124 protein-coding genes and 3 pseudogenes (1 of these 127 cut by a window edge) are annotated in these 189,746 nt (G+C 57.4%); 29 read left to right on the top strand and 98 right to left on the bottom strand.

The features are described 5' to 3' along the window. Positions 1 to 395: 395 nt before the first annotated feature. The 29 genes from PP263_RS22600 to PP263_RS22460 form a co-directional block, all read right to left on the bottom strand. Positions 396 to 6,068 (bottom strand): Calx-beta domain-containing protein, encoded by a 5,673-nt coding sequence (locus PP263_RS22600; protein ID WP_308366336.1) that lies wholly within the window; start codon positions 6,066 to 6,068, stop codon positions 396 to 398. 328 nt (positions 6,069 to 6,396) lie between these two features. Then, the gene (locus tag PP263_RS22595; RefSeq protein ID WP_308366334.1) at positions 6,397 to 12,555 is read right to left on the bottom strand and encodes a Calx-beta domain-containing protein; all 6,159 of its coding nucleotides are present in this window, start codon (positions 12,553 to 12,555) and stop codon (positions 6,397 to 6,399) included. A 350-nt stretch (positions 12,556 to 12,905) separates the two neighbouring features. Then, positions 12,906 to 14,801, bottom strand: coding sequence for a glycoside hydrolase family 97 N-terminal domain-containing protein (locus tag PP263_RS22590; protein ID WP_308366332.1), 1,896 nt, complete (start codon positions 14,799 to 14,801; stop codon positions 12,906 to 12,908). 2 nt (positions 14,802 to 14,803) lie between these two features. Beyond that, complete coding sequence (locus tag PP263_RS22585; protein WP_308366331.1) at positions 14,804 to 16,447, bottom strand: alpha-L-fucosidase; 1,644 nt, start codon at positions 16,445 to 16,447, stop codon at positions 14,804 to 14,806. A 283-nt stretch (positions 16,448 to 16,730) separates the two neighbouring features. Next, a complete protein-coding gene (locus PP263_RS22580) occupies positions 16,731 to 17,951 on the bottom strand; it encodes a glycoside hydrolase family 88 protein (RefSeq protein WP_308366330.1) in 1,221 nt (406 codons plus the stop codon). Then, entirely contained in the window at positions 17,948 to 19,246 is a 1,299-nt protein-coding gene (locus PP263_RS22575; protein WP_308366329.1) for an oligosaccharide MFS transporter, read from the bottom strand. The genes PP263_RS22580 and PP263_RS22575 overlap by 4 nt, the downstream gene beginning before the upstream one ends. Before the next feature lie 231 nt (positions 19,247 to 19,477). After that, entirely contained in the window at positions 19,478 to 20,239 is a 762-nt protein-coding gene (kduD, locus tag PP263_RS22570; RefSeq protein WP_308366328.1) for a 2-dehydro-3-deoxy-D-gluconate 5-dehydrogenase KduD, read from the bottom strand. A gap of 225 nt (positions 20,240 to 20,464) precedes the next feature. Further along, the gene (kduI, locus tag PP263_RS22565) at positions 20,465 to 21,313 is read right to left on the bottom strand and encodes a 5-dehydro-4-deoxy-D-glucuronate isomerase (protein ID WP_308366327.1); all 849 of its coding nucleotides are present in this window, start codon (positions 21,311 to 21,313) and stop codon (positions 20,465 to 20,467) included. Positions 21,314 to 21,325: 12 nt separating this feature from the next. After that, entirely contained in the window at positions 21,326 to 22,255 is a 930-nt protein-coding gene (locus PP263_RS22560; protein WP_308366326.1) for an ROK family protein, read from the bottom strand. Beyond that, positions 22,252 to 23,436, bottom strand: a complete 1,185-nt coding sequence (locus PP263_RS22555; RefSeq protein ID WP_308366325.1) for an AGE family epimerase/isomerase — start codon at positions 23,434 to 23,436, stop codon at positions 22,252 to 22,254. Before PP263_RS22555 ends, PP263_RS22560 begins: the two co-directional genes overlap by 4 nt. Positions 23,437 to 23,723: 287 nt before the next feature. Continuing rightward, on the bottom strand, positions 23,724 to 26,636 hold the full coding sequence (locus PP263_RS22550; RefSeq protein WP_308366324.1) for a TonB-dependent receptor: 2,913 nt from the start codon (positions 26,634 to 26,636) through the stop codon (positions 23,724 to 23,726). 394 nt (positions 26,637 to 27,030) lie between these two features. Beyond that, complete coding sequence (locus PP263_RS22545; protein WP_308366323.1) at positions 27,031 to 28,440, bottom strand: glycosyl hydrolase family 28 protein; 1,410 nt, start codon at positions 28,438 to 28,440, stop codon at positions 27,031 to 27,033. A gap of 563 nt (positions 28,441 to 29,003) precedes the next feature. Next, positions 29,004 to 30,509, bottom strand: a complete 1,506-nt coding sequence (locus tag PP263_RS22540) for a glycosyl hydrolase family 28 protein (RefSeq protein WP_308366322.1) — start codon at positions 30,507 to 30,509, stop codon at positions 29,004 to 29,006. Positions 30,510 to 30,863: 354 nt separating this feature from the next. Then, the gene (locus tag PP263_RS22535; RefSeq protein ID WP_308366321.1) at positions 30,864 to 31,913 is read right to left on the bottom strand and encodes a LacI family DNA-binding transcriptional regulator; all 1,050 of its coding nucleotides are present in this window, start codon (positions 31,911 to 31,913) and stop codon (positions 30,864 to 30,866) included. 296 nt (positions 31,914 to 32,209) lie between these two features. Further along, entirely contained in the window at positions 32,210 to 33,445 is a 1,236-nt protein-coding gene (locus PP263_RS22530; RefSeq protein ID WP_308366320.1) for a DUF2264 domain-containing protein, read from the bottom strand. Positions 33,446 to 33,553: 108 nt separating this feature from the next. Then, positions 33,554 to 34,042 carry a hypothetical protein gene (locus PP263_RS22525; RefSeq protein WP_308366319.1) on the bottom strand — a complete coding sequence of 163 codons (489 nt, stop codon included), beginning with the start codon at positions 34,040 to 34,042 and terminating at the stop codon, positions 33,554 to 33,556. A gap of 280 nt (positions 34,043 to 34,322) precedes the next feature. Further along, positions 34,323 to 35,723, bottom strand: a complete 1,401-nt coding sequence (locus tag PP263_RS22520; protein WP_308366318.1) for a family 43 glycosylhydrolase — start codon at positions 35,721 to 35,723, stop codon at positions 34,323 to 34,325. A 74-nt stretch (positions 35,724 to 35,797) separates the two neighbouring features. Then, entirely contained in the window at positions 35,798 to 37,420 is a 1,623-nt protein-coding gene (locus tag PP263_RS22515) for a glycoside hydrolase 43 family protein (RefSeq protein WP_308366317.1), read from the bottom strand. A gap of 412 nt (positions 37,421 to 37,832) precedes the next feature. Next, the gene (locus PP263_RS22510; RefSeq protein ID WP_308366316.1) at positions 37,833 to 38,681 is read right to left on the bottom strand and encodes a fumarylacetoacetate hydrolase family protein; all 849 of its coding nucleotides are present in this window, start codon (positions 38,679 to 38,681) and stop codon (positions 37,833 to 37,835) included. A 39-nt stretch (positions 38,682 to 38,720) separates the two neighbouring features. Next, positions 38,721 to 40,076: an L-fucose:H+ symporter permease gene (gene fucP / locus PP263_RS22505; protein ID WP_308366315.1), complete on the bottom strand. Its 1,356-nt coding sequence runs from the start codon at positions 40,074 to 40,076 to the stop codon at positions 38,721 to 38,723. A gap of 42 nt (positions 40,077 to 40,118) precedes the next feature. Beyond that, positions 40,119 to 40,889, bottom strand: a complete 771-nt coding sequence (locus PP263_RS22500; protein ID WP_308366314.1) for an SDR family oxidoreductase — start codon at positions 40,887 to 40,889, stop codon at positions 40,119 to 40,121. 325 nt (positions 40,890 to 41,214) lie between these two features. Next, positions 41,215 to 42,048, bottom strand: a complete 834-nt coding sequence (locus PP263_RS22495) for an amidohydrolase family protein (RefSeq protein WP_308366313.1) — start codon at positions 42,046 to 42,048, stop codon at positions 41,215 to 41,217. Continuing rightward, positions 42,048 to 43,076 (bottom strand): aldo/keto reductase, encoded by a 1,029-nt coding sequence (locus PP263_RS22490; RefSeq protein ID WP_308366312.1) that lies wholly within the window; start codon positions 43,074 to 43,076, stop codon positions 42,048 to 42,050. Before PP263_RS22490 ends, PP263_RS22495 begins: the two co-directional genes overlap by 1 nt. 262 nt (positions 43,077 to 43,338) lie before the next feature. Further along, a complete protein-coding gene (locus PP263_RS22485; RefSeq protein ID WP_308366311.1) occupies positions 43,339 to 44,529 on the bottom strand; it encodes a UxaA family hydrolase in 1,191 nt (396 codons plus the stop codon). After that, positions 44,526 to 44,831 (bottom strand): UxaA family hydrolase, encoded by a 306-nt coding sequence (locus PP263_RS22480; protein WP_308366310.1) that lies wholly within the window; start codon positions 44,829 to 44,831, stop codon positions 44,526 to 44,528. The genes PP263_RS22485 and PP263_RS22480 overlap by 4 nt, the downstream gene beginning before the upstream one ends. 348 nt (positions 44,832 to 45,179) lie before the next feature. After that, on the bottom strand, positions 45,180 to 46,097 hold the full coding sequence (locus PP263_RS22475) for a GntR family transcriptional regulator (protein WP_308366309.1): 918 nt from the start codon (positions 46,095 to 46,097) through the stop codon (positions 45,180 to 45,182). Between the two features lie 19 nt (positions 46,098 to 46,116). After that, positions 46,117 to 46,776 carry an LUD domain-containing protein gene (locus PP263_RS22470; RefSeq protein WP_308366308.1) on the bottom strand — a complete coding sequence of 220 codons (660 nt, stop codon included), beginning with the start codon at positions 46,774 to 46,776 and terminating at the stop codon, positions 46,117 to 46,119. Continuing rightward, positions 46,769 to 48,223, bottom strand: coding sequence for a LutB/LldF family L-lactate oxidation iron-sulfur protein (locus PP263_RS22465; protein WP_308366307.1), 1,455 nt, complete (start codon positions 48,221 to 48,223; stop codon positions 46,769 to 46,771). The genes PP263_RS22470 and PP263_RS22465 overlap by 8 nt, the downstream gene beginning before the upstream one ends. Then, a complete protein-coding gene (locus tag PP263_RS22460; RefSeq protein WP_308366306.1) occupies positions 48,223 to 49,008 on the bottom strand; it encodes a (Fe-S)-binding protein in 786 nt (261 codons plus the stop codon). Before PP263_RS22460 ends, PP263_RS22465 begins: the two co-directional genes overlap by 1 nt. Positions 49,009 to 49,543: 535 nt before the next feature. Here PP263_RS22460 and PP263_RS22455 point away from each other — a divergent pair. Next, entirely contained in the window at positions 49,544 to 51,061 is a 1,518-nt protein-coding gene (locus tag PP263_RS22455; protein ID WP_308366305.1) for a tryptophan 7-halogenase, read from the top strand. Between the two features lie 651 nt (positions 51,062 to 51,712). On the opposite strand, the gene PP263_RS22450 is transcribed toward PP263_RS22455, so the two are convergent. Beyond that, the gene (locus PP263_RS22450) at positions 51,713 to 54,544 is read right to left on the bottom strand and encodes a TonB-dependent receptor (RefSeq protein WP_308366304.1); all 2,832 of its coding nucleotides are present in this window, start codon (positions 54,542 to 54,544) and stop codon (positions 51,713 to 51,715) included. Positions 54,545 to 55,482: 938 nt separating this feature from the next. Here PP263_RS22450 and PP263_RS22445 point away from each other — a divergent pair. Beyond that, entirely contained in the window at positions 55,483 to 55,665 is a 183-nt protein-coding gene (locus tag PP263_RS22445; RefSeq protein WP_308366303.1) for a hypothetical protein, read from the top strand. Positions 55,666 to 55,739: 74 nt separating this feature from the next. Here PP263_RS22445 and PP263_RS22440 read toward each other — a convergent pair whose 3' ends face one another. The 3 genes from PP263_RS22440 to PP263_RS22430 all read right to left on the bottom strand — a co-directional run bounded on the left by PP263_RS22440 (position 55,740) and on the right by PP263_RS22430 (position 62,786). Then, positions 55,740 to 58,646 (bottom strand): glycoside hydrolase family 2 TIM barrel-domain containing protein, encoded by a 2,907-nt coding sequence (locus tag PP263_RS22440; protein WP_308366302.1) that lies wholly within the window; start codon positions 58,644 to 58,646, stop codon positions 55,740 to 55,742. A 158-nt stretch (positions 58,647 to 58,804) separates the two neighbouring features. Continuing rightward, positions 58,805 to 61,756, bottom strand: coding sequence for a TIM-barrel domain-containing protein (locus PP263_RS22435; RefSeq protein WP_308366301.1), 2,952 nt, complete (start codon positions 61,754 to 61,756; stop codon positions 58,805 to 58,807). 19 nt (positions 61,757 to 61,775) lie between these two features. Next, positions 61,776 to 62,786 carry a glycoside hydrolase family 43 protein gene (locus PP263_RS22430; protein WP_308366300.1) on the bottom strand — a complete coding sequence of 337 codons (1,011 nt, stop codon included), beginning with the start codon at positions 62,784 to 62,786 and terminating at the stop codon, positions 61,776 to 61,778. A 634-nt stretch (positions 62,787 to 63,420) separates the two neighbouring features. Between PP263_RS22430 and PP263_RS22425 the strand changes: the two genes are divergently transcribed. The 5 genes from PP263_RS22425 (at position 63,421) to PP263_RS22405 (ending at position 74,046) form a co-directional block, all read left to right on the top strand. Next, entirely contained in the window at positions 63,421 to 65,667 is a 2,247-nt protein-coding gene (locus PP263_RS22425) for a family 43 glycosylhydrolase (RefSeq protein ID WP_308366299.1), read from the top strand. A 4-nt stretch (positions 65,668 to 65,671) separates the two neighbouring features. Continuing rightward, a complete protein-coding gene (uxuA, locus tag PP263_RS22420; RefSeq protein WP_308366298.1) occupies positions 65,672 to 66,868 on the top strand; it encodes a mannonate dehydratase in 1,197 nt (398 codons plus the stop codon). Between the two features lie 41 nt (positions 66,869 to 66,909). Further along, a complete protein-coding gene (locus PP263_RS22415; RefSeq protein WP_308366297.1) occupies positions 66,910 to 69,018 on the top strand; it encodes a beta-galactosidase in 2,109 nt (702 codons plus the stop codon). Positions 69,019 to 69,072: 54 nt separating this feature from the next. Beyond that, positions 69,073 to 72,327, top strand: coding sequence for a glycoside hydrolase family 2 TIM barrel-domain containing protein (locus PP263_RS22410; protein ID WP_308366296.1), 3,255 nt, complete (start codon positions 69,073 to 69,075; stop codon positions 72,325 to 72,327). A gap of 324 nt (positions 72,328 to 72,651) precedes the next feature. Continuing rightward, complete coding sequence (locus tag PP263_RS22405) at positions 72,652 to 74,046, top strand: BNR repeat-containing protein (RefSeq protein WP_308366295.1); 1,395 nt, start codon at positions 72,652 to 72,654, stop codon at positions 74,044 to 74,046. 387 nt (positions 74,047 to 74,433) lie between these two features. Here the strand turns inward: PP263_RS22405 and PP263_RS22400 are convergent, their stop codons facing one another. From PP263_RS22400 to PP263_RS22320, 17 genes are all read right to left on the bottom strand, one after another. Beyond that, positions 74,434 to 75,672 carry an RICIN domain-containing protein gene (locus PP263_RS22400; RefSeq protein ID WP_308366294.1) on the bottom strand — a complete coding sequence of 413 codons (1,239 nt, stop codon included), beginning with the start codon at positions 75,670 to 75,672 and terminating at the stop codon, positions 74,434 to 74,436. Between the two features lie 526 nt (positions 75,673 to 76,198). Beyond that, complete coding sequence (locus tag PP263_RS22395; RefSeq protein WP_308366293.1) at positions 76,199 to 76,720, bottom strand: hypothetical protein; 522 nt, start codon at positions 76,718 to 76,720, stop codon at positions 76,199 to 76,201. After that, complete coding sequence (locus PP263_RS22390; protein ID WP_308366292.1) at positions 76,680 to 77,060, bottom strand: DUF6152 family protein; 381 nt, start codon at positions 77,058 to 77,060, stop codon at positions 76,680 to 76,682. Before PP263_RS22390 ends, PP263_RS22395 begins: the two co-directional genes overlap by 41 nt. A 340-nt stretch (positions 77,061 to 77,400) precedes the next feature. After that, positions 77,401 to 78,000 carry a hypothetical protein gene (locus PP263_RS22385; RefSeq protein WP_308366291.1) on the bottom strand — a complete coding sequence of 200 codons (600 nt, stop codon included), beginning with the start codon at positions 77,998 to 78,000 and terminating at the stop codon, positions 77,401 to 77,403. Between the two features lie 515 nt (positions 78,001 to 78,515). Beyond that, positions 78,516 to 79,499 (bottom strand): lipoyl synthase, encoded by a 984-nt coding sequence (gene lipA / locus PP263_RS22380; protein ID WP_308366290.1) that lies wholly within the window; start codon positions 79,497 to 79,499, stop codon positions 78,516 to 78,518. Further along, complete coding sequence (gene lipB, locus PP263_RS22375; protein ID WP_308366289.1) at positions 79,492 to 80,190, bottom strand: lipoyl(octanoyl) transferase LipB; 699 nt, start codon at positions 80,188 to 80,190, stop codon at positions 79,492 to 79,494. The genes lipA and lipB overlap by 8 nt, the downstream gene beginning before the upstream one ends. Next, complete coding sequence (locus PP263_RS22370) at positions 80,190 to 80,477, bottom strand: DUF493 family protein (RefSeq protein ID WP_308366288.1); 288 nt, start codon at positions 80,475 to 80,477, stop codon at positions 80,190 to 80,192. Before PP263_RS22370 ends, lipB begins: the two co-directional genes overlap by 1 nt. Positions 80,478 to 80,779: 302 nt before the next feature. Continuing rightward, the gene (locus tag PP263_RS22365) at positions 80,780 to 81,928 is read right to left on the bottom strand and encodes a D-alanyl-D-alanine carboxypeptidase family protein (protein WP_308366287.1); all 1,149 of its coding nucleotides are present in this window, start codon (positions 81,926 to 81,928) and stop codon (positions 80,780 to 80,782) included. Positions 81,929 to 81,974: 46 nt separating this feature from the next. Further along, positions 81,975 to 82,841, bottom strand: coding sequence for a septal ring lytic transglycosylase RlpA family protein (locus PP263_RS22360; protein ID WP_308366286.1), 867 nt, complete (start codon positions 82,839 to 82,841; stop codon positions 81,975 to 81,977). A gap of 211 nt (positions 82,842 to 83,052) precedes the next feature. Next, on the bottom strand, positions 83,053 to 84,042 hold the full coding sequence (mltB, locus tag PP263_RS22355) for a lytic murein transglycosylase B (protein WP_308366285.1): 990 nt from the start codon (positions 84,040 to 84,042) through the stop codon (positions 83,053 to 83,055). Between the two features lie 55 nt (positions 84,043 to 84,097). Continuing rightward, on the bottom strand, positions 84,098 to 85,243 hold the full coding sequence (gene rodA / locus PP263_RS22350) for a rod shape-determining protein RodA (RefSeq protein WP_308366284.1): 1,146 nt from the start codon (positions 85,241 to 85,243) through the stop codon (positions 84,098 to 84,100). Beyond that, on the bottom strand, positions 85,236 to 87,122 hold the full coding sequence (mrdA, locus tag PP263_RS22345) for a penicillin-binding protein 2 (RefSeq protein ID WP_308366283.1): 1,887 nt from the start codon (positions 87,120 to 87,122) through the stop codon (positions 85,236 to 85,238). The genes rodA and mrdA overlap by 8 nt, the downstream gene beginning before the upstream one ends. Before the next feature lie 183 nt (positions 87,123 to 87,305). After that, complete coding sequence (rlmH, locus tag PP263_RS22340) at positions 87,306 to 87,782, bottom strand: 23S rRNA (pseudouridine(1915)-N(3))-methyltransferase RlmH (protein WP_308366282.1); 477 nt, start codon at positions 87,780 to 87,782, stop codon at positions 87,306 to 87,308. Between the two features lie 45 nt (positions 87,783 to 87,827). After that, complete coding sequence (gene rsfS / locus PP263_RS22335; protein ID WP_308366281.1) at positions 87,828 to 88,160, bottom strand: ribosome silencing factor; 333 nt, start codon at positions 88,158 to 88,160, stop codon at positions 87,828 to 87,830. Between the two features lie 9 nt (positions 88,161 to 88,169). Then, on the bottom strand, positions 88,170 to 88,835 hold the full coding sequence (gene nadD / locus PP263_RS22330; protein ID WP_308366280.1) for a nicotinate-nucleotide adenylyltransferase: 666 nt from the start codon (positions 88,833 to 88,835) through the stop codon (positions 88,170 to 88,172). 179 nt (positions 88,836 to 89,014) lie between these two features. Further along, the gene (locus tag PP263_RS22325) at positions 89,015 to 90,304 is read right to left on the bottom strand and encodes a glutamate-5-semialdehyde dehydrogenase (RefSeq protein ID WP_308366279.1); all 1,290 of its coding nucleotides are present in this window, start codon (positions 90,302 to 90,304) and stop codon (positions 89,015 to 89,017) included. Positions 90,305 to 90,592: 288 nt separating this feature from the next. Continuing rightward, a complete protein-coding gene (locus PP263_RS22320) occupies positions 90,593 to 91,171 on the bottom strand; it encodes an LON peptidase substrate-binding domain-containing protein (protein ID WP_308366278.1) in 579 nt (192 codons plus the stop codon). A 311-nt stretch (positions 91,172 to 91,482) separates the two neighbouring features. Here PP263_RS22320 and PP263_RS22315 point away from each other — a divergent pair, with 311 nt between their 5' ends. Together PP263_RS22315 and PP263_RS22310 are read left to right on the top strand one after the other, a co-directional pair. After that, entirely contained in the window at positions 91,483 to 92,373 is an 891-nt protein-coding gene (locus PP263_RS22315) for a neutral zinc metallopeptidase (protein WP_308366277.1), read from the top strand. A gap of 75 nt (positions 92,374 to 92,448) precedes the next feature. Then, a complete protein-coding gene (locus PP263_RS22310; RefSeq protein ID WP_183459440.1) occupies positions 92,449 to 92,730 on the top strand; it encodes a peptidylprolyl isomerase in 282 nt (93 codons plus the stop codon). Between the two features lie 56 nt (positions 92,731 to 92,786). Here the strand turns inward: PP263_RS22310 and PP263_RS22305 are convergent, their stop codons facing one another. The 4 genes from PP263_RS22305 to mpl form a co-directional block, all read right to left on the bottom strand. Continuing rightward, entirely contained in the window at positions 92,787 to 95,360 is a 2,574-nt protein-coding gene (locus PP263_RS22305) for an MMPL family transporter (protein ID WP_308366276.1), read from the bottom strand. A gap of 189 nt (positions 95,361 to 95,549) precedes the next feature. After that, positions 95,550 to 95,834: a SelT/SelW/SelH family protein gene (locus PP263_RS22300; RefSeq protein WP_308366275.1), complete on the bottom strand. Its 285-nt coding sequence runs from the start codon at positions 95,832 to 95,834 to the stop codon at positions 95,550 to 95,552. Then, a complete protein-coding gene (locus tag PP263_RS22295) occupies positions 95,819 to 96,436 on the bottom strand; it encodes a flavin prenyltransferase UbiX (RefSeq protein ID WP_308366274.1) in 618 nt (205 codons plus the stop codon). Before PP263_RS22295 ends, PP263_RS22300 begins: the two co-directional genes overlap by 16 nt. A 27-nt stretch (positions 96,437 to 96,463) precedes the next feature. Continuing rightward, the gene (mpl, locus tag PP263_RS22290) at positions 96,464 to 97,852 is read right to left on the bottom strand and encodes a UDP-N-acetylmuramate:L-alanyl-gamma-D-glutamyl-meso-diaminopimelate ligase (RefSeq protein WP_308366273.1); all 1,389 of its coding nucleotides are present in this window, start codon (positions 97,850 to 97,852) and stop codon (positions 96,464 to 96,466) included. Between the two features lie 302 nt (positions 97,853 to 98,154). On the opposite strand from mpl, the gene PP263_RS22285 reads away from it, so the two are divergent. Further along, complete coding sequence (locus PP263_RS22285; protein ID WP_308366272.1) at positions 98,155 to 99,417, top strand: 6-phosphofructokinase; 1,263 nt, start codon at positions 98,155 to 98,157, stop codon at positions 99,415 to 99,417. A 42-nt stretch (positions 99,418 to 99,459) separates the two neighbouring features. Here the strand turns inward: PP263_RS22285 and PP263_RS22280 are convergent, their stop codons facing one another. The 18 genes and pseudogenes from PP263_RS22280 to PP263_RS22200 all read right to left on the bottom strand — a co-directional run bounded on the left by PP263_RS22280 (position 99,460) and on the right by PP263_RS22200 (position 130,965). Continuing rightward, a complete protein-coding gene (locus tag PP263_RS22280) occupies positions 99,460 to 101,187 on the bottom strand; it encodes a hypothetical protein (protein WP_308366271.1) in 1,728 nt (575 codons plus the stop codon). Positions 101,188 to 101,330: 143 nt separating this feature from the next. Further along, positions 101,331 to 103,133, bottom strand: coding sequence for a glycoside hydrolase family 2 TIM barrel-domain containing protein (locus tag PP263_RS22275; protein WP_308366270.1), 1,803 nt, complete (start codon positions 103,131 to 103,133; stop codon positions 101,331 to 101,333). A gap of 38 nt (positions 103,134 to 103,171) precedes the next feature. Next, positions 103,172 to 103,324 (bottom strand): hypothetical protein, encoded by a 153-nt coding sequence (locus PP263_RS22775; protein WP_374693682.1) that lies wholly within the window; start codon positions 103,322 to 103,324, stop codon positions 103,172 to 103,174. Positions 103,325 to 103,398: 74 nt separating this feature from the next. Further along, positions 103,399 to 106,377: a TonB-dependent receptor gene (locus tag PP263_RS22270; RefSeq protein ID WP_308366269.1), complete on the bottom strand. Its 2,979-nt coding sequence runs from the start codon at positions 106,375 to 106,377 to the stop codon at positions 103,399 to 103,401. 771 nt (positions 106,378 to 107,148) lie between these two features. After that, positions 107,149 to 110,109 (bottom strand): GDSL-type esterase/lipase family protein, encoded by a 2,961-nt coding sequence (locus PP263_RS22265; RefSeq protein ID WP_308366268.1) that lies wholly within the window; start codon positions 110,107 to 110,109, stop codon positions 107,149 to 107,151. Between the two features lie 267 nt (positions 110,110 to 110,376). Next, on the bottom strand, positions 110,377 to 112,080 hold the full coding sequence (locus PP263_RS22260; RefSeq protein WP_308366267.1) for a rhamnogalacturonan lyase B N-terminal domain-containing protein: 1,704 nt from the start codon (positions 112,078 to 112,080) through the stop codon (positions 110,377 to 110,379). A 167-nt stretch (positions 112,081 to 112,247) separates the two neighbouring features. Beyond that, positions 112,248 to 113,951 carry a rhamnogalacturonan lyase B N-terminal domain-containing protein gene (locus PP263_RS22255; protein ID WP_308366266.1) on the bottom strand — a complete coding sequence of 568 codons (1,704 nt, stop codon included), beginning with the start codon at positions 113,949 to 113,951 and terminating at the stop codon, positions 112,248 to 112,250. A 68-nt stretch (positions 113,952 to 114,019) separates the two neighbouring features. Continuing rightward, positions 114,020 to 114,079: pseudogene (locus tag PP263_RS22250) on the bottom strand (hypothetical protein); the annotation flags it as partial. Between the two features lie 92 nt (positions 114,080 to 114,171). Further along, entirely contained in the window at positions 114,172 to 114,486 is a 315-nt protein-coding gene (rhaM, locus tag PP263_RS22245) for an L-rhamnose mutarotase (protein WP_308366265.1), read from the bottom strand. A 123-nt stretch (positions 114,487 to 114,609) separates the two neighbouring features. Next, a complete protein-coding gene (locus tag PP263_RS22240; RefSeq protein ID WP_308366264.1) occupies positions 114,610 to 117,630 on the bottom strand; it encodes a TonB-dependent receptor in 3,021 nt (1,006 codons plus the stop codon). Positions 117,631 to 117,910: 280 nt separating this feature from the next. Next, complete coding sequence (locus PP263_RS22235; protein WP_308366263.1) at positions 117,911 to 119,128, bottom strand: rhamnogalacturonan acetylesterase; 1,218 nt, start codon at positions 119,126 to 119,128, stop codon at positions 117,911 to 117,913. Positions 119,129 to 119,249: 121 nt separating this feature from the next. Continuing rightward, positions 119,250 to 121,388, bottom strand: coding sequence for a beta-galactosidase (locus PP263_RS22230; RefSeq protein ID WP_308366262.1), 2,139 nt, complete (start codon positions 121,386 to 121,388; stop codon positions 119,250 to 119,252). A gap of 9 nt (positions 121,389 to 121,397) precedes the next feature. Then, positions 121,398 to 122,144 carry a DUF1961 family protein gene (locus PP263_RS22225; RefSeq protein WP_308366261.1) on the bottom strand — a complete coding sequence of 249 codons (747 nt, stop codon included), beginning with the start codon at positions 122,142 to 122,144 and terminating at the stop codon, positions 121,398 to 121,400. 22 nt (positions 122,145 to 122,166) lie between these two features. Beyond that, on the bottom strand, positions 122,167 to 123,660 hold the full coding sequence (locus PP263_RS22220; RefSeq protein ID WP_308366260.1) for a rhamnogalacturonan acetylesterase: 1,494 nt from the start codon (positions 123,658 to 123,660) through the stop codon (positions 122,167 to 122,169). 197 nt (positions 123,661 to 123,857) lie between these two features. Next, entirely contained in the window at positions 123,858 to 125,408 is a 1,551-nt protein-coding gene (locus PP263_RS22215) for an MFS transporter (RefSeq protein WP_308366259.1), read from the bottom strand. 136 nt (positions 125,409 to 125,544) lie between these two features. Further along, on the bottom strand, positions 125,545 to 126,651 hold the full coding sequence (locus PP263_RS22210; RefSeq protein ID WP_308366258.1) for a glycoside hydrolase family 88 protein: 1,107 nt from the start codon (positions 126,649 to 126,651) through the stop codon (positions 125,545 to 125,547). Positions 126,652 to 126,679: 28 nt separating this feature from the next. Beyond that, on the bottom strand, positions 126,680 to 129,400 hold the full coding sequence (locus tag PP263_RS22205) for a Tat pathway signal sequence domain protein (protein WP_308368664.1): 2,721 nt from the start codon (positions 129,398 to 129,400) through the stop codon (positions 126,680 to 126,682). A 158-nt stretch (positions 129,401 to 129,558) separates the two neighbouring features. Beyond that, positions 129,559 to 130,965 (bottom strand): FGGY family carbohydrate kinase, encoded by a 1,407-nt coding sequence (locus PP263_RS22200; RefSeq protein ID WP_308366257.1) that lies wholly within the window; start codon positions 130,963 to 130,965, stop codon positions 129,559 to 129,561. Between the two features lie 281 nt (positions 130,966 to 131,246). On the opposite strand from PP263_RS22200, the gene PP263_RS22195 reads away from it, so the two are divergent. The 10 genes from PP263_RS22195 (at position 131,247) to PP263_RS22150 (ending at position 146,641) form a co-directional block, all read left to right on the top strand. Further along, on the top strand, positions 131,247 to 133,346 hold the full coding sequence (locus tag PP263_RS22195; RefSeq protein WP_308366256.1) for a bifunctional rhamnulose-1-phosphate aldolase/short-chain dehydrogenase: 2,100 nt from the start codon (positions 131,247 to 131,249) through the stop codon (positions 133,344 to 133,346). Positions 133,347 to 133,390: 44 nt separating this feature from the next. Next, a complete protein-coding gene (gene rhaI / locus PP263_RS22190; RefSeq protein ID WP_308366255.1) occupies positions 133,391 to 134,683 on the top strand; it encodes an L-rhamnose catabolism isomerase in 1,293 nt (430 codons plus the stop codon). A 314-nt stretch (positions 134,684 to 134,997) separates the two neighbouring features. Then, positions 134,998 to 135,816, top strand: a complete 819-nt coding sequence (locus PP263_RS22185) for a (Fe-S)-binding protein (RefSeq protein ID WP_308366254.1) — start codon at positions 134,998 to 135,000, stop codon at positions 135,814 to 135,816. Continuing rightward, positions 135,809 to 137,242 carry a LutB/LldF family L-lactate oxidation iron-sulfur protein gene (locus PP263_RS22180; protein WP_308366252.1) on the top strand — a complete coding sequence of 478 codons (1,434 nt, stop codon included), beginning with the start codon at positions 135,809 to 135,811 and terminating at the stop codon, positions 137,240 to 137,242. Before PP263_RS22185 ends, PP263_RS22180 begins: the two co-directional genes overlap by 8 nt. A gap of 124 nt (positions 137,243 to 137,366) precedes the next feature. Continuing rightward, complete coding sequence (locus PP263_RS22175) at positions 137,367 to 138,011, top strand: LUD domain-containing protein (protein ID WP_308366251.1); 645 nt, start codon at positions 137,367 to 137,369, stop codon at positions 138,009 to 138,011. Positions 138,012 to 138,272: 261 nt separating this feature from the next. Continuing rightward, positions 138,273 to 139,097, top strand: coding sequence for a DeoR/GlpR family DNA-binding transcription regulator (locus PP263_RS22170; protein WP_308366250.1), 825 nt, complete (start codon positions 138,273 to 138,275; stop codon positions 139,095 to 139,097). 478 nt (positions 139,098 to 139,575) lie between these two features. After that, positions 139,576 to 140,658 carry a hypothetical protein gene (locus tag PP263_RS22165; RefSeq protein WP_308366249.1) on the top strand — a complete coding sequence of 361 codons (1,083 nt, stop codon included), beginning with the start codon at positions 139,576 to 139,578 and terminating at the stop codon, positions 140,656 to 140,658. 26 nt (positions 140,659 to 140,684) lie between these two features. Continuing rightward, positions 140,685 to 141,494 carry a MotA/TolQ/ExbB proton channel family protein gene (locus tag PP263_RS22160; protein WP_308366248.1) on the top strand — a complete coding sequence of 270 codons (810 nt, stop codon included), beginning with the start codon at positions 140,685 to 140,687 and terminating at the stop codon, positions 141,492 to 141,494. After that, positions 141,491 to 142,132 carry an OmpA family protein gene (locus PP263_RS22155; protein ID WP_308366247.1) on the top strand — a complete coding sequence of 214 codons (642 nt, stop codon included), beginning with the start codon at positions 141,491 to 141,493 and terminating at the stop codon, positions 142,130 to 142,132. Before PP263_RS22160 ends, PP263_RS22155 begins: the two co-directional genes overlap by 4 nt. Positions 142,133 to 142,327: 195 nt before the next feature. After that, positions 142,328 to 146,641 (top strand): AAA domain-containing protein, encoded by a 4,314-nt coding sequence (locus PP263_RS22150; RefSeq protein WP_308366246.1) that lies wholly within the window; start codon positions 142,328 to 142,330, stop codon positions 146,639 to 146,641. A 21-nt stretch (positions 146,642 to 146,662) separates the two neighbouring features. On the opposite strand, the gene PP263_RS22145 is transcribed toward PP263_RS22150, so the two are convergent. Then, positions 146,663 to 149,332, bottom strand: a complete 2,670-nt coding sequence (locus tag PP263_RS22145) for an Ig-like domain-containing protein (RefSeq protein WP_308366245.1) — start codon at positions 149,330 to 149,332, stop codon at positions 146,663 to 146,665. Between the two features lie 378 nt (positions 149,333 to 149,710). Then, positions 149,711 to 151,927, bottom strand: a complete 2,217-nt coding sequence (locus tag PP263_RS22140) for a PQQ-dependent sugar dehydrogenase (RefSeq protein WP_308366244.1) — start codon at positions 151,925 to 151,927, stop codon at positions 149,711 to 149,713. A 252-nt stretch (positions 151,928 to 152,179) separates the two neighbouring features. Between PP263_RS22140 and PP263_RS22135 the strand changes: the two genes are divergently transcribed. Next, on the top strand, positions 152,180 to 152,875 hold the full coding sequence (locus PP263_RS22135; RefSeq protein WP_308366243.1) for an alpha/beta hydrolase: 696 nt from the start codon (positions 152,180 to 152,182) through the stop codon (positions 152,873 to 152,875). A gap of 225 nt (positions 152,876 to 153,100) precedes the next feature. On the opposite strand, the gene PP263_RS22130 is transcribed toward PP263_RS22135, so the two are convergent. The 20 genes and pseudogenes from PP263_RS22130 to PP263_RS22040 all read right to left on the bottom strand — a co-directional run bounded on the left by PP263_RS22130 (position 153,101) and on the right by PP263_RS22040 (position 176,338). Beyond that, the gene (locus PP263_RS22130; RefSeq protein ID WP_308366242.1) at positions 153,101 to 155,287 is read right to left on the bottom strand and encodes a TonB-dependent receptor domain-containing protein; all 2,187 of its coding nucleotides are present in this window, start codon (positions 155,285 to 155,287) and stop codon (positions 153,101 to 153,103) included. Between the two features lie 54 nt (positions 155,288 to 155,341). Further along, positions 155,342 to 156,595 carry a serine hydrolase gene (locus PP263_RS22125; RefSeq protein ID WP_308366241.1) on the bottom strand — a complete coding sequence of 418 codons (1,254 nt, stop codon included), beginning with the start codon at positions 156,593 to 156,595 and terminating at the stop codon, positions 155,342 to 155,344. 195 nt (positions 156,596 to 156,790) lie between these two features. Next, a complete protein-coding gene (locus tag PP263_RS22120) occupies positions 156,791 to 158,083 on the bottom strand; it encodes a helix-turn-helix transcriptional regulator (RefSeq protein WP_308366240.1) in 1,293 nt (430 codons plus the stop codon). Between the two features lie 37 nt (positions 158,084 to 158,120). Beyond that, a pseudogene (locus PP263_RS22115) lies at positions 158,121 to 158,542 on the bottom strand (transposase); the annotation flags it as partial. A gap of 145 nt (positions 158,543 to 158,687) precedes the next feature. Next, positions 158,688 to 159,398, bottom strand: coding sequence for a hypothetical protein (locus PP263_RS22110; protein WP_308366239.1), 711 nt, complete (start codon positions 159,396 to 159,398; stop codon positions 158,688 to 158,690). 112 nt (positions 159,399 to 159,510) lie between these two features. Continuing rightward, entirely contained in the window at positions 159,511 to 160,065 is a 555-nt protein-coding gene (locus tag PP263_RS22105) for a hypothetical protein (RefSeq protein ID WP_308366238.1), read from the bottom strand. Between the two features lie 64 nt (positions 160,066 to 160,129). Next, positions 160,130 to 160,678: a hypothetical protein gene (locus tag PP263_RS22100; RefSeq protein WP_308366237.1), complete on the bottom strand. Its 549-nt coding sequence runs from the start codon at positions 160,676 to 160,678 to the stop codon at positions 160,130 to 160,132. A gap of 354 nt (positions 160,679 to 161,032) precedes the next feature. After that, on the bottom strand, positions 161,033 to 161,959 hold the full coding sequence (locus tag PP263_RS22095; RefSeq protein ID WP_308366236.1) for a polysaccharide deacetylase family protein: 927 nt from the start codon (positions 161,957 to 161,959) through the stop codon (positions 161,033 to 161,035). A 16-nt stretch (positions 161,960 to 161,975) separates the two neighbouring features. Beyond that, positions 161,976 to 162,296 (bottom strand): hypothetical protein, encoded by a 321-nt coding sequence (locus PP263_RS22090; RefSeq protein ID WP_308366235.1) that lies wholly within the window; start codon positions 162,294 to 162,296, stop codon positions 161,976 to 161,978. Between the two features lie 32 nt (positions 162,297 to 162,328). Next, on the bottom strand, positions 162,329 to 163,366 hold the full coding sequence (locus PP263_RS22085; RefSeq protein WP_308366234.1) for an alpha/beta hydrolase: 1,038 nt from the start codon (positions 163,364 to 163,366) through the stop codon (positions 162,329 to 162,331). Between the two features lie 138 nt (positions 163,367 to 163,504). Continuing rightward, positions 163,505 to 164,128, bottom strand: a complete 624-nt coding sequence (locus tag PP263_RS22080; protein ID WP_308366233.1) for a rhomboid family intramembrane serine protease — start codon at positions 164,126 to 164,128, stop codon at positions 163,505 to 163,507. A gap of 1,055 nt (positions 164,129 to 165,183) precedes the next feature. After that, positions 165,184 to 165,528, bottom strand: a complete 345-nt coding sequence (locus PP263_RS22075; protein ID WP_374693730.1) for a GNAT family N-acetyltransferase — start codon at positions 165,526 to 165,528, stop codon at positions 165,184 to 165,186. A gap of 762 nt (positions 165,529 to 166,290) precedes the next feature. Further along, positions 166,291 to 167,241, bottom strand: coding sequence for an IS5 family transposase (locus PP263_RS22070; RefSeq protein ID WP_308365102.1), 951 nt, complete (start codon positions 167,239 to 167,241; stop codon positions 166,291 to 166,293). Between the two features lie 57 nt (positions 167,242 to 167,298). After that, on the bottom strand, positions 167,299 to 167,973 hold the full coding sequence (locus PP263_RS22065; RefSeq protein ID WP_308366232.1) for a hypothetical protein: 675 nt from the start codon (positions 167,971 to 167,973) through the stop codon (positions 167,299 to 167,301). A 178-nt stretch (positions 167,974 to 168,151) separates the two neighbouring features. Continuing rightward, positions 168,152 to 168,304 carry a transposase gene (locus tag PP263_RS22770; RefSeq protein WP_374693681.1) on the bottom strand — a complete coding sequence of 51 codons (153 nt, stop codon included), beginning with the start codon at positions 168,302 to 168,304 and terminating at the stop codon, positions 168,152 to 168,154. Positions 168,305 to 168,321: 17 nt separating this feature from the next. Beyond that, entirely contained in the window at positions 168,322 to 171,162 is a 2,841-nt protein-coding gene (locus tag PP263_RS22060; RefSeq protein ID WP_308366231.1) for an ExeM/NucH family extracellular endonuclease, read from the bottom strand. 358 nt (positions 171,163 to 171,520) lie between these two features. Further along, complete coding sequence (gene msrA / locus PP263_RS22055) at positions 171,521 to 172,096, bottom strand: peptide-methionine (S)-S-oxide reductase MsrA (RefSeq protein WP_308366230.1); 576 nt, start codon at positions 172,094 to 172,096, stop codon at positions 171,521 to 171,523. Positions 172,097 to 172,172: 76 nt separating this feature from the next. Continuing rightward, complete coding sequence (locus PP263_RS22050; RefSeq protein WP_308366229.1) at positions 172,173 to 173,342, bottom strand: iron-containing alcohol dehydrogenase; 1,170 nt, start codon at positions 173,340 to 173,342, stop codon at positions 172,173 to 172,175. Next, positions 173,339 to 174,726 (bottom strand): annotated as a pseudogene (locus PP263_RS22045) (aldehyde dehydrogenase family protein). The gene PP263_RS22050 and the pseudogene PP263_RS22045 overlap by 4 nt, the downstream one beginning before the upstream one ends. 238 nt (positions 174,727 to 174,964) lie before the next feature. After that, entirely contained in the window at positions 174,965 to 176,338 is a 1,374-nt protein-coding gene (locus PP263_RS22040; protein WP_308366228.1) for a glutamine synthetase, read from the bottom strand. Positions 176,339 to 176,482: 144 nt separating this feature from the next. Here PP263_RS22040 and ppa point away from each other — a divergent pair, with 144 nt between their 5' ends. Continuing rightward, positions 176,483 to 177,019: an inorganic diphosphatase gene (ppa, locus tag PP263_RS22035; protein ID WP_183456153.1), complete on the top strand. Its 537-nt coding sequence runs from the start codon at positions 176,483 to 176,485 to the stop codon at positions 177,017 to 177,019. Positions 177,020 to 177,154: 135 nt separating this feature from the next. On the opposite strand, the gene PP263_RS22030 is transcribed toward ppa, so the two are convergent. Then, positions 177,155 to 178,750, bottom strand: a complete 1,596-nt coding sequence (locus PP263_RS22030) for a sodium:solute symporter (RefSeq protein WP_308366227.1) — start codon at positions 178,748 to 178,750, stop codon at positions 177,155 to 177,157. Between the two features lie 269 nt (positions 178,751 to 179,019). On the opposite strand from PP263_RS22030, the gene PP263_RS22025 reads away from it, so the two are divergent. From PP263_RS22025 to PP263_RS22010, 4 genes are all read left to right on the top strand, one after another. Continuing rightward, on the top strand, positions 179,020 to 180,234 hold the full coding sequence (locus PP263_RS22025) for an ROK family transcriptional regulator (protein ID WP_308366226.1): 1,215 nt from the start codon (positions 179,020 to 179,022) through the stop codon (positions 180,232 to 180,234). A gap of 308 nt (positions 180,235 to 180,542) precedes the next feature. Further along, positions 180,543 to 181,523: a hypothetical protein gene (locus PP263_RS22020; RefSeq protein WP_308366225.1), complete on the top strand. Its 981-nt coding sequence runs from the start codon at positions 180,543 to 180,545 to the stop codon at positions 181,521 to 181,523. Positions 181,524 to 181,670: 147 nt separating this feature from the next. Then, positions 181,671 to 184,112 carry a TonB-dependent receptor domain-containing protein gene (locus tag PP263_RS22015; RefSeq protein WP_308366224.1) on the top strand — a complete coding sequence of 814 codons (2,442 nt, stop codon included), beginning with the start codon at positions 181,671 to 181,673 and terminating at the stop codon, positions 184,110 to 184,112. A 102-nt stretch (positions 184,113 to 184,214) separates the two neighbouring features. Continuing rightward, positions 184,215 to 185,144, top strand: a complete 930-nt coding sequence (locus PP263_RS22010) for an ROK family protein (protein WP_308366223.1) — start codon at positions 184,215 to 184,217, stop codon at positions 185,142 to 185,144. A 227-nt stretch (positions 185,145 to 185,371) separates the two neighbouring features. Here the strand turns inward: PP263_RS22010 and PP263_RS22005 are convergent, their stop codons facing one another. The 3 genes from PP263_RS22005 to PP263_RS21995 all read right to left on the bottom strand — a co-directional run bounded on the left by PP263_RS22005 (position 185,372) and on the right by PP263_RS21995 (position 187,660). Further along, on the bottom strand, positions 185,372 to 185,872 hold the full coding sequence (locus tag PP263_RS22005; RefSeq protein WP_308366222.1) for a hypothetical protein: 501 nt from the start codon (positions 185,870 to 185,872) through the stop codon (positions 185,372 to 185,374). A gap of 212 nt (positions 185,873 to 186,084) precedes the next feature. Continuing rightward, a complete protein-coding gene (gene cysE / locus PP263_RS22000) occupies positions 186,085 to 186,840 on the bottom strand; it encodes a serine O-acetyltransferase (protein WP_308368661.1) in 756 nt (251 codons plus the stop codon). Between the two features lie 100 nt (positions 186,841 to 186,940). Next, complete coding sequence (locus PP263_RS21995; RefSeq protein ID WP_308366221.1) at positions 186,941 to 187,660, bottom strand: M15 family metallopeptidase; 720 nt, start codon at positions 187,658 to 187,660, stop codon at positions 186,941 to 186,943. Between the two features lie 269 nt (positions 187,661 to 187,929). Between PP263_RS21995 and PP263_RS21990 the strand changes: the two genes are divergently transcribed. The 3 genes from PP263_RS21990 to PP263_RS21980 all read left to right on the top strand — a co-directional run. Next, complete coding sequence (locus tag PP263_RS21990; RefSeq protein ID WP_308366220.1) at positions 187,930 to 188,214, top strand: TfoX/Sxy family protein; 285 nt, start codon at positions 187,930 to 187,932, stop codon at positions 188,212 to 188,214. 67 nt (positions 188,215 to 188,281) lie between these two features. Then, positions 188,282 to 189,157: a protease HtpX gene (gene htpX / locus PP263_RS21985; RefSeq protein ID WP_308366219.1), complete on the top strand. Its 876-nt coding sequence runs from the start codon at positions 188,282 to 188,284 to the stop codon at positions 189,155 to 189,157. A 30-nt stretch (positions 189,158 to 189,187) separates the two neighbouring features. Next, on the top strand, positions 189,188 to 189,746 hold the 5' portion of the coding sequence (locus PP263_RS21980; protein WP_308366218.1) for a trypsin-like peptidase domain-containing protein. 494 nt of this gene lie beyond the right edge of the window; the window shows 559 of its 1,053 coding nt (coding positions 1-559); the start codon lies at positions 189,188 to 189,190; its stop codon lies off the right edge, out of view.

Below are 189,746 nucleotides of genomic sequence, written 5' to 3'. Positions count from 1 at the left end.
GGAATTCGATTCCGAAAGCCGGATACAATCTGGGATTCCAAACAATTACTACGGCGCTACCGGATGAAACAGGGTCCTCAGCCGCCGCGATCATAAACTTCCCGCTGGTGGGTTTTCTGGCTGCCGTCGGGGTGCGGTAATAGCAAATCGCCATGGTGGCATTTGACCTCGCTCTCCGCACCCTTCAGGTTTTTATGCAATTGCCCTGCCCCGGCAAGCGGGCCTGAGGCCCGCCCGGGAGAACACAGGGTTCGCCCTTACAAAATTGCTGATCTGTAGGGGCGAACACAAGGTTCGCCCCCAACAACGCAATTTCGTCGTTCCGGCGAAAGCCGGAACCCAGAAGCCACAGTCCTGGATACCGGCACAGGCTCTGCGCCGGTACGACGAGCGGTTCAGTCGTCGTCCAGGATGGTGCCAACACCCACCCCGTCCTGGATTTCGGCGCCCTTGGCCCAAATGGCCTCCAGGGTGAACTGCTCATCGCCTTCGCGTTTGTCGTCCGGTCTCACCCGGACCTCAACGACCTTGCTCTTTTCACCAGCCGCGAAGTGCACCACGCGTCCCAGCGGAATAAAGTCGCGACCGTTTTTCGCCGTACCCGACTGGGTACGAACCAGGACTTTTACCGGTTGACGGGCGGCGCCCGACAGGGACACCTCAAACTGCATCGAAGCTGCGGACGGCAGTTTTCCATCCCCTTCAACCAGGGAGGCATCGCCGATCGACAGGCCGGGCAGCGCACCGGAATCGTCGTCGATCACCGTGACCAGGGCCTCGCCGGAGTCACCGACAACCCCGTTATCGGTGGCCTCGAGCTTCACAGTGAAGTCTTCGTCATCCTCCAGGTAGCCGTCGTCGACCAGCGATACAACAACCACTTTCGACTTCATATCGCCATCGGCCCAGGTCAGCGTGCCATTGGTATCCACAAAGTCCTCGCCCGCGGAAGCGGAACCGGCCAGGGTGGCAAAGTCGGCCGATACTGCACCGAGAGTGCCTCCTGTGCGACTCACCAGCAGGGTGATACTGCCGTCGGCTTCACTGGCCTGGGCGTTTGCAACGATGAAATCCAGGTAGCTGAATGCCGGCACCAGGGTATTCAGGGCCTCGTCCAGCATAGCGGTGGCGTCTGCATAGAGCGCCTCGTCGGAACCGCCTTCCTCGATCATCGCCTGGGCAACCGCCAGCACGTCCATCAGGTACTGCCAGCTGTCTGCAGTCCAGTCCTGCTCATTCAGGATGCCCGCCTCGGCGACCAGGTAAGGCAATGTGCGGTCGTCATAGTCAAAGTTGTGCGTGCCAAACAACTCAATTTCGGCAACATTGCCGTGGGAACCGTTGTGACCGAAGAAACGCACATAGCGGTAGTTCGTTGCATCCGACACCTCAAGGGTGGTCACTTTGTTGTCCCAGGTGGCCTGGAGGTAGTGGTTGTACGGAACTCTGGCCAGGGTCGTCCAGTTTTCACCATCATTAGAGCCGGCTATACGGGCGTTGTTGAGTCTTCTGCCGTAATTCCAACGCGGCGTGAGACGCACCCGGGTCAGGCTGACGTAACGGCCCTCGCCAAAGTCCGCCTGAATCCAGGTGCCGCTGCCGGACTGCAAATCCACAAAGGAACCGGTACCATCAAAGGCTGGCAGGCCACTCAGCGTGACGTCCACAGAGGAATCACCCCACTTATGGTGAGAAGCCAGGATGGTTGCCTCACCCGATACATCGATGTCATCACTGAAAGGCTCAAGCAGCGATATCGCCTGCTCCAGCAACTCCAGGTAAGACAACTTCCTGTACGGGTTCACCTCGGGATTCTCAACGATCTCCCGGACCTCCGATTCGGCTCGCGCCAGCATATCCAGACTGAAACTGGTGTACTGCTCAGGAAGGCCCACGGTTGCGAGTATTTCATCCACTGCCGCAGCGCCATCCGCGTAAACAGTCACCGATAGCGATTTCCTGATACGCAAAAGCGAGAAATCGAAACTGATGTCAAATTCGAGCGTTTGATCACCCACCTGTTCACTGTCCGGCGTCCACGACACCTGGCCGGTGACCGGATCAAAGCTGGCGCCGGCCGGCAGTGCGGCTTCGACTTCCATGCCGGCATCCGCCATCCCCTCGGGGAAGATCGAAAACTCCAGGGACTCACCCACAAACCAGCGGTCCGGCACGCCGTCGAAACTCAGGTTGCCGGAGGCGGGAACCAGCGAGTTCAGCGCCGAATCCAGGGCTGCGGTGGCCGCAGTGACCGCATATATGCCGGAAGCTTTCTCCGCCTGGGCCAGCGCGTCCTGCAACTGCTGCCAACTGGCGTCAGTCCAGTGAGCGGCATCCAGCGTGGTGGCCTTCAAATGCAGGTAGCGAAGGGTCAGGTCATCGTGAACATAGTCTCCGGTGCCGAACAGCTCAATCTCGGCAACGTTCCCGTGGGAGCCGTTGCGACCTAAGAAACGCACATAGCGGTAGGCCGTGGCGTCCGACACCTCAAGCGTGGTCACATGGTTATCCCAAGTGGCGTTGAGATACTCGTTGTACGGAACTCTAGCCAGGGTCGTCCAGTTCTCACCGTCATTGGAGCCGGCGATAACGGCGTTGTTGAGCATTCTGCCAAAATCCCAGCGCGGCGTGAGACGCACCCGGGTCAGGCTGACGTAATGGCCGTCACCAAAGTCCGCTTGAACCCAGGTGCCGCTGGAGGCCTCAAGATTCACAAAGGCACCGGTGCCGTCGAAGGCAGGCAACCCCGCCAGGCTCTCGTCAACTTCCGGGGCGCCCCGTTGTGGGTGTGAAGTGAGAATAGTCGCGAAACGCCCGGTGTCGATTTCATCGCCGGTGTGCTTGGGATCCATCAGTTCCATCGCCTGCTCGAACAGGGCAATAGACTCCAACTTTTGCTGGACCGTCATATTCGGGTCGGCAGCAATATCGCGCGCCTCGGCTTCCGCCCGGGCCAGCATGGTCCAACTGGAATCGGAATAGCTTTCCGGTGCATCAAGCGTTGCCAGCAGCTCATCGATGGCGGCGTTCGCGCTGGCGGAAACGGTTATCGACAAGTTATCTTCCACCTGGGCGAAGCCGTAGTCGGCGGTAATAGACAGGGTCTGCTCTCCCGTCTGGTCGGCCGTGGGTGTCCAGGTGATCAGGCCATTGTCCAGATCGAATACCGCTCCCGCGGGCAGGTCCACGGAAAATTCCACCGGGTCGTCCTGAGGCGGCGTGACCGCGACGGGAATCTCCAGGGTTTCGCCGGCAAACCAGCGCCCAGGGGCGGTCGCCAGGTCGCTGACTATCTCCTTGCGCTCGCCGAACAGATACATCTCGCCGAGATCGAAGACTCCGCAGGCGCAATGGTAGGAAATGACGCGCAAGTAACGGAACATGGTGTTCTGGTATTCGGGGTAAACCGCCAGGCGCTGCATATCCCCGCCGTAAACGGCGCTGTCAGTCAGGCGCACCCAGTTCTCACCATCGTGGGAACCCTCCAGGCGACCGTCCTGCAGGCGTTCCGGAAAGCCCCCGCGCGCCTGGATATGCAGGGCGGTGGGCCGAACACGGAATTTCTCGCCAAAGTCCAGAAGCACCGACGGGTCGCCCCAGCGGCTGTTGAAGGTGCCTGGATCACCATCCGTGAGCACATTCAGCCCGTTCTGACTGGTGTTGGTCGCAACGCCCATATTCGGATAGTCCAGGCGCACACCTTCCGACTCTGGGCCTAGATCGTCCTTGGCCGCGTCCTCTGCAATCACCGGATTCAGTTCCTGCAGCTGTTTGGAGATCGCCAGGAACTCGGTCAAGGCTGCGTCTATTTCCGCGGCGGGTGCCATTTCCAGGATTGCGCTTTCCACCGCGGCCTTGGCCTCATAGAAAGGGAGGCGCGTGGCGGAAACATAGTGCTTGTCCGTATCCAGGGCGGCGGCAATCAGATCCACCGCGTCCTCGGCGGAGGTGCCGACGGTGATAGTCACCGCGTGGGAGGTCTTGTAAGTATCGTTTTCGGCAACCACCTGGAGTCGATACTCGCCGCTCTGGCCAGCGCCGGGTGCGAAATGAAACTCGCCCGTGAGCGGATCGATGCTGGCACTGGCCGGCACTTCACCAGCCAGGGAATACACCACGTCGGTGGCCCCGGCGGTGACGGCGAAATCGCGCTCGAAGGCACCGCCGGCATAGCTGACGACTTCGGTGGACAGGCTGCTGAACTGTGGCGCTGCAGCCGTTACTGCTTCATCCCTGTTCAGGTGGTCAAAGTCCACCGTCACTGAACCCTCTTCGCCGAAAACCCGGAAGAACTTCAGGCCGGAGGAGCCGCCGATATTTTGCCGGGAAGTGTCGACCGGTACATAGCGCCACTCGCCGCCGGTGTCGGGGAGATACAGGGACGAGGTCGGAGCCTCCGTGTGGCCGCGAGAGAACTCCACCCGCGCCGGCCCATCGGTTCTCACGCGAAGCGTATTGACACCCGAGGGAAACCCCACCCCCCACAGGGTGAAATTGGTGGGCTCGAAGGTGTTGGCCTGCACCCGCAGGTAGCCGAGATCCTCTTCGAGAACCTCCTCCGCAGTTCCGTCCAGCACAATTTCCCTGAGTTCGAATTCCCTCAAATGGGACGGACCCCAGGCCGGCGGTTCATCGAGCGTTTCCCGCGGCTCACCGCGGGGCGGCACCGAGGTATCGGCGACGGACGCGGGCAGATGCGCCCAGAACTCACTGTCGTAGACATGCTCCCGCGGACCCCAGTAGTCGCCGCGGCGAACACTCTGCCAGCCCGCCTGGCGGTTGGCGTCGTAGGCGAGCTGGATATAGCGGTTCTCGCCCTCGCTCAGGTCATAGCCGGCGCTGTACTTGAAGTAGTAATAGAGCGCGCTAAAGACATTGCCATTCAGGCGGCCACGCCCCTGGGCGTTGACGGTCTTGTAGATGGAATTGATGGTGCCATCGGATTTCATGTCGTTGGCGATGGGCGTCCAGCGGATATCGTAACCCACATTGTATTTGATGAATTCAATAAACGCCTTGCGCAACGCGTCGTCGCTGAAATGCACCGGATCTACTGCATTGTCCGCCGTTGAAATCGTCCCCGCGACAGGGTCCACTTTGGTGCCCTGACTGGAGATAATCTGCGAAATAATAAACAGTGTGTCCACGTTGCCGATCGCGTGCGGCTGGTCACGGCCCATCTCCGCCAGCTGGACATAGGGATCGTCCAGCGGCTCGCCGGTCTCATCGTTGTGGGTCATCAGGCGGAACACGCGCTCGATGGAGCCCACCCAGCCCTGGTTTTCCGCCGTGGAGCCCACCGTGGCCCACTCCACCGCCTCCTCGTAGGCCGCTCGGTCATCCGCGAAGATGGCCGCTGCCACGTTCCCGGCCAGGGCGTAGGAGTACTGGTTCATAAAGTAGTGATTCTTGCGGATATAGGCATCCATCTGCGGCTGCAGGAAATTGTTGACATACTTGTAGGTCAACTCCTCGGTCCACTCCAGCGTCGGATCTGTGGTCGAGGTGGCACGCAGAATTTCGGCCGCCGCGGTCATGTGATAGATCGGCTGCCCCATCTTGATGTGCACGTCGGCAAAATATTCCACCCCATTCGGGTTCATGTTCGAATAGACACCGACGATATACATCGCCTTCGCGCGGTGGCGCTCGTCACCGGTGACGACATACTGTATGGAATGCATCAAGGCAGCTTGGGCGTCATCAATAAACCCGGCAACCAAGCCGTTGTGGCTGATTACATCGTGTGCAGGGTAGCCATTGCCATCGTGGTTCCTGGGCCCATAATTCAGGCTCGCCCACCAGCGGCGGCGCATACCCTCGTAGTAGCTGGCCCAGGGTTCCTGACCGGCGATTACCTGGGTGCGCAGGTTTTCCAGCGATTCCTTGGTGAAGCGGATACCCGGGTGTTTGAAACCCTCCGGGGAGATGGTTTCGTTGATCTGGACAACATTGTCCGTGATGACGGATGGACCGCTGTCTGCGTGGGCGATATTCGCGAGCGACAGCCCCGCGAATACACCGCCCGCAAGCAGTGCGGCTATCATTTTCAGTTTTTTTATAGACATAACTTCTCTCATTTCTTATGTGGTTGGTGCGATCACCGCGGTACAACGTGAATCACCACTCTATCCGCAGCGGCATCAGGGAGTCGGGCATCCGGTAGAGACCGGAGTTGCACATCCATCGACTTCAAGGAGCTGCCAGCTATTGTTTGGCTTATTGACAGACCTCGATGCATCCCGTTCGCCAGAAATAAAACCCTCTAATTTTCCTGTTTCTCTGTAGGGCCCTGCAAGCAGGCTCCTACACCGTGCTTTCTCTTAAGTAGGATGGGCTAGCCGCCGCTGATGGGCACGCTGCGCTTTGCCCATCCTACCCAATTATCGCGTCTCTTTAGTCGTCGTCCAGGATGGTGCCAACACCCACTCCGTCCTGGATTTCGGCACCCTTGGCCCATGCGGCTTCCAGGGTGAACTGTTCGTCGTCTTCGACCTCGTCGTCCGCCCTCACCGTGACGTCAACGATTTTGCTTTTTTCGCCGACTTCGAACCGCACCGCAGTTTCCTGATAAATAAAGTCATTGCCTTCCCTGGCAGTTCCCTCGCGAGTGATGACCAGGACCTTCACGATTTGCCGCGCGGTGCCCGACAGGGATACCTCGAATGACATTGAATCCGCAGACTGCAATTTTCCGTCGCCTTCGGTCATGGAGGCATCGCTGACCGACACCCCGGGCAGCGCATCGGAATCGTCGTCGATCAGGGTAACCTGGGCCTCGCCGGAGTCACCGATAACCCCGTTATCGGTGGCCTCGAGCTTCACGGTGAAGTCCTCGACATCTTCCATGTAGCCGTCGTCGACCAGCGATACAAGGATCGCCTTGGATTCCATATCGCCATCGGTCCAGGTCAGTACACCGCTGGTGTGGACAAAATCCTCTCCGGCAATCGCAGTCTGGGCCAAGGTGGCGTAGTCGGCCGATACCGGGCCGAGAGTGCCTCCTGTGCGACTTACCAGCAGGGTAATGCTGCCATCCGCTTCGCTGACCTGGGCGCTCGCGACCAGAAAATCGATCAGGCTGGCCGCCGGCACTAATGCATCCAGGGCCTCGTCCAGCGCCTCGGTGGCATCGGCATAGAGTGATTCGTCGGAAGCCGGATCGGCAATTACCGCCTGCGCAACCGTCAGCACGTCCATCAGGTACTGCCAGCTATCCACAGTCCAATCGCTCTCGTTGAGAATGCCTGCTTTGGCTATCAGGTAGGGCAGCGTCTTGTCGTCGTAGCCAAAATTGCTCGCGCCGAAGTACTCGATCTCCGCGACATTTGCATGGGAGGCCTCCGCCCCCTGAAAGCGCAGGTAGCGGTACTGGCCGGCATCGGCAATATCCAGCACGCGCGCACTGCTGTCGTAATTACTGCTGTACAGGCCACTGGAATCGGCCCCTGAATTGTTGTCGTAGTTGGCAATACAGTCCGCTCCGGCGGGTGCGACGCCAGTGACGATCAGATTGTCGATATTCGCCAGTCCATCGGATTGGCTGGCCTCGACCCGTATCCAGTTATCGCCTGCATCCAGGTTCACGGTCACCGGCGCTGTAACGGTCCAGTTAGTCCAGGAACCTGTGCCTTCAAAGACCACTTCCGCCACGGCAATGCCATTGACGATCAGAAAGCCGGGGCGTGCGCTGGCACCGTTGGCATGGCGGAAGCTGATGGAGTAGCGGCCGGTCCCGGGCACATGAATTTCGTGATCGACACCATTGCCGAGGGCGTTGGCGGTATTGGAAAAGCCGCTGCCAGTGAACCCGCCGTTGTTCGAATCGATGGTGCCGTCCACACCGCAATGGCCGGCCTCCCGCTCTTCGATGACCAGGGTGCTCACCTCTTCGCCGTCCGGAGGAGAACCGGCGTCCGTGGACCCTTCAAGGGCCGCCAGCAGCGTCCAGGTTTCGCCGTCGTTCGAACCTTCCACCGATGCTCCATTCAGGCGTAGCGCGTGGGCCGGGCGCGGCGTCAGTCGAACTCGCGCGAGATCCACCATTCGCCCCTCGCCGAAGTCGGCCTGTACCCATCCGGAAGCGTCATCCAGGTCTACAGAAGTCTCCGTACTGCCATCGAAAGCCGGCAGGCCGCTGAGGGCGGCGTCGATCGATTCGTCGCCGAACTGGTGACTCGAGGCCAGGACATTGGCCTGGGTTCTCACATCGATCAACTGCACTCTGGGTTCCAGCAGTTGCAGAGCCTGTTCGAGCAGATCGAGGTAGCGGAGTTTTCTGGCGGCACTGTAGTCCGCGTTCTCTGCAACCGCGCGCACCTCCGCCTCAGCGCGCTCGAGCATCGCCAGGCTGAAATCGCTGTACTGATCGCTGGAACCGATGGAGGCAAGGATTTCGTCCACAACCTCACTGGCATTCGCGGAGACAGTTACCGGCAGCGACACATCGAGGCGAACAAGTGTGTAGTCGAAAGAGACGGTAAAGCGCAGTGTATGCTCGCCCAGTTGATCGTCACCCGGCGTCCAGGAGATCCGGCCGGAGGTGGGATCGAAGCTGGCGCCGTCGGGCAGATCGACTGCCTTCACCCGCACGCCCGCCTCCGCGACACCGTTCGGGTAGGCGGAGAAAGTCAGCGCTTCACCGGTAAACCAGCGCTGTGGGAAGCCGGCGAAACTCGGGCTGCCGGAGGCTGGCACCAACCTATTCAGGGCCGCGTCCAGCGCTTGTGTGGCCTCGGCCAGCGCAGCCTCGTCGCGGGCCTCGCCAGCGGAAGCCACTGCGTCCAGGAGGGCCTGCCAGCTCTCTTGCGACCAGTCCTCCTCGTTCAGGAAGGCGGCCTTGGTCATCAGGTAGGTCAGGGTGCGGTCATCCACATCCGCATTGGTGGTGCCGAAGTACTCAACTTCTGCGGCATCAGCATGAGAGCCCCAACCGCCGTTGTAACGCAGGTAGCGGTACTGGCTGCTGTCCTCGACCTGCAGCGTTCTCGGCGAGTTGTCATTCCGGCTGCTATAGGCGTCCGTCGGCAGGGAAGCCAGCAACGTCCAGTTCTCGCCGTCATTGGACCCGGTAATGCTCGCGCCGTTGAGCCGTGTGGCCTGGCCAGGGCGGGGGGTAAATTTCACCTGGGTCAGGCTCGCGTATCGCCCCTCACCATAATCGGCACGAACCCAGGCGTGGTTGGCATCCTGCAAGGAGATGCTCGTCGTGTAGTCGCCATCAAATATCGGCAATCCGCTGACGGTCGGGTCGAGGTCCGGGTTGCCCCACATCTGATGGGAGGCAAGTATCGTGGCAACGAGACCCGTTTTGATCTTCCCGACTTTGGCGTCAAGCAGGGAAACAGCCTCTTCCAGCAGCTCCAGGGCCTTGATTTTAAGTTCGATTCCCGCGTCGGGATCGGTCGCAATCGCTCGCGCGTCGGCTTCGGCTCGCTCGAGCATCTGCAGGCTGAAAGCGGTGTAGTCGTCGGGCGAGCCAATCGAAGCCACAAGCTCGTCGACGGCCGCGCTGGCATCCGCGGAAACTGTTATCGGTATTTCGTTGGCTATGGCGTTAAAACCGTAGTCCGCGGTAATGGTCAGTGTGTGCTGCCCAGTCTGCTCGCTGCCCGGCGTCCAGCGGATGGTACTGGAGGCGGCGTCGAAGACGGCACCGGCGGGCAGGTCGAAACTGAATTCCGGGGCTTCACTCTGCGGATAGGAGGTATCCACCGGGATCTCCAGCGGTTCGCCCACAAACCAGCGCGACAGTGCCGAGGCGAGATCGTTATTCACCTCCTTGCGTTCACCGAAGAGGTAGAGGTCGCCGAAGTCGAATACGGGGCAGTCGCAGTTCGGGCTGATCACCTTCAGATAGCGAAAACCCTTGCCGGCGTGTTCGGGGTAGACCGGCAAGCGCTGCATATGCTCGCCGTAGACGGCGCCATCGGTGAGCTGGACCCAGTGCTCGCCGTCGTTCGAGCCTTCCAGACGACCGCCCTGGATGCGATCGGGGAATCCCTGGCGCACCCGGAAGTGCATGACATCCGGGACTATGCGGAAGCCGGCACCAAAATCCATCTGCAGGTAGGTCGGGTTCCACAGGCTGAGGAAGGTGCCGGCATTGCCGTCGACCAATTGACGAATACCGTGGTTGGAAGTCTCCACAAACGCCGGGTAGTCCAGGCGCACGCTGCCCGGCTCCCCGCCGAGTTCGTCCTGGGCCGCTTCTTCGGATACAGCCGGGTTAAGCGGCAACAGGGCATCTGCTGCGGCCTGGAACTGCGCCAGCGCAGCCTCTATCTCCCCGGGCGCCGCGCCGGCTTCGATCAGTTCCAGCGCCGCCGCCTGCGCCGCGTAGAAGACTTCGCGGGTGGCCGATTCATATTTGCTATCCGGGTCCAGCGCCTGCGCAATATGATCCGCCGCCGCTTCGGCACTCGAAAGGACGGTGATGTCGACTTGGTGCGGCGCCATGTATTCGCCGTCTTCGGCGATCACCTGGAGACGGTACTGACCTTCCTGGCCGCTGGCGGGTATCCAACTGAAGCCGCCACTGGCGGAATCCAGCACCGCGCCGGCCGGCATGTTCCCCTGGGCCGAATAATAGAGCGCGGAACCGGCGTCGCTGGCGGCCGTAAAATCGCGTCCGACACTGCCACCGACATAGGTCACGATGGTGGAGGACAGGGTGTCGAATACCGGCGGCGCCAGGTTGTCGGCGGAACGATGCACGTGATCGAAGTCCACGGTGGTTGTGCCGCTCTTAGCAACGACGCGCACAAAACTCAGGTCACCGGAGCCACCCGTATTCTGCCTGGATGTGTCGAAGGGAATATACCGCCACTGGCCGCCGGTATCGGGCAGGTAGAGCCTGGAAGTCGCGCGCTGGTGGTGGCCCCAGGTAAATTCAATGGTGGCCGGGCCGTTGGTCCTGACCTTGAAGGCATTTATGCCCGACCTAAACCTGGTGTACCAGATTGTGAAGTTGGTCGGCTGCCCCGGGCTCGCTTCCACGGACAGGTAGGAGACATCGCCTTCCGTTTGCACCTCACCCACGCCATCGAGCAGGATGTGTCTGTTCTCGATTTCCGTGATGTACCATGGGCCGCCTTGCGGCAGCTCGTCCAAATTCTCCAGGGGTTCCCCGCGGGCTGGCACCGAGGTGTCGGCCGCCGAGGGGGGCAGGTGCATCCAGAATTCGCTGTCGTAGACGTGCTCGCGCGGCCCCCAGTAGCTGCCGCTGCGAATCCCGAGCTCGCTCCGGCTCTTTTCCCAGGCCAGTTTGATGTAGTGATTTTCCCCCTCGTTCAGGTCGTAGCCGTCGGCGGCGTAGGCAAAGTAATAGTAGAGCGCGGAATAGACATTGCCGGTAAGGCGCCCGCGCTGCTGCGCATTGACCACCCTGTAGATGGAATCGACACTGCCATCCGCGAGGATACTGCTGGCCATCGGTATCCAGCGGATATCGTAACCCATGTTGTACTTGAGAAATTCGATATAGCCCTTGCGCAGCGCGTCATCACTGAAATGCACCGGGTCTACGGCGTCGCTGGCCGTTGAAATCGTCCCCATCTCCGGGTCCACCTTGGTGCCCTGGCTGGAGATAATCTGCGAAATAATAAACAGGGTGTCCACGTTGCCGATCGCATGCGGCTGGTCGCGGCCCATCTCCGCCAGCTGGACATGGGCATCCTCCACCGGTTCACCGGTGAGCGCGTCGTGAGTCATCAGGCGGAACACTCGCTCGATGGAACCTACCCAACCCTGGTTTTCCGCCGTGGAGCCCACCGTGGCCCACTCCACCGCCTCCTCGTAGGCCGCTCGGTCATCCGCGAAGATGGCCGCTGCCACGTTCCCGGCCAGGGCGTAGGAGTACTGGTTCATGAAGTAGTGGTTTTTACGGATGTAGGCATCCATCTGCGGCTGCAGGAAATTGTGGACATAGTTGTAGGTCATCTCCTCTGTCCACTCCAGCTCCGGCCTCGTGGTCGAAGTAGCGCGTAAAATCTCGGCCGCAGCGGTCATGTGATAGATCGGCTGGCCCATTTTGATGTGCACGTCGGCAAAGTATTCCACCCCATTCGGGTTCATGTGCGAATAGACACCGACGATATACATCGCCTTCTCCCGGTGGCGCTCGTCACCGGTAACCACGTACTGTACGGAGTGCATCAACGCGGCCTGGGCGTCATCAATGAACGCGGCAACCAATCCGTTGTGGCTGATTACGTCGTGTGCGGGGTAGCCATTGCCATTGTGGTTCCTGGGCCCGTAATCCAGGCTTGCCCAGTGGCGTCTGCGCATGCCCTCATAGTAGCTGGCCCAGGGTTCCTGGCCGGCGATCACCTGGGCACGCAGGTTCTCCAACGATTCCTTGGTGAAGCGGATGCCCGGGTGTTTGAAGCCCTCCGGGGAGATGGTTTCATTGATCTGGACAACATTGTCCGTGATGGTGGATGGACCGCTGTCCGCGTGGGCGACTCTCGCGACGGACAATCCCGCGAGTACAACACCCGCGACTACAGCCCCCACAAGCCGCGCGGCTGTGATTTTCAATTTTCCTACAGACATAATTTTCTCCCATCTATTATGTAGTTATTAGGTCACGTAGTTGCCGCGGTACAACGTGAACCACTACTCCATCCGCAGCGATTTCGGGGAGTCGGAAATCCGGCATAGAAACCGGAGTTGCACATTCATCGACCTCGAGGCTGTCAGTTACTATTTGACAGGCTCCGATGCATCCCACTCACCAAAAATAAGACCCCATAAAGATATTATTCTTAATACAAGTAAATTAAATAAAGCCACTGACTCCATAGCTACATCGCTCTCTCCCAAGCCGAAAAAAAAAGCCCGACTGGCGCCCTGCCAGGACACCGAGTCGGGCCAAGAGAGAGACCTATCAAAACTCATCACAATTACCGAATCCATATGGCTGCTCCACCGGATGCCTTCAGATCCAGCGACAACAAGGTGCCGCGCTCCACCATCCTCGTATCAAGGGAAACTCTGGTTTTTGTCGGGGCCTCATCGTCATCCTGATAGAATGTCGCTGTGTACTTTTTCCCTTCCTCAAGAAAGTCGAGGTCGATTTCCACAGTCCTTTTATCGTTGTTGGTGATAGCCCCGAGAAACCACTGGTCTCCTGATTTCCTGGCGACCGCAATGTACTGACCGATTTCTCCACCCAGCACCCGGGTATCGTCCCAGACGGTCGGCACCTTCTCGAAAAACTCAATCTCCGGCTCGCCACTGTAGTCCGCCGCCTTGTCGTACCAGAACAATGTCTGCAGCGGGCTGTACATCACCACCGCGAGCGCCAACTGGTGGGCGTGGGTGGTTTTGATGCGGTCGTTGAAGTAGCAGATGGTGTAGTCGCCCATACCCGCTATGCCGCGGGTAAATGGCAGGATGGTGTTGTGGGTTGCATCGGGCATCTCTTCATTGCCGCGGATGCCCTCCACGGTAAGGATATTGGGCAGGGTGCGCTGCTCGCCGGTGACCCGGAACTCGTCGTGGATATTGACCATCAGCTGGTTCTGCGCCGCGCGCTCCACCGATTCGTGCAGCCAGGTGGTCCAGCGGTGGGAGCCGACCTGCACAAAGCCGTATTTCACCCCGGCGACGCCCCACTCCCGGTAGAGGGGAAATAGTTCGTGGTCCTGCTTCAGCAACGCCTGCTGGTTGACATAGAGCCAGATACCCACGCCCTTCTCTTTTCCGTAGCGGATGACTTCCGGCAGGTCCAGGTCGATCTCCACCGTGCGGGCATCGGTGTCAAAGGTGAAAAACGGCCCGTACCATTTCGCGTCGAACAGCAGGTACTGGATATTGTGCTCCGCGGCAAAGTCGATCCAGGCCTTGGCACCCTCCTCCGTCAGGGTCATATCGCGGACTATCTTGCCGGGCTTTATCCAGGAGGTGTCTGCGACGCGGCTGGGCGCGTTGAGGTTCAGCAGGATATCGTTGTGCTCGATCAGCTCTCCCGGTTTTTCCGCCGCCATAATGACCCGCCAGGGGGTAGCGAAATAGGGCACCTTGTCCACCGGCTCGTAAAGCGCCGTGCGCACCGTATTGGGCTTGCTGTCGGACAGGGTGAATTTAGTGCGGACAAAATCGACCATCGCCGCTTCGGCAATAGCTGCGTAGAGCCCGTTCCCGAGCTGCAAGGTCAGCGGGCGCTCACTCTCCCCGGGCCAATCGGCTAGAGGCAGCAGCGAATAGGGGCCCTGGGCCCAGGGTTCGAACCAAGCCAGGGTCCCTTTTGGAAAGCTGAATTCGGTCTGCTCATCCACCACCCGGTAGTAGATACCGTTGGGGTTTTCATGGAAGTAGTAGCGGATGGCGACGCCTTCGTTGTAGGCCCGCAGCTGGATGTCCATCCTGTAGTTGGCGCTGGCTTGCTGCTCAAAAGTCAGCGTCAGTGCATTGTATTTATCCACCACCCGGCTGCGCTCGCCATAGGGCGGTCGCCAGGAGGAGTCCACCTCCTCCCTGTTCACATCCACCAGTACCAGGCCGTCCATCCAGGCACCCTCCGGCTTCTCCTTGATAGCAAGCGCCCACTCGGAAAGGTGATTGTCGAGGGAAATGGAAAGTTGTGAATTCTCGATCACTTTAAGACGGTCGTAGGACACCCGATAGGTGATACCCGATGATTTTCCCTTTTTCACCGCACGGGCAACATCCAAGACGTAGCGCCCATCTGGAGAAGTCAGTTTTTCCTGAAATCCATTGGGTGCAGCCTCCGAGGCGGATGCCACGATGGCCAATCCCATGGCCAGGATGAGAAAAATCAGCCTGTGAATAAACATTTTTAAACGATCTCTAAAGCATTGGCATAGGCAGCTTGGGGTTTATCCTGAGGAAAGTGGACTTCAAGGCCTTTTTGGGTGCGCTCAAATTTAAGCGACGCACTGGTGCTGACTAGCTTGACCCCGTTTATCTTCCCTGGATGATAAGTTGATCCTGTCCGTAAGCTTTTTATGACTGCTTTACCGCTATCCGGCCAAGCCATTACCGTTGCATAAAGTTTATTGCCCTTGGTTGCGAAACGGACATCCTCTGGGCTATAGGGCTTACCTTTGCCTTCATTGAAGCCTTGGGCAGTCAGCTCGGCGGCGCTTTCCTGTTGCGGCCCCTCCCCAAATATTTTCCAGGGCCGGGTGCCGTATATGCTTTCTCCGTTGAGGCCCATCCAGACGCCGATCTCCGATACGATCTGCTCTTCCAGTTCGTCGATGCTGCCGTCTCCCCGCACGGGTATATTCAGCATCAAATTTCCATTCTTGCTTACTACATCCACCAGGCTATGTATGACGGTTTCAGCCGACTTATATTTCTTGTTCAGATAGAGATTGCGATCATAGTGCCAGCCGCCAATACAGGTGTCGGTTTGCCAGGGAAGCGGCTCTATATCATTACTGTGGCCTTTTTCTATATCCCAGACCAGGCACTGGCGCTGCAGGGAATCAAGTATTTTCCCTGTAATAACCGCTTGCACTTTGTCGTTGCGCTCTAAACTCTTGTTGTACATATGCGCGGCTATGCGCAGTCCCGCGTCGCTTACAGGCCATAAAGGCAGCGCAGTGTCATCGAAATAGACCATTTCTGGATTGTATTTATCGATCAATTCCACTGTCCGGTTGTAGAACTTCTCGATATAGGCGCTCGAAGGAATTGTTACTCCGTTCCCCCAATTCCACTGCTTGTGTATCATCGAGGGATCTTGACTATTTTTACTTAGAGGATGGTTCTGAGCGTACAGTTCCTGGGGGTCCAGGCCCTCCCACCAGGTGCCTTCCCCATCGGCTTTGGCAAGCCTGCCATCGTAAGGCACTCCCGCCAGAGGTCCCGTTGTATCCGAAAGCTGTGCAGGTTCAAACCAGCTCCAGGCATGCGCTGCGTGAACACTTACGGCAAAGGGCAATCCAGCCTTTCGGGTCGCTTTCTCCCAGCCACCTATGATGTCTTTTCTAGGCCCTACCTTAGTGGAGTTCCAATTGGGCTGATAGCTACTATCGTAGAGGTCGAGATTGTCGTGGTGATTAGCCATCGCCATAAAATACTTGGCGCCCGCGCTTTTATACAGTTGCACCAAGCGATCGGGATCCCACTTATCACCTTTCCATGTATTGATGACATCTTTAAAACCAAACTTTGAGGGATGCCCATACTTCTCTACGTGATATTGATAATGTCCAGAGCCTTCTTGATACATGCCTCGGGCATACCAGTCTCCATTCTCAGGCTCACATTGAGCTCCCCAGTGTGCCCACATTCCGAACTTGGCATCGCGAAACCACTCGGGAGTTTGGTATTGGGACAGGGATTCCCAGGTCGGCTTAAAAGGTCCTTTTGCTACATCTAATTTTAGGCTATCCACCTTACCCAGCACTGGAGCGACATAAAGACCCGCTACTCCTGCAGCTCCCAGTTTTAAAGCGTCTCTTCGATTCATAGGTCTTCGCCTCTAATTTTTATAATTTCGGGTAGTAACTACTCACTCCAGCGACACTAAGCCGAGGTCCGGGCGGCCCTGCTACCGGTAGCCGTTCGTTCAACAGCCTCATCGGCAATCGTTTCTCGAACGGCTCCCGGTATCAGCGCCTTCGCATCAAGCTCGGCATTCTGTTCCCGAGTCCCGAGTCCCGGTTACTTCGGGTAATCCATAGGCGGGCATACTACTTTTTAACTTGGCCAGAAAACGGCCGCCAGACCCGGGGAATATGTGTCATCCCACCTCACCAGTAGGGGTCCCAGATCTGCGTCAGGCGGACCAGGGCCTCCAGGTAGAAGTAATCGCCCCAGATACAGCTCTCGCCCACGCCCACGTTATTGGGCATGTGATAGACGCCCTCTTTCAGCAGGCCTGTGCCGGCGTCGCTCGGCCCACAGGCGTAATTCCGGATCAGGCTGCGGGTGATCTCCACGGCGGCATTGCGGTAGTTGCCGATATCGGGATCGGCCAGCGGCAGGGATTTGTCCAGTTCCAACAGACCGCACACCGCAATGGCCGCGGCGGATGTGTCGCGCTCATGGGAAGGCTCCCGGAATACGAGATCCCAGCAGCAGACGCTGTCCGCCGGCAGGCGGTTCAGGAAATAGTTGGCCAGGCGTGCGGAGAGCTGCACCAGACGAGGATTGCGGTAATAGCGGTAGACCAGCGGAAAGCCGGCAATGCCCCATCCCTGCCCACGGGACCAGCAGGATTCGTCGGAGAATCCCTGATGGGTGGACCCGTATTTCGGTGCGCCCGTCACCGGGTCCATATGGAAGGTGTGGTGGGTGGAACCGTCCGCGCGCACGATATAGCGCGCGGCATTCTCGATATGGCTGTCCGCGGCCTGTTTCAGCGCGGTGTTACCGGTCTCCGCCGCAGCCCAGTACAACAGCGGCAGGTTCAGGTTGCAGTCGATAATCATCCGCCCGGCCTGTTCCGGGTCGTTCAGGTCGCCCCAGGCCTGGATGATTCCGGCCTTGGGTAAGTAGCGCTTGTAGAGCAGGTTTGCCGCCTCCAGGGCCGCCTCGCGGGCGAGCCGGCTGCCGGTGAGCTTGTAGGCGGAGACACAGGAGAGCGAATAGAGAAAACCCAGGTCGTGATGGTCGACGTTTACGCGCTCAAAAATACGGGCGCTGAAGCTTTCCACCTGTTTCAGCGCGGCGGCTCTGTATCTCTCTTCTCCGCTGGCTTCATAGGCCAGCCACAGCAATCCGGTCCAGAAACCGTTGGTCCACTCGACGTTGTCTATCGTCGCATAAACACCATCGACACTCGACGGCTCAGGATACTGATCTCCAAATGTCTCCAGCCCTGCGTCAATACGGCTCAGGGCGGTATCGATAGCCCCGCGGATCAGTTCCCGGTCGCCCGCCGGGTCGAATTCCCTACCGAATACCCGGGACAAAGTCTCTCTTTCGATGGAGTAGCTTGAGCTGTCAGCCGATTGTTGATGAATGGTCACGAATTCCTCCCCGCGTTAAGTTCCTGGTTTTGAGGCTCAGGATCAGCTCGCAGTGTGAATACTGCCGCAATCCAGAACACCAAGGCGCCGGCGCCGATCATCAGATAGGTATTGGCAAACCCGAACAGGTCATAGGCTCTGCCGACGGGCTGGGACAAAATGGCCAGTCCCAGCGAGTGGCCGAAGCTCACGCCGACCATGTACAGCGTGGATGCCAGACGGCTTTCGAAATGCGCCGCTATGTAGCGGAATATGGATACGGCGAGGATGGGAAGCTCGATGGCATGCAGCATCTTCATGCAGGAGATGGCCACAGGGCCGGTCACCAGGCCGGAGCCGGTGATTCGCACGATCATGATACCCGCCGCGAGCAGCAGTCCGCGCTTGATGCCAATACGGTTGACGATAAACGGCGCCACGAAGAGCATCCCCGCCTCCATGAATATCTGCGCCGAATTGAGCCTGCCGAACATCTCCCGCCCCAGCGCCTCGGTGGCAAACTGGGAGGCGAAGTAGACGGGAAACTGCTGATCGAAAACCAAGTAGAGATTGGTCACCCCGAGGATCAACACCATGAATCCCCAGAATTCGCGCAGCTTGAGCACGGCCAGGGCATCCCCCACTTTCAGACTCGACGACGCCTCCAGATCGTGAGCAGAGGTCTCCACCTTGAGGAACAACAGTGCAGGCAGGAGGATCAATACTGCGGCGGAGGCAATAAAGAAGTTGATCTGGGGATTGATATTGAACAGCGTTCCGGAAAAGAAGGCGGCGAAGGCAAAGCCGAGGGAACCCCAGAGGCGCACGCGGCTGTATTCGAATCCGTACTTGCGCCCCACCCTGTCCACATAGGATTCCAGCGCGAAGGAGCCGGCGATAAAAGTCAGCCCGAGATAGGCGCCGCCCAGCGCCGCACCCAGGACGATATTCGATTTGATCAGGGGCTCGTAGACAAAGGCGAAGAAGGGACCACAGAGACCCACCATCACCGCCAGGAACAACAACACATGTCGGCGCAGTCCCACCTTGTCGGAAATATAGCCGTACAGTGGCTGCGTTATCAGCGCAGCAATAAAGTTGGCTGAGAATACAATCCCGATCTGTTCGCCGTTTAGGCCCAGGGTGCTCTTCAACCAGTTGGAAAGCAGGGAAATGCTCATGGCCTGCGCCGCGAAATAGGCGAAGACGAATGCGCTCAACAGCACATAGAGCCGGAACTTCAGCGACGCTGCCTCTTTGGAGAGTGGTGCCTCCGCTGCGGAAACGCCACTCTGAACATCTGCCACTATCGCCATGGGGCTTACCTCTCATTTTCGCTTGAGGGTCGGTCTCCCAGAGAGACCGCCGCTTGGTTATTATTTTTTCGACCTGATTATATTTTTTGTGTCTTTCAAACGTAGGTTGCGCCGTGCGCACTTTGTAGGAGCCTGCTTGCAGGCGAACAAGAACAGTGCTCCGTAGCCATTCGCCTGCAAGCAGGCTCCTACATGGTGCCAAGTCTTAACTCAGCAGCATTACAACCATCACTATCGCGCCAACCAGCCCCCGTCGACCGGCAGGGTGATCCCCTGCACATAGTCGGATGCGGAAGAGGCCAGGAATACCGCGGCGCCGCCCAAGTCTGCCGGCTCACCCCAGCGCCCCGCCGGAATGCGGCCGAGTATTTCCGCATTGCGCACCTCGTCCGCACGCAGGGCGGTGGTGTTGTTGGTGGCGAAATAGCCAGGCGCAATCGCGTTCACATTGATGCCATGGGGGGCCCACTCGTTGGCCAGGATCTTGGTCAGGCCCATAACGCCGCTTTTCGATGCGGTGTAAGAAGGCACCCGGATTCCCCCCTGAAATGACAGCATGCTGGCAATGTTAATGATCTTGCCACCGCGGCCGGAAGCGATCATCTGCTTCGCCGCCGCCTGGGACAGAAAAAATAACGTGCGCAAGTTGGTGTTCATCACCGCGTCCCATTCCTCGAAGGTGAAATCGATGGAGTCATTGCGCTGGATGATGCCGGCATTGTTGACCAGGATATCCACGCTGCCGAGCGTTTCTACCGCCTCCGCCACAATTTCGGCAACACCTTCGGCGGATGACAGGTCTGCTTTAATAACATGCGACCCGCGGCCCGCCGCTTCGATGCCGGCCACCGTCTCTGTCGGATGCGACCGCCCCACCAGGGCGATATCCGCACCGGCTTCCGCCAGCGCCAGCGCCATGCCCTGCCCCAAGCCGGTATTGGCGCCGGTGATCAGTGCGACCTTTCCTTGCAGGCTGAAAGCGGAAGTGGACATAGTCAATTTACTCAATTTCTCTTTGTAGGATGGGCAAAGGAGCGCAGCGACGTGCCCATCTTCCAGCACTGGTGATGGGCACGCTACGCATTGACTCACGCCATCCATGGCGCTCGCCCTTCGGGCGCCTGCGGCGTCCAAACCGGCAATCCTGCCGGTTTGTGCCCATCCTACGCCTAATTCTGGTCCATACCGTAGGGTGCGCCGTGCGCACCGGAACGGAGCCTATTTCAACTGGCAAATATCCAGCACATTCAAATCGGTGTAATCAAGATTTTCACCGCCCATGGCCCAGATAAACGCATAGTTCCTGGTTCCAGATCCCATATGTATCGACCAGGGCGGTGAGATCACCGCTTCGTTATTTTTCATAACGATGTGGCGCAGCTTATCTTCCTGGCCCATAAAGTGGAAAACCCGACCGTCTTCACCGAGCTGGAAATAGAAATACACTTCTGAGCGCCGATCGTGCAGGTGCGGCGGCATGGTGTTCCAGACGCTGCCCGGCTTCAACATGGTCACCCCCAGCAGCAGCTGGCAGGATTTGCAGGTTTTCGGAACTATGTACTGGTAGATTACCCGCTCGTTGGACGTCTCCAGCGAGCCCATCTCCAGCGGTACCGCCTGGGCTACGTTGATGTGGGCCACCTCGTAGCGGGCGTGGGCGGGCGTGGATACCAGGTAATACTTGGCCGGGCTGTCGGCGCTGAAGGACTTAAATACAACGTCTGTTGTTCCCATCGGCACATACAGGCCGTCCTGCGGCGCCATTTCGTAGGTTTCGCCATCCAGCTCGACAAGGCCCGGGCCTTCACCGACGTTGACCACCCCCAGTTCCCGGCGCTCGAGAAACGGATTGCCCGCTGCTGAAGCCGGTTCGGTCTGTCCGGGCAATTTTAATGCACCCTCGACCGGTGCCGCGCCACCTATGACCATGCGCTCGTCGTGGGTGTAGTTCAGCGAAATTTCGTCGGGTGTAAAAAGCTCCGTCACCAAATGACGTTCGCGCAGTTTTTCGTTACTCACGCTCTCCATCATTTCTGGATGGGTCGAATAATAGGTTTTCTTGAACACGGAGCGTCTCCTTTACTGACTATCGCTCTGCTGAAACAGTTTTTCGGCCACAATCAGGGCTCCCACTTCGCCCGAGTGGCCATCCAGCGCCGACGGGACTATATAATTGTCCGGATCCGCCGCTGCCGGCAAGGTGGTGTAGCCATTGAGCAGCTTGCTGAACTCGGTGCGAGTCATCGCAAACAGCTGCTTCTGGGACATCACTCCACCGCCGAGAATAATTCGCTCCGGTGCATAACACAGGGTGAGGTTGATACACATCGCCGCCAGGTAGCGGGCCTGTAGTGCCCAGGCCGGATGACCCGACGGCAGGTCCTGCCCCTTGCATCCCCAGCGGGCCTCGATCGCCGGCCCGGAGGCCAGACCTTCCAGGCAGTCACCGTGAAATGCGCAGCTGCCACGGAAATCGTTGTCCTCGTCAAACCGGGGCAACAGCATATGGCCGACTTCCGGATGCATGGCGCCATTGACGAGTCTCCCATCCGCCACCACCCCGGCGCCTATGCCCGTGCCCACGGTTACATAAACGAAGTTGCGCAATCCACGCGCCGCACCGAAAGCGCCCTCCGCCAGCGTGGCACAGTTGACATCAGTGTCGAAGGCCACGGGAATATTCAAGGCGCGGGTAATATTTCCCACCACATCGATGTAAGTCCAGTTCGGTTTCGGCGCCGTGGTAATATATCCGTAGTGTTGCGAGTGCCGATTCAGGTCGACGGGGCCAAAGCTGGCCACACCGATCGCGCTCAGGATGCCGTATTCGGCTTTCCCTTCCTGAAAAAAACCAATTGCCCGGGTGAGCGTCTCTTCCGGAGTCGTGGTGGGGAAACTGGTTCTCGCCCACACTTCTTCCGGTGACGGGCCTATCACACAATTGAACTTGGTGCCGCCCCCTTCTATGCCGCCGAACAATTTCTTCCTACCCAACTCTATCCCTCTCATCGGCTCAAAATCCTTACAACGTCTATTAATTCCGAAAAAGCCAAATGCAGGTGATAGCCGGTGCTCGCCGGCATATCGGTGGAAACGGGCTTTCCGGAGGAATCCAGCCGGTCGAGCCAGCCTCCCGAAATCGCTCCCTGAATGTGGTCCGTCCAAAGACGGTCGAAAACTGCATTCGCAGTCGCAATTCTGTCGGTGTCACCAGCCCGAACCAGAGCCAGTTCGGCTTTCAGCGCCTCGGTGAGCCCCCAGCACCGGTGAACAATTTCCCGAACGTCGCCGTTGAGCTCGTGCGACAAGTAGATGCGACCGTTTGGCAGGGTTAGTTCACGGCCCTTGCGATAGAGCAGAGGTGCGACAGAAGATACCCGCTCACTGCAAATACGCCCGTGCTCGTGCAACAGCCAGACCCATTCGTATTGATGTCCCGCCTCGAACCTGTCGTCTTCGTGCGGTCCCCAGTCCTCCGAAAATACCTCCCGCAGGCCCGACAGTTCGCGGTCGACAAACCGGGACTCCATCAACGCTACCAGTTCCTGGCTCCGCTGGAGGGAGCGTTGATCCCGGGCCGCTTCATGCCAGGCCAGTGACGCCTCCAGCAGATGCATATGCGGGTTCTGCTCCACCCGATCAGTTGCCGGCAGGCGCTCGAAATAGCGGCCCCGGTTGTTGAGGCAGCGCAGCCGCTGGTCGATGGCCATGCTCAGCGCCATTCCCCCAGTCAGTGCTTCGGCTCCGGCGCCCGCGCGCAGGGCCCAGGCATGGGCCAACAGAACAAATGCGCTGTCGTAAAGGTCCGCCCGATCGTCCGATAATTCCCGCGAATTCAGGTCGACGGTGCGACCGTATAAACCGTCTTCCCTGCGGCAGGCTTGGTGTAAGTTTCTCAGACCGATGCGAACGAGTTCAAGCGAGCGCTTTGGCTGCCATCCCATCACGGCCGCCAATGCAAACACGAATACCTGCCTCGCCTGAACGCGAACGCGGGAAACCGGGTTTTCCAGCGGGCGCCCTTGCAAATCCAGTGATTCCCAGAAACCGCCCTCGTCGGCTACGCCATTTTCCGACCACAGGGGAAAAGACGCTTCGAACATCCACGAGCGGGCCAGTTCCGCCCTGCGACCAAGGCCGGCCGTACCGGTGTCCTCGATCGTTGATATTCTGTCTTTAAAAAAAACCATCTGTGAATCAACGCTCTGGTTAAATAATTTCTTAGCCCGGAAATATATCGGGTTAATAGCGGCACACGGATGTGCCGCCGCCGGCCCGGACCGGCGTTAGCCCACGAAATACGCAGTTCCATGCATCTGCGTCAGTATTTCGTGGATGACAATCCAATAGATCGGGAGGAGCCATTGGATTGCCGGGTTAATAACACCGTCACTGCTCCCATGTCTTCCCACTGTGGAAGTACGGAAAAAGGGGCGCCACTCGGGCGCCCATCAAGGAGAGAGACTGTACAGCAAGGTCAGAAGCTGTAGCGCAGGCCCGCTCCGAAGACTCGGCCGTTAACAAAGTGCTGAATGAGGAAGTTCGAATCGTAATCCCTCGGATCGCCCGCGTAACGGTCCGGCGCCTCGTTGGTCAGGTTCGACGCGTTTACCGACAGGGCCAGGTCTTCGGTGAGATTGAAGTTCATCGACGCATCCAGGATGCCATAGCCCTCCGTATAAACCCCCCAGCTCGGCCACGCGTCGTTGTTATTCGCGAACTCGGAACGGTAGGTGTAGACCACACGGGCCGACATGAAATCATCCTCGTACATGCCCGACAACGACCAGCTGGTGTCCGACTGGAAGGGCATGGGCATTTCGACGATCTCGTCGTTCATCTTGACCGGGTTTTCGGTATCCAGAATGGTGTAGGAACCCGAAACCCCGAAGTTGTGCAGCGCTTGCGGAAGGAAGTCATAGTCGAAGAAGGTCTGGAAGGCCAGCTCCACGCCCCGCGCCATACCCTTCTCGGCGTTGATCGTACGCGAGACATTGTACTGGTTGGCCGGGCAGTTGTTGTCGGGAGATCTGTGGGTCGGGAAGGCCGATATGCTCTGACAGGTACTCTCGCTGTTGAAGAAGCCGTCGATATCCTTATAGAACAAGCCGAGCGAAACGTAATTCGCACCCGAGAAGTATTTCTCCAGCGACACGTCGAAGCTGTTCGCCTTGAGAGGACGCAGATCGGGATTGCCCACCGAGCCCATACCGGTTTCTTGGTCGACACGAACGACGGGGTTGAGAGCCGACAGGCTGGGGCGGGTAATGCCCTTGGCGTAACCGAACCGAACCAGAGTGTCCTCGTCGATATAGCCAGTCACATTCAACGACGGCAGCACATCGAGGTAGGAGGTGCCATCCTCGTTGGGCACGATTTCGTCGTTCGGGTCGACGATCATGGCCCGCGCGTACAGATCGGTCTGCACCACGCGCGCACCGACGTTCCCCTTGATGATGTCGCCGTAGGCGAAGTCGACCATGAAATAAGCGGCAAGACTCTCTTCTTCGGAATAGCGGCGGTCAAGCAGGTGCTCTTCTTGCTCGCCGTCCAAGGGAATACCCGCCTGCGGGAAGAGGTTACGCACACGGTTGCCTTCCAGCTTCCTGGGGTCGTAGACCACGTAGCCGCCGCTGTAGCCCGCCCGGTCGTCCAGCCAGTTGGTCGGCGAGGTGTCCAGCAGGCCCGCCAGAGAGTCCGCCGAAACGGCGTTGGACTGATCTTCCGTCAGCCATTCGCCATCGGTGGATATCGGCTTGCCCCAATAAGAGAAGTTTCTGAAACTGGCCGACTGGGTCGCATAACGGGCGCCGAACTTAATGTCTTCAATCAGCGGCAGGTCCATTTGGTATTTAAAGTCGACTTGCGTCGCCCAGCCGTCATCCTCCCACTTCTGATTTCGGTTATTGTCAAAGTACCTGACGACGAAGTTGGAAGGATCACTCAAATCGGGACCGGAGATGTCCAGGCGATGGGGCTCCTTCATCAGGGTGCGGGTAACGTCCCAGGTCACGCCCGAGCGCGGAACGAATGCGACCTTGCGGTTGTCTGCCTCCTGAGTGGCCTGGATGTACGACACATCGAATTTCACGTCCAGCTTCTCCGTGGCTTGCCACTCACCACCGAAAGCAGTATTCCAGGTTTCATACGGGTGGTCTTCGTGCCCGCCCCAGGTCTCCAGACTCGTGTTCAGGAAGGTTCCGCCGGCCAGCCTCTGTCCGGCCACCAGCTCGTTGGCGCCGCCGTTGCTGTTGCGGTTCATGAAACCTTCGTCAAACGTGTAGTCGACGGTGCTCAGGTCCTGGACGTAGCGACTATCACCACCAATACCGCTACCAAAGACCATGAAGCGATATTCCTGATCGTACAGGTAATAGTTGTAGTTGGCCGTCGCATAGAGCTCGAGCGTGTCGCTGGGGCGCCACTCGAAGGTCACATTCGCGCCCTTGCGCACCCGGTTGATATCCTCCTGGAAAGCCTGTTTGGTCTGGCCCAGTGCGGTAATCAGGTTTGCTCTTTCCTCTTCGCTATAGTCCGCGTAGTTCGCTTCGGTCAAATAGCTAATATCCGAGCGCCCCAGGTAGGCCGCATCCACTTCACCGGCAGTAACCAAGTCAGCGTATTCGGCGCTGTCGGCGCTAATGGCGCGGCGCAATTGCGGCCCGCGGGCAAAGACGGGATCGGAGTCCGAACGGTTGTGGCTCTCCTGATAGTTGCCGGCGATCATCAGGCCCATCTCGCCAAAGTCTGTCTGCCAGCGATCGGCATACAGACCAAAAAACTCCGGACTGTTACCTTCGGATAAATCGTTGTAGCGGTTCGAAACCGCGACGTTGAAAGTACGCTCGTCGAAATCCAGCGGCTTTCGCGTCTTGATATTGACCAGGCCGCCGATGCCGCCCTCGATATGCTCGGCCGACGGGTTCTTGTACACATCGACGCCGGCGATCATGCCCGGGATCGCCCCTTCGATATTGAATTCGCGACCGCCGGCAGTGAAATAGGCCCGCCCGTCCACCCGCGAGGCCGTCTGCCCCGAGAGTCCCCGGATGGTCAAGCCACTGCCCTCGCCGAACGGAGAGGCGCCTTCGCCACCGTAGCGGTAGCCCTGGACGCCGGGAATGCGGGTGAGGGTTTCGGCCACGTTCGGGTCGGGCAGCTTGCCGATGTCCTCGGCGGTGATGGAATCGACGATCTCCATCGTGTTTTTCTTGATGGCCACGGAAGTCTCAAGGCTCTGGCGCATTCCGGTAACCGTAACCTCCTCCAACTGCGCCGGATCCTTCTCGTCCTCGGAAACCGCTTCCTGGGCGAAGGTCGTCGCCGACATCGCCATTAGCGAGGTGTAGGCCGCAATAGCGGCGGAGAGTTTTTTGTACTTTATTATCATTTTGCTATCTCCTCATCGTCTTCTTGTGGTGAACAGCGGGGGTGCTCGCCGGAGGCGAACAGAAAGTTATAGGAACGCCCGTAGCGGCGTCCGCGTTTTATTGACCCAGCCTTTTTGCCCGGGGGGCAAAGATTCGGCACTTCGGCTCAAATTGTTGAAATAGCTGTTATCGTTAACAAAACCGGCATTTAAATTTCCCATCTCACTGGGATCGCAATCGGCTTTCAGAGCCTCAGGAAGCGACAGTGACCGCTGCCGCTCGGAACGCCTTTCTTATAACTCTATTACAGCATATTTATATTATAATATGACCTTAACTCACGATACATCAATTAGCAACTTTTTTTTACGACCAAATTTATTTCTGCAGTCTCAGCTCTGCCCCCATGAGCAATCACCGAAACCTCACATCGAAAACATGGTCGCCCAGGCCCAGGTTCGCCTGAGCCGCGCTGCGCATCTTGCGCCCGTTGATTCTCAGGTTCTCAAACAACAGGCCGCGGACAGCGCGCTCCTCGTCATAGCCAGCCACGATCGATGTATGCATGTTGGGGCCGGCGTAATTGACGTTTCGGAAAGTTACATTTTCGATTCCGTGCCCAGGTGCTCCGCTGTATTTTTCGTTGAAAACGACGCGCAGATTGAGCAGCTGGCCCTCCTGGAAATCCTCGACCCGAATATCTTCAAAGAGCACATTGCGCACCAGGTTTCGATCGCTGTTACTGACCGCCATCGCCCCCTGGTAATTGGGGTCGTCCTCATCATGCTGGAGGATGTCAATATTGCGGAACACCAGGTCTTCGATCACCTCACCGTCACTGCCTTCCTCGGCATTACCGTGCAGGCCGATATTGATGGGATGTGCTACGTCCGCCCACAAAACCGAATTGGTAACGCGGTAATTCCGCGCATCTCCGTAGAATTTCCAGCGGTGTCCGTAGATGGCAATACTGTCGTCCGAGGTGCGCAGGAAGGCGTCGTCCACCTCCACGTCGGAGCAGCTCATAAAATCCAGGCCATCGGACCATTTGTCGGCGCTGAAGGTTTTCAGGTTGCGGATGGCCAGCTTCTCGGACTGGCCGCAGAACACCGTATAGTGCTTGGGATTGAGCACTGTCGGCCCGTCGATAAGGATGTTCTTGGAAAAGGTGACCTCGAACCCCCGATCGGGCCTGTCGAGCATACCCCGGCCGAGAATTTTCACATTCTCCACCTGATCTAGGAGTATGGGGCCGCGCAACAGCGCGCCGGCTTCCAGGTAGACCGTTGTGTTCGAGGGGATACGAAAGCTTTCCTGCCCTTCCGGCAATTCATGCACGCCGGGACCAAACCAGATAACGTCGGGGCTCTCCGGATCCGGCCTTTGCGTCTCGATGGGGTTGGCCATGACATGAAGATTGTGGAGCCGGTCGCCATCGAATTCGACGGACAACTTGCGCGGCTGATCGATGGTAAACGTGGCGGTGTGGCCGAGACGGCCGATCTTCGCTTCAATACCCGCAGCCAGCGGCCGCACCTGCACATTGCGAAAATCGCCGTTGTTCTTGCGTACGGACACCTCTACCGGTCCGTCCATATCGAAGCGGACCATGGTCGCGGCCTGCGGCTTGTCCAGGTCGACCATCACATTGTATTCATACAGGTCTTGCCAGGTCCCGCCGGGTTTGCGTACCCGCACGGTGAAATCATCGTTGAGGTGTGAATAGAAAACCGGCGGCGCCGGAGGCGGGTAGACAATCAACTCCTCTTGTGCCAGCGCCGGCGCGTTCCAGCTGCCTGTCAGGAGCGCGAATGACGCTGCCATGAGCTGCAGCCGCCCCAACACGCGCCGTTCTCCATTCGCGCCGTGGTTGGGCAAAGCGCCTCTCTCGGATTTGACAGAAATGCCCGGCTCGGTCATGAACAGCTCCCCACACGCTCTTCTATAGTCCTGGAACGCGTAGCCGCGCCCGATACTTTGATTTAAGCGACTCCCGGGGCCTGAATATTCGGAAAATCGCCTTTTTTGTTATCGATATCAGAAACCATCATTTTTACCCGCTCATCTGAACCGGGGATGGATTCTGGAACTGGTGACTTACCCAGAAAAGCTTCCTTACCTGTACATTATTGCATTACCAATAATAAGGAAACCCCTTTTAACAAGCCCCAAATGCCTTTCTTTTATTTAGGAAAATTCTCTACATTCCGCCTCGGCATTGGACCAAGTTGATCAATATCCCACCTGACTCTTCGATTTTATTCCGCGGTTCGGAGATTACAGGTGGCTCCCAACTGCCGCTGATCGCCCCTTACCCGCGCTCTGCACGCTCACGACTAATGCCCTGGAACGCCTGGCCATGCTCGTCGACGGGGGCGGGCAAAGTATCAACGAAACTCTACTCCGGAAACATGGCCGCGAATATCCAGATTCGCCTCATCTGCGTTGCGCACTTTGCGCCCGTTGATTTGCAAATTTTCGAAGAGCACTCCGCGTATAGCGCGCTCCTCGTCGTAGCCGGCGAGAACCGATGCCTTGATATTGGGGCCGTTGTAACTGATATTGCGAAAGGTGACATTTTCGACCCCGCGCCCAGGTGCTGCGCTGTATTTTTCACTGAAGACCACGCCCAGGGTTAGCAGCTGGCCCTCCTGGAAATCCTCCACCCGGATCGTATCGAAAAGTACGTTGCGGGCCAGGTTCCTGTCGCTGACGTTGATCGCCATGGTGCCCTGGGCAGTGAGATCGTCCTCGTCGTGTTCGAGGATGTCGATATTTTGAAACAGCAGGTTTTCGATCAGTTCGCCCTCACTGCCCTCCTCGGCATTGCCGTGTATGCCGATGTTGATGGGGTGCGCGACGTCGGCCCACAGGACCGAATTGGTGACGCGGAAATTCCGCACATCGCCGTAGTAATCCCAGCGGTGTCCATAGATGGCGATGCTGTCGTCCGAGGTGCGCAGAAAGACATCGTCCACCTCCACATCGGAGCAGCTCATGAAATCCAGGCCATCGGACCATTTATCGGCACTGAAGGTTTTCAGGTTGCGAATGACAAGCTCCGAAGACTGGCCACAGAACACCGTGTAATGTTTGGGGTTCAGCACCGTCGGCCCATCGATGACGATATTCTTGGAAAAAGTAACCTCGAATCCTCGCTGCGGCTTGTCGAGCATGCCCCTGCCCAGGACCTTCACATTTTCCACCCGGTCGAGAACTATGGGCCCACGCAACAGGGCACCGGCTTCCAGATAGACGGTTTTATTCGAAGGGATACGAAACCCCTTTTCATTTTCGGGCGGTTCGTGCACACCGGGGCCGAACCAGATAATGTCCGGGCTCTCCGGATCGGGCCTTTGCGTCTCGATGGGGTTGGCGATGACATGGAGATTGTGGAGCCGGTCGCCGTCGAATTCGACGGACAACTTGCGCGGCCGATCAATGGTAAACGTGGCGGTGTGGCCGAAACGGCCGATCTTCGCCTTGATGCCCGCCGCCAACGGCCGCACCCGCACATTGCGAAAGTCGCCGTTGTTCTTGCGTACGGACACCTCTACCGGTCCGTCCATATCGAAGCGGACCATGGTCGCGGCCTGCGGCTTGTCCAGGTCGACCATCACATTGTATTCATACAGGTCTTGCCAGGTCCCGCCGGGTTTGCGTACCCGCACGGTGAAATCATCGTTGAGGTGTGAATAGAAAACCGGCGGCGCCGGAGGCGGGTAGACAATCAATTCCTCCTGCGCCAGCGCGGGCATGCCCCAGCTGCATACCAGGAGCGCGAAAGGCGCTGCCACGGCTCGCACCACCCGCCCCAACGCCCAATGTCTTCCACTGGAATTATGTGGCAGGGTGCCCTGTGCGGACTTGTCTGGAATGCCTGGTTTGGTCATGAATGGCTCCTCTCATCCGGCAGCTCCGGCGGGGCTGTCGCGCTCCGGTATCGGCTCAAACCGTTCAAATTATTGTTATCGATAACAGATTCGGTGGTAAAAAACGCCGGATCCGCAAACCGGACCGACGTTCGAGGTCCGGGAAACGTAAGCCCGGCCCACCTTTTATATCTTCATTGTTACAATACTATAAATAATATTGAAACATTTGATAAGCCCTTTTTGGCACTTAATTCCTCATTCCCGGAAAATTTTCTGCTGTTTGAGGCCTTTATAGAATTTTGTTGTCCAGATCCGGCTTCCTCCGTAGACCGGTTGTTGCATTTCACGAAAAACCGGCGAAAAGGGACTCCATCAGGACAGCGCCTTGCCTGAGGAATGGCGCTTGACAAGTTTGTATGTCATGCGCTGGTGAATGGGTTTCAACGCCCCACCCTTCCTCAGATCACTGACCATCTTGTGGATGATCGAAACCGCAGCGCTGCCCATGGCGGTTATCGGCTGGTGTATCGTGGTCAGGTCCGGCCAGATAATGCTGGCAATAGGCGTATCGTCAAAACCAGCCACACTCAGCTCTTCCGGGACGCGAATTCCACGGCCCTGCGCTACAGAAATGACGGCCGCCGCCATGTCGTCGTTGGAAGCGAGAATGGCGGTGGGCGTTTCGTCCCCGCTCAATAGCATCTCCGCCGCTGCCAAACCGGATTTGTAGGTGAAACGGCCGGGAGCAATCCAGTTCTCAGGTACCGTCAGACCGGCCTCATCCATCGCCTTGAGAAAGCCTTCCAGCCGGCATTCCGAGGGGGTGTGCGCCGGATCGCCCTTGACGAAGGCAATTTTCCGGTGCCCCAGCTTGATGAGATGACGGGTTATCGATATCGCGCTCCGGTAGTCGTCGATATATACCGCGGACACCTCCGGAAGCGGTCTGGCGGTTGCCAGTGCCACTACGGGAATGTCCAGGCCGGTCAACATCCGCACCGTCGATTCGGAATCGCACAGCGGGGGCGGAAGTATGACCCCTTCCACCCCCGCCTCGACCAGGCGATCGACCGCCTTCTTCTGCGAACTTAGCCCGGCGCAATATTCGGGGATCAGCTGACAGCCCAGTTTACGCGACTGCTCGAGGCTCCCCACCATGATCTTGCTCAGATAACTCTCTGAAGGGTTCGAGAACAGGATACCGATCCTCGTCGCCCCCAAACCGATGCGAGTTGACCGCGCGGCAATATTGGGCGTGTAATCGAGTTCCTTGATCGATTCCAAAACACGTTGGCGAAGCGCCTCGCGGACGTTGGGCTGCCCATTGATCACCCGGGACACTGTCATCGAGGAGACTTTCGCGTGGCGGGCGACGTCGTGAATGGTGACGGTGGCTCGCTTGGCTCGATTATTGTTGTTCAACAATGCCTCTCCAGCATCAAATGGTAAGATTTACTCTAGCTGACTTTCTTGCCGAATGGCACTCAGTCAATCTGTAGGATGGGTAAGCGAAGCGTATCCACACCTACAACCTTCACTCAGTATCTGCGGGCATCTCTAAAAATCGTCATTCCCGCGACTCGTCAGAGCAGCGAAGCTCACGCGGGAATCCAGAACTCCGCGGTTACTGGGCCCCCGCCTCCGCGGGGGTGACGGGAGACGTTTTTTAGAGGTGTCCTTACGTTATCTTCGTGTAAGCGAACCGCATATGACTGGAATCACAACGCGTGATCGGCTGGAAGGTTTTCACCTCTCCAGATTTTCACGGCCGTCCAGGGTTCGTCGTCATCGGCCCAGAAAGGGTCTTTGACAGGCAGGCCCAGCGCAAGCAAGCCGGTGCTGCAGAGATACAGGCTTCCGGTGGATATGTAATATTCACCCAGCGCATTCTGATGACCGCAAAACCCGATTTGCAACCAGCCGTTTGCGTCAAAGGTCCCCTGCGCCGTCATCTGGCGATCCATGACCGCAGTCAGCGCACACCGCACCTGGGCTGGCTTGATCTCCTCCGGCAAGCGGTGCTGCAGGGCGGCCTGTGACAGGTGCTGGAAAGCGCCCATTCGATAGGCAATGGATCGGCCGATCGCCGGGTAGGTGCCTTCGGGCGATATCAGCCGCTCCTGAATGGCCGCATAGCGACTGAATTGGCGGCTCAGGGTCTCCACCTCTTCCGCGGCGATTTTATTCTTGTCCCGCATCACTGTGGCAATGTCCATCAACATGGGCTGAATGACAAAGCTGTTGTAATAATCCCAGTGGAACTCTTCACCGTCGCCGTAGATACCGTCGCCAAGGTACCACTCCTGATGCTTTTTCACCGGCAGATTGATTCGCATAATGTCAAAGGGCAAATCGTTTGCCAGCAGGAAGGCCTCGATCATGGCACTGAACAGTAACCAGTTCGAGTAATACGGATTTACCTCGCGGGTGGCCTGGAAACAACTGACGACCTGCTGCTGCGTCTGTGCGGGAAGCGAGTGCCAAAGCCGCCGTGGAGCGCGCAAAAAGGCATGACCCAGAAAAGCCGCATCCACCAGCATCTGCGGTTCCATATGGTCAAACAGGTAGTCCGGTGACTGCGGATCGACAATGGCCGCTACAGTGGCAACGGCCTGATCCCGGTAATGGTTGCGAAGTTCGATTTCCGCCGTGCCACCGGAGTCCGATTCCAGCCAGGGAGCGATGCCAGCCAGCAGGCGCCCCACGCCTTCCAGGTAGGTAGAGGGTTTGGTCTTGGACCCCGTGGTGGTTTCCACCCGCATGGTACTTTTCAATTGCCCTGTACTGCCGGCTTCCAGCAATGGCCTGGAGATTCGATCGAGCAAATCCAGCCAATACCGCCGATGGTCAGTGATAACACCTCTTTCCGGGATATCCACGGCTTGCAACCGGGGCGCCGCCAGGGCTCCGGCGCCGAGCAGCGGAGCTGCCTTGAGAAAATTACGTCGATCCATAATGCATACTCGCTTGTCAGCCTCGATTATTCTCGCTCACTGAGATCCTCGACTTCGGAGGTGCCGGAGGCGATCTCGACGGTCAGTTTATCGAGAACCACGCCGGCATCAACCATCCAGACCCGGATGGTCTGTAAACCGGGATTGGTACCCCACCGTTGCGATGAGGATGGCGGTGGGGGCCGCAGGCGCCTCGGTGGAAACCCTGGGCAATAAGCCGGTAACCCGCCGGATGTTGTCACGTAGGGCATTGGCGGCAATTTCCACGACCTTGGCGTCCGCCGCGCTGTAGTAGATGGGGGCCGCTTGATCATCTCCGGCAATTTTCATGGATCCGTCGGATGGCGCCTCGGATACGGACATGAAAGGGACCGCAAAGTAATCGGGCTGACGGGGGACCGATGGTGTCATGCCGTCATAGGGAGCCCAGATGCGGGTGGAGCGGTATTCGGATTTTGGGGGCGTGTCGCTCGCAGTCGTGAAGACTTCGGCGAACGTGGCAGGTGAAGGCAGGAGGACGCCGAGCATGGCAAGAGCGATACCGGGGTATGCAATCCACCAGTTACCGGCAGTGCGAATTGCTGATGGGAAATTCATTGCGATTGCCTTGCTTTTGAAACTCGAGTTTCGGGATTTAATTCCGGGAGCCGGGGCGGGGGTAGACCTTTCTGGGACACGGGCTAGGCGCCCCCCTAAATACATCCCTGTAGGCTTGTCCGCGAGGTCCCTCCCGCAGACAGTCCCAGAAAGGCGTACCCCGCCCCGGCTTGTGCCATCGGACAGCACCTCGAACTCCGAAACTTGAGTTAGAAATTTACGCCGGTTCGCTCCACACATGCATCCGTTATGAGTTGATCAGACCGATAAACCCGACGGATCAATAGACCTTCACCTCCCAAAGCGACTGGCGCGGAGCGTCAACATCCTTGCCGGGGAGCAGTGAGACCCTGACATAACGGGCGTCGGTGTTTTTTTCATGCACCCAGGGCATACCGCGCGAGGCGGTCGTGCCGGAATCGCTGTGGCCTTTCCAACGCTTGCCGTCGCTTGAGGTTTCGACCCTGTACTTGTAATACTTGGTTGCATACTCCGGGAAAATCTCGATACGGCGGGTGGTTTTTACTTCACCCAGGTCGATCGTGAGAGAGGGTGACTCGTCGCTCTCGGCGGCCGACCAGCGCGTGCCGTAATTGTCGTCGACGAGACGTTCGGCTTCGTAGTTTTCCGCCGCGGAGGAGGCTGTGACTTTCGCGCCGAATGCAAGATTGGCCGGCTGTTGCTCGTCCGTCACCTGGGGAAAAGCGCCGCGATGGGTCGGCACCACCCGCTCAATGAGATTGTCCTTATTAAAGACCAGGCGGTCGATACACAGCTGGCGATGGGCCATGCCCATGAACGGGTTGGCGTCGCGGTGGTAGACGAGGTAGTAATCCCCTTTCCACTGGAGCACCGAATGGTGGCCGGGACCGAAGACGGTGCGGTCGGCGCTGGTGACCAGAATCGGGCTCTGTTCCGGCTCGGTCCAGGGGCCGGTCGGGGATTTCGAATAGCTGTAGCGGATTTTATAACTCGGCTCGGAGACTTTGCCATCGCTGTACATCAGGAAATAGCGGCCGTCGCGCTTGAGCATGTAAGGGCCTTCGAAAAAGTGCGGCGGGTGAGTGCGGCGAGGTGGTTTCGTGAAGGAAGCCATATCATCGGCGAGCAAGCCGACGTAACCGGGGCCGCGTTCCCATTCCCAGCCGGAGCCCCAGTACAGATAGGCCTGGCCGTCGTCGTCGATAAAGGCATTGGCGTCGATGTGGTGTACCTCGGGATCGAAATCGCGGGCGATGAAGGGCTTGTCCTTATCAAGGGCATTGCGCCAGGGCCCGAGCGGATGGTCGGCGACACCGGCCCAGATTTCATGATTGATGGAAATATACATGTAGAAGCGGCCATCGGCCCCTTCGATGACGTCGGGCGCCCAGACATTCGTAAAGTTGTCATCGCGGGCGGGCCAATTGAGCACTGTATTTTTCCAGTTTTTAAAATCCTTCGAGTGCCAGACCGTCAGCTCGTTCGCACCCCAGCCGGGGCCGTCGGTGGTGACATAAATATAGAAAGTGTCATCGTGGACGATGATGGTGGGATCGGCCCAGTAGCCGGGGACGAAGGGATTGCCGGTACTGGGGGCGTCCCAGCGGCCCGGCGGGTTGGGGCCGGCATTTTCGGATTCAGCTGTAGCGGCGCAGGCCGGAAGCACAAGCGCCACAATCAGAGACAGACTACGGAGCATAGACATGGATTTCCCTCATTATTGTTTCATCACTTCGATAAATCGCGCACCGGGCACGACCGAGCTGCTATTCACTACAGGCTTTCCTGTACCCTTACGTAATCAAAATCGGCATATCCTCCACCGGTCGGGGAGCCGGATCGCGCAAAAATCCCAAAATGCGCCCCAACCCAGCGCCCCGGCTTGGCCAGAAAGCCTTCGTTGAAATCGGTAAAGGTTTCGCCTCCGGTTCGATAGGCGAAGAGCACCCGTCCCTCTTCCCTTACGGTGGCACGTACTTCGATCACCGGCTCTTTCAGATTGGCCACCACCGTTTCCCGCAGTACACACCCCGTCATCGCGCCGGGGCAAACCTCATGAACCAGTTGGTAGCCGGCGTCACCGCTGCGCAAGCCCAGCCAGGCGTAGTCGTAGCCGTAAATAAGCAGTCCGGCATCCAGGGGCTGCTCGCCGCCCAGTTGCAGTTTCGTCGTCACCTGGAATTCCCGGTCGGGGAATTTCTGCAGCAGCAGGGAGGGCATTTCCCACAGGTTCGGGACCTTGGCATCCGCCGGCAACGGCTGGGCCGCGAGCCGCAGCCAGCCCTCGCGGTCCCCGAGGGAATACCAGTCGTCCTGCCAGTTGGCATTCCACTGCCACTGGGGCCCGAGTTTTACCGAACCAAATTCGTCACTGGTGGCTATGCGGAAATCGGTCGACGGCTGCGCAACGTCGGGTTTTCTGTAAGTCAGGACAGGTTCGCCTTTGCCGTCGCCGTCCTCATCGGCGCCGATCACCGGCCAGTCGTCCCTCCATTGCATCGGCTGCAAGTGAACGATACGACCGTAGGCCTCCTTGTACTGGAAGTGCAGGTACCAGTCCTCGCCGCCCGGCGTGGTCACCCAGGCCCCCTGGTGGGGACCGTTGATGGCGGTATTCCCCTGGGCGAGCACCACCCGGTGCTCGTAGGGCCCTTGGATATCGCGGGCGCGGAACACCGTCTGCCAGCCCATTTCCACGCCGCCGGCCGGCGCGAACACATAGTAGTAGCCGTTGCGCTTGTAGACCTTGGGCCCTTCCACCGTGTGGTGCAGGGGGTAGTCGCCGCCGTCGATGATGACTTTGCCTTCGTCCAGCACTTTGGTGCCGTCCGCGGACATTTTGTGCAGGGTGATCACATTGTTGAAACCGGCCCGGCTGGCTGCCCAGGCATGCAGCAGGTAAGCCTGTCCGTCGTCGTCCCAGAGGGGCGCGGGATCGATGATACCCTTGCCCTCCAGGATCAGCTTTGGCTCGCTCCAGGGGCCGGTCGGGTCCTCGGCGGTGGTGACGTAAATGCCGAAATCCGGGTCCGGGTAGAAAACCCAGAACTTGCCGTCGTGGTATCGGAAGCTGGGTGCCCAGGCGCCCTTGCCGTGCTGGGGCCTGGCAAAGACGTCAAGCGGTACCTGCTGCTGGAAGACGTGCCCGATCAACTGCCAGTTGACCAGATCCCGGGAGTGCAGAATGGGCAGGCCGGGCGCACTGTTGAAACTGGACGAGACCATGTAGAAGTCGTCGCCCACGCGGACCGCATCCGGGTCCGAATAATCGGCGTGGATGATGGGGTTGGTATAGGTCGCGGTGTCGACAGAGGCCGGAGCCTGGTGTTGATCCACTTTCTGTTGACAGGCCCCCAGCAAGGCGGCCGAAATCATCAGAACGAGTCGCTTGGACATTTCGCTTTCCCTCTATCGCTATTCTTATATTTACTACCGGGTCGGAAGGAAAGGATACCCCTCTCCCGGGACACGCCTCTACGAGCGAGAATTCAAGTTATCGTTAACATTTTTATATATTATTTGTCATACTATAACACGTGATTGTGGCTAGCAAGCCTATAAGGCGGGGTGACTGCTTAAGGCAACAAAGTTCCCCATTTTGACTGAAGGCCACCAGGAAGTTGCTCTTGGTGAACCCTCCGGGTAACGAAATCCTCGGGTTCCGCGGCATCCACAGATTCTCTTCGCCGCCGCCCGGCAAAGTCGAAAGGGCCATTCCCCTTCGACTCCTTTCACCATTTTCCTCACAGGCCCGGCGGTTCTATAGAACATGAGCCATTCCATATAACCGCCGGACCACTGAGAGGCGTTATTTGCCGTAGCGAATCACGCTCTGTTGTTGTACACCCAGATTGTCGATTCCCAGACGCATTACATCGCCTTCCTTCAGGAATTGGGGCGGATTCATACCCAGGCCCACTCCCGGCGGCGTGCCGGTGCTGATAATGTCACCAGGTTGCAGGCTCATAAACTGACTGATGTAGTGCACCAGGAAAGGCACCTTGTACACCATGGTGGCAGTGGTGCCGTCCTGGACCCGCTCGCCATTCAGCTCCAACCAGATACCCGCATTTTCCACATCACCGGCGTCTTCCGGCGTCACCAGGTAGGGGCCTATGGGGGCGAATGTGTCACACCCCTTGCCCTTCACCCACTGGCCCTGCCGTTCAAGCTGATACTCCCGCTCGGAGAGGTCATTGACGACACAGAACCCGGCCACATAATCCATGGCGTCGGCTTCGGACACGTATTTGGCTTCCCGGCCGATCACCACACCCAGCTCCACTTCCCAGTCACTTTTCTGTGACCCGGGTGGAAGCTGAACCTGATCGAAGGGACCGGTGATGGCGGAGGTGGCTTTCATAAACAATACGGGCTCGGGCGGCACTTCCATGCCGGACTCGCGGGCGTGATCGGCGTAATTCAGGCCCACACAGATAAATTTCCCCACACCGGAAACCGGTTCGGCAATGCGAGGGTCACCTTCCACCGGCGGCAGGCTGGAGGGGTCCAGATCCTGTACGCGGGCAAACATTTCGCTGCTGAGGAATTCAGCATTGATATCCTTGATGTGGCCCGACAGATCGCGGACATTGCCTTGGGCATCCAGCATGCCGGGCTTTTCCTGTCCCACATCACCAAAACGCAATAATTTCATAGTAATCAACCTCTGCTAGTGAACTTCGAACCTAAATCATCAGTACGGGCTGGCATCGTGAATTTTCGCCGTTCTGTAGCCATAGACGGCGATCGCCACGAAGCATAATAAGGGCAGTGTAAATGAGGCTTCCACCGCGCTGACAAAGCCCATATTCCAATTGTCAATCACTCCGGCCTGCAACATGGGCAGGAAGGTCCCGCCCACAATGGCCATAATCAGACCGGCCGCGCCGAATTTGGCATCGTCCCCGTCAATGCCTTTCAGGGCGATTCCATAGATGGTGGGGAACATCAGCGACATGCAGGCGGAAATGCCCACCAGGCAGTAAAGTCCGCCCTGCCCTCCGAGCAAGACGACTCCCAGCGACAGGCCTACCCCACCCGCGGCCAGGTACATCAGCAGCGCGCCCGGGTGAATAAACTTCAACAGGAAGGTGCAGATAAAACGACTGGCACAGAAAATCGCCATGGCGGCGATATTGTATTGCTGGGACAATATCTGGGCGTCCTTTTCCATCATCCCCTCGGCCATGAATACTTCCGTGCCGTAGTGGATAATAAAGGTCCAGCACATGATCTGAGCGCCCACGTAAAGCATTTGCGCCACCACGCCTTCGACGTATTTTTTCGATCGCAGCAGGCGCCCGAAGATCGCCTTCAGGCTCGCGTCCGTCATTGCAGCCGCTTTGTGATTCGGCATTTTCATCAATGCGATCAGCACGAACAACACCGCAATCACAAGTCCTATCATGATATAAGGCTGGCTGACGATTTCGAGGTCGGCGGCTTTTACGGCCTCAAACTCCTGCGCGGGCAGAAGCTCCCGTGCTTCCCTGCCACGTGCGTCCAGCCTGGCCAGGATGAACTGCGAGGCGATATACATACCGATCAGCGAACCAACGGGATTGAACGCCTGGGCCAGATTCAGGCGGCGGGTGGCGCTCTCTGCCGGCCCCATGGACAGGATATAGGGATTGGCGGTGGTCTCCAGAAATGACAGGCCGCAGGTAATCACGAAATAGGCCAACAGGAAGGGATAAAACTCCCCGATCGAACTGGCGGGAATAAACAGCAGGCCCCCGATGGTATACAGCCCGAGTCCCAGGAGAATGCCAGCCTTGTAGGAAAACCGGCGAATAAACAGCGCTGCCGGAAAAGCCATGACACCGTAACCGCCGTAAAACGCCACCTGTATCCAGGTCGCCTCGGTTGCGCCGGTGAGGAAGATTTTCTGGAACGCCGCCACCATGGGATTGGTGATATCGTTGGCGAATCCCCACAGGGCAAAACAGCAGGTCACGAGAACGAAAGGAATCAATACGGAACCTGGGACCAGCTCCGTCTTCTCAGCCGTTGACGTTACCCTGGCTTCCGTGGCTTCTACTGTGGTCATGACAAATCCTCTTTATTATATTTTTAAGAATGATTACCAGCGTCAGTTACACCAGCCTCCGTCAATGACATGGGCCACCCCGGTGGTGTAGCTGGATTCATCGGACCCCAGGTATACCAGGAGCGCCGCAATTTCCTCCGCGCGGGCCAGGCGCCCCATGGGCTGTCGGTTTTCAAAGTCCTTGCGGGCCTGAACCGGATCATCAAAGGCGTTCAGGCGCGCCTGCAATGACGGGGTGTCCACGGTGCCGGGGCAAACCGCATTACAGCGGATGCCCTGCTTGACGAAGTCGCAGGCGATGGACTTGCTCAAACCAATCACCGCGGCCTTGGTGGTGCTGTAGGCAAAACGGTTGGGTACGGCTTTAAGACTGCTGGCTATGGAGGCCATGTTGATGATGCTACCGCCGCCGTTGTCGATCATGCTGGGCAAAAATGCCCGGATCATTTGGTAACAGGATTTGACATTCAAGTTGGAAGAAAAGTCCCAGTCCTGTTCGTCACAATCCAAAATGCTACCGTTGTGAACGAAACCAGCGCAGTTAAACAGAATATCAATCGCACCAACTTCATCGGCAAACGCGCGGATATCGTCACCTTTCATGACATCCAGCACTTTCACTCTGACAGCCGGCAGGGCGGACTGCAGTTGTTCCAAGGCCTGTTCGTTGATATCCGCGGCCCAAACCGTAGCCCCTTCGGCCACATAGGCCTCTACGCAGGCGCGGCCAATGCCGGCTGCGGCGGCCGTAATGACGGCGGTTTTTCCCAGTAGACGTTGTCCCACGTTATAGCCCTCCCAATAAGTCTTCAATCCGGGTAACTGCTCCCCCCTGTGACACTAAGCCGAGGCCTGGGCGGCCCTGCTACCGGGAGCCGTTCGTTCAACAGCCTCATCGGTCTGTTTATCCGCCGCAGGCGCTTTTCTCGAACGGCTCCCGGTATCAGTGCTTCGCATCACTAAGTCAGGCCTGGGCGGCCCTGCTACCGGTAGCCGTTCGTTCAACAGCCTCATCGGCAAATGTTTCTCGAACGGCTCCCGGTATCAGGGCCTTCGCATCAAGCCCCGGTATTCTTTTTCCGACTCCCGAATCCCGAGTTCCGAAGGCGAGTAGTTACCAATCCGAAAAAAATCCCGCTCACACTTGCAGATGGTAGAATCGCTCGGCATTTCCTGCCCATATGGCTTGCTGCTGCGTTTCGCTCAATGGAGCGACAAACTGCTCCGCACAAGTCAGCCACTGAGGGTAATTCCCCGCCAGTTCCAGCACCGGCCAATCACTGCCCCACATCAACCGGTGCGCGCCGAAACACGCCAACAGGTGGTCCATATAGGGCATCAATATTTCAAATCCTGGGTTGTCACCCGCCTCGGTCATCAGGCCGGACAGCTTGCAGCAGGCCGACGTTTCCGAGGCGATACGCGCGATATCCTCTGCCCATTCCGTCGTGCGGCCTGTGGCAATTTCCGGTTTGGCGCCGTGGTCGATCACCACTTTCAAATCGGGGTAGCGCCGCAGCAGGATCAGGAGTGATTGCAGATGCCTGGGGGTCACCAGTGCATCAAAGGTCAGCCCGCGTTCAATCAACGCCGTAAACACAGACTCCAGCTCCGGCTTGAGCATCCACCGGGTATCGGCGATGTCCTGGATCATCGGGCGAATTCCCTTGAAGGCGGAATGCCTCGCCAGGCGATCGAGCGTGTCGACAGCGTTCTCGCTCTCCATATCAATCCAGCCCACGACGCCGGCTATGAAATCCGTGCCGTCGGCCAAGCGCAGCATGAACTCCGTTTCCTCGACGCTTTCCGCTGCTTGTACCAGCACGGTTTTGCTGACGCCGGCGTCGACCAGCAGTGGCTGCAAATGCGCGGGGAGATAGTCCCGGTACAACACTTCCAGTTCCGGCCCCAACCAATCGTAGTCACCCCGCGACAGCTGCCAGAAGTGTTGGTGCGCATCGATGCGTAACATTAGCCTTTCTGCCCCGGCAACGGTGCCTCTGGATGGATCAACCCGGCGTCCTGCAGTGCCGACCAGAAAGCTCCGGGGATCGCCGCCTGCATTTGCGATACCGCGGACTCCACGCGCCGAGGGGAACTCAACCCGGGAATCACGCTGACAACCGCCGGATGCGCCAGGGGGAATTGCAGGGCCGCGGCAGGCAACGGAACGGCGAACTCGTGGCACATTTCTTCGATCCGGGCGACCCGCTCGATAATTTCCCGGGGCGCCGGTTCGTAGTTGTAATGGAAAATCGCGCCTTCCTGTTTCACACCGGTGACCAGAATTCCCGAGTTATAGGGACCACCCAGTACAATCGAGGTCTTGCGCTCCACACAACGGGGCAAAAAGCGCTCCAGGGCCTGCTGCTCCAACAGTGTGTAGCGCCCGGCAAGCAGGAAACAATCGAAATCGGCGTGGTCCATGGCCTGCTCACACACCTCGTATTCGTTCACGCCGAGGCCGATGGCGCTCACCAGGCCCTGTGAACGAAGCTCGGCCATGGCTTTGTAGCCCCCCTCCATGGCAACGCGGAACAGGCGCTCGTGGTCGCGGCCGTGGGTGACCCGGCCGATGTCGTGCATGTACAGGATGTCTATTTTGGGCAGTCCCAGCCGTTGAATGCTGTGTTCATAGGAACGCATTACACCGTCGTATGAATAATCGTATACAGGCTCGAACGGCATCGGTGAGCAGAAACCGTACTTGTCTTCGGCCTTGTCGCAGGGGGCCAGAAGGCGGCCAACCTTGGTGGACAGAACATACTCGTTTGCGGGAACCTCCCGCAACGCATCCCCCACGCGACGTTCGCTCAAGCCAAACCCATAGTAGGGTGCGGTATCAATATGGTTGAGCCCCGCGGCAAACGCCTTTTCGATGGCCGCTTTCGCCGCCTCATCGGGCATGGGGTGATAAAGGTTACCCAGGGTGGCCGCACCAAAACCGAGTGCCGTCACCTCCAGCGCGGTCTGCCCTATTCGTCTTTTTTCTCCGAACATACCGCTTCTATCCCTCGTTCTGAAATGGTAACTACTCACCCCAACAGTCCCCTCTCCCCTTCGGGGACAAATCCGCCGGGAGCGGATTTGGGCAGCTTTAGCTGGCCGAAGGCCGAGCGCCATGGATGGCGCGAGTCACTGGGTTAGGGAGAGGGGAACCGTTCAGCACCCCCTCCCCCGGCCCCTCCCCCGCAAGCGGGAGAGGGGAGAGCAGTTACCTGAAATGAACGTTAAGCGCCGTGCCGGCGCCACACTGCCCAGATTAGCGCCGGGGCAGGCAAGCGGGCCCGATGGGCTCGAACTGTTTATAGGTCAACACAAACTCCTGATGCCCCAGGGCTTCGGATTTTGTTTTCTCACCCCCGGCCACATTGCATACCAACTGGTAAATTTCCTCGCCCACGCTGGCTACGGCAGCGCGGCCTTCAATCACCTTGCCCGCATTGATGTCCATATCATCGGCCATCTTGCGGTAGGTCTCCGGATTCGCGCAGACTTTGATCACGGGTGAAATGGCCGAGCCGACTACAGAACCGCGGCCGGTGGTAAACAGGATGATATGGGCACCGGAAGCGATCATCTCCACGATCTCGGCGCTGTCCACGATATTGGGAAAGCCGAACAGCGGGTCCCCGTCGGGCACCACATCCATCAGGTATAGGCCACCCCGCGGGGGAATATCACCGGGTTTGATCATGCCGTGAATTTGGGAAGCACCGGATTTGGCATAGGCGCCCATGGATTTCTCTTCCAGGGTTGTCAGACCACCTTCCGCATTGCCCGGGGCAAAGCTGCCGTAGCCCATCACCCGATAATAGTTTTCGGCCTTTTGTACGGCTTCTATAATTTCACGGCCCAGTTCCGGGGTTACGGCACGATCCGCCATTATCTGTTCGCAGCCGATCAACTCGCCGGTTTCTTCAAAAATGCAGGCCGCTCCCCTGTCCACCAGCATATCGAAACAGCTGCCGACAGCGGGGTTGGCACTGATGCCACTGGTGCCGTCCGAGCCACCGCAAATGGTTCCGACCACCAGTTCCTCCACCCCCATATCAACCATGGGGGCATTGGCGATTTCCCGTTGTATTTCACCGACAGCCTGAAGTCCGGCCTCGACGGTCTGCCTGGTTCCGCCGGATTCCTGGATCACGAAAGTGCTCACAGGTCGGCCGCTTTCACTGACCGTTTTACTTAAACGCTCCCGATTAAAACCTTCACAGCCGAGAGAAACGATCACCACGCCGCCAACATTGGGGTGGGTGCACAACTGTTCCATGATTTTGAGTGAATAGTCGTTGGGATAACATCCAGGAAAACCTATCAACTGGATACTGTCCGAGTCGGCCCGGGTGACAATCGTGCGCGCCACATGGTGGGCGCATTCCACCAGGTAGGTTACCAGCAGGACGTTGCGGATACCCTTGCGTCCGTCAGCTCGTAAATAGCCTTTCATCGCTCTTCCCCCTGCTTGCTTTCCCTGGTGTGGCTGGGAATATAGTCACTTTTCATATTGTGCAGGTGGACGTGCCGGGAAAAGGCGATATCGTCCGTGGCCGAACCGATGGGCGCACCGTATTTGATAATCCGGGCACCCTTCGCAATATCCACGCGAGCCACTTTGTGCCCGACATTGATCTCGGTGTGAAGGGTGACGGACTTGCCTTCCAGCACGACGGATTCACCGGCCGTCACGCGAGCACAACACACCAGCACGTTGTCACTGGGATGCAGCAACACAAACCGCTTATCAGTCATCTTGACGTTTTCCCTGCTTGAGCCTGCGCGGAGACAGATCATTTCGCCACCCCTATCCGGAGCCAGGCGAGGCCGGAGTCCGGGCCTGGAGTTGAACACCGTCACCGCAGCCATTCGTTTTGTCGTTTGTTTTCGTTATGTTTTTTATTTATAAAGAACCAGAAAACTCTAGCCAATCCCAAGTGCTAAGTCAACGCACAATATCTCTGCCGACTGCCCCCTGCGGCCTAGTGGATTAAGACTTGGCGCCCATATCAGGAGCCTGCTTGCAGGCGAACAAGAACGGAGCTCCGTAGCTATTCGCCTGCAAGCAGGCTCCAAAAGTGGCCTAACTCAATAGTATTGGACTTACGCCAGCTCGCTACGGACCCGGGTGGCACATTCCAGCAGGGTTCGCTCGGCGGTATCCAGGTGAACCTCCAGGGCCCTGACCGCGCCGGCCACATCCCGGGCCAGAATGGCTACCATCAGGTCGATATGCTCATTCACGGCGACACGCGAGCGCGCCTTCTCGCCAGCCTTGTGCCACTGATAGTGGTAGTGGCAAACAAAAGACACCACTTCGAAGAACTGGCTGATAAAACGGTTGTTGATCCCCAACTGCAGGGCCTGGTGCAGCCTGGCATCCAGGACGGGGAGTTCAGTGTAGCGCCTGTCAAAATCCCGCTTTACCGCCTGGTGCAGGGTCAGCACCTCGCCCAGTTCCCGCCAGACCGGATGATCGTCATCACAGTCCAGGAGTTTCACCAATGCGCGCATCTCCAACACCTTGCGGAACTCCACCAGCTCCGCGGCGAAGCGAGCGTCGAACTCCACCATCTGCCATTGGGAGCGGGGCTTCTTTTCAATCAGGCCAAAACGGGAGAACCTCACCAGAAATTCCCTTACTGTCACCGTATTGCAGCCGGACTGTTTTGCCAGCTCCAACTCCGAAAAACGACTGCCGGGCAACAGCTTGCCGTCGTTGATCAGGGACAGGAAATACTTCTGCACCACTTCCTCCCTGGAGGCGGGCGCAGTACTGATATCGTAGTAATCCTCTTTCCCGGGTTTGCGCACCACGCGCTTGCCGGCACCGTCCCGCTCGATCAGGCCCTTCCCGTTCAATTGCTCCAGGGCCGCGCGAAGGGTGGTGCGGCTGACCTCCAGCTCAGTGGCGAGGGCCAGGTCACTCGGCAGGTAGGGGCTGTCCGTCCCGAAGACTGCTTCCACCCGATCCAGCAGGCGGTTGCAGGTTTTTTGCACCAGATAACTTTTTTTTGTCACACAGAACCTCAGTGGCGAACTAATTCACAAGCAGTACGTGAACCTGCCTGGGGCCATGGGCCCCGAGCACGATTTTTTGCTCGATGTCCCCGGTCCGGGAGGGGCCGGTAACCAAAGTAACGGTGCGCGGCATTTCTTCCGAGCGCCGCCGGAGGTCGGCCCAGACCGCCTCCTGGGTGGCCAGGATATCCCGGCGCGACAGGATCACAATCAACAATTCCGGCAGAAAATAACTGGCCGAAGAGTGCCCCGGTGCCGACAACAGCACCAAGCTGCCGGTTTCCGCAATGCCGCGAAACGCCGAGGTGATACACACCGGAGTATCGGCATCCCCGGCTCCCGAGCGAATATCCAGCTCCGGCACCGAGGCCCAGTCCAGCTCCGCCGCGGAGCCATTGGCAAAGCACTGCGCCCGCCGCTGTCGATCCGACAGATGGCGCCATACCGCCGCGGGTATCCCGGATGCCGATTCCACCCGCTCCACCGAGGCGGAAGCGGCAGACAACCGGTGTTCGAACTCTGCATACAGAGCCTCAGACGTCAGTCGGGTCCCGGCGGGGATGGTATGGGTAGGAATGGTATCTGCATGAGCGATGCCCTCCCCGGCCACAGGCGCATCGGCCAGCGGCTTTTTATTGCGCCGGATAGCGGCGAAAATCCGCTCGCGCGCCTTACTCATGGCAAAGCCCCCCGGCGCCGGTTTTCGAGGCGCGCTTCTTTCGTCGCGCGAGTTGCGCGTGAAAAGTCTCCCCTTCCGGGGCCGGGAAATCCCGATACCGGGTCCAGCCACCGGCCAGCGGCATGCGGGACAAGCGCCGCCGCCTGCCGCCGCACAACGCCATACCCCATGCCGCCAGGCCGGTGAGTTTGCGATAGAGCGCCGGCCGGGACGCCAGCCAGGCCCATACGCTCAAACCGGCGCGGGCCAACGGCGAAGTCATTTTTTGCCCGTGCTCGCGCACCCGCCAGCGCCGCATGATATCGGTGAGGGGAATCTTTACCGGGCACACGGCCACGCATTGACCGCAGAAGGTGGAGGCGTTGGGAAGAGCCGCGGATTTCTCCACCCCGATCAGGGCGGGTGTGAGGGCTGCACCCAGGGGGCCCGGGTATACCCAGCCGTAGGCGTGGCCCCCCACGGCGCCATAGACCGGGCAGTGATTCATACAGGCGCCACAGCGGATGCAGTTCAGAATGTCCTGGTTTTCACCGCCCAGCAGCTCGCTGCGGCCGTTATCCAGCACCACAACATGGAATTCTTCCGGGCCGTGCATATCCCCTTCGCGTTTGGGGCCGGAGGAGAGGGTGACATAAGCGGTGGCGTCCTGGCCGGTGGCCGAGCGGGGCAGCAGGCGCAGGAAGGTCGACAAATCCTCCAGCGTGGGGATCACCCGCTCGATGGTGGTCACCACCACGTGCACCCTGGCGAGGGTCTGGGTCAAATCGCCGTTGCCTTCGTTGGTGACGATCACCGTGGACCCGGTCTCGGCGATCATGAAGTTGGCGCCGGTGATGCCCACATCCGCCTTGAAAAAAAGTTCGCGCAACTCCTGCCTGGCCTCGGCCACCAGGCTTTCCGCCGTCGAGAGATCCCGGTCCGGCGGCAGCTGCGGGTGGCTTTCGACAAAGGTCCGCTCGATATCGTCCTGCGCCAGGTGAACGGCGGGCATCACGATGTGGCTCGGCGCTTCGCGGCGCAACTGCAGAATATACTCGCCGAGGTCCGTCTCCACCGGCGTGATCCCCTGATCGACGAGGTAGTCGTTGAGCCCCAGTTCCTCGGTCACCATGGACTTGCCCTTGGTGACGGTTTTCGCCCCCACCCTTTGGCAGATTGCCAGGATCGCCTCGCGCGCATCGTCCGCGGTACTGGCCCAGTGCAGATGGCCGCCCTGCCCCCGCACCTTCTGCTCGAACTGCTCCAGCCAGGTGTCCAGATCCGACATGACCCGGCGCTTGATGCGGCGGGCGTCTTCGCGCAGGGCTTCGAATTCCGGCAACTGCCCCACTGCCGCGGCCCGGCGCGCCTGCAGGCCGTCGCCCAGCTTTCCAAAGGCACCCTGCAGTTTCGGATCCCGCAGGGCCTGCGCGGCCTGCTGTTTGAAGGAATTACAACTCGGCTGCATTAGTGCTCCTCGCCGATCGCGGGAAGGTCGGTCATGCCCGCCAACACTTCCGCCACATGACGGACCTTGACGCGGCTGCCCTGCCGGGTCAGCTTGCCAGCCATATTCAACAGGCAGCCCAGATCCCCCGCCAGCAAGGTATCCGCCCCGCTGGCCTCGATATTGTCCATCTTGCGGCTGACCATCTGGTTGGAGATGTCCGCATACTTGACGCAAAACAGGCCGCCGAAACCGCAACAGACTTCAGCGTCGTCCATTTCCCGCATCTCTACCCCCCGCACACTGCGCAACAGTTTGCGGGGTTGCTGTTTGACGTTCAGTTCGCGGAGCCCGGCACAGCTGTCGTGGTAACAAACCGTGCCCTTATAGTCGGCTTCCACGGATTCCAGCCCCAGGACATCCACCAGGAAGCTGGTCAACTCGTGGGTCCGGGCAGCCAATCCGGCCGCCCGATCCCGCCATTCGGGCTCCGCCGCCAGCAATTTGGGGTAGTGATCCCTGATCATGCCGGCGCAGGAGCCGGAGGGCACCACCACCGCATCGAAGGGCTCGAACGTTTCGACAACCTGCCTGGCCAGGGCTTTTGCATCTGCTTCTCCGCCGGCGTTGTAGGCGGGCTGGCCGCAGCAGGTCTGGTGTTCAGGTATCACGACCTCGCAGCCCGCATCTTCCAGCAGCTTGATTGCCGCGAAACCGACACTCGGGCGCATGACATCCACCAGGCAAGTCACATAGAGGGCAACCCGTCTCGACCGTCCGACCTCAAGCTTCCCTCCAAGCTCCATAAGTTTCTCCGGGGATTTATTCTCTGGCGATGCACCCGATCAGGCTCGAGGGCAGGTAGACACCAATCCTATTGTTTAATATTAATAAAAGTCAATATGCTTGATGAGGCTTCCAGAGGTATACGAATGGCTTGCTTCTGGGAGCCCGTTTGGAGTTTTCAAGAATTCGGCCTCAGTGGGGAGCCGGGAGGGTACCGTTAGTTCATGGGCGTTGGCTCGCGCGGGACGGAGAGGAGCAAGAGTGCCCAATTTACGGTAAAGTATCCGGCTACCTCGGAAGCCGCACGGGGGTGGCCCAGCCACGCGAAGGGTGAGTCTGCCTACTCACGCGATTTACTACAGCAGAAGTATAGAAATTAGGGGGGAGAAACATTAGATACCGCAGTTGTCCTGGTATAAGCGCGAGAAGGATCTGACCCGCGCGCCCCTCACCCCGTACCGATTGCTGCAGCCAGTTGCGAGCCTGAGCCCGCAAACCTATATGGAGATGCAATAGGGCCTCAAACCTTGAACACTTTTTCCCGGTAAGTTAATAATGCAAAACAAAATAAAGAACATTGTCATTGTCGGCGGCGGCACCGCCGGCTGGATGACCGCCGCCGCCCTGTCTCGCGCCATGGGCACCCAGCTCTATAACATCACCCTGGTGGAATCCGAACAAATCGGCACCGTCGGCGTCGGTGAGGCCACTATTCCGCTGATCAAGCTCTTCAATAATATGCTCGGGTTGGACGAAGATGAATTTGTCCGCGAAACCAAAGCCACATTTAAACTGGGCATTGAATTTAAGGACTGGAAAACACGGAACCACAGTTACTTTCACCCGTTTGGCAATATCGGCGTCAATATGAAAGGCGTCAACTTTATGCACTTCTGGCTGCGCTGGCGCGCCCAGGGCGGCAAACTGAACTTCAGCGCCTTTAACGCCGAATCCGCCGCCGCCGAGGCGAACCGGTTTATGCGGGTGGGGGCGCAACCCGGCCCGAAACTACTGCCCGATATCAACTACGCCTACCATTTTGATGCCACCCTGTACGCGGCCTATCTGCGCCGCTACGCCGAACAACGCGGCACCCAACGAATCGAAGGGAAAATTGTCAATGTCACCCAACACCCCGACAGCGGCTACATCGAAAGCCTCCAGCTCGATAACGGCCAGACCGTTGCAGGTGACCTGTTTATCGACTGCTCGGGCTTCAAGGGGCTGCTGATCGAGGAGGTCTACAAAACCGGTTACACCGACTGGAGCCACTGGCTGCCGGTCAACAGCGCCGCCGCGGTACCCAGTGAAAACACCGGCGATATCTTTCCCTATACGGTCACCACCGCGCGTGAAGAGGGTTGGCAGTGGCGCATTCCCCTGCAGCACCGAACCGGCAATGGCTATGTGTACTGCGATCACTATATCAGCGACGATGAAGCCGCCAGCAAGCTGCTCAACAACCTCGACGGCAAACCGCTGGCCGAGCCGCGCACCTTGAAATTCACCACCGGTATTCGCAATAAATTCTGGGTTAAAAACTGCGTTGCCATCGGGCTGTCGAGCGGCTTTCTCGAACCCCTGGAGTCCACCAGTATCCACCTGATCCAGCGCTCCATATTCCAATTGCTGGAACTGTTTCCGAAGAACGAGATCAGCGATCTCCTCAGCAACCGTTTTAATCACGAGATGCAAACTGAATATATTGAGACGAAGGACTTTCTGGTTGCCCACTACGCGGTCACGGAACGGGAAGACACACCCTTCTGGCGCTATGTGAAAAACATGGAGATTCCCGACTCGCTGAAGGAAAAACTGGAAATGTTCCGCCTGCGCGGCGAAGTCATGCCCGACAAAAACGCTTTCTTTAATGAAGTGAGCTGGTTTGCCGTACTGTTCGGTCAGGGGCTGCGGCCGGAAGGTCACCACCCGGTTGCGGACACGCTGTCGGAGGACGAACTGCGCACGCGCCTGAACAAGATACGCGCAGGTGTGCAGAAGCGAGTAGAAATGATGCCCTCACACACCACCTACCTTCGCTCCGGGAAACTGAAAGCACCCGATCTGAGTTAAATATCCAGGCCCTGCATTAGCCGTGCGGGGCCACATCGCTATGGCGTTGGTGCGCCAAGCGCAAAATTTAACAAGCGACCGTGATGTCAAGCAGATTATTTGACATCGCTCTCTCCCCAGTAAGTCCCATCTCTTGCCATCGCATTCAGTACTACAATCATCTTCACATTCTGGCCGTCAGAGCGACTCCTATGCTTTCCTTCGTTGACCAGGCGCTAATAGAACTCATGTATTAATAAAAATGTGTGACACTGTATATCTCATGCCGAGTGATAAATCTGACAAGAAAACCGAGTTCCTGAGCCTTCTAGTAGCGAAGACAGTGAAGGAGAAGCTTGTAACGATTGCAGAAGAGCAGACAATTGCACAGCTTATCGAGCACCGCCAAACCGCCACATGGACAAAGCATCCCTATGCTTCTCGGAGCTTGAGCTGGCGGTACTGGCCGACTGGCAGAAGCTGGAAATCAAAGTATTAACGTCCTCCATTAATGCTCTGCTGATATAAATGCCATGTTATTTTTGATGGGGAGCGATTGCCAGAGTCGCTGGCTCTTCATGACCAAATAGATCGGGCGGGACGCTCCAAGTCCTCGCGGTGCTCCGCCCTAATCTATTTGGTCGTTGCCGATGAAATATTACGGAGCTGCTTTTAGAGAGACCCGCGTATACCCAGTGTGATTGTACGACCGTTCTCCAGGAAGTTATCCCTGCGTGATCGACTGCCACTGTAAATACCATCGGGATCCGGGAAGTACTCGTAGGTCTTCTCATCATTGAGATTGGTCCCATCAATACGCACTTCCAGCCAATCGGTCAAATGGTAGCTGAGTGATGCATCCAGATAACCCGCGCCGGTACGCCAGCGCTGCAGGTCGCGCCCCGGGTCGTTATTGGTCTCGACGGCAGTTCTGTCCTTGTAAGTCCAGGATAACCGGGCTGTGAAAACTTCATCCTCCCAGAAACCTGTAACGGCGTAGCCATACTTTGGCACATTCCATACTTCGTGATCCACACCGGATCTCGAAGTCCAGTCCTGGCCATCGGTATCCACCCGGGTATAGCTCATCTGAGTGCCAAAATTGCCCCATATCCCCGGCAGGAAGGTAAAGTTTTGTTGATAGGCCATCTCCAAGCCTGTGAAGGAGATATCACCTTCATTGACCTTGGTGGAGAGAGTGATCGGAAGATCCGGATCCACATTACCCTCTGCATCCTGGAGATTTGACCCGAGAGCAGAATCGGGCAAACCGAGAGAGCTCCAGGGAACCACCACAGTTTCGCTTGTAGTGGTGTCCGATAAATCCTTCTGGAAAAGCCCAACACTGACCAGCGCGCCTTCGGCAAAGTACCACTCAGCGGTGAGGTCGTATTGATCCGCTTCCATTGGCAGAAGACCTGGATTACCGCTGTTTGCCTGCGGCTCGAAGACGTTGGGAATGACCAGGCTACCAGCGATATCTGTAAGTGCCGAACGCGTAATGGTTTTCCCGTAGGAAGCGCGCAATACCACATCGTTATAGACATCGTAAGCCAGGCTGACGGAAGGCATAAGATTTTCGTAGGAATCCTTACTGGAGTTGGACTCAAACTCCCCGTCAACCAGCAGGAAGTTATCGATGCTTACATCGGTCTCTGAATAACGCAATCCCACATTCATGCGCAGTTCACGGTTGTAAACGTCGCCCCGCAGGTCAGTTTGCAAATAGATTGAGGCCACATCCTCCTGGGCCTCGAAGGTAGCGCCAAAATTACGCGGTGACATGCGGGTCGCCCGTTCCGGCTGGAAAAAATTCTCGATGGTGTCCCGGGTCCAGTTTGCCCAGCCTTTGGGAAAGTTTTCACCCGATCCCTTGGCAAAGGGATCGATGCTCAGCTCGCTGTCCATCACTGCGAGACGCTGCTCGGTGGTCATTGTGTTCCAGGTCAGCCCATTGGGAAGCAGCTGATCATCAAAGACTGCACTGCCATTGGTCCTGGAGGAATACTTTGAGGATTCTGCATAGCTCACACCGGATTTCAGGGTGCCCAGCCAACCGCGAACATCATAGTCCCACGCGATCTCAAACTTGGCCATATCATCATCGTCTTCTTCATTACGCAGGCTGAAATCGCGATCTGCCCGTGTGTAAAACTGTGGATTGGTGATATCGCCATTGAGGATTACAAGATCCGGATAGAGACCGTTGCCTCGGTGATCCATCAGCATTTCCACGCCCTCGCGAGTTTCGGAGCCCATCCGCCAGCGCGTTAACTCGGCGTCACTGCTCGAGGAAGTGATCTGCCCCCTGAGTGTCACTGTATCTGTCAGTAGGTATTCAGCACGCAGGTTGAAACTCTGGAATTCCGTTTCGCTGTCATTGACGACACTCTCCGCAAATATGGGCACATTACCGAAAACGCCGTGCAAGTTATTGTGCTCGTCAATGATTGGATCGATCGGCACGATACCTGTGCCAACAGTAGTCCCGGAATTGCGAATCGCGGCACCAAAGGTATACTCATCGCGCTCGTCGTTAATTTCTGCCAACAAGGTATCCAAACTGATGTCAATTTTATCGTTCTTGAACTGAAAGGAATTGACCAATGCGGTGCGTTCACGCTCGTTCGTGGTAGCGAAGGTCCGGTAGAAACGAGGCATAAATGCGTTGTCGATCTGATCTCGGGTAAGATCATTGAAATTTGCGTCGGGGTTGTCCAGATCAAGCTTAAACCCAAAAGCTCCCTCATTATCCTCACCCAACGCCGAACGGTTAAAACTACCTGTGGTCTGAAATCCGGAACGGGTGTTGACGGCCTCTGAGTGCGCCAAACCAATCAGCGCGCCGAAGTTTCCCCAGATATTGCTATACAGGAAGGACCCGCGGGGGCTGGTTTCCTCAGACGAATCGTTATGGGGTGCCGATACCGCATAGCGAATCACCTGACCGTCCTGGTCGTGGGGCCGTGGTGTAGCCAAATCGACCACACCACCAATCCCACCCTCGGTCAGTTCAGCCATTGGTGTTTTGTAAACTCTAACGGCGCCAAAAAGCTCAGATGGGAACACATCGTAATTAAAATCTCGCGTGGAGCTGCCAATGTTATCCGAGGAAGTGGTATGCACCGGCGCACCATTGATAGTAGTCACCGCGAAGCTGGGACCCAGCCCGCGAATACTGATACGGTTACCTTCGTTGCTGGAGCCATCACGGGAAAGGTAGATACCGGGGATACGCTGCAGGGATTCCGCAACATTCGCATCAGGGAACTTGCCGATATCCTCCGCCACAACGGCGTCAACCACACCACTGGCCTCTTGTTTAATGGCGAGTGACTGCCGCAGACTACTGCGCATACCGGTAACTGAGATTTCCTCAATCACTTCAGCCTGACCGGAGTTGGTAGTTTCAGTTTGTGCATTGCTGGTAGTTGCAACAAGGGATGCGACAGCCAACCCAAGGGCGGCACTCAGGTCGTTTCTGGCGAAATATTCTCTCATCATATCTTAACCTGCTTTATTATCCATATCGTTGGCGAGCAAAAAATCGAAGTTACACCCTTCGAATTCTGCCCCTGGTCCTGAAATTAGCGGGCCGATACTGCTAAACTTCCCTGCCCCACCTCCTCCATTACTGCGTTGGCCACTTTGACGCTCCATACATCTTCTCTTCTGTCTACAACTGGAAGAAGAAGATTATTGGCCCAGAGGCATAGTGGCCCTGCCACTCGACCAATATTTTTCAGCGGGATATGAAGAATGCGCCCCGCCGGGGCTATCTGCCTGGTCACGCGCCATCCAGCGATAATCGTAATACCCGGTTTCGTAGGGAACGACCGGATATTTCCAGTCTTCATTAAGTGATTGGGCATTCCTCAGGTAGAGACCTGGAGAGTGAGTCGCGCTGGCAGCTGGGCAAAGCAGATACAGAAGAAGGGCCACTGCCGCGGGAAAGCTACGAGGGGTGAGATGCTCCATATCAATTTATCTCCGCATTTATAGGCAATATGGGCCCGCGGCTTTCTGTGACAATACAACGTCCAATTTTGGTATCACCTATAAAAGGCCATACCATCCTGTCATATTAGTCATATTAATATTGAAAACTTTGCAAATGCAAGTGTCTGGGAGGATACGACCGCCATGGATGGCCGCGGAGAGCGTAAAGGAAGTATTCACAGGGGGGCGCCTAGCCCGTGTCTCGCAAAGGGCCATACGGCCCCTAGCCCCCGATCTGAACTCCGAAACTTGAGTTAAAACTTTCCCACTGCGGCTCCTTCACTGCAGTGTCAGTGCCTGCAAATCGCCGTGTACCCGCAAGGGGCAAGTGCCGCCCAGCACGATGCTCCAGGGAGATACGCGCCGCCTCGAACAGCAATGGCGTGCGGTGAGGCGAAATCTGGTTACTGGGATAGAGGGCCATCCAGATGGGAGACGTGGGGATGGTGATCGTCAAGATCGTACAGCCACTCCTGCAACTGGCCAAAGCGGTCGATCTGGTCGTTCCGGCGCAAGCCGGAACCCGGATGCCCGGATGCCCGGATGCCCGGATGCCCGGATGCCCGGATGCCAGTGAACTGGATACCGGCATGCGCCGGTATGACGAATATGAGCGTCTGATTTGAAACAGGGTGCCTACAGACTGGAACGATCAGAACTTCGCATTAACACCTAACCGAACTCTCGATCACGGCTCTTTTCATCGCAGTGAAAGAGTCAGTTCACCAACGAAAGGCTCGCCCGTCCCGGTTCTCAACGGCGGGACGGATTCGTCCGCTTCGCGGCGCTTCTCCGGCCGACCGAGCACACCGGACAATATCCGCACGCTGTGGGGATCGTCCAGGCCGCGTTCGAAATACCCGACGCCAGTCACGCGAAATCCCCCTGGCGAACCGGTACGCTCCAGCCATCTCATAGCCTTGGTGCCGACGGCTTCCGAACCGGCACTTCCGCCATCCCAGACGCCGAGAATCGGGGCCGACCTCTTGTTTGGATAGGCGTCGTGCGGGCCCAATCCGAACCACCGGAGCTGATTCAGCTCGGGCACGGACTCAATGGCCATACCCACCACCGGCACAGCGGGGACCACCACGTCCGGCAGAATCTCGTACTGCAAACGAAGATTCCCATCCCGTGCCACCGAGTACCGGTAGGTCGCGGCAAAGCGATTCCTGGCATCCACCACATAGTCGACTTCGGTGCTGATCGCGACGCCGTCCTCCGTTTCCCGCAGTTCCCATGCCGTCGCAACCGGCTCGTATTGATTGAGGTCGGCGGCCTCCCTGGCCGCGGCTTCGCCTATGACGAAGACCTCGCTCGTATCGAGCTCACGCCAAATGACCGGACGCAGGTCCGTGATCAAGCGCTTACCGTTCGAGCTGGCGGAGACCAGGTGTCCTGTCTTCGGGTCGAACTCGTAACGACTCGGCCCGGCACTGATCGCGACAGTTTCGCCGCGCGTGACCGAGATTGGATACGACGCAGGGTGCCGATCGCCAGCCGTAACATTGGGGACCAACTCGACGCTCTCGCGGGTGATCTCGGCCCCGTTGGCGTCCGCGAAAACGAGCCACGCGTAGTACGCCTTCCCGGGCCGGATCGACTGCACCGCTTCGAGCGGCAGCTCGAACGGCGATGTCGCATGAGGCTGTCCCGCCAACTCGCTGGTTCCGGCAGCGAGCTCGCGGTCATCCTCGAAGATCGACCAAGCGACCTTTACGGCTTTGAGGTCGGTGAAATCGTAGTCGTTGCGAATCGGAATCCGCGCCGACTTCTGGCCGGGCACGAAGCGGATCTCGTCGACCTCGGGATAAACCTGGGCGTAGACCGCTTTCGCCTCCCAGTAGTCGCGGCTCGGGTTCCGGTCGGCATCCACGAGACCGTCCCACCCGTCCGTCGTGAGCCGCAGATACTCGTCACCCAACTCGCCCTTTTTGGCCGTCGGCATCCTGATCGCTTGATCGGCCCAAACCCAGATGGCGGCGCCAGCTCCCGCCGGGTGCCGGGTCAACGCCTTCCACCGCGCCTCCAATCCGCCGAAGCCGTGCGTGCCGTAGGCGTGCGTATATTCGGTCGTGATCACCGGCCGCGCAGAGCGGCCAGCCAGCTGATCGTACTCCTGGGGTTGCCAATAGTGTGGAGCGAGAATGTCGATCTCCGGAGGCAGCCACTCCTCCGCCCGCCAGGGCAGGAGGATCGGCCGCGTCGGGTCGAGGCCCTTCACTGTGCGCGCGGACGCGAGCAGAAGGTCGGTTAGCGGATTTTCGTTCCCAATCGACCAATACACGATCGACGGGCTATTGATGTCCCTCATGACCGTTTCGTAGGAACGCAGCAGGACGGCACCCGCCATGGACGGATCGTACAGCCTGCCTCCGCCGCCTAATGAGACTTCGTTGCCCAGATACATTCCCATCTCATCGCATAGCTCTACGAACCCCCTGGCGGGCGGGTAGTGGGCCAGGCGGATATAATTGATATTCGCCGCCTTCATCAAAGCGATGTCCTGCTCCCAGTGCTCGCGGGTGGTGGCGCGTCCCACGTCCGGATGCTGGTCATGGCGGTTGACGCCCCGTAGCTTGACCACCTGGCCGTTGATGCGAAACACGCCACCCTCCGTCGAAATCTGCCGAAAGCCGATCCCCTCCGAGCGACTGTGCGCGATGACGCCCTTCTCCAGAAGCTCTACGCGGAGTGTGTACAGGTATGGCGTTTCGGCGGTCCACTGGCGGGGGGTGTTCACACGCAGGCTCAGCGGGATTTCGCGGCTGGTAGACGTGTGGGCGGGAATCATCATTTGATGCCGCGCGACCTCGACGCCCTCCTTCGACAAAAGTGCGATTCGCAAGTCGTAGGGCTCGCCGGGGCTAGCGACATTGCCCGGCCGGGAGCGCCGATGCGTATCGCCGACCATTATCCTCAGGTTCAGATCGGCATCCCTGAAGGAATCATCGAACTCGGTCCGGGCAATCACGCGATCGAGCCAACGTTCACGTGGCATCGCCTCCAGTGAGACGTCGCGAAAGATGCCGCCCAAGGTCCAGTCGTCGTAGACGTCGTGCGTGTATTCGCGAGTAGCCTGTCGTACCCGGACAGCCAACCGGTTCTTTTCACCGGCCTTCAGGGCCTCGGTCACTTCGAACGCGAAGCTCGTGTAGCCGCTGTCGTGGCGACCGAGCCGCTTGCCGTTCAACCATACCTCGGCCGACGACCAGACTCCCCCGAAATGCAGCAGCACCCGTGACGCCTTCCACGCGGCCGGCGGCGTGAAATCCCGAACATAAAAGCCCTCGCTGGCCTTGTCGCCGTGAAAGCCTCGATAGACCGGCTCTTCATACCCGAGCACAGCCCAATTGGAAGGAACCGGCACCGGGGCGAACGCTGTCGCGTCAAACGAGGGTTCATGGAAACCCGCCAGTTCTTCCGCATCCTGCTCCGTGGGAGCGAGCGCGAGCTGCCAGGTCCCGTTCAGGGACATGCGTGCGTTCGGGGAATTCGAATCGATCGCTTGCGCCTCCAGTGCTGGGATAGAGGCCAGCACCGCCAGGAGCGGCCACAGCGCGAAACGCATGACAAGGGTGCCGATGAAGCTATTCTCAATTCTCATAATGCAAAGTGCCTGGCTTTAACCCCTATCTCCGGAATCCCGAAAATAATAGCTTTGCCTCGGGCGAATCGGCGCGATGCGACCTTCAGGAGTGAGCAGTTACGTCTAATGATTTTCCCTCTGTAAAGAGGCTCGCCAAACGAGCCTCTTTACATCTCTCAAAAACTCACGTTGATGGCCGAGCCGTCATAGACCACTTTCCGCACCGGTGGGCTTTCGCGTCCGTTTGAAACCAGGCGAACATTCAGTTCGCGCTTTTCGGTCATACCCGCGAAGCTCCCCTGGCGCTCGCCGATATTCAGGATTTTCTTCTCGTCGTCCCACCGCAGGGCAACCGTCGCATACTGGCCGCGCTCGTAGTCGTAAGTCTCGTTGTCATCCTGATAGAGGGTAAATTCCGCATCCGCTCCCGCGTAAACGGTAATATCGTAGGGCGCGTCGGGCTTTTCCGTGGCGTACTGCTGCAAGGGGCCAGTGGGCAGGATGGAGCCGGCGCGCACATACAGCGGGATGATGTCCAGGGGCGCCTCGCGGGTGTGCTCCCGGCCACCGCGGATTTTCTCGCCACTGTAGTAGTCGTACCAGTCGGCGCCGGCGGGCAGGTAGGTAGTGACGCGGGTATCGAACTTGGGCCGGCTCCTTTCCAGCTCGGCGATATCCTTTGGCGTCCTCCAGGACAAGCGGATATTGCGACCACCTTCCCCCTGGTAGTACTCGATATTGAGCTGCACGCGCTCGCCCTGCTCCAGCTTGCGCTTGACGCCATGGTAACGGCGGCCGCCGCCCTTCCAGTCCTCTATGACCTTTTCACCATCGAGGTACAGAACAAAGCCGTCATCGCCTTCCAGGCCGATCTCATACTCGCCGCTTTCCGGCGCGACCAGGCTGCCGCTCCAGCGCGCGGAAAAGTCGTTCAGGCTCGACAGGCCTGGCGGAAAATCGGCCAATGGCGGCCCCGGCCAGGTGTGATCCAGCATTGCATCCACCACCTTGCCGGCCGGTTGCTCGAAGCTGCGCCCGCTGAAGTACTGCCCGGCGAGGCCGGGCTTGTCGTCCGGTGTGCGCAGGTAGGCACCGGGAATGGTCTTGGCGGGCGGGTCCTGAAGGTGGTACATCGGCCTGGCGACCGGGTGTACCAGCAAGGAGGGACCGTACATGAAGGCGTCGTCGATGTTGTGCACCCCCTTGTCCTTGGGGAAGTCCATCGCCAGCGCGCGCATCAGGGTGTAGTCGTTTTCCGTGACCTGCCAGCTCAGGCTGTAGGTGTAGGGCAGCATGCGGTAACGCAGTTCAACCGCCTGCTTGAGCGCGTCGTATACGGCCGGGTCCAGCTCCTTGAAAATGTAGGGTTCGCGCTCGATGTCGGTGCCATGCACACGCATGATGGGATTGAAGGCACCATACTGGAACCAGCGCGTGAACAATTCGCGGTAGGCCGGATTCTTCTCGCCGCCCGGATAGGTGGGCACGAAAAAGCCTCCGATGTCGTTGGTCCAATAGGGGTTACCCGTAATCGTGACGCTGGCGCCGCCGCTGATTTGTTGACGAAGCGTATCCCAACTGGCGTGCGTATCGCCGGACCAGGAGGCCGCCGCCGTGCGTTGTGCGCCCGCCCAGGCCGAACGGGTCAGGGTAAATACCCGCTTGTTGCTGGTGGCACGCTGACCGTCGTAAGTGCCCATGGTGGTCATCAGGGTGTAGGGGTTCAAGTAGCGGGAGAAATCGCCCATGGCGTTGTTACCCAGGCTTTTGATATCCACCGCCACTTTGCCGGGGTCCCAACAGGCGGACCCCACTTCCACCTCCGTGCCGTCCATCCACAGTGCATCGACACCCTTGTCCAGCAGACCAGCTTTCACATGCTTGAAGTAGATTTCCCGGCCCTGTTCGCTGAAGGCATCGTAGATGCGCGCCTTTTTTGAAATCCAGTGCAGGGGTTCGAAGCGCAGGCCGTGGCTGTCCAGCTCGGCAGCGAGGGGCGTGTCGTTACCCACCGACGGCCAAATGGAAATCATCAGCTTCATATTGAGGTCGTGAATCGCCGAGGTCATGGCCTCCGGCTCGGGGAAGCGCTCCGGGTCCCAGATCATGCCGCTCCAATTGCCATCCCATTCGCCGCCCCACGTGCCGCCGCCCCAGTACTGCCAGTCCTGCACGATGTAATCGAGCGGAAAGCCCTCCTCGCGAAAGGTACGGGCAACTTCCACAATACGTTCCTGCGTCGGATAGCGCTCCTTACTCATAAACAGGCCGAAAGCCTGCTTGGGGTACATGGGCGCGTCACCGGTCAGGTCTCGGTAGGCGGAGACCACGTCGTCCATATCGTCCCCGGCCATGAAATAGTAATCCACGCCACCGGGTGCGCTCTCGGCCCACAGGGTCGCGCCTTCGGCATTGTCCTTGAACTTCATTGCGGAGTAGGTATCCCAGAGGACGCCGTAGTTCTCCGTGGACATCATCACGGGGATGACACTACCCACATTGGTTTGAACCAGCAGCAGCTCCTGGTTGCGGCGGTTCAACAGCGACTCCTGGGCCCCGCGGTCGATCTCTGTCTCATGGATATAACCGAATCCGTAGATGGCTTCATCCTGTTTGAGGGAGAAGGTGTTAGACACTTCGTAGCTTGGCGCATCGGCGATCTCGACCTTTTCGATGCGCTGGGGCGCGCGGGCCGATTCCCGGGTGTAGAGCTTGCCGTTTGCGTCGCTGAAACTCAGCGAGCCGCTGTGCTTATCAATCTCTATCGACAGCTCCTCGGAGGCGAGTTTGAGCGTGGTGCCGCCGTCCTCCAGCTCGAAGGCTATGGGATCAGGCTGGTCGATGACCACCAGGCTCGGGTGCTGCCAGTAGTTTTCCCCCAGGTTAGTGTTTACCCTGACTGTCCTGGGGCCGTAGAAAATGATGTTTTTGACGGTATCACCAAGACGGATTTGCACCCCATCGGGAAAACGCCGGTAATCGAACTTGCCATCACCTTTCTGCAGCAGGGATACAAGGTGGCCGTTTGCGTCGAGGCCGGAAGCCGGGGGCGGTGGTTCCGTTGTACATGACGCGACCCCGACTGCAATGGCAGCGATGGCCGCCACCAGGTCAATCTTTTTTTTCATGGTGAGTCCCTCGATCAAATTACAGTTCTTCGCCGCCTACCGTGAAGGCGTCGTTCTTGTCCGCCTCTTGGAGTCGGCTAAATTCCTCGGTGGTGAGGGTCAGCACAGATCCGTGGCGTACGGGGTCAAAGGGAAAGTTCATGGGCTCTCCTTCTTCGAACTCGCCACTGCTTAAGTCGTCGGTGACAAACGCCTGGTAGCCCTTGCCCTGGCTGTAGTAGTCGAGCAGCAGGGTCCATTTGGCGGGCTTGTCATCATGGGGTTGTTCAATGACAAAGCTGGTGGGGCCTTCGTAACCCTGCAGTGACTTGAGCGTGAAACCCTCGATGTCTTCCCAGCCGGTCATCAGTTGCTCGCTGCGTTCCATCGTAATGGCCTTATACTTTTCGTCTTTGGTAAACCGGTAGTAGGTGTCACCTTCTTTGACGATGGTCGTGTCTATGACGGTGGTCGGCTTTTCGATATAGACAAAGGGTTCGCTAAACGTCTCGAAATCCTTGGTGCGAACCGCCCAGATGCGTTGCTTTGAATAGTTGTCATCCGCGGTCTTGGAGGCCCAGAACACCATATACGTCTCGTTTCCCTCGTCATAGACGACTTCAGGGGCCCAGGTGTTGCCGGCGTTATCCGGCGCCACCTTAACCAGACGCGGCTCGGACCAGTTCACCAGATCTTCAGACTCCCAGATAACGATGGACTGACTGGCGGCGGTTTGGGCCCGCCCCCAATCAGGGTTCAAGTTGATTGAAAGGTCGGTAGCGACCAGATAGAACTTTCTATTGTCATTCGAGCGGATAATGTAGGGGTCGCGAACGCCTTTCTCACCAACGCCGCTGGTCAGTACTGGCTCCGCGTCGTTCAGCGCTTTCCAGTCCTGGCCGTTTTCGCTGGTCATGAAGTAGACCTGTTCGGTCATCGGGGTGGCTTCACCACGGAAGGTGACGAAGAGGTAGCCGCCAATATCATCATCGCCAGTGCACGCGGTAATGCCAAGGCAACAGGCTAACAGGGTGAGAAGTTTTTTTTTCATAATGTGCTACTTTCGATTCAATAAGGGGAAATCTGACACTTCCTCGTGAAACGGGTTTTCTCGACGGCGTGACATTGGATCACATTGACCAGCTCCACGGTGGAGCGCTCGTCGCGATAGGGGGTCGGTAGGGCCGGGCACTGGGGCCCGCGAGATGCCCGATGCCCCTGTATTCACCATCGCTATGTTCACCTTCATCCTCTCTATATTCTTATCTGGAAGCCAATGGAGGGGGCTTCCATCTCTATGAGGGAAAGATTTAGTTATCGATAACATTTTATATATAGTATTTGTCATATTATAATATGTGATTACGGCTAACAAGCCTATACAGTGGGGTGGCTATCAAGAGAAGCAGTTTCACGACTCCTTCTGACCGGGGAGTCAGTTTCAGTCTCCCCAACCGGTGAACTTGCCTCGTATCCACTGACACACTCATTGAGAGATTGAGTTAGCGATAGATTTTTATGTAGTATTTATCATACTATTACATAATTACAGCAAACAAACCCTGAGTCAGAATGAAAGCAGTTTCAAACAATTTCGGACTGAAGAGCCGGTTTGAGTCTCCGATCTTGGCGAAGCACCGCTTGGTACCGTCGATCCCACAACTCAGCGATGGAATGAGAAATCAATGAAAATAATATATAGACGAGGCCTTTGGGATGCCCGCGGACCGCGAGGATTCCGTTCCGCAATCCTTATCCTGCTGGCCGCGACCGGCCTGCTCTCCAGCGGCTGCGCCGATAGCCCCAGCCCCCGGAAGGAAGAAACTCCTTATTCGGCCTACCTGTTCACCTATTTCCTCGGCAACGACCCCGGTGAGGAGGCCATCCGCTACGCCCTGAGCTGGGACGGCTATCACTACCGGACACTCAATGGCAACAAGCCCATTATCGACTCGAAGCGCATCAGTTCCTCCGGCGGCGTACGGGATCCGCATATCCTTAGGGGCGCCGACGGCAGCTTCTATATGACGGTCACGGACCTGATGACGGTACCCGGGCAAGGCTGGTTCAACTACGCCATGGTAATGATGAAGTCCGATGACCTGATCCACTGGACGTCCAGCATCGTCAATATCCCGCAGACCTTCCCCGAGGAATTCGGGGATGTGGACCGGGTCTGGGCACCACAGACCATCTACGACCCGGAAAGCGAACGCTACATGCTCTACTGGTCCATGCGCTCCGGCGACGGCCCCGACATCATTTACTACGCCTTCGCCAACGACGATTTTACCGGCCTCGCCACCGTTCCCAAGCAGCTCTATTTCAGCCCCACCAACGATGCCACTATCGACGGGGACATAGTGTTCCACGACGGCAAATACCATCTGTTTTTCAAGACCGAGGGCTCCACCAAAGGCATCAAGAAGGCGGTGTCGGACAGGCTGACGGAGGGGTATGTACTGCAAGACAGGCACCTGAACCAGACCGATAAAGCCGTGGATGGCTCCACGGTCTTCAAACTGATCGGATCGGACAAATATATCCTCATGTACGACGTGTACATGGACGGAAAATATCAGTTTACCGAAAGCGATGACCTGGCGAATTTCTCCGTGATCGACGGCGACATCTCCATGGATTTCCACCCGCGACACGGATCGGTGCTCCCGATCACCAGCGCTGAAGCCGAAGCCCTGCAAAAACAATGGGGGCCGGTGGAAGCCGCGGTTATTTCTTCGGAGTCACCCGATGTCAAGAAAGGCAACCTGACGATCGATGCGGCAGAGGGCAGCCTCTACCTTCCCGTCAAACCCGGTACAGACCTGAGCCGGCTGGACCCGAAATTCAAGCTGGCGACCGGGTTTTCCCTTAGCCCGGAAGGCCCCCGGGATTTCTCCGCCGGGGCCGTGAGTTACACCCTTTCCCGGGGCGGGCTGGCCGACAAAACCTATAAAGTGACCGCCGAAATCGACGGCAATCCGGTTTTGGACGGGTATTATGCCGACCCGGAAATCATTTATTCCGAAAGGGATAAAAAATACTACCTGTATCCAACGAGCGATGGTTTTTACCGCTGGTCTGGCACATATTTCGAAACCTTTTCCTCTTCCGACCTCATACACTGGCAAAACGAGGGTACCATCCTGGACCTGAAAGCCGACGTGAGCTGGGCGGACCGCAACGCCTGGGCACCGGCCGGCATTGAGAAAGTCGTCGACGGGCGGGACGGAGAAGATAAAAAGTACAAGTATTTCTACTACTTCACCGCGGCGCAGAAGATCGGCGTGGCCGTGGCGGACGACCCCACCGGCCCCTTTACCGATTCCGGCCGCCCCCTGATCGATTTCAAACCGGACGGAGTGACCGGGGGCCAGGAAATCGACCCGGACGTGTTCCTGGACCCCGTCTCGGGGAAATCCTATCTCTACTGGGGCAACGGCTACCTGGCGGTGGCTGAACTCAACGACGATATGGTCTCCATTGCCCGGGATTCCATTCAAGTACTCACTCCGGATGACACCTTCAGGGAGGGCGCCGAGGTGTTCTACCGGAACGGCACCTACTATTTCCTGTGGTCCGAAAATGACACCCGCAGCGAGGACTACCGGGTGCGTTACGCCATGGCCGACTCGCCCACCGGCCCTTTGCGGATTCCCGAAAACAATCTCGTCATCGCCAAGAAGCCTGAACTCGGCATCTACGGAACCGGGCACAACTCCGTTGTCAAAGTCCCGGGCGAAGACCGGTGGCACATCGTCTACCACCGCTTCAACCGCCCGAAGGGCCTCTCCATGGGCGAATCCGCCGGCTATCACCGGGAAGTGTGCATCGACACCCTGGAGTTCAACGACGACGGTACCATCAAACCGGTAATACCGACATTGCAGGGTCTTGCCGGCGGCAGCACTCCAGCAGACGATAAGGGGTAATCATATGCGTGAATCCTGGAGATGGTTTGGTCCGAACGATCCGGTCAGCCTGGACGATATCCGCCAGGCCGGCGCCACCGATATAGTGAGCGCTCTGCACCATATTCCCACTGGGGAGGTGTGGCCAGTGGATGCGATCCGCAGGCACCAGGCATCGATCGAAACCGCCGATCCCGGCCGCTCTCCGTTAACGTGGTCGGTGGTTGAAAGCATTCCTGTCCACGAAGATATCAAGTTGTCCAGGCCCGGGCACCAGGTCTATGTGGACAACTGGATTGCCAGCATGGAAAACCTGGCTGAGTGCGGGATAAAAGTCATCTGCTACAACTTTATGCCGGTGATCGACTGGACCCGGACCGACCTCAGTTACCGGCTGCCCAGCGGCGCCTACGCGCTGCGTTTCGACCAGAGAAAATTCGCGGCCTTTGACCTGTTTATCCTGGAACGGAAAGATGCCGAGAGCGACTATTCGGAACAGGAGATTGCCGAAGCCAAGGCAACCTTCTCCGCAATGACAGAGAAGGAAAAACAGCGGCTCACCAAAAACATCATCGCCGGATTACCCGGCAGAATGACCGACAGTTACAGGCTGGATGATTTCCGCTCCGCACTGGAGAACTACCGCGGAATCGACCGGGACACCCTGCGCAGGAACCTCTTTGCTTTCCTCGCCCGGGTACTGCCGATAGCCGAAAAGCTGGGTGTCAAACTGGCCATACATCCGGACGATCCGCCGAGGGACATGCTCGGCCTACCCAGGATCATTTGCACCGCCGAGGACCTGGAATGCCTCTTCGGGGAACTCCCCAGCCCGGCCAATGGCATGACCCTTTGTGTAGGCACCTACGGCAGCAGGCCGGACAACGACCTGCCGGAAATGGCTCGCCGCTTCAGTCCGCGTATTCACTTTGCGCATCTGCGCGGCGTAAGCCGCGATGCCGACGAACAAAGGTCATTCTATGAGGCCAACCACCTGGAAAGCGATATCGATATGGTCCAGGTGATCTGGAACCTGCTGGCAGAGGAGCAGAGAAGGGGCGATTCCGCACCAAAAATATTCATCCGCCCCGATCACGGACACCAGATGATGGACGATATTGGCAAAACAGTGAATCCGGGTTACTCGGCCATTGGCCGCCTGAAGGGACTGGCGGAAATCCGCGGGGTTATCCGGGCACTCTCTGTCAACCACTTGAGTTGAGAACTCCGGAATTATAAAAACATAAATACTTGACAGACCCTATGAAATCAACAGCCAAGACAACTTTTATTCTTACATTCTTACTGCTGCTCTCGACGCATTCTTCCGGCCAAAATTTGCCGCGGCAGGATTCCATCCTGTATGGCGTCGCATATTATGATGAATATGCGCCAGGTGATCGCCTGGAGGAGGATGTCCGCATGATGATGTCCGCCGGCATCAATGTGGTCAGGATAGCCGAGTCGACCTGGGGCACCCTGGAGCGCAAACCCGGCGTCTTCGACTTTACGCACGTCGACCGCGTTCTCGCCGCCATGAACAAGGCCGGCATAAAGGTGATTGTCGGAACCCCCACCTACGCCATCCCCGCCTGGTTGGCCCACGCACACCCGGACGTCCTGGTTACAACGCCGCGGGGCCGGGCCCCATTCGGGCCGAGACAGAACATGGATATCACCCATCCGGAATTTCGCAAGGCGGCCGAGCGCGTCATCACAGCACTGGTGAAGCATGTGCGGAACAATCCGGCAGTTATCGGCTACCAGGTGGATAACGAGACCAAGCCCTACGACAATGTCGGGGAAAGCCTGCAACGGGCGTTTGTTGAGAGGCTGAAAAGCCGCTATCCGGACCTCGATACCTTCAATAAACAGTTCGGCATGGATTACTGGAGCAACCGCATCAATGACTGGGATGAATTCCCGGACGTGACAGGCACAGTCAACGCGAGCATCTCAGCCGCATTTGCCGAGTTCCAGAGAGATACCGTTACAGAATACCTCGCCTGGCAGGCCACGCTTGTCCGTGAACATGCCCGACCCGACCAGTTTGTCACGCACAATTTCGACCTCGGCTGGAAGGGGCATTCCTACGGTATCCAACCGGTCGTCAATCACTTCGATGCGGCGCGAGCCCTGGATATCGCCGGTGTCGATATCTACCATCCGAGCCAGCATCGTCTAACCGGAGTGGAAATCGCCTTTGGCGGCGACCTCACCCGGTCCCTCAAGGGCGGGAAAAACTATTTCGTGATTGAAACCCAGGCCCAGGGCTTTCCGGAATGGACGCCCCTCCCCGGCCAGCTCCGCCTGCAGGCATACAGCCACCTCGCTTCCGGCGCGAACATGGTGGCCTATTGGCACTGGGGAACCACGGCGAACTCCACCGAGACCTATTGGCGAGGCCTGCTGAGCCAGGATTTCCAGCCCAACGCCCCCTATCGGGAAGCCAAGGTAATCGGTGCTGAACTCGCCCGGATCGGACCGCAGTTGGTCAATATGCGCAAGAACAACCGCATTGCCATTTATGTCAGCAACCGGGCGCAAACCGCCTTCAACGCGTTCAAGTTCGGTGCCTGGAAGAACGGCAAATCCTACAATGAGGTCATGCGGCCCTTCTACGACGCGCTCTACCGCATGAATGCGGAAGCGGATATCATCGATCCCACCACGAGCGATCTGTCGAACTACAAACTCATCGTGGTTCCCGCCCTGTATGCGGCAACGGACGCTGAAATTCAGCGCTTGAACGATTTCGCCAAGGCCGGAGGACATCTGCTCTATACCTTCAAAAGTGGATTCTCCAATGAGAATGTGAAGGTCCGGCCGGTAATCCAGCCCGGTCTTATCGCCGAAGCCGCGGGTGTCCAATACCAGCAGTTTGCCATTCCGGACCAGGTCACACTGGATGGGGACCCCTACAATGCCGGTGAGGACGCCAACGAGGTGCGTTGGTGGATGGAACTTCTGACCCCCACAAGCGCGGAGGTGATAGCCCGCTACCGGCACAAGGGATGGGGAGACTACGCCGCAATCACCCGCAACAAGTGGGGCAAAGGCGAAGTGACTTACCTGGGCTTTATGCCCACCGAGGCGCTGATCGACAAAATAATGCAAGATAGCGTCACAAGGGCCGGCCTCTGGGGAGCGCATCAATCCCTGAAGTTTCCCACCGTGGTGCGCAGCGGCGAGCTGGCAAACGGTCACAGGGTTCACTACATCTTCAATTATTCGGCAGACGAGGCCCGGGTGAACTACGCATTTGGTGACGGAAGCGAACTGCTTTCCAACAAAGCCGTCGAGAAAGGGGAGTCGCTGGAACTGGGTCCTTGGGGTGTTGCCATTGTAGAGGAACACGGTTCAGTCCAGTGATGCGCACTCCTGCAAAGTCAGAACAATAAAGTCATAACCAATTGAGGGAAAACCATGGGCAATTTCTACAGAGACAATCTCGGGCTGCTGTCGAGCGGCCTGCTCGCCGCCAGCGTAATGCTCCTGGCGGCATGCGATCGCCAGTCGGATCCCAAATCAATAAACCCGTCCGCAAATTCCGCGGCGACGGAAATCAACGACTGGGAAAACCCCGAGGTCTTTCAGATCAATAAGGAACCGGCAAGAGCGACCTTCTATGCCTATGAAAGCCGGCAGCTGGCAGACGCGGGCAAGCGGGAAAACTCCCGCTACTTCCGCTCATTAGACGGCGAGTGGAAATTCAACTGGGTCAGGAAACCCGGCGATCGCCCGGTGGATTTCTGGAAGGCGGACTTCGACGCTTCCGGCTGGGGCACCATCCAGGTGCCTTCAAACTGGGAACTGCAGGGGCATGGCATCCCCCACTACGTCAATATTCCCTACGTCTTCCCCGCCGACCAGCCGCGGATTCCCCACGATTACAACCCGGTGGGCTCCTATATCAAGACTCTGGAAATACCGGACGACTGGCAGGGCAGGCAAGTATTCCTCCACTTCGGGGCGGTCAATTCCGCCATGTACCTGTGGGTCAACGGCCAGAAGGTCGGTTACAGCCAGGGTTCGAAACTGCCGGCGGAGTTCAACATCACCCGCTACGTAAAACCCGGTGACAACAAAATTGCCGTGGAAGTGTACCGCTGGTCCGATGGCAGTTATCTGGAAGACCAGGACAGCTGGAGCCTGAGCGGCATCGATCGTGAAGTCTTTGCCTTCGCCACCCCCGATACCCACATCCGCGACTTTACCGTTACCAGCGACCTGGACGAAAGCTACCGCAATGGGGCCTTCGCCCTGGAGCTGGATTTTGCCAGCGCTGAGGCGGGGACAACACCCGCCGAACTGACAGTTGCGGTGAGCGATGGAGACAAAGTTGTATTCAGCGAATCCCAAACCGTCGAAGCCGGTGGCGATACCCGCTTCCAGGTGGCGGGAAAAATCGACGGGGTCAAGCCCTGGTCGGCGGAAACGCCAAACCTCTACCAATTGATTATCGAAGCCAGGATCGGTGAAGACACCCAGGTTATCGAGCAGGCCATCGGCTTCCGAAATCTGAAGATGGAAAACGGCCAGTTCCTGGTTAACGGGGTTCCGGTGACCATTCGCGGCGTCAACCGCCACGAGCACGATCCACGCACCGGCAAGGTACTGACCCGCGAGAGCATGATCCGCGATATCCAGCTGATGAAAGAGCTGAATATCAACGCCGTGCGGACCTCCCACTACCCCAACGATCCACGCTGGTATGAACTCACCGACCAGTACGGCTTGTATGTGTTGGACGAGGCCAATATCGAGTCCCACGAATATATGGATACTGGCAACAAGGTCGCGGAAAAAGATCCGTCCGCGCGCGAAAAATACCACCTCGGCTACAAACCGGAGTGGGAAGCCGCGCACCTGGCGCGGGTCGCCAACATGGTGGAACGGGACAAAAACCATCCATCGGTGATTCTCTGGTCCCTGGGTAACGAAGCGGGGCTGGGTCCGGCGTTCGAGAAGAGCGCGCAGTGGATACGCGATAACGAACCCTCCCGCCCGGTGACCTACGGCGGCTGGGGTACGGTGGACGGCCACTCCACCCTGGAGTACGTGGATATCTATACGCCCATGTACGACTTTATTCACGAGATGGTCGACTACGCCGAAAGCAACCCCAGCCAACCGATGATCCAGGCGGAATATGCCCACGCCATGGGCAACAGCATCGGCAACCTGCAGGAGTACTGGGATACCATCTATCACTATCCGCAATTGCAGGGCGGCTTTATCTGGGACTGGGTGGACCAGACACTGTTCAAGACCAACGCCGAGGGCGTTGAGATCATGGCCTACGGCGGCGACTTCGGCGAAAGCCCGCGGCCGGACTCGGACAACTTCCTGGCCAACGGCGTAATACAATCGGACCGCACTCTTAACCCCCATGCCTGGGAAGTAAAAAAAGTTTACCAGCCGTTGAAGTTCGAGGCGGACAAGCCGCAATCCCTGGAATCCGGCCTCAAGTTCACCTTGTGGAACCGCCACAACTTCCTGTCCGCCGATAAATTCGAGATTCGTTGGCGGCTGTTGGAGGATGGCCGCCAGATAGCGGAAGGCGAAGGTCCCGCGCTGAGCACCAAAGCCGGGGAGCGGGAGAAATTCCAACTCCAGCTGCCCGAATACGATGCCAAACCCCAAGCGGAATATCACCTGACCATCGAGGCGGTTGCCGGGCGAAACGTTATTCCGCTGCTCGATGAGGGCTATGTAGTCGCATGGGACCAGTTCCAGCTCCACAGCCCGACAAAGGCAGGAGCGGCGCAGCAAACCGAAACAAAAGTCAGCGTTGAGGACAGTGACCGCGGACTGACAGTATCCGGCAAAAACTTCTCCGTGCGATTCGACAAATCCAGTGGGGAGATGGTGTCCTACGAGGTCGATGGCAGGGAATTGTTGCTCAAAGGGTTGACGCCCAACCTGTGGCGGGCCCCCACCGACAACGACGTCCCCTGGATGCTGAAGGATCTCACCTGGAAGACCGCCACCCAGGAAGCACAGCTGACGGAATTCCGCCATGATGTCGATGGCGCCTACAGCGCCGTCGTCACCATTCTGCATCAGCTCGGAAAACAGACCGCTGAATTCGCCACCGAGTACCGGATACACGGCTCCGGCGAAATCCACGTGCGCGCCCATCTCAAACCGTTGCAGGACAGTCTACCCGTCCTTCCCCGGGTGGGCATGAACCTGGTGCTGAAAGGCGACTACAAGCAACTGCAGTGGTTCGGCCGCGGTCCGCAGGAAAACTACGAGGACCGCAAGACCGGCGCCGCTGTGGGTCTCTACAGCGCCCAGGTGGACTCGCAGTACCACGACTACTCGCGTCCCCAGGAAACCGGCAACAAGACCGATGTGCGTTGGATGTCCCTGGTGGACGACAGCGGTTCCGGCCTGCGGATCGAAGCCGAACAGCTGTTGAGTATGTCGGCGCTGCCGGTACTGCAGTCGGACCTGGAACACGATCGTAAATCCGTTCGCCTGCACGGTGCGGAAATAAAGCCGAAAGACCTGGTCAGCGTGAATATCGACTGGAAACAGATGGGTGTCGGCGGCGACAATTCCTGGGGTGCCAGGCCGCTGGAGAAATACCAGATCCCGGCTGCGTCCTACAGCTATGGGTTCCGTCTGATTCCCCTGAAGCCGACAGCGCCGGTGCTTGCTGCAGGCAATTAAACGGAATTTTTACCCAGTGCCGCAGGGTGCGCCGTGCGCACCCTACGCTCGCTACAAACCTCTCTTTGGAGCCTGCTTGCAGGCGAAGTGCAAAATCGTAGGATGGGCAAAGCGCAGCGTGCCCATCGGCCAAATGATGGGCACGTCGCTGCGCTCCGTTGACTCGCGCCATCCCTGGCGCTCGCCCGCTTCGCGGGCGCCTGCGGCGTCCAAATCGGCAATCCTGCCGATTTGTGCCCATCCTACAAATAGCGTAACGGCCCCCGGTTCAATTCGTCATGGCGACGGGCGCTTCTACCGCGATAAATTTCGAAAAAAGAAACCATGAAAATCCCACTTATCGCTCTGTCCGCTCTTCTACTGGCTGCAGGCCAGGTACAGGCAACTGCCGGAATCCCCGGCCCGACCGAAGTCGGCGCCCGGCAGATTCCGCTGACGGACAAAGCCTATGCCGGCAGTTCGATAAACGTGGTCGCCGGCAGTCGCCAGACACTCTATACGGACGATGTGCACCAGTACGCAGGCTTCTACGGCGCCGACGGCCGGCTCTTGCTGGCCAAGCGCCGCCGGGATGAGGACAGCTGGCAAATCCACCCCACCGAATTCACCACCGACCTGAAGGACGCCCACAACACCATCAGCCTTGTGGTGGACGGGCGGGGTTACCTGCACCTGGCCTGGGGTCACCACAACACCCCCCTCAACTACAGCCGCAGCGTCGAACCGGGCAGCCTGATCATGGGCGAGCCGAGCGCTATGGTCGGCGAGGCGGAACGGAGCGTGACCTATCCGCAGTTTTTCCGGCTCGCGGACGGCAACCTGTTGTTCCTCTACCGGGACGGGGGCTCCGGCAATGGCCGCCTGGTGCTCAACCATTACGCCGCTGAACAGCAGAAGTGGTCCCGGCGCCAGAGCAACCTGATCGACGGTGAATCCCAACGCAGCGCCTACTGGGACATGAGCATTGATAAAAACGGTCGTCTACATCTGGCCTGGAATTGGCGGGAAACCCCGGACGTGGCCAGCAACCACGACCTGCTCTACGCCCGCTCCGACGACGGGGGCAAAAGTTGGCAGCGCAGCGATGGCAGTGACTATAAACTGCCGATCACACAAGCCCGCGCCGAAGTTGCCGCCGCTATCCCACAAAACCGCAACCTGATGAACCCGCCCGCGGTGGACGCGAATCATCGGGGCCAGCCTGTTATCGCTTCCTACTGGTCACCGGAGAAGATAGCCCGCCCCCGCTTCAATCTCGTCTACCGGGACGAGCGCGGCTGGCACACAATCCCGGGGCCTGAAGCGGGAGAGGATTTCACATTGCGGGGGCACGGCACCAAACGTCCGCCAATATCACGCGCAGCGCTGCTGGTGGAATCCGGGAAGGACAAGGGCGCCCACCTGATCTACCGCGACGACAGCCGAGGCGGCCGCGTGCTGGCCGCCTCCCTGGACGACCTGCACAGGCCGAAGTGGCATTTCCGCTATCTCACGGAGAAAAACGTCGGCGCCTGGGAACCGTCGATCGATCCGGCGCAGTGGCAGCGGATGAAACAGGCCCAACTGCTGTTGCAACCGGTGGCGCAGCTGGATGGCGATGACAGCACTGGCAGCGACGCCAAACCCTCGCCGCTGAGCCTGTTGATCTGGGGGCCGGTCAGGGAAAATCACCAACGTCGCGGGGCCGCTGATGACGATACCAAAGCTACCGGCCCCTGAAACCCACAACGCTCGAGACACCAGCGACAATGCTTTTATCGGCTTCGCCCTCGCTCGGGAATCGCCCAGAGGCTGATGGTCGGAATACTTAGCCCTTTGCGACGGGAGCGTTTCTGTTGCTGGCGAAGAAGATGTATTAGTTAAGTGGAGGAGAACGGTAGGAGCCCCCCCCCGGGAACGCCGAGCTCCAGCTCGGCAAGCGGGCCTGCGGGCCGCCCGGGCGAACACAAGGTTCGCCCGGGCGCTTTCGTCGTTCCGGCGCAGGCCGGAACCCAGATGCCACCTGGATACCGGCCTGCGCCGGTATGACGAGCCAATAAGAACTTGAAATAGAGCATCTGCAAGTCCCGGGGTCGCGTCCCGGCAACGCCGAGTCCCAGCTCGGTTCTACTGGTACACCCTTATATAATCCACCTCATACTTTGCCGGGAACTCGGTGTTGCTGGGGTCCCCTCCGTTATTGCCACCTATCGCCAGATTGACAAGCATATACTTGGGGCTGTCGACAAAGGGGTTGCTGCCATCGGGATTTGCCACATTGCTTAAATCGGTTTCATTCATTAGCGCACCGTCCACATAAAGACGGATTGTGTTTGCATTCCAGTCCATCGTCCATACATGGAACTCGTTTTCCCAGTTGGGATTGATATCTCTTAGTGAGGAGAGTGACCGGGAAGAGGAATCCCAGGCGGCAGACCAGGGATCCGAGTTATCGGCCTTCCAGGCGACATTGGCCAGAATTTTATTCTGGTAGTATTCCATAATATCGATCTCGCCATTTTCCGGCCATTTTCCGTAACCGAGCATCCAGAACGCCGGCCACATACCGTCCCGGACGTCGATTTTTGCGCGCATTTCAAATCGGCCGTAAGTCCAGTCCACTTTTTCGGAAGTTTTGAGGCTGGCCGACGTGTAGGCGGCGCCTTCGTAATCCTCTCGGTGAGCGGTGATGGTCAATACGCCGTTTTCCACCCAGGCGTTATCCGGTCGTGCGACCGTGTAGTACTGGGCTTCGTTATTGCGCACCAGCCCCTCTTCGTAGCCCCAATAGGCGGTATCGGGCAGTCCGGTATAGCCAAATTCTTCCGACCAGACCAGGGACAGGTTCTCCGTTTCCGGGTACATATCTCTCGCCTGTACTAGCTCGAACTGTTGATTGTGGGTACCGTAATAGGTGTACTGGCGAATATCACCGCCGTTGCTGGTGCTGTGTTCCCATACATCCAGCGCCTTGCCACTGTGCCGGGAAATAATGCTCACATATCCATTGCCGAGCTCATTGATTTGCCACTGCTGATTGTTTGTTCCGACGTAAGAGTATTGGCGAATTTCACCACCACTTTCTGTCGAAAGATCCCAGACATCCAGAGATTTAGCGCTGTGCGCCGGCCGTATGCTGTAGTAGCCGTTACCCAAATCGGTAATATCAAACTGCTGGTTGGTACCGTGGTGATAGGACCATTGCTGGATATTTGCGCCGTTATTGGTGCTTTGGCTGGCCACGTCCAGCGCAAGACCACTAAGACGGGAAACGATGGCGTAACGTCCATTGGCAATATCTGCCACAGAAGAGAATGTTGTTAACATCAAAAACAAAAGAAGACTGCGCGTGATCAGGGTTTTCATAAAAGCTCCTTCATTCACCGTTGCATTATCCTTAATAAAAAATATCGATGGCATGAGAAAAAACGCAGTGTTTTTATATTGCCCGGCAGTTTACCTCCGAAAAACAAGAGACTTGATGTATCAGAATTTCGAGCTGAAACCGATTAGGTAACACGGCCCGGCATACTGGATGAAACAGCCAATTCTTGAATGCAGTTTCAGCTTGGCGCTCAGCATTTCATTGAAGATGGCCAGCGTAAGAATAGGAAACCCAAATTAATATTATTAGTACTACAATAATGATTGTGTTTCGGCCCATTTTTAAAGTCAATACTGTGGGCCTCTATGCTGGAAGGAAATGCCGCCACGCTGACTTCACCCCGCGGTGGGCGGGAGGAAGAAGATGTGTAACTGTGGTGATTCTCGTTGGAAGGTGGCATCGGCAAATATGCCCACCAGTTTCCTGCCACTTCGGGGAAAATGGAGGTACAGGCGGCGTTCCGGACTGAGTTGGAGGAACACCTGTCGGGCAGTTGACGTCCGGTAATCAGAAATACCCCAGCAGCCGCCCCAGGCAAAGCGCCGCCCCCCAGGCCACCAGTGAAATGGCCGCCGGCAGTCTGGCGACGTCGGCTTTCCACGGTCCACCAACCCGCGTATACCAAGCCAACCAGAGTGCGTTAGTGACGGCCAGCAGTACCACCAGCATCTTGGCCTGGAACCAGGGAGAGACCGCGTATTCGGTGGCGCGGGTGGAAAACAGCAGGGTCCCGCAAACCACCGCGACCGCCAACCCTGCCGCGGACGTGATCCGCAACACCTGCCATAGTGGAGCCAGGGGCAGGTTGCGCCACAGGCCCAGCAGACGCAGATCCAATGGCACGATACCGCCAAACAGTAGGGCCACCCCAAGGACATGGCCGGTGTTGACCAGCGGATACAGCCACACTGAGTTACGCAGTGTCGTGGCTATCCCGGAGCTTTCCAGGGCAATCAGCCAGGGCTCCATGAGACGGCTCAGCGAGTCGTCAGGAGTCACGTCCCGGGTAGAGGTTGTAATCCTCGCCATCGATCACCACGCGCTCCGCCTTCACCAGGCGCTGGCCCTTCCGGGCGGAGCGATGCCCATGTACGGTGATCTCGCGGCCTACGCTGAGCAGTTCGTCCTTCAACCCCGCCCGCTTGTTACGCCACGGCTGCCCGACTTCAATCACCCACTCCGAGCCATCCACCTCAATGGTCACTTCGCCGTGGGGATTTCCCAGGCGTACGTCGGTAATGGTACCGGTGATTTCAAACTCTTCATCCGTGGCCCAGCCCCAGCCGTGATGGGCCGGGGACACGCTGGACCACACCAGCAGGGCGCCAATGATCAGCGCCAGTGATCCGGGTCGGTTGCCAACAGTCATCGTTACTTCCTCCTGGACAGGTGCAGGGGCTTTTCCATGGGATACAGACAACAGTAGGCTAAAATCGGGGAAATGTTCAACGGAGAGCAATTTGCGATTATCCACTCCGCCCCCCGCCGATCCCGTCCAAGGCTATCTTGTGATCAACCTGAAGAAGGTGTTTCGGCCCCGACTGTAATACAGCGGTACCAAGTGAATCGACCCGGTAACAATCAATACCGAGCCATCAAACAGCACAGAGCCGGCGTGACGCCGGCTCTGTGTTTTTATGCACTGCCATTGGCAATGGCACATATTCCATTGTAAGGTGCAATCGTCTAATAGATAAACGATTGCCGTCCTAACTTGAAATATTAGCGGATCCCATGGCAGCGAAGCCTGAGCTAAATTGATAGGGTGAATGAGCAGAAATAGTGCCTATCGGCCTGCCGTAGTCACCATAAATCATGATTGACACAATGTTGGGACGGGACACAAGCAGCCTGATTTTTCTGTTGTTCCCATAAATACTTGCGGAGCTATCAATGTAGCCAAAGAACTGAAGCTCTTCATCAATAGTTACCGGGGCAGGAATTGTTGCCTCAACGTACCCGTTAAAATTAAAACGAAGAGGAGGACTGCCCTCTGGACCCCATGTTCCCCCACTGCAGGTGATACTGACATATTCGTCCCACTCCCCACACCCGCAGGAATGAGATCCACACGAGGAAAGACAGAAGCAACCGCACATATCTACTGGACAGCACTGCGGGGGTGGGGGCGGCGGATAACAACCGCACAAAACACTAGCAAGCTTTTGATCTTTACTTATCAATGTCTGGTAGCGCTTAACTTCGGAATCATATGTCGCTTTTGAAAGTGCAGAAAGTTCCTTCTTTTGACTTTCCGTTAAATCATGCTGACTGGTCGATACGGTTTTCTCTTTGACATCCTGATCCATCTGAATTTCCTTTTTCCATATGCTAAAAATTCGGGAAAGAATTTATCCCTGTATACGTATCGAAAACCTCGAATACGCACCCACAATTTCATTTTATTGCGAAATATTTGTCAACATTTCATTGATATATAGACGTATAAAATAACATGACAGCCCTGCGTCAAAAATCGAATATAGATTTAATTATTTTTATTGTATTAATACGTCATCAAACTCTGTAAAAAAGCGAACTTATACCAAAATGCATGATAATTCTTGTTGAGAAAGACTTAGCGGGATATACCGAGACACAGTATACCCGTAGTGCAAACAGAATGAGTTTTGGTGAGGCAAGGGGCGGGCTGATGATTACCTGAAAATGGAGTGCCAAAGAAATCTTACGATTCCTTTCGGCAGCCCAGTCCAGTTCACACGCCAGTAGAGACCGTCAGCGGGAAACTCCCTGATTCTCGAGCTGAGACCTTCAGTACAACCCATCGACGTGCATAACATTTATCGAAGTAGAGGGTTGTAACTCAACTGACCTTTTCTCCGTGCGCCTGCTTGTCGGCATGATAAGAAGAGCGTACCAGCGGCCCACAGGCGGCGTGTTTGAAGCCGATCTGTTCGGCGTAGCGGCGGTACTCTTCGAATTCGTCCGGGTGCACGTAGCGCTGCACCGGCAGGTGTTCCTTGCTCGGTTGCAGGTACTGGCCGATGGTGAGCATGTCGATATCGTGCGCGCGCATATCGTCCAGCACGGCGAAGATCTCCTCCTTCTCTTCGCCCAGGCCCACCATCAGGCCGGATTTGGTGAGCACGTCCGGGCGGCGCTTCTTGTATTCCTGCAGCAGTTTCAGCGACCACTTGTAGTTGGCACCGGGGCGGGATTCGCGGTACAGGCGGGGGACGGTTTCCAGGTTGTGGTTGAACACGTCCGGGGCCTCGGCTTCGAGAATATCCAGGGCCACGTCCATACGCCCGCGGAAATCCGGGGTGAGAATTTCCACCTGCAGGTTCGGGGACATTTCGCGGGAACGCTTGATACACTCGGCGAAGTGCTGGGCGCCGCCGTCGCGCAGGTCGTCCCGATCCACGGAGGTGATCACCACGTAGCGCAGGCCCATGGCGGAGATGGCCTCGGCCAAATGTTGGGGCTCTTCCGGATCGAGTGGCAGGGGTTTGCCGTGGCCGACGTCGCAGAAGGGGCAGCGGCGGGTGCAGATCTCGCCCATGATCATGAACGTCGCGGTGCCGCCGCTGAAACACTCACCCAGGTTCGGGCAGCTGGCCTCCTCGCACACGGTGGCGAGTTTCTGCGAGCGCAAAATGCTCTTGATACGGTCCACCTCCTTGGAGGCGGGCACTTTCACGCGAATCCAGTCCGGCTTGCGCAGCAGGTTGTCGCTGGCGATCACCTTGACCGGGATGCGTTCAACTTTATCGCCGTCGCGCAATTTTTCGCCCTGCTGTAAGCGGCGCGTGCGTTTTACCGGTACCAGATCGGGTCTCTCAGCCATTGCTCGTTTCCTTTGCGGCGCTGCACGCCGTAAAAATGCTTTCGTCCGCCGTTTCCCAGTGGGCCTCGGACAAGTTCAAGGTGCCCAGTAATTCGCGCACATAGATTTCCGCCACCGCCCGCCAGCCGGGCACCGGTTGGACCAGCTCCGCCACCTGCACCATCTGCAGGCCCGCGTAGCCGCAGGGGTTGATGCGCAGGAAGGGCGCCAGGTCCATATCGATATTGATGGCGATGCCGTGAAAGCTGCAACCGCGGCGCACGCGCAAGCCGATGGAGGCGACCTTGTTGCCGGCACGGGGGCCTTCGCTCAGGTAGACGCCCGGTGCATCGGCGCGGGGCGCGGCCCGAATGCCGAACTCCGCCAGCATGGCTACTGTGGCGCTCTCCAGAGCGGTAACCAGCTCGCGCACACCCACTTTGGCGCGCTTAAGATCCAGCAGCGGATAGACCACCAGTTGACCGGGGCCGTGGTAGGTCACCTGCCCGCCGCGATCCACCTGCACTACCGGGATATCGCCGGGATTCAGCAGGTGCTCCGCCCTGCCCGCCTGCCCCTGGGTGAACACCGGCTCGTGCTCCACACACCAGATCTCGTCCGGGCTGTCGGCATCGCGGGTATCGGTATAGTGGGACATGGCGCGCCACACGGTCTCATAGCCGCGCCTGCCCAGCTCTCTTACGGTGGTCATCAGAGCACCATATGCACGGACGGGTGAGCCTTCAGTTCCTCGAACAGTGCCTGCAGCTGCGGCTCGCCTGTGGCGACGATAAAGAAGGTCACGGAGGTAAACCTGCCGTTGCGGCTCTCGCGCAGGGTGATGCGCTCCTCGTCCAGATCCGGCGCGTGGCGGCGCATCACTTCCAGAACGAATTCGTGCACCTGGTCATCGGAATCGCGCACGACCTTGACGGGGTAGTCCTCGCAGGGGAATTCGATTTTGGGGGGCACTTGGGGATCTTTGGAATCTTCGCTCATACCGCTCTCGTCGGGCACGCCCGTGTGCGTGTCGGGCCGGGATTATACAGCGGAGGGAGGGAATGATGAATGCGGAATGCGGAATGCGGAATAGTATCTGGGTGTGGGAGAGGTGTGGCCACGATCGCTCTATCGGTCACTCCGAGTGATCGATCGCGGCCAAGGAGCACATCCCCACGGCACTATGTCAGACCGCGTATTCATGAAGTACATCCCTGTGCTTCACCCCTTCGGGGCAGCCTCCGGCTGCGCAAATCTGTTCCCGACAGATTTGTTCGCATTCATCATTCATCATTCCGCATTCAACTAAAGAGGCCCATCACGAAACGCTTGATCGAATCCCAGATACGCTTGAAGAAGCCGGCCTTTTCCACTTCCTCGGCGGCCACCGCGGGTATGTCGGCCACGGTTTCGCCGTCCAGGGTGACCACGACCTTGCCCACCGGCTGGCCCTTCTCCAGCGGCGCTTCCAGCTCGCCGTCGATGATCAGGTCGGCCTTGATGTTCTCCTCGCCGCCACGGGGGATGGTGACGAAGACGTCTTCCTGGACCGAGATACCCACCTGGGCGGACTTGCCGCCCCAGACGCGCTCGGTCTGCAGTATGTCGTCCTTGCTGTACACCTTGTGGGTCTGGAAGTAACGGAAACCGTAGGCGAGAAGCTTCTGGGTCTCAGCCGCGCGCTTCTCATCGCTGTCGGTGCCCAGCACTACGGCGATAAGGCGCATGCCGCGCTTCACCGCGGAGGCCACCAGGCAGTAGCCCGCCGCCTCCGTGTGGCCAGTCTTGAGGCCATCCACCGAGGGATCCCGCCACAACAGCCTGTTGCGGTTGGGCTGGTTGATCCCGGCGTAGCTGAAATACTTCTCCGAGTAGATGTCGTAGTGCTGGGGATGATCGGCAATCACCGCCCGGGCCAGGGTGGCCAGGTCGCGGGCGGTGGTGAGATGTCCCTCCGCCGGCCAGCCGGTGGCGTTGACGAAATGGGTGTCGCGCATACCCAGCAGTTCCGCCTGCTGGTTCATCACCTCGGCGAACACTTCCTCACTGCCGGAGACATGCTCCGCCAGGGCGATGCTGGCGTCGTTGCCGGACTGCACGATCACGCCGCGCAGCAGGTCGATGACCGGCACCTTGTTTCCAACTTTGACAAACATCTTGGAGCCGCCCTTGCGCCAGGCCTTTTCGGAGATGCGCACCTGGTCGGTCTCTTTGATACTGCCCTTCTCGATCTCTTCCGACACTATGTAGGCGGTCATCATTTTGGTCAGGCTGGCCGGGGGGACCTGCTTGTCGGCGTCGTGCTCCACCAGCACTTGTCCGGTGTGCGCGTCGACCAATATATAGGCGGTGGCGGCCAGCTGTGGTGGCGCGGGAATCAGCGACTGTTCAGCCTGGGCCAGTGCGGCGCAGATAAACAGGAGGGTGCAGGCGATAAGGCGTTTGATCATGGGCAGTTGTCTCTTTGAATTCCTCGTATTTTGTTGGAGATAGCTTCTAGTCGTAAACCACCTGAGGCTGGCCGAGCCGGTTCTTTTCCACCGATTCCCGCAGCGCCACCAGCGCCCGCTGCTGGGAGATGGGCCCGATGCGTACACGGTAGAGCGTTTTGCCCGCGCGCTCAACGGGACTGACCGATACAGGATAGTCGACAACAGCCGATACCCGCCCGCGCACCTTGTCTGCCTGGGAAGGGCTGCCGTAGGCACCCACCTGCAGGAAGGTATTCGCGGGCAGCTTGAAGCTGGCATCTTCCGCCAGGGCTTCCCGCGCGGAAACGTCTTTTTCCACCGCCAGCGTTTCTCCCGCCGTCGGCAGTGTCTCCGGGTCCAGCGCCACCACTTCCACCCGGGTCACACCCTTGTTGATGTAGCCGAGTTTCTGCGCGGCAGTGTAACTCAAATCGATAATGCGGCCCGGGACGAATGGGCCGCGATCGTTAATCCGCACGATCACGCTGCGGCCGTTTTCCAGGTTGGTGACCTTGGCGTAGCTGGGCAGCGGAAGAGTTTTGTGCGCGGCGGACATGGCATACATATTGTAGACCTCGCCATTGGCAGTGCGCCTGCCGTGGAACTTGGTACCGTACCAGGAGGCGTGCCCCTGCTCCCGATAGCCTTGGGCGCCGTTGCGAACCTTGTAGGTAACCCCGTTGACGACGTAGGGGGATTTGTTGCCGGCCACACCCACCGGCTCGCGCACCGGCGTGGGTTCCGGTGCCGCCAGCATATCCACCGGCACCGGCGGGCCGCTATCTCTGACCATATCCCCCGCGGGTTTTGCGGGCTTGCTCTGCTGGCCACCGCAACCCGCAAGCAATAGAAGGATCAATCCCGCACCCAGGCGGGCGTTGTTCTTGTACATGCTTCCCCCCGGCGCGCGGTACAAAAACTCCGCGTCCCAAAGCCATTGTTATCAGGAATGGTTTTTAAAATCAGGTTCTATGGATTATCGAAGCAGGAAAAGGTTCAGTTTAAACGGGCAGCGGTGAATTCGACATGACCCACGCCACAGTTTTTCCGAGCGGGCCCGCGGCCCGCAAGCCGAGCTGGAGCCCGGCGCTCCCGGGAATACCTTACGGCTTGCCGCCGCGGGCCTTGACGATCTCCCGGCCCAATTCATAAGCCGCCATGGCATAGAGGCGACTGCGGTTGTAGCGGGTGATCACATAGAAGTTGTTCAGGCCGATCCAGTACTGCTTGCCTTTCTTCAACTGCAGAGAGAAAACATTGGCGGCCGTGTCCGCCTCCACCTGGGCGGTGGTGGGAAAGCCTTTTTCCGCCAGTTCGCCCACGGTCCAGTTCAGGTCCAGGGAGTCGTTCACGAGGGTCATGTCGGCGTTGGGACGCGGCTGGCTCAATACAGTGACCGGCTCCCCGGGCTTCCAGCCGTGCTCGGCAAAATAGTTGGCCACACTGCCGATGGCATCAGTGGTGTCTGTCCAGATATCCACCCGGCCGTCACCATTGAAGTCCACCGCGAAGGCGCGGTAGCTGGAGGGCATAAACTGGCCGAACCCCATGGCACCGGCATAGGAACCCACGAGCGCAGTGGGGTCCACCCCCTGTTCACGGGTGAGCAGAAGGTAGTTTTCCAGCTCTTTGGTGAAGAACGGGGCGCGGCGGGGATAGTTGAAGGCCAGGGTGGCCAGGGCGTCCAGCACTCGGTAGCTGCCCATGTTGCCGCCATAGCGGGTTTCGATACCGATAATGGCGACGATCATCTCCGCCGGCACGCCGTATTTCTTCTCGGCTTTTTCCAGCGTCTTGGCGTTCCTGTCCCAGAAATCCACCCCACCGGCGATGCTCTGGGGGGTGACGAACAGTTCGCGGTATTCGTACCAGGGCTTGGCCTTTTCCGCCGGGCGCTTGATGGCCTTGAGAATGGACTCTTTCAACCGGGCCTCGCGCATCAGCTCGATAAGTTCCTCGCGATCGAACTCGTGCTCGGCCACCATGTAATCCACGAATTCCCTGGCGCTCGGGTTATCGCCGTGACCGGGTTCCTGGGCGCAGGCCGCAAGTATCAACCCCATTCCGGCCAGTAGTCCTGTGGTCCACTTCAAAACAACCGCTCCTGTTCTCATAATGCTTCTCTACAACTTCCGGATTTTTATCGCTCTAAAACGACACCCTGCGCCTCTCTGTGCCAATGGCCATCAGAATACCAAAGCCCGCCATCAAGGTGACCGCCGAGGTGCCGCCGTGGCTCACCAGGGGCAGGGGCACGCCGACCACCGGCAGCAAGCCGGTGACCATGCCGATATTCACAAATACATAGACAAAGAAAGTGAGGGTTATACTCCCCGCCAAGAGACGGCCGAAGACATCCTGGGCCATAAAGCTAATATAGATGCCCCGGGCAACGATCAGCAGATACAGCGCCAACAGAAGCAGCGCACCGCGCAGCCCCCACTCCTCTCCCAGCACTGCGATAATAAAATCCGTGTGGCTCTCCGGCAAAAAGTCCAGCTGCGACTGGGTGCCCTGCATGTAACCCTTGCCATACAGCCCTCCGGAGCCGATCGCCGCCTTGGACTGGAAGATATTCCAGCCGGCGCCAAGGCGATCGGCATCTGGATTGAACAGGGTGAGAATGCGCTGGCGCTGGTAATCCCGCAGCCCCCACTCCCACATGGGCCAGGCAGCTGCGACCAGCGCCACCAGTGCGCCGCCGATCATCTTCCAACTGAGTCCCGCCAGATAGAGCGCGAACAGGCCGGAGGCGGCGATCAAAATGGCGGTCCCCAGGTCCGGCTGGCGGACAATCAGCACCGCCGGCACTGCGACAATGGCCAGCGCCCCCAGTACGGTGAGAAAAGACGGCGGCATGGGCCTGCTGTGCAGAAAGGCGGCCACAGACAGGGGAACCGCCAGTTTCAGCGCCTCTGAGGGCTGAAAGCGGAATCCAGCGATCTCCAACCAGCGCTGCGCGCCCTTGGCCCCCACTCCCATAAACAACACCGCCACCAGCAGACCGCAACCGCCCGCATAGAGCCAGGGCGACCAACGCCGGTACATATCCAGCGGCACCTGGGCGGCGACGAACATCACCACGAAAGCCAGCGCCAGGAACACCGCCTGGCGGCGCACGTAGTGCACTTCGCCGCCGGCGGCGCTGTACAGCACTGTCAGGCCCACGCCGGAGAGCAGCATCAACAGCAGCAGCAGGGGCACATCGATATGCCAGCGGCGCGACAGGCTCGCCGGACGGGAGAGACCGCCGTGGGAATCCGGCAGCCGGTGCATGTAATCGCGACTAGCCACGGCTCACCTCCTCGTCGTCTGCTTCGGCGGCGCGCACGGTGTTTTCCATCGGGCGCGACATCCAGTCGAAAAACAGCTCCCGGGCCACCGGTGCGGCCACCGCGCCGCCGCCCTCGCCGTTCTCCACCAGCACCGCCACCGCGATCTGCGGATCGTCCACCGGCGCGAAGGCCACAAACAGTGCGTGGTCCCGGTGGCGCTCTTTCAATGCCTCGGAGTCGTAGCGCTCGCCCTGGGCGATGCCCACCACCTGGGCGGTGCCGGACTTGCCGGCGACTCGAAAATCCAGCCCCGCACCAGCCTTCTTGCCGGTACCCTTGGGGCTGTTGACCACGGATTCCATCCCCTCGAACACCAGTTTCCAGTGCTCCGGCCTGGCCTCCACGTGGTGCAGCACTTCCGGAGGCTGCTCCACGCCGTCCACCGCCATCACCACCTGGGGTTTGTAGTGGGTGCCGCGGTTGGCCAGGGTGGCGGTCATCACCGCCAGTTGCAGGGGCGTGGCCAGCACGAAACCCTGCCCCAGCACCGCGTTCAGGCTGTCCCCGGGGAACCAGGGCAGGCCGCGGGCACCGCGCTTCCACGCCCGCGAGGGGAAGAGGCCGGGGCGCTCCACCGGCAGATCGATACCGGTTTTCGCCCCCAGGCCGAAGCGGCTGGCGATATCGTGCATGCGGTCGATGTTCCACTTGTGGGCCATATCGTAGAAGTAGACGTCGCAGCTCTCCGTCAGCGCCTGGATCAAGTCCACCTTGTCACCGTGGCCCCAGCGTTTCCAGTCCCGATAGCGCCGGGTATCGTTGGGCAGCCGGTAGAACCCCGGATCCTTGATGGTGGTTTCGGCGGTGACCACCCCGTCGGCCAGCCCCCCCAGGCCCATCATCGGCTTGAGGGTGGAGCCCGGGGGGTACTGCCCCTGCAGGGCGCGATTGAACAGCGGCACGTCGAGAGAGTCGCTGAGCGCGCGATAGTCGTTGAAGCTGATCCCGGTGACGAACAGGTTGGGGTCGAAGGACGGCTTGCTGACGAACGCCAGCACGCCGCCGGTGTTCACATCGATGGCCACCACCGCGCCGCGGTTGTCCCCCAATGCCTCGGTGGCCACTTTCTGCAGGCGCGCATCGAGGTGCAGGGTCAGTTCCGTGCCCGGCTTGGGGTCGTGGCGCTCCAGTACCCGCAGCACTCGCCCGCGGGCGTTGGTCTCCACATTCTCGTAACCCACCTCGCCCAGCAGCAGGTCCTCGTAGGAGCGTTCCAGCCCCACCTTGCCGATGCTCTGGGTACCGCTGTAGCGGCGCACGTCCTCTTCGCTGAACTGGGCCAGATCGCGCTCGCTGATGCGGCCCACGTAGCCCACGCTGTGGGCGAAGAGGTCGGCGAGGGGGTAGTAGCGCACCAGTTCCGCTTCCACGGACACGCCGGGCAGGCGGAACTCGTTGACGCTGATGCGCGCGATTTCGTCCTCGTTGAGGCGAAATCGCAGCGGTATCGGCTCGAACGGCCGCCGCCGCTGCAGGCGCTTGCGGAATTTCTGTACGTCGCTGTCTTCCAGGCGCACCAACTGGCCGAGCAGCTCCAGGGTGGCGTCCATGTTGCGGATCCGCTCGTGGACGATGGCCAGGGTATAACTGGGGCGGTTGTCCGCCAGCAGGGCGCCGTTGCGGTCGTAGATCAGCCCGCGGGTGGGCGCCACGGGGCGCACCTGGATGCGGTTCTCGTCGGACTGGGTGCGGTAGTCGTCATAGTTGACCACCTGCAGGTTGTAGAGGCGCGCCACCAGCACCCCCAGCAACACCGCCACCCCCACGAGCGCCACCAGCATGCGGTTGCGGAACAGCCGCTGCTCGGTGAGGTGGTCTTTGAAGTGCAGATCGTGCATGGAGTGACTGGAGATTTGGCGCGTAAATTGATTACAGAGTGTACAGGTTTAATGCGGAATGATGAATGCGGAATGCGGAATAAAGAGCGAAACCACCGCATTCACGAGGCACATCCCTGTGCCCCGCCCGCGTTGCGGGCAGCCTTCGGCTGTGCAAATTTGTTCCAGACAAATTTGTCCGCATTATTTGTGATACGGGTGCCCGGCGAGCAGTGTCCAGGCGCGGTACAGCTGTTCCGCCAGCACCACCCGTACCAACGGGTGGGGCAAAGTGAGCGGCGACAGGGACCAGCGCTGCCGGGCGCGCGCCAGGCAATCGGGCGCCAGGCCGTCTGGCCCCCCGATCAGCAGGCTGACGTTTTCGCCCAGCATCTGCCAGTCCGCCAGTTGCCGGGACAGCTGCTCCGTGCTCCAGGGCTTGCCCTTCACGTCCAGCGCGACTACATGGTCGCGCGGCGCCAGCGCCGCCAGCATCGCCTCGCCTTCCTTCTGGCGGGCTTTTTCCACCAGCGCTGGCGAGCTTTTCTGGCCGCGCTGGCCCAGGGGGATTTCCACCATTTCCAGAACTATTTCCCGGGGCAACCGCTTGGCGTACTCGGCATAGCCTTCCTGCACCCAGCTCGGCATCTTGCCACCGGCGGCGAGAATACGGATTTTCATCAATCTCTATACGCGGGATACGCGGGGCGGATATGCGCTGCGCATTTACTGCCTCCCGGAGGGCGTAAGCGACCAGAGCTTCTCCAGGTCATAGAAGCTGCGCACATCCGCCAGCATTACGTGCACCACCAGGTCCCCGTAGTCCACCAACACCCACTCGCCCTGCTCCTTGCCCTCGACGCCGATGGGACGGACTCCGGCTTTCTTGCCCTCCTCCACCACGTTGTCCGCCAGGGACTTCACCTGGCGGTTGGAAGTACCGGTGCAGATCACCAAGGTGTCCATCACATCGCTCATTTCCGAGACGTCCAGGGCGACGATGTCCTTGCCCTTGAGATCTTCCAGTGCCGCCAGGGCGATATCTTTGATATTCGTCATAACACCTTTTTATCGGCCGTTTTCAGTGGCCGTTCGATAGAGTTGATTGTTTTCAATATATTCCAATACCGCATCCGGCAGCAGGTAGCGCGGCGACCGGCCAGCGGCGATCAGTTGGCGGATACCGGTGGCGGATATCGGCAGCAGTGTCTGCTCCCGCACCACCAGGCGCCCGCAGGGCTCCCGGTGCAGTTGCCCTACCCCACCGCCGTGCCTCTCCAGCAGTTCCGCCACCTCTCCTTCCCCGGGCAGCCGCCAGCCCGGGCGGGCGACCACCACCAGGTGGGCCAGCTCCAGCAGCCGCTCCCAGCGGTGCCAACTGGGCAGGGTGAGCAGCGAATCCAGCCCCATGCAGAAGCTGATGGATACTTCCTCCCCCAGTTCCCCGCGCAGTTCCTCCAGCGTATCCACCGTGTAAGTGGGGCCGGGGCGCAGGAGTTCGCGTTCGTCCAGTTGCAGTTCCCCACCGCCCGCCAGCGCAAGCGCCAGCATCTGCCGGCGGTGTTCCGCCGATACCCCCGGGCTCTCCCGATGGCGCGGCTGTCGGCTGGGTAGAATGCGCATCTCGTCGACCCCCAACGCCTCGCGAAGCTCCAGGGCCATACGCAGGTGGCCGAAGTGCACAGGGTCGAAGGTGCCGCCGAACAGGGCGATGGTGTGTAGCTTACTATCCATGGAGCGGGTTCCGGAGTACAAACTTTGCAGCCCGGCACAGCGCCGGGAGGGATATCCCTTTCCGGGACCGTATGAGGCATGGATGCCGATTACGAGCGTACAAGGATGTATTCACAGCGTGTCCCGGAAAGGGATATCCCTCCCGGTGCCCCCGAAAAGAGCCACATCTCCGGACCAGCTCATTGGCGAATATGCCCATCCCCCAGCACTATCCACTTCTGCGAGGTCAACCCCTCCAGCCCCACCGGGCCGCGGGCGTGGATCTTGTCGGTGCTGATGCCGATCTCCGCCCCCAGGCCGTACTCGAAGCCGTCCGCAAAGCGGGTGGAGGCGTTGACCATTACCGAGCTGGAGTCCACCTCGGCGAGGAAGCGCCGCGCGCGGCTGTAATCCTCGGTGACGATGGCTTCGGTGTGGCCGGAGCCGTAGCGGGCGATATGGTCCATGGCGGCATCCATATCCCCGACGATGCGGATGGACAGCACCGGCGCCAGGTATTCCTCGCTCCAATCCGCCTCGGCGGCGGGGTTACAGTCCTCGAGGATCTTGCGCGTCCGCTCGCAGCCGCGCAGCTCCACGCCCTTCTCGCGATAGGCCTGCGCCAGCTTCGGCAGTATATCCTCGGCGACGCCCTCCGCCACCAGCAGGCTCTCCATGGCGTTGCACACGCCGTAGCGGTGGGTCTTGGCATTCAGCGCGATATCGAAAGCTTTTTGCAGGTCCGCGCGGTCGTCGATATATACGTGGCAGACGCCGTGCAGGTGCTTGATCACCGGCACCCGCGCATCGCGGCTGACCCGCTCGATCAGGCTGGGGCCACCGCGGGGCACTATCACGTCCACGTATTCCGGCATGCTGATCAGCGCCCCTACGGCGGCGCGGTCAGTGGTGTCCACCACCTGTACCGCGGTCTCCGGCAGCCCTGCCTCTTTCAGCCCGGCGGCGATGCAGGCGGCGATGGCGCCGTTGGAGTGCAATGCCTCACTGCCGCCGCGCAAAATGGTGGCGTTGCCGGATTTCAGGCATAAGCTGGCGGCGTCGATAGTCACGTTGGGGCGGGATTCGTAGATGATGCCCACCACCCCCAGGGGCACGCGCATCTTGCCCACCTGGATACCGCTGGGGCGGTATTTGAGATCGTCGACCTCGCCCACCGGGTCCGGCAGTTCGGCAATCTGGTGAAGGCCGTCGATCATCCCGTCGATCCGCTCGCCGGTGAGTTCGAGCCGGTCCAGCAGCGCCGCGTCCAGGCCATTGTCGCGCCCCGCCTTCATGTCCCGGTCGTTGGCCTCGGCGATCTGATCGCGGCGGACGTCCAGTTGTTCGGCAATGGCATGAAGTGCGCGGTTCTTGGTGGCGGTATCCGCCTGCGCCATCCGTCTCGATGCCTCGCGGGCGGCGCGGCCCATCTCTTCCAGTCTGGCTTGAGTGGATTGCTGTTCACTGGTATTCGCGGCGCTACTGTTCACTCCAACTCTCTCCGTGCTTTTTAACCTATCGGTTAAATAGGTCGTCCTTACCTATTTAACCGGTCGTCCGTGAAATACTGGCGCACAAAATCGCCTGGAGCGATTTTGGTCAGCTTTAGCTGACCCGCAGGGCGAAGCCCATGGATGGGCTTCGCAGTTGCGGGGATCTGCTGGTATTTCCCGGACTCGCGCTGGCCTTCGGCCAGCGGCGGCACATCCTTGTGCCGCGCTGTGGGTCGGCCGCGCAGTATACCCCACCGGGCCGCGGATTCACCGGGCCACAGGGGCTTATTCGCGACTCCAGCGATCCAGGCTGGCGGCGATAGTGGCCAAGCGCTCCAGGGGATCCGAGGTGGCCAGCAGTTCCACGCGCACCCGATCCTCCAGCGGCAGCAGTTGCGCCAGTTGCCAGGACAGCGCGTCGGCACTGTCCACCGGGGCGAACTGCAGGGAAAGCATGGCCGCGTGTTGCTTCAACTCCCGCAATACTTCGAGCAGGCCGTCGCAGTTCGCGGGCACCGGCCTGTCCGGCTCGTCCGGCAGCCATTCCACTTCGTCGCCGATCAACAGGCCATCCTCCGCGCGGTGGGTTTCCAGTATCCGGAAGCGCCGCCCCCCGCGCACCTGGATATGCAGCAACCCCTCTTCCCCCTGGCTCCAGTCGACGATCTGCACAGTGAGCCCCACCGGCCAAACCGAAGCGCGCCCCACTTCCCGCCCCTTGCGAATCAGCGCCACGCCAAAGCCACTGTCCGTCTTCAGTGTCTCCGTCACCAAGCGCAGATAGCGCTGTTCGAAAATGCGCAGGGGCAGAGTGACACCGGGAAACAGCGCCATACCGAGAGGAAAAAGGGGAATCTGTGGCAAAAGTGGTACTCCCGATCCAGTCGTCCAAACTCCAAGTTATCATTCGCGCGGGGCGCGACTTCTTAGAGCCTGTTTGGAGTCTTGCACTGAGCGTGCCGGGCCGGGTGCGGGACCTCCTTCCGGGACCTTCTGCGGCCATGGATGACCGCGGAGAGCGTACAGGGATGTATTCACAGCGTGTTCCGGAAGGAGGCCCCGCATCCGGCCCCTGCACTAGGTCTCAGTTATCGAGACTTCAAACAGGCTCTTATAGAAAAGAATTGTATGCCAACTGGTCTAAACTTTTCGGAGAATCCCTTTTGGAGTCCCCTATGCGCTGGCGCCAGGGCCGCAGAAGCGAGAATATCGAAGACCGCCGCGGCCAGTCCCCGCGCTCGGGCAACGGATTGGGAAATCTTTTCGCCCTGGCCCCCCTGCTGCTGCGCAGTAAAAAGGGCTGGCTGATCCTCGGCGTTATCGTCGCCATTTATTATTTCAGCGACGGCTTGGACCACTTGCCCGGCGGCGGCCAGCCCCCACCCCTGAGTACCGAACAGCCCGGCCAGCCGGGCACCCCCGGCAACGAGATCGCCGATTTCGTTTCCGTGGTACTGGCGGACACCGAGGACACCTGGGACCAGCTGTTCCAGACCGCCGGCATCCAGTACCAGCCGCCCAAATTGGTGCTCTACCACGACACCGTGCGCTCCGCCTGTGGTCTCAATACCGCCGCGGTGGGCCCTTTCTACTGCCCCGACGACAGAAAGGTCTACCTGGACCTGAATTTTCTCAACGACCTGAAACAGCTGGGCGCGCCGGGGGATTTCGCCTTCGGCTACGTCATTGCCCACGAAGTGGGCCACCATGTGCAGAACCTGTTGGGTACAACCCAAAAGGTACAACAGGCCCGCACGCAGTCGGACAAGGCCACTGCGAATCGGCTGTCGGTAATGCTGGAATTGCAGGCGGACTGCTTCGCCGGCGTCTGGGCCTACTACGCCAACCGCGACCGTCAGATGCTGGAACCGGGCGACCTGGAGGAGGGCCTGGCCGCCGCCTCGGCGGTGGGCGACGACCGCCTGCAGAAACGCACCGGGCGCGCGGTATCCCCCGACGCCTTCACCCACGGCAGCGCCAAACAGCGGGTCTACTGGTTCAAACAGGGCTTCAACAGCGGCGACGTAACCAAGTGCAATACCTTTGCCGCTCTGGCGGGCCAGTGACAGCCGCGCTAAGCTGCTCTCCGTAAACGACAATTCCCGGCCGGTACCATCGGCCCATTTTATTGGAGAAAACCCATGCCAAAGGCCACAGCCCGCCACATCCTGGTGGAAAACGAAGAAGAGTGCCTCAAGCTGAAAAAACAGATCGAAGAGGGCGCCGACTTCGGCATCATCGCCCAGGAACACTCCAAATGCCCCTCCGGCCGCTCCGGCGGAGAGCTGGGGGAATTCAGCCAGGGGCAGATGGTGCCGGAATTCGACAAGGTGGTATTTTCCGGCGACTTGAACAAGGTGCTGGGGCCGGTGAAGACCCAGTTTGGCTATCACCTGATCGAGGTTACCGACCGCAGCGAATAAAAAAGCCGACAGTAGCTCCTACAAAAAGGGCTGCCTCATAAGGCAGCCCTTTCCGGTCATGCGTTGCAGGCAACGCTGTCCTCTGACTTCTCCTTTTTATCTTCTGAAACCCCCAGCGGCTTGAACAGCAGCAACAGCAGTGGCAACAGAGTCAGCGATCCCAGCAGTGCCGCGGACATGGCCAGTGCAGTGAGCAGGCCGAAGTAGATGGACGGCACGAACTTGGACAGGGCCAGGATGGAGAAGCCGGCGATAATGGTGATCGCGGTGTAGAACATGGCGCGGCCTATGGTGGCATGGCTGCGGTGCATGGTGGCCAGGTAATCGCCGTCCTTTTCGAACTCGGCGCGGAAGCGGTAGAGGTAGTGGATCGCGTGATCCACACCGATGCCCACAGTGATCGCGGCGATGGTGATGGTCATCATGTCCAGCGGAACCCCGGCCAGGCCCATGCCGCCGAGCACCACGCAAGCGGCGAGCATGTTCGGCACCAAAGCGATAATTGCCAGGGACAGGGAGCGGAACAGCACCAGGAACATCAGCAGGATGCCCACGAACACCGCGCCCAAGGTGAGTATCTGCGACTTGAACAGGCTCTGCAGCATATTGTTGTAGAGCACCAGCAGGCCGGTCTGGTGTATATATTCCGGCGTTATGCCCATTTCGTTTTCCGCGTAGTCGTAGATCCGCTGGATCAGTTCCTCGCGACGCAGGTTGGGATCGGTTTCCATGGCGCGCAGGGTGACGCGCGCCTGGTGGTGTTCGACGGACAGATAGGGGTCCACCAACACATCGTTGATCTCTTCCGGCAGGCTGGTGCGCGCCACTGCCAGTTCGAAATCGTTGAGAGGGCCGTCGTTTAAATCCCGCGCCACCTTGTACAGGGTGGCCAGGGACTGCACCTTGCCGATTTCCGGCTGCTGCTCCAGGAAATCGTGCAGTTGCTCGATTTTCGCCAGCCCGGCGACGGTGAACCAGTAGCTGCTTTCCACTGTTTCCCCTTCCCCGCCGAACGGATCCTCGGCGGCAAACGGGTCTTCCTCGGCAAAGCCGTCGTCCGCGGTATCCATGGCGAAGGGATCCTCCTCGCCCTCGAATGCCGGAACCTCTTCCTCCGGTTTATCCAGAATGATATCCAGGGTCACGGTACCCCCCAGACGCTGATCGATCACCTGCATGCCCTGGTAAATTTCCGTGGATTTGTCGAAGTAGTCGATAAAGCGGTTTTCCACCTTCAACATGGAGATACCCACGACGCTGATCACCGCCGCCAGCAGCGAGACACCGAGCACAATGCCGCGGCGCCGCTCGGCGAAGCGGGAAAAAATCAGGGTGAAAACTCCGGAGTTGTCTTCGCCGACGCCGTCGGTACGCTTGCGCAGCAACATCAGTGCCGCGGGAATAATTGCGAACGACAGCACCAGCGCCAGGGTCACGCCGATGGTCATCATCCAGCCAAAGTCGATCACCGGGCGGATGCCGCTCACCACCAACGACATGAAGGCCACCATGGTGGTCAGCGCGGTGTACAGACAGGGCTTGGCCATAAACTGGACCGTCTCCATCACCAGCCGCCGGCGATCCCAGTCGGGGTTCTGCGCGGCAAACTCGCGGTAGCGCACCGCCAGGTGAATGGTGATGGCCAGGGTGATGATCAGCAGCAGGGCGACGAAGTTGGCAGAGATGACCGTGAGGCGCCAGTCCAACCAACTGAGCAGGCCCAGCATCGTCACCGCGGTGACCACGCAGGTAGTCAGGGGCAACAGAACCCAGCGCGCCTGCCGGAAAATAACCAGCAGGGTGACGATAATAAACAGCAGGATACCGCTGCCGAAGACCACCAGGTCGCTCTTGATAAAGGAGACCATATCGGCGGTGATCATCGATACACCGCCGAGGAACAGCTCGGCGTTGCCCTTGTAACCTGTGAGGATTTCGCGAACCTCTTCCACCCGCTCGCGGGAGCGCTGCTCCCCCTGGGTGCGATGCTGCAGGTAAGTGGCACTGACCTCTTCCAGGCGCGCGGCCTCTTCCCCGCTCAACCCTTCATCACTATTGCGTTTGCGGCGCAGGGCGTCGCGCTCGCGCACCAGTTCCAGGCCGCGGCGGTCCAGTTCCAGGTTGAGCAGCAGCGCGGTGGTCTGGCCGTCCGGGCTCAGGATCAGTTCGCGGTAGATGGGACTGGAGAGAAATTCCTGGCGCGCCAGCTTTCTGTCCGTACCTGGGGTGGACAGGGTGCGGATGCCGTCGGCGATATCGGCGATCGCCGGTTTGGGGCTGTACAGCAGCGGAACATCGAGAATGGTCTGTACACTGGTTATGCCTTCCACTTGCGCCAGTTCATCGCGCAGGCGTCGCAGGGTGGCCAGGGAGTCGTCGTCGAACAGGTCGCCGTTTTTGTAGCGATAGGTGACCACCAGAAAGTCGCCGGAGGAATAGCGCTCGGCGATCTCGCGGAAGTAATCCAGGGAGTCGTCGGTTTCCAGGGTAAGGGAATCGGCGGAGGCGTCCAGCTTGAAGCGCGGCAACCCCGCGGCCGCGACCAAAGTGAGCAGCGCGACGATCACCAACACGGTTTTCGGGTGCTCAATTACCAGTTTTTCGTAGCAGGTCTTTAAAGCTGACAACATAGGATTTCGCTTACTATTTTTAAAAATACCGGGGCGAATTCTGTGTTCGCTCCGGCGTCGATCGGGCGAATACAGGGCTCGCCCCTATCGGTTTGATTCAACTGCTTATTGGGTCGTCATACCGGCGAAAGCCGGTATCCAGTTTGGTGGACCTGGATTCCGGCTTTCGCCGGTATGACGAAATCGCGATCAGCGGTCGATATGACCCAGGTCGCGCTCCGGAAACAATAGGTCGCGCACGCGTTTTTTCAGTTCCTTGGGGCCGGGAAAGCCGCCGTCCCGCACACGCTCCCAGATCAACTGGTCGTCGACGAAAATTTCAAACACTCCGCCGCTGCCCGGTTTGAGCGCCACCTGCTCCAGGTCGTCGGCAAAGGTGTAGAGCAGCTCCTGGGCCATCCAGCTGGCGCGCAGCATCCAGTTGCATTGCACGCAGTAGTGAATGATTACTGTAGCTTTCACACTTCCCCCCATTTGGGCAGTAGTTTCTGTTCAATGCCCAGCTGGTCCAGCAGCCGCGCCACCACGAAGTCCACCAGGTCTTCCACCGACTGCGGTTTTTGATAGAAGCCGGGGCTGGCCGGCAGTATCACCGCGCCCATGCGCGTGAGCTTGAGCATATTTTCCAGGTGGATTTCCGAGTAAGGCGCCTCCCTCGGCACCAGGATCAGCTGCCGGCGTTCTTTCAACGCCACATCCGCCGCGCGTTCGACCAGGTTGTTGGAGGCCCCGCAAGCGATCGCCGACAGGGTGCCGCCGCTGGCTGGGCAGATCACCATAGACGCAGCACTGCCGGAACCGGAGGCCACCGGGGAAAACCAGTCCCGCTTGCCGAACACCTGCAACTGGCCCTCGCGGGCATCGAAGCGGCGGTGGAAGAATTTCTCCAGTTCCTCGTCCCCCTGCGGCAATCGGCAGTCGGTCTCGGTGTCGATCACCACTTTGGCCGCATCGGAGAGCAACAGCCAGACCCGGCAGTCGGCAGCCAGCAGGCATTGCAGCAGACGCAGGCCGTACTGGGCGCCGGAGGCGCCGGTTATGGCCAGGGTGACTGTTTTGGCAAAGGGGGATGTCACCGATGGGCTTCCTAATTCATACAAGGGTTAGGCGTTCCGGCCGTATTTCTGCTCCAGCGCTCCAAGCAAGCGCTGGTGGATGCCGCCAAAGCCGCCGTTGCTCATCACCACGATATGGCTGCCGGGGGCGGCCAGGTTAACCGCGGATTCTACCCCAGCCTCGATATTGCCGAAAATCTTCGCCGGCACGGTGGAATGGTGAACCACTTCACCCAGGGACCAATCCATCCCCTCCGGCTCGTACCAGAGCACCAGGTCGGCGCCGGCGCAGGCGTGGGCCAACTGTTGGCGGTGACACCCCATGCGCATGGTATTGGAACGCGGCTCGATCAGGGCGATGATCTTTTCGTCCCCCACCTTCGCGCGCAAGCCGTTGAGGGTGGATTCGATAGCGGTGGGATGGTGAGCGAAATCGTCGTAGACGCGGATTTCCCCAACCTCTCCCAGGCACTCCATGCGGCGCTTGACCCCCTCGAATAACCCCAGGGCCTGCGCAGCCAGGCTGGGAGGGACGCCCACGTGGCGCGCGGCGGCCATGGCGGAGAGTCCGTTGCGTACATTGTGCAGCCCGGTCTGCTGCCACTCCACCCGCGCCACCTCGGCGCCGCGGAAGTTCACCGCAAAACTGCCACCATCCGGGGCAATATCCACCGCGCACCAGTCGGCCAGGTGGACGCCCTCCCCACCCTCGGCAGTAACACGCTGCAATTCGCTCCAGCAGCCCTGTTCCAACACCTCCTCCACCGACCTGTCGGCGGCGGCCACAATCAGGCCGTTGCCCGGCACGGTGCGCACCAGGTGGTGGAACTGGTGCTGGATGTCCGCCAGGTCGCGAAAGATGTCCGCGTGGTCGAATTCCAGGTTGTTGATGATCAGGGTGCGCGGACGGTAATGCACGAACTTGGAGCGCTTGTCGAAAAAAGCGGTGTCGTACTCGTCCGCCTCCACCACGAAGAAGGGAGTATCCCCCAGGCGCGCGGATACGCCGAAGTTGTTCGGCACGCCGCCGATCAGGAAACCGGGATGCATATCCGCATGCTCCAGTATCCAGGCCAGCATGCTCGCGGTAGTCGTCTTGCCGTGGGTGCCGGAAACCGCCAGTACCCAGCGGCCCCCAAGAAAGTGATCACAAAGCCACTGCGCGCCGGAGGTATAAGACAGGCCCCGCTCCAGCACCGCCTCCACCGCCGGATTACCGCGGGACAGTGCGTTGCCGATGATCACCAGATCCGGCGCCGGCTCCAGTTGAGCCGGATCGTAGCCCTCGGTGAGCTGGATTCCGGCATTCTGCAACTGGGTGCTCATGGGCGGGTAGACATTGGCGTCGCTGCCGGTGACCCGGTGCCCCTCGGCCACCGCCAACTGGGCCAGGCTGCCCATAAAAGTGCCGCAGATGCCTAGAATATGGATGTGCATGCCGGTTATGCCTACTCCTACTGATTGCGGCGCAAGCTTACCATGGCGCTTGAACGCAGTAATTGCCAAATCCCGCGTTTTCGGTGCAATTGCAACGTCATTCCATTAGACTGCGCGCCGAATTTGCCAGCCTAAAGCGATTCGGTGACAACGGCTCACAGCCACAGATTCCAGGGTAAGGCGAAAATGCGCAGGATTAGCAGGGCTAATTCAAGTTTTTTTCAACGCCGCACCGGGGCCTGTGACGAAAAGATCTGTTATCGAACTTATCGCTTGGAGCACCAGCCCGCCATAGGATAGATATGTCGAAGAAGAACGCTTTTTATGCCCAATCCGGCGGCGTCACCGCCGTGATCAATGCCTCCGCCTGCGGTGTGATCGAGGCCGCGCGCGAACACCACGACCGGATCGGCAACGTGTACGCGGGGCTGAACGGCATTGTGGGCGCACTGCGCGAAGAGCTGATCGACGTGAGCCAGGAGAGTCCGGACAACATCACCGCCCTGCGCCACACTCCCTCCGGCGCCTTCGGCTCCTGCCGCTACAAACTGAAGAGCCTGGAGGAAAACCGGGCGGAATACGAACGCCTGATCGAGGTGTTCAAGGCTCACGATATCGGCTATTTTTTGTACAACGGTGGTGGTGACTCCGCGGACACTTGCCTCAAGGTCTCCCAGCTGTCGGAGAAGATGGGCTACCCCATCCAGGCCATCCATATTCCCAAAACTGTGGATAACGACCTGCCGCTGACCGACAACTGCCCCGGTTTCGGCTCGGTGGCCAAGTACATAGCGGTCTCCACCAGGGAGGCATCGCTGGACGTGGCCTCCATGTGCGCCACGTCCACCAAGGTCTTCGTCTTCGAAGTAATGGGCCGCCACGCCGGCTGGATCGCCGCCGCCAGCGCCCTGGCCCAGGATCAGCAGGGCGATGCCCCCCATATCATCCTGTTCCCGGAAGTGGCCTTCGACAAAGAGAAGTTCCTCGCCAAGGTACAACAGACCGTGGAGGAGAAAGGCCACTGCGTCGTCGTCGCCTCCGAGGGCACCCAGTACGCCGACGGCACCTTCCTTGCCGACTCCGGCACCACCGACGCCTTCGGCCACAAGCAGCTTGGCGGCGTGGCGCCGACCCTGGTCAATATGATCAAGCAGGAACTGGGCTTCAAATACCACTGGGCGCTGGCGGACTACCTGCAGCGTTCCGCGCGCCATATCGCCTCCGCCACCGACGTGGCCCAGGCCTATGCCGTGGGCCGCGCCGCAGTGGAAATGGCCGTGGCCGGGAAGAGCGGCGTGATGCCCATCATCGTGCGGGATTCCGGTCCGGAGTACAGCTGGTCCGTGGGCGAGGCCCCGCTGATCGAAGTGGCCAATAGGGAAAAGATGATGCCTCGGGACTATATCAGCGAGGACGGCTTCGGCGTCACCCAGGCCGCGCTCGACTACCTGCTGCCACTGATCCAGGGCGAGGACTACCCGCCGTATAAGAATGGCGTGCCGCAGTATGCGCGCTTGAAGAAGGTGTTGGTGGAAAAGAAGCTGAAGGAAAATTTCGGCATGTAACCAGCCGGCCGATGTGAGTCGGCCACGTCCCCGATCCAGAGATCAAGTATGCGCGCCTTGCCGGTCAGCAGCCTCGCTGGCCGGCTCATCCTGCTCGGCCGCTGAATCAAGTTTTTCCCTCTCCCTCGCCCAGACCGTTGCCGCCATAAAATAGATGACGGAAGGCAGGATCAGCCAATCCCGGAAAACCTCCAGTGAGCTGCCGACAAAGACCTGCAACGCCATGACCGCACAAATCCCCAACGACAGCAACGCGATGCCGCGCGCCAGCTGCAACTTCAGATGTGCAGCTCCCTTACTGCCCGGCTCGGGTCCCCGCGCCTCCAGTTGCTGAAGATAGCGCAGCTCCCGCTCACGCCGATCTGTTTCAGCCTGTTCGAAGCGCGCAGCCTGCCCGGCATAGTCGCGACGCGCCCCCATCAGCGCAGCCAATGCCAGATACAAAACCGTGGCCACCAGCCAGGTAGGCAATAACAGGAAAAACAGGTGAAGGCCCAGGCGCTCCAATATCCAGGCCGCCAACAGCGCACCACCCCACGCGATGACTGCGGGCCTGTTGAGGGGCAGCTGACTGTACCTGACCCAATAGCGGGTCAGCCCCAGCTTCGGAAACATCCAGTGCTCGGCCACGATCACGGCGCCCACAGGTGCCAGAACCAGTCCCATAACGCCAACAAAATCCATCAACTTGCTGAACACAAACGGGAAACAGGCGACCAGGGTGGTTACAGCACCTGTAATGGCGGTCACCAAGGTGCGATTCCAGCGCGGGTTGAGGGATTGAAAAGCCAGTCCGGCCCGGTAAATGGTGGGGTTGGACGTGGTCCAGCCGGCAATGATCACGGCCACGATGCCAGCCGCACCCAGTGCCCGGTAAGCCACCTCCCCGGCATCGATCCGGGTGATCGGGGTCTGCAGCAGCAGGGCCGCGCCCGCCCCCATAATGCCGGCGAAAACCCAGGCCAGGTAGTGACCAATGAACATACCCAGGACCGAAAAGTAGCCGTAACCGGACTTGCGTGCGAAACGCAACAGGGTCATATCAGACAGGCCGCCGTGCATGGCGAGATTGCAGATCCAGGCGAAGGCGGCCACATGCCAAACGGTGAGCCCACTGCCGCCAACGCGCCAGATATGCGCATCGGCGACACGGAAAAAACCCTCGAACACGCCCGCCTCGGCCGCACCCGGCGTGCTGCTATACAACACTGGCAGCAGGGCCAGGGCCCCTGCCGCAAACATCAGTATCATCCAGGGCGCGCAGACTTCGGCAAAGCGGGCCACCTGCCGGAAACCCTTAATGGCAACGAACGTCACCACGGCACCCACCGCCAGTGCAATCAACACGAACCCGGGACTCGATGGGTACCAGTGAACCTGCGGCGGGATATCGAACAGTATCCGCACCGCCGAGGCGGAAACCGTAATCATGGCGCCAGCGAGCACGCAAAATAGCGCACCGTTGACCACGCTATAGAGCTTGAGAATGCCCGGCCCGCCAATCCGGCTCAGGTAAGCGTACAGGGTAAGGCGGGTCTGGGTGGCGATGGGCGCACAGATCAGCCCCCAGGTGAGCACCGCCAATAAATTCCCCCATAGCAGTCCCCACAGAACATCGGCGGCGCTTACGCCCCAGGCGACAAACATGGCGCCAATGACAAACTCGGTTCCCGCCACATGCTCACCGGCATAGCTTGCGGCAAACCGCCGCGCGGGCGCCAGTTGCTCCGGCCTTACCGGCACCGTCTCGAACTCATCTACGCCTGACATTCGACATCCTCATTTCTATAAATATCGTTATTATTCGGCGAGATTGGCGATCGGTGGAGGTATGAATGACGCTAAGGGCCTGGGTGGCCCTGTTAGCGGGGCATCACGGTTATTGCTTAACTTAGCGCCATACGGTGGAGATATCAGTTCCCTGCTTGAAAAAGACTCTCCGAGTCTGAAGCGGCCTGTTTGGCCTTCTCTTCATACCAATCTTTCATAACATACCAGGCTTTCTTTTTTACACCATTTTCGGAAAGCAGGCCTTTACGATTCCAGTAGTCCTGGATGTTAGCCAACGGCCGTCGGGGAGACAGGAAGTCCTTCAGAATCCATGGCGACACGCCGCGAAGATCCTTCATGTTATCCAGCATCTCCAGATTGTAGCGGTAGACAAGTGCCTGATTTTCTTCGGTAAAAACCTGATGTTCGTCACCGTGGAATCCCTGCAGGGCACCCGCACCAAATTCGCTCACGATAATGGGCTTGTTGTAATCGGATACCCAGCGGTAATTGGCGCATTCCTCCGGGGTATCTTCATACCATCCGCAATAGGTATTGATGCCAATCACATCCACCTTTTCTGCGAAGGGATCATCAATACGACGACCGTATTCGGTGGTACTCTGGGTATTGATTGCAGCGGTCACCAGGCGGGTCGGGTCCAAGCTGTGCACCTTATCCACCAGTTTTCCCAGGAATTCAGTGCGGACTTCGTCTTTCGGGGTTTCGTTGGCAATGGACCACAGAATAATAGCGGCGCGGTTCTTGTCCCGAGTCAGCATTTCCGTGTACTGGGTTTCCGCCTTCTTATAAACCTCTTCACTACCAAACTGGATATCCCAGTAAACCGGAATTTCCGCCCATACTAATAGCCCCATTTCATCGGCGATACGCAGCATGGCTTCATTGTGCGGATAGTGGGCTAGACGCACGTAGTTACAGCCGAGCTCCTTGGCCCAGCTCAGCAGGGTTCGCGCATCTTCTTCACTCCAGGCTCGGCCGGCGCCTTTGGGACTCTCCTCGTGGATGGAAATACCACGCAGGAATACAGGCTCACCATTCAAGAGGATTTCTTTACCGTCAATATCAACGGTACGAAAGCCAATGCGATCGACAACCTTCCTACCTTTGAATGCAATCTCGATTCCATAGAGTTTGGGGTCTTCCGGCGTCCACAGTTTCGGATCAGCCGGGATGATTACTTCTGTCTTACCATCTTTATCCAATGCAACGGTGGCGTTGATACCCAGCTCGGGAATCCGAAATTGTACTTTGGATTTTTTGCTATAGTCACCAGTCGCCTTGAAGTACGCCTTGATAGCAGGCTCTGAGCCCGGAGCATAAACTACGGAGTAGTCAGAAATATAACCACTCTCCAGTTCGAGCAGCTTGACGGAACGTGTGATACCGCCATAGTTCCACCAGTCAGTACTCATGGTCGGAATATAATCCAGCTCCCTGCGATTGTTAACTTTTACTACCAGGGAGTTTTCGCCGTCTTTCAAGTTGTCATTGACATTAAATTGGAATGGGGTAAACCCACCTTCGTGCTCACCAAGGAGCTCGCCGTTGAGATATACTTTAGCAATATAGTTAACCGCCCCAAAGTAAAGTACGTAATTCTTGTTCTTACGCTTATCTACAGTAAATTTCCGGTGATACCAGACAGATCCTTCATATCTGAACAGCTCTTTATTCTGAGTGTTCCAGTCTCCCGGAACCTGCAGCTTCAAACTGCTGGAAAAATTATATTCAACCAACTGTGAAGGACTGCTCGGGATAGTGTTTGTGAAGAACTTTCTTTTATCCCCCACATCAAACGCATCGACAATCACGTCCCACTCGCCATTCAGGCTCTGGTAATCCCGGGATTCCGTATTCTGAATCAGCTCTACCGCGAACGCGGAAGGCAACCAGACGATGAATAGAATAAGCCAGCACTTCATGTTCTCTCTCTATTTACTAAGTAAGGCGGAAGGAAAAATTACCCATCTCCCGGGACGGTGAGAGACAGAGATGCCGATTGCGAGCGTGCAGGGATATATATGCCGAAATGGGCATCCCTTTCTTCCAATTCATGCCATATATCGTCGTGCCGATTCTTGTATTCCACTTCGCAGCCTGCTTTTAGCTGCATTACAAATGCAATTGGAGTCGATAAAGCCGGCCGGTGATACTTCGGCCGGCAAGATCCCTGCCGGTATCGGGTCGTTACATCTTATAGGAAAATCCTAGCGCGAACTCTCGGCCAGAATACTGCAGGTCGGACAGGCGGTGCTCGCCGGCCGTTGCCACCTTAGCCTCCTTCAGCAGATTTCTTCCGTCGATAAAGAACTTAAGGTTGGTATTCGGCAGGGCATAAGACATTTTGGCATCCAGGTAGCCCGCATCCTCAACGAATACCGGGTTGCCAGATCGGTCAGAGGGGGCGGCCAGATACTCATCGCGATAGTTATAGGCCAGGCGGAAACTCACCGCCTCCCCTTCCCAAAACGTCGTCACGTTATAGCTGTCTTCGGACTGGGATGGGAAAGGCAGCTCCTCACCGGTCAACTGGTTGAACAGGCCAACGTCTTCAGCGGTCATATGCGTGTAGTTGATACTTCCGCCCAGACCGCTGAAGGGGTATGGCAACATGGAGAAAACCGTCGACGCCTGCAGCTCGACACCCTTGGTGGTTACGCCGCTGCCATTGATCTTCTGCCTGACATCCCAGAGACGGCCATCGTTGAAGAAGTCGACGTTTTCGCGTGTTTCTCGATCGAGGATCCAACTGGTAATCTCCTTGGTAAAGTAGGCGGCAGAGACGATCGAGTCATCGTTCGGATACCAGTTCAGGGCAATATCCATCTGTTTGGCGCGATACGGGTTAAGTGCCGGATTGCCGCCTGAACAGACATTTGGTTCCTGATCGACTTGCGAGCGGCGGGTGGTGTAAATCGTACAGGTTGCATTAACGTTCAAGTCACCTGTTCTCGGCCTCGCCATAACCTTGGCCATACCAAAATACAACACCAATTCACCGGGAACGAGCTCCAGATTCATATTGATGCTCGGCAGGAAGTCGCTGTACTCCCTGCTGACGGTTTTTCTGCCGACAAAGGCATCCGGATGGTCCGGATCTTCAACTCCCGGAAGATCTTGGCCGGTAACCGGATCGACGAGTATGTTGCCATCTTCGTCCACTTGATCGACAATGATCCGCTCCCGGACATCACCATTAGTGTCGGTCTTTGTAACAACATAGCGCGCACCGATATTGCCCCAGAATGGCATGCCGCCGAATTCCGTCTCAAAATCCGATTGCAGATATACAGCCTGGGTATCCACGCTGATATCGTAATTACCGGTGCGCACATCCAGGTCTTCACGAGTGGTATTGTCTGCGCTGACTTCCCGAATGGCCGCAATAAAGTCGTCGGTATCAACCGCCTGGTAGCTTCCGATAGTGTTCACGCCCAGGTCATAACCGGAAAACAGCCTAGGAGATCTATAGGTATTTCCGCTGATAAGGGCGATCTGATCGTCCATTGTCCATTCAACACCGTTATAAGTACTACCAACATCGCGAATGATGTTGTGTTGATAGTCGGCATTTTCTGTCGAATTGGAAGTCGCCTGAATACCGCTGCGAAGCCTTTTTACAAAGGCTGTATCGAAGTTGTACGTAACATCCAATTTAACGTTGGACTCAGATACTTCATCCATATGGGGCGCATACTTGAAGCGAGACCTGGAGCGGTAGCTGGCCGGGCTGTTGACATCGAAGACGTCCGAGGTGTTCGTGGGATCTTCCGCATTGTAAAAATAGCCGGTATTGAAATCCCATTCCGGCGCACCTCGATTGTCGAGCGCAACTTGAACACCGGCGATACCATCGGCGGTAATGTGGGTATCGCGGGAATCTATCTCCTGCTCAGAGGTAGAATAGGCGGCCAGGCCACTGATATCCCAGGCTCCGCGACTGAATTCAAAGCCGGTATCGAAGATACTGGTCTCCTGATCCCAGGCAAAATTGAGCGTTCGGTTGGTCACAGAGGCAAGCTGGGACTCAAAGTAAGTCACATTGTGATTTTCGTCCACTCGCACGGAATCCGCATTTACCCGTGCGGCAGAGTGGGTTTCCAAATGCAGGTTGAGATCCGTCGCCTCCTTGTCACGCTTGTTGTAGGTGTAGCCGGCGTGGACGGAGAGTTCATCACTGATATTGTACTGAAAGGTGGTATTTGCACTGAGGCGCTTTTCATCGCGCGACCATATTCCATATCTCGGCAACCTGGGGGAATAATCCCACCACTGCATTTCACATTCCGCCTGCCCGCCGCAGTTTTCTATGTCAGTGATTGATGCGTAGTTCTCATCGACAACAGTCTTTTCAGGGGAGTTATCATAATCGGCTACGCGGTGCCATTCGGTGTTGCGCAGCGCGTGGATCATAGTGGTCTTTTCAGAGCTGGTTACATTGACCAGTGCAGCAAAATCCTCACTGAATTTCATTACGCCGGTCAAATTGACCCTGGGGTCCGAAGCATCGCTTAAGTCGTTGTACTGCTGTTCACCGGATACAGACAGAAAGTTGCTTTCAAATTCATTGGGTTTGCGCGTGTTGATTTTAATAGTACCGCCAATACCCCCTTCCGTATGGCGCGCCTCGGATCCCTTGATCACATCGAGAGATTTGACCAGCTCGGAAGCCATATCACGGAAGTCGACCGCGCGGCTACCTCCCATACCCATCACCGATACGCCATTGACTTCCACCCGCGACAAGTCCGGATCTACACCCCGGATGCTGACCTGTGCGCCCTCACCGAAATCCCGGGCCAACTGTATGCCAGCTATTCTCTGCAGTGCCTCGCCGACGTTTTTATCGGGAAATTCACCGATATCTTCCGCAACCAGCGAGTCGCTCATAGTGCCGGCAGATTTCTTTCGCGCAATGGCGCTGCGCTGACTGAAGCGATGGCCTGACACCACGACTTCTTCCATTGCGGCTTCTTCCACTGCCGCGCTGTCGGCCTGTCTCTCGAGTTCCTCCTCGGGCTCCTCCTGGGCGAACGCCACGGGAGCCGCCAGAAGGCTCAAAGAGATTCCGGTAAGAGCCAGGATGCGTATGCGTTTGGATAAAGGTGTGAAAATGAAAGGAAGCTTTTCTGTGGAGGCTCCTACCCCAGTGCGATTAATTGTCATCTCACCAACCCCGATTATCTTATTTATATTACGGAGAGAAAATACTAGGAGCATACCCACCCATTGTCAATCATATCCAGTCATTTTATTAATCAGATCAGTCACAATATGATCGAATCTGAGCACTCCAGCTCTCTATTCTTACAAGCAATAAACAGCATTGCTTTTATAACCATTTCGTATCAGTTAGGACTAAAACATAGGTCAGCGCAGCCTCGTCCAGCTCGATGAAGCCAGATAGCCTTACACTGCTGGTCTCGTTCAGCATCACCTGCATATCTGTTTCATACGCTAGACGGCGTTGCAGGAGATCTCCAAGTGGCGGGCTTGGGTGATGAGGTAGGTGGCCTGAAACCACACAGTGAGGGGTATCCTTTCCTTCCGACCCGGTAGTAAGTGCATTCCAATCCCCCGAGTTCTGCTTCCAGGCGGAGGCGGGAATGTCGAAGGAAAAGATCGTATTGTTGCAGCGCTAGCTGCCGGTCGTCAGTTAGCGGGTCCTGGGCTGGTTCGATGGCGGCTGGAATAATTCAGGGCCCCAGTCGTTGGGTAATATGGGGCCGGTCGCCGGCAAAGGCGCAGGTCAGCCCTATGCGCAAGGTGTGTGATCGCTGCTCAGATTGAAGTAAACGACATGGTCGTCTGTCCTTCCACAATTCATGCTGAAAATGCCCCCACAAAATATACAGAAATTCATTCCACTGTCTACCTTATGGGGAACACTAAGCTTAACAGGTGATTAGTTCAGCTGGTGGCAGCCGAATTTGCTTTTTATTCTACAAATCCTTTCATGCCCTGTCTCTTCATATCTTGTACCACAATATCCGCGAGCAGCATGGCGCCTTTACGGTTAAAGTGCAGCCAATCCCCCGTCTTGTAATAGGTGGCGGTCTCTACCGGCCCTACCTCAGTAAAGTAGGCTGAACTAAGAACGTTAAGGTCGACAAGGTCCACGCCCTGCTCATTTGCCAATGCAATCGTTGCGTGCCTATAGTGATCTTCTTCAGCGTAGTGCACCAAATCGACTCCCTCCGTCTTCCAACTGATGGAGCGCCCCTGTGGTGCCACTAAAACAATTTGGGCTCCCTTCGCCTTAACCGCCTCAATGACAGCTCTCATATAGATCACAAACTCTTCTTCCGAATACCTCTTTGTATCGTTGATACCCATTTCGAACAGGAAATAGTCGCCGGGTTTAATGTACTCCAAGATAGCATCCAGCTGACCGTCTTCCAGGAAGCCCTTTGCCACCTGGCCGGCGGTTGCCATATTTCTAACAATAAAGGTATCCGGATCCACGAATTGCGGCATGACTTGGCCCCATCCGACTAATTCATCACTGTCTTTCGGATAATAGTTCGCAACGGTCGAGTCTCCGCCGATCCAGATCGTTGCAGGCATAGCAGGTTTATTCGAAATTTTTGTTATTTTGAGAGCGGATAACGTTAATTCCGCTTCGTTCGGAGCTGTATTAATGTTGATATTCAGCTGTCCGTCATTCACTGGAATGAGGAAGGAATCGGATACCCCGTTGCCAGTCATATTCATGATTTGATAGACACCTTCGGCTGAAACACAGGACCGAACTGTATCTCCTAGCGTAACTGCGACATGGTAGAGTCCATTTTTCAAATCGACATTGAACGTATTTCGGCCGCTATCGGTGGAAGATTTCAAAAACTCAACAGCATCACTCGCTGCACCGGTGCCGGACGCTGCTACATCTTTCATAAATTCAGGCGATTGGAACCCATAACCTACAAACGGAGAATATGGGTCGGATGCGCTAACACCACTATAACCCGATTCTACAGAGCCATTACCGAAATCAAATTTGTAAATGGCCGGGGTATACGCCTTTGTGGAATTGTTGTACGTATAAATATCCGGTCTCGGTGGAGTATCCATTCCTACACCCAGATAAAAGCTCGGATGCGGCGGTTGATTATAGGACACATTCTGCCATGCAATGCCCAGCCGGTATACCGGATCGTGCATTAAGGTGTGTATACGATGCTCGGTTACGTCTGTTGACGTGAAAATTCGTAATGCGGAATTATCTGCTGTCCTCCAAACAATCTCCTCTCTCCAGTCGCCCAATAGATCCGCTTGTAAATTTGGAGTCCCTTTTGTCGTATTGTTTGAGGAGGTCCCTATGGCTGTGAGCAAATTGACTGTAGATTCATTTTTGTAATCCCATTTATCGATTGTTCCGAAACCGTTTGTGATCAGGTTATGATTTGCAAGTTCGCGGAGTAAATCAGCGTCCCACCAGATACCAAAATTTATGGATGAAGGTATCGTGCTGCTGATTTTCGTTCCTTTGTTGGTCCATAATCCGACTCCTGTGCTGGACCAAACCTCTTCTCCCCTATACCTCGGATCGATATCGGCTGACATGCCTCTACCTGTATCTTTTCCAGTATAGACACCCCAGATAATTTCCCCCGTTCTCGCATCACGAAATTCAGCGCCATATGGAGAGTCGGCATGCTCATGAACATCGAATACTTCCAGTCCAGGTCTGTCAGGATCCAAATCACCTAAATGCATGGCATCCCCATGCCCTAAACCCGTCGTATACAGCCCTGCTCCATCATCATCGATGGCCATGGCTCCGAAAGTAATTTCATCTTTCCCATCGCCATCAACATCCGCAATACTGATGTTATGGTTTCCCTGACCTCCGTAACCCTCGTTGCCGGGGTCTTCACTATTAAAGGTCCATAATTTGGTTAATTGACCATCTCTATAATTATATGCCGACAGCATCGTTTTGGCATAATAACCTCGGGTCATAATCAAGCTTGGTCTCTCCCCGTCCAAGTATGCGATCGCCGCAAGAAAGCGATCGACCCGGTTTCCGTAGCAATCTCCCCAGTCGCATACGTTACCTCTCGGCGGTGAAAATTCAGTTGTCACAAGCGCTTTTCCCGTTTCTCCTTCAAAGACGGTTAGAAATTCAGATCCTTGCAGAATCATTCCCTCGGAATCACGATAATCCGCATCGGGGTCCCCAATAACCTTTCCCGCTCCATCGACTGTGCCGTCTGCCGTTCTAAAGGCAATCTCCGATTTCCCATCGCCGTCCAAATCATAGACCATGAATTGGGTATAGTGAGCTCCAGCTCGGATGTTTTTACCAAGACTGATCCTCCACATCTGCGTGCCGTCCAACTCGTAAGCATCAATAAATACTTCACCTGTACTGCCTGTGGGCGAAGGTGCATTATCATGCGAATTGGATGGATCCCATTTCAAAACAATTTCGTATTCCCCATCTCCATCCAGATCTCCGATACTTGCATCGTTGGCATTGTAGATATAAGGCTCCAAGGTGGAGTTGGCTCCGGCGGGGGGTTGATTCAGAGGAACATCAAGATAGTTTGCTTCCCAAACGCCAACCGCCTTGGATTGAATTTGCTCCTTACCCAAAAAAACGGCACGAACATGATACCTTGATTGGATCGTACCATTCGGATCAAGGTAGTTGGTACTTGATGTGATGGGTAATGAATTCACCTTTGTCCCATCGCGATAAAGATCGAATGTGATATCCTCCGGCTCGGTTCCCAGCAAGCGCCAGCTGACAAAGACACCAGTATCGACCTTTACGGCCACCAGCCCTCTGTCAAGATATTCCATCTGCCGAAAACCTGATGAGGCGTATGCTTGTTCATGGATAATTACACTTAAGCTAAAGAACAGACAAAATATCAATAATAAATTCATCGAAATTCGTATGGTTCGCATGGGTTAAACCCTCGGCTTTTATCAACATAGCTATTGCGTCAACCTAGGGAACCTCTGAATATCGTCATTCCGGCGAAGACCGGAATTCAGAACCGGTTGATTTCTCTGGGCTCCGGCCTTCGCCGGAGCGACGAAATGGACTTGTTCAGAGGCACCCTAGGACACTTTCTTCAATTCACCTCTCGTTTCTACCGACATGCCGTCTCCTGGAAGGCAGAGAGGGCTCAACTGCGGTTTCTGGGATCATCATTCGAGCAGATCAAGACTGTCGACACTGTAGCCGGCGGACAGGAAGCCCGAGGCCCCGGAGCCGCTGATCACGGTGATCGTCAATGCATTCCATTCGCCCGGGTTCTGCTTCCAGGCGGAGGCGGGAATGTCGAAGGAATAGATCGTATTGTTGCAGCGGTAACTGCCGGTCGTCAGCGAGCGGGTCCTGGGTTGACTCGATGGCGGCTGGAAGGCGGAGGTCCAGCCGTTGACCGAAATATTGGGCCGGCCGCCGGCATAGGCGCAGGTCAGCCCTATGCGCAGGGTGTGATCGGTGGCGATCTGATCGCTGTTCAACTTGAAGTAGACGATATGATCGTTGTTGATGTCCTTCCACATATACGCGGGGAAGCCGGCGGCGGCGCTTACCCCCACGATGTAATTGGATGGGTCCCAGGTATCGATCCGCACATCGGAAGGGTGCATCCTGGTCAGCTTGTCGCCGTTGAGAAATTCCCGCGGTGTGCCGTCCCAATCTCCGATACGCCAGATTGCGGGCGTCTCGCTGGGGTCGGCCACCACGCCAAAGGAATTCAGAATCGTCGTCCCGCCGGCGGCTACCGTTACCTCCCGGACGTCCACCTCCAGTTCATTCTTATAGACGGTCATGGTGTAGGTACCCGGGCGCATGCCGCCCCTGCTGTAGTAGCCACCATTTTGTGGATCGGCGTCGGCCCAGTACTGCGCCGTAGCGTTGGCGAAACCCACCGTGTAGTCGTAGTCCGGATCCATACCCTGGATACCGACCCCAGCCACCCGACCACGCTCCGAGGACGCGGCGTATCCCCGCAGCCCCATATCGGCAAACCAATCGGTATCGGGCCGGCTGCCGGGTGCTTCCCCTCCGGTCACCACGAAGGTGTAACTGTTCAGGATGCCTGGCCTGAAATCCTCGGTCTGGGCCTGGCCGTAATTGACGATATAGGTCAGCTCCTGATTGGTGCTCGTGGTCTGGTTGAGGAGGCTGCGGTAAAAGGGCCCGCCTGAACCGCCCTCATGGTCGTCGCGAAAGATCCACATGCCGACGTTGTTTCCGGTTGCGCCTATATAGCTCCAGTCCTTGAGACGCTGGTTGGAGTAGTGCTTGGAGCGGGTCTCGCCGTTGGCCAGGGCAAAAATATCGCCCGACTCCACCGTTGAAACCGTGTCGCTAATGTCGGAAGGCTCGGGGCCATTCGGCAGCAGGGCGGAACTCAGGCGCATGATATAGCGCACCTGACCGTGGACGTCTGGCTGCGAGGTGAAATGGGTTGCCATATAGATATGCGGCTGGTCGCGGCGGGCCATATAGTAGTGGGTGAGATCACCGGCCTCGACAGTGATCTTGATAGTGTCGCTGCCGACGGTGTCAGCGCTCACCGCAACTGCGGAGACACCGGAATAGAGCCAGTCGAAGCCCGAGTTGACCTGGGAACCGCGCGACTGGTTCTGGTATTCCGCGCCCGCATATACCAACGAAGCGATATCGCCGGCAGACTGGGTGCTGACGCCGTTGTCCGTCCGGCGCACCTTGAAGACCAGGCCGGCACCGGTATCGACCGTATAGAAATCGGTGCTTGAACTCAGACCAAAGTCCGCCCGGGCGAGACCGGAGAACAACAGCAGCATCGAGAGCAGTAGCTGCCAACGGGTTTTACCCTGAGAGGGAAAAGACACTTCGGGTACAGAGTATTTATTCATTATTTTTCTCCTTACCGTGGAGGGGTGGGTTTGCCCGCTTCGCAGGCCAAACAACAAAGTTGTCTGGAACAATTTTGCACAGCTGGAGGCTGCCCGCGAAGCGGGTGAGGCACAGGGATGTGCCTCATAAAAAAGCCCCCGTCTCGGCTTGAGGCGGGGGCTTTTTGTCATTCAAGTAGATCGAGACTGTCGACACTGTAGCCGGCGGACAGGAACCCCGAGGCGCCGGAGCCACTGATCGCCGTGATCGTCAGTGTATTCCACTCATCCGGGTCCGGCTTAAAGGCGGAGGCGGGAATGTCGAAGGAGTAGATCGTATTGTTGCAGCGGTAGGAGCCAGTCGTCAGCGAGCGGGACCTGGGTTGGCTCGAAGGCCACTGGAAGGCGGAGGTCCAGTCGTTGACTTTGATATTGGGCCTGCCGCCGGCAAAGGCGCAGGTCAACCCTATGCGCAGAGTGTGGCCGGCAGCAATCTGTTCGCTATCCAGTTTGAACCGGACAATATGGTCGTTGTTGATGTCCTTCCACATATACGCGGGGAAATCGGCGGCGACGCTTTCCCCGACGATATAGTCGGAGGGATCCCAGGTCTCAATACGCACATCGGAGGGGTGCATTTTCGTCAGCTTGTCGCCGTTGAGAAATTCCAGCGGTGTGCCGTCCCAGTCTCCAATACGCCAGATTGCGGGTGCCTCGCTGGGGTCGGCCTCGATGGAAATGGATGGGAGAACATTGGTTTCGCCTGCGGTTACCGTCACCTCCTGGATACCCACCTCCAGCTCGTTCTTGTAGATGGTCATGGTATAGGTGCCCGGGCGCATGTCTTTCCGGCTGTAGTGGCCGCCATTTAGGGGATTGACATCGGCCCAGTACTGCGCGGAGGCATTGGCAAAGCCAACCGTATATTCGTAGTCCGGATTCATACCTTCGATTCCGACCCCGGCAATCCGGCCACGCTCGGAGCGCGGGGCGTACCCCTTCAGCCCCATGTCGGCAAACCACTGGGTTTTGGGCCGGCCGCTGGGCGCCTCGCCCCCGGTCACCACGAAGGTATAGCTGTTCAGGATACCGGGCCTGAAAGCCTCGGTCTGGGCCTGGCCGTAATTGACGATATAGGTCAACTCCTGATCGTTGTTCGTGGTCTGGTTGAGCAGACTGCGGTAAAAGGGACCGCCGGAACCGCCCTCATGATCGTCGCGAATAATCCACATGCCGACACCGCTTCCGGTGGCGCCTATATGGATCCAGTCTTTCAGGCGGTGGTTGGAGTAGTGCTTGGAGCGGGTTTCGCCATTGGGCAGAGCAAAGATATCCCGAGCCTCCACCGTGGAAACCGTACCGCGCAGATCAGAGGGCTCAGGGCCATTCGGCAGCAGCGCCGAACTCAGGCGCATGATATAGCGCACCAGGCCGTGGATATTCGGCTCCGAGGTGAAATGGGTTGCCATATAAATATGCGGGTAGCCGCGGCGGGCCATATAGTAGTGGGTGAGGTCACCGGCCTCGACGGTGACCTTGATAGTGTCGTCGCCGACGGTTTCAGCGCTCACATCGACTGCGGAGACTCCGCGATAGAGCCAGTCGAAGCCCGAGTTGATCTGGGAGCCGCGCACCCAGTTCTGGTATTCGACGCCCTCGTATACCAGCGAGGAGATATCACCAGGGGACCAGGTGTTAACCCCGGGGTCATGCCTGCGAACTTTGAAGACCAGGCCGGCGCCGGTATCCACCGTATAGAAATCAGCGCTTTCGCTCAGGCCGAAGTCCGCCCGGGCGAGACCGGAGAACAACAGCAGGAGTGCCGGCAGCAGAGGCTGCCAACGGGTTTTGCCCCGAGAGGAAGACATTTCGCTTGACGTTTTTCTATTCATTATTTTCTCTCACCTTAAGTTGCATTTCCTCCGGAACTGCAGGAGGGTTGGGTGCGCCTGCGTTGAGATCAGGAATCCAGCACGCCGCGCACAAAATCCGCCAGCACCTGCTCCTGGCAGTTTTCGAAAAAGCAGGCCTGGAAGCGCTGCCCGGAAACCGCGACTTTACCAACCCGGCTCTATAGCTTTGAGGGCATCCAGGTAATTTTTTGGCAATCTGCTAGTCCAAATGAAAGACCCGCTGTAGTTGAATTATCTTCGGGCTATTGTCCGGTTCGGTCTCCATGAGATCGGCCATATGGCTCCACCACTTTTGCATAATCGCTTTTTGCGGCAGCTCATCCATAGTGTGGTTTTCCCTGCGCTTAAGCACGGCGAACAACTGCAGAGTCTCCGGATGAAGGTATATGGAATAGTCCTCGATACCGGCCACCTTCAGCTCTTCAACCAGTTCCGGCCATATATCATCGTGCCGTTTTTCATACTCAGCTTCGCAGCCAGCTTTCAGCTGCATAACAAATGCGATTTTTTCCATAGCAATAAACCCGATATGTTCCGAGGAGTTCCAAAAAAAATCAGGGAACGGAATGGAAAAGTTAACTTGAAAAATGCCAGAATACGCCGGCCGGTGTCAGGCCACCGGCCGGCAGATCAGCAGTTACATCTTGTAGGAAACACCGAGCGAAAACTGACGACCGGAATAGCTCAGGTCAGACAGGCGGTGCTCTCCGGCAGTCGCCACCTTGGCCTCTTCCAGCAGATTTCTCGCGTCGAAGAAGAATCTGAGGTTACTGTTCGGCAGAGTGTAAGACATCTTGGCGTCGAGGTAGCCTGCATCCTCGACAAATACCGGGTTGCCAGAGCGGTCGGCTGGACGGGCCAGATATTCATCCCGATAGTTGTAGGCCAGGCGCGCGCTGAATCCATTGCCCTCCCAGAAGGCTGTCACGTTATAGCTGTTCTTGGATTGGGAGGGCATGGGCAACTCTTTACCGGTCAACTCATTAAACAGACCGACGTTGTCGGCGGTCATATGGGTGTAGTTGACGCTGCCGCCCAGACCGTTGAAGGGATATGGCAGCATGGTGAAGAACGTTGAGGCCTGCAGCTCAACCCCCCGGGTTTTTACACCTTCGCCGTTGATCGGCTGGGTGACGTCCCAGAGACGACCGTCGCCCAGGAAGTCCACATCAAGGCGCTCTTCCCGGCCCAATATCCAGCTCTCCATATTCTTGGCAAAGTAGGCTGCGGAGACGATCGAGTCCTCGTTCGGATACCAGCTCAGGGCGATATCCCCCTGATTGGCCCGATACGGATTCAGTGCCGGGTTGCCGCCACGGCAGAAGCTTTCCCAGCCAACCTGTTCCGCCCACAGGCTGTCATCCATCTGATAACACGTTGCATTAACATTGAGATCGCTGTTTCGCGGTCTGCTCATTACTTTGGCGGCCCCCATATACAACACCAGCTGTTCCGGAATCAGCTCCAGATTCATATTGATGCTGGGCAACGTGTCGCTGTACTCCCTGGAGACCGTTTTCCTGTCATCGTATACATTCCATTCAATATCTACCCCCACGACCGCGCCGGTTTCAGGATCTCGCAGAATATTGCCTTCCTCATCCAGCTTGTCATGAAAAACATGTTCTACCAAGTCACCGTTGGTCTCCGTATTAGTCACAACATAGCGAACGCCAAGGTTTCCCCAGAAGGGCAGGCCGCCAATTTCGGTTGCAAAATCCGTCTGCAGATAAACCGCCTCGGTTTCCACGGTGATATCGTAGTTACCGCTTTGTATTTCCAGATCTTCGCGGGTGGTATTGTCCGCACTGACCTGCCTCAGGGCCGCAATCAAACCGTCGGTATCAACTGCCTGATAGCTGCCGATAGTACTCACCCCCAGGTCGTAACCTTCAAACATTTGTGGAGATTCGAAGAAGTTGCCGGAAAGAAGGGCGACCTGGTCCTCCATCGTCCACACCTGGCCATTGTATTCCTCCCCTACGTTACGGTGGATTTCGTACCGGTAGCTCTCGGTTTCCGTGGAATTGGACGTTGCCTGGAGGCCAGTGCGAAGGCTGTTGATAAAGCCATCCTCAAAGTTGTAGGCAACATCCAACTTTACGTTGGACTCGGAGGACTCATCGGCAAAGGGATTGTATTTAAAGCGGGCGCCCGTGTAGCTGGCCGGACTGTTGACGTCGAAGGCACGTGAAGTATCCTCTGGATCATCCGCGTTGTAAAAGTAGCCGGTGTCGTAATCCCATGACGGGGCACCTCGGCCATCCAGAGCAACCTGAATACCATTGATGCCATTGGCGGAAATACTGGTATCGCGCGAGTCGATATCCTGTTTCGAGGCCGAATAGGCGGCCAGGCCGGTGACCTCCCAGGGGCCGCTGTTGAACTCAAACCCGGTATCTATAATGCTGGTCTCCTGGTACCAGGCAAAGTTCAAGGTTCTATTGCCCACACCTGCCTGATGGGACTCCAGGTAGGTCACGTTGTGGTTTTCGTCCACCTGCACGGAATCGGAGTCGATACGGTTCGCGGCATGTACACCCACGTCCAGGTTAAGATCCGTGGCTTCCTTGTCGCGCTCGTTGTAGGTAAACCCGGCATGCGCACTAAAAGTGTCGCTGAAGTTGTACTGGAAGGTCGTGTTCGCGCTCAGGCGCTCCTCATCGCGCCACCAGATACCCACCCTTGGCAGCCGGGGAGCATAATCCCACCACTGCATTTCGCACGCCTGCTCACCACCGCAGTCGGCCACATTGGTTGCCGATGCGTATTCTTCATCGACAACGGTCTTTTCCGGGGAGTTGTCGTAGTCCGCGATGCGGTGCCACTCGGTGTTGCGCAGCGCGTGGATCATGGCGGTGCTTTCAGAAGCAGTGACGTTCATCAATGCACCGAAATCCTCATTGAACTTCCACACGCCGGTCACATTGATCCTGGGGTCCGATGCATCGCTTAGGTCGTTGTACTGCTGCTCGCCGGATACGGACAGGAAGTTGCTGTCGAATTCATTCGGCTTGCGCGTATTGATTTTGACAATGCCCCCCAAACCGCCTTCCGTAAAGCGCGCCTCGGACCCCTTGATAACATCGAGAGACTTGACCAGCTCTGAGGCCATATCGCGGAAGTCCACCGCGCGGCTGCCGCCCATCCCCATCTGCGACACGCCATTGACTTCAACCCGAGACAGGTCGGGGTCCACACCTCGGATACTGACCTGGGCCCCCTCGCCGAAATCGCGGGCCAGCTGTACGCCGGTTATTCGCTGCAAGGCCTCGGCGACGTTTTTATCGGGAAATTCACCGATATCTTCCGCAACGAGCGAATCACTCATGGTGCCGGCATTTTTTTTCCGATCAATAGCGCTGCGCTGGCTGAAGCGGTGGCCCGACACCACGACTTCTTCCATCGATTCAGGGGGAACCTCTTTCTTGGACGTGGAAACCACTTTTTCCGCTGAAGCACCTTTGGCTTCTTTTTTGAGCTCCTCTTTAGACTCTTCTTGAGAATCACCCTGAGCAAACGCCACAGGGCCGACCAGGAAACTCAGAGAAATCCCGGTGAGAACCAGTGCCCGTATACGCTTGGATAAAGGTGTGGCGGTGAAAGGAAGTTTTGCGGTGGAGGTTTCAAGCACATCGGATTGGTTAATTATTGTCATCTCATTATCTCCGATTATCTTTTTTATATTATGGAGAGATGATATTAGAAGCACGAAATTACATTGTCAATCATATTCAATCATAATTTTTATAAATCAGTCACATTTATGAGCGATTATGACGATAATTGCCCGATGTTCTTGTGACCAATAAGTGGTCATCTCCTTATAATCAGCTCACGGCAGTTGGGACTTAAAGTACACGGCGGCCGGTCCTCTCTGCCGGGCATCGGGCGCATGAGTAACGAATCCGTGCATGACGGGCCTTAGGTTACATTCGTCACGATCCTGAAATCTCAACCGCCGCCGGTCGCATGTCCGGCCACAAATCTGATGTAATGACAAGTTCACCCGGCCTTGTTGGATTGGTTGAGTCCAATACCGTGTTCTCAGACTGTATCAGTTCCGGGTACAACGCCTGCAGATTGTTCACCACCATATTGGCAATCATCCAGGCACCGTAATAATTATGGTGGGTTCTGTCTTTGCCGTCTGCTGCAAAGGCTCGTTTGGCTTCCTTCTGACCCAGTCGTTGATAAAAACTGGTGGTTTGCGCGGTCAGGTCGATAACCGGGACCCCTGTTGCTCTGGCAACCTCTCGTACTGCTTCATCATAACCCTGGTGGGTGTTCAGAAGTTCTCCCCGTTCATTGTAAATACGTCTGGCGACAGGTGTTACCAGTACAGGTATGGCCTCTTTTTGCCGAACATCGGCAACAAAGGCACGTAAATACTCAGGAAATGCACCATCCGCTGCCGCGAAAGTACGCGGCCACTGTTTTTTTTCATCGTTATGAGCAAACTGAATCAGTACGATATCTCCGGCCTGGGTCTGACTGAGCAATTTATCCCAACGCAGAGAGAATAAAAACGATTTCAGAGTTTCGCCACTGCGCGCGTGATTTACAACCACGCGATTTCGGATCAGCCCAGGGACGAATTGCCCCCAACTGGCATAATCTTGAGATGCCTGATCCGCTACGGTGGAATCTCCGGCCAGCAGAACCTTAGGTTTCCTGACCGGCTCGATTCGAAGTTGACTAAACTGAACACCATTGTTGGACAATGCTATGGTGAGTTTGTCGTCCCAGTTACGGGAGATGTCTTCATCGCCTCTCAGACCCACCCGTGGACCCGCCGCTGTATCCTGTTCTGCGGTTGCCAATTGTGGATTTCTGACATTAACCAGAAAAGCCAGGGTTTGGCTTTCGCCCCGCCCGATTTCCAAGATGTTACTCATCACCCGCCTGTCTTCACTAAAAATCAGGTACCGGGTGCCATCCTGTAAGCCTGTTACCTTTACCCGGACTTCATAGTCTCCCTCGGGGACCTTGACCGAAAAGGCATTTTCTCCACTGTTACGGAAATTATCCGTGCCTAAACCTGTTTCATTATTGTATTTTTGCTGTAATAGATCTGGCCGCTCTTCAAAGTTGTACTCATAGGTGTGCTGCGCCACCGCCGGGCGCGAGTCTGCCAACGCAGGTACAATATTCATGGCCTGCACTCCCAGCATCAGGGCACATACTATGTGTCGTTTGGACTTGCTCCGGTATAACATTGTTATCTTCTGTTTCAAACTCGTCACCAAGGGGATGATGTACCTTCCAAATTTATAGCTAGCCAAGGGTTTTGTTCAGTTGAATAGCCCTCCACTGGTAACGTTGTAACGTTATCCCGCTAGACCTTATGGGTTTTGACGAAACAGCATCGGCCACTCCATTCGGCAATCTTAAGGTACCCTCCTGGTCACTCATATTGATGGCGATCCAAAACTTATCACCCTTCTTATTAATCCGCGGACTTACCACCACACCAGGAGCGGCATCGTAACGTTCCTTTACTCCAGCCAGACCCGCGTAATGGTTGATCAGGTTGTTAATGAGTGTTTGACCTTGCTCTCCATGGGGCTGAGCCCCGAGAATAACTACACGGCCTTGTCCGATCTTACGCTCCGTGATAAACGCATGCCCCTTGGCAACTCCCGTCTCAATCGTGCCTATCGACCTTACTCCGCTTTTTACCTTCATCGCAGAACACCAGCCACTCAGCGGCGCGGTGATGCCCAATGCACTACCTGTGGAATCCGTATTGGTTAACGGCACCACAAATTCAGTGTTGATTCCGGCCAGCTCGTCAAGCAAACCCAGACCGGCAGTGGTTGGTACCGTGTGCTCGACTGAGCGGATACCAGTGACAGGGCCAGCGATCCAAACACCCCCTGCCTTGACAAACCTCAACACCCGGGAAATAAAGGCTTCGCTAACATACGGCATCGCCGGGGTGATCAACAGTTTCAGGTTATCAAGTGCGGCATTTTCGAAGCGTACATCGCGATGGAAACCCAAATCACGCACGGTGGCATGCCACATTTCGATAACACCGCGATAGCGCGTGGGAAAACCCTCGCGTCTGTCCAGGGCTTCGGTTTCAATCATGGCCCTGGCGTGATCAGAATAAGTAATAGCGACTTCGGCCGGGGCAACGGTACTCTCGACCAGTAAAGATTCCAGTTGCTTCCTCGACGCGTTGAGTTTCTTCACTTCCTTATAGCCAATACTCGGCTTAAACCAGGCGCTCATTACCGCGCTGTGGGGGAGTTCGGCGCCCGTGCGCTGTTGCCGCCATAACCAATAACAGAATGCCTCACCACCCAAGGCGTATGTCAACACGGCTTCCGCTGCCAGGAATCCTTCGGGGTGTGGAGGCTGATGATTGCCCAGCCAGCCGTTGTGGGACACGCTGGTTTCCATTAGCCAGAAAGGGCGGCCGGGAATAGCCGCCCGATATAAATCAGAGCGAAATACCAGGGCGCCCCATTGTTCATCGGTTGGGTAAGCATCATAAGAGGCGAAGTCCAGGGCCTCCATGGAGCGTTCATGATGAATATTAAACGCCGGGTTGTCATTATGCGTTATGGGCGCACTGGAGTATTCCCGGATGATTCCACTTTGGTCCTTCATGAAATCCGCAATACTTTCCCGGTTGAACATACGATAAGCGGTACTTAACGATGCGTTGTGAAGGAAAGGCGTTTTCAGTGGCGCAGGCACCTGCTCAAAGCTTTGGTAATATTGACTCCAGATATGCGTTCCCCAGGCCTGATTCAGGCGCTCTATGGTTCCGAAGCGCTTTCTTAACCAACGGCGCCAGGAGGCAATAGCGGCATCACTGAAATCCTCTGCCACATGAGCTTTCATCTCGTTGTCTAATTGCCAGCCGATCAACGCAGGATGTTGGCCCAGTTGCTTCGCCATGGCCTTGATGATCTTGAAGCAGGCTTCCTTTACATCAGGGTGTTCATAGCTGGCGTGTTGGCGAGCTCCGTGGATTAAAATATCACCATCGGAATTTTTATGGCACCGTTCAGGGTGGTTGTGTGTCAGCCAAATGGGAGGTGTGGCGGTCGGCGTGCAAAGCACAACATCAATACCGGCAGCATGGAACTTGTCCATAACCATCTCAAAAAAGTCGAGAGAAATTTTGCCGCGCTCCGGCTCCATGGTTGACCAGGCAAACTCCCCCATACGGGCAACGTTGATATCCAACTTCTTCATTTCAACGATATCGCGATCAATATCCTCTTCCGGCCAAAGCTCCGGGTAGTAGGCAACACCGTGATACAGTTTTTTTATCTTGTAATCTGAGCGCCGCATGGATTTAGCGGTCGTGGCGGACAGCAATCCGGAGTGGGCGGCAAGACCCAGAGCGGCGGCTGAACCGCCCAGGCGAAAAATATCACGGCGACTGCACTTCATAGGAATTCCTCAGTCTTGTGTTAAATACGTATTGAGCGACCACACTTTGAAGTTTCGATATTGAAAGCGGGTCCATTTCATCTGTCGGAAACCTATCTTTCCGGATCCCAGGACGGGCTTATTGCTGCCGTCATCGATGTGGTCAATGATCTTTCTCCCATCGACAAACAAAGCAATATGGGCGCTGTCCTTTATCAGACGGACTTTATGGATTTTCGTGGAGCGGGTGGGGATGCCATCGTCCCCCTCCTGAAGCAGCGTAAATGTATTGTTTTTACGCAGGTTCGCGTGGCCCCTGTCCGGGTTGTGCGCGGCATTGGCGTAGTAGGAGATATGGTAGCTGCGTATCTTCCCCGTTGTGTACTGGTCAAAGGTTCCGTTTCTCGGCGGCAGGTCGGGATCAAATATGTCCTGTCCTGCCTCGCCGCTGGCAGCGAGAAAGACTATAACCAGCCCCGCCTCCGGATTGAGATTCTGCGCTTCCCACTCCGCCACAAATGCGTCCGGAAAGTCTTCCGGGCACCAGAATACATGATGCATCTCCTCGTCTGGCGAGTACATCTGCATCCACCCATTGTCAAATTCCAATACACCCGGGCCCTCCATTACCCAGCCGTCGACGCTTGCCGGCTCGCTCATATCTGCGTGGTAGAGAAGTTCACCCTTGTTGACGTATTCGCCGAAGTCACGAACGTTCTTCTGGGCCAACGCGGGTACGCAAATAATGGCAAGGAACAAAAGGCTGTAGAAACGCATTTTTGAGTACTCCGGGCCTTCTCTACAGGGCCAGCAAAGGTTTCAGCTGCAGCGCCACCACTTCTGCGTTCAGTTCAGCCCCTGCTCTGCTGGTGTGTGTGTGCTTATCGGCAAACAGCTTTTCAACCTGGCGCCTGCCCAGGCGATTGTATTTGTCTGAAACCAGTTGGTAGAGGTCGATAAAGGGGCTTTGGCTCTGGCGGGCGACCTGCAGGGCCCACTGGGGATAGCTGTCGGTGGCTTCCTCGATCAGCCCGTCGCGCCATACTTTTCTCGGCACCGGCGAGCAGACGATGGTCGTGATTCCCCGGGCTTTCGCCTGGCCGATCATCTGACGCAGATACCAGCCGTAGCTGTGCACCCTTTCCGGTTCTCCGGTGAGTAGATTGTCGATGTCTTCATACTCCTCCCCTACTCCGGGAATGGTGCCCCGCGCCCTGGTCTCGTCGTTTAGCGGCGCTGCGTCGTTATGGCCGAACTGCAGCAGCACCACATCGCCGGCCTTCATCATATTCAGCGCCCGCTGCCAGTGGCCGCCGGTGACGAAGGTGCGGCTGCTCAGTCCGCCGACGGCGCGATTGACGATGTTATGATTTTTTGTGTCCAGTTTTTCGTCCAGATAGTCCCCCCAGCCCCATTCCCCGTTGGCGCCATCGCCGGCACCGTTGCGCACGGTGGAGTCGCCCACAAGGAATATACTCGGTTTCCTGGCGTCGGCGGGGAATGGCAGTCTCAGCCAGGCCCACTCTTGGGGTTCAACCTGCTGGCCCAGTTCGGAGAACCAGGCGGATACCAAGCCCGGGCGCAGCCCCTTGAGGCCAGCGACGATGGTCTGCGCATGCAGGTGTGCCCCCTCGGTGGCAAAATGGGTGTGGTCCCTGGGGTAGAGTTCGGCCGTCTTTTCCGGGCCCATCTGTTCGAGCAGGTCGGCCATGGGGTTGGTCACATCAATAAATGCGGTATCCAGTTCCCAGGCAAGTTGGTAGCTCCAGTAGCCATACTGTCCCGAGCCGCGCTCTATACGGCTCGACTTCCAAATGTTTCTGGCAGTCAACGAAAGAAGTATCGGCACGGCATTTTTCGCGCGAACATCCGCGACCATACGCCGGATATAGTGCCCGAAGGTATAGACAGTCTCTTCCTTCTCGGTTTGCAGGTTGAATATTTCGACACTGTCGTCGCCCACACCGGGCAGGCTGCCTCGGGCTTTTTTCTTGTCGTTGATATGGCCGGCGTCGTTGTGGCCAAACTGTATCAAGACAATGTCGCCGTCCGCGAGATCATCCACCAGTTTCTGCCAGTGGCCCTCCGTGATAAAGGTGCGGCTGCTTCTACCGCCGCGCGCCCGGTTGACAACATTGACTTTGCTCCCGTCAAAATACTGCGAGACAACCCCGGCCCAGCCCTGGTGATCGGTGTTTTCATAGCTGGCGGCAGTGGAATCACCGGCGATATAAATACTCGGCAGTTGATCATCGGCGATGACTCTGGTGACAGAGAATAGAGTAAGAACCAATGTAAATATCGCGGCTATTATATTTTTGTAACGGTTTGGCATGGGTACCCGCCTTCTCTCATCTCTATTTCAGTCTATTTTGAAATTTATCTGTCCAACCAGCCGCCATCGATGGAGAGGGTATGACCATTCACGTAGTCACTGGCTTCGCTGGCCAGAAATATGTCAGTGTTACCTCTGATTCGTCCGTTCTGAGTTCAGATCGGGGAACCGCTGCGGGATGCGCCATCGGCGGGTGCCCCGCCCTCGGAAACGCTCCTTCCCACAGAGTTGTTGCCCCACAGCTTCTCATAGGGCCAACCGGACAGATCTTCAACAATCGCTCGGTTCTCGCTGGTCGAAGGGGTGCTTTCGCCCTGCTTGAAGCGCTCTATCTCCGACATAAGCACTGCATGAGTGTCCTTGCTGATCTTGAATTTGGTTGATACCCAGAACCCCAGAAGCAGAACCAACATGGGCCCGATTACCAAGGTGGCTGCTATAGTCGTAATCGCTTGCTCGCTTTGCGTTTCGGCACCGGACACAAAGCCGCCGGCTTCGAGCACGATACCGACAAACATCACCGCGACCGCCTGCGTGGCCTTGCGGATAAAGGTCATTACCCCGGCAAAACTGCCCTCACGCCGCCGCGCGGTGACAATTTGATCGACATCTGCCATGTAGTTGTAGGTATTCCAGGGGATGTAGTTGAGTGCGCCCCGGCCGAGGCCGGCGAAAATCAGAGCTCCGATCAGCCAGTAGCGACTGAAGCCGTCGCTTAGAAGATAGAGGGAAAGCAGCCCCAGGATCCCCAGAATATAGAAGTTAATGGCAACCCGATAACTGGGCGCGGGCCCAAAACGAACCACCATTGGAATTGCTATAGCAACAGCGACCAGTTGGGCAACGTATGTTAGTGCCATCATTTCGGACGCGATCACTAATGTGCCACCAATGGCGAAAACGACAAAGTAGGTGAAGGCCGCGTTGAAAATATCCTGGCTTATATAACCGCCCAGGTACATACCGAGATGCAGGCGGAAAGCGCGGATACGCAAGGTCGAACTCAAATTGAGAAACAGGGTTTTCAAGGTTCCCAGTATGGTCCAGCCGCTATCGGACTGCTCTTCCTCGGGAAGCTCCCTCGGGTCGCGTTCCCACGTAAAGGCCCAGACGATAAAAACAACCGCCATAAATGCGATCGAGAAAATTGTGCCCATAACCAGGAAGGTGGACGCTGAATCCTTTCCGCCGGCGATTCCGACGATCCAGCTGGGCAGAATCCCGGCGAATATGGCCGATATCTGGCCGGTCAATATGCGCGCGCCCGCAAGCTTTGCCCGCTTTTTGAAATCATCGGTCATTTCAGCGGCAAGGGTTTCATAGGGAATGATGACCGACGCATACAGCAGTTCGAAGAATACATAGGTGGCCAGGTAATAGAGATACTCCTGGCCACTGACCCACATTAACGCAAAGCTCGGTAGTAACGGGATTGACGACAGCAAGAAGACTCGCCTGCGACCAAACCTTTTACCGATACGGGTTTTTCCCAGGCCGTCAGATATGTGCCCGATCAGGGGGCTGGCGACGGCGTCCAGAATACGGGCGATCGCAAAGATCGAGGCGGCCTGAACCGTCGTCAAACCACAGAAGGTGGTATAGAAAAACAGTATCCAGCCGCTGATCACGGCCATGGATCCGGCACCCAGAACGTCATTGAGCCCGTAGGCGACGTAGTTCACCGGCTTTAGTTCGCGCTTTGTCATCATCGCACCTATTAGGTATGGTGTTTTTATTGTCTATCGAACTTACGTTTTTATTATATGTAGTCAGTAGGGTGCGCCGTGCGCACCGTTGGAGCCTTTGCGGTGCGCACGGCGCACCCTACGTGATTCCCGGTGATTAGATGTAGTAGTTCATATACTCAACCAGAGCCAGAATCGCCATCGACTGCCCGTAGGGCATGGAGGTCAACGGAATATCCCGGTACCCCTGCAGGTCATCGAACACAGGTGTTCCAAAAGATACCTGCTGCAACTCTCCGCTTTCATCAATATTGTCCAGTACGGCTTTTACGGCCCTGATTCCGGACTCCTCATATTTCTTCGGCAGGTAGCCTTTGCGAACGGCTTTCAGTATGCCGTAGGCAAACCCTGCTGCGGCCGATGCCTCCAGGTAGGAGTCCCGGTCGTCGAGTAATGTGTGCCACAGGCCGCTGTCATGCTGGCAATCAACCAGGGCCTTTACCTGTGACTCCAGTGTTTCAATAAGGAACTGCCTCAGACCGTCGGACGGTTCCAGGTCGAGCAGTTCTATAAATTCGGGTATGGCGATGGTGACCCAGCAGTTGCCCCGCGCCCAGAGGGCATCGGCGAAGTTGTGTCGGCCGTCGAAGGTCCAGCCGTGATACCACAAACCGGTTTTCCGGTCCGTCAGGTATTTGATATGCAGCATAAATTGCCGCTTGGCTTCTTCGACATAGTGCGGGCGATCCAGCAGAAGGCCGATTTTGGCCAGCGGCAGCACGCTCATCATCAGCGTGTCGTCCCACAATTGCTGGTAGTTCTCCGAGTTGTAGACGATATGCTGCAGCCCGTTTTCCTCAGTGCGCGGCATATCCCGCATAACCCATTCGGCCCACACATCCAGGTAGGGCAGGTAACTCCGTTCACCGGTGCGCTCCTGCAGGTAGGCCAGGGTCAGGAAGGGGGCCACAGTGTTGACATTTTTGGTGGTGGTTCCCTCGGCGAAGCGGTCCCTGAACCAGGCTTCGATGATGTCCTTCGATTTTTCGTTGCCGGTGATATCCCAGTATTTGAGCAGACCGTAGAGGCCGATCCCGTGGGTCCACTCCCAGCCGTTCCAGCCTTTAGTATCTATCACCCGGCCATCTTCCAGCTCGAGAAGAAATTCTCCACTTTCATCGGTGATATTGACGAGGTTTTCGATCAGTTTTTCAATGCTGTCTTGAACCGTATCGTAGGATATATCGTGCGCGATCTTTGGCATATTGTTCACTTCTCTTCGATCATTGCTTTTAGCCGTCGAGTTCGCCCGCTATCAGTGCGAGATTTTGAATGGCCGCCAACCCCCATTGTGCCGTGTCATTGGTCGAAACCCAGGGCGCTTCGACGATGGGATTCAATACATCCGGCCCGGTGATTTCCTCTGTGGCGGGACTTCTGCCTGTCCAGTGGCGTGTGAACTCCCGCTGGCGGGTGAACTCCTTCCAGGCCCGCTGTGCCAGCTTCCTGTCACCTTCCTGCACCGCCACATAGGCAGTCAGGCGCGAGTGGGCCACGGTCAGGCTGTTGTTTTGGAAAGACCTGCCCAGCGCGGCCTTCTGCTCTTCGTCACTGGCACTGTAGTATCTGCCGTAACGCAGCCAGGCCGTCTTGAACTCGGGCACATCGATCAACTGATTCAACTCAGCGCATATTTCAATCAGGCCAAAGACGGCACTCAGGTGCGAAAGGCCCGGCCCCGTATCCGGAGGGGGAAGCAGCTTTTTGCTGTCGATATCGAAGCCGAAGCCCCCGGCGAAAAAGCCCTGGGGATGACCACCGATAACCCGCATCGCATCCTCAAGCCACCGCCGATACTTCTCGTCCCCGGTGCGTTCCCAGGCCGTCAGCCAGTTGGCTGCGGCGGAGCCCCAATCGGTACCGACGCCAATTCTGGCCTCGCCGGGCATCGGTTTCTCGTTAGGCAGTTTTCGGTGCGCATTGACTTCGGCGAGTTTCCTGTCAGCCTCTATGACTTCATTGAGCACATCACCGGTTCGCTCATCACCGGTCAGGAAATAGTGGAAGCGTCGATAGGCGGCCGTACTGATGCGCAATTGTTTGGCACTGCATCCCCAGTGCTGGACATTGTGGCGCGTACCCAGGCCTTTGAAACGCCCCAGGTGATACATATCGACGTCGCGGTTATGACGGGTCATGGCTTCAGCTATGCGGAAAGTATCGGCATCGCCAGTTCGCAAGAAGGAGTACCACAACCACAAATCTGGTGACAGTTCCGAATTATCCCAAGCATAGCCGCCGACGTCGTATCGCCACACGTGGCGATCGGCGTCGTAGGTGTGCATTATGTCGCCGTAGTTCCAGAAGCCGTACCAGTGGTGCTGGTCAATTTGCTTCTTGTAGTACTGTACCGACCAGGTCAGCCTGTCTTCGATAGCCTTTTTCGTCGGCGTCGATCTGTCGGGCAGGCTCCACAGGGAACCAAACACTCCGGCCTTCAGGTAATCCTCGGGAGCGGCGACAACTTGCGCCGGTTTTCTAATGGTATCCGCGAACGCTATGGTGTCGCTGCGCGATGGAGTGGCACCCAAAACGTACAGGGTAAATTCTGTGGTGCGGGCGACGCCGTAGGCACTTCCAAACCCCGGCTCGTAATCTTCGTAGGTGATATTGAGAGCGTCGAGCTGTTGCTCATAGGTTTCCTGCCCCATGCCGTCATGGTAGAAACGCACATCCATGGGGGGCGCTTCGGGCGACCAGAACCAGAGGGTGGCTTCGGCCACATCCTGGCCGGCATTGCGGATATCGATTTGAGTCGGGTGCAGCTGCCAGAAGTCCCGCATACCGAAGAGCACACCGCCCGAAACTCCGCCCAGGTAGCCCACGCCGCTGGCCCGCTGCCCCTGAGCGGCGTCTATCCAGCCGTGGCCGCTTTTGGTTCTCTTTTTGACGGAAAAACCATTCGCGTTCAGTTGCGAGAGGCTGTAGTCATTCCATACCGGAATCCAGTGCATCCGGCTGCTGACCCGGCTATCCCACTCGCTGAGCGGGGGAGTCGCAACACCATCTATTTGCGCCTGCCTTACGGCGCGCCCGGGGTCTCTCCGCAAACCGGTGATTCCCAGCGGCGATTCACTCCAGAGGCCGCTGTCTTCCCCAACAAAGCGGACATGCCGATTGTACGGCTCGTCGCGCTGAACCACCTCAAAGCGGAAACCCAATCCCCTGATAAAATCTTTTTGGTCATCGCCGTCAAAGACAAAGTTGTGGCTGACACGCAGCGACTCCCCGCCGGCATAGAAGTACAGACGCAGAGTGAAGGGCAGCCATTCGCGCCCCGCCTCCGTGCGATGCACACCTTCCAGCTTGATCACCGCACGAACCGGCCCCTGTTGCTCCGCCGTGGCCCGGGTGATATGGGCCTGAAATGACTCTGTCTGGACCGCGGATTCGATTTCGACGCCGTCCTGTACAAGGCCGACAAGCCTGGCATTTTTTGCGATCAAACGATCGTTGCGCAGCATTTCACGAATAATATACGGGCCGCGTTTGGGGATAACCCAACGCACAACGCCCGTATTTACTTCGAACCTATCGCGCAGATTCTCGATGCGAACGGCCATCGTCGGCGCCGGACCGGAGCCCTTCTCGACCCGGAACTGGCTTCCCAGTGCGGTGTTGGCGGCTACGGCATGTGCCGTCCATTTAACACTGCCATCGGGCCAGTAGGCAGTGGGCCAGCTCTGCAGCGCCACTTTGTCGCCCCGCTCATTGACCAGGCAGAGCGCCTGCCCGGGTTCCATTACCCCCCGGGACCACGCTTGTCCCCAGGTCGCACCGGATTTGATGGCGGGCTCCTCCCCTTCCAGCCAGCTCAAATGGCCTTCTTTGCGCACGGGGGGGAGAGGGGAAAGAGGTGCCGGCGCAGAAGCCAAAGCCGCGGACATCGCCTGCCCCGTCAGAGGCAGGGAGGCGGCCAGTGCGCCTTTCTTGAGAAAATCGCGTCGATCCATCACTGTAATTCTTTCGTTATTATTGATCGCCCGACCCCAATGGAGCCGCATAAAAGAGGTAGATCTTATTTATACCCCAAATGATCTATTATGACAATATATGATCGTATATGATCATTAATATTGGCAAGAGTGGGTCGCATTGCCGGACGTCCGCGTTAGTCAACGGCTACCGACACCGCCTCGGGCTCCAGAGCTCTGCGCCATCGCTGCTTATAATGTTCGAGTTTTTTCAGGCGTGTCGCCCCACCGCGTTGCACCAGTGGTCTGTTGACGTCCCCGCCCCAGTCCACCAGAGATGCGCATCCCCCTACCGTGCCTGTGTCATCCGCGGACAGCCAGACTTTCTGGTGGCCCCGCAACTGCGCCAGCAATGCACACAGATTGGGATTTTTGAGAAAGGCGCCTTCAACGAAAATATCGCCCCGCACATCGAGCAGATCCAGTAGGTAATCCAGCATCAGGGCGCAGTACAGCGAGGCCAGCGCGGCTCCGCAACCCTGGGGAACAACTCCTTCGAGCCTGCCTTCCCTCCCCGGGAAGGGACCACAGCCACCGCTGAAATCCGGCAACGCCATAGTGCCCGCATCGATCAGTTTCTGCAGTTCGGCTTCACCGTATTGTTCATCGATTGCCGCCCCCGCCCGCTGGCACACAGCCGCATATTCCCGCCCACCCATAAAACGTGCGCAGGTCACCGGCTGCCCAGTGACATCCACATTGGCCAACATATCGCGACCGGCATCCAATCCCGTCAAGGGTATGCCCGCTGCCATCAGGATGGACCAGGTTCCGGTGGAAATTACCGTGAAAGGTCTGTCGGCATAGCTGGCCCGGTAACGCAGAAAACTGGCGTTGCTGTCGTGAACACCGGCGAATACGCGACAGGAACCCGGGAGCCCGGTCAGTTTCCTGACCTCCGGCCTGATGCACCCGAGTTGGGTCCACCCCGGCACCACCCGGGGGAACAGGTGCCGCCATCTCAGGTTTTCCACCAGCGAAGAGAAATCAGCCGTTTCCGGTGACCAGAGATCCGTATGGCACCCCAGTGAAGTGACTTCCGAACAGCACTGCCCCGTTAATCGCCAAGCCCAATATTGTGGATACATAAGGATATCCGTCGTCCGGGCGAATGCTTCGGGATACAGTTGCCGTTGCCAATAGAGTTGACGTCCCAGGTTCAGGCCGGCTGGTAGAGCCGGCGAATAAGTCTCGGAAAATTCGGGGCGCAAGCGGTCGTAGCGGGGATTACAGCTTTCGATACCGGTATGTTCGTAGTCCAGGACGGGCAATACCAGACCCGCCTCTTCCCCATGGCGGTTGATCAGTGCGGCCGCCGCCCCGTGGGTGGTGATACTGATGGCCGAAATCAGATACTCCTGCGCCGCCTCACCGATTCCCCTCAGCATCCACTGCCAAAGTCCCTCGATATCGAAATGGGGATAGGGCGCACCACTCAATACCCGGTTGTCGGTCTGCCGGGAAAAAACCGACTCTCCGGCATTATTGAGAAGATGAAGTTTGACGTGGGTTTTCCCCACATCCAGAACCAGCTTGTAGCTCATCGGCAGCCATTCTCAATCGATAGTCAGCGCGTTGCGCTCTAACGACGCCGGGACTTTTGCCTGTCCAATTGTTCCAGGTGAAGTCGCCCGCGGCGTTCGGCCTCATCCCGATCAATATAAAGGACTGGTGATCTATTTTGCAATGTTTTAATCATAAAGCATCAAAATTCGTGTTTGACCGCATCAAAACAATCACATACAATCATTATCAATCAACAGAAAGCCTATATGTCCCTTTGCGCATCGCAGCCGTTCAAATTAGTCAGATAGAGTGGATTTAGATGACCTCACCCCTTCAAAACCTTTGGGATGACCAGATAGCGTCCCGCCTGAGCGAACCCGAACAACTGAAGTATCGCTCCAACCTCCTGGGATCCGATCTGCGCATCACCAACTACGGTGGCGGCAATACATCCGCCAAAATCTTTATGCGCGATCCGTTGACCGGCGAAGAGACCCAGGTGCTCTGGGTCAAGGGGTCTGGCGGCGATCTGGGTTCTATCGAGCTGGACGGTTTTTCCACGCTGTATATGGATAAGCTGCAGCAGCTGAAAGACCTTTACCGCGGCCTCGAACATGAAGACGAGATGGTGGGATACCTGCCCCACTGTACTTTTAACCTGAATCCCCGCGCAGCCAGTATCGATACCCCCCTGCACGCCTATATACCCCATCCCCATGTTGACCATATGCACCCGGATGCGGCCATCGCCGTCGCCTGCACGAAAAACAGCAGGGAGCTGACGGAAGTGATCTTTGGCGGCGATATGGGCTGGCTGCCCTGGCAGCGTCCCGGCTACGACCTGGGCCTGAAACTGGAAAAGATGGCGGCCGGCAATCCGCACCTGAAAGGCATAGTCCTCGAAGGCCACGGCATTTTTACCTGGGGGCCCACGGCCAAAGACTGTTATCTCAACACGCTGGACATTATCCAGCGGGCCGCCGATTGGCTGGCAGACAACAATACAAATGAGGCGTTCGGCGGAAGCCGCTACGACTCCCCTCTCGATGCAGAGAAACGCAAGTCCGTGGCCGCCAGGCTGATGCCCCTGATTCGCGGCAAGATCACCAATGCGCAGCGCAAAATCGGTCACTTCGACGATTCCGCCACCATCCTGCAGTTTGTGAACTCCCGCGAACTGACAACGCTGGCGGCTCTGGGCACCTCCTGCCCCGATCATTTCCTGCGCACTAAAATACGCCCTCTGGTTATCGACTTCGACCCCACCGGCGCCGACCTGGACGGCGAGCTGGCGCGTTGCGTGGAACAGCTGGATCAGCAGTTGGCTGCTTATCGCGAGGATTACACCGCTTATTATCAGCGCTGCAAACGCGACACCAGCCCGGCCATGCGCGACCCCAATGCCGTGGTCTACCTGATCCCCGGGGTGGGCATGATCACCTTCGCCAAGGACAAAGCCACCGCCCGCATCGCCGGCGAGTTCTATATCAACGCCATCAACGTGATGCGCGAGGCCAACGGCGTCAGCGAATATGTTGGCCTGGACGAACAGGAAGCGTTTGATATCGAGTACTGGTTGCTCGAAGAAGCAAAATTACAGCGCATGCCCAAACCCAAGTCACTGGCCGGTCGCGTCGCCTTCATCACCGGTGGTGCCGGCGGTATCGGCAAAGCCAGTGCCGTGCGCATGCTGCACGAAGGCGCCTGTGTGGTGCTGGCCGATATTGACCGGGAGGCGCTGGATGCCGCCGTCGCCGAACTCTCGGCGGTCTACGGCCCGGACGTAGTGCGCGGGACGCACTGCGATGTGACCAGCGAAGCGGCAGTCGCAGATGCCATGGCCGCAACATCACTCGCCTTCGGCGGACTGGATATCCTGGTCTCCAACGCCGGTATCGCCAGTTCCGCCGCGCTGGATGAAACCAGCCTGGAATTATGGAATCGGAATATCAGTATTCTGGCGACGGGCTACTTCCTGGTCAGTCGGGAAGGCTTCAAGCTGATGAAAGCGCAGCACACCGGCGGCGCCATGGTATTCGTGGCCAGCAAGAACGGGCTGGTGGCCTCGCCCAATGCCTCTGCCTACTGCACTGCCAAGGCCGCGGAACTCCAACTGGCGCGCGGCGTCGCCCTGGAAGGCGCACCGCTGGGCATCCGCTGCAATGTGGTCAACCCGGACGCGGTACTGCGCGGCTCCAAGATATGGACCGGCAAATGGCGGGAAGAACGTGCCGCAGCTTACCAAATGGAAGAAGGTGATCTCGAGGGACACTACCGCGAGCGCAGCCTGCTCAAGCGCGACGTCCTGCCGGAAGATATCGCCGAGGCCGTATACTTTCTGGCTTCCGACCTGTCGGCCAAGTCCACCGGCAATATAATCAATGTGGACGCGGGGCACGCGCCGTCGTTTACCCGCTGAGCCGGTCGCCCCAAAAGAGAGAAAACAGTAGAGGGAAAACAATAATGAAAGAAGCTATCCCATCAGCCCTGATCGCTGAGCAGAATGAGAAACTCACCCGGGATCTGCACAAAGACTACGACGCCCTCGGCGAGAAACTGTCCCGCACGGGCCTGGATATCGAACAGCTTACGGCCCGTGCCCAGGCCTTTGAACTGGCCGTGCCCTCCTGGGGCGCCGGCACCGGCGGCACCCGCTTCGCCCGTTTTCCCGGCGTGGGCGAGCCGCGCAATATCTTTGAAAAGGTCGAGGACTGCGCGGTGATTCACCAGCTCTCCGGCTGCACCCCGCTGATCTCACCTCACTTCCCCTGGGACCAGGTGGAGGATTTCTCCGAGCTGAAGCAGTACGCCGACAGCTACGGCATGGGCTGGGGCTCGGTCAACTCCAATACCTTCCAGGACCAGCCCGGGCAGGAACATTCTTACAAATACGGCAGCCTCAGCCACACCGCGGAGGCTGTGCGCGAACAGGCCGTCGCCCACAACCTGGCGTGTATCGAGTGGGGCCGGCAACTGGATTCTAAGGCCCTGACGGTGTGGGTCGGGGACGGCTCCAACCACCCCGGCCAGCAGCATTTCCAGCGCGCCTTCGAGCGCTACCTGGACAGTGCGCGCACCATCTACAGCGCCCTGCCGGACGACTGGGAAATGCATATCGAACACAAGATGTTCGAGCCCGCCTTCTACTCCACAGTGATCCAGGATTGGGGCAGCAATATTCTCGCCGCCATGGAACTGGGGGACAAATGCAAATCGCTGGTGGATCTCGGCCACCACGCCCCAAACGTCAATATTGAAATGATCGTCTCGCGCCTGATTCAGTTCAAAAAACTCGGCGGCTTTCACTTCAACGACAGCAAATACGGCGACGACGACCTGGACAGCGGTTCGCTGCACCCCTACCAGCAGTTCCTGATTTTCAACGAACTGGTGGATGCCGAATACCGACAGCAGGACGGCTTTGGGCCCGACTATATGCTGGATCAGTCGCACAACGTGACCGACCCGATTGAAAGCCTGATCAATTCCGCGGTCGAAGTGCAGCGCTCCTATATCAAGGCCCTGCTGATCGATCGCGAGGCCTTGAACAGCTATCAGGAAAACAACGACGCGCTAATGGCCAGCAACACCCTGAAAGCCGCATTCAATATCGACGTATCGCCGATCCTGGCGATGGCGCGCCTGCGCGGCAATGGCGCCATAGATCCGATCGCCGCTTACAGGGCCTCCGGCTACCGCGCGGAAACCGGTAAAAAACGGCCCGCTTTGGGTGGCAGCAGTTCCGGTATTGTCTAGATTTTCTTCTCCTCATCTGCGCCGGTTTGCCGGCGCTTTTTTTCGCTTTCAGTCTTTCCACAGCGCGATGAACCGCGCTGAAAGGGCTCATCGAGCAGCAGATTTTTAATGGTCAAAGGTGAATAGTACTGACTTGAGTAGTTGGACCACTTTTGTAGGAGCCTGCTTGCAGGCGAATGGCTACAGGGTTCCGCTCCAGTTCGCCTGCAAGCAGGCTCCTACAGGGTGCCAAGCCTTGACTCAACAGCATGGACCTAAGCCGGGAATCGGCATTTGCGCATGATGGCCAAAGGTTTTAACGAGAAAAAAGAAGCATGAACTCTGCACTATCGGATGCGCCCCTCCATGTCGGCCTTTTCGCCACCTGCCCCGTGGACCTGCTTCGCCCCAGTGTCGGCTTCGCTACCGCCAAATTGCTGGAGCAGGCCGGTTGTCGCGTCAGCGTGCCACCGCAGAGTTGCTGCGGCCAGGTCGCGTTCAATAATGGCGACCCGGACGCGACCCGAAAACTTGCCTGGTGCATCGTCAAAGATTTCGAACCCTTCGACTATATTGTGCTCCCCTCAGGGTCCTGCGGCGGCATGATCCGGCTTCATTACCCGGCGCTGTTTCGCGATGATCCCCGTTTCGATCGGGTTAACCGCTTCTGCAGCAAAGTCTATGAACTGACCACCTTTCTGGCAGAGGTAATCGACTACCGACCGGCGGCTCCCAACTGCAATCTGGCGAAGCGCAATATCACCTACCACGACAGCTGCGCGGGCCTGCGCGAACTCAATATCCGCGACCAGCCCCGCCAGCTGCTCAAGCAGTGCGCCGGGGTCGACGTCACGGAAATGCGCGATACCGAAGCCTGCTGTGGATTCGGCGGTACCTTTTGCGTCAAGTTCCCGGCCGTCTCCAACCGCATGGTGACCGACAAGGTGGGCAATGCCCGCGATGCGGGTGCCGATCTGCTGCTGGGCGGTGATCTTTCCTGCCTGCTGAATATCGCCGGAAAAATCCAGCGACAGCAAAGCGAAAATCCCCATCTCCCAAAGGTGCAGGTGCGCCATGTGGCGGAGGTGTTGGCGGGCGATCTCGACGCTCCGGCTATCGGCGAAGGTACAGAGGCGCAAATACCCCATGAGTAGCGTGCAATCCTATGTGCCGGACAAGGACTTTATCTATCGCGCCGGCGATGCCCTCGCCGATTCCCAGCTACAACAGGCACTGGCCAAGGCCGGACGCGGTTTTGTCGACAAACGCTCCGCGGCGGTGGCGCGGGTTCCCAATTTCGAGGCCATGCGCGATCGCGCCCGCGAGGTGCGGCAGAAGGCCCTGCAGGACCTGGATATCTACCTGCTGCACTTTGAGAAGAAGGTTACCGAAGCCGGCGGCGAGGTACACTGGGCCGAAACACCGGCGCAGATGCGGGAAATCGTGTTGCAACTATGCGCGCGACACAACGCCACGCGGGTAACCAAAGGCAAGTCCATGGTGGGCGAAGAGGTCTACCTCAACGAAGCCCTGGAAGAAGCCGGCATCACCCCCTTCGAAACGGATCTGGGCGAGTATATTCTGCAACTGGCCAAGGAGCCGCCCAGCCATATCGTCGCCCCCGCGTTGCACAAGACGCGGGCCCAGATACAGGATCTGTTTCTGCATCACCACGCCCTGGGGGAGCGGGACCTGAGCGCCGTGGAAGCCATCGTCGACGAAGCGCGGCAGGTTATCCGCGACCGATTTCTCAGCGCCGATATCGGCATTACCGGCGCCAATCTGCTGATCGCCGAAACCGGCACCGTCGCCATCGCCACCAACGAAGGCAACGGCGACCTCACCGCCACCCTGCCCCGGGCCCATATCGTCACCACCACCATCGACAGGGTGGTGCCCACCTGGGAGGATGCCAGTGCGATTTTGCGGGTACTCGCCCGCAGCGCCACCGGCCAGTCGACCACCACCTATACCTCCTTCTTTACCGGCGCCAGGGGCGACACCGACAAAGACGGGCCGGAAGCTTTCCACGTGGTGTTGCTCGACAACCGCCGCAGCCAGTTGCTGGGCAGCGAGTACCAGGAGATGCTCCACTGCATTCGCTGCGGTGCCTGTATGAACCATTGCCCGGTCTATCAGGCCGTCGGCGGCCACACCTACGACAGCGTCTACCCGGGGCCCATGGGTGCCGTTCTGACACCGCTGCTGCGCCACCGCGACGGCGATTACCAACTGCCCAACGCCAGCACCTTCTGCGGGCGCTGTGAATCCGTATGCCCAGTCAAGATTCCCCTTCCCGACCTGATGCGCAAGCTGCGCAATCAGGAACAGCGGGAAGCGCAATACAAAACGTCCGGTTACTGGATCATCAAAGCTTTTTGCGCGCTCGCCGCGTCGCCGCGGCTATACCGCGCCCTGACCAGTATCGGCACGAAGCTCGCCGCCGCGCTGGGGGCAAGGCGAGGCCGCTTCAGCAGACTTCCGCTGCTCGGCGGCTGGACGGCGCACCGAGATTTTCCCGCGCCCCAGGGGGGGAGCTTTCAGTCCCAATGGCGCCGCAACGAGCACAGACACCAATGAAGTCAAGGCAAAACCCCCTGTGGGAGCCTGCCCTGCAGGCGATTAATAAGGTGCTGATTGCAACACCGCTTTCCCCCGCAGGGCAGGCTCCCACATTGCCGGGGCCATAACGAAAGGAATGACCATGAGCAGTTGCCGAACGGCAATCCTCTCGCGCATCCGCCAGGCCCTGAATAAACGGGGCACGCCGACGGATATTGACGAAGCTTTTGCGAACCTGACGCGACGCGCTAATTCGACTGTGCAACCGCCCCTGCCTGCCGCAAACGTGGAAAGCTTCAGTCGCGCTGCTATCGACAATGGCGCTGAGGTCCATCGCATCGAAACGCTGGAGGAACTGCCCCGCTGGGTGGCGGCGCGGGCGGCGGAGCTGGATCAAACACCCGGTGTAGTTGTGTCCCCGCAGTTCGCCGGCACAGGCTTGCAGTGGGCACCGATTGAAACACTTGATCGGGTTCCCCAAGCAACCGACTGGGGCCTGGCCAGAGGCTGTGCCGGCATTGCCGAAACGGGAACCGTCGTCTCCGTCAGCCGGGACTGCCCCAGCAGCTCGCTGTTTCTGGTACAGCGCCTGGTTGTGGTTCTGGATCGAGTGGATATTGTCGCTTACCAGGAAGAGGTGTGGGAGCGTTTGCGTCAGCGATTCAGTGGCCGTGTACCCCGCACCATCAACCTTATTACCGGCCCGTCCCGTACCGCGGACGTCGAACAACAGATTCAGATCGGCGCCCACGGCCCGAAATGGACTGACTATGTCATCGTTGATTAAGTCCATGATCCTCTTAACGGCTGGCTCGAGGGAACTTATGGCCCACCTTTCCGCAGAAGATAGACGATTTTTTCGCTCGCTGGATGCCACAACCTGCTCGCTCAAGCCAGCAAACCCATCATTTTTAGTCATGTTTCATCAAACTGGCATTATTTTGCCCCGTTTATTGGCTAATATGCGTTCAACCTACTGCAGATATGGTTAGATATGGATAAAATAGATGACACGTTGACCATATCCCCCAAAAGGCAGGTAAACCCCGTGTTGGAAAAACAACGCCACCAGTTGATTCTCGATATCCTCGACGAGCAGCAGTTTGCCAGCGTGCGCAGCCTTTCAACCCAGCTGAGCGCCTCCGAAGCAACCATTCGCCGGGATCTCACCAAGATGGCGCAGGAGGGGCAACTGAAGAAAATCCGCGGCGGTGCTGAAGCGCTGCCCTTGGGGGATAAAAAACTGAAGCGGCCGCACCTGACGGGCTCGGCGTTTCTGGTTGATAAAAAGAAACAGACTGACGTCAAACGGCTGATCGCCCGCAAAGCCGTTGAACTCTGCGAGGACGGTGAATCCATTATCATTAATGGAGGCAGTTCCACTTATATGATGGGAGAGTTTCTGGTCAGCCGGCAGCTCAATATCCTCACCAACTCCTTCGTTCTGGCGCAAGAGCTTTCAGAGAACAGCGACAATCAGATCACCCTTCCCGGTGGAGAGATCTACCGTAAACAGGGCATTATCCTGAGCGCCTTTGAAAACGACACCATCCAGTATTACCACGGTAGCAAGATGTTTATGGGCACACCGGGTATTGGTGAATTTGGCGTTATGGAATCCGACCCCCTGCTGATTCGCGCGGAACAAAAGCTCAGGAAACAGGCCGATCAACTGATTATTCTGGCGGACAGCTCCAAACTGGGGAAACGCAGCAATTTTATTTTCAGCACCCTTGCCGACGTTGACGTGCTGATTACCGACAGCCAGGCCGACCAGGATATGCTTCGTATGTTCGAAGCTCAGGGCATCAGGATTGTGACTGTGGAGGCGCCTGCCAGGGCCGGAGCGGAAGCTAACGAAGCGGCTATTTAGAACGCTTATTTTAGTCAATTGGTAACTACTCACTCATAGAGAACGTGCATTGGCTTAGGGGAAACCACTCTGTAGGGCGGGCCATGCCCGCGATCGGCCTCTGTTCGCGGGCATGGCCCGCTCCTACAGGGGTAAGTAGTTACGGTCAATTGTTGCAAGTCGTGACTACTTCTTCAGAAAGAAGCGCCTCCGTAGAGATTCGTTTTGGTGAACTGATTGGCCAGAGTTGTTTTTGCTGTGTGTTTTTCCCACAATCGTGAAGAATGGGGCTCCTGGAACGGCCACCCAGTGTGAACTGCTTCACGTTACCTTGATTCTATCGCCCTGGCAGTAGTCAAATCCTGCCCGGGCAATACTGCGTTCATATCCTTCAACCCCAAATCGTATATACTCGGCCAAACGCGAAAACATCAGTGCGGCAGCGCTGGTAAACACTAAAACAAGCGTTTCCGCCGCCGGAATCCTGGGGTAGTGGCAAGTGGCAATCTTCGACAAGACGCAACTGAAGGTAATCGCCGAAAAAGGCGAAGCGGAGTTCTCCAAGGCTTCCCTGAACAAAGACCTTTCCATCGCCAGTTATGACCAGGATGGCAAGTTCTTTTATGTCACTATGGATAAAGTGCTGTTCGACGACCCGGTCAGCACCATTAAGACCGTTCTGGATGCCCACGGCTTTGTTCCCAACCTGGAAAACATACTCGCCTGCCTCGACAGTTTCGCTTTTGCTGCCTACGCCAAAACCACCGCCAGTCGCGCGGGCTCGGCCCTCAAGGTCAGCGAGTACAACGCCTGCATCCGCTTCGAGCTTCCGCAAAAAAACAGGATCGGCGCGATCCTGCAAAGCTTTTACGACGAGATTTCCAAATACGAGTCCCAGAGCGGAAACGAGACCTGGCGGCCCGATCCGGAACTGAAAAAGCTCAAGGACTTAAAAAGCGAAGCGGCTGAACTCAAACGGAAAAACAAGGAATTGCAGGAACAGGTCAGCGCGCTGACCCTCCAACTGAACAGGGAGCAGAAGTCACTGAGCCGGGCATCGCGAGCGCTGGACTCCCAGAAGGTGCTGCCAGACAACGTGCGCATCTGCAAGGTGGAACAGGTGGACCTGAAGCGCCGCACCGTGAAGCTGAGCAGCCAGCGCAAGGAATTTGATGTTCCCACCCACCTGTTGGATCGGGTCCCCCGGTTCCAGGCCCGCTGCCTGGCCATATTCGACGAGGAACAGGATGTGCCGCTCGGTATCATCTTCCTGGACAACCGGGAGGCGTCCGATGTGGAGCGGCGAACAGCGGAGCTGCTTTACGTGGAAGGTGATGCCTTCAAGGCCAGGGACTCCCGGCGCAATGAACTCCAGGTAAAGGCCGTCAATGACCTGGAAGCGGATACCATCAAGAGCCTGCGACGAGGTATGAAGGTGCTGGTATCCATGAGCGAAGGCCATGTGGTGCACTTCTCCGTGCTCAGCGAGTTACAACCGGGCGATTTTATTGTCCGCGTACATGAACAGTTTATCGTCGGTGACATAGGCCGTAACCAGCTGGTCGCCGTGACCGACGATTAAATTCCAGCCACGAATCGGGAAAATCCGTGAACAGCCTGCTCAACAAAGAATACCTGACCGTATCGAAGAAGCGCTTTGATCCCATCACCGTAGTGTTCAGCGTCGGCCTTCTGGTGGCCGTGCTGTTCAACGCAGTGGGCATGGATCTCGGCGCGGGCGCCGGCTCCCAGGAGCTTATTCTCTTCAACGATTTCCGCAGCTTCTTTTTTGTGGTGGGCGGCACCCTTGGTGTTCTCCTGTTCCAGTTCGATCTGGAAACACTGGTGAAAACCCTCATCCTGGTATTGCGCTCCTTCTTTGCCAATCCGGTCAAGCACCTGAACCCGACCATTGAGGAGCTGGACGAAACCATCATCAAATCCCGCAGCATCATGGACCTGCGGGAGGGCAAGGAAATCACCGGCGAGCTACTCAACGACATCATCTACATGATCCGGCAAAAGCTCTTCTATGAGGAGATCGAGGATTTTGTCGGCAACCGGATCGCCACTATTTTTATGGGCCGTAAAACCGCCGCAGCGCTGCTCAACAAGGGGGCCAAGGTCGCACCGGCGCTCGGCCTGCTGGGTACCGTCATCGGCCTGATCGAGGTGCTGCAGTCCCTGGACGATCCCGCCAGCATCGGTCCGGCCATGTCCCTGGCCTTGATGACCACCGCATTCGGCTCGGTTCTGGGTTCACTGGTTTTCACGCCGCTCGCCGGCCGGCTGGAACATCACAACAGTATTTACGTGGAAACCCACAAGCTGCTTATGAACCGGATCAGCGTACTGATCCGCCGGGAAGATCGCCTGCTGGACATCACCAAAATGAACAGGAAAGTCGACGAGACATGAAGCTGGAGCAGCTGACCGGGCAGGACGAAGAGGGTCTCGACTCCTTCTACATCAGTTTCGGCGACCTGATGGTTATCCTGTGTGTCTTCTTTGTCATGCTCCTGTCCATGAGCAAGGTGGACGTGGGCTCCTTCGAAAGACTCCGCAGCGTAATGACCGGGAGTACCGACGATACCCTGGTGGAACTGGCCGAATCGCTGCGGGTCATCGTTGAGGAATCCCCCGGCGTCCCCGGTGCTTCCGTCGAGCTGGCGAAAGACGGTGTCAGGGTGAACCTGGATACCGCCGCCCTGTTCGCGCCGGGCAGTGCCGTGATCAAAAATCGCGCCCTGGATTCCCTGGAGCCCCTGTTGGACGAGATTCATCAGACCGACTACCAGGTGGACATCGAGGGGCACAGCGACGACGTGCCCTACTACCGGGTAATTGACGGAGAAACGGAGACCAACTGGAGCCTCAGTGGCAAACGGGCGAGCAGCGTGATTCTTCACCTTCTTTCCATGGGCTTTTCGTCCCAGCGTCTGCGCGCGGTGGGCTATGCGGATACGCGGCCGGTGGTGGATGTGACAGGTAAAGGCGGTGCGGCACTGGAAGAGGCGCGGGCGCGAAATCGCAGGGTATCCCTGTTAATTCGCTAAGGAACCTCTGAATGTCGTCATTCCGGCGATATAGACTTGTTCAGAGCTTCACTAACGCATAAGGGCACCCTCTAAAAATTCATTTCTCGTCACCCCCGCGAAGGCGGGGGGGTCCAGTGACTACGCGGTTTCTGGATTCCCGCCTGCGCGGGAATGACGATTTTTAGAGGTGCCCATAAACAAGTAGAAGATAACATGGCTATACCGGCATTACGCCGCCAAGGCACCGAACTGAAGCTCACCAAACGCGCGGACCGGCGCAATGTGTTCCGCATCGAGCGTTTCAAGAACGACCACGGCCTCCAGGTTTACGCGCTGGAAAACACCGCCGAGGGACGAAAGATCTTTGTCCCGCGCTTTGTATTCGGTCGCTTTCGCGCCTGTATCCGCAATATCCTCAACGACGAGATCAGCAAACCAAGCCCCCAGCCCTTCGAAAGCTCGGTAAGCTTCCTCAATCGCGACTATTACTACTTCAGATCTTCCGCGTCCGACATCGAAAACCTGATCATCCAGGATATCGAGGAGCGGGAGGGGTCCTCCGGCTATATAACCGTCAGCCGCAGCAGTCTCCAGGTACTCGACAAGCTCCTTTACAACGACAGGCTCCAGCATCCCAACGACGTACTGGAGGAGATCATCGCCTACCACAAGCTATTCCAGTTCAGCTTCGCAAAAGGCAGCAAGAGCATTACCAGCGACCTGATTCTTCGCAAGGACGTCCTCCAGTCCATTGAACGCTACACACCCAGCCTCGGGCAGAAGGTTGTGACGGAAGAGCTGAAAGAGCAGGACAAGGAGCAGCCAAAACAGCGGCCCGGGAAAGCCGCACCCAAACGCAAGGCGCAAGCCAGTCTTTACAAACCCAAGCTGGGAGAGCGCTTCAACGAGAAAGACATCAGGGTCGACTACGAGGAAATTTTTGACGGTAGTCGAATCGCGCTTGCCAACAGCTCAAAGGACCCGGATGGGGAGTCGGAAAAAAGCCACAAGGGCGGAGCGCTTCTGTCCCAGTTCCCCGTCCCCCTGATGGCCACCGAAATCAAGGCCTTCGACAATGGCAAATTCTACTTTGAACTGAGCCCGGAACAGGCCAGTGAATTCAGGGAGCGCTTTATCAGTGATCGCGCCGCCGAGTTTTTTGTGGGCTTTGAAATCGTCGACGCGCTCTTCACTTACAACCGCTCCCTCAGGACCTTCCGCTTTCCCCTGTACTACAGCAAGGTTCGCATCCGCGAATCCGGACGCGGTGTCTACCTGGAGTCCGTAAAAGACGGGCTATTCCACCTGAACTACCTCGCCCTGGCCCATCTGGTGGAAAAATTCAGCGAGGCCCAGGCCGGCATCGATCCGGTGGACCGCTTTTTCAAGACCCTGCTGGCCCAGGATATCAGCGTGGACCGCCTCAACGACCGTATCCGGGTCTCCCGCTATCTTCCGGTCAAGGAAGCGGTTTTTGATCGAACCCGGGAAATTCTTTTCGGCTACCGGGACGAAAACGGCAAAGGCGGCATTTTCGCGGACCTGAACGTCAAGGGCATCGAATGCGACCTGCAGAGCGTTTACCTTTACCGTGCGCCCAGGCTGTTGAACCCCATCGACCAGGCATTGGACCTGGATCTCGACCAGATAAACGCCGCGGCACACCGCTCCAGCAAACGCTTCTACAGCTCCCTCCTGGGCCGCTTCCTCACGCCGGAACAGGCATCGGCAACAACCGGCACGGGTGACTTTGCAGCGCAGACCTGGATGCCCGGTCCGCTGCCCCAGAGCACCCGCAACCTGGTGGACAAACTGAACCACCACGACGTGGTGCTTCTCGAAGGGCCGCCCGGAACCGGCAAGACCTTCACCATCATGAATCTGGTGCTGCACTGCATCAACAGCGGGCAGAGAGTCCTTGTGGTCAGTGATCAGCAGGCGGCGATCGAAGCGCTTGTCGAGAAACTGGAAGACTACCTGATCGGCGACGAGCGGGGCAGCGCAGCCGAGCGCAAGTGGAAGGATTTGCTGTTCAGCGCCATCAAGGTGGTGGACAAGGTGGAAACCGGCGATCAAAGCCTGGAAACCCTGCTCAGCGGGTTGTCGCGGGCTTTCAAAGTGCAGGAGCCGGAGCCCGCACCAGCGCCCAGGGGAGAGAAACTGGAAAAAGAAATCCGCCAGCTGGGAGCCAGGATCGACAAGCTGAAAAGGCGCATAAGCGCCACCATGCTCGATCAGGTGGGCGAGCATGTGCCCTTTGATCGGCGTGTACTCAGAAAGACCGGGAGCAACGGCGACCTGAACAGCCTGCAGGAATTTCTGACCCTGATTCTCGACAAGCAGGGCGCGCAGCGAAGGATCATTGAAGCCTTTGTGGAAAATCGCTGCCAACTGCGCATTGGTATGGCCGAGTGTTACAACTTCTTCAGGATTCCGGGCAGGTCCAAGGGCCCGGCTGCCGACTTCGACGCCGAAGTTCAGATACTCAGGGAAGACCTGCCGATCCTCGATCAACTCCTGAAGGCCAAGCCAAAGACCCTGGAGGAATTCGAGGCGATCACCCGGGACCATCCACGCCACGAGATCATCCGCCACCTGCACGAGCTGATGCAGAATCACCTGGCCGGGCGGGGAACCGGGCTGGGCCGCCTGCTCGAAAAAGTCCGCCAGCTCTTCCGGCAGCCGCTGCAAAAGAATGTCAGCACACTGCGCAAAATGGTGGCGGACCAGATCGAACTGCTCGAACAGGCACAAAGCTGGTCCGCGGAACTGCTGAACCTGCTGCGGGAGCTGCACGAGTCCATCCGCCTGGGTGAGCCCAATCGCGCACTGGGCCTTTACCGCAGTGTCTGCGGGCAGCGCCGGGTGGATATCGGCAGCACGGGCGGAGCGTCCATCCAGGGCGACCTGGAGGAACTGGGCGATCTTTACCGGCAGCAGGATAAGATCGTGCGCGAGCGCCTGGTAGAGAAACTGCGCGGCATAGTGTCGGGGGCGACCACCGCAAAGCGGCGCGCGGGCACCAACAGGATCACCAGTATCATGGCCCTGGTGGATGACCTGAAACAGTTCAGCACCCTAAAAGAGAGCGGCGCGGTGTTCGAAGAACTGCGCCGGAACCTGAGCGATACCTTTCCGGTGTGGCTGGTACGCAAGCAGGCGGTATCCTTCCTCCTGCCCTGCGCGGAACAGAGCTTCGACCTGGTGATCGTGGACGAAGCGACCCAATGCCGGGTGGACGACTCCCTCTCCCTGATGTTCCGGGCAAAGAAAATGCTGGTGGTGGGTGACGACAAGCAGACGGTATTGCAGAAAGACTCGGTGATCGACGATTACCTGTTCAAGGATCACGAGCTGGACGAACATCTCCGCTCCACCCAGGCCCGCGGTTTCAAAAGCGGTGGCTCCCATATCTTTGCACTGGTCAAGGCCATCAGGGAAGCCTCGGTGCTACTCGACGAGCATTACCGCTGCCCTGCGGACATCATCGAGTTCTCCAACCGCTACGTGTACGGAAACGAGTTGAACATCATGCAGTGGAGGCTCCCGGAACATCCCCCGGCGGTGGCGGTGGATTACAGCGAGCAGGGAGTGAAAACGTCCAAAAAAGCGACCAGCGGCAAGTTCAAAGGGATCGAGACGGCCATGGTCGACCGCTTTATGGACTATGTGGTGAAGACGGTCAAGCAGATCGAAAAGAGCAGCGGCAAAAAAATCAATATGGAAACGGATGTGGCGCTCTGCTACTTCCTGCTCAAGAACGAGCCCTACGTCAAGGCAATCAAGGACACCTACCTGTGCAAGTTGAAGCGGGGCGAGGGTGTACTGGATGGTGCCGGCGCCGCCTTGCAGGGCAAGGAAAGGGACTATATTTTCTACCTCTGGGACATTACCCGCTACAACCTGGGCGCCTTCAAGCAGGGCGATGATGCGGACAAGCGCAAGGGCGAACTCAACGTACTCATGAGCCGCCCCAAGAAAAAAGCCTTCCATTTCCTGCACCGCAACTTCGAGCAACTGGAGCACAGCCGCACCAATATCACAAACTACCTGTGGGGCAGTCTCAAACAACAGGAGGAAGATGGGACGGCAAAGAACCACAACACCAGTGCACTGCAAGACTCCCTGCTCGGTGCCCTGTTGAGGTTGACCCTGGGAAAATCGAGCCAGCGCAGTATCCGGGAAACACGGCAAAACGTCGAAGATGAGCTGATCGACTTTCGCAATGAAATCCGCGTCGGCGACGCCGGCCGGGTCGTCGACCTGATCGCCTTCCCGCGCGGCGATGCCAGCCAAGTCATCGGCCTGGTGGACCTGAGCGGTTTCGGCAGTGAGGCCGAGGTTGGCCAGAAGGTGGTGGACTACTACTTCCAGCTGAAGCGCGTCTCACCCCGTATCGAGCCGGTGTTTATTTTCCCCCACGAGGCCATCGACGAAAATGGCCAGACTTTCCGTTCCCTGCTGCACAAGCTGGAAAGTATGGAACTGAGGGAGGACGCGGAGACCCCAATGTTGGAGCTTGCCTGATCTGAAGGCGTTAAGCGTCATTTACTGTACACTACTGCCTGTCAAGGTAATATTGTCCAGATAATTCGTGACATTGGTCTGCATATAAGGCCGCGTTACCTGAATGCGTATCTCATGATTACCTGCATTAGTATTGGGCAGTTCAAACGATAGTGTTGCATACTCTGTAATTCCCGAGGTAATGCCATCAAAGTCATGGCTATCCATCAGTTCCCCATCAAAATAAAGCTCAAACAGCCCACCCGAGCCGTTATTGCTACTGGCGGACGCCGCGATATCCATTGTTACGTAAAGATCGCCATCACCTAATCCCACATTTTGGTAGATGCCGCCGCCTTGCTGAGTTCCCATACTATTGAGACTATCCGTTCCAACACTAAAATAAGCTGTCGTGCTGTTAGCGCCATCCTGGTCGATATCAAAGGATACGATCCCCTTGTTAAACACACCATCCGAAGTTGTGTAAGAGTTATAGCCACTGAAATTTCCTTGTTCAAAGTCGCCATTAACGAACGCAGTTGGTGAAGCAGTCGCCGTATAATCGACAGCAGATATGTCCGAATCCGTTATTGTGACACCAACATTAGCCGGAGAAAAACTATAACCGGACTTGCTGGGAGTAATTGTATAAGATCCCGGAGGCAATGCTGTCAACGCATATTGACCATTGGCATCCGTTGTCGTTGACAGTAATGAATCGCCACTGGCACTGACCGTTACACCGACAATTCCCACACCTTGTGCGGAGACGGCACCTGAAACGACGTAAGTGGAAATAGGCTCTACGGCCGTTTCGAATGACCAGTTGAAATCAGCCGTCATAGCGTTCCCTGCAACATCGGCAACACTGTTGTGAAGCGTAGCCGTATACACTGTACCGTATTCAAGGTCATAGACCGGCATGAAAACCACTTGGTCGAGCTGAGGGTCATAGGCGCTTACCATGTCGACCGTGCCGCTCTCACTCTCGAGCGTTAGAGCGCCCACACTCAATGTGTCTACGTCCATTTCCTCGGAAAACGTCACCGAAATAGATGAATTGACCGGAATGTTGGCTGCCCCATCGGTTGGCGTAACGGCGTTTACTGAAGGAGGAGTTGTGTCAGCGACCGGGTCCGGAATATTGATCCGGAAGTCTTCTACCTCCCCTGAACTCAAAGTGCCGCAGGGGCCTGGGTATCCACCGGATTGCATAGAGACACGCATCCTGGTATTGCCCGCCAACGCATTATCCGGAGTGGTTATGCTACCGGTAACCGAAGCATCGCCACTGTCGCTAAACACAATCTCATCGGATGTAAAACTGCCATCCTGATTCCAATCTATAAATACTCGCCAGTAGGTAGTATAGGGACTTAGATTATATCCCGGCGTCAGGTCGATTTCTCTGGAAAAGTGCCGGCTCAACTCAAAAATAGTTCCTGTGTGGTTCGAATAGCCAGTACCCGGCTGAGAAGGGGAACTATGGGTATATGAACCGACCTGAACAGCAGCTACCCATGCATCACTATAGTTGCTGGCATATGAAGAACAATAGTCCGGCTGATATTCCCGGCTCGTAAAGCTCCAGGTATGATTATGTTCCAACTCGATTCCCGAGGCATTTTGCACGCCCGTCGTGATTGTTCCGGTGTAGGTGGTGAGATAGTCAAATGGCTGGTCACTATAAAACTGCACAGTCATTTCATCACTGGCTAACACTACCGACCCACTCACGTCGGCAATGCCATCGGTGATCGTAAAAGTTGATGTATTGATGCTTGCGGGATCCATGGGCTCTGAAAACCGGACCTGAACCACGTAGTTATTACTGATATCACTGGCTCCGTCTTCCGGTGATGTCCATAACACCGATGGGGCCGTTGTATCGGGTGCCGCTGTAGTGAACGACCAGACATCGTTCTGTAGCAACGGATTGCCGGCGAGGTCCTGTAGTGTAGGGGATACCGTTACGGTATAAACAGTTGAAAAGTCTAGAAATTGATTCGCGGAGAAAGTTAGCAGATTCCCATCGTGAGTCACCGTGCCGGGAATGTTATACCCATTGCCGGTTACTGAAATACTTGAATCACCCACTGTCAGAGGATCAATATCTTCGGAAAAGGTAACAGCAATAATGGAATCCAACGAAACGTCTACAGCGTCCGCGGCGGGTGATTTCGACACGATAGTGGGTGACGTGACGTCCGTTGTGTCGAGATAAACAGTGTAGTCTTCCACCTCTCCATATGTGAAGCTTCCACAGGGTTGCGGCGCCCCGCCATACCGAAGGGCCACTCGCATGCGAGTTGTGCCGTTAACCGCGTTATTGGGAATACTTATACTGCCGTTTAGTTCGCTATTCGATGCCCCACTGAACACAGCTTCTTCGTCGCTAAAAATTGTATCATTGTCGAAGTCAATCCAGATTTTCCAATTTTCTGTGTAGGCAGACCCGTTAAAGCCAGGTGTCAACGTGATACTGTTTGCCCCCTCCGATAGATGAAATAGCTCATTCGTGTAGTCGGCGTAGCCGTTGTCTTTTCCCGATGCATGAGTGGTGCCAGCGATCGAGACCTCATCTATCCACTCATAATTGGTGTTGTTGCCTTGAGCACTGCAGTAAGCGATGGCATTAATTGGAGAAATCACAAAGAAAGGTAGAAGTAAAGCAATGGAGGCTCTCCATATCAATCCATTAAAACGCTTCATTTTTATTCCCCACTAACTATTAATAAAATTTAAGTTCGGTAAATTATTATTTGACTTTTTTCAAGCCCGCCAGAACCCAGCGGCCGATCTACTGGTACCCTTTATAATGATGATACTAGATCTGGAACGCTACTGTTTGCCAGTAAATTCCCATATCTAGCCACAAATATTCGAACCTGTCACCCCTTAACGCCGCATATTGATCACATCGCATTACATAAATATCTAAATGCTCAATTTTCATCCGGTTATTATCAATTGCGGCACCTCTTCCAGGAAAAAAAGGGGCCTCCGAAGAGGCCCGCTTTGGTTGGCTGTTTTTGGCTAGCCCAGTTTAGGAGGCGCTTTTGTATAACTCCATCACTTCTCATCAATATGCTATGGGCAAGTTTCCATACCCAATACCCAATCCGTCAAAACGCTGACGGCTCCATTGTCTACCAGCGACGTCGCCAGCGGCGGCATACGATGACCGCTTTCTACACTACTTTGCATTCTCGTCAGCAGAATCGAACCACTGGGATTACCGGGCACAATAAAACGCGCATCGGGATTACCCAGATCATCCTGCGACACCACATTACAGATATTCATTTGAGCCAAAGGCGTTTCAAAGCGCAAGTCCATGCCGCCTTCTCCGGTACCACCGGGCTGATGACACTGGGAACAATTACTGTGCAGATAACTTTTTGCCCGTGATTCCAAATCAGCGCCCAGGTCGTCAAGCGCCACCATGCTGGTATCGTCCAGGTGTCCCGGCACAGGGTTGCTGAATACACCCACAGCTTCCAGGGTATCTACCTGATTGGCGCTGCGCCCCGTTTGCGGATAAGTGAAATCGTGATTCAACTGCAATACTTCAGGACCCAGGGCAACGTTCTTCGCCTGTGTATGGCATTGCCGGCATTCGGCGCCGCTGGGAAAATGCCAGTTCAGGCCGGCCACGCTATCATCGGACGCACCGGGCAATAAATCGGCATCGCTTTGGTCCTCACGCCATTTGTAGCTGTAGCCCGCCCAACCACTTTGGTGCCGCATCAGGAGGCGGGTCTCGATCATTATTCCCCTATGTTGAAAATCTTTTACCAGCACCGTCCCCACGGGAAAATCAAAATCACCACTGGCATCTACCGTAACGGACTCTCCGTCAGGTAGTGCCATCCAGCGATCTTTTTCCGCGCCATCGGACCACAAGGGGCTGATCACGCTGAAGGGGATCAGGCCGGCACTGACCTGATCCGGATTGTCCGGATCAACACAACCGGTTTCAGACAGGAGCGCCGGAATATTCGAGGTGGGTGGCTCAGTACCCTGGGGTTGGAGTTTGAGGATGCTACGGCCGTTACCGGGAAAAGCCAACAACACATACACTTCACCGGCATGGTCCTGTGCGAAGGCGACGATAGAACCCGAGGCAGGCGAGGCAACTGTTGTCCGTACATAAGTATTACCCTCGGGCGTCAGGGTAAAAATATTGCCGGATCCGAAGTCGCCAAAAATATAGGCGCCATTCAGGCCCAGCACCTCGGTACCGCGATAAACATAGCCGCCGGTAATGGAGGTACCCACGTCGCGTGGATAGTCATGAACGGGGGCGATAAAGGCACTGCAATCAGTTCCGGCATTGCAAAGGTTGCCCTCCATCTGATTCCAACCGTAATTGCCGCCATTGACAATATGGTTCACTTCTTCCCTCGATGACTGTCCTACATCCGCCAACCACAGGACATCGGACTCACGATCAAAGCTCCAGCGAAAAGGGTTGCGTAGGCCATAGGCATAAATTTCCCCTGCACCGCCACCGCCGGCAAAGGGGTTGTCTGCCGGAATGTTGTAGCTGCCGGTAGCGGGATCGACATCAATGCGCAACATGGCACCCAACAGCGTATCGGTATTCCGGCCATGACCCAGGGGATCATTACTGCTGCCGCCATCACCGAAGCCGATATACAAGTGGTCGTCCGGGCCAAAAGCGATATCACCGCCATTGTGATTGCCGAAAGGCTGTTCTACCTGCAGGACAATCTGTTCCGAGTCAGGATCGATCTCTGCATCGCTGGTCATGGTGAACTGGGTAATAATGGAAAGCCCTGCACCGCTTTCGCCGGGCGCCGTATAGTAAATATAAACCGCGCCGTTGCTCGCCACTTGGGGATGGAAGGCAAAACCCAGTAAACCGCCTTCGCTGGGGGAAGGCAATTGGCTGACGCGTGCCGATATATCCAACACTTCAATAGCGGTGTTTGCAGCGGGATCATTATCAAAGCGCAGCACCCTTCCCTGCCGGGTGGTGACATAAAAATACGCATTGTTGTCCGGCAATTGGTACATGCCCATGGGAAAGTCGGGCATGGGAAGATCGGGGAATACATCTGTCAGGAGTAGGGAGTCAGGTGTACTGCCAGGTGTTGCCAGTGCAATACAGTCAGTATTGGTGGGACGATTATCCAGGCCTGATTCCAGCGTGACATCGTCATCAGGTGGAGGGGGGTTGTCGCCTCCACCCCCTCCACCCCCTCCACCCCCTCCGCCTCCCCCGCAGGCGGCCAGCAGCAATGATAGTACAACGAAGCAGAGCCATTTGGCTGTTGCCATACTGCCTCCAATTGAATGTATAGAGGTGAGAATGTCCCGACTCTATCACACTTCAATATGGTGTTCTGCGAGCAAGAGCATAAACGTACCGGCTGTCGCTCTATAACTACTTCAAGGGCGGTCTTGGCGCGCATTTCCTCACGCTGTTACACGATACAAAGCCCCGGCAAACTCAGTTCACAACGGTCTGGCCAATGCGGGCTAAAATCTGGTGAAGTCCCCGGATACAAGACAAGGATTGACAAGCAGGATATGAAAATTGTCGTTCTGGCTCTATTGATGTCCTTTCCCCTCACGGCCGGCGCCCGCTCCGCATGTGTGATACTGCTGCACGGACTGCTCCTCTCCGACGGCTGGATGGAGAAAATGGAAAAGGCGATTGCCCGGGCCGGCTTCGCGACGGTGAACGTGGACTATCCATCCACCAAACACCCCATCGAGGAACTGGCCGGGCCCGCCATAGCGCCGGCCCTGGACCGCTGTCGGGGCTACGATGAAATCCATTTTGTCGCTCATTCCCTGGGCAGCATCCTGGTGCGCTATTACCTGGGCCGGGTGCCGGTGGAAAACCTCGGCCGGGTGGTGATGCTGGGGCCGCCGAACAAAGGCAGCGAGGTAGCGGACAGGCTGGAAAAGTTACCCGGTTTTCACTTTGTCTTCGGCGATGCCGGCCAGCAACTGGGCACCGGCCGGCGAAGCCTCCCGAAGAGGCTCGGCGCGGCAAATTTTGACCTGGGAATTATTGCCGGCATCTGCAGTATCCACCCGATTTTCTCCCATATGATTCCCGCAGTCGACGACGGCATTGTCTCGGTGGAAAGCACTCGACTCCAAGGCATGCATGATCACTTGCAAATACCAGCAACCCACCTGTTTATGATAAGAAATAAAGAGGTGATCACCCAGGTGATTCACTATCTCAGGTGCGGGGAATTCAATCGGTCATAGAACTGCAACTACCAGACTACTCCCTCCCTGTAGGACCGGCCCGTGGTCTCGATCAGGATTTGCCTCTGTAGAGAGCCTGATCGCGGCCATAGGCCGCTCCTACATGGTGGGCGATGGTGGGCGGGCCTGGAGCTCCGCGGTCCCCGGTTCAGGATTACTGGCAGGATACCTTGCCCAGCGCCAGCCCATAGTCAACCAAACTCAAGGCAACTGGATGATCGCCCGCTAGAATTGATACCCCAGGCGTATACCGTACTCGCGAGGTGCGCCGTAAAATTCATTAATATCGAATTGCCCCGCGACATACTCTTCGTCTGTCAGGTTCGTACCGTAAAGCTCGGCCTTCCAGGCCTCGTTTGTCAGGGTCAACGAGGCCGACAGCAAGGCGTAACCCTCGATCAGGTCGGATACGGGTGAATACGAAAAATACGTGTACTGGTCGTCTATGTATGCGTAGTTGACCCGGGGCGTCACCCTCAGTTCATCAAGAGTAATGTCATACTGTACACCGAGACTGTAGGTCAGTTCCGGAGCGAACAGCGGGTCGCCACCTCCGTTCGTTTCGACAAAAGGCGTGTAATCAAAACAGACAGGGGGAGACGATGGCGTTCCGCCCGGGCATTGTGGCCCCAGTGTACCCCGCGGCAACCGGCGAGTGTTGACAAACGTTAATGCCCCGAGCCTGGAATCGGTATAGCCGATATTGGCGTCGAACGACAGCTCGCCGAATACAGCCTGAACCTGCGCCTCGAGACCTTTGATTGTCATATCGTCAAGGTTCTCGACACCGACGAACCCCGTGCTGGTTTCGAGGATGTTGAACTGGAAGTCTTTGTAGTCGTTGTAATAAGCAGTGACCTGGGTCCTTATGCGGCCCTCGTAGAAGCTCGCTTTCCAGCCGGCTTCATAGCTGAGGACTTCCTCAGGGTCGAACTCGGATGTCGTGGAATTGAACCCGCCGGGCTTATAGCCACGCGAGGCCAGGCCATAGACCATATGCTCTTCTGAAATCGTCCAGTTCAGAGCCACCTTGCCCGTGTTTCGATTATCGACGTGATCGCCGGACAGGTCAGCCACCTGAAGCCCACTTGGAGGGAATATCGGGATGCCTCGACCGATAAAGAGACCGCCTGTGCCCTCCGTATCATATCCGGAATGCCGGCCTCCCAACTGAAGCTCCAGGGCGGGTGTCAGATCATAATTGACCTGGGCGAAATACCCTGTGGTAATCCGTTCGTTCCTGGGCAGGATATCGGTCGGGAAGCCGCCCTGGCTTTCCCGGATTTCCACCTCGATATCGTTCTTCTGGTAGTACACACCCACAACCCAATCGAGCGCGCCGTTGGTTGGGGAAATAATATTGATTTCCTGGCTGAGTTGCTTCTCTCCCGCAAAATAGTCCTGGCTGATATCACCGCCGACGGATAGCGGCGCCGGCGACGCATCGACGTCGTAGAGGTTGTTCAGGCGCTTGTGCTGATAGCCGATGAGCGAGCGCAGCACAACACCGTTATCCAGCTCGTAGCGCATCTCCAGGCTGGTTATATCAGCCCGGTCGCGGTTGGCGGTGGGTTCGTCGTAATGAACGTCACGAAACCCCTCGGGCTGGAAAGTTGCGAACTGCGTGCCCGGAACCGGATGATACGGATAGCCACCTGTCTTGCGATCGTTAAACTGGGATTTCAACAGCAGTTCGAAATTGCCGGGATTCCACAACACGCCCACGCGGGCCCCGTACTCGTCAAGCTTCCCGGCGTCGTTGTCCAAAGGGCCGAGATCGTCGTAGTAGGTGTCCCTGTTCCGGGTGAAACCGGCAAGACGAACAGCCAGGTCTTCGGCTACGGGAATATTCAGGGCACCCTCCGCTTCACGGTGCCCATAATCGCCAGCGCCTATTTGGCCGTAGCCACCAAAGGTTCCGAGTTCCGGATCGCGGGTGTTAATGAAGATCGCGCCACCGGTGGAATTACTCCCCACAAAGGTTCCCTGGGGTCCCCGGAAAACCTCTATGCTTTCCAGGTCGTAAAAACTGTTTGCCTGCACAATCGGCGGCTGGAACAACCCATCGACATAGGTTGCCACGCCGGCGGTAACATTAGGTGAATTACTCGCGATACCTATGCCACGTATATTCACGTTCAACGTAATGCCGGCATCGGTGATGGATAGAGACGGTGCCACGTTCTGGAGATCGCTCACCCGGGAAACCGCCTTGGCTTTTAATGCATCGGCATTGAACGCCGAGGCCGCCACCGATATGTCTTGGAGATTTTCGGTACGACGCTGCGCCGTGACTGCCACCTCTTCCAATATTGCAGTCTGGCCAACCCTCGATCCAGCAGGTTGAGCCAGCGCCGGAACACCGGCAACACCGGCGATACATACACAAAGCATTTTATTTTGAAATATCATGCTAACACCCCCTTTTTTCCCATTATTCTTTTTTTGGAATTTTCCGTCCCCTTTTTACTGCGGACGCCAGGCCGACACTGCATCGAAGAACGCGAGGGCTTCCTCTAACAGATGCCGGTCATCGCCGGGCGGATAGTAACTGAGCTTTACAATCACGGTTCCCGTGGCCGGATCAACGTAAATATATTGCCCCTGCAGGCCGATCGCCGAATACGCCTCGCTGTCGGCGACTGTCCACCACTGGTACCCGTAACCTCCGGGACCAAAAGCCTTGTCTTCCGGGCCCACGGAAGTTGTCGATAGCTCCACCCATTCCGGCGACACGATCCGGTCGCCGTTGATTCGACCCTTGTTGAGCATCATGGTCCCGATTCGGGCGAAATCCCTCAAGGTGGCGTTAAAGCCCGCACCGCTGAATTCGCGACCGGCGCCCGGCTGCCCGTCCATGATGTAGAAACCATCGACCTCCGCTCCCAGCGGCTCCCAGAGGCGCGAGGTCGTGTAGGAGGCGACTGTACCGCCGTCGCTGATCCGCTCTATCAGCAGGCCCAACACGGCGGTATCGATGGTCTTGTAGGCAAAGACTTCCCCCGGCTCGTGGGCGCGCTTGATGTCCCTGGCCACATCGGCAAACCGCGCCACGTTCTTGACGAGCGCCAGGATATGGTTGCGCGCTGCGATGCCGGGATTGTCAAAATCATATCGCTCCTGGTAATCCACACCCGAACGCATGGCGAGAATCTGCCGGATGGTCACTCCCTTATAGGCACCCGCCTTCAGCTCCGGAAGATAGTCGGTGATATCATCATCCAGGGATCGGATGCGTCCCTCCTCCAACGCACGTCCGACCAAGATAGAAGTAATGGACTTGGTCATCGACCAACCGGTAAATCGGGTTCGGGCATCGGTATTGTTTCGATAGTTTTCGTAGACGATGCGCCCGTTTTTCATGATCAAAAGGGCGTTGGTGAAATTTCTATCCAGAAACACTTCAGGCGTGTAGGTCCTGCCCCGAAAGTCGTAGGTAAAATCGAGAGCGGTATCGTCCGCCGGCAACGGCGAAACCTGGCCGGAGCGGGGGACCGTGCGAGTCGTGAAGAGAGTATCCATGCTGCGGAACGTCAGGACGTTGAGGTCGGGTTGCAGCATTGCCCAGCGCGCGTTCTGGATAGCAACCGGAACCTCGGATTCGGGGCCCACCATTGCCACATGCTTATTAAGTGTTTGCGCCGCGACAGGACCGGCCCAAAGTGCGACCGTCAATACGTAAAGACTTATCCCCCACGAGGACTTGCGGTTATAAATCATATAAATTCAACCTGTTGTTATCGTCCAAAGTTGGCAAAGTTCAGTTTTCCCACCTGCGGCAAGGCCTATGAGCGGCTACTCGCGTTTTCACATGGCGGAAACTGGAAATAACACTCCCTAGAGAGTAACCAGGGAAAAACGACCGCTCAATATCCCATTTGGGATATAAAACGGCGCGAAAACAGAAAGTCGGGATTATGGAAGGGAAGCTTTCGCCGAAACGGACATACACAATAGTTTAATGAGGTCCGATTGGCGGGAGGTTTTGGTCTTGGAAAAAACGCTTTTAAGCTGGATACGTGTGGTACCGACCGAGATACCCTGCTCGTTGGCATAGTCGGCCAGCGAAGCGCCCTCTGTCAAAGCCGTTGCCAGTCGCGCTTCGGCGGGCGTCAAACCGAATAATGTCGCGACATCCGCCGGTGACAATCCCAGCACGTCATTTCGCTCTGAAAGGTAGACCGGCACGATGACGCCCTTCTCCATTGACACCTCATCGGACAGGGACGGCGTATAGGCCGGAGCGACCAGCAATTGCAACGGCCGGGAAGTCCCGTTGCCGACGGTCATGACACCGCGCCGGCCGTTCGGTTCACCCCGGACAGCGCATTCCAGCAAGCGGCAAAACTCTGCGTGAGTTTCTCCCGAGACACATTGAACCCGCTCCCGGCTTAATGTCAGGTGCGACGACCTGAGCAGAATCCTGCGAGCGTAATGATTGCTCCAACGTATTTTGCCGACGCTGTCCAGTAACAACAGGCCCGTGCTGAGATTGCCGACAGTGTGCGAGAGCATTTCCACGTGCTGGCGCAGCCGGAGGGTGTTCTCGAAGCTTTCCACCGCCTGCTGCAAGTGAGGTGCCAAATCGTACAGGACCCGTTCCTGCGCCCGGGTGAAGTCAACGCGCTCTGCCGCCGGCTTGTGCATGATAAGGGAGAGTAAGCGGCCGGAGTCGTATTCCAGCGACAACAACAACTCCTGTCCCAACCCCAAGGCGTGCAAGCGTTGGCGCAGCGCAATATATTCCGGGCAATCGGGGCTGAAGACATCCCGGTCCCTGAGTACGCAAACACCGGCCTGGGGCCTTGCGGTCAAATTCAGGTCCAGACGCGGATTTCGATCATTATTAACCAGCCGATCATGCAATGCCCTGTGGGAGAAAGACCAGGAGTCGCGCACCGACCACTGTTGTCTCAGGTGGTCATCCCGGACTTGATACATTTGCAGGGAAACATTCTGTACGCCGAAGTGGGCACGAATTTTGTCCATCAGATTGCGCCATTGGCCAGGCTGCATGGCGCATTGGTACAGATCCGGCAAGATACGGTTGAAAAAGTGATCCATGCCCTCTCCCCGCCCTTCATCCAGGGCGCCTTTGCTGTCCGCTTTTATTATTGTGTCGCGACCCATTGGTAACGTTACGGGATACGAACCGGGCCCCAACCCGCCATCCTGGCGATGCAAGCTATATTGGGTCATAGAAATCATACCCCCTTCCCGGCCCTCCTGCACCAGCCTGCGGCGGTACTTCGTCCGCAGCAGTCGGACCGAAGGCGATACGGTAGGGTGATGGCGTACCACGGGAGTTGATTCAGTGGGTCCTCGCCCACCGCGTCCGCAGCCAGGCAGCTATTCTCAGCATCCTGCTCCAGTAGTCCCTGCCGCTCCAGAAGGCGACTGACACGCCGAGCGATAGTGTGCGCCAGTTGCGTGAACTCCCGGCACGTCGGCGCCTTGGCCCCGCGAAACCGGGCGGTTCCGTCAGAGCGGTTGATATACACGCCATCGAGGAACGGTATATGAAAGTGGATGTTGAGGTTCAACGCACTGCCTAAATGCTGGATCAAGGTCACCGACCCGGTCTGGGCGGTCTTCTTGGTAAAGCCACGCCTTCTCAACCAGATGCGTGGCAATCACGCGGTAGACGATGCCCAGCACCCGGCCTAAGCCGTGACCTGGCGCGAAGAGCACAGAGGCCTTACAATTTTTATGTAAAATGTAAGGCCCCATGACCGCACTCCAAGTTAAGCGCCAGTACCGCAATTCGTGGGGTCGTATGCACGTAGCGCCGTGAAATCCAAAGCGGCCCTCACTAACGCTGCAAAGCATCAACAGAAGCCAAAAATTGAACAACCCTACCTGCAGTTTCTTCGAGTGATTTAGAAGTTGCAGATAACTCCGCTTTCTTTACAGTTTCCCTGAAATTTACATCACCTAACTCTTTACGCGCAGTAAATTCATTACTGGAAACAACTGTAAAAGGAACAATTCCGGAACGGATATCCAACAATACCGCTTCTACTGAGCAGTATACTTTTGTTTCATCTGTGTCAATAAATTTATATTTTTCAAAAGTCCGACAATTTGATCGGTAAGCCAGGAGCAAATCCGCCTGATAGCGAGCTGCAGCTTCCCTAAGGTAAGGCACAGTTCTTTGTTCTGGAACCAGCATACTTGGAAGGAATGAAGCATCATAAACTCTGGGCGAACTTCTCAACTGACCAATGAAATTGTCAGCGATTGATTCACTGAGCTGTGTAAAATCGTTCGAATAATAGCGCCAATAATTATCATTAGACAGCTTTAAAATAGCGATCCTGTTCTTTGGTGGCAACTCTAAACGATAGTTTAAAATTCTCTCTATATCCGAATCCGCAAGGACTCCTGCCGAAGTACCAAATAACGGTTCATTGTTATCTTTATCTTCTACTGAAGAATAATAATCTTCAGGGCGATGAGCTGTAGATACGCTGGCACACCCCGAAATTAGCAGCACAATCAAAACTAATAAATACCTTCCCATCGTTACTCCTTGAATTAATAATCTTTATTTTTAATGCCTGCAGCAGAATGAGCGGGACCAGCAAGCATACCATGCCTACACTTGGAGTGGATCAGACTTTGACACTAATATCTCACTTTTCAATATGCGAGATCTTACCACCGTTAACACTCCATAAGCCCTTACGAGTTGATACATATATCTGTTTATTGTGGTACAAACTCAGAAAGACATGAAACTCGTTTGGCACATCCGACAATAAATGTGTTGAGAAAGGAACAGAATCCCCAGTAACCGGCACAAGAAGACAGGTCTTTGTTGAAGGGCTGACATCAATTAGATCATTCGTGCCGGCCCTGAACTGGAACCGAAAGTGCCTCCCAAACTGTACACCCTCTGAATCAGGAAACAGGACCAAGAAAAGGTTCTCCACCCCATCCTGCTCATTGAAAATAGAAACGGCCTTGTAATGTCCGTCGCTAGCTACCCCCTCCTCCCCAACCATCTTGACGACGTCTGCTTCGCGTGAGGTGTAAGGCGAACTCCCATCCTCAGATGTCAGATTGTTGTATAGTGTTCTGCCCAGGTTTTCTGCATCCATGATGGCGTTCGAGGAACTGGGCTTCTGATTGGAGGCACACCCAGCCAAGAGGGCGATACATAGGATGCCAATAGTTCTCATGTTCAATTGCGTATTCCTTTCTGACTGTTAATGCCGTGCTCCGGGACATGGTGGACCCCGTATGGTGGTGCTAAGTTTCTGCTAGCTGCTTGAGCTTAACGAGAAAGTTATCTTTGAACACTGCTTTTCGTTTCTTAGCGAACTCAGAAGATTCCCTGGTTGCCCGCTGAGGATTTTCTTCAGCATCAAACCAATTGTAAATTCTGCTCATAAATATAGATACAAGAGTTTTCCCGTTAGCTTCAGTGACAGAAATCATTGCAACACCTTGTGACTGCTCCCCTCGGTCTACATTAGGCAAATTTGCCAATAGGATCATTTTCTGAGGGATGATTTTTACAACCTCAATATAAAAGTCATCATATAAATGAACCCGCTCCCCCTCTGATATCTTATTGCTCTCCGGATTAGCGCCGGTCATCCACGGCATCCACTTGCCCATTTCGACTACGTGAGGCCAGACTTCATCAACAGGCTTATCAATAACCGTTTCAAAATGATCCACGTAGTAATATGAATCGCCTAAATTTGTTTCAAGGTCGTTGACCTGTGCCTCAGATGAAAATGAAATGCACAAGCCAACCAAAATCGTTACTTTAAATAGACATGTTTTCTTCATTCTGGACCTCTCGGTATTGCTTCAGTCAATATGCGGGGCAGCCACCGTTGTGTAGCTTTTATGCGAATATGCGAGCGCAGCCAACCGCATAAAAGCTGCATAAAGTAGGCTACCCCTCAACAACGAACCATTGGAGCTAGACCTCATCTCGACTGAAATCTTTAGTCTGTTCCCCAAAGACAGAAACAGCTGTCCAACAGTGCATTCATGGTCCGTAGCTGCTCTGGATGAAGTCTTGCTCGCAGATGGCGCTGAGCAGCTTGGCTTTACATACCTTGTCATGACCCCGGGAAGGCGTTAATTTAACAAGTAAAGCTTTACGAAAATCATGGAAGACGAACCTTCCTCCATAGACTAATCCTCAATTACATTATAATTTTCAAACATTCTTTTAATATAATCAACGTTTTCGTTCTTATGTCTAAGTAATTTTTCATCAACGCCATTATAGTGAGCGACTGATGCTACACGTCCCTGCTTTGAAAAAGGCAAGTCATGATTTACATCAGCCAATGGATCTTGATAGGCCTCAACAGGAGATATAACTTTCCACCCTTTAAAACGCACGCGGTCAATAAGGTCACCGAGATAAAGCGCCGCAATCTCATTTTCATGTAAAAGCAAAACATGCTTGGGCGATCTTCCCAATATATCTTTCGCTAACTCGTCGTAAAACTGAATATTTTCCCAGAGCAAATCAATATACAGTTCTTTCATATTTTCAGAATTAATTTTCCGTCCAGAACTTTTATACTGCAAATATAATTTATTTATATACCAATCATAGTTATCTACAGTTACATAGCCATTAGAATAACCCAGCTCTTTTAAACCATTTAAAATAGCCCTTCTAGAATCATTGTCATTTCCGTTATGAAGATACGGAAATCGGTAGTAGGGGAGCGTTTTTCCATACCGCTTGAGAATTAAATGAGTCCTATATGCATCCACCAAAATATCATCCACAGATATTTTACTTGCGGATTTATGAGCATAGCTATGATTTGCCAAATAAAAACCTGCATTGACATAAGCTGATAAACGATCGCTCGACTCCTCGTCTACATTTTTTCCAGTGACGTAAAATAGCGCTTCGTTTACGCCTCGACTCTTCAACTGCTGAATTATTCTTTGAGTTTTCTCTTTTCCAGACATCACATTACCACCAGGCAACGGGACGTCGTCAAAAGTCAGAGCAATCTCACCTGGAAAAGCACTCATAGACCAAAATAGCCCTACCATGGTCATGAGCTTGTAGAGTAAAAACAAAGTACGATTCATAGCAAAGCATCTCCCTTTAGGCATGCGATTCACCTTCTAAGTCAGGCTCCTTGCCAAGTAAAATGTGTCGATAATACCGACGTGCAACGGTAATAAAGACCTGAGAAAATATTAAGCCGCCGATACCTCCGCCGAGAGCAGCACCAAGCAACCCCATACCAACGACACCCCCGATATGTCCACCTAAAATGGCGCAAAAACCACAGGTAGCAAGTCCTAACCAGGTTTGCCAATGATGAAAGCATTTCGTATATACCTTTCGCCATCGTGCGCTCCGCTCTTGTATCGAGAGAGCTGAAAACTCAGGTATGCTTTTTAATGTCCAATATATCTTCATGTTAATTGCCTAATAGCAAGCAGAGCTTCATGTCAGAGGATCTTGATTTCCTTTAGCCATCTGAGTGCATCAACAGTCCACCTGTCAGTGTCTTTACCTTGCTTCTTGACTCCAAAAGCATGACCGCCAGTTTGATAGAGCATGAGTTTCACGTTTACACCAACTTTCTTCAATTCTCTTTCATACACTTTCGAGTAATGAACCGGATCAATCGGGTCATCTTTGGCGTGTATGAGAAGAGTTGGCGGTATATCTGTTGATATCTCAATGTCGGTATTTAGCTCTTGTGCTGCGATTTCTTTTGGTTTTTTGTTTTTGTGCTCCATTGTCAAGTGTCCTGGATAAACAGGTATCGCGAAGTCGGGACGACTGCTAACTTGATCAATTTCATCGATGGGGTCATATGCTCGTTTTTTAAAAGCTGTGCTGGAAAGAACAGCCAAATTCCCTCCAGCCGAAAACCCCATAACGCCAATTTTATTCGGATCTATATCATATTTCTTTGCGTTGTATCGAACGATAGAAATCGTCCTTTGAGCGTCTTGCAGTGCCATTGGAGTATCTGGCGTATCATGCTTACGAGTTTTTGCGTTCCAACTACACCCAGAATTAGGAACTCGATACTTCAAAAGAATGCAAGTGGCACCAGCGCCAGTCAGCCACTTGCATACATCAGCACCATTGAATCCGATCGTGCTTTTCTTGCCAATCGCAACACCTTTGTATCCGCCCCCTGGAAAGACGATAACGGCTGCTCGTGCGGAATGTTTTTTTGGGGTATAAAGTAAAAATGTAGGATGGGTGATGACGAGCCGAGGATTATTTTTAGCGTACTCGTCATTGGCGATTATCTTAATCCCATCCTCCAAAACTTTAGAGCCTTCGGGCCATAATGACACTTCCTGTGCAAAGCTTGACGGAAACGATGAATCCATATAGGCACTTCCTATCTGCGGCTGTGTGTGAGCGGAGTTGCCTATCAAGGGGTGTTCGCTGCTTGAGGCAAAAGACACAGAATAAATGACCAATAGAAAAACAGTGTTTAGAGTGGGAAACAGGAAGGTTTCCATTCGCATCACCTACTTTAACGTGTGGATTATGGTGAGCCTAACCGCTGCGCTCAGGGGCAGCTTTGTGTATTTTATGCGCGACAACGGAGCGGAGCGGCTGCGCAGAAAGTGTACAAAGTAAGCCCTTTGCAGCGCCTGTTAGCCGGATCGGAGTCGACCGGCCATGAGTTCCCCGGGCCGCTTGAATTTCAAATATGTCAGGCCGAGTAACGCACCTACGACGAATCCAGTTACATGACCAGGCTTAGGGTAGCCTGCATAAATGAAATCTAGCGTAAGTGCAGGAATTAGAGAAAAAAGCAAGACGCCATAAAACTTCCAAGAATTTTCAATTTTCTTAACCGCCAAAACCAGACCAAAGGCTGCGACACCAAAAGTAGCTTGGGAAGCACCCGTCCCTAAGTTCCAGGGTGGATCTACGGAAAGTGTGCTGACTAAAGTTCCAATTGCTCCTGGTACGAACCAGATAGAGAAGAACTGAACGAAATTAACGTGACGTTCAATAAAAATCCCTAGAACCAAAAGAGACAGAACACTATACAGCATGTGTAATTGCCCACGATGTATCATTTGAGATGCGAACAGCCTCCAGAACTCAAAGTTTTTCAAATGCTCGAAGGTAATACCGCCGTACTCTTCCAATTGAATGATTTTCATCCTCCCATAGAAAGCACCATTTATCTCATAGCAAACAAACAATGAATAGGCAAAGGTAGCCAATGAAATGATAATTGTACAATATGGGACTTTATATTCTTTCATACACTACTCACAGCTCCGGCGTAGGAACGCCCGTTACCGGGCGCCCCTGCCACAGTCCCGGACGTGCGGTTTTCCCGCATCCGGTTCCTCGGTTGTACTCGCTTCCACGCGGACCTTCACTGTTACCCGTTACAAGGCCCAATGGCTATTCCCCCCAGTGAGGTTGACTCATGTTGATCCAGTCCAACAGTGTCCGGCATGAGTTCCTTTAAGGACTACGTACTTCCGTGGGGTCCTTCGCCATGTGGCCGGCTTTCCCGACCTCCGACTACTATGCCCCATAAGACACCCCTCGGCATACGGCCTTCGCAGGCCTACCTGGTCGCTCCATGTTCCATGATTTCATCCGAGCCCACACCGTTTCCGGGCTCCTCACCCTTCCGTGCCCCAACTCTGATAATGTCGTCACTTCACCTCGTACCAGGAGCCTTTGGGGCTTCCTGGGTTCCTCGACGTATCTCTTCCAGCATGCCACGGCCTGATGACTCCGGTGGTCTTCCTCATCTTTGCCATTAGCAGATGCTTCCTGTGGCTTTCGAGCACGTTAAAACTCTCAGCGACCACAACGAGCTTTCGAAGCTGTGCCAGCACTTCAGGGAGCGCGGTCTCCCCTACGGCCTACTGGATTCTCTGTATACGCTTACCTCATATATTGTTCGCAGTTACCTGCTCCGCAATGAGATCAACACTCGATACGGGCGGGTGGCCAACCCTTACCCGACGGGGACTTTCACCCCGCAAGATACGCCGGGCTTCGCCCAGCGCGATAACGAGACTGTAGAAAAACTCTGGCCTTTCGTCCTGGTTATATCTCGCACAAAAAATCGCGCTCCTACGTGAATTCTGGACCTGTTTTGTATGGCGAAAAGTAGCTCAGAGCACTCTCCGCACGAAAAATTTGCCACTTCAAAAAGTGCTCGAGTTTTTCTACAGCCTGAACGTTGCGCTCTGGGGCGGTTTGCTCTGGGCACATTTTGCGAAAAAATGGGAACGTAGTGACCGCGCAAAATGTGCACAGAGGAGGCCGTCCCTAGCAGCGCCTGGCTAGGGCTTGGCTAGGGCTTGGCTGAATGATGCCACACCATCTTTTGCAACCTTCCATCGGTATTTAATGCACCTGCTTCGCCAATCACTACAAACCCAGCTTTTAAATACAAATTGCGTGCGGATTTATTTGCTGTTGAAACCTTTAGCGCTACGCTCAAGTGGCTTTCAGAGAGTACGTGAGATTGCAGAGCTTTGACAAGCTCTAAGCCGACGCCTAGCCCACGAACAACAGGGTTAACCCACATTGAAACTAGCTCATACTCCCCATTTGAATAGACACCACCAATCAAGCCTAAAGCCCCCTCGTTTCTATATGCGATCAAGAACCTGGGCCCGGCGTCACCCGATGCTATAAATTGCCACTCATTGGGAGTGAAATTTTTAACTTCGCCATATGAAATGCCAAATGCATCTGGCGAATCCTTAAGTGATTCTAATCGAATCTTTTTTAAAGACTCCCAATCCCTCTCAATTGATTGCTACGATTTCCATGATCTTGGAGCCCTAACGAGGCTGTAGAAAACTCCGGCCTTTCGTCCTGATTATATTTTGCCCAGAAAATCGCGCTCCTGCATGAATTCTGGACCTATTTTGTATGGCGAAAAGCATTTCAGGGCACTCTCCGCACAAAAAATTTGCCACTTCAAGAAGTGCTCGAGTTTTTCTACAGCCTGAACGTCGTGCTCAGCGGCCGCTTACTTTATGCGCGTTTTGCGCGAAAATAGGAGCGTAGCGACTGCGCAAAAGGCGCATAAAGTAAAACGTCGGCTGTACCACTTCGTTAAGCCATGGAGGTCCGGAGGCTACCACAGCTACCTAATTGAACCTGTCCGAATAGGGCCTAGGTCATCATTCTATATTTATATTGAAACCGAACAATTTCCATTTGATGCCTTCATATGCAAATTTCTGCGTGAATTTTACTTGGCTAGGCTCAGTCGGATAATAGCCGGATATAACTAAGGAACCTCTGATCAACTCGCCATTCCCTCGGGAATTAACCGGGAGGGTCAAAAAGTCGATCGCTTTATAGTCAAATTTCCGATGTTTTCACGTAATTCTCCCAGTTTTCCTTGCCTGAAGCCCGCTATCCGCGGATTTCAGGCGCACTGCCCCTAGGCGGGCAGGTATTTTCTCCCGATTAACAGGTTGGTGAAGCCTGCCAACAGACACAGGCGTTCGGTATTCTTCTCCAGCCCACGATAGCGTACCTTATCGTAGCCAAACACGCGCTTGATATAACGGAAGGGGTGCTCCACCTTCGCCCGAATTTGAGCTTTGATCTTTTCCATTTTCCGAACGGCGTCTTGTCCGGGAAGGGTTTTCTGCTTGCTCGGTTTAATCGCTATATGCCATTCGACTTCCCGATATTTGAGCTCTTCCCGGTTCTCTGCGCCGGTGTAGCCAGAATCACCCCAAACTCTTTTTTCTTCTCCGTGGAGAACCTGCTCAGTCGCGGTAATGTCATGCGTATTTGCGGCGGTTGTGTCCACGCTATGAATGATTCCCAACACGTCATCGACGCCAATATGCATCTTCATACCAAAATGCCACTGGTTGCCTTTCTTGGTCTGGTGCATCTCTGGATCTCGAGCCTTCTCCCGGTTCTTGGTTGAGCTCGGCGCAGCGATAATAGTGGCATCCACGATACTGCCTTCTCTCAACAGCATGCCATGACTCTTGAGATGGCTATTGATCTCCTCAAATAGCTGGCGACCAAGTTGATGCTGTTCAAGTAGATGGCGGAAGTTAAGGATAGTGGTTTCATCCGGAATTCGGTCTGTCAGTGTCAATCCGCTAAAATGGCGCATGGACTCAATCTCGTAAAGTGAGTCCTCCATCGCGGGATCACTGAGGTTGTAGGACAGCTGCATACAATGGATTCTCAGCATGACCTGTAGCGGGTACGGTTGGCGACCGCGCCCGGCCTTCGGATAAAAGGGCTCGATCTTCGCTTCCAGGCGCTCCCAGGGAACCAGAGATTCCATCTGCTCTAGGAACTTCTCGCGGCGGGTCTTGCGGCGCTTGTTGCGGTATTCGGCTTCGGCAAAGCTGACTTGGTGCATGGCTTGTGCTATTTTCGTTGGCTCAATGCTATTTTACCCCATCTGGCTGGGACTTATTCAGAGGTTCCCTAATATTCCGTTGTCATCTATTTCTGGAGAAGTGCTAATTACGGGTTCTATATCTTTTAGAACCGTTAGATCTACGCCAGCTTGATAGAATGATCCGTAAGCCTCGTCAAGTTTTTCTGGGGTAAACTGCATCTTAAACATGCTTGAAAAAGTAGAATGAAATTTTTCCATACTCTTTTCATTAACAGATTCAGCAAACGCTTGCATTGAATCTTCGACTAATATTGACTGCTCATTTTTCGACGGAATCTGAACTTCTGATTCGAATTGAAGCCCTGAACTAGGTTTTTGGATGGAGTAAATTTTCCAATTTCCATTGCTTTTAACAAAGTTCAAAGTTATTGGAATTACTCCGTCCGAATGGGTAGTTATTGACCCCTTTAACGAACCACGCCCACCACTTGTAGATCTAGATTCCCAACTTGCTTCTTTGAAATTGTTAATAGAATTGACAATAAAGTATTTTTCTAAGTCCTCTTTAGAAGTTCCGTTTTTGAAATCTTCTGACAATAGACTATATGCTTTCTCGGTATCACCTTGGCTTGCAGCAAGAAATAATTCATCAGCCACTTTGACCATCCCAGACGTTAAATAAAAGACAGCCAATATCGCTAATGTAATAACACCAACTACCCCCAGTACAATCTTTAACAACTTGTTCATTTTTTCTCCTTATTTTTGGATTGCGAAAGCTTAACGAGGCTGTAGAAAAACTATTTCGGAGAATCAGCTCTTCCAGCCATATTTTGATTGATCATTGAGCCCGATTTAAACACACTCCTTCCATATAGTCATCCAATCTGCGCAGTCAATCGAGAGGCTTCGTCAAGAGCCTTCTGGCTCATTGAATCGCTCCATAATTCATCAGCTTTTCAATGTTATGCACCAAGCAGAACATCCGCCATTGCCCCTGGACCTTGTCCAGGCCGCGTAACGTGAATCGATTTAGGCCCTCTCCCCCGGCCCCTCTCCCGCAAGCGGGAGAGGGGTGCATAAAAAGAATTAGAGCAACTACCAAGCCCTACCGATGGCAACCCTGCGGCTCGCGCTGCCCTCGCGCCCCGCGCCATCGCTCACAGTCAGGGTAATCTCGTAACTACCCTTGCGGCCGTAGCGGTGCCAGGCATTTGGCTGCTGCGCTTCACGGCCGTCTCCAAAATCCCAGTGGTAGCTGAGCTCGCCGTCACCGTCGTAGCGGCTGCGGTCGAATACCCAGACCCAGTTGAAGAAACGCCACAGGGTGAAGCGGGCTTTGGGGCCGGTGCTGCCGTCTTCCACCAGCAGTTCCCGCTGTGCGCTGGACTGTGCACCGCGGTCGTCCTCTACCTGCAGGGTCACGGTGTAAGTGCCGTTCTGCCGGTAGCGGTGGCTGGGGTTCTGCTCAGTGCTCGAGTGGCCATCGCCAAAGTTCCAGTGCCAGCCAACAATACTGCCGTCGCTGTGGCTGCTGGTATCGGTGAAGTTGACGCGCTTGCCCTGCGTCTCCGTGATGAAGTCCGCAACGGGGGCCACATTGCCGGCACTCAGGTCCAGCTCCACCACCAGCGGGTCGTGGTCGGAGGCGCGGTAGGGGTCGGCGTTGTAGAGGGAATCCAGTTGGGCCACGCTCTTGAACTCGGTGTTGTAGTCCAGTATTCGCGGCTCGTCGGCGTTGATATGCCAGTCGGCGACGCCGGTGACCAGCGGTGCCAGGGCGGCGTTGGCGAGGGCGTGGTCCAGGTAGCCGGCCTGGGCCTGGAACACGTAGGAGTAGGCGGCGTCGCCGTGGAAGCTGGCGAGCAGGTTGGTGTAGCCGGCGTCCTGCAGTGCGGTGATGGGGTTTTCCCGGGCGTAGCTGTTCAGGTCGCCGAGGATCAGAACATTCTCGGTGCCTGTGCCGGTGGGATCGGCTGCGAGCCAGTCCGCCAGGGCGTCGGCGGCCTGGGTGCGGACCTGGTTCCAGCAGCCCTGGCCGTCGTTCTGGTCATCGTTGAGGCTGCCATCGCGTGGGCAGCTGCCCTTGGATTTGAAGTGGTTGATTGCCACCGCGAGGGATTCGCCGCTGGCCAGTTCGGTAAAGGCCTGCAGCAGCGGCTGGCGGTTGAGGTCGTCGAAGGGGTAGCTGTCCAGGGTGGCGGCGGCGCCGAGGGGTTGCACCCGGTCGCTGCGGTAGACGATACCCACGGTGATCGCATCGCTGCCCAATTGCGCCAAGCCCGGGTCCACAAAGGCGTAGACCTGGCTGCCGGCGGCGGCGTTGAGGCCGTTGACCAGGTCCTGGATCGCGCTGTCGGTGCCGTAGCCGTCGTTCTCGATTTCCATCAGGCCGACAATATCCGCACCGGTGCCGCGGATGGCGGCGACGATTTTGTCCCGCTGGCGCTGGAACTCTTCCGCGGTATCGGCGCCGCGTGAAGTGGGAAAACCGCCGCCCTGGCCGTCGCCATTGAAATAGTTGAGTACATTGAAGCTGGCAACGCGCAAACTGCCGGCGCCGGGCAGTACCGGCGAGGTGGTGCGCGGCTCAAGATCGGCGAACTGCGGCGTTTCCACCGGGTGAACACGGTAGGCGTCAAAACCGTAGCCGATCACGCCGCGCAGGCCGGTTAGGGTGGCGCCGGCGCGCAGGCTGTTGTCGGCGCTGAGGCCCGGGGCGGGATAAGGAATGGCCTCCGGGTTCTGCACCGTGGAGCCGTCGTCGAGCAGTATACGGTTGAGATCGTTGGCGGCCTGCTGGGCCTGAGCGGCGGGGCCCGGCTCGACGATGTGAGTGGGCGTGTATAGGCGGCCTGCTGATAGATCCAGCTCTCCGTAGCGGCCCAGGTTGTAGTTGCCATTGACGGTCAGTGTCTGCGCGAAGTGCGCCAGCATGCCCTCGTAGCGCTCCGCGTGATCGGCGTCGGCAAACGGCAGGCTCACTTCCGCGGCGGTAACGCTATAGCCGCTGCCGCACACGGCGACGCCGTCCACCTGGTTGAGTTCGGTAAAATCGAAATACTCGGTGACTTGGCCGCCGACGCGTACCAGGTCGCCCACATTCACGTCGACGCCGAAGCCACTGTCGTAGACAAACAGGCCCTCAGAGGTGGTATCCAGGCCGTCCTGATCGAAGTCCTCTTCTTGTAGGAAGAAGCCGCCCAGGCCGCTGGCGGTATCCTGGAAATCCCCCACCACCACGGCTTCGATTTCGTGGCGTTCACCGGCGAGGGGGCTGGCGGCACCGGTGCCCTGCACGGCGCTGATCAGGGTGGCGGGATCGCCGCACTGGCCGAGGTCGACACCACCATCACCGCCGCCGTTACCGCCATCGCCATTGTGCTGCCCCAGGTCATCGAAATTGTCCTGGCCGGCGCTGGTCCACTCCAAGGACGGGTCGAAGGCCCCGCTGCCGTCTGTGCGGCCTCCCAGCACCTCGCCGTTGCGGCGCAGGGTCTGGTTTTGGGTGCCGATGGTGGAATTGCCCCACTGGCTGCCCGGGTCCACGCCGATCTGGCCGATCACATCCACAAACCCACCCGGGCCGACGAGCGCCACCGCGTCGTCGCCATTGAACAGGCTGCCGCCGTAGGTCTGGTCGGCTTGGGCCAGTACCGCGGCATCGGCGCTGGAGTGCGCGAGCACGAATACCTCGTTGTCGGCCAGGCTGCCACTGAGAGTGATATTCGCACCGGGGGAGGTGGAGCCGTTGAAGTAGACTTCCACCGTGTAATCGCCGAGGTTCACCGGGTTGCCGGTGCCGTTGTAGATTTCCAGCGCCTTGTTGAAGCTGCTGCCCTCGATATATTCGGAGATAATCAGGTCGTCGGCCTGGACGCTGCCGGCCAGCAGGGTGAGCCACAGCGCAAGCTGCGACACGATTGTGGTTTTCATCATATCTTTCCTTGTTATTTGCAGTATGGAGGCCGCACAACTCCCGCGGCCGGGCCGTTCGCAAAGGCGAACAGGATTTCCAGGCAGGAAGCTTGCCAGGGGAAGTGTGATGAAAAGATGAAAGCCGCGGAGTCTCTCGATGGATTTGTGACGGGATTAACTTGGCAGCTTAAGGAACCTCTGAATAAGTCCATTTCGTCACTCCGGCGTAAGCCGGAGTCCAGAGCAGTCGCGGGTTTCTGGATTCCGGCCTTCGCCGGAATGACGATGGGCAAAGCGCAGCGTGCCCATCAAAGCCCTGGATGATGGGCACGCTGCGCTTTGCCCATCCTACATTTCTGGCCGGTGCGCGCGGCGCACCCTACCCTCCCCACACTTCCTCGAGGCGCTGGTCGCGTCGGCAGCGGAAGCGGTAGTACTTGTAGCGGATGGGATTGCGCTGGTAGTAGTCCTGGTGGTACTTCTCCGCGGGATAGAACTTGCTGACGGGGACGATTTCGGTGGCGATTTTTCCGTCGAGCTTTTTTGCCACTTTTTCTTTGCTGGCCTCCGCCAGTTTTTTCTCTTTCTCGTTGCCGTAGAAGATGGCGCTGCGGTACTGGCTGCCGCGGTCGCAGAACTGGCCGCCTGCGTCCAGAGGGTCCACGTTGCGCCAGAATACTTGCAGCAATTCTTCGTAGCCGATCTTGTCCGCGTCGTATTTCACCCGAACCACTTCCGCGTGGCCGGTGTTGCCGGCGGAAACCTGGTCGTAGCTGGGATTTTTTACATGGCCGCCGCTGTAGCCGGAGGTGGTTTCCAGTACGCCTTCGAGTTTGTCGTAGGGCGGTTCCATGCACCAGAAGCAGCCGCCGGCGAAAATTGCTGTGCGGATATTGTCTTGGGCCAGGGTGGTGCTGGTGGTTAGGGTGAATATCAAAGCGAATAAGTAGCGCATAGTTTTTTTCTCCTTGGGATGTGGCGGAGCTGGAGCCTTCAGCGCTCAAGGCAAACAGCTCCGCGGTCCCGGGGGGTCAGACTTCACCGCGTAGGGCGCGTTCAAATAGGTGGCTGTACTGTGCGGCGCCGAGGTGGATCGGGTTGCCGGACGCGGCGGCGTCCATTTCGGCCATGTGCCCTACCCTTTCGATATCCCCGTCGCCGATACCGATTTCTTCCAGGCTGGGGGGAATGCCGATTTCCGCGCGCAGGGCCAGCACCCAGTTGAGGACGCCGTCGAAGCCGGGGCTGTCCAGGTTCAGGTAGCGCGCCAGTTTTTCCATCTGCGGCGCTATGGCTTCGCGATTTTCCCGCAGCACGTAGGGCATCAGTATCGCGTTGAGCAGGCCGTGGTGTGCATCGTAGAGCGCGCCCAGGGAATGCGACAGCGCGTGCATGGCGCCCAGGCCGCGCTGGAAGGCAGTGGCGCCCATGCTGGAGGCCACCAGCATCTGCAGCCGCGCCTCCAGGTCGTAGCCGTCTGCCACCGCTCGCGGCAGATACTGCCGCACCAGCTCCATGCCCTCCAGGGCGATGCCCTCGGCCATGGGGTGATACGACGGCGAGCAGAAGGCTTCCAGGCAGTGGGACAGCGCATCCATACCGGTGGCTGCGGTGAGTCCGGGCGGCAGACCCAGGGTCAGCTCCGGATCGAGGATCACCAGCGCCGGCAGCATTTTCGGGTGGAAGATAATGCGTTTGACCTGCGCCTCCTCGTCGACAATCACCGAGGAGCGCCCCACTTCCGATCCGGTGCCGGCGGTGGTGGGCACCGCCACCACCGGTGCCATTCCGGCGACGTCCACCCGCTGGAAATTGTCCCCGATATCCTCGAAATCCCACAGCGGCCGCTGCTGCCCGGCCATCAGCGCCACGGCCTTGCCCGCGTCCAGCGCGGAGCCGCCGCCGAAGGCGATGACGCCGTCGTGGCCGCCGGCTTTGAAGACCGCTGTGCCGTCCGCCACATTCTGTCCGCTGGGGTTGCCCTTGACGGCGGAAAAGAGGCCTGCTTTCAATCCGCGGTCGCGGCACAGGGTCAGGGCATTTTCCACCATCGGCAGTGGCGCCAATCCCGGATCGGTCACCAGCAGCGGTGCGGCCATGTCCAACTCGCGACAGGCCTCCGGCAATTCGGCGATGCGGCCGGCGCCGACGCGTATGGCGGTGGGGTAGTTCCAGTTCGCGTGAAATCGGGTGATGTTCATATTCGAGTCTTTAAGTGAAAGGATTTCGGCCGGGTCAGGTGTTCGTAACCGATGCTCGACAGGGTGCAGCCGCGCCCGGAGTTTTTCACTCCGTTCCAGGCCAGGGCCGGGTCTAGGTAATCGCAGCGATTTAAAAATATTGTGCCCGCTTCAATGCGATCGCCCAGTGCTTCGGCCGCCTCCAGGTCTCGGCTGAAAATGGCGGCGGTGAGGCCGTATTCGCTGTCGTTGATCAGCGCCAGTGCCTCCTCGTCGTCTCGGACTTTCTGGATGCCCACCACCGGGCCGAAAGTCTCATCGCTCATCAAGCGCATGCCGTGGTGGACTTTCGTCAGAATCTGCGGCGCCAGGTAGGAAGTGCCGCGTTTATCCGCGGGGAAATCCGCTGGGTCGATATGCGCGCTGGCGCCCTGGGCAATGGCCTCGTCTATCTGCCCGCGCACAAATCCGCGGCTTCCGCGCGTACCAGCGGACCCAGGGTTGTTTCCGGATCATCGGGGCGGCCCAGCCGGTATTGCTTCACCAGTGCGATCGCGCGCTCGACGAAATCCTCGTACAGCGCCTCGTGCACATAGATGCGCTCTATGCCGCAGCAGGATTGCCCGGAATTGAAGAAGGCGCCGTCGATTGCGGTTTCCACCGCGTATTGCAGGTCGGCATCGGCGCGCACATAGGCCGGGTCCTTGCCGCCCAGCTCCAGGCCGACGCCGATAAAACGCCCCGCTGCCGCGTATTCCATCGCGGCACCGACCTTCACCGAGCCGGTGAAGGAGAGATGCTTGATTGCCGGGGACCCGACCAGCCGCTCTATATCCCCATGGTTCAGGTGCAGGTACTGGAATACGCCCCGCGGCAGCCCCGCCTCGACAAATGCCTCCACCATGCGCTCGGCGGCCAGGGGCGTCTGCGCCGAGTGTTTGAGCAGCACCGCATTGCCGGCCAGCAGCGCCGGCACCACCGCGTTTACCGCGGTGAGGTAGGGATAGTTCCAGGGCGCGATCACCAGTGCCACCCCCAGCGGTTCGCGACGGATAAAACGGACAAAGCCGGGCTTTTCCGGCAGCCGGATATCGGCCAGTGCTTCTTCGGCAATATCCGCCATATAGGTGGCGCGCTCGGCAAAACCGCGGATTTCCGAAGGGGCCTGGCGGATGGGGCGGCCCATCATCCAGCAGAGTTCTTCGGCGAGTTGGCTTTCTTTGGCGGTGAAGTTTTTGATCGCGGCGCGGGTGATGGCGATGCGCTCTGTTAATGGGATTTGTTTCCAGGCGGTTTGGGCTTTTTGGGCGGTGTCCAGTGCGGTTTGGATTTCGTTTTGCGACGCAAGGGGACGCTCTACGTACACGGAATTGTCGATTGGAGAGATGCATTGCAGTTTGTTCATTTCGATGACCTTCCACGGTTGGGCGAACACAAGGTTCGCCCCTAATTTCGTCATTCCGGCGCAGGCCGGAATCCAGGTGCCTTGGGACTGGATACCGGCCTACGCCGGTATGACGAGTCAATGGAACAGATTTAGGTCGAACCTTGTGTTCGCCCGTGGCGGGCCTGCGGCCCGCAAGCCGAACTGGAGCTCGGCGTTCCCAGGGGCGGAGCTGGAGCTCCGCGGTCCCGAGTCCCAATCAAATAATTTCGAAATAGCGATCCAGTTCCCAGTCGCTCACGTGGCGGCGGTATTCCCGCTCCTCCCACTCGCGGCTGGTGGCGAAGTGGTCCACGAATTCGTCGCCGAACAGTTCGCGCGCGGGTTTCGAGGCCTTGAAGCGCTGCGCCGCCTCCCACAGGGTGCGCGGCAGGGCCAGTTCCGGCGGGTGCTCCAGGGCGTAGGCGTTGCCGGCCACCGCCTCGGTGGGCTCCCATTCGTGCATTACGCCGTAGAGGCCGGAGCCCAGGGCCGCGGCCAGGGCCAGGTAGGGATTGGCGTCCGCCGCGCCCAGGCGGTATTCCAGGCGCTGCGATTTGTCGCTGCCGGGGATGGCGCGCAGCGCGGTTGTGCGGTTCTCCACCCCCCAGGTGGCGTCGGTGGGCGCCCAGAAGCCGGGTACCAGGCGCCGGTAGCTGTTCACTGTGGGCGCCATCAGGCACAGAAATTCCGGCATCAGCCGTTGTTGGCCGGCGAGAAAATGGCGCTGCAGCGCGCTCATCGTCTGCGGCTGCTCGGGGTTGTAAAAGGCGGATTTGCCGGAATCCAGGTGGCGCAGGGAGAGGTGGATGTGCCCGCTCTGCCCCGGATACTGTCCGGACCATTTGGCCATAAAGGTGGCCATCAGGCCGTTGCGCTGGGCCAGCACCTTCATAAAGGTCTTGAACAACGCCGCCTTGTCCGCCGCCGCCTCGGCACCGTCCACGGCGATGGCAGCCTCCAGCACCCCGGGGCCCGTCTCGGTGTGCAGCCCTTCCAGGGGGAAATCCATGCGCTCGCCCAACTCCAGGATCTGCCGGTGCAGCTCCGCATGCACCGAGTTGCGGATCACCGAGTAGCCGAACCAGTCGGGGGTGTAGGGCTTGAGGTTGCGGAAGCCCTTCTCCCGCGCGGAGTCCGGGGTTTCGTCGAACAGGAAGAATTCGTACTCCAGCGCCGCCAGGGGCTCAAAGCCCAGGGCCTGGCTCCGTTCTATCACCCGGCTTAACGTAGCGCGCGGGCACACCGCCCGGGCGCCCTGGTCGAATTCGGCAAGGAACAACAACATGCCTTCCTCGAAGGGGATCTCGCGGCAGCTGTGCGGCAGTATGCGCACCGGCGCGTCCGGGTAGCCGGTGTGCCAGCCAGTGTAGCGGGCGTTGTCGTAGAGCTGGTCCTTGACGTCCCAGCCCAGCACCACATCGCAGAAGGAGAAACCCTGCTCCAGCGCGGAGAGGAACTTGGCGCGGCTCATATACTTGCCGCGCATCACTCCGTCGTTGTCGAACAGGCCCACCTTGATGTGGCTGAGGTTGCGCTCCTCGACGATGGCCCGGGCATCGTCGAGTGTCTTTACCTCCCGTGGATTCAGCATCGATTCCCTCCGCCGCTATTGTCGTTATGGCTGGTTACAGGATAGCCCGAACCAAAGGATCTAAGGGCGCCGCTTTCAGCCTTATAAGACAAGGTTTATAATCCGCGCTCCCCAATTTCGCCCATTTTTCAGTCAGGACCAGCAATGAGCTTCGACAAGATCCCCGCAGGTAAGGACCTGCCCAACGATATCAACGTCATCATCGAAATCCCCGCCAACCACGATCCAATCAAATACGAGGTGGATAAGGATTCGGACGCAGTATTCGTGGACCGCTTCGTGGCCACCCCCATGTTCTATCCGGCCAACTACGGCTATGTGCCCCAGACCCTGTCCGAAGACGGCGATCCCCTGGACGTGCTGGTAGTGGCCCCCTACCCGGTGATAGTGGGCTCGGTGATCCGCTCCCGAGTGGTCGGCGTGCTGAACATGACCGATGAGTCCGGCGTGGACGCCAAGCTGCTGGCGGTCCCCCACACCAAGCTGACCAAACTCTACGACCACGTGCAGGAAATCTCCGACCTGCCGGAACTGTTGATCAAGCAGATCGAGCACTACTTCGAAAACTACAAGGCGCTGGAGCCCGGCAAGTGGGTGAAGGTGGAAGGTTGGGCCGACGCCGAAGCGGCACGTGCAGAAGTGCTGGCCTCCCGCGAGCGCTATCTGAAAGAAGAAGGCTAAGTTCCCTTAGCGCGAAAAAAAACCGGCCTCGGCCGGTTTTTTTGTGTCTGTCCTACGTCATTCCGGCGCAGGCCGGAACCCAGGTGCCACAGAACTGGATACCGGCCTGCGCCGGTATGACGACTCAACAGAGGTTTACCAAAAGGCACCGACAATCCCCGCGGTCAGCGCCAACAGCAGCACCGACAACACCCGATAGTTTTTCCACACCGGCTGCCCCTCCAGCGCGCGGGTCTCCTCGGCGAAACTCTCCGGCTTCCAGGTAAACACCAGCGCGCTCTCGGACGGCACCTGCGGACTCAACCTGCTCGCCACCACCAGCACCAGGACGCAGAACACAAACAGAGTTGGCGCCACATACAGGAAATGCAGGTTGAACAAGTCCCACACCTCATTGGCCAGGAACAGGCCGATACCCGCAAGGGTTCCCACCACCAGGGTCACTATCGCCCCATGCGCATTGGCACCGCGCCAGAAAAAACCCACCAGGAACAGCGCCAGCACCGGCGGCACGGCGTAGGAGAGTATTTTCTGCAGGTACTTGAACAGCGAGCCGAAGTTTTCGATCTGGGGCGCCCAGGCCACCGCCAATACCATGAAAATAAAGGTCACCACCTGGCCCACGCGCATCAGTTGGTGTGCGGTGAGCGACGGACGGAGCGGCTTGACGAAATCCATGGTGATCAGCGTTGAGGCCGAGTTGAGGGTGGAGTCGATCTGCGACATCAGCGCGGCGATAAAACCGGCCAGCACCAGCCCCAGCAGCCCCACCGGCAGCAGGTCGAACATCAGCGTGGGATAGACCAGATCCGCCCGGGGCAGATCCGGATAGAGAAGAATGGCAAAGGTGCCCGGCAGTACCATGATAAACAGTACCGGCAGCTTCAGCAGGCCGGCGAAGAGCACGCCCCAGCGGCCGTGGTCCAGGTTTTTCGCCGAGAGCACCCGCTGCACCATAAACTGATTGGTGCACCAGAAGTAAAAGCCCAGCAGCGCCACACCGGTGACCAGCCCCGGCCAGGGCACCCCGGGGTCGTCCGCCGGGCGGACCAGGCTGAGTTTGTCGGCCGAGACCTGGGCCAGCACATTCTCCCAGCCGCCGGCCTTGTCCAGCGCAAAAATGGTAATCACCACCGACCCGACCACCAGCAGCACCGCCTGGATGGTATCGGTGTACATCACCGCCGCAAGCCCGCCGCTGATGGTGTAAATACCCGCGACTATCGCCAACAGGGCGACCATCTGCCAGATGGGGAAATCCGGGAAGATCAGTTTCAGCACCAGCGCGCCGGCGTAGAGGCTGCCGGCGGTGTCCACGACAATATTGAGAAAGATCGTCAGCACGGAAAAGTAGCGCCGCGCGCGGTAATCGAAGCGCCGCTCGAGCATTTCCGGCATGGTGTAGAGGCCGGTGCGCAGGATCACCGGCAGGAAGAACACCGCGAAAAACACCAGCACCACCGCAGCCATCCACTCGTAGTTGTAGACCGCGATGCCGCTGCTGTAGGCATCGCCCGCCAGGCCGATCAGCGTGGTACTGGAGATATTGGAGGCGAACAGGGACAGGCCGATAAACGGCCACAGCATGGCGCGGCCGGCGAGGAAATAGTCCTCGGCGTTGTCGTGTTTACGGCTCAGGTAGAGACCGATGGCAATGGTGGCAACGAAGTATACACCGACGATGGTGAGGTCAATGCCGTGCAGGCCCAGGTCCGCGGTACTCTCAATCATCTCGTCAACTCTTCTTATGGTTTCATGGTTTCTTATGGTTATTCCACTGTGCGACCGGCCATTGGCCACCGCGTCATCGATTTTATTTTACAATAATAATTCACAGTGGTTTAATAAATCAATGAATTCCGGAGAGGGCGAAAAATTCCCCCAATAACAAAGAGTTACATTGCGAAACGCCCCGGATTAAACCAATTGAAAGCTCTCCAATCCACCCTTAAACTGAATTTTTGTGCGCACCACGGCCAGAGCGACCGGGAGACTGAAGCATGAGCAGGGGAAGCAATTCCAGCGGTTTGCGCCGCTATAACGAAAGGGTGTTGCTGGCCGCGTTGCGGCAGCGGGGGACGGCGTCCAAATCGGACCTGGCCAGGTCGGCCAACCTGACCGCCCAGGCGGTGACGAGGATCGTCGACGACCTGGAAGAGACCGGACTGGTGCTGCGGGAAGGCCGCCGCCTGGGCGGCAAGGGCCAGCCCTCCACACTCTACGCCCTCAACCCGCGCGGTGCCTACGCCATCGGAGTCAAAGTGGGGCGGCGCGGCGTCGAGGTGCTGTTGATGGATTTCGGCGGGCGGATACTGCACAAGCTGGAATATGAGCGGGAGATGCCGGGGCCGGCGTTTGTCCTCGAACACATCGAAAGCGGAATGGCGGAACTGGTCGCGAAGCTCAGCCCTCAGGAGACCCGCAAGCTGATGGGGGTCGGCGTGGCCATGCCCTGGTTTATGGGGGCCTGGAGCCGCGAGCTGGAAATAAGTCCCGAACGGGTGCGCGAGTGGGAGGAAGTCAACTTCGCCGAAGAACTGCAGGCGCGCACCAGCCTTCCGGTATTTTTCGAGAACGACTGCTCGGCGGCGGCGGCGGCCGAACAGCAGTTCGGCGACGGGGAGGACAATTTCCTCTACGTCTACCTGGGGACCTTTATCGGCGGCGGACTGATACTAAACGGCAACCTGGAGCCGGGCGTGCACGGCAACGCCGGCGCCCTGGCCTCCATGCCGGTGCCCCGATCCGGTCTGGATTCAGTACCGGCGCCGGCCGGTCCTTTCGATGCGCTCTACAACCGCGCGTCATTGTTCGGCCTGCGCCGGCACCTGAACGCCCACGGTATCGACCTGGCCTTTGTGTCGGACCTGGAAACGGTAATGGATACCGCCCGCCCCCTGGTGCAGGAGTGGATGGAAGACTGCGCCGATGCGCTGGTGTTCGCGCTCTTGTCGGCGGTGGGCATCCTGGATTTGCAGGCCATTGTGATCGACGCGGTGCTGCCGCGTTACCTGCTGGACGAACTGGTGGGCATGGTGTCGCGCCGTATGCGCCAGGCGGCCCAGGCGGACCTGTTCGTGCCGGTGATCCGCGCCGGGGCCCTGGGGGCGGACGCCGTAGCAGTGGGCGGCGCCATACTGCCCTTCTATTCGAATTTCGCACCGGATAAGACGGTGCTGTTAAAAGGCGGGGTGCCGGAGCGCGTGTCGGTGTAAGAGCCCCTCTCCCTCGTAGGATGGGCAAGGAGCGCAGCGACGTGCCCACGGCCTTGATGGGCACGCTCCGCTTTGCCCATCCTACAAACTGAGGAAGAAACTACCTACTCCTCCGCCACGAAAAGAATACCGAAGTTAGATGCGAAGGACCTGATGCCGGGGGAAGTTTGCGGGACCGTATGAGACAGGGATGTCGATTACGAGCGTACAGGGAAGTATTCACAGCGTGTCCCGCAAACTTCCCCCGGTAGCAGGGCCGCCACCAGCCCCTCTCCGGCGAGGGGGAGTAGTTACCCGAGGAAAATGCAATGGCGCTCGATCTGAAAGACAAGTGGATCTGGGATTTCTGGTTCGCAAAAGACGGGGAGGACTATCACCTGTTTTACCTGCAGGCGGACCGCGCTCTCGGCGACCCTGAATTGCGGCACTGGAACGTCAATGTCGGTCATGCGATATCACAGGACCTGCGCCACTGGACGCCCCTGCCCGATGCCCTCGCCCCCTCCTCCCCCGAGTTCCAGCCGGAAGAGCCCGCCGATTCCCTAACCACCTGGACCGGCAGTGTTATCCGCGACGGCGACCGCTGGCTTATGTTTTACACCGGCACCCGCCAATCGGAGAAGGGATTGATCCAGCGGGTCTGCCTCGCCACCTCGGACGACCTGATGCACTGGCATAAGCACCCGGCCAGCCCGGTGCTGGAAACCGACCCGCGCTGGTACGACACCCTCAACCTGGATCACTGGCACGACCAGTCCTGGCGCGATCCCTGGGTGTTCAAGGACGCCAATCGCGAGCTCTATCACATGCTGCTTACCTGCCGCGCCAATACCGGCGCGCCGGACGGGCGCGGCGCCGTGGGCTACGCCAGTTCCACCGACCTGATCCACTGGCAGGCGGGGCCGCCGCTGTTCGCGCCCGGCTGGTACGGCGAGATGGAAGTGCCGCAGGTGGCCTGCATCGGCGGCCGTCACTATCTGTTCTGCTCGGTCTCGGTGAAATACCACAGCCGGGCGCACCTGGCAGAGGGCGTCACCCCGCTGACCGGACTGAAGTACTTCCCCGGCGACGGCCCCCTGGGCCCCTTCCACACCGAGGGCTCGGGATTCCTCGGCGCGGATGCCCGGGGCAGTCTCTACGCCGGCCGGGTGGTCGAGGGGCCGGATGGGAACTGGTACTTGATGGCGTTTCGGAACCTCGACGGCGAAGGGCAGTTCGTGGGCGGGGTCAGCGACCCGCTGCCGATCGCGCAGGGGGCGGACGGCCAACTGTCTGTGGCCGGCGACTAACTTCTGCTCTTGGGTTCAAGCAATCTAGTGTATTGCACTTATTAAATAACAGTGATTTAATTAATAAAACCGGCACACCACCGGTCCGTCCGCCACCCGCGCGGGCAAGGATTTACAACGATAAAGAGATCCTTGAGGAGAATAACGATGAGAGAACAAGAAACAGTTCGCCGGGGAGGAAACTCCCGCGCCCGCAATCCTTTTGCCCCCCGCCTGCTGGCCCTGGCCGTCGCCGGTGCCCTCGTGCAGCCGGCCCTGGCCGATGACCTGCTGGAACTGGAAGAGGTGATGGTCACCGCCAGTCCCCGGCCCGTGTCCAAGATGGAGTCCAGCACCTCGGTCAGCTCAATGAATACCGACGACCTGGCCAACTATGCGCCCCGCTCCACCGCCGAGGCTTTCCGCAATATCCCCGGTATTCGCGCCGAGGCGTCCGGTGGCGAGGGCAATGCCAACATCGCCGTGCGCGGCCTGCCGGTGGCCTCCGGCGGCGCCAAGTTTCTGCAGCTGCAGGAGGACGGTCTGCCGGTGATGCAGTTTGGCGATATCGCCTTCGGCAACGCCGATATCTTTCTGCGTCTCGACTCCACTGTCGGCCGGGTGGAATCCATCCGCGGCGGCTCCGCCTCCACTTTTGCCTCCAACTCACCGGGCGGCGTGATCAACGTGATCAGCAAGACCGGCGAGGAGGCCATCGGCAGCGCCAGCGCCACCGTCGGTCTGGATTACGACAGCGTGCGCACCGACTTCGAATACGGCGGCCCCCTGGCGGATGGCTGGCGCTATCACGTCGGCGGCTTCTACCGCGAGGGCGACGGCCCCCGCGACGCCGGCTACACCGGCAACTCCGGCGGCCAGATCAAGGCCAACCTGACCCGCGAATTCGACAACGGTTACGCGCGGGTCTACTTCAAGCACCTGGACGACAAGGCCGTCAGCTACATGCCCATGCCCGCCAGGGCCGGCGGCGGCTCCATCACCGGCTACGACATCCTCGAGGACACATTGCAGACGCCGCTGCTGAAAACCAATCTCGGCATCGGCGACGACGGCAACACCCGCCGCAGTGATATCACTGACGGCATGCACCCCGTCTACACCGCCGTGGGTACTGAACTGTCCTTCGACCTGGGGGACAGCTGGACGGTGACCGACCGCTTCCGCAAGGCCTTTGTGGACGGCGGCTTCAACACCCCCTTCCCGGCGGAGATCGGCGACGCCCAGGGCATCGCCGAATCCATCGGCGGGGCCGGCGCCAGCCTGGTTTACGCCAACGGCTCCCAGGCCGGCACCGCAATTGCCGATCCCGGCGCCCTCAACGGCAACGGCCTGGCGATGCGCATGCACCTGTTCGATGTCGAGTTCAACGACTTCGGCAGCTACACCAACGATCTCAAGATCAGCAAATCCTTCGACAGCGCCACCCTGACCTTCGGCTATTACGCGGCCTCCCAGACCATCGACATGTCCTGGCTGTGGAACTCCTACCTGATGGAGGTCAAAGGTGACAAGGCGGCTCTGCTGGACGTAGCGGACGCCGACGGCAATCTGCAAACCGATAACGGCCTGCTCGCCTACGGGGTGCCCTTCTGGGGCAATTGCTGCACGCGCAATTACGACACCGAATACGATATCCGCGCGCCCTACGTCTCCCTCGAGTGGCTGCTGGGCGACCTCACCCTGGACGCCAGCCTGCGACACGACAGCGGCAGCGCCAACGGCTCCTACGCCGGCACCGTGCAAATGGTCGATGTGGACGTGAACGGCGACGGCACAATCTCGGTGCCGGAACAGAGCGTGTCTTTCGTGGACAACGAAAACGCCCTGCCGGTGGACTACGACTGGAGCTACACCTCCTACTCCGTCGGCGCCAACTATCTGCTCACAGAGGACCTGGCTGTGTTCGGGCGCCTCAGCCACGGCGGCCGCGCCAACGCCGACCGCCTGCTGTTCGGCCCCAACGTGCTGCCCGACGGCGGCCTCCTGGACGACGACGCCGCGGTGGACGAAGTGGACCAGGTGGAGACCGGGGTGAAATACCGGCGCGACAACCTGGGCCTGTTCGTAACCGCCTTCTACGCGGAAACCGAGGAGCAGAATTTCGAGGCCACAACCCAGACGTTCTTCGATCGCGACTACAAGGCGCAGGGCGTGGAGTTCGAAGGCTCCTATCAAATGGGCGATTTCAACCTCTCCGGCAGCGTGACCTGGACCGACGCCGAGATCGCCAGCGACAAGCTGAACCCGTCGCTGGTGGGCAACACCCCACGCCGCCAGGCGGACTGGATCTACGCGCTGACGCCGTCCTACACCACCGACCGCTACAGTGTGGGGGTAAATATCATCGGCACCAGCGACGCCTATGCGCAGGACAATAACGACCTGAAATTCGATGCCTATACCCAGGCCAACCTGTTCGCCAATTATTTCATCACCCCCGCGGTTTCCGTCAGCCTGAACGTGAACAACCTTTTCGACGAGGAGGGGCTCACCGAGGCGGAAGAGGGCTCGATGACCGAGAACGGTATTATCCGCGCCCGCTCCATCAACGGCCGCACCAGTTCGGTGACGTTCAAGTATGAATTCTGAGTTTGTCTCTGTTTGATACCACCGCTTGGTCCGGGCACACCCCAAGTGCCCGGTTTTTTTCCACCATATACTCTCAACAGGATTTTCGGGGTCTTTTTCACCATGTTACAGGTTGCTCAAAATGCACCGCTGCTGGCCGGCCTGGAAGCGGGCGGAACCAACTTCAACTGCGTGGTGGCCCGCGACCCTCACACGATTCTCGCGTCCGCCCGCATTTCCACCGGAAAACCGCAACGCACCCTGGAGGAAGTGCTGGCATTTTTTCACGACGCGCGCGCGGCGCGCGGCCCCTTGGGCGCAATGGGGATCGCCAGCTTCGGGCCGGTGGATAACAATCCGGCCTCGCCCGACTACGGCCGTATCCTGAAAACGCCCAAGTTCGACTGGGTGCAGGTCCATCTGTTGGACTGGTTTCGCGAAAAGTTGGATGTTCCGGTGCGCCTGGATACCGACGTCAACGGCGCCGCGCTGGCGGAACAGCACCTAGGGGCGGCGCAGGGCATCGACAATTTTATTTATGTCACCGTGGGTACCGGTATCGGTGCCGGCATTGTGATGGGCGGGCAACTGGTCAACGGCTTCACGCATACCGAAATAGGACATATGCGCATGTCCCGCAATGGAGAGCGGGACCCCTTCCCCGGTTGCTGTCCGTTCCACGGCGACTGCCTGGAGGGGCTGGCCTGCGGCCCCGCCCTGGAGCAGCGCTGGCAGCGCTCCGGCGCCGAGCTGCCGCCGTCCCACCCGGCCTGGGAACTGCAGGCGGATTACCTGGCCCAGATGTGCGTCAACCTGACCTATTGCCATGCGCCGGAGCGGATTATTCTCGGCGGCGGCGTGATGCAAAATTCCTTTTTGTTCCCGCTGATCCGCGAGCGCGTGCAACAGTTGCTGAATGGCTACGGGCCAGCCCCGGCGCTGGCGCATCCGGATTCCTATATCGTTCCCCCGGCACTGGGCGGCGAATCCGGTCAGTTGGGCGCTCTCCTGTTGGCACAACAGCAGCTCCATGGGAATCCGCCGGCCGCGTAGCGAAGGCTGTCCACGGTAACGGTGAAACCACTTCCTTGTAGGATGGCCACAAATCGGCAGGATTGCCGATGTGGACGCCACAGGCGCCCGCCAAGCGGGCGAGCGCCATGGATGGCGCGAGTTAACGGGGCGCAGCGACGTGCCCATCTTCCAGGCCCTGATGGGCACGCTACACTTTGCCCATCCTACAAAAATTGTCCTGCGCCTTACCTTAGTGCCATTGAGGTTTAGTCCAACTGCCAATCCGGCACCTGCACCGATACCGGCTGCCTGGACGAACGCTCGCTCTCCTCCACCAGATTTCCTTCGGCCGGTTTCAGGCTCAGGTGGGCCACGTCCACCTGCACCGCCTTCTTTCCGGCCCGCTCGTGCTCCTTGATCAGGTTGCCCTCCATCGGCGCCAGGCTCCAATCGGATTGCGTGGGGGGCGGGGGCGTCCGGGATTCTGTCACCTGCGGTGCAGGCGATGGTGGTGGGGCCGGAGCTGCCGGCTCGCCCTCGGCCTTTAAGCTGGACTGGGCGCCCAGTTTGGCCAGGGTCGCCTGCAGCTGTTCCGCCTGCGCTTTGCCCAGCCCTTTTTTGATCGCCAGCGGGCGGCCGCTGAACAGTTTCTCGATGGTTTCCGGGCCCGCCTTGAACAGGCGCGCCATGTTGGCCTTGACGTCGGCGGCGGTGTATCCGGGCATCAGGTCGCCGCGGAAAACCAGGCTGTATTTAGGTTGCGACATGGGCTTACCTCTTTTTTGTTGTTCTCAACTCAAGTTTCGGAGTTCGAGGCGCCTGCCGATGGCAAAAGCCGGGGCGGGGTGCGCCTTTCTGGGACTGTCTGCGAGAGGGACCTCGCAGACAAGCCTACAGGGACGTATTTACGGCGTGTCCCAGAAAGGCGCACCCCGTCCCGGCTCCCGGAACTGAACTCGAAACTCGAGTACTCAAGTAATTAACCGTCTGAGTCCAGGGTCTGGTCCATGGTATAGGCCGGCTTCTCCCCGGCGCGACCGACGACTCGGGCAGGTACGCCGGCCACGGTTCTGTGTGGAGGAACATCGCGCAGTACCAGGCTGCCGGCCGCAATCTTCACGCCCTCGCCGATTCTCACCGGGCCGAGGATCTTGGCCCCGGCGCCGATCATCACCCCGCGGCCGATTTTCGGGTGGCGGTCGCCGCCGCCACTGCCACTGCCACCCAGGGTGACCGAGTGCAGCATGGATACGTCGTCCTCCACCACGCTGGTCTCCCCCACCACCAGGCCGGTGGCGTGGTCGATCATAATGCCGCTGCCGAAGCGCGCCGCCGGGTGGATATCCACCGCGAACTGCTCCGACACCCGGCTCTGAAAATACAGCGCCAGGGTATGCCGCCCCTGCCGCCACAACCAGTGCGCCACCCGATGCGACTGCAACGCGTGGAAGCCCTTGAAGTACAGGAAGGGGGTCAGGTACTGGTCGCAGGCGGGATCGCGATCGTACCAGGCGCAAATATCCGCGCGCATGGCGCGGGAAATCTGCGGGTCGTCCGCCAGCGCTGCGGAGATGACTTCCTGCAGCGCGGTGGCGGTGAGCGCGCTGTGGTTCAACACCGAGGCCAGTTGATAGGCGAGTGCCCTGTCGAGGGATTTATGGCGCAGCACCGTGTTGTGAAAATAGCTGGCCAATACCGGTTCGTCTGCCGCCGCGGCGGTGGCCTCGGCGCGCATCGCGCTCCAGATATCCCGCTTTTCTATATCGCCGTTGATAGCCACTGTCCTCTTCAGTCTTGGTTGTAGGAGCGGATGGCCGCCCCCCGCTCCTACAAATTCATGGGAAATCAAAGTTGTCGGGATAACACTCCTCCGGCACCCATATAAACCGCTGGAATATGGACTCTATATTGCCGCATACCACATCGCCCAGCGCCAGCTCACAACTTTGCAACTGCGCCCGCAGCAGCTCCGGTGTCAGCAGCCGCTGCAGTTCGCGGGCGCGGGGTGCGTAGCTCAGGTGCCAGCGCTCCGGGGCCACGCCGCCGCGGTCTTCGGCGTAGGGGCGGAACAGCCCGTAGCTGCGACCGGCGACGATCTGCGCGTCCAACCAGCGGTGGAAAGGGCCGAAGATGCCATTGTCGGCGACCTCCTGCGGGCTCAGCTGCAGGCGGTAGTCCGCGGGCATCGCCGCCGCGTCCACCACATCGAAATCGGTGCCCCAGTGATGGCGGGAGGCGCCCGGCAGCGCCGACCAGCGCAATATAGCGAAGGCGGCCTGCTCTGGCGACAGCTGCGCCATATCCAGTGGCTCGCCGGCGCTGTCGAGTACCGGTCTGCTGCCCGCTACCTTGTTGTTCCAAATGGTGCGCTGGCGCTCGAAACTGCGGAAACCGGAAACCACCCGGGGATCGAAACCCGCCATCTGCGCATCCGCGCTCAGCCGTTCGAACGCCACCATTGCCTCCGGGTGCAGCAGCTGTCCGGAGCGCGGCTCGAGGATGACGTGTTCGTCGCCCAAGCCAAAAAGCATTTGCTGCAATGGCGCCTCCAGCATGTCATTCTCCTCGGTTGTCCACGGGCAAAGGTGCCAAACCCGACTACATTAGATACATCCCACGCATACAACCATATCATTGGGGATCGACGGATTCCCAAAGACCCAATAATCGCCAACATCGGGGCCTGTTGGCACTGAATTCGATAGCCGCGATTCAGTGTCAACAGGCCCCGATTTGGCCTTCGGTCGTTTTGTGCTATGTTGCCCGGCGCGGCTGCGGGACCTGCCGGGCGAAACGGAAGTACAACCAGTTAGGGATCAACTGCATGCACCCGAGTCAATCAGAGCTGTTACAACTGAAGAACCTGGGCCTCGCCTCTGTCAATATCCTCCACTCCATCGGTATCCGCTCCTGCGAGGACCTGCGCAGGGTCGGCCCGGTGGGAGCCTTTATCAGTATCCGCAACCGCGGCATCAACGTCTCCCGCGTACTGCTCTACGCTCTCCAGGGGGCGCTGCTGGACGTGCACTGGAACGAGCTGGACCCGGACCTGAAGGCGCGCCTGGCCAGCGAAGCGGACCGCCTGCTGTCCTCACAGGGCACCGAATAAGACCGTTGAAAACACTTCCGGCGGCCCTATCTACACTTTCCCTAAAGAAGTGTTTTGGAGAACGCCGATGTTGCGCATTGGTCTCTTTCTTCTGACCAACCTGGCGGTACTGGCCCTGGTTGGCATTATATTCAACTTGTTGGGAATACAGGGCATCCTCGATGCCAACGGTGTCGACCTGAACCTCCCCGGGCTGTTATTGCTGTGCGCCATCTTCGGTTTCGGCGGCGCGTTCATTTCTCTCCTGCTGTCCAAAACCATCGCCCGCGCCACTACCCGCACCCGGGTGATAGAACAGCCGCAGACCGCCGACGAGCAGTGGCTGGTGGACACGGTGCGCGAACTGTCGAAAAAGGCCGGCATCGGCATGCCGGAGGTGGGGATATTTCCCATGCCCCAGGCCAACGCCTTCGCCACCGGATGGAACCGCAACAGCGCACTGGTGGCGGTAAGTGCCGGCCTGCTGCAGCGCTTCAACCGCGACGAGGCGCGCGCAGTGATCGGCCACGAGATCGGGCACGTTGCCAACGGCGATATGGTGACCCTGGCGCTGATCCAGGGGGTGCTGAACACCTTTGTGATGTTCCTCGCGCGCCTGGTCGGCTTCTTCGTCGACCGGGTGGTGCTCAGGAACGAACAGGGCCTCGGCATCGGCTACTTCGTCACCTCCATCGCCATGGACATCCTGTTCGGCTTCTTCGCGATGATGATCGTAGCCTGGTTCAGCCGCCGCCGGGAGTACCGCGCCGATGCCGCCGGCGCCGGGTTGGCCAGCAGCGGGGCCATGATCTCTGCCCTGATGCACCTGAAGACAGAGGCGGAGGCGGGGCGCGAACAGCCCCTGCCGAGCAACATGAAGGCCTTCGGCATCTTCGGCAACATGGGCGCGCTGATGGCCAGCCATCCCCCCCTTGAGGATCGTATCGCGGCCCTGCAAAAATAGGCACCGAATCAACTGACTCTCACAAGTGCCATGAACCGATTCTTTTCCCTTCTGGCCGCCGGGCCGCTGCTGTTGCTGGCGGCCCTGGCGGCATCCGCCAACCCGCTGCCAACCTTTTCCACCGACGACGAGCGGAACACCATGCAGGTGTTCAACTTCGCCAGTCCCTCGGTGGTCTACGTCACCAACGAGACCCTGGTGCGCGACCGCTGGACGCTGCGCCTGCACACGGTGCCCAAGGGCGCCGGCAGCGGTTTTATCTGGGACAAGCAGGGGCACGTGGTCACCAACTTTCACGTGATCGAGGGCGCGCGCAAGGTCACCATCACCCTGCAGGACCGCAGCGAGTGGCCGGCGGAGCTGGTGGGCTCTGCAGCGGAAAAGGACCTCGCGGTATTGAAAATCGAAGCGCCGGAAGAGCTGCTCACACCGCTGGTGGCGGGCACCTCCGGCGACCTGGCGGTGGGCCGCAAAGTGCTCGCGATCGGCAATCCCTTCGGGCTCGACACCACCCTGACCACCGGCGTGGTCAGCGCCCTGGGGCGCGAGATACAGGCCGCCAACAACCGCACCATCCGCAACGTGATCC

It is taken from the genome of Microbulbifer sp. TB1203, from assembly GCF_030997045.1.
Taxonomy (GTDB): domain Bacteria; phylum Pseudomonadota; class Gammaproteobacteria; order Pseudomonadales; family Cellvibrionaceae; genus Microbulbifer.
This window is presented reverse-complemented; position numbering and strand designations above follow the sequence as displayed.

What these genes read in the sequence shown, in the direction of transcription:
- PP263_RS22600 (WP_308366336.1), bottom strand. Translation starts at nt 6,068, where the DNA reads ATGTCTATAAAAAAACTGAAAATGATAGCCGCACTGCTTGCGGGCGGT.
- PP263_RS22595 (WP_308366334.1), bottom strand. Translation starts at nt 12,555, where the DNA reads ATGTCTGTAGGAAAATTGAAAATCACAGCCGCGCGGCTTGTGGGGGCT.
- PP263_RS22590 (WP_308366332.1), bottom strand. Translation starts at nt 14,801, where the DNA reads ATGTTTATTCACAGGCTGATTTTTCTCATCCTGGCCATGGGATTGGCC.
- PP263_RS22585 (WP_308366331.1), bottom strand. Translation starts at nt 16,447, where the DNA reads ATGAATCGAAGAGACGCTTTAAAACTGGGAGCTGCAGGAGTAGCGGGT.
- PP263_RS22575 (WP_308366329.1), bottom strand. Translation starts at nt 19,246, where the DNA reads ATGGCGATAGTGGCAGATGTTCAGAGTGGCGTTTCCGCAGCGGAGGCA.
- kduD (WP_308366328.1), bottom strand. Translation starts at nt 20,239, where the DNA reads ATGTCCACTTCCGCTTTCAGCCTGCAAGGAAAGGTCGCACTGATCACC.
- PP263_RS22560 (WP_308366326.1), bottom strand. Translation starts at nt 22,255, where the DNA reads ATGAGAGGGATAGAGTTGGGTAGGAAGAAATTGTTCGGCGGCATAGAA.
- PP263_RS22555 (WP_308366325.1), bottom strand. Translation starts at nt 23,436, where the DNA reads ATGGTTTTTTTTAAAGACAGAATATCAACGATCGAGGACACCGGTACG.
- PP263_RS22550 (WP_308366324.1), bottom strand. Translation starts at nt 26,636, where the DNA reads ATGATAATAAAGTACAAAAAACTCTCCGCCGCTATTGCGGCCTACACC.
- PP263_RS22545 (WP_308366323.1), bottom strand. Translation starts at nt 28,440, where the DNA reads ATGGCAGCGTCATTCGCGCTCCTGACAGGCAGCTGGAACGCGCCGGCG.
- PP263_RS22540 (WP_308366322.1), bottom strand. Translation starts at nt 30,509, where the DNA reads ATGACCAAACCAGGCATTCCAGACAAGTCCGCACAGGGCACCCTGCCA.
- PP263_RS22530 (WP_308366320.1), bottom strand. Translation starts at nt 33,445, where the DNA reads ATGGATCGACGTAATTTTCTCAAGGCAGCTCCGCTGCTCGGCGCCGGA.
- PP263_RS22525 (WP_308366319.1), bottom strand. Translation starts at nt 34,042, where the DNA reads ATGAATTTCCCATCAGCAATTCGCACTGCCGGTAACTGGTGGATTGCA.
- PP263_RS22520 (WP_308366318.1), bottom strand. Translation starts at nt 35,723, where the DNA reads ATGCTCCGTAGTCTGTCTCTGATTGTGGCGCTTGTGCTTCCGGCCTGC.
- PP263_RS22515 (WP_308366317.1), bottom strand. Translation starts at nt 37,420, where the DNA reads ATGTCCAAGCGACTCGTTCTGATGATTTCGGCCGCCTTGCTGGGGGCC.
- PP263_RS22510 (WP_308366316.1), bottom strand. Translation starts at nt 38,681, where the DNA reads ATGAAATTATTGCGTTTTGGTGATGTGGGACAGGAAAAGCCCGGCATG.
- fucP (WP_308366315.1), bottom strand. Translation starts at nt 40,076, where the DNA reads ATGACCACAGTAGAAGCCACGGAAGCCAGGGTAACGTCAACGGCTGAG.
- PP263_RS22495 (WP_308366313.1), bottom strand. Translation starts at nt 42,048, where the DNA reads ATGTTACGCATCGATGCGCACCAACACTTCTGGCAGCTGTCGCGGGGT.
- PP263_RS22490 (WP_308366312.1), bottom strand. Translation starts at nt 43,076, where the DNA reads ATGTTCGGAGAAAAAAGACGAATAGGGCAGACCGCGCTGGAGGTGACG.
- PP263_RS22485 (WP_308366311.1), bottom strand. Translation starts at nt 44,529, where the DNA reads ATGAAAGGCTATTTACGAGCTGACGGACGCAAGGGTATCCGCAACGTC.
- PP263_RS22480 (WP_308366310.1), bottom strand. Translation starts at nt 44,831, where the DNA reads ATGACTGATAAGCGGTTTGTGTTGCTGCATCCCAGTGACAACGTGCTG.
- PP263_RS22470 (WP_308366308.1), bottom strand. Translation starts at nt 46,776, where the DNA reads ATGAGTAAGGCGCGCGAGCGGATTTTCGCCGCTATCCGGCGCAATAAA.
- PP263_RS22465 (WP_308366307.1), bottom strand. Translation starts at nt 48,223, where the DNA reads ATGCAGCCGAGTTGTAATTCCTTCAAACAGCAGGCCGCGCAGGCCCTG.
- PP263_RS22460 (WP_308366306.1), bottom strand. Translation starts at nt 49,008, where the DNA reads ATGGAGCTTGGAGGGAAGCTTGAGGTCGGACGGTCGAGACGGGTTGCC.
- PP263_RS22455 (WP_308366305.1), top strand. Translation starts at nt 49,544, where the DNA reads ATGCAAAACAAAATAAAGAACATTGTCATTGTCGGCGGCGGCACCGCC.
- PP263_RS22450 (WP_308366304.1), bottom strand. Translation starts at nt 54,544, where the DNA reads ATGATGAGAGAATATTTCGCCAGAAACGACCTGAGTGCCGCCCTTGGG.
- PP263_RS22445 (WP_308366303.1), top strand. Translation starts at nt 55,483, where the DNA reads ATGGTGATCGTCAAGATCGTACAGCCACTCCTGCAACTGGCCAAAGCG.
- PP263_RS22440 (WP_308366302.1), bottom strand. Translation starts at nt 58,646, where the DNA reads ATGAGAATTGAGAATAGCTTCATCGGCACCCTTGTCATGCGTTTCGCG.
- PP263_RS22435 (WP_308366301.1), bottom strand. Translation starts at nt 61,756, where the DNA reads ATGAAAAAAAAGATTGACCTGGTGGCGGCCATCGCTGCCATTGCAGTC.
- PP263_RS22430 (WP_308366300.1), bottom strand. Translation starts at nt 62,786, where the DNA reads ATGAAAAAAAAACTTCTCACCCTGTTAGCCTGTTGCCTTGGCATTACC.
- PP263_RS22425 (WP_308366299.1), top strand. Translation starts at nt 63,421, where the DNA reads ATGAAAATAATATATAGACGAGGCCTTTGGGATGCCCGCGGACCGCGA.
- uxuA (WP_308366298.1), top strand. Translation starts at nt 65,672, where the DNA reads ATGCGTGAATCCTGGAGATGGTTTGGTCCGAACGATCCGGTCAGCCTG.
- PP263_RS22415 (WP_308366297.1), top strand. Translation starts at nt 66,910, where the DNA reads ATGAAATCAACAGCCAAGACAACTTTTATTCTTACATTCTTACTGCTG.
- PP263_RS22410 (WP_308366296.1), top strand. Translation starts at nt 69,073, where the DNA reads ATGGGCAATTTCTACAGAGACAATCTCGGGCTGCTGTCGAGCGGCCTG.
- PP263_RS22405 (WP_308366295.1), top strand. Translation starts at nt 72,652, where the DNA reads ATGAAAATCCCACTTATCGCTCTGTCCGCTCTTCTACTGGCTGCAGGC.
- PP263_RS22400 (WP_308366294.1), bottom strand. Translation starts at nt 75,672, where the DNA reads ATGAAAACCCTGATCACGCGCAGTCTTCTTTTGTTTTTGATGTTAACA.
- PP263_RS22395 (WP_308366293.1), bottom strand. Translation starts at nt 76,720, where the DNA reads ATGGCGAGGATTACAACCTCTACCCGGGACGTGACTCCTGACGACTCG.
- PP263_RS22390 (WP_308366292.1), bottom strand. Translation starts at nt 77,060, where the DNA reads ATGACTGTTGGCAACCGACCCGGATCACTGGCGCTGATCATTGGCGCC.
- PP263_RS22385 (WP_308366291.1), bottom strand. Translation starts at nt 78,000, where the DNA reads ATGGATCAGGATGTCAAAGAGAAAACCGTATCGACCAGTCAGCATGAT.
- lipA (WP_308366290.1), bottom strand. Translation starts at nt 79,499, where the DNA reads ATGGCTGAGAGACCCGATCTGGTACCGGTAAAACGCACGCGCCGCTTA.
- lipB (WP_308366289.1), bottom strand. Translation starts at nt 80,190, where the DNA reads ATGACCACCGTAAGAGAGCTGGGCAGGCGCGGCTATGAGACCGTGTGG.
- PP263_RS22370 (WP_308366288.1), bottom strand. Translation starts at nt 80,477, where the DNA reads ATGAGCGAAGATTCCAAAGATCCCCAAGTGCCCCCCAAAATCGAATTC.
- PP263_RS22365 (WP_308366287.1), bottom strand. Translation starts at nt 81,928, where the DNA reads ATGATCAAACGCCTTATCGCCTGCACCCTCCTGTTTATCTGCGCCGCA.
- PP263_RS22360 (WP_308366286.1), bottom strand. Translation starts at nt 82,841, where the DNA reads ATGTACAAGAACAACGCCCGCCTGGGTGCGGGATTGATCCTTCTATTG.
- mrdA (WP_308366283.1), bottom strand. Translation starts at nt 87,122, where the DNA reads ATGCACGATCTGCACTTCAAAGACCACCTCACCGAGCAGCGGCTGTTC.
- rlmH (WP_308366282.1), bottom strand. Translation starts at nt 87,782, where the DNA reads ATGAAAATCCGTATTCTCGCCGCCGGTGGCAAGATGCCGAGCTGGGTG.
- rsfS (WP_308366281.1), bottom strand. Translation starts at nt 88,160, where the DNA reads ATGACGAATATCAAAGATATCGCCCTGGCGGCACTGGAAGATCTCAAG.
- nadD (WP_308366280.1), bottom strand. Translation starts at nt 88,835, where the DNA reads ATGGATAGTAAGCTACACACCATCGCCCTGTTCGGCGGCACCTTCGAC.
- PP263_RS22315 (WP_308366277.1), top strand. Translation starts at nt 91,483, where the DNA reads ATGCGCTGGCGCCAGGGCCGCAGAAGCGAGAATATCGAAGACCGCCGC.
- PP263_RS22310 (WP_183459440.1), top strand. Translation starts at nt 92,449, where the DNA reads ATGCCAAAGGCCACAGCCCGCCACATCCTGGTGGAAAACGAAGAAGAG.
- PP263_RS22305 (WP_308366276.1), bottom strand. Translation starts at nt 95,360, where the DNA reads ATGTTGTCAGCTTTAAAGACCTGCTACGAAAAACTGGTAATTGAGCAC.
- PP263_RS22300 (WP_308366275.1), bottom strand. Translation starts at nt 95,834, where the DNA reads ATGGGGGGAAGTGTGAAAGCTACAGTAATCATTCACTACTGCGTGCAA.
- mpl (WP_308366273.1), bottom strand. Translation starts at nt 97,852, where the DNA reads ATGCACATCCATATTCTAGGCATCTGCGGCACTTTTATGGGCAGCCTG.
- PP263_RS22285 (WP_308366272.1), top strand. Translation starts at nt 98,155, where the DNA reads ATGTCGAAGAAGAACGCTTTTTATGCCCAATCCGGCGGCGTCACCGCC.
- PP263_RS22280 (WP_308366271.1), bottom strand. Translation starts at nt 101,187, where the DNA reads ATGTCAGGCGTAGATGAGTTCGAGACGGTGCCGGTAAGGCCGGAGCAA.
- PP263_RS22275 (WP_308366270.1), bottom strand. Translation starts at nt 103,133, where the DNA reads ATGAAGTGCTGGCTTATTCTATTCATCGTCTGGTTGCCTTCCGCGTTC.
- PP263_RS22775 (WP_374693682.1), bottom strand. Translation starts at nt 103,324, where the DNA reads ATGCAGCTAAAAGCAGGCTGCGAAGTGGAATACAAGAATCGGCACGAC.
- PP263_RS22270 (WP_308366269.1), bottom strand. Translation starts at nt 106,377, where the DNA reads ATGACAATTAATCGCACTGGGGTAGGAGCCTCCACAGAAAAGCTTCCT.
- PP263_RS22265 (WP_308366268.1), bottom strand. Translation starts at nt 110,109, where the DNA reads ATGAATTTATTATTGATATTTTGTCTGTTCTTTAGCTTAAGTGTAATT.
- PP263_RS22260 (WP_308366267.1), bottom strand. Translation starts at nt 112,080, where the DNA reads ATGAATAAATACTCTGTACCCGAAGTGTCTTTTCCCTCTCAGGGTAAA.
- PP263_RS22255 (WP_308366266.1), bottom strand. Translation starts at nt 113,951, where the DNA reads ATGAATAGAAAAACGTCAAGCGAAATGTCTTCCTCTCGGGGCAAAACC.
- rhaM (WP_308366265.1), bottom strand. Translation starts at nt 114,486, where the DNA reads ATGGAAAAAATCGCATTTGTTATGCAGCTGAAAGCTGGCTGCGAAGCT.
- PP263_RS22240 (WP_308366264.1), bottom strand. Translation starts at nt 117,630, where the DNA reads ATGACAATAATTAACCAATCCGATGTGCTTGAAACCTCCACCGCAAAA.
- PP263_RS22235 (WP_308366263.1), bottom strand. Translation starts at nt 119,128, where the DNA reads ATGAATATTGTACCTGCGTTGGCAGACTCGCGCCCGGCGGTGGCGCAG.
- PP263_RS22230 (WP_308366262.1), bottom strand. Translation starts at nt 121,388, where the DNA reads ATGAAGTGCAGTCGCCGTGATATTTTTCGCCTGGGCGGTTCAGCCGCC.
- PP263_RS22225 (WP_308366261.1), bottom strand. Translation starts at nt 122,144, where the DNA reads ATGCGTTTCTACAGCCTTTTGTTCCTTGCCATTATTTGCGTACCCGCG.
- PP263_RS22215 (WP_308366259.1), bottom strand. Translation starts at nt 125,408, where the DNA reads ATGACAAAGCGCGAACTAAAGCCGGTGAACTACGTCGCCTACGGGCTC.
- PP263_RS22210 (WP_308366258.1), bottom strand. Translation starts at nt 126,651, where the DNA reads ATGCCAAAGATCGCGCACGATATATCCTACGATACGGTTCAAGACAGC.
- PP263_RS22205 (WP_308368664.1), bottom strand. Translation starts at nt 129,400, where the DNA reads ATGGATCGACGCGATTTTCTCAAGAAAGGCGCACTGGCCGCCTCCCTG.
- PP263_RS22200 (WP_308366257.1), bottom strand. Translation starts at nt 130,965, where the DNA reads ATGAGCTACAAGCTGGTTCTGGATGTGGGGAAAACCCACGTCAAACTT.
- PP263_RS22195 (WP_308366256.1), top strand. Translation starts at nt 131,247, where the DNA reads ATGACCTCACCCCTTCAAAACCTTTGGGATGACCAGATAGCGTCCCGC.
- rhaI (WP_308366255.1), top strand. Translation starts at nt 133,391, where the DNA reads ATGAAAGAAGCTATCCCATCAGCCCTGATCGCTGAGCAGAATGAGAAA.
- PP263_RS22185 (WP_308366254.1), top strand. Translation starts at nt 134,998, where the DNA reads ATGAACTCTGCACTATCGGATGCGCCCCTCCATGTCGGCCTTTTCGCC.
- PP263_RS22180 (WP_308366252.1), top strand. Translation starts at nt 135,809, where the DNA reads ATGAGTAGCGTGCAATCCTATGTGCCGGACAAGGACTTTATCTATCGC.
- PP263_RS22175 (WP_308366251.1), top strand. Translation starts at nt 137,367, where the DNA reads ATGAGCAGTTGCCGAACGGCAATCCTCTCGCGCATCCGCCAGGCCCTG.
- PP263_RS22155 (WP_308366247.1), top strand. Translation starts at nt 141,491, where the DNA reads ATGAAGCTGGAGCAGCTGACCGGGCAGGACGAAGAGGGTCTCGACTCC.
- PP263_RS22150 (WP_308366246.1), top strand. Translation starts at nt 142,328, where the DNA reads ATGGCTATACCGGCATTACGCCGCCAAGGCACCGAACTGAAGCTCACC.
- PP263_RS22145 (WP_308366245.1), bottom strand. Translation starts at nt 149,332, where the DNA reads ATGAAGCGTTTTAATGGATTGATATGGAGAGCCTCCATTGCTTTACTT.
- PP263_RS22140 (WP_308366244.1), bottom strand. Translation starts at nt 151,927, where the DNA reads ATGGCAACAGCCAAATGGCTCTGCTTCGTTGTACTATCATTGCTGCTG.
- PP263_RS22135 (WP_308366243.1), top strand. Translation starts at nt 152,180, where the DNA reads ATGAAAATTGTCGTTCTGGCTCTATTGATGTCCTTTCCCCTCACGGCC.
- PP263_RS22130 (WP_308366242.1), bottom strand. Translation starts at nt 155,287, where the DNA reads ATGATATTTCAAAATAAAATGCTTTGTGTATGTATCGCCGGTGTTGCC.
- PP263_RS22125 (WP_308366241.1), bottom strand. Translation starts at nt 156,595, where the DNA reads ATGATTTATAACCGCAAGTCCTCGTGGGGGATAAGTCTTTACGTATTG.
- PP263_RS22120 (WP_308366240.1), bottom strand. Translation starts at nt 158,083, where the DNA reads ATGATTTCTATGACCCAATATAGCTTGCATCGCCAGGATGGCGGGTTG.
- PP263_RS22110 (WP_308366239.1), bottom strand. Translation starts at nt 159,398, where the DNA reads ATGGGAAGGTATTTATTAGTTTTGATTGTGCTGCTAATTTCGGGGTGT.
- PP263_RS22100 (WP_308366237.1), bottom strand. Translation starts at nt 160,678, where the DNA reads ATGAAGAAAACATGTCTATTTAAAGTAACGATTTTGGTTGGCTTGTGC.
- PP263_RS22095 (WP_308366236.1), bottom strand. Translation starts at nt 161,959, where the DNA reads ATGAATCGTACTTTGTTTTTACTCTACAAGCTCATGACCATGGTAGGG.
- PP263_RS22090 (WP_308366235.1), bottom strand. Translation starts at nt 162,296, where the DNA reads ATGAAGATATATTGGACATTAAAAAGCATACCTGAGTTTTCAGCTCTC.
- PP263_RS22085 (WP_308366234.1), bottom strand. Translation starts at nt 163,366, where the DNA reads ATGGAAACCTTCCTGTTTCCCACTCTAAACACTGTTTTTCTATTGGTC.
- PP263_RS22080 (WP_308366233.1), bottom strand. Translation starts at nt 164,128, where the DNA reads ATGAAAGAATATAAAGTCCCATATTGTACAATTATCATTTCATTGGCT.
- PP263_RS22070 (WP_308365102.1), bottom strand. Translation starts at nt 167,241, where the DNA reads ATGCACCAAGTCAGCTTTGCCGAAGCCGAATACCGCAACAAGCGCCGC.
- PP263_RS22065 (WP_308366232.1), bottom strand. Translation starts at nt 167,973, where the DNA reads ATGAACAAGTTGTTAAAGATTGTACTGGGGGTAGTTGGTGTTATTACA.
- PP263_RS22770 (WP_374693681.1), bottom strand. Translation starts at nt 168,304, where the DNA reads ATGCACCCCTCTCCCGCTTGCGGGAGAGGGGCCGGGGGAGAGGGCCTA.
- PP263_RS22060 (WP_308366231.1), bottom strand. Translation starts at nt 171,162, where the DNA reads ATGATGAAAACCACAATCGTGTCGCAGCTTGCGCTGTGGCTCACCCTG.
- msrA (WP_308366230.1), bottom strand. Translation starts at nt 172,096, where the DNA reads ATGCGCTACTTATTCGCTTTGATATTCACCCTAACCACCAGCACCACC.
- PP263_RS22050 (WP_308366229.1), bottom strand. Translation starts at nt 173,342, where the DNA reads ATGAACATCACCCGATTTCACGCGAACTGGAACTACCCCACCGCCATA.
- PP263_RS22040 (WP_308366228.1), bottom strand. Translation starts at nt 176,338, where the DNA reads ATGCTGAATCCACGGGAGGTAAAGACACTCGACGATGCCCGGGCCATC.
- ppa (WP_183456153.1), top strand. Translation starts at nt 176,483, where the DNA reads ATGAGCTTCGACAAGATCCCCGCAGGTAAGGACCTGCCCAACGATATC.
- PP263_RS22030 (WP_308366227.1), bottom strand. Translation starts at nt 178,750, where the DNA reads ATGATTGAGAGTACCGCGGACCTGGGCCTGCACGGCATTGACCTCACC.
- PP263_RS22025 (WP_308366226.1), top strand. Translation starts at nt 179,020, where the DNA reads ATGAGCAGGGGAAGCAATTCCAGCGGTTTGCGCCGCTATAACGAAAGG.
- PP263_RS22020 (WP_308366225.1), top strand. Translation starts at nt 180,543, where the DNA reads ATGGCGCTCGATCTGAAAGACAAGTGGATCTGGGATTTCTGGTTCGCA.
- PP263_RS22015 (WP_308366224.1), top strand. Translation starts at nt 181,671, where the DNA reads ATGAGAGAACAAGAAACAGTTCGCCGGGGAGGAAACTCCCGCGCCCGC.
- PP263_RS22010 (WP_308366223.1), top strand. Translation starts at nt 184,215, where the DNA reads ATGTTACAGGTTGCTCAAAATGCACCGCTGCTGGCCGGCCTGGAAGCG.
- PP263_RS22005 (WP_308366222.1), bottom strand. Translation starts at nt 185,872, where the DNA reads ATGTCGCAACCTAAATACAGCCTGGTTTTCCGCGGCGACCTGATGCCC.
- cysE (WP_308368661.1), bottom strand. Translation starts at nt 186,840, where the DNA reads ATGCGCGCCGAGGCCACCGCCGCGGCGGCAGACGAACCGGTATTGGCC.
- PP263_RS21995 (WP_308366221.1), bottom strand. Translation starts at nt 187,660, where the DNA reads ATGCTGGAGGCGCCATTGCAGCAAATGCTTTTTGGCTTGGGCGACGAA.
- PP263_RS21990 (WP_308366220.1), top strand. Translation starts at nt 187,930, where the DNA reads ATGCACCCGAGTCAATCAGAGCTGTTACAACTGAAGAACCTGGGCCTC.
- htpX (WP_308366219.1), top strand. Translation starts at nt 188,282, where the DNA reads ATGTTGCGCATTGGTCTCTTTCTTCTGACCAACCTGGCGGTACTGGCC.